This window comes from Cryobacterium sp. PH29-G1, from assembly GCF_030063365.1.
In the GTDB taxonomy this organism is placed as follows: domain Bacteria; phylum Actinomycetota; class Actinomycetes; order Actinomycetales; family Microbacteriaceae; genus Cryobacterium.
The window spans coordinates 1-230,686 of sequence record NZ_JASISY010000005.1; the positions used below are offsets into that span (position 1 = coordinate 1).

The 230,686-nt window shown below is 64.7% G+C and carries 206 protein-coding genes, 1 tRNA gene, 1 rRNA gene and 3 pseudogenes (1 of these 211 cut by a window edge); 58 read left to right on the plus strand and 153 right to left on the minus strand.

The window, feature by feature from the left end; genetic code table 11:
- The 3 genes from QMK22_RS08115 to tyrS all read right to left on the minus strand — a co-directional run.
- Positions 1-103: ribosomal RNA gene (locus QMK22_RS08115) — 16S ribosomal RNA — on the minus strand; the annotation flags it as partial.
- A gap of 1,302 nt (positions 104-1,405) precedes the next feature.
- Positions 1,406-1,945 carry a GNAT family N-acetyltransferase gene (locus tag QMK22_RS08120; RefSeq protein WP_502857317.1) on the minus strand — a complete coding sequence of 180 codons (540 nt, stop codon included), beginning with the start codon at positions 1,943-1,945 and terminating at the stop codon, positions 1,406-1,408.
- Positions 1,946-2,038: 93 nt separating this feature from the next.
- Entirely contained in the window at positions 2,039-3,340 is a 1,302-nt protein-coding gene (gene tyrS, locus QMK22_RS08125) for a tyrosine--tRNA ligase (RefSeq protein WP_283497127.1), read from the minus strand.
- A gap of 123 nt (positions 3,341-3,463) precedes the next feature.
- Here tyrS and QMK22_RS08130 point away from each other — a divergent pair, with 123 nt between their 5' ends.
- Both QMK22_RS08130 and QMK22_RS08135 read left to right on the plus strand, forming a co-directional pair.
- Positions 3,464-4,126 carry a DNA-binding protein gene (locus QMK22_RS08130; protein ID WP_283497128.1) on the plus strand — a complete coding sequence of 221 codons (663 nt, stop codon included), beginning with the start codon at positions 3,464-3,466 and terminating at the stop codon, positions 4,124-4,126.
- The gene (locus QMK22_RS08135) at positions 4,123-4,722 is read left to right on the plus strand and encodes a hypothetical protein (protein WP_283497129.1); all 600 of its coding nucleotides are present in this window, start codon (positions 4,123-4,125) and stop codon (positions 4,720-4,722) included. The genes QMK22_RS08130 and QMK22_RS08135 overlap by 4 nt, the downstream gene beginning before the upstream one ends.
- Positions 4,723-4,740: 18 nt before the next feature.
- Here the strand turns inward: QMK22_RS08135 and QMK22_RS08140 are convergent, their stop codons facing one another.
- From QMK22_RS08140 to argC, 8 genes are all read right to left on the minus strand, one after another.
- Positions 4,741-5,337 carry a DNA-3-methyladenine glycosylase gene (locus QMK22_RS08140; RefSeq protein WP_283497130.1) on the minus strand — a complete coding sequence of 199 codons (597 nt, stop codon included), beginning with the start codon at positions 5,335-5,337 and terminating at the stop codon, positions 4,741-4,743.
- Between the two features lie 3 nt (positions 5,338-5,340).
- Complete coding sequence (gene argH / locus QMK22_RS08145; protein WP_283497131.1) at positions 5,341-6,777, minus strand: argininosuccinate lyase; 1,437 nt, start codon at positions 6,775-6,777, stop codon at positions 5,341-5,343.
- A gap of 7 nt (positions 6,778-6,784) precedes the next feature.
- Positions 6,785-7,987, minus strand: a complete 1,203-nt coding sequence (locus QMK22_RS08150; RefSeq protein WP_283497133.1) for an argininosuccinate synthase — start codon at positions 7,985-7,987, stop codon at positions 6,785-6,787.
- A 162-nt stretch (positions 7,988-8,149) separates the two neighbouring features.
- The gene (argF, locus tag QMK22_RS08155) at positions 8,150-9,079 is read right to left on the minus strand and encodes an ornithine carbamoyltransferase (RefSeq protein WP_283497134.1); all 930 of its coding nucleotides are present in this window, start codon (positions 9,077-9,079) and stop codon (positions 8,150-8,152) included.
- A 105-nt stretch (positions 9,080-9,184) separates the two neighbouring features.
- A complete protein-coding gene (locus QMK22_RS08160) occupies positions 9,185-10,378 on the minus strand; it encodes an acetylornithine transaminase (RefSeq protein WP_283497135.1) in 1,194 nt (397 codons plus the stop codon).
- Positions 10,375-11,307, minus strand: a complete 933-nt coding sequence (gene argB / locus QMK22_RS08165; protein ID WP_283497136.1) for an acetylglutamate kinase — start codon at positions 11,305-11,307, stop codon at positions 10,375-10,377. The genes QMK22_RS08160 and argB overlap by 4 nt, the downstream gene beginning before the upstream one ends.
- A gap of 2 nt (positions 11,308-11,309) precedes the next feature.
- Positions 11,310-12,491, minus strand: coding sequence for a bifunctional glutamate N-acetyltransferase/amino-acid acetyltransferase ArgJ (gene argJ / locus QMK22_RS08170; RefSeq protein ID WP_283497137.1), 1,182 nt, complete (start codon positions 12,489-12,491; stop codon positions 11,310-11,312).
- The gene (gene argC / locus QMK22_RS08175; protein WP_283497138.1) at positions 12,488-13,534 is read right to left on the minus strand and encodes an N-acetyl-gamma-glutamyl-phosphate reductase; all 1,047 of its coding nucleotides are present in this window, start codon (positions 13,532-13,534) and stop codon (positions 12,488-12,490) included. Before argC ends, argJ begins: the two co-directional genes overlap by 4 nt.
- 159 nt (positions 13,535-13,693) lie before the next feature.
- Here argC and QMK22_RS17550 point away from each other — a divergent pair.
- Positions 13,694-13,789: pseudogene (locus QMK22_RS17550) on the plus strand (type IV toxin-antitoxin system AbiEi family antitoxin domain-containing protein); the annotation flags it as partial.
- Between the two features lie 356 nt (positions 13,790-14,145).
- Here the strand turns inward: QMK22_RS17550 and pheT are convergent.
- The 10 genes from pheT to infC form a co-directional block, all read right to left on the minus strand.
- A complete protein-coding gene (gene pheT, locus QMK22_RS08180) occupies positions 14,146-16,749 on the minus strand; it encodes a phenylalanine--tRNA ligase subunit beta (protein WP_283497139.1) in 2,604 nt (867 codons plus the stop codon).
- Positions 16,749-17,774, minus strand: coding sequence for a phenylalanine--tRNA ligase subunit alpha (pheS, locus tag QMK22_RS08185; RefSeq protein ID WP_283497382.1), 1,026 nt, complete (start codon positions 17,772-17,774; stop codon positions 16,749-16,751). The genes pheT and pheS overlap by 1 nt, the downstream gene beginning before the upstream one ends.
- A gap of 133 nt (positions 17,775-17,907) precedes the next feature.
- On the minus strand, positions 17,908-18,819 hold the full coding sequence (locus QMK22_RS08190) for an amino acid ABC transporter permease (RefSeq protein WP_283497140.1): 912 nt from the start codon (positions 18,817-18,819) through the stop codon (positions 17,908-17,910).
- The gene (locus QMK22_RS08195; RefSeq protein WP_283497141.1) at positions 18,816-19,463 is read right to left on the minus strand and encodes an amino acid ABC transporter permease; all 648 of its coding nucleotides are present in this window, start codon (positions 19,461-19,463) and stop codon (positions 18,816-18,818) included. The genes QMK22_RS08190 and QMK22_RS08195 overlap by 4 nt, the downstream gene beginning before the upstream one ends.
- A gap of 100 nt (positions 19,464-19,563) precedes the next feature.
- Positions 19,564-20,433, minus strand: a complete 870-nt coding sequence (locus tag QMK22_RS08200; protein ID WP_283497142.1) for a glutamate ABC transporter substrate-binding protein — start codon at positions 20,431-20,433, stop codon at positions 19,564-19,566.
- 39 nt (positions 20,434-20,472) lie between these two features.
- Positions 20,473-21,261: an amino acid ABC transporter ATP-binding protein gene (locus QMK22_RS08205; protein ID WP_283497143.1), complete on the minus strand. Its 789-nt coding sequence runs from the start codon at positions 21,259-21,261 to the stop codon at positions 20,473-20,475.
- A 102-nt stretch (positions 21,262-21,363) separates the two neighbouring features.
- Positions 21,364-22,164 (minus strand): TrmH family RNA methyltransferase, encoded by an 801-nt coding sequence (locus QMK22_RS08210; protein ID WP_283497144.1) that lies wholly within the window; start codon positions 22,162-22,164, stop codon positions 21,364-21,366.
- A 146-nt stretch (positions 22,165-22,310) separates the two neighbouring features.
- Complete coding sequence (gene rplT, locus QMK22_RS08215; RefSeq protein WP_104196972.1) at positions 22,311-22,703, minus strand: 50S ribosomal protein L20; 393 nt, start codon at positions 22,701-22,703, stop codon at positions 22,311-22,313.
- A 50-nt stretch (positions 22,704-22,753) separates the two neighbouring features.
- On the minus strand, positions 22,754-22,948 hold the full coding sequence (rpmI, locus tag QMK22_RS08220) for a 50S ribosomal protein L35 (RefSeq protein ID WP_092111710.1): 195 nt from the start codon (positions 22,946-22,948) through the stop codon (positions 22,754-22,756).
- Positions 22,941-23,669 carry a translation initiation factor IF-3 gene (gene infC, locus QMK22_RS08225; RefSeq protein WP_502857325.1) on the minus strand — a complete coding sequence of 243 codons (729 nt, stop codon included), beginning with the start codon at positions 23,667-23,669 and terminating at the stop codon, positions 22,941-22,943. The genes rpmI and infC overlap by 8 nt, the downstream gene beginning before the upstream one ends.
- A gap of 187 nt (positions 23,670-23,856) precedes the next feature.
- On the opposite strand from infC, the gene QMK22_RS08230 reads away from it, so the two are divergent.
- Positions 23,857-24,222 carry a DUF1844 domain-containing protein gene (locus QMK22_RS08230; protein WP_283497145.1) on the plus strand — a complete coding sequence of 122 codons (366 nt, stop codon included), beginning with the start codon at positions 23,857-23,859 and terminating at the stop codon, positions 24,220-24,222.
- 21 nt (positions 24,223-24,243) lie between these two features.
- Here the strand turns inward: QMK22_RS08230 and QMK22_RS08235 are convergent, their stop codons facing one another.
- The 8 genes from QMK22_RS08235 to QMK22_RS08270 form a co-directional block, all read right to left on the minus strand.
- Complete coding sequence (locus QMK22_RS08235) at positions 24,244-25,032, minus strand: DNA-formamidopyrimidine glycosylase family protein (RefSeq protein WP_283497146.1); 789 nt, start codon at positions 25,030-25,032, stop codon at positions 24,244-24,246.
- Positions 25,025-29,692, minus strand: coding sequence for an ATP-dependent helicase (locus tag QMK22_RS08240; RefSeq protein WP_283497147.1), 4,668 nt, complete (start codon positions 29,690-29,692; stop codon positions 25,025-25,027). The genes QMK22_RS08235 and QMK22_RS08240 overlap by 8 nt, the downstream gene beginning before the upstream one ends.
- A gap of 57 nt (positions 29,693-29,749) precedes the next feature.
- The gene (locus QMK22_RS08245) at positions 29,750-30,607 is read right to left on the minus strand and encodes an SseB family protein (RefSeq protein WP_283497148.1); all 858 of its coding nucleotides are present in this window, start codon (positions 30,605-30,607) and stop codon (positions 29,750-29,752) included.
- Complete coding sequence (gene priA / locus QMK22_RS08250; protein ID WP_283497149.1) at positions 30,608-31,354, minus strand: bifunctional 1-(5-phosphoribosyl)-5-((5-phosphoribosylamino)methylideneamino)imidazole-4-carboxamide isomerase/phosphoribosylanthranilate isomerase PriA; 747 nt, start codon at positions 31,352-31,354, stop codon at positions 30,608-30,610.
- A 78-nt stretch (positions 31,355-31,432) separates the two neighbouring features.
- Positions 31,433-32,065, minus strand: a complete 633-nt coding sequence (hisH, locus tag QMK22_RS08255; RefSeq protein ID WP_283497150.1) for an imidazole glycerol phosphate synthase subunit HisH — start codon at positions 32,063-32,065, stop codon at positions 31,433-31,435.
- The gene (hisB, locus tag QMK22_RS08260) at positions 32,062-32,685 is read right to left on the minus strand and encodes an imidazoleglycerol-phosphate dehydratase HisB (protein WP_283497151.1); all 624 of its coding nucleotides are present in this window, start codon (positions 32,683-32,685) and stop codon (positions 32,062-32,064) included. The genes hisH and hisB overlap by 4 nt, the downstream gene beginning before the upstream one ends.
- 9 nt (positions 32,686-32,694) lie before the next feature.
- Positions 32,695-33,819, minus strand: coding sequence for a histidinol-phosphate transaminase (locus tag QMK22_RS08265; RefSeq protein WP_502857329.1), 1,125 nt, complete (start codon positions 33,817-33,819; stop codon positions 32,695-32,697).
- 14 nt (positions 33,820-33,833) lie between these two features.
- Positions 33,834-34,229 carry a LysM peptidoglycan-binding domain-containing protein gene (locus QMK22_RS08270; protein WP_283497153.1) on the minus strand — a complete coding sequence of 132 codons (396 nt, stop codon included), beginning with the start codon at positions 34,227-34,229 and terminating at the stop codon, positions 33,834-33,836.
- A gap of 291 nt (positions 34,230-34,520) precedes the next feature.
- On the opposite strand from QMK22_RS08270, the gene lexA reads away from it, so the two are divergent.
- Positions 34,521-35,225 (plus strand): transcriptional repressor LexA, encoded by a 705-nt coding sequence (gene lexA, locus QMK22_RS08275; RefSeq protein ID WP_283497154.1) that lies wholly within the window; start codon positions 34,521-34,523, stop codon positions 35,223-35,225.
- Positions 35,226-35,312: 87 nt separating this feature from the next.
- On the opposite strand, the gene metE is transcribed toward lexA, so the two are convergent.
- From metE to hflX, 3 genes are all read right to left on the minus strand, one after another.
- Positions 35,313-37,655, minus strand: coding sequence for a 5-methyltetrahydropteroyltriglutamate--homocysteine S-methyltransferase (gene metE / locus QMK22_RS08280; RefSeq protein ID WP_283497155.1), 2,343 nt, complete (start codon positions 37,653-37,655; stop codon positions 35,313-35,315).
- A gap of 102 nt (positions 37,656-37,757) precedes the next feature.
- A complete protein-coding gene (locus tag QMK22_RS08285; RefSeq protein ID WP_283497156.1) occupies positions 37,758-38,747 on the minus strand; it encodes a methylenetetrahydrofolate reductase in 990 nt (329 codons plus the stop codon).
- Positions 38,748-39,024: 277 nt separating this feature from the next.
- A complete protein-coding gene (gene hflX, locus QMK22_RS08290; protein ID WP_283497157.1) occupies positions 39,025-40,605 on the minus strand; it encodes a GTPase HflX in 1,581 nt (526 codons plus the stop codon).
- Positions 40,606-40,646: 41 nt separating this feature from the next.
- Here hflX and QMK22_RS08295 point away from each other — a divergent pair, with 41 nt between their 5' ends.
- Positions 40,647-41,255 (plus strand): class I SAM-dependent methyltransferase, encoded by a 609-nt coding sequence (locus tag QMK22_RS08295; RefSeq protein ID WP_283497158.1) that lies wholly within the window; start codon positions 40,647-40,649, stop codon positions 41,253-41,255.
- Positions 41,256-41,311: 56 nt separating this feature from the next.
- Here the strand turns inward: QMK22_RS08295 and dapF are convergent, their stop codons facing one another.
- From dapF to thyX, 15 genes are all read right to left on the minus strand, one after another.
- On the minus strand, positions 41,312-42,193 hold the full coding sequence (gene dapF, locus QMK22_RS08300; RefSeq protein ID WP_283497159.1) for a diaminopimelate epimerase: 882 nt from the start codon (positions 42,191-42,193) through the stop codon (positions 41,312-41,314).
- Positions 42,194-42,238: 45 nt separating this feature from the next.
- Entirely contained in the window at positions 42,239-43,222 is a 984-nt protein-coding gene (gene miaA / locus QMK22_RS08305; protein WP_283497160.1) for a tRNA (adenosine(37)-N6)-dimethylallyltransferase MiaA, read from the minus strand.
- 5 nt (positions 43,223-43,227) lie between these two features.
- Positions 43,228-44,847 (minus strand): tRNA (N6-isopentenyl adenosine(37)-C2)-methylthiotransferase MiaB, encoded by a 1,620-nt coding sequence (miaB, locus tag QMK22_RS08310; RefSeq protein ID WP_283497161.1) that lies wholly within the window; start codon positions 44,845-44,847, stop codon positions 43,228-43,230.
- A gap of 61 nt (positions 44,848-44,908) precedes the next feature.
- A complete protein-coding gene (locus QMK22_RS08315) occupies positions 44,909-45,670 on the minus strand; it encodes a regulatory protein RecX (RefSeq protein WP_283497162.1) in 762 nt (253 codons plus the stop codon).
- A gap of 30 nt (positions 45,671-45,700) precedes the next feature.
- Positions 45,701-46,849: a recombinase RecA gene (gene recA / locus QMK22_RS08320; RefSeq protein WP_283497163.1), complete on the minus strand. Its 1,149-nt coding sequence runs from the start codon at positions 46,847-46,849 to the stop codon at positions 45,701-45,703.
- Between the two features lie 306 nt (positions 46,850-47,155).
- On the minus strand, positions 47,156-47,380 hold the full coding sequence (locus tag QMK22_RS08325) for a DUF3046 domain-containing protein (protein ID WP_283497164.1): 225 nt from the start codon (positions 47,378-47,380) through the stop codon (positions 47,156-47,158).
- Positions 47,381-47,470: 90 nt separating this feature from the next.
- On the minus strand, positions 47,471-47,779 hold the full coding sequence (locus QMK22_RS08330; protein ID WP_283497165.1) for a helix-turn-helix domain-containing protein: 309 nt from the start codon (positions 47,777-47,779) through the stop codon (positions 47,471-47,473).
- Positions 47,780-47,936: 157 nt separating this feature from the next.
- Positions 47,937-48,431 carry a CinA family protein gene (locus tag QMK22_RS08335; protein ID WP_283497166.1) on the minus strand — a complete coding sequence of 165 codons (495 nt, stop codon included), beginning with the start codon at positions 48,429-48,431 and terminating at the stop codon, positions 47,937-47,939.
- A 40-nt stretch (positions 48,432-48,471) separates the two neighbouring features.
- Positions 48,472-49,065, minus strand: a complete 594-nt coding sequence (gene pgsA, locus QMK22_RS08340; protein ID WP_283497167.1) for a CDP-diacylglycerol--glycerol-3-phosphate 3-phosphatidyltransferase — start codon at positions 49,063-49,065, stop codon at positions 48,472-48,474.
- Positions 49,066-49,068: 3 nt separating this feature from the next.
- Positions 49,069-51,996: an FtsK/SpoIIIE family DNA translocase gene (locus tag QMK22_RS08345; RefSeq protein ID WP_283497168.1), complete on the minus strand. Its 2,928-nt coding sequence runs from the start codon at positions 51,994-51,996 to the stop codon at positions 49,069-49,071.
- A gap of 108 nt (positions 51,997-52,104) precedes the next feature.
- Entirely contained in the window at positions 52,105-53,328 is a 1,224-nt protein-coding gene (locus QMK22_RS08350; RefSeq protein ID WP_283497170.1) for an ABC transporter permease, read from the minus strand.
- A complete protein-coding gene (locus QMK22_RS08355) occupies positions 53,325-54,020 on the minus strand; it encodes an ABC transporter ATP-binding protein (RefSeq protein WP_283497171.1) in 696 nt (231 codons plus the stop codon). Before QMK22_RS08355 ends, QMK22_RS08350 begins: the two co-directional genes overlap by 4 nt.
- Positions 54,017-55,078 (minus strand): efflux RND transporter periplasmic adaptor subunit, encoded by a 1,062-nt coding sequence (locus tag QMK22_RS08360; protein WP_283497172.1) that lies wholly within the window; start codon positions 55,076-55,078, stop codon positions 54,017-54,019. Before QMK22_RS08360 ends, QMK22_RS08355 begins: the two co-directional genes overlap by 4 nt.
- A gap of 638 nt (positions 55,079-55,716) precedes the next feature.
- Positions 55,717-56,694 carry a 4-hydroxy-tetrahydrodipicolinate synthase gene (gene dapA / locus QMK22_RS08365; RefSeq protein ID WP_283497173.1) on the minus strand — a complete coding sequence of 326 codons (978 nt, stop codon included), beginning with the start codon at positions 56,692-56,694 and terminating at the stop codon, positions 55,717-55,719.
- Between the two features lie 47 nt (positions 56,695-56,741).
- The gene (gene thyX / locus QMK22_RS08370) at positions 56,742-57,452 is read right to left on the minus strand and encodes an FAD-dependent thymidylate synthase (protein WP_283497384.1); all 711 of its coding nucleotides are present in this window, start codon (positions 57,450-57,452) and stop codon (positions 56,742-56,744) included.
- A gap of 149 nt (positions 57,453-57,601) precedes the next feature.
- Here thyX and QMK22_RS08375 point away from each other — a divergent pair, with 149 nt between their 5' ends.
- The 4 genes from QMK22_RS08375 (at position 57,602) to QMK22_RS08390 (ending at position 60,084) form a co-directional block, all read left to right on the plus strand.
- Positions 57,602-58,075, plus strand: a complete 474-nt coding sequence (locus QMK22_RS08375) for a TlpA family protein disulfide reductase (RefSeq protein WP_283497174.1) — start codon at positions 57,602-57,604, stop codon at positions 58,073-58,075.
- The gene (locus QMK22_RS08380) at positions 58,062-58,589 is read left to right on the plus strand and encodes a DUF4395 domain-containing protein (protein WP_502857338.1); all 528 of its coding nucleotides are present in this window, start codon (positions 58,062-58,064) and stop codon (positions 58,587-58,589) included. The genes QMK22_RS08375 and QMK22_RS08380 overlap by 14 nt, the downstream gene beginning before the upstream one ends.
- 163 nt (positions 58,590-58,752) lie before the next feature.
- On the plus strand, positions 58,753-59,184 hold the full coding sequence (locus QMK22_RS08385; RefSeq protein ID WP_283497175.1) for an OsmC family peroxiredoxin: 432 nt from the start codon (positions 58,753-58,755) through the stop codon (positions 59,182-59,184).
- 9 nt (positions 59,185-59,193) lie between these two features.
- Positions 59,194-60,084: a TIGR01777 family oxidoreductase gene (locus tag QMK22_RS08390; RefSeq protein ID WP_283497176.1), complete on the plus strand. Its 891-nt coding sequence runs from the start codon at positions 59,194-59,196 to the stop codon at positions 60,082-60,084.
- A 45-nt stretch (positions 60,085-60,129) separates the two neighbouring features.
- Here QMK22_RS08390 and QMK22_RS08395 read toward each other — a convergent pair whose 3' ends face one another.
- From QMK22_RS08395 to QMK22_RS08410, 4 genes are all read right to left on the minus strand, one after another.
- The gene (locus tag QMK22_RS08395; RefSeq protein WP_283497177.1) at positions 60,130-60,573 is read right to left on the minus strand and encodes a hypothetical protein; all 444 of its coding nucleotides are present in this window, start codon (positions 60,571-60,573) and stop codon (positions 60,130-60,132) included.
- Entirely contained in the window at positions 60,570-61,337 is a 768-nt protein-coding gene (locus QMK22_RS08400; protein WP_349360813.1) for a 4-hydroxy-tetrahydrodipicolinate reductase, read from the minus strand. The genes QMK22_RS08395 and QMK22_RS08400 overlap by 4 nt, the downstream gene beginning before the upstream one ends.
- A gap of 50 nt (positions 61,338-61,387) precedes the next feature.
- Positions 61,388-61,990 carry a histidine phosphatase family protein gene (locus QMK22_RS08405; protein ID WP_283497386.1) on the minus strand — a complete coding sequence of 201 codons (603 nt, stop codon included), beginning with the start codon at positions 61,988-61,990 and terminating at the stop codon, positions 61,388-61,390.
- A gap of 64 nt (positions 61,991-62,054) precedes the next feature.
- The gene (locus QMK22_RS08410) at positions 62,055-63,398 is read right to left on the minus strand and encodes a M16 family metallopeptidase (RefSeq protein WP_283497178.1); all 1,344 of its coding nucleotides are present in this window, start codon (positions 63,396-63,398) and stop codon (positions 62,055-62,057) included.
- Between the two features lie 210 nt (positions 63,399-63,608).
- Here QMK22_RS08410 and QMK22_RS08415 point away from each other — a divergent pair, with 210 nt between their 5' ends.
- Positions 63,609-64,199: a TetR/AcrR family transcriptional regulator gene (locus tag QMK22_RS08415; protein ID WP_283497179.1), complete on the plus strand. Its 591-nt coding sequence runs from the start codon at positions 63,609-63,611 to the stop codon at positions 64,197-64,199.
- Between the two features lie 3 nt (positions 64,200-64,202).
- Here QMK22_RS08415 and QMK22_RS08420 read toward each other — a convergent pair whose 3' ends face one another.
- A complete protein-coding gene (locus tag QMK22_RS08420; protein WP_283497180.1) occupies positions 64,203-65,198 on the minus strand; it encodes an aldo/keto reductase in 996 nt (331 codons plus the stop codon).
- A 370-nt stretch (positions 65,199-65,568) separates the two neighbouring features.
- On the opposite strand from QMK22_RS08420, the gene QMK22_RS08425 reads away from it, so the two are divergent.
- Together QMK22_RS08425 and QMK22_RS08430 are read left to right on the plus strand one after the other, a co-directional pair.
- Positions 65,569-67,182 carry a peptide chain release factor 3 gene (locus tag QMK22_RS08425; RefSeq protein WP_283497181.1) on the plus strand — a complete coding sequence of 538 codons (1,614 nt, stop codon included), beginning with the start codon at positions 65,569-65,571 and terminating at the stop codon, positions 67,180-67,182.
- A gap of 215 nt (positions 67,183-67,397) precedes the next feature.
- Positions 67,398-69,854: a PEP/pyruvate-binding domain-containing protein gene (locus QMK22_RS08430; protein WP_283497182.1), complete on the plus strand. Its 2,457-nt coding sequence runs from the start codon at positions 67,398-67,400 to the stop codon at positions 69,852-69,854.
- Positions 69,855-69,968: 114 nt separating this feature from the next.
- On the opposite strand, the gene QMK22_RS08435 is transcribed toward QMK22_RS08430, so the two are convergent.
- Positions 69,969-71,654, minus strand: coding sequence for a ribonuclease J (locus QMK22_RS08435; protein WP_283497183.1), 1,686 nt, complete (start codon positions 71,652-71,654; stop codon positions 69,969-69,971).
- A gap of 279 nt (positions 71,655-71,933) precedes the next feature.
- Between QMK22_RS08435 and QMK22_RS08440 the strand changes: the two genes are divergently transcribed.
- The gene (locus QMK22_RS08440; protein WP_283497184.1) at positions 71,934-72,437 is read left to right on the plus strand and encodes a glutathione peroxidase; all 504 of its coding nucleotides are present in this window, start codon (positions 71,934-71,936) and stop codon (positions 72,435-72,437) included.
- Positions 72,438-72,555: 118 nt separating this feature from the next.
- Here QMK22_RS08440 and QMK22_RS08445 read toward each other — a convergent pair whose 3' ends face one another.
- A complete protein-coding gene (locus QMK22_RS08445; RefSeq protein WP_283497387.1) occupies positions 72,556-73,338 on the minus strand; it encodes an HpcH/HpaI aldolase/citrate lyase family protein in 783 nt (260 codons plus the stop codon).
- Positions 73,339-73,520: 182 nt separating this feature from the next.
- Complete coding sequence (locus tag QMK22_RS08450; RefSeq protein WP_283497185.1) at positions 73,521-74,012, minus strand: MaoC family dehydratase; 492 nt, start codon at positions 74,010-74,012, stop codon at positions 73,521-73,523.
- Positions 74,013-74,129: 117 nt separating this feature from the next.
- On the opposite strand from QMK22_RS08450, the gene QMK22_RS08455 reads away from it, so the two are divergent.
- Positions 74,130-74,747 carry an SACE_7040 family transcriptional regulator gene (locus QMK22_RS08455; protein ID WP_283497186.1) on the plus strand — a complete coding sequence of 206 codons (618 nt, stop codon included), beginning with the start codon at positions 74,130-74,132 and terminating at the stop codon, positions 74,745-74,747.
- Positions 74,748-74,763: 16 nt separating this feature from the next.
- On the opposite strand, the gene QMK22_RS08460 is transcribed toward QMK22_RS08455, so the two are convergent.
- Genes QMK22_RS08460 through pdhA form a run of 4 tightly spaced genes read right to left on the minus strand, consistent with a single transcriptional unit; the run spans position 74,764 to position 79,041 of the window.
- Positions 74,764-75,426, minus strand: coding sequence for a 4a-hydroxytetrahydrobiopterin dehydratase (locus tag QMK22_RS08460; RefSeq protein ID WP_283497187.1), 663 nt, complete (start codon positions 75,424-75,426; stop codon positions 74,764-74,766).
- A 38-nt stretch (positions 75,427-75,464) separates the two neighbouring features.
- Positions 75,465-76,886, minus strand: a complete 1,422-nt coding sequence (locus tag QMK22_RS08465; protein ID WP_283497188.1) for a dihydrolipoamide acetyltransferase family protein — start codon at positions 76,884-76,886, stop codon at positions 75,465-75,467.
- Positions 76,883-77,941 (minus strand): alpha-ketoacid dehydrogenase subunit beta, encoded by a 1,059-nt coding sequence (locus QMK22_RS08470; RefSeq protein WP_502857343.1) that lies wholly within the window; start codon positions 77,939-77,941, stop codon positions 76,883-76,885. Before QMK22_RS08470 ends, QMK22_RS08465 begins: the two co-directional genes overlap by 4 nt.
- Positions 77,938-79,041, minus strand: coding sequence for a pyruvate dehydrogenase (acetyl-transferring) E1 component subunit alpha (gene pdhA / locus QMK22_RS08475; protein WP_283497190.1), 1,104 nt, complete (start codon positions 79,039-79,041; stop codon positions 77,938-77,940). The genes QMK22_RS08470 and pdhA overlap by 4 nt, the downstream gene beginning before the upstream one ends.
- A gap of 131 nt (positions 79,042-79,172) precedes the next feature.
- On the opposite strand from pdhA, the gene QMK22_RS08480 reads away from it, so the two are divergent.
- From QMK22_RS08480 to QMK22_RS08510, 7 genes are all read left to right on the plus strand, one after another.
- Entirely contained in the window at positions 79,173-79,637 is a 465-nt protein-coding gene (locus QMK22_RS08480) for an Lrp/AsnC family transcriptional regulator (protein WP_283497191.1), read from the plus strand.
- A 216-nt stretch (positions 79,638-79,853) separates the two neighbouring features.
- Positions 79,854-80,339, plus strand: a complete 486-nt coding sequence (locus tag QMK22_RS08485; RefSeq protein WP_283497192.1) for an NADH-quinone oxidoreductase subunit B family protein — start codon at positions 79,854-79,856, stop codon at positions 80,337-80,339.
- On the plus strand, positions 80,336-82,354 hold the full coding sequence (locus QMK22_RS08490; protein ID WP_283497193.1) for a proton-conducting transporter transmembrane domain-containing protein: 2,019 nt from the start codon (positions 80,336-80,338) through the stop codon (positions 82,352-82,354). Before QMK22_RS08485 ends, QMK22_RS08490 begins: the two co-directional genes overlap by 4 nt.
- Positions 82,351-83,304, plus strand: coding sequence for a respiratory chain complex I subunit 1 family protein (locus QMK22_RS08495; protein WP_283497194.1), 954 nt, complete (start codon positions 82,351-82,353; stop codon positions 83,302-83,304). Before QMK22_RS08490 ends, QMK22_RS08495 begins: the two co-directional genes overlap by 4 nt.
- A gap of 12 nt (positions 83,305-83,316) precedes the next feature.
- A complete protein-coding gene (locus QMK22_RS08500) occupies positions 83,317-83,976 on the plus strand; it encodes a hypothetical protein (protein WP_283497195.1) in 660 nt (219 codons plus the stop codon).
- Entirely contained in the window at positions 83,976-85,424 is a 1,449-nt protein-coding gene (locus QMK22_RS08505; protein ID WP_283497388.1) for a proton-conducting transporter transmembrane domain-containing protein, read from the plus strand. The genes QMK22_RS08500 and QMK22_RS08505 overlap by 1 nt, the downstream gene beginning before the upstream one ends.
- Positions 85,424-86,953, plus strand: coding sequence for a hydrogenase large subunit (locus QMK22_RS08510; protein ID WP_283497196.1), 1,530 nt, complete (start codon positions 85,424-85,426; stop codon positions 86,951-86,953). Before QMK22_RS08505 ends, QMK22_RS08510 begins: the two co-directional genes overlap by 1 nt.
- Positions 86,954-86,956: 3 nt before the next feature.
- On the opposite strand, the gene QMK22_RS08515 is transcribed toward QMK22_RS08510, so the two are convergent.
- The 3 genes from QMK22_RS08515 to QMK22_RS08525 form a co-directional block, all read right to left on the minus strand.
- Complete coding sequence (locus QMK22_RS08515) at positions 86,957-87,292, minus strand: ArsR/SmtB family transcription factor (RefSeq protein ID WP_283497197.1); 336 nt, start codon at positions 87,290-87,292, stop codon at positions 86,957-86,959.
- A gap of 69 nt (positions 87,293-87,361) precedes the next feature.
- Complete coding sequence (locus tag QMK22_RS08520) at positions 87,362-88,240, minus strand: SGNH/GDSL hydrolase family protein (protein WP_283497198.1); 879 nt, start codon at positions 88,238-88,240, stop codon at positions 87,362-87,364.
- Between the two features lie 170 nt (positions 88,241-88,410).
- Positions 88,411-90,699, minus strand: coding sequence for a polyribonucleotide nucleotidyltransferase (locus QMK22_RS08525; RefSeq protein WP_283497199.1), 2,289 nt, complete (start codon positions 90,697-90,699; stop codon positions 88,411-88,413).
- Positions 90,700-91,094: 395 nt separating this feature from the next.
- Between QMK22_RS08525 and QMK22_RS08530 the strand changes: the two genes are divergently transcribed.
- The gene (locus QMK22_RS08530; RefSeq protein WP_283497200.1) at positions 91,095-92,315 is read left to right on the plus strand and encodes a GAF domain-containing protein; all 1,221 of its coding nucleotides are present in this window, start codon (positions 91,095-91,097) and stop codon (positions 92,313-92,315) included.
- Here the strand turns inward: QMK22_RS08530 and QMK22_RS08535 are convergent.
- The 7 genes and pseudogenes from QMK22_RS08535 to rpsO all read right to left on the minus strand — a co-directional run bounded on the left by QMK22_RS08535 (position 92,312) and on the right by rpsO (position 97,330).
- A complete protein-coding gene (locus QMK22_RS08535; protein WP_283497201.1) occupies positions 92,312-93,877 on the minus strand; it encodes an amino acid permease in 1,566 nt (521 codons plus the stop codon). The genes QMK22_RS08530 and QMK22_RS08535 overlap by 4 nt on opposite strands.
- Positions 93,878-93,908: 31 nt before the next feature.
- Positions 93,909-94,265: a ferredoxin gene (locus tag QMK22_RS08540; RefSeq protein WP_283497202.1), complete on the minus strand. Its 357-nt coding sequence runs from the start codon at positions 94,263-94,265 to the stop codon at positions 93,909-93,911.
- A complete protein-coding gene (locus QMK22_RS08545) occupies positions 94,262-95,509 on the minus strand; it encodes an NADH-ubiquinone oxidoreductase-F iron-sulfur binding region domain-containing protein (protein ID WP_283497203.1) in 1,248 nt (415 codons plus the stop codon). Before QMK22_RS08545 ends, QMK22_RS08540 begins: the two co-directional genes overlap by 4 nt.
- On the minus strand, positions 95,506-96,060 hold the full coding sequence (locus QMK22_RS08550) for a ferric reductase-like transmembrane domain-containing protein (protein ID WP_283497204.1): 555 nt from the start codon (positions 96,058-96,060) through the stop codon (positions 95,506-95,508). The genes QMK22_RS08545 and QMK22_RS08550 overlap by 4 nt, the downstream gene beginning before the upstream one ends.
- A 16-nt stretch (positions 96,061-96,076) precedes the next feature.
- Positions 96,077-96,508, minus strand: a pseudogene (locus QMK22_RS17555) (FAD:protein FMN transferase); the annotation flags it as partial.
- Position 96,509: 1 nt separating this feature from the next.
- A complete protein-coding gene (locus QMK22_RS08560; protein ID WP_283497206.1) occupies positions 96,510-96,788 on the minus strand; it encodes a hypothetical protein in 279 nt (92 codons plus the stop codon).
- A 272-nt stretch (positions 96,789-97,060) separates the two neighbouring features.
- Positions 97,061-97,330, minus strand: a complete 270-nt coding sequence (gene rpsO / locus QMK22_RS08565) for a 30S ribosomal protein S15 (protein ID WP_092112143.1) — start codon at positions 97,328-97,330, stop codon at positions 97,061-97,063.
- A 206-nt stretch (positions 97,331-97,536) separates the two neighbouring features.
- On the opposite strand from rpsO, the gene QMK22_RS08570 reads away from it, so the two are divergent.
- Positions 97,537-97,869, plus strand: a complete 333-nt coding sequence (locus QMK22_RS08570; protein ID WP_283497207.1) for a DUF7882 family protein — start codon at positions 97,537-97,539, stop codon at positions 97,867-97,869.
- Positions 97,870-97,915: 46 nt separating this feature from the next.
- On the opposite strand, the gene QMK22_RS08575 is transcribed toward QMK22_RS08570, so the two are convergent.
- Positions 97,916-100,864: an aminotransferase gene (locus tag QMK22_RS08575; protein WP_283497208.1), complete on the minus strand. Its 2,949-nt coding sequence runs from the start codon at positions 100,862-100,864 to the stop codon at positions 97,916-97,918.
- Between the two features lie 57 nt (positions 100,865-100,921).
- Positions 100,922-102,037: an AI-2E family transporter gene (locus tag QMK22_RS08580; protein WP_283497209.1), complete on the minus strand. Its 1,116-nt coding sequence runs from the start codon at positions 102,035-102,037 to the stop codon at positions 100,922-100,924.
- 220 nt (positions 102,038-102,257) lie between these two features.
- Here QMK22_RS08580 and QMK22_RS08585 point away from each other — a divergent pair, with 220 nt between their 5' ends.
- Both QMK22_RS08585 and QMK22_RS08590 read left to right on the plus strand, forming a co-directional pair.
- A complete protein-coding gene (locus QMK22_RS08585; protein WP_283497210.1) occupies positions 102,258-103,448 on the plus strand; it encodes a M4 family metallopeptidase in 1,191 nt (396 codons plus the stop codon).
- Positions 103,449-103,457: 9 nt separating this feature from the next.
- Positions 103,458-103,724 carry a protealysin inhibitor emfourin gene (locus QMK22_RS08590; protein WP_283497211.1) on the plus strand — a complete coding sequence of 89 codons (267 nt, stop codon included), beginning with the start codon at positions 103,458-103,460 and terminating at the stop codon, positions 103,722-103,724.
- A gap of 25 nt (positions 103,725-103,749) precedes the next feature.
- Here the strand turns inward: QMK22_RS08590 and QMK22_RS08595 are convergent, their stop codons facing one another.
- Positions 103,750-105,444 carry a BCCT family transporter gene (locus QMK22_RS08595; protein WP_283497212.1) on the minus strand — a complete coding sequence of 565 codons (1,695 nt, stop codon included), beginning with the start codon at positions 105,442-105,444 and terminating at the stop codon, positions 103,750-103,752.
- A gap of 268 nt (positions 105,445-105,712) precedes the next feature.
- On the opposite strand from QMK22_RS08595, the gene QMK22_RS08600 reads away from it, so the two are divergent.
- Positions 105,713-106,156 (plus strand): pyridoxamine 5'-phosphate oxidase family protein, encoded by a 444-nt coding sequence (locus QMK22_RS08600; RefSeq protein ID WP_283497213.1) that lies wholly within the window; start codon positions 105,713-105,715, stop codon positions 106,154-106,156.
- Between the two features lie 147 nt (positions 106,157-106,303).
- Here the strand turns inward: QMK22_RS08600 and QMK22_RS08605 are convergent, their stop codons facing one another.
- Both QMK22_RS08605 and QMK22_RS08610 read right to left on the minus strand, forming a co-directional pair.
- A complete protein-coding gene (locus QMK22_RS08605) occupies positions 106,304-106,675 on the minus strand; it encodes an FKBP-type peptidyl-prolyl cis-trans isomerase (protein WP_283497214.1) in 372 nt (123 codons plus the stop codon).
- 208 nt (positions 106,676-106,883) lie between these two features.
- The gene (locus QMK22_RS08610; RefSeq protein ID WP_283497215.1) at positions 106,884-108,128 is read right to left on the minus strand and encodes a PrsW family intramembrane metalloprotease; all 1,245 of its coding nucleotides are present in this window, start codon (positions 108,126-108,128) and stop codon (positions 106,884-106,886) included.
- Positions 108,129-108,278: 150 nt separating this feature from the next.
- On the opposite strand from QMK22_RS08610, the gene QMK22_RS08615 reads away from it, so the two are divergent.
- Together QMK22_RS08615 and QMK22_RS08620 are read left to right on the plus strand one after the other, a co-directional pair.
- Positions 108,279-109,865 (plus strand): AlkA N-terminal domain-containing protein, encoded by a 1,587-nt coding sequence (locus tag QMK22_RS08615; RefSeq protein WP_283497216.1) that lies wholly within the window; start codon positions 108,279-108,281, stop codon positions 109,863-109,865.
- 4 nt (positions 109,866-109,869) lie between these two features.
- Positions 109,870-110,745 carry a fumarylacetoacetate hydrolase family protein gene (locus QMK22_RS08620; protein ID WP_283497217.1) on the plus strand — a complete coding sequence of 292 codons (876 nt, stop codon included), beginning with the start codon at positions 109,870-109,872 and terminating at the stop codon, positions 110,743-110,745.
- 148 nt (positions 110,746-110,893) lie between these two features.
- Here QMK22_RS08620 and QMK22_RS08625 read toward each other — a convergent pair whose 3' ends face one another.
- The 4 genes from QMK22_RS08625 to QMK22_RS08640 all read right to left on the minus strand — a co-directional run bounded on the left by QMK22_RS08625 (position 110,894) and on the right by QMK22_RS08640 (position 116,421).
- A complete protein-coding gene (locus tag QMK22_RS08625) occupies positions 110,894-112,264 on the minus strand; it encodes an MFS transporter (RefSeq protein WP_283497218.1) in 1,371 nt (456 codons plus the stop codon).
- Between the two features lie 99 nt (positions 112,265-112,363).
- Positions 112,364-113,221 (minus strand): helix-turn-helix transcriptional regulator, encoded by an 858-nt coding sequence (locus QMK22_RS08630; protein ID WP_283497219.1) that lies wholly within the window; start codon positions 113,219-113,221, stop codon positions 112,364-112,366.
- 77 nt (positions 113,222-113,298) lie between these two features.
- On the minus strand, positions 113,299-114,723 hold the full coding sequence (locus QMK22_RS08635; RefSeq protein ID WP_283497220.1) for an NCS2 family permease: 1,425 nt from the start codon (positions 114,721-114,723) through the stop codon (positions 113,299-113,301).
- Positions 114,724-114,849: 126 nt separating this feature from the next.
- Positions 114,850-116,421 carry a carboxylesterase/lipase family protein gene (locus QMK22_RS08640; RefSeq protein ID WP_283497221.1) on the minus strand — a complete coding sequence of 524 codons (1,572 nt, stop codon included), beginning with the start codon at positions 116,419-116,421 and terminating at the stop codon, positions 114,850-114,852.
- A gap of 121 nt (positions 116,422-116,542) precedes the next feature.
- Between QMK22_RS08640 and QMK22_RS08645 the strand changes: the two genes are divergently transcribed.
- Complete coding sequence (locus QMK22_RS08645) at positions 116,543-117,820, plus strand: uracil-xanthine permease family protein (RefSeq protein ID WP_283497222.1); 1,278 nt, start codon at positions 116,543-116,545, stop codon at positions 117,818-117,820.
- A gap of 74 nt (positions 117,821-117,894) precedes the next feature.
- On the opposite strand, the gene QMK22_RS08650 is transcribed toward QMK22_RS08645, so the two are convergent.
- Genes QMK22_RS08650 through QMK22_RS08660 form a run of 3 tightly spaced genes read right to left on the minus strand, consistent with a single transcriptional unit; the run spans position 117,895 to position 119,886 of the window.
- Positions 117,895-118,227, minus strand: coding sequence for a peptidase (locus QMK22_RS08650; protein ID WP_283497223.1), 333 nt, complete (start codon positions 118,225-118,227; stop codon positions 117,895-117,897).
- The gene (locus QMK22_RS08655) at positions 118,224-119,420 is read right to left on the minus strand and encodes an inorganic phosphate transporter (RefSeq protein WP_283497224.1); all 1,197 of its coding nucleotides are present in this window, start codon (positions 119,418-119,420) and stop codon (positions 118,224-118,226) included. Before QMK22_RS08655 ends, QMK22_RS08650 begins: the two co-directional genes overlap by 4 nt.
- The gene (locus QMK22_RS08660; RefSeq protein WP_283497225.1) at positions 119,413-119,886 is read right to left on the minus strand and encodes an 8-oxo-dGTP diphosphatase; all 474 of its coding nucleotides are present in this window, start codon (positions 119,884-119,886) and stop codon (positions 119,413-119,415) included. Before QMK22_RS08660 ends, QMK22_RS08655 begins: the two co-directional genes overlap by 8 nt.
- A gap of 58 nt (positions 119,887-119,944) precedes the next feature.
- Between QMK22_RS08660 and QMK22_RS08665 the strand changes: the two genes are divergently transcribed.
- Positions 119,945-120,199: a mycoredoxin gene (locus tag QMK22_RS08665; RefSeq protein ID WP_283497226.1), complete on the plus strand. Its 255-nt coding sequence runs from the start codon at positions 119,945-119,947 to the stop codon at positions 120,197-120,199.
- Here QMK22_RS08665 and QMK22_RS08670 read toward each other — a convergent pair.
- From QMK22_RS08670 to QMK22_RS08715, 10 genes are all read right to left on the minus strand, one after another.
- Positions 120,196-121,224: a 6-phosphofructokinase gene (locus QMK22_RS08670; RefSeq protein WP_283497227.1), complete on the minus strand. Its 1,029-nt coding sequence runs from the start codon at positions 121,222-121,224 to the stop codon at positions 120,196-120,198. The genes QMK22_RS08665 and QMK22_RS08670 overlap by 4 nt on opposite strands.
- A 159-nt stretch (positions 121,225-121,383) precedes the next feature.
- The gene (locus QMK22_RS08675) at positions 121,384-123,570 is read right to left on the minus strand and encodes a DEAD/DEAH box helicase (protein WP_283497228.1); all 2,187 of its coding nucleotides are present in this window, start codon (positions 123,568-123,570) and stop codon (positions 121,384-121,386) included.
- 278 nt (positions 123,571-123,848) lie between these two features.
- On the minus strand, positions 123,849-124,184 hold the full coding sequence (locus QMK22_RS08680; protein ID WP_283497229.1) for a DUF6804 family protein: 336 nt from the start codon (positions 124,182-124,184) through the stop codon (positions 123,849-123,851).
- Positions 124,184-126,094 carry a DUF2207 domain-containing protein gene (locus QMK22_RS08685; protein WP_283497230.1) on the minus strand — a complete coding sequence of 637 codons (1,911 nt, stop codon included), beginning with the start codon at positions 126,092-126,094 and terminating at the stop codon, positions 124,184-124,186. The genes QMK22_RS08680 and QMK22_RS08685 overlap by 1 nt, the downstream gene beginning before the upstream one ends.
- A 45-nt stretch (positions 126,095-126,139) precedes the next feature.
- The gene (locus QMK22_RS08690; protein WP_283497231.1) at positions 126,140-126,700 is read right to left on the minus strand and encodes a GDSL-type esterase/lipase family protein; all 561 of its coding nucleotides are present in this window, start codon (positions 126,698-126,700) and stop codon (positions 126,140-126,142) included.
- A gap of 87 nt (positions 126,701-126,787) precedes the next feature.
- Complete coding sequence (locus QMK22_RS08695) at positions 126,788-128,308, minus strand: SDR family oxidoreductase (RefSeq protein ID WP_283497232.1); 1,521 nt, start codon at positions 128,306-128,308, stop codon at positions 126,788-126,790.
- Between the two features lie 65 nt (positions 128,309-128,373).
- On the minus strand, positions 128,374-129,237 hold the full coding sequence (locus QMK22_RS08700; protein WP_283497233.1) for an aldehyde dehydrogenase family protein: 864 nt from the start codon (positions 129,235-129,237) through the stop codon (positions 128,374-128,376).
- Complete coding sequence (locus tag QMK22_RS08705) at positions 129,234-130,781, minus strand: aldehyde dehydrogenase family protein (protein ID WP_283497234.1); 1,548 nt, start codon at positions 130,779-130,781, stop codon at positions 129,234-129,236. Before QMK22_RS08705 ends, QMK22_RS08700 begins: the two co-directional genes overlap by 4 nt.
- Before the next feature lie 9 nt (positions 130,782-130,790).
- Positions 130,791-131,804, minus strand: a complete 1,014-nt coding sequence (gene deoC / locus QMK22_RS08710; protein WP_283497235.1) for a deoxyribose-phosphate aldolase — start codon at positions 131,802-131,804, stop codon at positions 130,791-130,793.
- 74 nt (positions 131,805-131,878) lie between these two features.
- Complete coding sequence (locus QMK22_RS08715) at positions 131,879-132,823, minus strand: sugar-binding transcriptional regulator (protein ID WP_283497236.1); 945 nt, start codon at positions 132,821-132,823, stop codon at positions 131,879-131,881.
- Between the two features lie 160 nt (positions 132,824-132,983).
- Here QMK22_RS08715 and QMK22_RS08720 point away from each other — a divergent pair, with 160 nt between their 5' ends.
- A complete protein-coding gene (locus QMK22_RS08720) occupies positions 132,984-133,928 on the plus strand; it encodes an ROK family protein (RefSeq protein ID WP_283497237.1) in 945 nt (314 codons plus the stop codon).
- Positions 133,929-133,967: 39 nt separating this feature from the next.
- Here QMK22_RS08720 and QMK22_RS08725 read toward each other — a convergent pair whose 3' ends face one another.
- The 6 genes from QMK22_RS08725 to truB all read right to left on the minus strand — a co-directional run bounded on the left by QMK22_RS08725 (position 133,968) and on the right by truB (position 138,783).
- Entirely contained in the window at positions 133,968-135,197 is a 1,230-nt protein-coding gene (locus tag QMK22_RS08725) for an MFS transporter (protein ID WP_283497238.1), read from the minus strand.
- Between the two features lie 9 nt (positions 135,198-135,206).
- The gene (locus QMK22_RS08730; protein ID WP_283497239.1) at positions 135,207-135,860 is read right to left on the minus strand and encodes a ScbR family autoregulator-binding transcription factor; all 654 of its coding nucleotides are present in this window, start codon (positions 135,858-135,860) and stop codon (positions 135,207-135,209) included.
- Positions 135,861-136,003: 143 nt separating this feature from the next.
- Positions 136,004-136,969: a bifunctional riboflavin kinase/FAD synthetase gene (locus tag QMK22_RS08735; RefSeq protein WP_283497240.1), complete on the minus strand. Its 966-nt coding sequence runs from the start codon at positions 136,967-136,969 to the stop codon at positions 136,004-136,006.
- On the minus strand, positions 136,966-137,403 hold the full coding sequence (locus tag QMK22_RS08740) for a hypothetical protein (RefSeq protein WP_283497241.1): 438 nt from the start codon (positions 137,401-137,403) through the stop codon (positions 136,966-136,968). Before QMK22_RS08740 ends, QMK22_RS08735 begins: the two co-directional genes overlap by 4 nt.
- A gap of 94 nt (positions 137,404-137,497) precedes the next feature.
- Positions 137,498-137,866, minus strand: coding sequence for a hypothetical protein (locus QMK22_RS08745; RefSeq protein WP_283497242.1), 369 nt, complete (start codon positions 137,864-137,866; stop codon positions 137,498-137,500).
- Positions 137,863-138,783 carry a tRNA pseudouridine(55) synthase TruB gene (gene truB / locus QMK22_RS08750; protein WP_283497243.1) on the minus strand — a complete coding sequence of 307 codons (921 nt, stop codon included), beginning with the start codon at positions 138,781-138,783 and terminating at the stop codon, positions 137,863-137,865. The genes QMK22_RS08745 and truB overlap by 4 nt, the downstream gene beginning before the upstream one ends.
- A 74-nt stretch (positions 138,784-138,857) precedes the next feature.
- On the opposite strand from truB, the gene QMK22_RS08755 reads away from it, so the two are divergent.
- Positions 138,858-139,868, plus strand: coding sequence for a ketopantoate reductase family protein (locus QMK22_RS08755; RefSeq protein ID WP_283497244.1), 1,011 nt, complete (start codon positions 138,858-138,860; stop codon positions 139,866-139,868).
- Positions 139,869-139,886: 18 nt separating this feature from the next.
- Here QMK22_RS08755 and QMK22_RS08760 read toward each other — a convergent pair whose 3' ends face one another.
- Complete coding sequence (locus tag QMK22_RS08760) at positions 139,887-140,522, minus strand: nucleoside/nucleotide kinase family protein (protein ID WP_283497245.1); 636 nt, start codon at positions 140,520-140,522, stop codon at positions 139,887-139,889.
- 23 nt (positions 140,523-140,545) lie between these two features.
- Here QMK22_RS08760 and QMK22_RS08765 point away from each other — a divergent pair, with 23 nt between their 5' ends.
- The 3 genes from QMK22_RS08765 to QMK22_RS08775 are packed head-to-tail and all read left to right on the plus strand — an operon-like array spanning position 140,546 to position 142,835.
- Complete coding sequence (locus tag QMK22_RS08765) at positions 140,546-141,499, plus strand: iron-sulfur binding domain-containing protein (protein WP_283497246.1); 954 nt, start codon at positions 140,546-140,548, stop codon at positions 141,497-141,499.
- Positions 141,496-142,338: a thymidylate synthase gene (locus QMK22_RS08770; protein WP_502857363.1), complete on the plus strand. Its 843-nt coding sequence runs from the start codon at positions 141,496-141,498 to the stop codon at positions 142,336-142,338. Before QMK22_RS08765 ends, QMK22_RS08770 begins: the two co-directional genes overlap by 4 nt.
- Positions 142,338-142,835 (plus strand): dihydrofolate reductase, encoded by a 498-nt coding sequence (locus tag QMK22_RS08775; RefSeq protein ID WP_283497247.1) that lies wholly within the window; start codon positions 142,338-142,340, stop codon positions 142,833-142,835. Before QMK22_RS08770 ends, QMK22_RS08775 begins: the two co-directional genes overlap by 1 nt.
- A gap of 120 nt (positions 142,836-142,955) precedes the next feature.
- Here the strand turns inward: QMK22_RS08775 and rbfA are convergent, their stop codons facing one another.
- The 6 genes from rbfA to QMK22_RS08805 form a co-directional block, all read right to left on the minus strand.
- Positions 142,956-143,441, minus strand: coding sequence for a 30S ribosome-binding factor RbfA (gene rbfA, locus QMK22_RS08780; protein WP_283497248.1), 486 nt, complete (start codon positions 143,439-143,441; stop codon positions 142,956-142,958).
- Positions 143,442-143,563: 122 nt separating this feature from the next.
- Complete coding sequence (infB, locus tag QMK22_RS08785; protein WP_283497249.1) at positions 143,564-146,422, minus strand: translation initiation factor IF-2; 2,859 nt, start codon at positions 146,420-146,422, stop codon at positions 143,564-143,566.
- Between the two features lie 76 nt (positions 146,423-146,498).
- A complete protein-coding gene (locus tag QMK22_RS08790) occupies positions 146,499-146,756 on the minus strand; it encodes a YlxR family protein (RefSeq protein WP_283497250.1) in 258 nt (85 codons plus the stop codon).
- Between the two features lie 8 nt (positions 146,757-146,764).
- Positions 146,765-147,802: a transcription termination factor NusA gene (gene nusA, locus QMK22_RS08795; RefSeq protein ID WP_283497251.1), complete on the minus strand. Its 1,038-nt coding sequence runs from the start codon at positions 147,800-147,802 to the stop codon at positions 146,765-146,767.
- Between the two features lie 194 nt (positions 147,803-147,996).
- Positions 147,997-149,760 carry a proline--tRNA ligase gene (locus QMK22_RS08800; protein WP_283497252.1) on the minus strand — a complete coding sequence of 588 codons (1,764 nt, stop codon included), beginning with the start codon at positions 149,758-149,760 and terminating at the stop codon, positions 147,997-147,999.
- Between the two features lie 45 nt (positions 149,761-149,805).
- A complete protein-coding gene (locus QMK22_RS08805; RefSeq protein ID WP_283497253.1) occupies positions 149,806-150,294 on the minus strand; it encodes a hypothetical protein in 489 nt (162 codons plus the stop codon).
- A gap of 385 nt (positions 150,295-150,679) precedes the next feature.
- On the opposite strand from QMK22_RS08805, the gene QMK22_RS08810 reads away from it, so the two are divergent.
- The 5 genes from QMK22_RS08810 to QMK22_RS08830 are packed head-to-tail and all read left to right on the plus strand — an operon-like array spanning position 150,680 to position 157,779.
- Positions 150,680-151,144 carry a hypothetical protein gene (locus QMK22_RS08810; protein ID WP_283497254.1) on the plus strand — a complete coding sequence of 155 codons (465 nt, stop codon included), beginning with the start codon at positions 150,680-150,682 and terminating at the stop codon, positions 151,142-151,144.
- 2 nt (positions 151,145-151,146) lie between these two features.
- Complete coding sequence (locus QMK22_RS08815) at positions 151,147-152,487, plus strand: glycosyltransferase family 2 protein (protein ID WP_283497255.1); 1,341 nt, start codon at positions 151,147-151,149, stop codon at positions 152,485-152,487.
- Positions 152,477-154,246 (plus strand): polysaccharide deacetylase family protein, encoded by a 1,770-nt coding sequence (locus tag QMK22_RS08820; protein WP_283497256.1) that lies wholly within the window; start codon positions 152,477-152,479, stop codon positions 154,244-154,246. Before QMK22_RS08815 ends, QMK22_RS08820 begins: the two co-directional genes overlap by 11 nt.
- A 57-nt stretch (positions 154,247-154,303) precedes the next feature.
- Positions 154,304-156,091 (plus strand): polysaccharide deacetylase family protein, encoded by a 1,788-nt coding sequence (locus QMK22_RS08825; protein WP_283497257.1) that lies wholly within the window; start codon positions 154,304-154,306, stop codon positions 156,089-156,091.
- The gene (locus QMK22_RS08830) at positions 156,088-157,779 is read left to right on the plus strand and encodes an endo-1,4-beta-xylanase (protein WP_283497258.1); all 1,692 of its coding nucleotides are present in this window, start codon (positions 156,088-156,090) and stop codon (positions 157,777-157,779) included. Before QMK22_RS08825 ends, QMK22_RS08830 begins: the two co-directional genes overlap by 4 nt.
- A gap of 47 nt (positions 157,780-157,826) precedes the next feature.
- On the opposite strand, the gene ispG is transcribed toward QMK22_RS08830, so the two are convergent.
- From ispG to QMK22_RS08880, 10 genes are read right to left on the minus strand one after another with little or no spacing between them, the layout of a single operon-like run.
- Positions 157,827-158,981, minus strand: coding sequence for a flavodoxin-dependent (E)-4-hydroxy-3-methylbut-2-enyl-diphosphate synthase (gene ispG / locus QMK22_RS08835; RefSeq protein WP_283497259.1), 1,155 nt, complete (start codon positions 158,979-158,981; stop codon positions 157,827-157,829).
- 48 nt (positions 158,982-159,029) lie between these two features.
- Positions 159,030-160,091, minus strand: a complete 1,062-nt coding sequence (locus QMK22_RS08840) for an alpha/beta fold hydrolase (RefSeq protein WP_283497260.1) — start codon at positions 160,089-160,091, stop codon at positions 159,030-159,032.
- Positions 160,088-160,978 (minus strand): alpha/beta fold hydrolase, encoded by an 891-nt coding sequence (locus QMK22_RS08845; RefSeq protein ID WP_283497261.1) that lies wholly within the window; start codon positions 160,976-160,978, stop codon positions 160,088-160,090. The genes QMK22_RS08840 and QMK22_RS08845 overlap by 4 nt, the downstream gene beginning before the upstream one ends.
- Positions 160,971-161,648, minus strand: a complete 678-nt coding sequence (locus QMK22_RS08850) for a TetR/AcrR family transcriptional regulator (protein WP_283497262.1) — start codon at positions 161,646-161,648, stop codon at positions 160,971-160,973. The genes QMK22_RS08845 and QMK22_RS08850 overlap by 8 nt, the downstream gene beginning before the upstream one ends.
- Positions 161,645-163,246 carry a class I adenylate-forming enzyme family protein gene (locus QMK22_RS08855; protein ID WP_283497263.1) on the minus strand — a complete coding sequence of 534 codons (1,602 nt, stop codon included), beginning with the start codon at positions 163,244-163,246 and terminating at the stop codon, positions 161,645-161,647. Before QMK22_RS08855 ends, QMK22_RS08850 begins: the two co-directional genes overlap by 4 nt.
- Positions 163,243-164,352, minus strand: coding sequence for a branched-chain amino acid ABC transporter permease (locus tag QMK22_RS08860; protein ID WP_283497264.1), 1,110 nt, complete (start codon positions 164,350-164,352; stop codon positions 163,243-163,245). The genes QMK22_RS08855 and QMK22_RS08860 overlap by 4 nt, the downstream gene beginning before the upstream one ends.
- Positions 164,349-165,224, minus strand: a complete 876-nt coding sequence (locus tag QMK22_RS08865) for a branched-chain amino acid ABC transporter permease (RefSeq protein WP_283497265.1) — start codon at positions 165,222-165,224, stop codon at positions 164,349-164,351. The genes QMK22_RS08860 and QMK22_RS08865 overlap by 4 nt, the downstream gene beginning before the upstream one ends.
- A complete protein-coding gene (locus tag QMK22_RS08870; RefSeq protein ID WP_283497266.1) occupies positions 165,221-165,976 on the minus strand; it encodes an ABC transporter ATP-binding protein in 756 nt (251 codons plus the stop codon). Before QMK22_RS08870 ends, QMK22_RS08865 begins: the two co-directional genes overlap by 4 nt.
- A complete protein-coding gene (locus QMK22_RS08875) occupies positions 165,973-166,728 on the minus strand; it encodes an ABC transporter ATP-binding protein (protein WP_283497267.1) in 756 nt (251 codons plus the stop codon). The genes QMK22_RS08870 and QMK22_RS08875 overlap by 4 nt, the downstream gene beginning before the upstream one ends.
- 14 nt (positions 166,729-166,742) lie before the next feature.
- The gene (locus QMK22_RS08880) at positions 166,743-167,960 is read right to left on the minus strand and encodes a substrate-binding domain-containing protein (protein ID WP_283497268.1); all 1,218 of its coding nucleotides are present in this window, start codon (positions 167,958-167,960) and stop codon (positions 166,743-166,745) included.
- A 253-nt stretch (positions 167,961-168,213) separates the two neighbouring features.
- Here QMK22_RS08880 and QMK22_RS08885 point away from each other — a divergent pair, with 253 nt between their 5' ends.
- Both QMK22_RS08885 and QMK22_RS08890 read left to right on the plus strand, forming a co-directional pair.
- Positions 168,214-169,398: an acetyl-CoA C-acetyltransferase gene (locus QMK22_RS08885; RefSeq protein WP_283497269.1), complete on the plus strand. Its 1,185-nt coding sequence runs from the start codon at positions 168,214-168,216 to the stop codon at positions 169,396-169,398.
- 716 nt (positions 169,399-170,114) lie between these two features.
- Positions 170,115-172,136 carry an HNH endonuclease signature motif containing protein gene (locus tag QMK22_RS08890; RefSeq protein ID WP_283497270.1) on the plus strand — a complete coding sequence of 674 codons (2,022 nt, stop codon included), beginning with the start codon at positions 170,115-170,117 and terminating at the stop codon, positions 172,134-172,136.
- 152 nt (positions 172,137-172,288) lie between these two features.
- On the opposite strand, the gene QMK22_RS08895 is transcribed toward QMK22_RS08890, so the two are convergent.
- Positions 172,289-172,552, minus strand: a complete 264-nt coding sequence (locus QMK22_RS08895) for an SHOCT domain-containing protein (protein WP_283497271.1) — start codon at positions 172,550-172,552, stop codon at positions 172,289-172,291.
- A 60-nt stretch (positions 172,553-172,612) separates the two neighbouring features.
- Positions 172,613-173,992: a M50 family metallopeptidase gene (locus QMK22_RS08900; RefSeq protein ID WP_283497272.1), complete on the minus strand. Its 1,380-nt coding sequence runs from the start codon at positions 173,990-173,992 to the stop codon at positions 172,613-172,615.
- A 166-nt stretch (positions 173,993-174,158) separates the two neighbouring features.
- Between QMK22_RS08900 and QMK22_RS08905 the strand changes: the two genes are divergently transcribed.
- Positions 174,159-175,433, plus strand: coding sequence for a serine/threonine-protein kinase (locus QMK22_RS08905; protein ID WP_283497273.1), 1,275 nt, complete (start codon positions 174,159-174,161; stop codon positions 175,431-175,433).
- Entirely contained in the window at positions 175,430-175,954 is a 525-nt protein-coding gene (locus tag QMK22_RS08910; RefSeq protein ID WP_283497274.1) for a hypothetical protein, read from the plus strand. The genes QMK22_RS08905 and QMK22_RS08910 overlap by 4 nt, the downstream gene beginning before the upstream one ends.
- A 20-nt stretch (positions 175,955-175,974) precedes the next feature.
- On the opposite strand, the gene dxr is transcribed toward QMK22_RS08910, so the two are convergent.
- On the minus strand, positions 175,975-177,057 hold the full coding sequence (dxr, locus tag QMK22_RS08915; protein ID WP_283497275.1) for a 1-deoxy-D-xylulose-5-phosphate reductoisomerase: 1,083 nt from the start codon (positions 177,055-177,057) through the stop codon (positions 175,975-175,977).
- A gap of 323 nt (positions 177,058-177,380) precedes the next feature.
- On the opposite strand from dxr, the gene QMK22_RS08920 reads away from it, so the two are divergent.
- Together QMK22_RS08920 and QMK22_RS08925 are read left to right on the plus strand one after the other, a co-directional pair.
- Positions 177,381-178,064, plus strand: coding sequence for a lysophospholipid acyltransferase family protein (locus QMK22_RS08920; RefSeq protein ID WP_283497390.1), 684 nt, complete (start codon positions 177,381-177,383; stop codon positions 178,062-178,064).
- A 74-nt stretch (positions 178,065-178,138) separates the two neighbouring features.
- Positions 178,139-179,485, plus strand: a complete 1,347-nt coding sequence (locus QMK22_RS08925; RefSeq protein WP_283497276.1) for an aminotransferase class III-fold pyridoxal phosphate-dependent enzyme — start codon at positions 178,139-178,141, stop codon at positions 179,483-179,485.
- A 133-nt stretch (positions 179,486-179,618) separates the two neighbouring features.
- On the opposite strand, the gene QMK22_RS08930 is transcribed toward QMK22_RS08925, so the two are convergent.
- Positions 179,619-180,101 (minus strand): OsmC family protein, encoded by a 483-nt coding sequence (locus tag QMK22_RS08930; protein WP_283497277.1) that lies wholly within the window; start codon positions 180,099-180,101, stop codon positions 179,619-179,621.
- A 109-nt stretch (positions 180,102-180,210) separates the two neighbouring features.
- Here QMK22_RS08930 and gabT point away from each other — a divergent pair, with 109 nt between their 5' ends.
- Together gabT and QMK22_RS08940 are read left to right on the plus strand one after the other, a co-directional pair.
- The gene (gabT, locus tag QMK22_RS08935; RefSeq protein WP_283497278.1) at positions 180,211-181,611 is read left to right on the plus strand and encodes a 4-aminobutyrate--2-oxoglutarate transaminase; all 1,401 of its coding nucleotides are present in this window, start codon (positions 180,211-180,213) and stop codon (positions 181,609-181,611) included.
- Between the two features lie 4 nt (positions 181,612-181,615).
- The gene (locus QMK22_RS08940) at positions 181,616-182,608 is read left to right on the plus strand and encodes an asparaginase (RefSeq protein WP_283497279.1); all 993 of its coding nucleotides are present in this window, start codon (positions 181,616-181,618) and stop codon (positions 182,606-182,608) included.
- Between the two features lie 74 nt (positions 182,609-182,682).
- Here the strand turns inward: QMK22_RS08940 and QMK22_RS08945 are convergent, their stop codons facing one another.
- From QMK22_RS08945 to QMK22_RS08960, 4 genes are read right to left on the minus strand one after another with little or no spacing between them, the layout of a single operon-like run.
- Positions 182,683-183,489, minus strand: a complete 807-nt coding sequence (locus QMK22_RS08945; RefSeq protein WP_283497280.1) for an ABC transporter permease — start codon at positions 183,487-183,489, stop codon at positions 182,683-182,685.
- Complete coding sequence (locus tag QMK22_RS08950) at positions 183,486-184,403, minus strand: ABC transporter permease (protein WP_283497281.1); 918 nt, start codon at positions 184,401-184,403, stop codon at positions 183,486-183,488. The genes QMK22_RS08945 and QMK22_RS08950 overlap by 4 nt, the downstream gene beginning before the upstream one ends.
- 2 nt (positions 184,404-184,405) lie before the next feature.
- Positions 184,406-185,605 (minus strand): ABC transporter ATP-binding protein, encoded by a 1,200-nt coding sequence (locus tag QMK22_RS08955; protein WP_283497282.1) that lies wholly within the window; start codon positions 185,603-185,605, stop codon positions 184,406-184,408.
- Positions 185,605-186,819, minus strand: coding sequence for an ABC transporter substrate-binding protein (locus tag QMK22_RS08960; protein WP_283497283.1), 1,215 nt, complete (start codon positions 186,817-186,819; stop codon positions 185,605-185,607). Before QMK22_RS08960 ends, QMK22_RS08955 begins: the two co-directional genes overlap by 1 nt.
- Before the next feature lie 233 nt (positions 186,820-187,052).
- Here QMK22_RS08960 and ald point away from each other — a divergent pair, with 233 nt between their 5' ends.
- A complete protein-coding gene (gene ald / locus QMK22_RS08965) occupies positions 187,053-188,168 on the plus strand; it encodes an alanine dehydrogenase (protein WP_283497284.1) in 1,116 nt (371 codons plus the stop codon).
- Here ald and QMK22_RS08970 read toward each other — a convergent pair.
- The 5 genes from QMK22_RS08970 to QMK22_RS08990 all read right to left on the minus strand — a co-directional run bounded on the left by QMK22_RS08970 (position 188,165) and on the right by QMK22_RS08990 (position 194,762).
- Positions 188,165-191,263, minus strand: coding sequence for an FtsK/SpoIIIE domain-containing protein (locus tag QMK22_RS08970; RefSeq protein WP_283497285.1), 3,099 nt, complete (start codon positions 191,261-191,263; stop codon positions 188,165-188,167). The two genes, ald and QMK22_RS08970, sit on opposite strands and share 4 nt — an antisense overlap.
- 110 nt (positions 191,264-191,373) lie before the next feature.
- Complete coding sequence (locus QMK22_RS08975) at positions 191,374-191,961, minus strand: FHA domain-containing protein (protein ID WP_283497286.1); 588 nt, start codon at positions 191,959-191,961, stop codon at positions 191,374-191,376.
- Between the two features lie 12 nt (positions 191,962-191,973).
- A complete protein-coding gene (locus QMK22_RS08980; RefSeq protein WP_283497287.1) occupies positions 191,974-192,318 on the minus strand; it encodes a zinc ribbon domain-containing protein YjdM in 345 nt (114 codons plus the stop codon).
- A 52-nt stretch (positions 192,319-192,370) separates the two neighbouring features.
- Positions 192,371-193,174 carry a PP2C family protein-serine/threonine phosphatase gene (locus tag QMK22_RS08985; RefSeq protein WP_502857380.1) on the minus strand — a complete coding sequence of 268 codons (804 nt, stop codon included), beginning with the start codon at positions 193,172-193,174 and terminating at the stop codon, positions 192,371-192,373.
- Positions 193,175-193,325: 151 nt separating this feature from the next.
- Positions 193,326-194,762, minus strand: coding sequence for a gamma-aminobutyraldehyde dehydrogenase (locus QMK22_RS08990; protein ID WP_283497288.1), 1,437 nt, complete (start codon positions 194,760-194,762; stop codon positions 193,326-193,328).
- Between the two features lie 123 nt (positions 194,763-194,885).
- On the opposite strand from QMK22_RS08990, the gene QMK22_RS08995 reads away from it, so the two are divergent.
- Together QMK22_RS08995 and QMK22_RS09000 are read left to right on the plus strand one after the other, a co-directional pair.
- Positions 194,886-195,368, plus strand: coding sequence for an Lrp/AsnC family transcriptional regulator (locus QMK22_RS08995; protein ID WP_283497289.1), 483 nt, complete (start codon positions 194,886-194,888; stop codon positions 195,366-195,368).
- Between the two features lie 3 nt (positions 195,369-195,371).
- Positions 195,372-196,802: an aspartate aminotransferase family protein gene (locus tag QMK22_RS09000; RefSeq protein WP_283497290.1), complete on the plus strand. Its 1,431-nt coding sequence runs from the start codon at positions 195,372-195,374 to the stop codon at positions 196,800-196,802.
- A gap of 2 nt (positions 196,803-196,804) precedes the next feature.
- On the opposite strand, the gene QMK22_RS09005 is transcribed toward QMK22_RS09000, so the two are convergent.
- From QMK22_RS09005 to QMK22_RS09020, 4 genes are all read right to left on the minus strand, one after another.
- Positions 196,805-198,163, minus strand: a complete 1,359-nt coding sequence (locus QMK22_RS09005) for a DUF4192 domain-containing protein (RefSeq protein WP_283497291.1) — start codon at positions 198,161-198,163, stop codon at positions 196,805-196,807.
- A 90-nt stretch (positions 198,164-198,253) separates the two neighbouring features.
- Positions 198,254-200,218 carry an ABC transporter ATP-binding protein gene (locus tag QMK22_RS09010; RefSeq protein WP_283497292.1) on the minus strand — a complete coding sequence of 655 codons (1,965 nt, stop codon included), beginning with the start codon at positions 200,216-200,218 and terminating at the stop codon, positions 198,254-198,256.
- Positions 200,215-201,948, minus strand: coding sequence for an ABC transporter ATP-binding protein (locus QMK22_RS09015; RefSeq protein WP_283497293.1), 1,734 nt, complete (start codon positions 201,946-201,948; stop codon positions 200,215-200,217). The genes QMK22_RS09010 and QMK22_RS09015 overlap by 4 nt, the downstream gene beginning before the upstream one ends.
- A gap of 155 nt (positions 201,949-202,103) precedes the next feature.
- Positions 202,104-203,066 carry an aldo/keto reductase gene (locus tag QMK22_RS09020; RefSeq protein ID WP_283497294.1) on the minus strand — a complete coding sequence of 321 codons (963 nt, stop codon included), beginning with the start codon at positions 203,064-203,066 and terminating at the stop codon, positions 202,104-202,106.
- A 137-nt stretch (positions 203,067-203,203) separates the two neighbouring features.
- Here QMK22_RS09020 and QMK22_RS09025 point away from each other — a divergent pair, with 137 nt between their 5' ends.
- Positions 203,204-203,716 carry a methylated-DNA--[protein]-cysteine S-methyltransferase gene (locus tag QMK22_RS09025; RefSeq protein WP_283497295.1) on the plus strand — a complete coding sequence of 171 codons (513 nt, stop codon included), beginning with the start codon at positions 203,204-203,206 and terminating at the stop codon, positions 203,714-203,716.
- Between the two features lie 27 nt (positions 203,717-203,743).
- On the opposite strand, the gene QMK22_RS09030 is transcribed toward QMK22_RS09025, so the two are convergent.
- The 14 genes from QMK22_RS09030 to prmC form a co-directional block, all read right to left on the minus strand.
- The gene (locus tag QMK22_RS09030; RefSeq protein WP_283497392.1) at positions 203,744-204,727 is read right to left on the minus strand and encodes a malate dehydrogenase; all 984 of its coding nucleotides are present in this window, start codon (positions 204,725-204,727) and stop codon (positions 203,744-203,746) included.
- A gap of 62 nt (positions 204,728-204,789) precedes the next feature.
- Entirely contained in the window at positions 204,790-205,617 is an 828-nt protein-coding gene (locus QMK22_RS09035) for a YaaA family protein (protein ID WP_283497296.1), read from the minus strand.
- Between the two features lie 12 nt (positions 205,618-205,629).
- Positions 205,630-205,899: a F0F1 ATP synthase subunit epsilon gene (locus tag QMK22_RS09040; RefSeq protein WP_283497297.1), complete on the minus strand. Its 270-nt coding sequence runs from the start codon at positions 205,897-205,899 to the stop codon at positions 205,630-205,632.
- A gap of 2 nt (positions 205,900-205,901) precedes the next feature.
- A complete protein-coding gene (gene atpD, locus QMK22_RS09045) occupies positions 205,902-207,365 on the minus strand; it encodes a F0F1 ATP synthase subunit beta (RefSeq protein ID WP_283497298.1) in 1,464 nt (487 codons plus the stop codon).
- Positions 207,366-207,384: 19 nt separating this feature from the next.
- On the minus strand, positions 207,385-208,287 hold the full coding sequence (locus tag QMK22_RS09050) for a F0F1 ATP synthase subunit gamma (RefSeq protein ID WP_283497299.1): 903 nt from the start codon (positions 208,285-208,287) through the stop codon (positions 207,385-207,387).
- Positions 208,288-208,353: 66 nt separating this feature from the next.
- Complete coding sequence (gene atpA / locus QMK22_RS09055) at positions 208,354-209,991, minus strand: F0F1 ATP synthase subunit alpha (RefSeq protein WP_283497393.1); 1,638 nt, start codon at positions 209,989-209,991, stop codon at positions 208,354-208,356.
- Between the two features lie 111 nt (positions 209,992-210,102).
- Positions 210,103-210,900 carry a F0F1 ATP synthase subunit delta gene (locus QMK22_RS09060; RefSeq protein WP_283497300.1) on the minus strand — a complete coding sequence of 266 codons (798 nt, stop codon included), beginning with the start codon at positions 210,898-210,900 and terminating at the stop codon, positions 210,103-210,105.
- Between the two features lie 3 nt (positions 210,901-210,903).
- On the minus strand, positions 210,904-211,482 hold the full coding sequence (locus tag QMK22_RS09065) for a F0F1 ATP synthase subunit B (RefSeq protein WP_283497394.1): 579 nt from the start codon (positions 211,480-211,482) through the stop codon (positions 210,904-210,906).
- 29 nt (positions 211,483-211,511) lie between these two features.
- Positions 211,512-211,748: an ATP synthase F0 subunit C gene (gene atpE, locus QMK22_RS09070; protein WP_079728361.1), complete on the minus strand. Its 237-nt coding sequence runs from the start codon at positions 211,746-211,748 to the stop codon at positions 211,512-211,514.
- Between the two features lie 53 nt (positions 211,749-211,801).
- On the minus strand, positions 211,802-212,590 hold the full coding sequence (atpB, locus tag QMK22_RS09075; RefSeq protein ID WP_283497395.1) for a F0F1 ATP synthase subunit A: 789 nt from the start codon (positions 212,588-212,590) through the stop codon (positions 211,802-211,804).
- A 195-nt stretch (positions 212,591-212,785) separates the two neighbouring features.
- On the minus strand, positions 212,786-213,262 hold the full coding sequence (locus QMK22_RS09080; protein ID WP_283497301.1) for a Cg1360 family ATP-synthase-associated protein: 477 nt from the start codon (positions 213,260-213,262) through the stop codon (positions 212,786-212,788).
- Entirely contained in the window at positions 213,259-214,497 is a 1,239-nt protein-coding gene (locus tag QMK22_RS09085; RefSeq protein WP_283497302.1) for an MraY family glycosyltransferase, read from the minus strand. Before QMK22_RS09085 ends, QMK22_RS09080 begins: the two co-directional genes overlap by 4 nt.
- A 3-nt stretch (positions 214,498-214,500) precedes the next feature.
- On the minus strand, positions 214,501-215,304 hold the full coding sequence (locus tag QMK22_RS09090) for an L-threonylcarbamoyladenylate synthase (protein WP_502857388.1): 804 nt from the start codon (positions 215,302-215,304) through the stop codon (positions 214,501-214,503).
- 49 nt (positions 215,305-215,353) lie between these two features.
- On the minus strand, positions 215,354-216,238 hold the full coding sequence (prmC, locus tag QMK22_RS09095) for a peptide chain release factor N(5)-glutamine methyltransferase (protein ID WP_502857390.1): 885 nt from the start codon (positions 216,236-216,238) through the stop codon (positions 215,354-215,356).
- Positions 216,239-216,323: 85 nt separating this feature from the next.
- On the opposite strand from prmC, the gene cysK reads away from it, so the two are divergent.
- A complete protein-coding gene (cysK, locus tag QMK22_RS09100) occupies positions 216,324-217,259 on the plus strand; it encodes a cysteine synthase A (protein WP_283497303.1) in 936 nt (311 codons plus the stop codon).
- 62 nt (positions 217,260-217,321) lie between these two features.
- The gene (gene epsC / locus QMK22_RS09105; RefSeq protein WP_283497398.1) at positions 217,322-217,909 is read left to right on the plus strand and encodes a serine O-acetyltransferase EpsC; all 588 of its coding nucleotides are present in this window, start codon (positions 217,322-217,324) and stop codon (positions 217,907-217,909) included.
- Positions 217,910-217,930: 21 nt separating this feature from the next.
- Here the strand turns inward: epsC and prfA are convergent.
- The 8 genes and pseudogenes from prfA to argS form a co-directional block, all read right to left on the minus strand.
- Positions 217,931-218,947, minus strand: a pseudogene (gene prfA, locus QMK22_RS09110) (peptide chain release factor 1); the annotation flags it as partial.
- Positions 218,947-221,556 carry a transcription termination factor Rho gene (gene rho, locus QMK22_RS09115; protein WP_283497304.1) on the minus strand — a complete coding sequence of 870 codons (2,610 nt, stop codon included), beginning with the start codon at positions 221,554-221,556 and terminating at the stop codon, positions 218,947-218,949. The gene rho and the pseudogene prfA, both read right to left, overlap by 1 nt.
- 273 nt (positions 221,557-221,829) lie before the next feature.
- A complete protein-coding gene (gene thrB, locus QMK22_RS09120) occupies positions 221,830-222,777 on the minus strand; it encodes a homoserine kinase (protein ID WP_283497305.1) in 948 nt (315 codons plus the stop codon).
- Entirely contained in the window at positions 222,774-223,901 is a 1,128-nt protein-coding gene (gene thrC, locus QMK22_RS09125; protein WP_283497306.1) for a threonine synthase, read from the minus strand. The genes thrB and thrC overlap by 4 nt, the downstream gene beginning before the upstream one ends.
- Entirely contained in the window at positions 223,901-225,238 is a 1,338-nt protein-coding gene (locus QMK22_RS09130; protein WP_283497307.1) for a homoserine dehydrogenase, read from the minus strand. The genes thrC and QMK22_RS09130 overlap by 1 nt, the downstream gene beginning before the upstream one ends.
- Positions 225,235-226,668, minus strand: a complete 1,434-nt coding sequence (gene lysA, locus QMK22_RS09135; protein ID WP_283497308.1) for a diaminopimelate decarboxylase — start codon at positions 226,666-226,668, stop codon at positions 225,235-225,237. Before lysA ends, QMK22_RS09130 begins: the two co-directional genes overlap by 4 nt.
- A gap of 136 nt (positions 226,669-226,804) precedes the next feature.
- Positions 226,805-227,566, minus strand: a complete 762-nt coding sequence (locus tag QMK22_RS09140; RefSeq protein WP_283497309.1) for an LmeA family phospholipid-binding protein — start codon at positions 227,564-227,566, stop codon at positions 226,805-226,807.
- A gap of 2 nt (positions 227,567-227,568) precedes the next feature.
- On the minus strand, positions 227,569-229,245 hold the full coding sequence (argS, locus tag QMK22_RS09145; RefSeq protein WP_283497310.1) for an arginine--tRNA ligase: 1,677 nt from the start codon (positions 229,243-229,245) through the stop codon (positions 227,569-227,571).
- 41 nt (positions 229,246-229,286) lie between these two features.
- Between argS and QMK22_RS09150 the strand changes: the two genes are divergently transcribed.
- The 3 genes from QMK22_RS09150 to QMK22_RS09160 form a co-directional block, all read left to right on the plus strand.
- Complete coding sequence (locus QMK22_RS09150) at positions 229,287-229,970, plus strand: iron ABC transporter ATP-binding protein (RefSeq protein WP_283497311.1); 684 nt, start codon at positions 229,287-229,289, stop codon at positions 229,968-229,970.
- A gap of 91 nt (positions 229,971-230,061) precedes the next feature.
- Positions 230,062-230,133: transfer RNA gene (locus QMK22_RS09155), tRNA-Arg, on the plus strand.
- Positions 230,134-230,444: 311 nt separating this feature from the next.
- Positions 230,445-230,686, plus strand: partial view of a hypothetical protein gene (locus QMK22_RS09160; protein WP_283497312.1) — the 5' portion only. Its footprint extends 223 nt past the window's final position; only the first 242 of its 465 coding nucleotides appear in the window; it begins with the start codon at positions 230,445-230,447; its stop codon lies beyond the right edge, outside the window.

Genomic DNA, 230,686 nt, shown 5'->3' on the forward strand with positions numbered 1-230,686 from the left:
TTCGCCACTGATCCAAGGAGCAAGCTCCTCTTCACCGTTCGACTTGCATGTGTTAAGCACGCCGCCAGCGTTCGTCCTGAGCCAGGATCAAACTCTCCGTAAATGTTTGAATAGCTCCCGAATAAATCCGGTGCCCATCTAGTGCACCCACAGACCGGAATAGGCCTAGAAGATGCAAGTTTGAAACTGACAAGAACAAATCATTACTGACTTGCTTTGTTTAGTTGCGCAGTCCAAAGACCACGACTTGTTCAATATTATTTCCAAAGGAATCTCTTGGCTGCGACCGGCTAGAAACCGACCAACAACCACGAGGTTTTTGGCATTTGACATTGTGCACGCTGTTGAGTTCTCAAGGATCGGACGCACCCGACTTCAGGCCCTACTGGGCTGTCGCTCCGGGGCAACTTGTCTAACTTACCCCTCCAAGCAGACCGTGTCAAATCGAGTCACACCCACAACAGGTGACCATTTTCGGCGCAAAAAAGCGAAAAAAACAACGACTCAACCAACCAGAAAAACAGGAGGGAGGCTTACTATCCTAGCCCAACAACCGAGAACGTGAAACACGAACCGAGAAGCCGATCTGACCAAGACTTGGTCCCACGTGAGGCCGGGAAGCTCTGCGGCTTTCCGCACCTTTGGGGTACGTATAGATACATTACGGCCACCCAGCCCACCCGTCAAAACGCACCCCACCCGGGCGTGTCGCACCCCGGCATCCACACAGGTCCGCGCCCCACCAACCGACAGCCACACCCCGCCGGCACCCGACTCCCGGGCCCCGGGCCCCGGGCCCCGGGCCCACCTTATGCAACCGGGCCCACGATAGAACATGGGCCCACTTTCCGGGCCCGGGCCCGGACACTAAAACCAGGGCACTCCGGGCGACCCAAGCACGGGCGGCCACCCCACGAGCCAACGGCTGCAGCATCCGCCCGCCTAACCATGCCCAACGCCCGCGGCCAGCCAGCTTTCGGACCGGCCAGACTTCGGACCGGCCAGACTTCGGACCGGCCAGACTTCGGGCCGGCCAGACTTCGGGCCCACCTTATGCAACCGGGCCCACGATAGAACATGGGCCCAGTCGCACACCCTGGGCCCCACCACCCCACACCCGCAAAACGGATGCCCGGGCCCGGACCCGGAAAGCGGGCCCACCTTACGAAAACAGCGCATCTCAGCCCAACGGGCAAACCGCAAGAAACCCGCGCCGCGCACCTTCGCGGAATTCCCCCGCCCAGAGCCCACCCCACCCAACCGGGCCCACCCTATGCAACCGGGCCCACGATAGAACATGGGCCCAGCTTCCGGGCCCGGGCCCGGACAGAAATGCGCCAGGCACAGTGCCACCGCGACGGGGCAGCCGGTGAACGCGAGCGGCACAGCATCCGCGTTCGCACGGTTACGCGGTGGGGGCCTCGGCGACGAAGAGTTCGCTCACGGAGTTGTAGTACGCATCGGTTCTACCCTTGTGGGTCATACCGATGCGCAGACAGACCCGCTGGGACGGCCGATTGCTCGGAGTCGTCACGGCCACGACCCGGTCGAGACCCGTCTTCCAACCGTGCGCCAATACAGCGAATGCCGCTTCGGTCGCGTAGCCGTGGTGCCACGCGTTCGGGTGGAAGTGCCAACCGATCTCGGTGTCCCCCGATGGTTCAAGCGGCCGGAGCGCGCTTGATGCCGGAATGGACTTGAGCAGCAGATTGCCGAAGACCTCTCCCGTGTCGGCATCGGTCACCGCCCGAATGGCATGAACTGGATGTTCCATGCCCTGCCAGCGCTTGATCACGGCGATCGCCTCGGCGCGGTCGGTCATCACGCGCGGGTGCAACCCGATGTGTTGTTGTACGGACCACAATGAGTACAGCCCGAAGACAAAATCGGTGTCATCGAGGGTCCAGGGGCGCAGCAGGAGGCGTTCGGTTCGAAGAGTTTCCACGATAATCATCTTGCCACCCGCACCTGCCGACCCCCTGTAACGGAGCCGCCACGCCGCGTCTGACTTGCAACTTGGCGCGGCGACTCGACGTGGCTACTCGACGAAAATACCCGCGAGCGTCTTCTTGCCTCGGCGCAGCACCGCTACTCCCCCGGGAAGTACGGCACCCTCGATTGTCGCATCGACGTTGTCTACCTTTTCGTTATTCAAGTAGACCCCGCCCTGTTGCACCGCACGACGAGCATCGCCCAGACTCTTCGACAATTCGGTGTCAACGAGCAACTGCAACACGGTCGCGTGCGGCGCCGTCGTTGTGTGCGGCAGTTCGCGCAGTGCCGCTTCAAGGGTGTCCGGGTCGAGTTCGGTGAGGTCACCCTGGCCGAAGAGCGCCTCGGCAGCGCGGATGGCAGCATCCGTTGCCGCTTGACCGTGCACCAGGCTCGTCACCTCGAGTGCCAGTCGGCGCTGCGCTTCGCGGCGGAACGGTTCGTTCTCGACGAGCTGGGCAAACCGCTCGATTTCATCACGAGAGAGAAAGGTGAACACCTTGAGTCGAAAGACCACGTCAGCATCGTCGGTGTTCAGCCAGAATTGATAAAAAGCGTATGGGCTCGTGAGGTTCGGGTCGAGCCACACGGCGTTGCCCTCGCTCTTGCCGAATTTGGTGCCGTCACTGTTGGTGATGAGTGGGGTGCCGATCGCGTGCACGGTGCCACTCTCGGCGCGACGAATCAGGTCGGTTCCGCTCGTGAGGTTGCCCCACTGGTCGCTGCCACCGGTTTGCAGCACACAGCCGTAGCTGCGGAACAGCTCGAGGTAGTCCAGTCCCTGCAGAATTTGGTAGCTGAACTCGGTGTAACTGATGCCGGCGTCGGAATTCAGGCGCGCGCTGACGGCATCTTTTTTGAGCATGGTGCCCACGCGGTAGTACTTGCCGATTTCCCGCAAGAAGTCGATGGCACTGAGCGGTGCGGTCCAGTCCAGGTTGTTCACTAGTGTGACGGCGTTGTCGCCTTCGGCGCTGAGGAACCGCGAAACCTGCGCCTGCAGGTAGCCAACCCACTCCGTCACGGTCTCGGTGGGGGTCAGCGTGCGCTCAGCGGTTGGTCGCGGGTCACCGATGAGGCCGGTAGAGCCGCCGACGAGGCCGAGCGGATGATGCCCGGCCAGTTGCAAGCGCCGCATCAGCAGTAGCTGCACTAGGTTGCCGAGGTGCAGGCTGGGCGCCGTCGGGTCGAAGCCGCAGTAATACGTGATCGGGTCACCGTCGAGCAGCGCCTTGAGTTCGGTCTCGTCGGTGGAAACGTGCACGAGGCCGCGCCAGTTGATCTCCTCCCAGACAGAATCGAAGGAGGGGTCGTTGGTCTGCTGGGCAAGGATGGTGGGGTCTGACACGGGTTCAGATTACCAGCCGTGGCTACCCCGACGGTTTACCGGTGGCATCCGTTATCAGCAATTCAGTCTATATCCTATATTTGGTTTAATTTAGCCTGAGGACTAAATTAGACTGAATTCAGGATGGAGCTTCAGATCATGTTTGTCATCACCGCTGACCAAATAGACAGCCGCAACGATCATGATCGTGCGCGCGCCATGATAGCCCGACTCGTGGACCAGAGCCCCACGGCATTCAGTCTGCCCCCCGATCAGACCGCGGGCGACGAGATTCAGCTCCTCATTTCGGCGGCACGGCCAACGCTCGACGCCATCCTCACTCTGCACCGTTCCGGCCATTGGAGCATCGGCCTCGGTGTGGGCACCGTGCGCACTCCCCTGCCCACGTCCACCCGACACGCCACCGGCGGGGCGTTCATCGCGGCCCGCGACGCCGTACTCCGGGCGAAACGAACCGAGGCACACTTTGCACTCGAGGTGGAACCGGAATCCGCTCACCGCGACGAAACCGCCTCCGGGATTGAGGCACTTCTGACCATGCTGCTCTTGCTGCGTCAGCGTCGTACCGTGCAGGGTTGGGAGGCCGGCGACCTCTTTGAAAGCGGACTGGCCCAGACCGATATCGCCGCATCGCTCGGCATCACCACCGGTGCCGTCAGCCAGCGGCTAAAGACGGCGCAGTACCGCGTCGAGCAGGCGGCGCGGCCGGCATTGGTTAGGCTGCTGAAACAGCTCGACTCCGGCCCACTCGATACGCCAACAACCGAAACGGACGCCACAGCATGACCCTCACCGTTCTCACGTTGCTCTACTGGGTCGCCCTGTTCCTGGTCACCCTGGCCTCGCTCACCTGCGCCGCCATCGCTTTCAAACTGCACCGGAAGTTTTACGCGGTGTCTGCCCTGGCCGGTCTGGCTGTCGCCCTCGTGCTCGCCGCGGTGCCGACAGTCCCGGCACCGAGCACTTTCGGCATTGTGCTCGGCATGCTCGCCCTCGCCCTCGCCGTGATCGGCGGCGGCCCCATCGCGGTACTCGCCCTCGATCTGGCCACCAAAAATTCGGTCCCGCCGGGCCAGCACGGCGGCATCATGGTGCTGAACGCCGGCAAACTCGCCCCCACCATGGCCGGGCTCAGCAGCTCCGACACGCATGAGGTCCTGCGCGGGGGGTTGACCATCGGCATCCTGGAACGTCTCGCCGTGGCCGGTGCGATCCTGGCCGGTTTTCCCGAAGCCATCGCCGTGGTCATCGCCATCAAGGGCGTCGGCCGCTTCACTGAGCTGGCCGCGGCCGAATCGCGCGAGCGCTTCATCATCGGCACCCTGTCCAGCCTCATCTGGGCCTGCGCCTGCGCGGCCCTCGTGCCGATGGCCCTGGTATAGCCGTACTGCTCTGCCCGGCTAGGACTGTCCTGCACGCGCATGCCGACGATACGGTGAAACGGACGCCTCGCCCGGCACCCAAAACCGCCACGGGTATTCGGCTCCCCCGCCCAGCCCGCTCACGCCCGTCCGTGGTCCGGTCGCGAATTCGGCCCGCCGCGCGGGTAGCTCCAGGTCAAACGGTGCGCGGTTCAGATCGGCTCCGTCATCGCCGAGCACGATGCCGAGGGCCTTGGTGAGCCGCGCCGGTCCGCGAGCAAGTTCGGAGTCGTGGTGCGATGTCGGGCGACGCCCGCGCGCCTCGTCGAGCCCGGCGATAATCTCCCCCGCCCGGAGCAGCACCCCCGAGGCCTCACCTTCCGGCGAGCAGACCACATTGGCGCAGACGTGCATCCCGTAGCTGAAATAGGCATAGACGTGCCCGGACGGTCCGAACATCGTTCTGGTACGAGGCGTGAGTCCGCGAAAAGCGTGTGAGCCCGGGTCGGTTTCGCCGAGGTAGGCCTCAACCTCGGTAATCCGCACTGAAACCCGCCCGCGGGTGAGAACCGCACCGAGCAGCAGCGGAGCTACCTCCAGTGCGGATCGATTCAGCAGCGCCGGCGCGAACGGCACGGGCTACCGGCTGAGCGCGGCCGTCAGGTCGCGCACGCGGTTCACGAGGTGTGCACGCTGCTCAGCGACTCGCACCGGCGCGGTTCCGCCGGCACCGTCGCGGCTCTCGACCGATCCGCGGATGGTGAGCACCTCACGCACTTCGGGAACGAGATGCGGCGAGATCGCGAGCAACGCCGCATCGTCGACCTCGTGCAGGTCGAAATGGTTGGTTTCGGCGAATTTCACGAGCGACCCGGTAATTTCGTGCGCATCGCGGAACGAAACGTGGCGCTTGACCAGCCACTCCGCGACATCCGTTGCCAGGGAGAAACCCTGCGGTGCCAACTCGGCCATGCGCTCCGTGTGAAAGGTGAGGGTGGCGATCATGCCGGTGAAGGCCGGGAGCAGCACTTCGAGCGTCATGATCGAGTCGAAGACCGGTTCTTTGTCTTCCTGCAGGTCACGGTTGTAGGCCAGCGGCAAACCCTTGAGCGTTGAGAGCAAACCGGTGAGGTTGCCGATCATGCGGCCAGACTTGCCGCGCGCGAGCTCGGCGATGTCAGGGTTCTTCTTCTGCGGCATGATCGACGAACCGGTGGAGTAGGCGTCGTCGAGGGTGACGAAATCGAATTCGCGGGTGTTCCAGAGAATGATCTCTTCGGCCAGCCGCGACATATCGATGCCGATTTGTGCGGTGATGTACGCGAACTCGGCGACCAGGTCGCGGCTTGCGGTACCGTCGATGGAGTTCTCGACCACGGCGGCGAATCCCAGGTCGGCGGCCACGAGGTGCGCGTCAAGACCGAGGGTGTTGCCGGCGAGGGCGCCGGATCCGTAGGGGGATGCATCCGCTCGCCGACCCCAGTCAGCGAACCGGTCGAGGTCGCGCACGAGCGGCCAGCAGTGTGCCAGCAGGTGGTGGGCGAGCAGCACCGGCTGAGCGTGCTGCAGGTGGGTACGGCCGGGCATGATGGCATCGGCGTGTGCTTCGGCCTGCGCAGCGAGAGCGTCGATCAGTTCGATGACGAGCGAGGCGAGAATGGCGGCGTGGTCTCGTAGCCACATGCGCACGAGCGTCGCGACCTGATCGTTGCGGCTGCGACCCGCACGAAGCTTGCCGCCTACCTCGACGCCGATGATGTCGATGAGACCCCGCTCAAGGGCGGAGTGCACGTCTTCGTCGGCTTCGGCCGGCAGAAATTCGCCGGCGACGACGGCGCGCTCGAGTTGTTCGAGCGCGCCGACCATCTGTGTCAATTCGGTGTCGGTGAGATACCCGGCCGCGGCAAGAGCACGCGCGTGTGCGCGGCTGCCCTGCAGGTCGTATTCGGCCAGCATCCAGTCGAACTGGGTCGACTTGCTCAGCCGTGCCAGCTCCGGCGACGGTCCCCCGGCAAAACGGCCACCCCAGAGGGCACCCGCCTTGCCGGCACGGTTCGCGTTCTTCTCACCCGACACGCTGGGCCTACTTAGAGGCGGCGGCGTCGCGTCGTGCGGCCACCTTGCTCGGCAGCGACCACAGTTCGATGAATCCCTTGGCCATGGTCTGGTCGAAGGAGTCTCCGGTGTCGTAGGTGGCGAGGTTGAAGTCGTACAGGCTCGTGGTGCTGGAGCGCCCGGTGACGACGGCGGTGCCGGCGTGCATCTTGAGACGGATGTCTCCGGTCACGTACTTCTGGGTGTCCTCAATGAACACGTCGAGGCTGCGCTTGAGTCCGGAGAACCAGAGGCCGTCGTAGACGAGCTCGGCCCACTTGCTCTCGACGCCGCGCTTGTAGCGGGCAACGTCGCGTTCCAGCGTCATGTTCTCGAGCTCTTCGTGAGCGGCGATGAGCGCCATACCGGCGGGTGCCTCATACACCTCACGGCTCTTGATGCCCACGAGGCGGTCTTCGACGATGTCGATACGGCCGACACCCTGATCGCCGGCGAGGCGGTTCATCAGCTGGATAACTTGCAGCGGGGTGACCTTCTTGCCGTCAATGGCGACGGGCACACCCTGCTCGAAGGAGATGACAACCTCGGTGGCGGCACGGGTGACCGAGGGGTCTTGCGTGTAGGTGTAGAGGTCTTCGATCGGCGCGTTCCACGGGTCTTCGAGGAATCCGGTTTCGACGGCGCGACCCCAGACGTTCTGGTCGATCGAGTACGGGCTCTTCTTGGACTGCACGATGGGCAGGTCGTGCGTTGCGGCGTATTCGATGGCCTTGTCGCGCGTCAGCGCGAAGTCGCGCACCGGAGCGAGCGAGGTCAGGTCGGGAGCCAGGGCCGCGACGGCTGCTTCGAACCGGACCTGGTCGTTGCCCTTGCCGGTGCAACCGTGGGCGACGCTGTCGGCACCCAGTTCCTTGGCGGTGGAGGCGAGGTATTTGGCGATCAGCGGACGGCTGATGGCCGAGACGAGCGGGTAGCGCTTCTGGTACAGGGCGTTCGCCTTGAGCGTCGGCACGATGTAGTCGTTGGCGAATTCGTCTTTGGCATCAATGACGATGGATTCGACGGCGCCGCAGTCGAGGGCGCGCTGACGGATCACATCCATGTCCTCACCCTCCTGTCCGACGTCGACGGCGAGGGCTACGACCTCTTTGCCGGTGGCATCCTTGAGCCAGCCGATACCGACCGAGGTGTCCAGTCCACCCGAGTATGCAAGTACAACGCGTTCCGCCATGGTTCTCCCTAAATCTTGATCTGTCTAAAGTTTACGTGTTGGGGCGATGGTCCCAGTCGCCGGGCCCAGCTTCATTGTCCGGGCCCGGGCCCGGGCCGTGGGCCCATGATCTATCCTGGGCCCGGTTTCCGGGCCCGGGCCCGGGCACATACGAACGCGAGGTCAGGACTTGTTCTGGGCGAGCAGCCAGACCAGCAGCGCCTTCTGGGCGTGCAGGCGGTTCTCCGCCTCGTCCCAAATGATGCTCTGCGGGCCGTCGATCACATCGGCCGTCACCTCGTAGCCACGGTCGGCCGGCAGGCAGTGCATAAAGTGTGCGCCCGGCTTGGCCAGGCTCATGAGTTCGGCATCGACACGGTACTGACCGAGGTCGCCGAGCCGCGCGGCCTTCTCTTCTTCCTTGCCCATCGATACCCACGTGTCGGTGATGACCACGTCGACGCCGGTGACGGCTTCGCGCGGGTCGGTGAACAGCGCGACGGAGCCGCCGGTGCGCTCGGCAATGGCCGTTGCATCCGCTATGACCTGGTCTGTCGGGGTGTAGCCGACCGGCGAAGCGATGCGCACGTGCATGCCTGCGGTTGCGCCGGCGAGCAGGTAGGACTGGCCCATGTTGCAGGCTCCGTCACCGAGGAAGGCCAGGGTCTGGCCGGCCAGGTCGCCGCGGTGTTCGCGGATGGTGAGCAGGTCCGCGAGCAGCTGGCAGGGATGAAAATCGTCGCTGAGCGCGTTGACGACGGGAACGGTGGTGCCAAGCGCCATTTCTTCGAGTCCGGCCTGGCCGTAGGTGCGCCAGACGATCGCGGCCACCTGGCGTTCGAGCACACGAGCCGTGTCGGACGCGGTTTCTTTGCCGCCGAGCTGGCTGTTCGCGGTGCTGATGATGAGCGGGCTGCCACCCAGATCGGCGATGCCGACCGCGAACGACACCCGGGTGCGCGTCGACGACTTATCAAAGATGACCGCGACAGTCTGGGGGCCGTTGAGCGGGCGCACCGCAAATCGGTCTCGCTTCAGCTCCAGGGCCAGATCGAGAATCTCGGCCTGTTCGGCCGGGGAGATATCGTCGTCGCGCAGGAAATGGCGGGTCACGGTGTCACTTTCGGTTGTCGTGTTATCAAGAGGCAAGCGGATGCCGCTCACCTTGTTCAACGCTTTCGCTTCGGCCGAAGCCAGCGCAAAGGGGATCCATCCAGCCTAAAGGCTGGCGAGGGCGCGCCCAAACCGCGCTTGGAAGTCGGCGAGTTCGGCGTCACCCACGATCAACGGCGGGGCGATACGAATACTCGTCTCGTTGGCGGCGTTCACGATGAGGCCTTGGGCGAGCGCGGCTGCGCCGAGTTTAAGCGCGACCGGTTCGGTCAGCCCGACACCGAGCAGCAGCCCGCGACCGCGAACCTCCTCGATCAGCGGCGAGTGGAAGCCCAGGATGATCTCACGCAACTGCTGGCCGCGGCGGGCGGCGTTGGCGGCCAGGTCGTCGCGTTCGATCACGCCGAGCACGGCGTTGGCCGTTGCGGTGACGAGCGGGTTGCCGGCGAAGGTCGAGCCGTGCTGGCCCCGCTGAAACAGCTCGGAGGCCCACCCGAAGGTGACGAGCGCACCGATGGGAACACCGCCGCCCATCCCCTTGGCGATCGTGACGGCATCCGGAAGAATGCCCGTGTGGTTGTAGGCGAACCAGGCGCCGGTGCGCGCAATACCGGTCTGAATCTCGTCGAGGATCAGTAGAACGCCGTGCTCGGTGCACAGCTCGCGAGCACGTTTCAAAAACCCCTCAGGCAAGTCGATGACGCCCGCCTCGCCCTTGACCGGTTCGATGAACAGCGCCGCGACGGTGTTGTCGATGCTCGCTTCGAGGGCCCGGATCGTCGTGTCGATATGTTCGACGCCGCCGGGCACCGGTTCGAAGGCCTCGCGCATGTGCGGCTTGCCGGAGAGGGCGAGCGCACCCATGGTGCGGCCGTGGAAGGAGTCGTGCAGCGACAGGATGCGGCTGCGGTGGCCGCCCTGCACGTTCAACCGAGCGAGTTTAAATGCCGCTTCGTTGGCCTCGGCACCCGAGTTGCAGAAGTAAACCCGGCCAGCGTCGCCGGCGCCGGTGATGCGCTTGAGACGTTCGGCCAGTTCAATTTGCGGCGGCGTGGCGAAATAGTTGGAGACGTGGCTGAGGGTGCTGATCTGTTTGGTCACGGCGGCGACGACCTCGGGGTGCGCGTGTCCGAGCGAATTCACCGCGATGCCGGCGAGAAAATCGAGGTATTTTGCACCCTTCTCATCCCAGACGTAGCAGCCCTCTCCGCGCACAAGCATCGCCAGCGGCGGGCTGAACGTGCGCATCATCGAATCGGCGAACCGGTTCTGCCAGGGTGTGTCTTCGGGCGTGCTCATTCTGGTACTACCTCCGTGCCGATGCCGCTTCCAGTGAAAATTTCGAGCAGGATCGAGTGCGGCACTCGTCCGTCGATGATTGCGGCCTTGGCGACGCCGCCGTCGACCGCGTCGAGGCATGCTGTCATTTTGGGAATCATGCCCGATTCCAGCTCGGGCAGCAGCGCCCGCAATGAGGCCACATCGATGATCGATACGAGCGAATCCCGGTTGGGCCAGTCGCGATAGAGCCCCGCGACATCGGTGAGAATCACGAGCTTGGCCGCACCGAGGGCGATGGCGAGGGCGGCCGCAGCGGCGTCGGCGTTGACGTTGAGGGACTGGCCTGGCACGTCCGTATCGGGTGCGATCGACGAGACCACCGGAATTCGACCGGCCGCAAGCTGCGCGAGCACGGCTTCCGGGTCTACTCCGACAACATCGCCGACCAGGCCGAGGTCTACCTCTTCGCCGTCGATCAGCACGCCGCGTCGCCGCCCGCGGAACAGGCCGGCGTCTTCACCCGACAATCCGGCGGCGAGAGGGCCGTGCTGGTTGATGTGGCTGACCAGGTCACGGTTAATCTGGCCGGTGAGCACCATGCGCACCACGTCCATCGCTTCGGGCGTGGTCACCCGGTAGCCGCCGCGAAACTCGCTCTCAATGCCGAGGCGTTTCAGCATCGCCGAGATCTGCGGGCCACCGCCGTGCACGACGACCGGACGGATGCCGGCATAGCGCAGGTAGACCATGTCCTCGGCGAACGCGTGCTGCAGTTCTTCGCTGACCATGGCGTTGCCGCCGAACTTCACGACGATGATCTGGTCGTGAAAGCGCTTGAGCCACGGCAAGGCTTCAATCAGCGTTGCCGCTTTCACGGATGCTTCGGCCGGGCTATTCTCGTCGGCCGCTGCGTGAGCGGCGGCGTCGGGTGTGTCGATGTCGGTCATGATCAGCTCGCGTACGCGCTGTTTTCTTCGACGTAGTCGTGGGTGAGGTCGTTGGTCCACAGCGTGGCCGTTTCGGTGCCAGCGTGCAGGTCAATCACGACGGTGACGGCACGTGTGGTGAGGTCGACGAGTTCGCGCGGCTGATCGGGCTCGCCCGCGGTGCAGACCTGCACGCCGTTGATGGCGACATCGATGCCATACGGGTCGAACGCCGCGTCCGCCACGGGCACTGTTCCGGCGGCGGCGAGCACGCGTCCCCAGTTCGGGTCGTTGCCGAAGACGGCCGATTTGAACAGGTTGCTCCGCGAGACGGCGCGGGCCACTGTGATGGCTTCGTCTTCGGAGACCGCGTTGGTAACCGTGATGGCCACGTCATGGGCGGCGCCCTCGGCGTCGCCCTGCAGCTGGAGGGTGAGGTCGCGGCAGATCTCGATGAGCGCGGCGGTAAATTCGGGCAGGTCGGCAGCGACACTGCTCGCGCCGGAGCAGAGCAAGCTCACGGTGTCGTTGGTCGACATGCAGCCGTCGGAATCGAGACGGTCGAAGGTCACTCGGGTTGCAGCGTGCAGCGCCGTGTCGAGTTCGGCCGAGTCGAGCACGGCGTCGGTCGTGATGACCACGAGCATTGTGGCCAGTCCCGGCGCGAGCATGCCGGCGCCCTTCGCCATCGCGCCGATGCTCCAGCCGGCAGCGGAAGTATGCGCGGCCTCCTTGGGGCGGGTATCGGTGGTCATGATGGCCTGCGCGGCGAGGAGCCCGGCGGCGGGCGTGGTGGCGGCATCCGTTTTAATGGCGACGGCGGCGTCCCACACGCCGGCGGTGACGAGGTCGAGGTTGAGCTGCTCCCCGATCAGGCCGGTGGAACAGACCAAAACGTCACCGGAGGAAATTTTGAGACGCTGCGCGACGGCTTCGGCGGTGGCGTGGGTGGTCTGAAAGCCGATGGAGCCGGTGTAGCAGTTGGCGCCGCCGGAGTTGAGCACGATCGCGCTAACGCGGCCGTCGCTCATCACCTGGGTGCTCCAAATAACGGGGTTGGCCTGGCACCGGTTGAGTGTGAACACGGTTGCGGCGTTCTGCAGCGGACCGAGGTTCTGCACGAGGGCCAGGTCGAGGCCGCCGGACTTTTTCAGGCCGGCGGTAACGCCAGCAGCGGCAAAACCAGCGGGAAGGGTGACACTCACGGAGCAACTCCATTCATGGTCAGACCGAGGGTTTCGGTCAGGCCGAGGGCGATATTGGCGGATTGGATGGCAGCGCCGGCGGTGCCTTTGACGAGATTGTCGATGGCCGTGATCGTGACGACCCGACCGGCCGCTTCGTCGACGGCCAGTCCGATCAGCGCGGTGTTGGCGCCGAGTACGTCGGCCGTGCGCGGATAATGTCCCGCGGGAAGCAGGTGCACGAAGGGTTCGTCGGCGTAGGCGCTTTCCCAGGCGGCGCGCACGGCGGCGGTGCTCGTGCCCGGTACGAGCCGGGCGGTCGCCGTCGAGAGGATGCCGCGCGACATCGGCACGATCACGGGCGTGAACGAGATGGTCGCGTCGGTGCTGCTCCCGGCCCAGCGCAGCGACTGCACGATCTCCGGAATATGCCGGTGCGTGCCACCGACCGCGTACGGGTTGGCGGAGCCAAGGATTTCGGCCGCGAGATTGGGCACTTTGAGGCTCTTACCCGCGCCGCTCGGCCCCACAGCGAGCACCGCGACGAGGTCCTGTGCTTCGATCACGCCGGCGTGAATACCCGGGGCCAGGCCGAGAGCGACCGTGCTGGCGTTGCAGCCGGGGGCCGCGATACGGCGAGCCCCGATCAGACGATCGCGCTGCTTGCCGTTTTGGATGGGAAGTTCGGGCACACCGTAGGTCCAGGCACCGAAATAGTCGCCGCCGTAGAAGGCCGCCCAGTCGTCGGAATTGTGCAGTCGGTGGTCGGCGCCGCAGTCCACTACGAGCGTGTCGGCCGGCAGGTGCGCGGTGAGCTCACCGGATTTTCCGTGCGGGAGAGCCACGAAGACGACATCGTGGCCGCTGAGATTCTCCGGCGTCGTGTCGACGAGGGTGAGGTGGGCGAGCGAGCGCAGCGAGGGTTGCACGTCGACCAGACGCTGCCCGGCGTTGCTGTGCGCGGTGACCGTGCGCACCTCGAATTCGGGGTGCCCGGCGAGCAGCCGCAGCAGTTCTCCGCCCGCATAACCGCTCGCGCCCGCCACTGCTACCGAAAAAGCCATGTGTTAAACCTAGCGCGGCCCCGGCCGCCTCATTTCCGCCCCCCGCGGCATCCGCGTACCCGTGGCGCTCTCGCATCGGCAGGCCCCGCGGACGGGTGACGCGGCACAGTAACCCCCCTGCGCGAGTTTTTCGAGACCTGTAACGCCCGCTATGACGGCCTGATTCCGGCAGAGGCCCTTCGAGCCGCGGGCATGAATTCCCACGCCATTGATTCGCTCCTGAAGCGCGGCGAGCTCGTGCGCGTGCGCCGCGGTTGGTATGCGGTTGACACCGAGTGGCAGAGGCTGGGTGCCGATGGGCACTACCGGCTCGTCGTGCGGGCGACCGCCGCCCGGGCAGAGCGGGACTGGACCTATTCGCACGAGTCAACTGCGTCCCCTGGTGAGCGGCTTCGACCGCTGGGGAGGGGCTCTCGCACTCTCACCGCGCGCGTTCCACCGATTCCTGCTCGATCACGGGGTACCTCGTGCCCCAACCGGGCAGCCCGTCTCCGGACTGCCTCGCGTCCGCAGGTGGCGGCACCGGTTTGGGAGGTTGGCACCCGTTCAAACCGGTGGCAACCTCTCAAACACGGGCCGCGAGACAGCGGATACCGCGGGCCGGGCCCCGACTACTCGCGCAGGGTGGCGCCGAAGCGTTGGGCAGCGAGGTCGACCCCGGCGAGGCGGGCAGCGCTCGCCTCCGCGGCGGTCAGCGTGCGCTCCTCACCGCGAAAACGCAGCGCAAAGGTGAGCGACTTCTGCCCCGACTCCATTCCGGCACCGCGGTAATCGTCGACCAGCTCGATGCTCTCGAGCAGGTCGCCGGCGCCCTCGGCGACGGCCGCGCGCAGGGCTGCGGCCGGCACGGCCGCAGCGACCACGAGCGAGAGGTCCTGCGTGGCGGCCGGCATCGTGCGAATCGGCGTGACCGTGAGTTCGCCTTCGGCCTGAACGAACAGGAGCGCGAGGTTGATTTCGGCCACGGCCACAACCGCGGGCAGGTCATAGTCGTCGGCGACTGCCGGGAGCAGCTCTCCGGCGAAACCGACCGAGACGGTACGTGCGGCGCTGGTGGCGGCGCCGGGAACGGTGACGAAGAGTTCAGCGGTGCGGCCCGGGTGCATCGCCGGGTGCAGGCCTTGGCGCACCGAGATGCGCACACCCGTGGCCAGCGCCACCTGCTGCACGGCAGAAAGCGCCGACTGCCAGCCGGTCGCAACGGCAGGCAGGCCCGGCTGATGACGCACGTCGTTTCCGACGAGCACAATTCCCACCAGAAGCGGTTGCGGCACGATTCCCGCGTTCAACGCTGCTTCGGCTTCGGCGCTCGGACGCGCCGCTCCGGCCGGAAGCACGGGCGTGCCGTAGGTCACCCCGGCTTCGGGACGAAAGACGAGTCCCTGCTCGTAAATAGCAACATCGACCAGGCCGCGAGAACGATTGCGGTGCGCGATCTGCAGCATGCCCGGCAGCATCGAGGTGCGCAGGAACGGCGACTCACCGTCAAGCGGGTTGGCGACCTTCACCTGCGCGACCGGCACAGCGGATGCCGCACCCACCGCAGCGACGCCGGCGCCGGCATCAGCAGCGGTCACGACGGCAGCGCCGAACACGTTATTGGCCTGCTCGGAGACGAAGGGGTAGGTGAGCACCTCGGTGTGTCCGGTCGCCGCGAGGGTCTGTGCCACCGTGCGGCGCAGCGTCTGCGTGCGCGTGAGGCCGCGGCCCGGAGGCGCAACGGGAAGCACGGACGGAATGCGGTCGTACCCGACGATGCGGGCGATTTCTTCGCCCAGGGTCCACTTGTCGGTGAGGTCGGGGCGCCAGGTGGGCGGCGTCACCTGCAGCACACCGCCGATGTCCTCGAGCGAGCACCCGATCTCCACGAGGGAATCGCGCACCTCATCGCCGGTGTAGTTCAAACCGATGAGCCCAGACACAAAACCGGTCGGCAAGACGATCGCTGCGGGAGCGGTCGTTTCGTCATAGTCCGATCCGAGGTCGTCCGCGACTCCCCCGGCAAGGTCGACCAGCAATTGCACCACTCGGGCGGCGGCAACCGCGGCCACCCGCGGGTCGACGCCGCGTTCGAAACGTTTGCTCGCCTCGCTCGGCAGCTTGTGTCGACGCGCCGAGCGTGCGATCGATACCGGGTCAAAGTTGGCGGCCTCGACGAGCACGTTGACCGTCGTTGAACTGATCTCGGTGTTCGCACCGCCCATCACTCCGGCCAGGCCAATCGGCCCGGATTCGTCGGTGATCAGCAGATCTTCGACGCTCAATGTGCGGCTGACAGCGTCGAGTGTGGTGAATTTCTCACCGGCGACCGCTCGGCGCACGACAATGCCGCCGGCCAGTTTGTCGAGGTCATAACCGTGCAAGGGCTGGCCGAGCTCAAACATCACATAGTTGGTCACGTCGACGATGAGCGAGATCGAACGGATGCCGACGAGCCCCAGTCGAGCAATCATCCAAGCCGGGGTCGGCCGGGTCGGATCGACACCGCGCACGACGCGGGTCACGAACACGGACGCACCGGTTCGGTCCCGAATCGGGGCCCGATCATCGATCGTGACCGGAAACCGGGTGACCGGAGTCACAACGGTGAGCGCCAGCGCGGGGTCACGAAACGGCACACCGGTTGCGTGCGAGTATTCGCGGGCGACGCCACGAATGGAGAAGGCGTAACCGCGGTCCGGGGTGACGTTGATCTCAACGGCGCTGTCATCCAGGCCGAGCAGAGCAATCGCATCCGTTCCCACCGGGGCGTCGATGCCGAGGTTTTTCAGCAGCAGAATACCGTCATGCTCGTCGCCGAGACCGAGCTCGCGGGCCGAGGCGATCATGCCGTCGGAGACGTGGCCGTAGGTTTTGCGGGCGGCGATGGGGAACGGGCCGGGCAGCGACGCGCCGGGCAGTGTCACGACCACCTTGTCCCCGACGGCGAAGTTGTGCGCGCCGCAGATGATGCCGTGCACGGCGGGGCCGCCGTCAGCGGCGAGTTCGTCACCCGGCGCAACCCGCACCTGGCACCAGTTGATGGTTTTGCCATTGGTCTGTTCTTCGCCGACGAATTCGAGTACCTCGCCGACCACGATCGGGCCGGAGACCTCGAAGCGGTGAATGTCTTCTTCTTCGAGGCCGACGCTGACGAGCGCGGCGTGGACGTCTTCCGGCGTGGTGCCGGGCTCGAGGTCGACGTATTCGCCAAGCCAGCTCAGTGGAACCCGCATCAGACCGTCATCCCATACTGCTGGCTGAACCGAATATCGCCCTCGACCATGTCGTGCATGTCCTTTACGTCATTTCTAAACATCACTGCTCGTTCAACGCCCACACCAAACGCGAACCCGGAATACACCTCGGGGTCGATCCCCGCGGAGCGCAGCACATTGGCGTGCACCATGCCGCAGCCGCCCCACTCGATCCAGCGTGCACCATCTTTGAAGGTGGGGTGCCACACGTCGAGCTCCGCGCTCGGCTCGGTGAACGGAAAATAGTTCGGGCGCAGGCGCACCTTGGCTTCGGGGCCGAACAGGGCCTGCACGAAGTGGTCGAGCGTGCCACGCAGGTGAGCCATGGTCAGGCCCTTGTCGATGGCGATGCCCTCGATCTGGTGGAACACCGGGGTGTGGGTCGCGTCGAGTTCGTCGGTGCGAAAAACTCGCCCGGGCGCGACGACGTACACCGGCAATTCCCGGGACAGCAACGCGCGCAGCTGCACGGGCGAGGTCTGGGTGCGCAACACGAGGTGGGCATCCGTGGGTTCTACGAAGAAGGTGTCCTGCATGGCGCGGGCGGGGTGGTCTTCGTCGAAGTTGAGCCCGTCGAAGTTGAACCATTCACTTTCGAGCTCTGGCCCTTCGGCGACTTCCCACCCCATGGCCACGAAGACGTCGGCGGCACGCTCACTCAGCAGTGAAATCGGATGGCGAGCCCCGGGCTTCCACGTTGACGCTGCGGCGGTCACATCCACCGTTTCGGCGAGCAGTCGGGCGGCTGCTTCTGCCGTGCCGATCTCATCTTCGCGAGCGGTCAGCGCCTTAGTGACAGCGCCGCGGGCCTGGCCGACGAGCTTGCCGGCGGCGGCCTTTTGGTTGCCGGGCACGTTGCGCATGAGCGCGTTCAGCTTCGACAGCGGCGACGACTCGCCGGCGTGCTCGCTGCGCACAACCTTCAGAGCGGCGGTCGTATCGGCGGCGGCGATGGCCGCCAGCGCGGCGTCAACCGCGGCACTGACGGCGGCTTCGCTGATCAACGGCTCGGCGGGAGCGGATACGTCGGCGGGAGTTGCCGCCGGATCGGATGCAGCCGGGTCGGGTGGTGTGGTGGGCTCTGGTGGAACACTGGGAACAGACACAAGGCCCAAGTTTAGTGCGTGCCTCGACCCATTATCTCCCTTGGCCTGGCGTCGGTCCCCCAGCGCCCACGAGGCCGGGCGCACCGTCCAGGTCAGAGTCCTCGTCGGGGGTGAGCGTGACACCGCCGGCTTTCGCCCCTGTTCGCCGCGCGATGATTCGAGCCGCCCACGAGAGCAGCAGGTTCATCGTGAGGTAAATCGCGAGCACGACGAAGAAAAACGAGAAAGCATACCTGCTGCCGAAGAAGTTCGTCAGGTTGGCACCGGTGCGCAGGAGCTCTCCGTAGCCGACCACGAACGCGAGCGACGTGTCCTTCAGGAGCACGACGAGCTGCGCGATGATGATCGGCAGCATCTGCCGGAAGGCCTGCGGGAATTCGATCCGAAAGCGGGTCGAAATTGGCGTCAGACCGATGGAGAGTCCCGCCTCGCGCTGCCCGCGGGGTAGCGATGCGATGCCCGCCCGGAGTGCCTCGCCGATGATGGCGCCGTTGTACACCGCGAGGGCTGCGACACCGGCCCAGAACGAACCGGTCGAGAAGACCAGCAGCATGAACAGCATCATCAGCAGGACAGGCATGCCGCGAACGAACTCGAGCACAATCGTCGCCGGAATCCGGACCCACTTCGTTTCGGATGACCGGGCGAAGGAAAAGACGATTCCGAGCACCAGCGCAAACGCGGCAGCGACGGCGGCCATGCGGAGGGTGTTCACGGCCCCCTGCCCGAGTGTGCGCCACACCTGGACGTCGGAGAAGACATCCCATCGGCTCGCATCCCACAAGCCGGGTTGGACGGCGCCGTTCGCGCTGACTTTGGGCGCTCCAAGGGCCAGGATCAGCCAGACCAGGCCGCCGATGATGACCACGGCGCCGATCACAGAGATGACCCTCGATCGGATGATGGCCTTCGGGCCGGGAGCGTCGTAGAGTACCGAGGTCATCGGAGTACCGCCACCTTCTTCTCGACCCTGGCGGCAATGACACCGAGGGAAACGGTAATAAGCAGGTAGAACGCGGCAACCGCGAGCAAAATCGCGAGTACTTCGTCACCGCGCACGTTGGTCACCTTGCGCGCGGCACCGAACAACTCGAAGACGAAGAAGGCGCCAGCGACGGAGGTGTTCTTGGTAAGGGCGATCAAGACGTTGATCAGCGGTGGGATCACCATGCGCACGGCCTGGGGCATGACGATGAAAGAGAGCGTCTGGCCGAATGTCAGGCCGATGCTGCGGGCCGCCTCCGCCTGTCCGACGTGCACACCGTTGACGCCGGAGCGCAAGGCCTCGGCGATGAACGGCGACGTATAGACGGTCAGCCCGATCGCGGCCAGCGTGAAGTAGCCGGGCTGGTAGTTCAGGTACGGCAGCAGGACGGCGCAGAAGAACAGGACTAGCGTCAGCGGGGTGTTACGGATGATCTCCGTATAGACGGTGGCGAATCCGCGGAACGATCCAACCGGCGAGATGCGCAGCCCGGCCACGATGAGGCCGAGCAGCAGCGCCCCGACGCCGGCGATGCCGAGCAGAGCCAGCGTGTTCCTGAATCCTTCAAGGAAGGTGGGCAGGTTTTCGATAACCGCGTCCACGGCTCACTTCCTTCTGTCTTCTGTACGTGCGTCGATCAAGCAAAACCAATTGGGGCGGTCCGGCCAGGTTGCAGCCGGCCCGCCCCAGTCAGCAGGACTGTTAGTAACGGTCGACGGCCGGCGGTGTCGGGGTCTTGAGCACCTTTCCGGCGGTCGCCTCCCACGCGGCTGCCCAGGAACCATCCGTGTAGGACTCCTCGAGCGTGTCGTTGATGAATGCGCGGAACGCGTCATCGCCCTTCTTCAGTCCGATTCCGTACGGTTCCTGAGTGAAGGGATTGCTGATGACCTCGAATTCGCCCGCGTTCTGGTCGGCAAGGCCGGCCAGAATGACGTTGTCGGTGGTCACAGCGACGACCTCGCCGCTGCGCAGCGGGGCGAGGCACTTGGAGTAGGCGTCGGTCGTGATCACGTTGTCGGTGTACTCGGCGATGTTCTTCTCCGAGGTGGAGCCGCTGACGGTGCACACGGGCTTTCCGGTCAAATCTTCCGGTCCAGTGATTTTGTCGGGGTTACCGGCCAGCACGAGCAGGTCCTGCCCCGCTTCGTAGTACGGCCCCGCGAAGTCGATCTTTTCCTTGCGCACGTCATTGATCGTGTACGTGGCAATGACGATGTCGACCTCGCCGTTCTCGATGAACAGCTCGCGGTTGGCCGAGACGGTCTCTTTCCACTTGATGTCGTCGGCTTTGATGCCGAGCTTCGCCGCGATCAGCTTGCCGATTTCGACGTCGAAGCCGACAGGTTTGTCGTCGGGGCCGAGCAGGCCGAACAGCGGCTGATCAAACTTGGTTCCGATGGTCATGGTGCCCGCCTCGCTCAGTGCGGCCATGGTTGTGCCGGCTTCAAAGGTGGGGGCCTCCGCGACTGGCGCGGCCGACGGCGAAGTGGCGGAGTCGGTGCAACCGCTCAGCGCGAGCGCGCCCACAAGGCCGATGGCCGAAATCAGTAGACCTTTTTTGAGTCTCATGGTTCTTCTCCTGCTTGCTGTGGTTTTCCTGCGCACCAGTTAGTGAGCAAGGATTTTCGAGAGGAATTCCTTCGCTCTCGCGCTCTGGGGGTTGGTAAAGAACTCCTCAGGAGTGGTCTCCTCGACGATTTCGCCCTCAGCCATAAAGATGACTCGGTCTGCGGCCTTGCGAGCGAAACCCATCTCGTGCGTGACAACGATCATGGTCATTCCATCGTTGGCGAGGTCGACCATGACCTCAAGAACCTCGTTAATCATCTCGGGGTCGAGTGCGCTGGTCGGTTCGTCGAGCAGAATGACCTTCGGGTCCATGGCCAGGGTCCTCGCTATGGCGACACGCTGCTGCTGACCGCCCGACAGCTGCGCCGGCATCTTCTTGGCCTGGTTGGCCACCCCGACGCGCTCGAGCAGTGCCATCGCCTTTTCTTCAGCGGCGGCCTTCGACATGCCGCGCACCTTAATCGGTCCGAGGGTCACGTTCTGGAGCACGGTCTTGTGCGCGAACAGGTTGAAAGCCTGAAAGACCATGCCCACGTCGGCGCGCAGGTGAGCGAGCGCCTTACCCTCGGCGGGCAGCTTCACACCGTCGATGGTGATCACGCCGTCATCGATGGTTTCGAGGCGGTTGATGGCCCGGCACAGAGTCGATTTTCCCGACCCGCTCGGTCCGATCACTACGACCACCTCGCCGCGGTTGACCACGGCGTTGATGTTCTTGAGAACGTGCAGTTCGCCATAGTGCTTATTGATGTTTTTGACTACTACTAGCGGCTCACCGCGGCGAACCGTGATGTTCGACGTTGCCGGGGGCGAATCTGTTGGCTCCATAGCCCCAACCTAGGGGAGAAACGCGCGCTAGGCACACTAAATGCCCGGACAGTAACGCAGTTGTAATAGTCCGGGCATTGCGTGATTGTGCTGTATTGCAGGTCAGGCGCGCTGAGCGAACGCACTTTCATACAGGCAGACGGATGCCGCGGTCGCCAAGTTCATCGACTCGGCTTCGCCGTAGATCGGCACACTGATGCTGCGGTCGACCCGGGCGAGGTCTTCGTCGGTCAGGCCGCGGGCTTCGTTGCCGAATAGCCACACCGTCGGAGCAGCGAGCAAGCCCTCGTTGCGGGCGCTGAGCAGGTCTGAGCCCTTGATGTCGGCCGCGAACAGTTGCAGGCCGGCGGAGCGAGCGCGGTCGAGCACGTCCGAGAGATCGGCCGCGATGGCGACGGGCAGGTGAAAGATGGAGCCGGTCGAAGAACGAATGACCTTGGGGTTGTACAGGTCAACGCTGCGCCCGGTGAGGATGACGGCATCCGCACCGGCTGCATCCGCTGCCCGAATGATCGTGCCGGCGTTGCCCGGGTCGCGCACCTCTTCGAGGATGGCTACGAGCTTGGGCTCGGCGTTGAAGATTTTCTTGACCGAAGTGGGGAATTGGTGGCAGACGGCCACGAAGCCTTGCGGGGTGACCGTGTCGGCCATCGCCTCGAGCACCTCTTCGGAGACGAATTCAACCTCGACCTGGGCCTCAATCGCCTTCTGGGCCAGATCGGTGTAGCGGTCCAGCGCGGTGGGAGTGGCAAACAGCTCCACGACCAGCTCGGGACGAAAGGTGAGGGCTTCGGCAACGGCCTGCGGGCCTTCGAGCAGAAACAGACCGGACTCGAGACGCGCGTCGCGCTTGGCAAGTTTGGCGACGGAACGGACGCGCGGTGAACGTGGATTATCAAGCATGTATCCAGTTTAGGCGAACGATGTCGGATGCAGAAAAGGAGCGGGTGACCAGGTCACCCGCTCCTTGCTGTCTAACGTGAAACTACCGAATGTTCGCCGCGTTCACGCCCAGGAGGCAGACGGCGGCGAAGATTCGGGATAGCGCATTACGCCGTGACGGCGACCTTCGGTGCCGAGGTGTCGGCGGGAAGGGCTGCCTTGGCGCTCTCGACGAGGGCAGCGAACGTTGCTGCCTCGTTGACCGCGAGGTCGGCGAGGATACGACGGTCAACCTCGATGCCGGCCAGGCCGAGGCCCTGGATCAGACGGTTGTACGTCAGGCCGTTGGCGCGCGACGCAGCGTTGATCCGCTGGATCCACAGGCGACGGAAGTCACCCTTGCGTGCACGACGGTCACGGTAGCTATAGGTGAAGGAGTGAGTGAGCTGCTCCTTGGCCTTGGTGACCAGGCGTGAACGCTGACCGCGGTAGCCCTTGGCGCGTTCGAGAATAACGCGGCGACTCTTGTGGGCGTTGACGGCCCTCTTTACTCTTGCCATTTTTTACAAATCCTTATTCGTTGACGAGGCCTGGAATACAGACCTAAAAGTTACAGACCGAGAAGCTTCTTGATGGTCTTCTGATCCGACTTAGCGAGCACCTGGTCCTGGTTCAAACGGGACTTGCGCTGCGTGCTCTTGACCTCGAGATTGTGACGAAGTCCGGCCTGCTGCTTCATGATCTTTCCGCTTCCGGTGACCTTGAAACGCTTCTTGGTTCCGGAGTGGGTCTTCATCTTAGGCATGTGGTTCCTCCTGTTTCGCTGCCTTGTCGGCAACCTTGTCTGCCTTATCGGCTACCTTGTCTGCCTTCTCGGCAGCCTTGTGGGCGTTGATCTCAGCCTTGGCTTCTGACTTGTTCTTCAACGGGCCAATCACCATGACCATGTTTCGACCGTCGATCATCGGAGTAGATTCCACGGAACCGTACTCGGCGACGTCCTCGGCAAATTTTTGGAGCAGACGTACGCCCTGATCGGGCCGTGACTGTTCACGGCCACGAAAAAGAATCATGGCCTTGACCTTGTCTCCGGCCTTCAGGAAGCCTTCGGCGCGTTTGCGCTTGGTCTCGTAGTCGTGCGTGTCAATCTTGAGACGGAAACGAACCTCTTTCAGGATCGTGTTCGCCTGGTTGCGCCTGGCCTCCTTGGCCTTCTGCGCAGCCTCGTACTTGAACTTGCCGTAGTCCATGATCTTGGCCACGGGCGGCTTGGCTTCGGGTGCAACTTCGACGAGGTCGAGGTCGGCATCTTGTGCCAGGCGCAGGGCAACATCAATCGCCACGACCCCGACCTGTTCGCCGTTGGGACCAACGAGACGAACTTCGGGGACGCGTATACGGTCATTTGTACGGGGATCGCTGATGCGTCTCTCCTCTTGGTTAACTTCGTGATCACAACCAGCCAGCGGATGCCGACCGGGGACGAAGAGAGGAAAATCACGCGTTTTCCACGCCAACTTGTTCATTGGCCTGTCTTACACGGCACCCTGTCTACCCTCACCCTGCCACCTTCCCGAAGGAGGTGAAAACGCGACGGCGGAGTGCAATCTACCCGGTAACCTTGATGAAGCGGTATGCGCGGGTGGGAGATTCTCCACTTTCGTACCGAGACTATTGTCCCGGAACCGATGATCAGCCTAGCAGAGGAATGCAGTGAGCCAAAGTTTTGAGAACGATACGAGTTTTGAGCAGGATGCGGCACAAGCTACACGCGATATCGCCGATGTAGCCGCCGTGGAGATTATCACCACAGCGGCGGTGCATCTGATGAGCGCGGCCGCGGTGAAGTGCGGACTCGCTGAAGACCCCGACGCCCAGATCGACCTCGACGAGGCTCGCAAGTTGATCAACGCCCTCGCCGGCCTGGTGGTTGCCGCCTCCCCCGACATCGCCGACATGCACGCCCGCAGCCTGCGCGACGGCCTGCGTTCCCTGCAGCTCGCCTTCCGCGAGGCGTCCTTCGTGCCGGACGCGATCGGCGAGGGCCCCGGCGAAAAGCTCACCGGCCCGGTCAACTGACTGGCGCTTGTCACACCGGGTTTAGATCTGGCAGCTGGGGCACCAGAAGGTGTTGCGCTGTTCGACATCACTGCGGCCCAGGGTGCCGCGCTGGATGCGGGCGCCGCAACGTCGGCACGCCTGACCGCCTCGCCCGTAAACCCACGTTTGGGCTCCGCGCCGCACGTTACCGGTGGTCGTGCGTTCGTCGCGGTCTCTGTTGGCCAGGATCAGGCGCCGGGCCAGGGCGACGAGCCCGGCAACATCGCTCACCTCGGCCATAGGCCGGGTCGGCAGCAGTCCGCGCAGAAAGCACAGTTCGTTCACGTAGACATTGCCGAGTCCGGCCAGGTTGCGCTGGTCGGCGAGGGCGAGAATAACCGGCTGATCGGGGCCGGCAGTGAGGTTCGCGGCGGCCTCGACGCTTACGGCCGCGGTCCAATCGGTGTCGAGCAAGTCGGGTCCGAGGTAGCCGACCACCTCGGCTTCTGCCCGGGTCGGCACGAGCTCGAGCACGCCGAGTTCAAACCCGACCGCGACCCACTCGGCCGTCTGCAGCACGATGCGCGCCTGAAAGGCGGGCCGCTGCCACCGCGTTCCCGGTCGATACAGGTGCCAGGCACCCTCCATTTTGAGATGCGAGTGGATGCTCGTACTTCCGACCCGATGCAGCAAGTGCTTGCCGCGACTCACGACCTCGTGCACGGTCTGCCCGGTCAGGTCAACGGTTGCGAAAGCGGGTACCCGAATGTCGCAGCCGGTGAGGATGCTGCCGCGCAGGGCCTGGTCGAGGCTGCGAGCCGTGCGGTAGACGGTATCTCCCTCAGGCACGCAGCCTCAGCCCCTTCGGTGTCTCGGTGAACCCGGCGGCGGCGAGGGCCCGGCCGAGCCCGGTGCCAATCACAAAGAGCCCGTTCGCCGTTTCGACCGCGATCTTCTGCACTCGGCCGGAGGTGACCAGGTCGGCCAGGCTCGCCGTGGCGGCCGCAAGAAGGGCGTCATCGGACTCGAAAGCCACGACGGTCTTACCACCACGCTCGACGTAGAGCACGAGGGCGCCGTCGACGAGTACGACGAGCGCGCCCGCCTTACGGCCGGGGCGATGGGTGGTCTTGCCGGGCAGCGCTGGCCACGGCAGAGCAGCGCCGTAGGCGTTGGCCGGGTCGGTTGCCGCGAGGGTGACCGCGGCGCTGGGTGCGGACCCGCGCTCAACGCCGGGCGTGGCAGATGCCCCGACCGCGAAGGTGCGCAGCCGGTCGATCGTTCCGCCCGTCGCAAACTGTGCCGCACCGAGGCCCTCGATGAAGTAGCCGCGTCGACAGCGTGCCATTTCTTCGAATCCGGTGAGGGTGCGGTAAACGAGGGAGAATCCGCCGAGCACACCCTCCGCCATCACAGCCCCGCGGGTCACCACACCGTAGCGTTCGAGCAGGGTCTCCCCCAGTGCGTGCGCGCGACGGGTCGGTGAGTCGTCGGCCACGGGCAGGATCGACCAGCGACCCGACACCGTGGGCGGACCGCTGCGACTGGGCAGGCTCGGCCGCGGCATAGATCGTCCGCGATGCACTCGGGCGCGCGGCACGGCCCGGTTCTGCCGGTGGGCGGTGTGTCCGCCGGACAACAGCGATCGCACCGGGGCGAAGGTGTCGTTATTGATCAGCCCGGCCCAGACCAGATCCCACAGCGCGTGCACGAGTTCGCGATCGTCCTGGCTGCCGACGGCATCGGCGAGCTGCCGGAAGAAGTAGGCACCGCCGCTGCCCAGGGTCGCCAGGATCTCCTGTTGGAGGGGCGTCGTTTCAACATCGATCGGCAGCGGCAGGGTGAGCTGGGCGGTTTCGGCGAGGTGCAGGCTGACCCAGCCGTCGTTGCCGGCGAGGGTTCCCGCACCCGCCCAGAGCACCTCCCCCGCATTGGTGAGCTCGTCGAGCATGCCCGGCCGGTAGTCGCTGATCCGGGCCGGCAGGATGAGCGTCTCCCAGGCGGAGGCCGGAATGCGCGCGCCCTCGAGCTGCTCCACAACGGATGCGACACCGTCGATTCCGCGCAGTTTGCCGCCCACGTGTTGCCACACCGGCAGAAACCGGCCAATGGCGCGCTGGTCGACCGGCTCGACCTCGTGTCGCAGTGCCGCGAGGGAACGACGCCGGAGGCGCCGCAGCACCTCGGCGTCGCACCATTCCAGGCCGGTGCCGTTCGGGCGGAATTCGCCGGCCACGATGCGTCGGGCGTCGGCGAGGCGGCCCAGGGCGATCTGCACGACGGCCGCACCGAGTCCGAACCGGTCGGCGACGGCCTGCGTGCTGAAGGGTCCGTGCGAGCGGGCATAACGACTCACCAGATCGCCGAGCGGGTCCGTCACGGATTCCGTGAACGCGGCGGACACGCCGAGCGGCAGGGGCACTCCCAGGGCATCGCGCAGCCGACTCGCGTCTTCAACCGCTGCCCATCGGTCCTCGCCTCCAATGTTGACGCGGATGGCGCGGCGGGCGGCGACAAGATCAAACAGGACGGGCTCGGCGTCGAGAACGGCTGCCGCTGCGGGCGGGGGCTGCGAGTCGGGTGCCGGAGCGAGCATCCGCTCGGCAACCTCGATGGTGCTGAGCGGGCCGAGGTTGCGCAGCAGGTCGGCCACCCCTTCCGTACCCTTGGCCAGGTAGTCGGGGGCGATCCGTTGCAACTCGTGGTCGGTCTGGTCGATGACCGTCGGGTCGAGCAGCTCCCGCAGTTCAACCCGACCGAGAAGTTCGGCGAGCAGGCTCGAGTCGATCGCGAGGGCGGTGGCACGGCGCTCGGCCAGCGGGGTGTCACCCTCGTACATGAACGCAGCCACGTAGCCGAACAGGAGCGTGCTCGCGAACGGGCTGGCGGTCTCGGTCGTGATCTCGACCAGGCGCACCTCACGGGAGGCGATCTGGCGAGAGAGCACCCCAAGAGCGGGCAGGTCATAGACGTCCTGCAGGCATTCCCGCAGTGTCTCGAGAATGATCGGAAAGGTAGGAAAGGTGCGGGCGACGTCGAGCAGCTGTGCGGCCTTTTGCCGTTGCTGCCAGAGCGGCGAACGGGCGCCGGGCTTATACCGCGGTAACAGCAGTGCCCGCGCGGCACACTCGCGAAAGCGGGAAGCGAACAGGGCCGAGCCGCCGACCTCATCGGTCACGAGCTGCTCGAGCTCATCGGGGTCGAACACGAACAATTCGCTGCCGGGCGGTTCGGTTTCGGTGTCGGGAATGCGCACGACGATGCCGTCATCACTAGCCACGCAGGAGCCGTCGATTCCGAATCGTTCCCGCACGCGGGCGCCGACCGCGAGCGCCCACGGTGCGTGTACCGGGGTGCCGAACGGGGAGTGCAACACGACCCGCCAGTCCCCCAGCTCATCGCGGAACCGTTCAACCATGAGGGTACGGTCGGATGGCAGCTGGCCAGTGGCGGCGCGCTGCTCGGCGAGGAATGCCAGCAGGTTGTTGACGGCCCGCTCGTCGAGTCCACCGACGCCGCAGCGCGTGCGGGCCTGGTCGGCCGGCAAGCTGCCGATCTCCCGCACGAAAGCACCGATGGCCTGCCCCAGTTCGGCCGGGCGGCCGAGGCCGTCACCCTTCCAAAAGGGGAGCCTCCCCGGCTGCCCGAAGGCGGGTGCGACCAGCACCCGGTCGTGGGTGATTTCCTGGATGCGCCAGCTCGTGGTGCCCAGTGCGAAGACGTCGCCCACGCGCGACTCGTAGACCATCTCTTCGTCGAGCTCACCGACCCGTTTACCGGTGACCTGTTCACCGCCGACCATAAAGACGCCGAACAATCCGCGGTCGGGAATGGTGCCGCCGCTGGTCACGGCCAGACGTTGCGCGCCGGGGCGACCGGTGAGGGTGCCGGCGTCGCGATCCCAGACGATACGCGGGCGCAACTCGGCGAACTGGTCGGACGGGTACCGCCCGGCAAGCAGGTCGAGCGTAGCCTCGTAGGCCGAGCGGGGCAGAGTGGCAAACGGGGCGCTGCGGCGCACGGTTTCAAACCAGGTTTCCACGTCAATGGGCTCGAGGGCACAGGCGGCGACGGTCTGTTGGGCCAAGATGTCGAGCGGGTTGGTGGGCACGCGCAACGACTCGATGGCACCGGCCACCATGCGCTCGGCGGCTACCGCGGCATGGATGAGATCGGCACGATGCTTGGGGTAGATGACTCCGCGGCTCACCTCACCCACCTGGTGCCCGGCCCGGCCGAGCCGCTGCAGCCCGCTCGAGACGGATGGCGGCGACTCCACCTGCACCACTAAATCGACGGCGCCCATATCGATGCCGAGTTCGAGGCTCGACGTGGCCACGACACAGCGCAGCCGCCCCGACTTCAGGTCATCTTCAATGAGCGCACGCTGCTCTTTGCTGACCGAACCGTGATGCGCCCGCGCGAGCAGGGGTTCGACGCCGTCGGTCTGCCCGCTGGCCCCGATGAGCTGCGCCGGCTGCGGCACCGTTGCGAGGGAACCGGGCCTGCCGAGCGCACCCGTACTCTCCGACACGCCTGGAGCGCCGGCTGAGTGGGTGTCCCACGCCATACGCTCGGCATAGATCTCGTTCAACCGGGCGGTGAGCCGTTCGGTGAGCCGCCGGGAATTGGCGAACACAATGCTCGAGGAGTGCGCGAGCACCTCGTCGACGATGGCCTCCTCAACGTGGGGCCAGATCGATCCGGTCTGCGGCGCCGCAGCGGACGTGGCGCCCTCGTGTGGCGGTACCGGCCCGAGATCGCTCATATCGTCGACCGGAACGACCACTCGCAGGTCGAATCGTTTCAGCGCCGGCGGCGCCACGATCTGCACGGGGGCTGCTCCGCCAAGGAACCGAGCCACCTCACCCTGCGGGCGCACGGTGGCGGAGAGCCCAATCCGCTGGGCGGGTCGACTGAGCAGGGCGTCGAGTCGTTCGAGGGACACGGCCAGATGCGCGCCGCGCTTGCTCGCCGCGACAGCGTGCACCTCATCGATGATGACCGTCTGCACGGTGCGCAACGATTCGCGCGCCGCCGAGGTCAGCATGAGGAACAGTGACTCCGGGGTGGTGATGAGAATGTCGGGGGGCGAGGTGACCAGCTTGCGCCGGTCGGCGGCCGGGGTATCGCCGGAACGCACCCCCACCGTGACCCGCGGCGCCTCAAGCCCGAGCCGCTCTGCGGCACGACCGATCCCCACGAGGGGAGCGGTGAGGTTGCGTTCTACGTCGACGCCGAGTGCTTTGAGCGGCGAGATATAGAGCACGCGCGTGGACGGACCTGCCGAGGCTGCCGTTCCGCTGGCGGACCCATCGGCAGCCAGCTGATCGATGGCCCACAGGAACGCCGCGAGGGTCTTGCCCGATCCGGTGGGAGCTACGACGAGGGCGTGCGAGCCCAGCGAGATGGCGTTCCAGGCGCCGAGCTGCGCTGCTGTGGGAGCGGCGAACGCCTCGGTGAACCAGGCGCGCGTGGCCGGGGAGAATCGATCGAGAACGTCGGTCATACCGACATTCTGGCCTGAACCCCCGACAACGGCCTTGATCAGCCGGAAAACCAGAGGCTAGGTCGAGGCGACGAGCTTGACCCGCAGCGAATCAACACCCGTCGTAATGGCCTCGTTCTCGGACCATCGGGTGCCGAGCCGGCTCAGAATAGCGTCGAGGTCGGGCTGGGTGAGGCCATCGACCAATTCCAGTTGAACGACCAGTTCGGGTCCGTCGAGTCGGGCTTGGGGGTCACCGGCCAAGAGCTGAACAGACAGCACCGAAAGTTCCGTCGCAATCGACGCGGTGAAGGCGTCGGCGACATGATGACTGGCATAGCTGGGCGTCCACGGCAACGATTGCGCAATCGCCCACAGTGCCGGCCTCCGAATAACGAATTCTCCGGCCGAGGTCGGATCAAGCACGACGAGGTCGGTGTTTTCCTGCGCGGCGGCCAGGGCGACGCGCACGGCATCCGCTGGAACGGGCCGCGCCAGCGGGTTCCACGCCGTCATCGCCGCGGTCGAGGAGAAGGCGGGCAGCACGGTTCGACCGTCGGGGCCGGCTACGGTGATGATCGACAGTTCCTGGGTTTTGTCAATCGTTTGGCCGCGCGCGTTCAGGGCGGCCTCACCGAGTTTGGTCACCAGGGGGATAAGCAGGCGGGAATCACGAATGGCGTCGATGACGCTCTCTTCGCCGGCCTCCCTGGCCTGAAAACGAGCGAGCGCCTCCGCGAGTGCGGGGGGAGCAGTTCCATCGTCGCCGGCCTCGAGATTGGCCTCAAATTCGCGTCCGGCCCACGGTTGCCCGGCCGAGTCGGCGGTATTGTCCAGAGCGCTGGCAGTCGGCTCGTGCGCGTTTCCGGGCTCAGCTGAGGCACCCGGCCGGCCAGTAGGATCGCCCGTGGAACCGAGGTTTCGCGCCTTCGCCATTTAGGCCCCCGAGATGTCCAGCGCCTCGGCCATGGTGAACGCGCCGGCATAGAGGGCCTTGCCCACGATGGCGCCTTCGAGACCGAGCGGTACCAGCTTTCGCAGCGCATCGATGTCATCGAGGCTGGAAATACCGCCAGAGGCGATGACCGGCTTGCGGGTACGGTCCAGCACCTGACGCAGCAGGTCGATGTTCGGGCCCTGCAGGGTACCGTCCTTGGTGACGTCGGTGACCACGTAGCGGGCGCATCCGGCGGCCTCGAGACGCTCGAGAACCTGCCAAAGGTCTCCGCCGTCCTTGGTCCAGCCACGCGCGGCCAGGGTCGTGCCCCGTACGTCCAGGCCCACGGCAACGGCGTCGCCGTATTGTGCGATCACGCTGGCCGCCCATTCCGGGTTTTCCAACGCCGCGGTGCCGAGATTGATGCGTTTAACCCCGGTGGTCAACGCTGCCTCCAGGGATTCGTCATCACGGATGCCGCCGGAGAGCTCGATGTTGACGCCCTTGACCTGGCGGATGACCTTCTTGATCACGCCGGTGTTGGTACCCCGGCCGAAGGCCGCGTCAAGGTCGACGAGGTGAATCCACTCCGCACCTTGCCGTGCCCAGTCGGCCGCGGCGTCGACGGGATCACCATAATTCGTTTCGGTGCCGGCCTCGCCCTGCGTCAGGCGAACGGCCTTGCCGCCGGCCACATCGACGGCGGGCAGGAGGACAAGCCTCGGTGTCTTGTTGAACTCGCTCATTGGTGTCCTCGATCGGGCGGTCGCGCGGTGCGACCAATTTCAGGGGTGGTGCAGGTTGTGAAGTCTAGGCGCGCAGGGCTAGTGGCGCAGCGTGCCGATCCAGTTTTTCAACAAGTGGATGCCCGCCGCACCCGATTTTTCCGGGTGGAACTGGGTGGCGCTGAGCGGACCGTTTTCTATCGCGGCCAGGAACGGCGCGCCGTGTTCCGCCCAAGTCAGCCGGGGTTCGGGAAACGGCGGCATGACCTCGAGGGTCCAGGACTGTGCGGCGTAGGAGTGCACGAAATAGAACCGTTCTTCTTCGATTCCTCGAAACAGTTCGGAGTCGGGCGCGCTCGTGACGGTGTTCCAGCCCATGTGCGGCAGGATCGCTGCAGGAAGTTCGGTGACGGTTCCCGGCCATTCACCGAGGCCTTCGGTGTCGATGCCGCGTTCGACGCCGTGCTCAAACAGAACCTGCATACCCACGCAGATCCCCAGCACGGGTCGTCCGCCGGCGAGGCGGCGATCGACGATCTCGTCGCCGCGAACGGCTTTGAGGGCCTCCATGACGGCGCTGAAGGCACCGACACCGGGTACGACGAGTCCGTCAGCCTCGAGGGCCACCTTACGGTCACTCGTGAGGGTGACGTCAGCTCCGGCCAATTCGAGTGCTTTGACGGCGGAATGAACGTTTCCGGTGCCGTAGTCGAAGACAACGACCTGGGTCATAGTGCTCCCTTGGTAGAGGGGATTCCCTGCACGAGCGGGTCGAGAGCTTTGGCGAGGCGGAATGCCCGCGCAAAAGCCTTAAATTCGGCTTCGGCAATGTGGTGGGGGTCGCGGCCACCCAGCAACGTCACGTGCACGGTCAACCCGGCGTGGAAGGTGATGGCTTCAAAGACGTGACGCACCATGGAACCGGTGAAGTGTCCGCCGATGAGGTGAAATTCGAAGCCGGCCGGTTCCCCGCTGTGCACGAGGTATGGGCGCCCGGAGATATCGACGACGGCCTGCGCGAGCGCTTCATCCAGCGGGACGAGGGCGTCACCGTAACGGGAAATTCCCGATTTGTCGCCGAGGGCTTGCCGTATGGCCTGGCCGAGCACGATGCCCACGTCTTCGACGGTGTGGTGAACGTCGATTTCAATGTCGCCGGAGGCTCGCACCGTGAGGTCGGTCAGGGAGTGTTTCGCGAATGCCGTCAGCAGGTGGTCGTAAAACGGTACCGAGGTATGAATGTCGCTCACGCCCGTACCATCAAGGTTCAGCGAGAGATCGATGCTGGATTCACTCGTCTCCCGTTGCAGGTGTGCGACGCGGGGCGCGGAAGTACCAACAGATGAGCTCATGAGGCTAGTTTATTCGGCTCGGACCGATTCGGTTTTACCGGCGACGTCCGTCCGTCCCACTCGAGCCAAAGCATCCAGAAATTGTGAGGTCTCCTGCTCGGTGCCGGCCGATACGCGCAAGTGACCGGGAATGCCGACATCGCGAATCAGGATTCCCTCGGCGAGCAACGCCTCGAAGGTTCTCTGCGGGTTGGCCACTCCCCCGAACAGTACGAAGTTGCTCCAGCTTCGGTGTGGGGCATAGCCCAGACGCGCCAGCTCCACCACGAGCCGATCCCGTTGCCCGCGAATGTCATCGACCATGGCGAGCATTTCGGTGCTGTGGGCCAGAGCGGCATTGGCCGCGGCCTGGGTGAGGGCGGAGAGGTGGTAGGGCAGGCGAACCAGGCGCAGGGCATCCGTGACGGCCGGATCGGCGGCCAGGTAGCCCACCCGCACACCGGCAAAGGCGAAGGCCTTACTCATCGTGCGCGAGACCAACAGGCGTTCCCGACCGGGGAGCAGAGTGAGCGCGCTCGGGGTACCGACCGGCGCAAACTCCGCGTAGGCCTCGTCGACCACGACAATGCCGTCGGTCGCGTCGTAGGCGGCAGCGATCGTCTCGAGCGAGAGGGGGGTGCCCGTGGGGTTGTTCGGCGAGCAAAGAAAAATCACGTCGGGGTTGGTGCGACTGATTTCACTGACCACGGTCGCCGGAGAGAGTTCATAGTCGGCATCACGCACGCCCGGAATCCACGTGGTATCGGTTCCCGACGCGAGAATCGAGTACATCGAATAGGTCGGGGCAAATCCCAGCAAGCTGCGTCCCGGTCCGCCGAAAGCCTGCAGCACCTGCTGGAGTACTTCATTGGAACCGTTGGCCGCCCAGATGTTCTCGGCGCTCAGCCCCGCGCCGAGGTACCCGGCAAGGGCCACGCGCAGGTCGGTGAATTCGCGGTCGGGATACCTGTTCACCGAACGGAGGGCCTCGGCCAGGCTGGCGAGGATGTCGCGAGCGACCGCCTCGGGAACGGGGTGCGTGTTCTCGTTGACGTTGAGTGCAACCGGAACATGTAATTGCGGAGCACCATACGGTGTCAAACCTTGCAGGTTGGTGCGGAGTGGAAGATCTTGAAGACTGGTCACACCCTCCATGCTACGACGCCGTGCTACGACCCGGGAATTTGCAGGCGCTGGCCGGGCTGCAGCGTTTCGACGGAGAGGGCGTTCAGTCGCTTAATGTCGAAGACCACGTCGCGCGGATCACTGGACGGCGAAATTTCTTCGGCGAGGTCCCACAGGGTCTGGCCGGGCTCAACCGTGATGAATCGGGCGGAACCAACGTCGGTCGGCGAGTAGGCCAGCGTGGTCACAACGCCGGATTCGGTCGTGTATCTCATGAGGTCAATGCCCGACGCGGAATCCGACGCACCGGCTGCTCCCCCGTTGACGCTCAGGGCGACGGCGCCGAGCACGAGGGGCACGGCAGCGAGGGCGGTGAAGACCACTCGACCGCGGCGGGTCAGGCGGAGACGAGAGGCGGGGGCGTGTGGTGCTGTGGTCATGTCAAACCTCCAAGGTAGGCGGGCTGCGAGTCTCGTATTCGGTCCTCGGCCGGGAGGACCGAATACGAAACTATGTTCCGAATATAACTTCGAACAATCGAACATGCAAGCATTTTCTCGCCTCGGCCCGAGTTTTAGGGCAACACACTCGAATAAGTGTTTGTTTCAGGGGCGAGAACTGGATAAACTTTCGATAGGTCAATTGCTTGATTTACACTCAACCAGACACCACCGACATTCCCGCGTAACGTCTCTTCAGACCGTGCGGGACCGACTCCAGGAGCGCTCATCGTGACACAAGACACCAGCGGTACCCGCGACAAGGGCGGCACTCGGCGCCGCAAGAGTCTGAGCCAACGCCAGCTCGCAATTCTGGACGTGATTCAGCGTTCAGTGAGTTCGCGCGGCTACCCGCCGAGCATGCGTGAAATCGGTGATGCGGTCGGTCTCGCCTCGCTGTCGAGCGTCACCCACCAGCTCAACCAACTGGAGCTCAGCGGCTATCTCCGACGCGACCCCAATCGCCCCCGCGCGCTCGAAGTGCTCATTGAGATTCAGCGTGCCCCCGAAGACGTCAGCACCGGCGACCAGGACAGCTTTCATCAGGGCGTGCAGGTCGGCGATGCCGCGATGGTTCCCCTCGTCGGTCGCATTGCTGCGGGCATCCCCATCACTGCAGACCAGCAGATAGACGAAATTTTTCCGCTGCCCCGCCAACTCGTGGGCCAGGGCGAGCTGTTCATGCTCAAGGTCGTCGGTGAATCCATGATCGACGCCGCGATCTGCGACGGCGACTGGGTGGTCGTTCGCCAGCAGAAGACCGCGGAGAACGGCGAGATCGTCGCGGCGATGCTCGACAATGAAGCCACGGTGAAGGTTCTGCGCAAGCGCGACGGCCACACCTGGCTCCTTCCCCGCAACAGCAATTTCGAACCGATTGTCGGCGACTATGCCGACATTCTCGGCAAGGTCGTCGCGGTTCTACGCTCGGTCTGATATCCCGAAACGGAGTGGCTGCAAACACCATCGGTCGGGCTTGTCGAAACCAGCACACGCTGTGATTTCGACGAGCCCGACCAGCAGCTAAACGCCGACGACTGCCCCGCGGCGTTCGCGCACCACTCGGGTCGCGGCCAGCATGTTGTGCAGCGAGTGCACCGTCTCGTCATAGCCGCGCGTCTTCAGCCCGCAGTCGGGGTTCACCCACACCTGGCGTTCTGGAATAGACTCCAGGGCGGTATCCAGCAGCGCGGTCAGCTCCTCAACGCTCGGCACCCGCGGCGAGTGGATGTCGTAGATGCCCGCACCGATGCCGTGGTCAAACCCGCCAGCCTCGATCTCCCGCACCACCTCCATACGCGATCGTGCAGCTTCAATGCTTGTGACATCGGCGTCAAGGTTGCGAATGGCCTCGATCACCACGCCGAACTCGGAGTAACAGAGGTGCGTGTGAATCTGCGTTTCATCCGCTACACCCGCCGTGGCGAGACGGAAGGACCCGACCGACCAGTCGAGATAGTCCGCGTGATTCTTCTTTTTCAGCGGCAGCAGCTCCCGTAGCGCGGGCTCATCGACCTGGACGATCTTGATTCCGGCCGCCTCAAGGTCGCCGATTTCATCGCGCAGCGCGAGGGAAACCTGGCGTGCCGTCTCGCCGAGCGGCTGGTCATCACGCACGAACGACCAGGCCAGAATTGTCACCGGCCCGGTCAGCATGCCCTTGACGGGCTTAGCGGTCAAACTCTGCGCGTACACCGACCAGTCCACCGTAATCGGCGTCGGGCGCGATACATCACCCCACAAAATGGACGGTCGCGTGCAGCGGCTGCCGTAGGACTGCACCCAACCGTTCTCGGTCACGGCAAACCCGTCCAGGTTCTCGGCGAAGTACTGCACCATGTCGTTGCGTTCGGGTTCACCGTGCACGATCACATCCAGTCCGATCTCTTCCTGTAGCGCCACGACGCGTCCGATCTCGGCGCGCATCAGATTGCGGTAGTCCTGCGCAGCCAGGGTTCCCTTGAGAAACCGGGCCCGGGCCCGGCGAATGTCCGCGGTCTGCGGGAATGATCCGATCGTGGTCGTCGGCAGCGCCGGCAGCTGCAGCGCGGCGTCTTGGGCACTCAGACGATCCGCGTAGTTTCCCCGCCTGAAGTCACTATCGGTCAGTGCTGCAGCCCGCGCCCGCACCGATCCGTCGTGTACCCCCGGAGCGGTGCTTCGCGCGGCCAGCGCCGCCGCGGCGTCGGCCAGAGGCCCCGCAATCGCCGCCCGTCCGGCGGTGAGACCGCGCGCCAGAGTCGCTACCTGGATGACCTTCTGGTCGGCGAAGGCCAGCCAGCTCACCAGCGCGGCCGGTAGCGACTTTTCATCCCGCACGTCGTGCGGCACATGCAGTAGGGACGTCGAGGTGCACACGGAGACGGAATCGGAGAGCGCTCGAACGCTCTGTACGATCTCAAAGGCACCGGCCAGGTCGCCGCGCCAAATATTGTGCCCGTCAATGACCCCGGCGACGAGGGTCTTCTCGGCCAGTCCGGGTACCGCCAGCGGCACGGAGCCCCTGACCAGATCCAGGCCAATCGCCTCAACGGCGGTAGCGGCAAGCACCGGCAGGGCATCGTCGAGGCTGCCGTACGGGGCCGCAACGAATAGTCCCGGGCGGATACGGTGTTGGCCGAGCACTCCGTAAGCGGATGCGACAGCCGCCAACGTGTCGGCCCGCGGCACGTCGATGGACTCGCTGACCAGGCCCGGCTCGTCGAGTTGCACCCACTCGGCGCCGGCATCCGCTAGCCGCGTCAGTAACGCCGCGTAGACGGGAAGGAGGTCGTTCAGCCGCGACAGCGGGGAGAACCCGGCGGGCGCCTCATCGCTGGCCTTGCTCAGCAGCAGAAAGGTGACCGGGCCCACGAGCTGCGGGCGAGTGAGGAACCCGGCCGCTTTGGCCTCGACAAATTCCCGCACGATGCGGTCGCTGGCCAGTGAGAACACTGTTTCCGGGCCGATTTCGGGCACGAGGTAGTGGTAGTTGGAATCGAACCATTTGGTCATTTCCAACGGCAGGTTCTCGCCCTCGCCGCGCGCCAGGGTGAAGTAGCCGGTCAGGTCGAGGGTTCCATCGGCGGCGACGAGCTCAGCAAACCGTGTGGGAATCGCGCCGACGGCGACGATGGTGTCAAGCACCTGGTCGTAGTACGAGAACGACTCGGGGATCGACGAGTCGGTGCGACCGAATCCAAGATCGACGAGCCGGTCGCGGGTGGCCTGGCGCAGCCCGGCGGCCACGGTCTCGAGCTCGCCGGCGCTCATCGCGCCCGACCAGAACGCTTCGACGGCTTTTTTCAGTTCACGCCGTCGCCCGATCCGTGGATAGCCGAGGATGGTGCCGGTGGGAAATGCGGATGATGCGGGCGAAATGGGCATGATGATTCCTTCACTGGAGCGATATGGCTGAACTGGTGGGAGAGTACGAATGGGTTGGGGATGGGCCTGACGCGGAGCCGCTGGGCGACGAGGGCGTGAGGCCTAGAGCATGGCGGCGGGCACTGCAGCGGAGCGGACCTTGGGCGCCGGTAGTGCGCCGCAACCCTCGAGCACCTGGAGTACGGTGTCGTGCTGGTTGAAGGCGTAGAGGTGGAGTCCGGGGGCGCCGCCCGCGAGCACGTCCTGGCCGAGGCGCACAGCGTGGTCGATGCCGATCTGACGCTGTCCTTCCGCGGTCGGTTCGACCTCAAGCTGGATGGACAGTTCGGCCGGAAGTTTCTCGCCGGAGAGCTGCAGGATGCGCCGGAGCCGGTTAGGACTGGTGACGGGCATAATGCCGGGAAGAATGGGGAAGAGTACCCCGGCGGAGCGCGCGCGCTGGATGAAACTCAGGTAGTCGTCGGCGTGAAAGAACAGCTGGGTGATCGCGAGGTTGGCCCCGGCTGCCTGCTTGGCCAGGAGGGTGTCGATGTCCTGGATGACGGATCGGGAACTGGGGTGTCCGTTCGGGAACGCCGCAACGCCGATGCGCACCCTATCGCGTTCGGTTTTCACGCCGCGGGCGCCCGGCAGGCCGGGAATCACCGTTTCGATGTACGGTACCCGTTCGGCCTGGACCCGGTGGATGAGCTGGACCAGCTCCCCCGCGCTGTGCAGATCGCCGAGAAAGGTCGGATCTCCTTCGAGGGCGCCCTGGGGTGCATCTCCACGCACGGCAAGAAAACTGCGAATACCGGCGTCAAGAAATTCCCGGATGAGTCGGCTGGCCTCGGCGTGCGAGGAGCCGACGCAGGTGAGATGGGCCATGGCATCCGCTGACGTGTGGTCCTTGATGTAACGCAGAACGTCAAGCGAGGAATTGCGCGACGAACCGTTGGCGCCGTAGGTGACCGAAATGAACTCGGGGCCGGCTGCGGCCAGCTGATCGATGGTGCGGGTCAGCGCGGATGCTGCGGCCGCCGATTTGGGCGGGTACACCTCGAACGAGAACGCCGGACGGGCGTTGCACGCGGAAATCCCAGTCGCGGTCATGGTTCCTCATTCGGCAGTTGCGGTACAGCGGGTGGTGGCCGGGCGGCCGCGGACGCGCCAGGAATGGCGTTTCTTCGCGGGCGGATGCCGGGCTCGGCTGTCGCTCCATGCCGGGGAACGAATTCCGTCGACAACGATTGATTAGACACTAACAACACCGACGCTAATGCGCACGAATGTGACAGTTCATGTCATCGATGCGGTCAGACGCGCGCGGGCGCCAGGGTCTGTCCGCTGAATCAGTGCTCGGCCGCCGGTGAACTCACCGGTGGCCCGGCTAGGACGACAGCGCGGGCTGGATAATGAACGGGGCGAACTGCGGCCGGATCTCGGGCGTGACGAAGGCCGTGACGTGGGTTCCGGTTTCGACGTACTCGGTCGTTTCGATGCGGCCCACGTCGTGCAGCACCGCGATCAGGTCACCGCGGTCGTAGGGAATGAGCAGGTCGAGCTCGATCTGCGGCGTCGGCAGGAGCAACGCCACCGCGGCCAGCACCGTGTCAATGCCCTCACCGGTGCGGGCTGACACGAAGGTTGCCTTCGGTTCCAGGCCGCGGAGCACCAGCCGGTCGTCCTCGCTGATCAGGTCGCTCTTGTTGAAGACGACCAGTTCGGGAATATCCCGGGCGCCGACTTCGGAGATGACGTCGCGCACGGTGGCGAGTTGGGCGACCGGATCGGGGTGCGAACCGTCGACGACGTGCACGATAACATCGGCGTCAGCGACTTCTTCCAGGGTCGAGCGAAAGGCTTCGACCAGTTGGTGCGGCAGGTTGCGTACAAACCCGACCGTGTCGGTGAGGGTGTACAGACGTCCGTCGTCGGTGGTGGACTTGCGTACGGTGGCATCGAGAGTCGCGAACAGGGAGTTCTCAACGAGCACCCCCGCCTTGGTGATGCGGTTGAGCAGGCTCGACTTGCCGGCGTTGGTGTATCCGACGATGGCGACCGACGGAACAGCGTTGCGTTTGCGGTTGGCGCGCTTCGCTTCCCGGGCCGGCTTCATCTCGACCATCTGCTTGCGCAGCTTGGACATTCGGGTGTGGATGCGTCGGCGGTCGAGTTCGATCTTGGTTTCACCGGGGCCACGGGAACCCATTCCAGCGCCCGTACCACCAACCTGGCCACCGGCCTGGCGGGACATCGAGTCACCCCAACCGCGCAGGCGCGGCAGCATGTAGGCCATTTGGGCCAGTTCAACCTGCGCCTTGCCCTCGCGGCTCTTGGCGTGCTGGCTGAAAATGTCGAGAATCACGGCGGTGCGGTCGATGACCTTGACCTTGACCACGTCTTCGAGGGCACGCCGCTGACTGGGCGCGAGTTCGGTATCAGCGATGACGGTGTCGGCGCCGAGCGCCTTGACGATGTCCGCGACTTCCTGCGCCTTTCCCTTTCCCAAGTAGGTGCTCGGGTCGGGAGTGGCGCGACGTTGCAGTAAACCATCGAGAACGGTCGCACCGGCAGTTTCGGCGAGGGCGGCCAGTTCGCGCATGGAGTTTTCGGCGTCATCAACGGTTCCGTGGGTGTAAACCCCTACCAGAACAACGTTCTCCAGACGCAGCTGGCGGTATTCCACCTCGGTGACGTCTTCAAGCTCGGTGGAGAGTCCGCCGACCCGGCGCAGGGCATTACGGTCGGCACGTTCGGACTGATCACCGTCGTGGTCGCTGCCGTCATACTCGCCGGAGGTCTGATTCTGCAAAGCCTGGGCGGACCCGCTGCGAAATAGGGAGTAGCCGGCGGCCTTGCTGTCGGCGCTTTTCAACACCCGCGCGACGACATCGTCGGCGTCAAGGGCCTGTTCGCCGGCCTCATTATCTACTGCGTCGTTTCCGCTGGGCGCCGTTGGTTCACTCATCCCGTTAACCTTAGTTCAACGAACTTGAAAGGTTCCCTCCTATGTCGTCCGACCATTATTTTTCTCCGGCGCCCGGCACCGTATTGAAAACCCGCCAGATCACGGTGCAGCTGCACGGCCAGGATCGGGTTTTGACGACCGCCAACTCGGTGTTCAGCCCTGCGCACATTGACACCGGTACCGAAGTTCTGCTCAAGTACGCACCCGAACCACCCCTTGACGGACATTTTCTCGACCTCGGCTGTGGTTGGGGCCCCATTGCCCTGCACCTGGCACTCGCCTCCCCCGACGCAACAATCTGGGCCGTTGACGTGAATGAGCGAGCCCTCGACTTGGTATGCACCAATGCGGCTGCCCTCGGCCTGACCAACATCCACGCCGTGCTCGCCGCTGATGTACCCGCCGACATCAGCTTTCGCACCATTTGGTCCAACCCGCCCATTCGCGTCGGCAAGGACGAGTTGCACGCGCTGATGCAGACCTGGCTGCCGCGCCTCGAGCCAGAAGCGGATGCCTGGCTCGTCGTGCAGCGCAACCTCGGCTCAGATTCGCTTCAGCGTTGGCTGGCCGAGGAACTTCCCGATACCTTCGAGACCACTCGTGAGGCAATCAGCAAGGGCTTTCGAGTGCTCCAGGTACACCGAAGCTAGGCGGATCGCAGCTCGGTGAAAGGCAGCTCGGTGAAAGGCAGCTCGGTGAAGCGAAGCTAACCGAGGTTCAAAACGCCGTCGAAGACCAGCTCCGCCGGGCCGGACAGCGACACGTGCTCGCCGTCCTCGGCCGGAAAGATGCGCACTCCGAGTACGCCGCCGGGGAGCTCGACCCGCCACTGGTGTGGAGCGGACTTACCGGCCCAGTGCCGGGTCGCCAGAGCGGCCGCGGCGGCGCCGGTGCCGCAGGACAGCGTCTCCCCGCTACCGCGTTCGTGCACACGCATGCGGAACCGTCCGACGCCGTTGACGACGAGCGGGTCGTTCGGCACGACGAATTCGATGTTCACGCCGTTTTCCGGTTCGGGGTCAAGTTGTGGAATGAACGTCAAGTCGGCAGCGTCGAGTTCGTCATCATCGGCGAGGGCGACGACGGTGTGCGGGTTGCCCACGTTAATACCCAGGCCCGGACGAGCGACGGGCAGATTCCTGGTGCGCACGAGTGTTTCCGTGCCGTCAAGCTTCCATCGACCAAGATCAACCTGAAACCCCGAGGCATTGCGCTGAACGTCGCGCACACCGCCGCGGGTGCCGATGGTGAGGGTGTCGCCGGGGAGCAGTTCGGCGAGGTCATTTTCGATCAAAAATTTGGCGTAGACGCGGATCCCGTTGCCGCACATCTCTGAGACGGTACCGTCGGCGTTCCAGTAATCCATGAACCACTCCGCCGCGTCGTCTTCGGCGAGGGCCGCCGCTCCGTCTGGCAGGTTCTTGCTGCGCACGGCGCGGATGATGCCGTCGGCGCCGACGCCGAACTTGCGGTCACACACGGCGCGAATTTGGGCGGGGGTGAGCACCGTCGTGCCGTCAGGATCAGCGAACAGCACGAAGTCGTTGCCCGTGCCGTGGCCCTTGGTGAAGTTCAGTGTGATGCCCATGCTGCCAGTTTACGGGGCCATCGCCGCACGGTTCCCCGGCCGCTCTCAGACCGTCGGTGCGGGTGGCGCTTGGGGTGCACTGCCCCGGTCCACGTGCGCGAGGGCGTCGTCGACCCGATCGGCCGAGTCGGAGTCGATCCAGTGGGTGTGCGCGTAGCGTTTAAACCAGCTGACCTGGCGACGCGCATAGCGGCGGGTGAGCTGTTGGGTGCCCTCGATGGCCTCGGCCCGGCTCAGGTTGCCATGCACCTGGCCGAGAGCCTGCGCGTATCCGATCGCGCGGCTGGCCGTCACACCGTTCTCGATACCGGCCGCGAGCAGGCCGCGGGCTTCATCGACAATCCCGGCCTCCCACATGCGTTCCACCCGGGCATCGAGCCGAGGGGTGAGTTCTTCCCGCGGGGTACGCAGCCCCAGCAACACGCTCGGGCGCCAGTACACCGGCTCGTCCGGCAGGGCGGCTACGTGCGGGGCGCCGGTCAGCTCAACGATCTCCAGCGCGCGCACCAGGCGCCGACCGTTGCTCGGTCCGATGCGCGCGGCGGCCTGCGGATCGACGAACTGCAGGCGGGCGTACATCAGCCCGGGGCCGCGCACGACCAGTTCGGCCTCCAGTCGGGCGCGCAACACCGGGTCCGTACCGGGAAATCGAAAATCGAACACGACCGAGGACACATAGAGGCCCGAACCACCCACCAGGATCGGTACGACACCGCGCGAGCTGATTTCGGTCACGGCCGCGCGGGCATCCGTCTGGTAATTACTGACGGTGGCCTCGTCGGTCACGTTCAGCACGTCCAGCAGGTGGTGGGGAATGCCGCGGCGTTCAGCGACGGAGAGCTTCGCCGTGCCGATATTCATGCCCCGGTAGAGCTGCATGGCATCGGCGTTGACGACTTCAGCTGGCTGCCCGCGCTCGATCAGCCGTTCGGCCAGATCGAGCGACAGTTCCGACTTGCCGGTACCGGTGGAACCGACAATCGCGATCAGCGCCGCACGGTTACCGGACACCACGGGTTCAGACGACACCGACCCTAGCGCTCGTCGTCGTTAACGTTGTAAATGGGGATGGTCGTCGAGCCGCTTTCCGTGGGCAGACCGATCGGGGGCAGGCCGATCGTGGGCAGGCCCAGAGAGACCGGACCGGCGCCGCCTGAGGCCCCCGCGTGGCTCGGAACCGCGCACGATTCGGCTTCCATGCGGTCCCAGGCATCGCCGGCGCGGGTCGAACGGATGCGCAGGGGCGCACCATCCGTGGAGTCGGCAATGAGGTGGAACGGTGCCGCCTGGGTTACGACGACCGTGACCATGTCACCGGGGCGCGGGCGCGGTGAACCGTCGGGCACGTCAAAGTGCACCAGTCGGCTATCGGGGGCGCGTCCGCTCAGGCGGTGGGTGTCACTGTCTTTACGGCCGCCGTTGGCGACGAGCAGTTCCACTTCACGCCCGATGACCGCTTGGTTCTCTTCCAGCGAGATCCGCTCCTGCAGCGCCGCGAGACGCTCGTAGCGCTCCTGCACGATCGCCTTGGGAATCTGATCGGGCATGGTCGCGGCCGGGGTACCAGGACGAATCGAGTATTGGAAGGTGAACGCGGTGGCGAATCGGGCCTGTTCAACCACTCGGAGCGTCTCCTGAAAGTCCTCTTCGGTTTCGCCGGGGAAGCCCACGATGATATCAGTGCTTATCGCCGCGTTCGGCATCTGGGCGCGTACCCGGTCGAGAATGCCGAGGAACTTCGCACCGCGGTAGGAGCGCCGCATCGACTTGAGGATACGGTCCGAACCGGACTGCAACGGCATGTGCAGCTGCGGCATAACGGCGGGTGTCTCAGCCATGGCATCGATGACGTCGTCGGTGAACGCGGCGGGGTGCGGGCTGGTGAAGCGGATGCGCTCCAGCCCCTCGATCTTGCCGGCCGCGCGCAGGAGCTTGCCGAAGGCGAGTTTGTCACCGAACTCCACCCCGTAGGAGTTCACGTTCTGCCCGAGGAGGGTGACCTCGATGGCACCGTCGTCGACGAGCGCCTGAATCTCGGCCAGGATCTCCCCCGGGCGGCGGTCTTTCTCCTTGCCGCGCAGGGCCGGCACGATGCAGAAGGTGCAGGTGTTGTTGCAGCCGACCGAGATCGATACCCAGCCGCTGTAGCTGGAGTCGCGCTTGGTGGGCAGGGTGGACGGGAAGGTCTCGAGAGATTCGAGAATCTCCAGTTGCGCCTCGCCGTTGTGCCGTGCCCGTTCCAGCAGACTCGGCAGGGATCCCATGTTGTGGGTGCCGAAGACGACATCCACCCACGGCGCCTTCTCCAGGATGGTGTTTTTGTCTTTCTGGGCGAGGCAACCGCCGACCGCAATCTGCATGCCGGCGTGCTTACGCTTGACCGACGCCAGGTAGCCGAGGTTGCCATAGAGCTTGTTGTCGGCGTTCTCGCGCACCGCACAGGTATTGATCACGACGATGTCGGCCTCACCGCCGTTGGCCGAGACGTAGCCGGCGGCTTCCAGCGACCCGCTGAGTCGTTCCGAGTCGTGCACGTTCATCTGGCAACCGAAGGTGCGCACCTCGTAGGTGCGCGCGCGCCCCGAGTCGTCGATCGCGGCTGCCGAGGGAGTAATCACGGTTCGGCGGGCAAGGTCGGGGGCGGCAATACTCATAGTGGGTATAGTTTACGCGAGCATTTCAGTGAACGGGCCGTGTGCGCCACACTGCCGATCATTAACGGAATCGCACGCGGGATGCTCCCCCGCCGCCCCTGCTGTCCATTGCGGCCTTGACGGCAAGTCGCACGGACGCCGAACTGTAGCCCTTGCGCATCAGAAAACCGGTGAGACGGCGGTCAATCGTTTGGTCGTCAAAGCGTTCCAGCTGTGTCATTCGCTTGGTGGCCAGATCGATGGCCCGCTCGGCTTCGTCGTCGGGGAGTTCTTCGAGCTTGTCCAGCATCACGCTTGGGTCGAGCTTGCGCCGCCGCATTTCAGCTTCGACACCGGTGCGGCCCAGCCCCTTGCGCACGTTATGGCTGTGGATGATCTGGTCGGCGAGCTTGGCCTCGTCGAGGTAGTTCAACTCACTGAACTTCTCGATAATTTCACTCGCATCACCCGAGTCGACACCGGTGGCATTCAGCACCAGCAGGGCCTCGACCGTGGAGAGGGATCGTGCGCGCAAGCGGTGGAGCAGCACCTTCTCGGCGCGCTCGCGCTGGTCGAGCGCGTCGGCGGCGGCGATCGCCGCGTCATCGGCTCGATCGTCGAGTTGCATCTCGATATCCGCCTCGTTCGCCGCGGCGGCCGCCAGCGCCTCCGCTTCGGCTTCTGCAGCAGCAGCAGCAGCAGCGAAGCTGTTGACCAGCGGCGACTGAACCTCGAGCGGCGAGCGACGGGGCATCCCCGGCCCCGCGCCGGGCAAATAGGTCACGGAAGCCATACCGGCATCTTCGCGTTCTGCTGCGTCGTCCTTGGGTTCAAAGTGAACCATTTCCGTGACCTGCCTCTCTGTTCTGCCTGGTTAGGCGCTCTTACGGGCCGGCGCGGCCGACTTCGGCGCGATCGGGCCGTCGCTCTGCAGCGCTTCAGCGTCCGCTTCGGCCTTGGCCTTGGTTTCGGCTTCCAACGCGATGGCAGCAGCGGCTTTCTCGGCTGCCTTTGCCGCGATGCCCTCGGGACCAATACCGAGCTTGATCAGGATTTTGCGTTCAATTTCGTTCGCCATCTCGGGGTTCCTGAGCAGAAAATTGCGCGAATTTTCTTTACCCTGACCCAGCTGGTCACCGTCGTAGGTGTACCAGGCACCAGACTTCTTGACGATTCCCTTGTCGACGCCGAAGTCGATCAGGCTGCCTTCACGAGAGATGCCGATGCCGTAGATGATGTCGAACTCGGCCTGCTTAAAGGGCGGCGCCATCTTGTTCTTGACCACCTTGACCCTGGTGCGGTTGCCAATGGCATCGGTGCCGTCTTTGAGGGTTTCAATGCGACGAATATCGAGGCGCACCGAGGCGTAAAACTTGAGTGCCTTTCCGCCGGAGGTGGTCTCGGGGCTTCCGAAGAACACGCCGATCTTCTCGCGCAACTGGTTGATGAAGATCATGGTGGTATTGGTTTGGCTGAGACCACCGGTGAGCTTACGAAGGGCCTGCGACATGAGACGCGCCTGAAGGCCGACGTGGGAGTCACCCATCTCACCCTCAATTTCAGCGCGCGGCACGAGAGCCGCAACGGAGTCGACCACGATGAGATCGATTGACCCGCTCCGCACGAGCATGTCGGCGATTTCGAGGGCCTGCTCACCGGTGTCGGGCTGCGAGACGAGGAGGGCATCGATGTCGACGCCGAGCTTCTTGGCGTATTCCGGGTCAAGCGCATGCTCAGCGTCGATGAAGGCGGCGATGCCGCCGTTCTTCTGTGCGTTGGCGATGGCGTGCAGGGTGAGGGTGGTCTTTCCCGAGGATTCCGGACCGTAGATCTCTACGATGCGTCCGCGGGGCAGCCCGCCAACGCCGAGCGCGACGTCCAGGGCGATCGACCCGGTCGAAATGGTTTCGACGGGAGCGCGTTCGTCACTGCCGAGGCGCATGACCGATCCCTTGCCGAACTGACGGTCGATTTGCGCGAGGGCGGTTTCGAGGGCTTTTTCGCGGTTCGCTTGTGATGCCATGGTCGTGATCTCCTAGGTACTGCACGGTCGCCGTGACGCTGTGCATGGTGGCGCCTATAGGCTGTCGGCCCGCGCGTCGGGGAGAACCCGACGCCCGTTTCGACAAGGCAAATGCTGACTTTCTCTGACAAATTCGACTGTACGCCGCACCTCCGACATTGGCCGGGAGCACGATCGGACGGTGTGTAATCGGTCAGATTGTCTGCTGTGGAGGAGCCTATCAATGCCGAACAGATATTCGAGCATTATCATGAAAGTTTTTTGGCGTGTCGAATTGTCGGCCGAACGAAGACAGGCCCGACCGAGCTATTGGCGGGGAGCTGGGATGCCAGCGCCGTGCCAGCGGCTACGGGGCACGTCAACCTCAGCGCAGAGCGCCAGCCAGACGTCACGGGCGGGAACTCCGGCGGCGAGGGCCTGGTCGGCGGTTCTCCCGTCGAGCGGTGTGAGCACGAGGTCGCGGGTGAGGACGCGCCCGTACGCGTCGCCGAATTCTTCTTTCATCGCGGTGCGAAATTCGCTCAGTCGCACGGCACTCCTTCAAGGTGGTTCCTGCAATGAGAACCACCGCCGACACTCAGTGTCGGCGGTGGTGTCGTGGGATGAATCGGGGGATGGCGGCTAGCGCATCATGAGATCGGCATCGAACGTTTTGACCAACTCGTCCGGTACCGTGTCGGGGAATTGATCGATGCCTTCGATGACAGCGAGACGGTCGCCCACCTCGCGCATGATGACCGAGATCGGGGTTTCCAATGCATCGGCGACAGAGGCGAGAATCTCCGAAGAGGCCTCTTTCTGTCCTCGTTCTACCTCGCTGAGGTAGCCGAGTGCGACGCTGGCTTTACTTGCGACCTGACGCAGGGTACGCCCCTTTTGCAGGCGGAAGTCCCTGAGCACATCGCCGATTTCCTGCCGAACAAGAATCATCGGAACCTCCTTCTTATGCCTTGTATCCCAAGTTTATGATTACCGGGGTGCGGTGCTGGATGCTTACGTTACTGCATTCATCCGACACTCTGACACTACCGAGAATCCTTGGGGTTTTCTTGTGAATGTCTTCGTTGTAACCGGCCTGTAACAGGAACTATTCCGCGTCACCCCGCGCTATCAGCGCACGCACAGCATCGATGGACTGACGCACAGTTTCGGCGCGAATTTCGTCTCGGTCGCCGGTGAGCTGCAAGGGCACCGCCCAGGACCCGGTGCCTTTGGACAGGCCGATGAACACCGTTCCGGCCGGGTGCCCTTCAGCCGGCCCCGGGCCGGCAACGCCCGTCGTCGATACCCCGATGTCGGCGCGCACATCGTTCACCGCCAGCAGGGTGCGCACGCCACTCGCCATCTGCTTGGCGACATCGGCGTGCACGGGCCCGTGCACGTTGAGTACACTGCTGTCGACTCGAAGCAGGCTGCGCTTCAAGGCGGTGTCGTAGGCAACCACTCCCCCACGCACGACGGCTGACGCGCCGGGAATGCGCACGAGTTCGGCCACGAGCAGCCCGCCGGTGAGGGACTCGGCAACGGCAATGTTGAAGTGGTGGGCGGAGAGCTCCGCGATCAGCTCGGCCGTGGCATCCACTGGCGCAGCCGAATCGGGCGCGTCAGTATCCGGTGCCGGGTCAGGCAACGTCGTGCTTCCGCGTACGCCAGGCCGAAACCAGATAGTCGAGGCCGGAGACCACGGTGAGCACGAGCATGATAGACATGGTCGCCGTGTTGAGCCAGTGTACCCAGTCGCCAAAGACCAGCCAGAACGGCAGGAGAGCCAGCGAGATCGACACGGACTGGGCGATGGTTTTGAGCTTGCCACCGCGGCTGGCCGGAATGACCCGGTCGCGCAGCATGACGAATCGGAACACGGTGATGCCTATTTCACGCACCAGGATAACGATGGTTACCCACCAGGGCAGTTCACCGAGAATCGACAGGCAGACTAGGGCGCCGCTGGTGAGGATTTTGTCGGCGATCGGATCGAGAATCTTGCCCAGATCGGTGACGAGATTGTGCCGGCGAGCGATCATGCCGTCGATACCGTCGGTGGCGATGGCGATGATGAACAGCACGGCGGCGGCCCAGCGCAGGGCGTTGTCGGCACCGTTATCGGCCAGCAGCATCCAGATGAACACCGGGGCGAGCAGGATTCGCACGACCGTGATCAGGTTGGGCACGTTCCAGTTGCTGGGCCGGGTGACGGATTGGTGCGGTGATGCCATTGTTCAGTCCCTGCCGGTTAGTTTCCAGGCATCCTCGTCGTCCTCGGTGCCGTCCACCTCAGGATACCCCTGTGACATTTTCTCGACCGGGTCATCGGCGTAACGCGGGTCGGGTGCCGACCCGGTGCGAGCGTCGTCAGTCTGAGCTTTCAGGGCATGCTGTTCGTCATCGGAGCCGCGCAGGCGGGCGAGCACGCTGGGCAGCTGCTCCGCCGTCACGAGCACATCGCGCGCTTTGGAGCCCTCGGACGGGCCGACGATCTCCCGGGATTCGAGCAGGTCCATCAGGCGACCGGCCTTGGCGAAGCCGACGCGCAGTTTGCGCTGCAGCATCGAGGTCGACCCGAACTGGGTCGAGACGACGAGTTCCGCAGCGGCAAGCAGCACCTCGAGGTCGTCTCCGATATCAGAGTCGATCTCCTTGCGCGGGGCCACCATGGAGACGTCGGGCCGGTAGTCCGGCCGGGCCTGCATGGTGACGTGCTTGACGACCTTCTCGATTTCTTCCTCGGTGACCCAGGCACCCTGCACGCGCACAGCTTTGGAGGCGCCCATGGGCAGGAACAAGGCGTCGCCCTGGCCGATGAGCTTGTCGGCGCCGGGCTGGTCGAGGATGACTCGGGAGTCTGTGACGCTCGTCACTGCGAAGGCGAGTCTGGAGGGCACGTTGGCCTTGATCAGCCCGGTGACGACGTCGACGCTGGGTCGCTGGGTGGCCAATACGAGGTGGATGCCGGAGGCGCGCGCCAGCTGGGTGATACGCACGATCGAGTCTTCGACGTCGCGCGGAGCGACCATCATGAGGTCGGCGAGCTCATCGACGACGACCAGCAGGTACGGGTAGGCCTTGAGCTTGCGTTCGCTGCCGGCCGGAAGCACGATCTCCCCGTTGTTGACGGCCTTGTTGAAGTCGTCGATGTGTCGAAAACCGAAGCTCGCCAGGTCGTCGTAACGCATGTCCATCTCTTTCACGACCCACTGCAGCGCTTCGGCTGCCTTCTTCGCGTTCGTGATGATGGGGGTGATGAGGTGCGGTACGCCGGCATAGGCGGCAAGTTCGACCCGCTTCGGGTCGATGAGCACCATGCGCACGTCGCTCGGTTTGGCACGCATCAGCAGGCTCGTGATCATGGAGTTGACGAAGCTCGACTTGCCGGAGCCGGTGGAACCGGCCACGAGCAAGTGGGGCATTTTCGCGAGGTTGGCCATCACGAAGCCACCGCCGACGTCTTTGCCCACGCCGATGGTCATCGGGTGGGTGGCTTTGGTGGCGGTGCTTGACCGCAACACGTCGCCGAGGGTCACGATTTCGCGATCAACGTTGGGAATTTCAATGCCGATCGCGCTTTTGCCCGGAATCGGCGAAAGAATGCGCACCTCGTTCGAGGCGACAGCGTAGGAGAGGTTCTTGCTCAAGGCGGTGACCCGCTCGACCTTGACTCCCGGGCCGAGTTCGATCTCATATTGGGTGACCGTGGGGCCGCGAGAGAACCCGGTGACCTTCGCATCGACCTGAAACTGACGCAATACCTCGGTGATCGATTTGACGACGACATCGTTGGCGGCGGAACGCGCCTTGGCCGGCGGGCCGGCCGTGAGAGTGGATGCGGCGGGAACGAGATAGGGAATGGCCGGGTGCGGATCGGTGGAGGCGAGCGGCGGCAGGGCTGCGCCGGAGGCATCCACTGCCTGGCTCAATTCGGGGAAGACATCGTCGAAGCCGGGAAGAACCTCGGTGGGTGCTGCCGGGTCATCTGAATGGAGGCCGGTGGACGGTGCCCCGCCCAGGTCGACCTCACCGGTGAACTGTTTGACGGCGAGCTCGGCCTTGCGCAGGTCCTCGAGCACCTCGGTGCCGTAGTGGTCCCGCTCGGGTGGTGCGGTGTGATCGGTGACGTCGGATTCGATGGCGCTGTCGAAACCGCCCTGCGACTGGCCGCCGCCCAGCAGAACGCTGAGCGGGTCGGCGGAGTCGGCGGTCGCTGCTCGGGTCTTGGCCGCGGCCTCCGCCTCCGCCTCGGTCGACAGCGCACTACCGAAGTCGGGATCTTCTTCCCGCTTGCTGTTATTTCGGCGCCACCACGGCAGAGCGCCTTCGGCTTCATCGCCACTGCCGTCGACACCGTCAAGCTCCACCTGTGCAGTCTTGCCCGGCTTGGCAGCCTTGGCTTCTTTGGCAGCTGCTCGTTCTTCGTCATCGGTCAATTGGGCGCCGAACAGCCAGTCATACAGTTCGCGGGAACGCTGACCGATCCGGTTCGGCGGAGTCTTGGTAATGATGAACAGGCTCAGGACCAGCAACAGGATGACGACGATCGTGGCACCGATGGACGTGGTCAGCATGATCAGGGGGGCGGCGATCATCCACCCGATGACGCCGCCGGCCAGTGCGAGGGCCGGCATGCCGTCTTGCGGTTGCGGCTGCACGCCGAAAATGTGGCAGAGCCCGGAGATGGTCACCAGCAGCAGGCTGAGGCCGATGCCGATGCGACCGTTGTCGTGCACGGAACTGGGTTTGCGAAACAACCAGACGGAGAACACCAACAGGATGACCGGCAGGGCGAAAGCGACTCGGCCGAATAACCCCCCGAAGGTATACGCGTCAAGTTGCTGGGCGACGACGTTGTTGATCAGGAACCATTCCACGATGGCGCCGGAGACAGCCAGCAGCACGAGAAAGAACGGCAAACCGTCTCGGCGTTCGTCTTTGGAGAGTTTTTCGGGGCCGAGCGCACGGGCGGCACCACCGGTGAGGTGGGCCAGGCCGGTCCAGATGCGGGCGCCGAGGCTCGGTTTCACTTCGACGGCGGTGAACTTGACGGTCTTCTGCGCGGCGGTTGCGCCGGCTCCGCGCGTGGTGGGTTTGCGCGCCGGAGCGCCCTTCGCTGCCGGGGTGCGGGCACGCCCGTTCGACTTAGTGCTCGTAGCCATGAAATAACGCTACCAAGCACCGGCGACATTCCCCCGACCCCACGCCCACGGCCTGCGCGACGGGCCGGTCCGACCTGCCCCTGACTGCCGCACGGTACATCCGCTGATTCAATAGCGGATGGCGTCGATCACCTTCACCCGTACCGCGACCAACGCCGGGATGAGACCGGCCAGAGCACCGACGGCGCTCGCGCAGACCAGGCCGAGCACGGCCGCTTCGACCGGGAACGGGGGGAAGTCGGTGACCTGGCCCTGGCTGATGAAATTTTCGACGAACGGGCTTTTCACGATCAGAACGGCGGCGATCACGCCCACGATACCGGCGACGACGGTGGCCACGACGCTTTCCATCATGACGGCGAAGAAGACCCGGCCGGCCGTCGCGCCGAAGCTACGACGAATGCCAATTTCCCGGATGCGCTGTTTAAGCGTGACCAGGGCAATATTGACCAGACCGAGCGCACCGAGCAGCAGAACCAGTCCGGCGATGGCACCGACCGTGAGCTTGAGCGACAGGTAGGGGTCGCCGTCTTGATAGGCCGCATAATCCTGGCGGTTCACCTGAACGAATGCCGCACTGCCGAGCGCACCCTGCACGTCACGTTGCAGAGCCGTCACGAGCGCTCCAGAGACATCAACGGGCACCCACAGTTCGTACGATGGCGGTCCGAATTGAAAGTTTGAGTCGGCGACGGGAGTCAGAGCGGTGAGCGCGTCGGCGAGCATGTACATGGCCGGTTCGGTCTCCCACGACAGCGCAGGGTAGACGCCGGTCACGACCGCCGTCGTGGTGCCGGTACCGAGGAGACTGATCGTCGGGTGGGTTCGGAGGTCCGGTCGGCCCAGTCGGTCCCAGAAGACGGTGTTAACGAGCACGGCCGGCGCGAGTCGGTTCTGATCATCGTCGGTGAACCAGTCGCCCTCGTCGAGGGTGACTCGGTGCATGGTGCCGTAGGGCGGGTCGACACCGATGGTCTGCACCGGCACGGCCCCATCGGTGAACTGCACCGTCTGGCTGATGTTGACGACACGGCTGGCATAGTCGATCTGGTACCGTTCGAGCGCGGTGCGCCAGATTTCGGGCATTTCGATCGGGGTGGAGCCATCGTTCATCGAGGCCGACAGGTAGAGACTCGCGGCTCGTCCGCCCGCGCGTTCACTCTGTTCCACGGTCGCCTGCTGGGCGACCGCGCCGAGCCCGACCACGGTGGTGATGGCGCAGACGGCGACCGCCACACCGATCAGTGACAGCATGACGCGGGTCTTGTGGATACGCACCTCCTGCCAGGCCTCGACGACCGAGCCCACCAGATTGCTCGCAAGGCGCTTCACGCCGGCACCGCGCTGGCGACCCGCAACACGCCGTGGTCCAGCCGAAAGTGCTGGGCGGCCCGAGCAGCGATGGCCGGATCGTGCGTGATGGTGACGAGGGCAGCTCCGGACTCGGTGGCGACCTCGTCGATGAGGTCCATCACCGTCTCACCGGTTTCAAGGTCAAGCGCGCCGGTGGGTTCGTCGGCGAGAATCAGCCGCGGGCCACGCACCAAGGATCGGGCGATTGCCACTCGCTGCTGTTCGCCGCCGCTCAGACGGTCGGGCAGAGAGGCGAGCCGGTCGCCGAGGTCGACCCGTTCGAGCATCGCCGTGGCGATGCGGGCGCGCTGCCAAAACTGGCGGCCCTCGGCGTAGAGCAGCGGGGTCATCACGTTTTCGAGGGCGGTGCGCCCCGGCAACAGGTTGAACTGTTGAAAGATGAAACCGACCTCGCGGCCACGCAACCGATCGCGCGCGCCGGAGGACAGCGACTGCACTGCGCGGTCCTCGAACAGCATCGTGCCGCTCGTCGGGCTGTCGAGCAGCCCGAGTAGGTTCAGCAGCGTGGTCTTGCCCGACCCTGAACGGCCAACGATCGACACACGGTCCCCGACGTTCACCACCAGGTCGACGCCGGAGAGGATGGTGAGCGGTGGCGCATCGATGAGCTGCACCGTGCGAGTGACTCCCTCGAGGTGTAGCAGGGTCATTGCGAAATCCCGCTGCTGGAAACGCTGGGCCCGAAGCACACTTCGCTGCCGTCGGGCTGCAGATCGCAACCGCCGGAGCCCGGCGGAACGGCGCTGGCCCCCGGCACGAACTGGTTGATCAGGTCGCCTTCGACGAGTCCGTCGATGACCTGCACGTTGATTCCGTCGGTCATACCGAGCGTCACCGGCCGTTCCTCGGTGCCGCCGCCGGGCAATACGAACCAGACGACGCCGGTTTCGGCCGAACCTTTGACGGCCGTCGTCGGTACGACCAGTACGTTCTCGGCCAGGCCGGCGGCGATCGTGATTTGAGCGGCCAACCCGGAGAAGACGGTCACCTCGGCCGGAATGGCACAGGTGACCGTGGTGCCACTCGTGCCGGGATCGGCGGAGCCGCCGTCACCGACGGTTCCAGCGCCGGCCAGCGGCGAGGTAATGGTCAAACTGGTGCAGGTAAACGGCGCCGGCCCGTTTGTGATGGTGACGGTCGCCTCGGTCGGCTTTGTCAGCAGGCGATACTGCTGCTCGGGGCTCAGAGCGCCGCTCACCGAGAAGCTCGGCGGGGCGACCTGGCCGGTGGAATCCCCCACGGCCACGCTCTGACCATGGATCACACCGAGCGCGCTGAGAACGCCGCTGATCGGCGCGAGCACCTTGGCAAAGGTGACCACGGGCTTCGGCTGGGTGATGGTGATGTTGCCGTCGGCATCCGTTGATTCGACGGGGTCTTTGATCGTCTCGACTCGGATGTCATAAATCTTGTCGCCCGAGTTCACGGCCTGACCGGCCGTCACGAAGATCTCGTCGACCGTGCCGACGGCGGTTGATTTCACGGCGACCGCCGGGTCGGCGCTCACGGTGCCGGGCAGGGTCACGTCGTTTTTGACGGTTCCGATGGCCACCGGAATCTCTGGTTCGACGACGACGCCGGTTGGTTCGGCCGGGTTGCGTTCTGGCGCGCTGTCGGGGTAGAAAGCGACCTTGACGAGGGCAACGGCGATGGCCGCAACGAAGATGAGCCGAAGGATGGGAAACACCCATTTGCGTGCAACGTTCACGTCACTCCCCACGCGGCTGACCCGACGTGGATCATGCTCGATGGGGCGATCCTAGCGTTTTGCGAGCGGATGCGCCTCAACCGGCGCTCGGGAGGTGGCCCGGGCACAGTCGCGGACGGGCACGGCAGTGGACGGGCACGGCAGTGGATGCAGGTTGGTGGCGGTGGTGGGGCCGCCGAATTGTTTGTCGCGGGTGTGGTCGAGATCGAAATGTCGGGCGGAGCGATTGCAGCCGTGAAACCGGCAGGCGCACGGCGCACGGTGATGCTGTCGGGGTGGAAGCGTTCGCGGAGTTTGCGGGCTTTGCCGTCAAACTGGGTCGGGGTGAGACGTTTCGCGTGGGGCAGCAGCACCTGCCCGATCTTCAACAGAGAAGCATCAGTCCGCGAATTGCTCGTCGTGGAGGCCATCGAAGAACGAATCGGCGGAGAACGAATCGGCGGAGAAGGAATCGGCGGAGCCCGGCTGGGAGAATTCGCCGCTTTGACTCATGCTCTCATTGTACCAAAACCATGCGCCGGAGTCGAGGGATTCTCAGATAAATTGCGACGTCTGTGCGAAGGTGCATTCGGGCGCGATGATCACCTTCAAGCGACAGCCTCGAGTTGTGCGATGGCGAGTTCGGCGAGCGGGTTGCTTTAGCGGGTGGTACCGGCGACCTTCGGCAGCGATCCGCCGGCGGCCGCGTTGCGGTCGGGACGGAAATTGGAGAAGTCCACGCCGGGGATGTTTTTGACCAGCGACAGTTCGTCTTCGATCTGGGCCGCCTCTGAGTCTTCCGGTCCGACCAGGGGCAGACGCACGCGCGGGCTGCCGATGCGGCCGAGGCCGTGCAGGATGTACTTCACGGCGACGGTACCGGGAACGTGGGTGCTGACGGCGCGCACAAGCGGTTCGAGCATCTGGTGCGCGGCGGTCGCAACCTTGAGGTCGCCACGATTGACCGCGTCGACCATGTGCCGGTACGGGGTCGCCGTGATGTTGCCGGTGACGCCGATGAGGCCGGTCGCACCGATGGCCAGATGGCCGAGAACGTTGGGGTCATCGCCCGAGAAGTACATAAGGTCGGTTTGGTTGAGCACCCGGCTGGCCTGGGCAAAGTCCCCCTTGGCGTCTTTGATCGCCAAAATATTGGGGTGCTTCGCCGCACGCAGGATGGTCTCGTAGGCGATGGCCACACCGGTGCGGCCGGGGATGTCGTAGAGAATGACAGGCAGATCCGTGGCATCCGCGATCATGCGGAAGTGCGTGAGGATACCAGCCTGAGTGGGCTTGTTGTAGTACGGGGTGACGATCATATTGCCGTCGGCACCGGCCTTTTCGCTTTGGCGGGCAAGCTGCATGGCGTGCGCGGTCTCGTTGGAACCACCACCGGTGATGATCTTGGCCCGGCCGTTCGCGACCGACTTGCCGACCTCGACCAGACGGATTTTCTCCGGGTCGGTCAGTGTGCTCGTCTCACCGGTCGTGCCCGTGACCACGATGCCGTCGGCGCCGGCGTTGATGACGTCGTCGATGTGTTTCTCCACCCCGGCCCAGTCCACTTCGCCATCAAAAGTAAACGGGGTGACCAGCGCAACCAGCACCTGGCCAAAGGGATTCGTAGAGGTAGACACGAAGTACAGGCTATCGTCTCCGTGCCCCTTGCCGGAATTAGGGGTTCTTAGGGGGAAACTCGACCGTTTTTGTTGAAGGCGGCGTAGGTGAGGGGCATCAGGGTTTCGAAGTGGGTTTCCATCTGCTCGGCACACATTTCGATCTCACGCTGCGGAAACGATGGGAACGACGAGCCCTCGCGCTTGGTGCGCAGGCTGAGAAAGTTCATGAGCGAACGCGCGTTGAGTGTGACGTACATCGACGAGTAGATGTTCAACGGCAGCACGATGCGGGCGACCTCGCGGGCGACGCCGGCTTCGAGCATCCGCTGATAGGCCTCGTAGGAGTGAATCGCGGCGGCGCGGGTCTGCTGTTGCACGAGCGCAGTCTGCTCGGCCGAACCGGGCAGAAAGTCGTAAGCGCCTGGCTTGCCAACCTGGATGAGGTTGCGCTGCTCGGAGGGAACGTAGAACACCGGGGCAAGCTCCCGATAGCGGCCCGATTCCTCGTTGTAGGAGGCGATCCGGTGCCGCATGAACTCGCGGAACACAAAAATGGGGGCGCGCACGTAGAACGTCATGGAGTTGTGTTCGAACGGCGAGCCGTGCCGATCGCGCATGAGGTAGTTGATCAACCCGCGATCACGCTTCTCATCGACCTCACTCTCGGCACCGCTCAGCTGGCTCTGCTCCAGGGTCTGCTCGCCCAGGGTCGATACCCGGGCAGCGAACAGCACGTCGGAGTCGTGGGCGCTCGCGCGCACCAACTCCACGGTCATTTCAGATCGAAACTCAATTTCAGACACCGCTTCAGGCTAGCCGGTCTGCCAGCCAGTCTGCTGGCCGGTCTGCTGACCAAAACTCCCCGCGCGCGTAATCTCTCGTCACAGTCCGCCGAACCAGTCCGACCCCGCGTAGCGTCGAGATCATGAACCCCCTCGAAGCGATCGGCCTGCTGTTCGCCCTGTTGGCCGTCACGACAATTCTGGGTTTGGTCTGGCGTGCACACCAGGGTCGAGTGGCCCGGGGAACCGGCGACGTCATCACCCCAGCGGATGTTTCCAGCACGATCGCTTTCGGCCGCGAAGCCACCCTCCTGCAGTTTTCGACCGAGCTGTGCGCCCGATGCCCGGGCACCCGTCGCCTGCTTGGCACCGTGGCCGAGGCCAACCCGGGCGTGGTGCACGTGGACGTGGATCTCACTCACCGGGCCGATCTGGCAAACCGATATGCCATCTTGCAAACACCGACCACGCTGATTTTGGATGGCGCTGGGCGGGTGCGAGCCCGCGTGGGAGGAGCGCCGAACCGTGCCGATATCCAGGCGACGCTGACCACAATCGCGCCGGGCGCCAGCGCCGGCACCCTCAGCACGGCGGGGAGTTCGCGTGTCGGCCTCTGAGACCCCACCGGGGACACCCGCGACGACCGAAACGCCCATCAGCACCGGGCGCCCTCGACTCGACCCACGCGGGCCGCGTTTTGGAGCAGCCATTACGGCCGTGTTGTTGTTGGCCGTGATTTTTCTGTCGCTCGTGGAAGCTTCCACCGCCGCGCTGACCCTGTTGGCAGCACTCACCGCCCTGTTCGCCTGGGGCGCATTCGCCGGAGCGGGCCGACACCCCTACGGCGTGTTGTTCAAAACTTTTGTGCGCCCGCGCCTCGCTCCCCCGACCGAGCTCGAAGACGCCGCGCCGCCGACCTTCGCGCAGGCTGTCGGCCTGGCCGTCACCCTGGTCGGCCTCGCGCTGGGCCTGGCCGGACTGCCCGCCGCCGTCAGCATCGCGGCGGCCGCAGCATTTGTCGCTGCCTTTCTGAACGCGGTCTTTGACTACTGCCTGGGCTGCCAGATCTACCTGCTGCTCGTGCGCTCCGGCGTGCTGAATCGAGCCAGTGGAGCCGTCGACGACGCCTGAACGTCGGTTCTCGCTCAGCTGGCCGCGGCCCGGACACGCCCGACCCGCATATATTCACGCCGCCCGGGCGTGTCGGTTGTCTCTCAGCCGTTTCCCAGACGGGACTCGTTCGCGGGGCAGGTCCGACGGATAGGGTGGGATTCAAACACCTGGAGGTAACACCATGCCCACGACGCTCACCAGTGAAGCAACCACCGTATGGACCGGCGACCTGACGACCGGTGCCGGCACCGTCACCCTCGATTCCTCGCACGCCGCCGAATTCGCGGTGAATTGGAAGGCCCGCGCTGAAGGTGTTTCGAATACGACCAACCCCGAGGAACTGCTCGGCGCCGCCCACGCGGCCTGCTTTTCAATGGCTTTGGCCAATGCGCTTGGCTCTGCCGGGCATGTCCCCGAGAACATCCAGACCACCGCGGCCGTAACGTTCGCTGCCGGTACCGGGGTCGTTGGCAGCCACCTGCTGGTGAGCGCGAAGATCCCCGGCCTGACCGAGGCCGAGTTCGAGGTTTTCGCTCAGGATGCCAAAGAGAACTGCCCGATCTCGAAGGCGCTCGCGGGCATTCCCATCACCATCGAAGCCGAGCTGGCCTAAGCCACACCGATGCGCGTTCTGATCGCGGGGGCATCCGGCCTCATCGGCACCGAGTTGTGCCGCCAGCTTGCCGCTGGCGGCCACACGCCGGTGCGGCTGGTGCGGCGGGAAGCCCTCGGTAAAAACGAGATTCGGTGGGACCCCGCGGGGTCGATTCTGGACGCGCAGGTGCTCGATACCATCGACGCGGTGGTCAATCTCTCGGGAGCGTCGCTGGCCCGATTGCCCTGGACGGCGAATTATCGCGAAGAGATTCTGCAGTCCCGGCTCTCGGCCACCCGTACACTCACCACGGCGTTGGGGCAGGCAACCACGCCCCCGACGGTGCTTCTGAACGGCTCAGCGGTCGGGATCTACGGCGACCGGCCCGGGGAAGTTCTGACCGAGACATCCGCTGTCGGATCGGATTTTCTGGCCGATGTGGTCACCCAATGGGAGGCTTCGGCCCACCACGCACCCGAAGCGACCCGGGTGGTCACGCTGCGCACGGGCCTCGTGATCGCCAAGGGTGGCGCCCTCAAACCGCTACTGCCGCTCGCAAAACTCGGTCTGGCCGGGCCGCTCGGCGGCGGCAACCAACATTGGCCCTGGGTGAGCCTGCACGATGAGGCCTCCGCCATTGTGCACCTGCTGACCTCGACGTTGACCGGCCCGGTGAACTTGGTCGGACCGAGCCCGGCGACGTCCAACGACATCATCAGCGCGCTGGCCGTTGCCCTGCACCGCCCGTTTCTGCTGCCGGTGCCGCAGAAGATCCTAACCCTGGTGTTGCGGGATGCTGCCCGCCCGCTGCTGCTCGCCGACCAGCAGGTCAGCTCGCAAAAGCTCCAAAGCGACGGCTTCGAGTTCGCCCATCGCATTCCGGCCACCGCGATCGCCTGGATGCTGCGCCACTCCTAGTCAGCAGCTCATGGTTATAGTCCGATGACGAGTCTGCCGCCAGCGCTACCGCGGGTGGTGTTCGAGGGCGATGGCCGTGCGGATTGCACCGCGCGCACGCTTGCGGTCACCAGAGGCGTCGTAGGCCAGTCCGAGTCGGAGCCAGGCGTGCCAGTTCTCCGGTTCGGCTTCGACCTCGGCTTGCGCGGCCGGAAACTGCTCGTCGGCGGCGTCCCGGTAGGGGCGACCGCTCGGGCGCGTCGGCAGGTTGTCGGCGGGAAGCTCGCCGAGTTCGTCAAGCTGACGCACGAGACGCTCCGAGCGGATGCCGAACGCGACCTCGCGCGCGAGCGCCCAGAAACCGATCAGCGGCAAGATGAGCAAGGCGAGCCCGATGGCGATACCGAGCGGCTCGCCGCTTTGAATGAAGAGCACCGCGCGCACTCCGACCAACACAAGATAGAAGACGAGCAGCACCGCCATGACGACTACGGCGATCTTGCCCTTCATTTGACGGCTCCTGACTCGGTGGCAGCGGTACCAAATCCCAGGTCGACGATCTGGTCAAGGCCCACCGAAACGCCGCGCGCGGTGCGCACCGCGTTCAAGGCCAACAGGATGCCGCTCTCATAGGCGCTCGGTGAGAGCGTGTTGTGACTAATGGTGAGGGTCTCTCCGGTGCCGCCGAGAAACACGTCCTGGCGGGCCAGCAGACCGGACAGGCGCAGGCTGTGCACGGGCACGCTCGACACCTGCTGGCCCCGGGCACGCTGATCGGTGTGCGGTGCCGATACCGGGCCGAGTTCGGCGCGAGCCCGGCCGATCAATTCGGCGGTGCGCACGGCGGTGCCGGACGGTGAGTCCACTTTGCCCGGCTGATGGCCTTCGACGATCTCGATCGAGTCATAAAACCGGGCAGCGAGAGCCGCGAAGGCCGTGGCGAGTACCGATCCGATCGAAAAATTGGGAATGATGATGACGCCGGTGTCGTCGCGGCCGTCAAGTCGGCGCGCGAGGACATCGATACCATCCTGGCTCCAGCCGGAGGTACCTACGAGTACCTGCAAACCGTGCTCGGTCGCAAAGTTGACGACGTCCCGGCTCACGTCGGGGCGGGTCAGGTCAACGGCGATCTGCGCCCCCAGCATCTCGCTCAGGTCGCTGCGCGAGTCGAGCCGAGCGACGACCTGATACCCCTCGGTTCGATCGATCAGGTCCGAAACCAGGCGGCCCATTTTGCCCGTTGCGCCAATGATGGCCACCGTCGTTGTCATGAACCCAATCTATCAATTGATCGGGACGTCGCTTGCGCACGAGTCTGGACTTAGAACAGCAGCGGCTCGGGCATCCCGGTGCGGAGCTCGACCGGGAGATGACCCAGGTCGTTGTGGGTGACCAGCGTCCACGGTCGACCGGGTTTTTGCTGCAGCACGGTCAGCCCGCAATGGGCCTGGTTTATGCCGACCCAGCGCCAATCGGGAGCCCCCAGAACCTCACGCACAAACCAGGCGATCACGAAATTGTGGGTGATCAGCAAGTCATGGCGGTCGCTGCGGCGCGGCTGCAGAAACTCGGCGACGGCGTCTTCCATCTGAGCGCGTCCGGCCGCGATCTCGTCGTCGGTGACCGAGCCGAAGAACGGGTCGTAGGCCGTCGGTGTTTCGGCGGCCCGACCCGACGGGATGCAGTCAAACAGCAGCGCCGACGGTTCACTGTGCAGGTCCGGCAGCCGTTCAGCCATTAGGTCGGCCGTTTCGGAAGCGCGCTGCAACGGCGAGTGCCAGGCTCCGGTGAACGGCACGCCGCTCAGGCGGTCAGCAATCAGCAGTGCCTGACGTTTGCCGCGCGGCGACAGCGGTCCGTCATGCAGACCGTGTTCGGCGTCCTGCTGCTCGCCGTGGCGTACCAGGTAGATGTACTGGGGCATCATTGTCCAATTCAAAGTTTCGGTGTCCGGCCGGGCCGGAAAGTGCGGGCGCTCGCGGGCCGGGTCAGCCCGGGAGAATTCCCGAAAATGCATCATCGTCGAGGGCGCCAACGGCGGAGATTGACACCGGGCCGCTGGCGAGCTCGGCAGCCAGCTCCTGCACGTCGGCCGCGGTGACACGCGCGAGGCGGCGCAGGGCCTCATCCAGGTCGGCGAATTCGCCCAGGGTGATTTCCGAGCGACCCAACCGCGACATACGGGTATCCGAGTCCTCCAAAGCCAGGGCCGATGCTCCGCTCAGCTGGCCGGACGCCCGCTTCATCTCGTCGGCGGTCACGCCACCGTCGGCGAGGCGATGCAGCTCGCTGAGCATAAGCTCCGCGACCTGGCCGGCCTTAGCCGGCGTGCATCCGGCATACATGCCGAACAGGCCGGCGTCGGAATAGCCGGGCGCGAACGAATACACCGAATAGGCCAGACCGCGCTTCTCCCGCACTTCTTGAAACAGGCGGCTCGACATTCCGCCGCCGAAGATCGAGGTGAGCACACTCATGGTGATGCGACGGTCGTCGGCTGCCAGCAAGCCGGGCATGCCGAGCAGCAGGTTGGCCTGCTCCAGCGGCCGTTTGACGATGGTCAGCGCCTGACCCTGGTGAATGTCGGCCGGCGCGCCGATCCGGCGACCAACCGGGGTCTGCGCGCTGCTGAGGTCCCAGCCGGCTTGTTCCAGGGCACGGGTGACGGCGGCGACCAGAACGTCGTGGTCAACGGCGCCGGCGACCGTGACGACAAGGTCTTGCGGCCGATAGTTGGCCTGATAGTGCTCCCACACGGCTGAGCGGGTCGCGCCACGAATATCGTCCGCGCTCCCGCCGATGGGTCGCCCGAGCGGATGCGATCCGAGCACCGCTTCAAAGAATCTCTCGTTGGCGACGTCGGCGGGGTCGTCGTCGGCCATGGCGAGTTCCTCAAGGATGACCCCGCGTTCGGTTTCGAATTCGCCCTCGTCCAGTTTCGACGAGGTCAGCATGTCGGTGAGTACGTCGATGGCCATGCCGAGATCACGGTCTTGCACCTTGGCGTAGTAGCAGGTGTATTCCTTGGCGGTCATGGCGTTGTGTTCGCCGCCGACCGCGTCGAAGGCGATGGCAATGTCGAGGGCAGACCGCGTGGGGGTGCCTTTGAACAGCAGGTGTTCCAGAAAGTGCGTGGAGCCGAAGTGGCCCGGTTGCTCGTCGCGGGACCCAACGGCGACCCAGTAGCCGATGGTGAGGCTGCGGGCACCCGGCACCTGTTCGCTGAGGATGCGCACCCCACTCGGCAGAACGGTTCGGCGCACGAGGGCATCGCCGGCGGCCCGAAACGAGAGTTCGGCCTGGTCTAGGGGAAAGTCGACTGCACCGTTCATATCATCCACCACCTTACAAGACCAGATTGGGGGCCCCGTTCGGTGCAGCGGACCCGGCGCTCCACCCCCAATTCGGCCGGAATGGTCGCTACGACCTCCAGCGACAGACTGGTCTGTCTATGGTGTGTTACAGTCTGGGAAACGACCGGGATTCCCCCCGGATTTGCGCCCCTGGGGGCCGGCCCGCGCCCCTCGACCAAGGAGTTCCGAATGACCACGCTGACAGATGAGGCCGTTCGGCCGGCGACCCACGCCAAGGTGCGTATTCTCGCCACCGCCGACCGCCTGTTCTATACCGAGGGTGTACACACCGTGGGTGTGGACCGCATCATCAGCGAATCCAAGGTCACCAAGGCGACTTTTTACAAGTACTACCGCTCCAAGGACGCCCTGATCGTCGTCTATCTGCAAGGCCGGGACCGTCTCGCCCGCGATTTTCTGGCCAGCCTCGACCGGCGCTTCGATACCCCGGAGCAGCGCTTGCGCGGCGTCGTCAGCGAGATCTCAGCCCAGGTCATTCGCGAAGGCTTTCACGGCTGCCCGTTCATCAACGCGGCCGCGCAGTTCACCGACCCCGCCCACCCGGTGCGTCAGGCTGTTTCCGCGCACCGTGACTGGTACGGCCGCTCGATCGAGGACATGTTCCGCGGCATGGGCCACGCCCGGCCCGGCGACGCGGCCGATGATTTCTTTCTCGCCAGGGACGGCGCCTTCGCCGGAGCCAACCTCGGCGACCCGATCGGGGCGCACACCGCTCTACTCCGTGCTATCCAGCGTGTTCTCGACGAGTCGGGCGACTAACGGTCAGTAGGTCGACACCCGGTCCAGGTCGCGCTGATCGTCGAAGCTGAGACGAATGTCGGCCGCGGCGACCAGGGACCGCACCTGGTCGGCGCGACCGGCACCGGCCACCGGCGCAACCACGTTGGGACGTGCGAGCAGCCAGGCCAGGGCAATCGACGCCGGCTCGGCTGCGTGTGCGGCGGCAATGCGGTCGATGACGGCGAGCACGCGCAGCGAGCGACGGCGCAGGTATACCGCGGCCAGTTGACCACGCGCGGTGCCGGCGGCCGCCGCTTTGGTGCGAAAGGCACCGGCCAGAAATCCGTGGGCGAGCGCGAAACCGGGCATCACGGCAAGGTTCTGGGCGCGAGCCACGACGGCGATCTCTTTCTCGAGCTCGGCTCGATGCACCAGATTGTAGGGCGTTTCGGCGGCGACGACCTTGGGCAGACCGACGGCGGAGAGTACCCGAGCCTCCATCAGGCGTTCCGCCGAGAAGTTTGATGCCCCGAGGTAGCGCACTTTGCCGGCCCGCACCAGGGCGTCAACGGCAACCAGGCTCTCTTCCAGGGCGATGGTGGTGTCGTCGAAGTGAAAGTAGAGCAGGTCGAGATAGTCGGTGCCCAGCCGCACGAGGCTGGCTTCGACGGCCGCGACGATGCTGCGCTGGCTCAGCCCGGGATTGTCGAGATTGCGACCGATTTTGGTGGCCACAACCGTCTCGGCCCGCGCGCCGCGGGACCGCAACCAGGATCCGATAATCACTTCGCTGCGGCCGGCGGCGAAGCTGTCCGCGGTGTCCAGAAAATTGCCGCCGAGCTCACGGTGCGCGTCGAGAATATCGATGGAGTCTTCACCGGTCGCCGTCCAACCGAAGGCATTGCAGCCCAGCGCCAGTGGATGCACTCGCAATTCTGTTCCCGGGATTTGGCGGCGAACGGGACCAGCATCGGTGCTCGTCTCGGAACGGTCGATCGACATCGCATCCAGAGCGGATGAGACAGTCTGTCGGGTCATTGTGATCTCCTCCCGGAGTTTGCCCGGTGAGTCGATCGTGCGATTGTGCCGGGTTTTTCTTCGCAATTGCTCTTGGCCCGACCTTAGGCGAGGCCACCGACATTTTCCGGAGGCACGCGAAACCGTTATCAAATTGATCGTCGGCGGCGGGTAAATAAGAGTGTAGGCCGACGTTTAGCCCGGAGGTGCCGCGCCCACGTGGTGGGATGCCGGGTTGCGAGAGGGTAGGCGCACTGTTTGTTAGACTCGTAGTTGCGCGAAATTGGGCCGCGTGTGCAGGTGCACATCCGCCCTGGGCCGCCGGTTATCGAATCGACTGATCGATCGACTGGCCAGGTAATCTGCCCGAATCAGCCGCAGGAAAGCAGCCATGACCACCGACGCCTCCGTGCCCAACCCCCAGGTTTCCCGTGAGGCTCACAGGCGCCGCACCTTTGCCGTGATCAGTCACCCTGACGCTGGCAAGTCCACCCTGACCGAAGCCCTGCTTCTGCACGCGCGCGCGATCACCTCCGCCGGTGCTACGCACGGTAAGGCCGGTCGCAGCGGCACCGTCTCGGACTGGATGGAAATGGAAAAGGCTCGAGGAATTTCGGTGACGAGCGCCGCGATTCAGTTCGAGTATCACGACGCCGTGATCAACCTCGTCGATACCCCCGGCCACGCCGACTTCTCCGAAGACACCTTTCGAGTGCTCTCCGCAGTGGATGCCGCGGTGATGCTCGTCGACGCGGCCAAGGGTCTCGAGCCGCAGACCATGAAACTGTTCGCCGTGTGCAAACAGCGCGGACTCCCGGTCATCACCGTCATCAACAAGTGGGACCGCCCGGGCGACGCGCCCCTGGCCCTGATGGATGAGATTCAAACGCGCACCGGCCTGCTGCCGACCCCGCTGAACTGGCCGGTCGGCGAGGCCGGCGATCTGCGCGGCGTGCTCGATCGCCGTACCGGCGACTTTCTGCGGTACACCCGCACCGCCGGCGGTGCGACCGTGGCCGAATCGGTGCGGTTGGACGCCGCTCACGCGGCCATCGAGGAAGGCCCGGCCTGGGCATCCGCTGTTGAAGAATCGGAGCTCCTCGACGCTGAGGCCCAAAATCACGACTCCGAGCTGTTTCTCGACGGTCAGACCACCCCGGTGCTGTTCTGCGCGGCCGTGGCCAACTTCGGGGTGCAGCAGCTGCTCGACACCCTGGTGGAGTTTGCTCCATCGGCCGAAGCTCGCATCGATATCGATGGCAATCCGCGCAAGGTCACCTCGCCGTTCTCCGGCTTCGTCTTCAAGGTGCAGTCCGGCATGAACTCGGCGCACCGTGACCACGTGGCCTTCGTGCGCGTATGCTCGGGCGAGTTTCGTCGCGGCATGATCGTCACCCACGCGGCAACCGGCCGCCCCTTCGCCACCAAGTACGCCCAGCAGCTGTTCGGCAAGGAACGCACCGTGACCGACCAAGCATGGCCGGGCGACATCGTGGGTCTGGTCAACGCTTCGGCGCTGCGCGTGGGCGATTCGATCTTCGAGGATGAGCGAGTCGAATTTCCACCACTGCCGCTGTTCTCCCCCGAACACTTTCGGGCCATCCGACCGGTGGACAGCAGCAAGCACAAGCAGTTTCGTCGCGGCATCGACCAGCTCGATCATGAGGGCATCATCCAGGTGATGCGTTCCGAGGTGCGCGGCGAGCAGGCTCCAGTGCTCGGCGCGGTCGGGCCGATGCAGTTCGAGGTCGTGGAAGACCGCATGGTGCACGATTTTCACGCTGACATTCGCATGGAAGCACTTCCCTACCAGGTGGCCCGCAAAACCGACAAGGAGAGCGCGCTTGTGCTCGCCGGAACGCGCCAGGTGGAAGTCTTCACCCGCTCGGACGGCACGCTGCTCGCCCTGTTCAGCACGCCGTGGCGGTTGCAGGCGATCGCCAAGGAAAACCCGAAGCTTGTGCTGATCGACATTGCCAACGCGACGGCCGAAGACTTCATGTAGCCTGCGGGCCCGTCGGCGAACACCTCCCGCGCTCTATCGCACGCATCCCATCGTGGTTCTACGATGGGGTGCGAATCGACGCAAAACTCTGGTGCCTACCTGAGGCACTCGTTAATGTTGTCAACGCGGGAGGCGGAATGCCCAGGATCAGCCCAGCCCGGCGCGCCGAGCGGCGTATGGAGAGCATCGACACGGCCCCGCGGTGGTGCCCTTCATTGGGTGAACTTCGATCCACCGACCTCGCCCGCGCCGGCGGCAAGGGAGCGAACCTCGGCGAACTTGTCGCCGCGGGGTTCGCTGTGCCGCCAGGTTTCGTGATCACGACGGCGGCGTACCGAGAGGTCGTAGCGGGACTGACCATACCCACACACGATACGGTGGCAGCTCTCGAGGTTCCGGAAGCCGTGCGCAACAGCATCCTGGAGGCGTATGACGAGCTGGGCGCCGGGCGGGTCGCCGTTCGCTCCAGTGCGACCGCGGAAGACCTTCCCGGTGCGGCTTTCGCCGGGCAGCAGGATACCTTTCTCGGCATCGAGGGTGGGCCTGCGCTTCTTGACGCTGTGCGCCGCTGCTGGGGATCCTTGTGGACGGACCGTGCGATCTCGTACCGCGCACGACTCGGTATCGACGACACGTCGGTGGCGATCGCCGTTGTCGTACAGCGAATGGTGCCGGCCGACATCGCGGGCGTGATGTTCACGGCGAACCCGGTCACCGGCGTGCGCGGCCAGGTCGTAATCGACTCCAGCCCAGGTCTGGGCGAAGCCGTCGTGTCCGGCCTGGTGACTCCCGACCTCGCCGTGCTCGACGCGCGTGGACAGGTCGTCGAGCGGAGCGCGGGCACCCGTGAAGTCGTGATCCGCGAAGCCGCGGAGGGCGGCACCGAGACTGTGAGAGCTTCAGCGGCACGGGCGGTTGCTGCCGGTCGCCATACCGGCGACGTCGACGATCCCGCCCTGTCCCTCAGCGAAGCCGACCTCACGCGGCTCGCCGAGATCGGCCATCGGATCGCGACGCAGTTCGGCCGGCCGCAGGACATCGAGTGGGCGTTGGCAGCCGGCGAGTTCCGGATCCTGCAGGCACGGCCGATGACCGCTCTTCCGCCCGCGCCGATCCGGCTGAACCGGTTTCAGCGTCTCATCGGTCCGGTCATCCTCGAGCTGCTGCCACGCCGCCCTTACCCGATGGAGGTCAGCGCCTGGATCGCTGTGAACCTCGGACCCAACCTCGAGGAGATGGTCAAGCGGCTCATCGGTGCCCGTTTCACCCTGCAGGACTCTATGCCAGACATCGACCACGTCGTACAGTCGTACGTGCCGCCGAACCCCGTACTGAGCTGGCGCACGCCGTTGCGGCTGCTGCGCACCCTCGGGCGAACCGGCCGCGACCCACGCGCCTGGACCGACGATCCGGATCACCGATCGTACCTTGCTGAAACCACGCAGCTGGATGCCATGGATGTCTCCACGCTCTCTTGGGCCGAGCTGCTCGGTATCCCCGCGCGGGCCGGCGACGCCGGCGCACCCATCACCAACCTCCGCGTCGGATACCTCCCGGCGGCTGCCGCCGCGATGGTGCGGCTGCGTATCCTGCTGTCGCTGCTGCGGCGCAAGGAATGGTTCGGCTCGCTCGTGCTCGAGCCGCACACGATGACTCAGGAAGCCAACGCCGAGCTCGGCGAGATCGCCCGGCAACTGCGCGACGATCCCGGGCTGAGAGAAAAGTGCCGCGGGCTGGACGGTGCGCAGCTTATGGACCTGGTCGAAACCGACCCCGCCGCCCGCACTGTGCGGGCGGCGCTGGAGGCCTTCCTCGCCAGGTTCGGTCACCGTGAGACCGTCAGCATCCTGCTTCCGCGCGATCCGACGTGGTCGCAGTCGCCGAAGACCGTGCTGGCGCTGGTGGCAGTGCTGCTGGACAGCGACTCTGAGCGCGCACCGGATTCGACAGCATCGGATAATGCTCTGGCACGGTTACTGGGGCATCCGCTGATTCGTGCCACGCGTTCTGCGCACGGTGTACGCAGCCTCGTGCGCAAGGCATCCGCGGCGGCGGCCCTGCGCGAAGACACTCACTTTGAGCTGTCTCGCACCATGTCGATCGTACGTCGTACGGTGCACGAGCTGGGGCGGCGTCTGGCCGACAGCGGGGTGCTCGATGCTGCCGACGACATCTGGATGCTCACTCTCGACGAGCTGAGCAGGACGGGGCCGGATGCCGCCGACCTGGGTCTGCGCGGCATCGTTGAGCGTCGCCGCAACGCCTTCGCGGAACTGGCTGGTTCCCCGCTGATCGCCCCGACGACGCTCTACCCGCGCCTATCCTCCTCTGGCATCGAGGGTGTTTTGGTGAGCGGCACCGGTGGCGGTGGAGGGCGCGTCACCGGCTCTGTGCGCATCGTCAGTGGCCCTGACGAGTTCGCGACGCTGCGCGCGGGCGAAGTACTCGTCTGCTCCGCGACGAACCCGTCGTGGACACCGCTGTTCGCCCGGGCTGCTGCGGTGGTCGTCGACAACGGCGGACTCGCCTCGCATGCCGCAATTGTCGCGCGGGAATACGGCATTCCGGCGGTGATGGGCACCGGAAACGGCACCGTAGTGCTGACCACCGGCACTCGGGTGCAGGTCGACGGTGCGCTCGGGGTCGTGTTACCGGGCGATCAGGGCCGGTGACTACCTCTGACCTCGGAAGGCGTCGAACCAGACCAGCTCCGCCGTGCTGAGACCAAACCAGAAGGCCGCATCCTCGTGGAGGATGCGGCCTTCTGGTTTGGATCTTGGTGTTGCTTACGCGTCAACCACCACGGAGGTGATGACCGGGCTGCGACGGTACTTGCGGTTCATCCAACGGCTCACTGACTGCGTGAAGAGGTCTTCGAGCTCGGCGCCGTCGACGATCTTGATGCGGTTCGCGGCCTTCATGGCCTCATCGATGACCTTGGTCGCTCCCTTGACCCACTCGTCGTCGTGCACGAATCCGCGGGCTAGGAACTCGACGGGCTCGGAGAGCGTGCCGGTCTTGGCGTTGAGAATTCCGAGGATGGTGATGGTGCCATCTTCAGCGAGCTTGCGACGGTCTTCCATCGCAGCAGTGGATGCCCCGCCCACGGTCATACCGTCGACGAAGATGTAGTCAGCGACAACACGGCCGGTGGCCTTGGCGTGGCCGTCAATCAGGTCGACGACAACACCATCCTCGACGACGATGACGTTCTCTGCGGGAACGCCGGTCGCGATGGCAAGGTCGGCGTTGGCCGTGAGGTGACGCCATTCACCGTGGATCGGCATGACGTTGACCGGCTTGACGATGTTGTAGCAGTAGACGAGCTCGCCGGCACTCGCGTGGCCGGAGACGTGCACCTTGGCATTGCCCTTGTGCACAACGTTGGCACCCCAACGGATCAGGCCGTTGATGACGCGGTAGATGGAGTTCTCGTTGCCGGGGATCAGCGAACTCGCGAGCAGCACGGTGTCGCCTTCGCCGATCTTGATGACGTGCTCACGGTTGGCCATCCGGGAGAGGGCAGCCATCGGCTCGCCCTGCGAACCGGTGCAGATGAGAACGACCTTGTCGTCCTTCATGCGCTCGAGCGCCTTCATATCAACGAGCAGGCCCTTGGGAATGTTGAGGTAGCCGAGCTCACTCGCGATTCCCATGTTGCGCACCATGGAACGGCCGACGAAGGCTACCTTGCGGTTGTGCTTGACAGCAGCATCGATGACCTGCTGGATGCGGTGCACGTGGCTCGCGAAGCTCGACACGATGATCCGGCGTGGAGAGGTGCGGAACACGGTGTCGATCGCCGGTCCGATGTCCTTCTCGGCGGTGGTGAAACCGGGCACCTCGGCGTTGGTCGAGTCCGTCATAAACAGGTCGACGCCCTCTTCGGCCAGGCGAGCGAAAGCACCGAGGTCGGTGAGGCGCTTATCGAGCGGGAACTGGTCCATCTTGAAGTCACCGGTGGCGAGCACGAGGCCGGCTTCGGTGCGGATGGCGATGGCGAGGCCGTCGGGGATGGAGTGGTTGACGGCGATGAACTCGAGGTCGAACTGCCCGATCGTGCGGCGCTCGCCTTCTTTCACCTCGATGAAGTTCTGGCTGAGGCGGTGCTCCTGCAGCTTGGCCGCGAGGAAGGCGAGGGTGAGCTTGGAGCCGACGACGGGGATGTCACCGCGTTCCTTGAGCAGGTATGGGACAGCACCGATGTGGTCTTCGTGACCGTGGGTGAGCACGATGGCCTCGATATCCTGCAGGCGGTCGCGAATGGCCGTGAAGTCGGGCAGGATCACGTTGATTCCGGGCTGGTTGTCTTCGGGGAAGAGAACGCCGCAGTCGATGATGAGCAGCTTTCCCTTGTGCTCGAAGACGGTCATGTTACGGCCGATCTCGCCGAGGCCTCCGAGTGGGATGATGCGCATGCCGCGAGACGGCAGTGCCGGCGGAGTGCTCAGGTCGAGGTAGTGGTTATTCATGAATCTCATTTCGTTGTCTGCGGTACTGCATGTCCAGGTGTGTGGGGACCGAGCTCGGGCATGCGAAGCCGGCGAGGAATACTCAGGGGCCTCAGTGCGCATGCGCGTACTTCGTGTCGTGTCTGGCGGGCAAGCAAAATACCGGCCAGATACCTCACTAGTCTACCGATGCATCAACAACGGCTTTTTCAGGTTCGAAAAGTGAGGCCGGACTCGGGCTGAACGATCTACACAGGGGCCGTGCAGCCGGCACGAAGACGACATCGATAAAGTTTCTGAATGACTTCTTCTGCGTTGTACGAGATTCCCCTCACCCTCATTGACGGAACCAAAACCACCTTCGGCGCTTTTCGCGGTAAAACGGTTCTCATCGTCAACGTCGCGTCCAAGTGCGGTTTCACCCCGCAGTATGCCGGATTGGAAGCGCTGTACCAGCGCTACGCCGACGAGGGACTGGTCGTGCTGGGCCTGCCGAGCAACCAGTTCATGGGTCAGGAGCCCGGCACCGACGACGACATCGCCCAATTCTGCGGCATGACCTACGGGGTGACTTTTCCGATGACAACGAAGGTGGACGTGCGCGGAAAGCACCAGCATCCGCTCTATGCGGAGCTGACCAAGTTCAAGCACGGTCTGCTTCCGGGTCTGATCAAGTGGAACTTCGAGAAGTTTCTGGTGACTCCCACCGGTGAGGTCGTGGATCGCTTTGCTTCGACCGTGGAGCCGGAATCAACCGAGATTCTCGACGCGATCGATAAGGTACTGGCCACTAAAGCCGCCTGATCCCCGCGCTCCCCCGTCTTTCACCCGGGCCCGGGCCCGGAAACTGGGCCCGGGATAGATCATGGGCCCAGTCGCATAAGGTGGGCCTGCGCGCACTCACCGCGTGGCTGGCGCGCGCTCAGCGGGCCGCGCGGCGCAGCACGGCTTCGGCGTGGCGCAGCACTGGGCCGTCGATCATGCGCCCCTCATGCTGGAAGACACCGCGCGCACTCGCGGCGGCCTCGAGCAGGCCGAGGGCGTAATCCACTTCGGCGGCAGTCGGCTGGTAGGCCGCCCGAATGACGGCGACCTGGCTGGGGTGGATGCAGGCGGTGGCGGTAAATCCGCTCGCGACGGCATCCGCTGCCTCAAGAGCGAGCCCGGCCGTATCGGTGATGTCGAGGTGCACGGTGTCAATGGCGGCCTTGTCGTGCGCTCCAGCCGCCAGCAGTACCATCGACCGGGCCTGGCGTGCGACGTCTCGATAGCGTCCATCCGGAAACCGACTCGAGGTGCCGCCCAGTGCCGCCACCAGGTCTTCGGCACCCCACATGAGTGCGACAACGTTGCGGGCGGCCGCGATTTCGGTTGCCGAGATAACGCCCGCGGCGGTTTCGCACAGGGCAATCACCCGAAACGCGGCGAGCAACTCCACCTGGCCGGCGTTGAGTGTTTTGGCGAGCATGACGTCGCGGTAGTCCGTGCGCTCGAGCGCGGCCAGATCGAGGGCGAAATCGATGCTGTCGGCCGGGTTGATACGCACGATTGTGCGGGCCGGGTCAAGCGGATGCTCGATCAGTGCGCGCCGTGCGTCGGCCCGGTCGGCGGGTGCGACGGCATCTTCCAGATCGAGAATGACCGCGTCGGCGCGCTCGGCCGCCTTGGCGTAGCGTTCGGGCCGGTCGGCCGGGCAGAACAGCAGGGATGGGCCGAGGGTGAACGGTGCCGGAGTGAACGGGCTAAGCCCAGCGGGGCTGTCATCGAAGGGGTCGGGAACGGCCGGGTCAAAGTCCGGATCGAACGCGCCGGAATCGAACGGACCGGAATCGTCCGGGCCGCCGTCATTCGGGCCGCCGTCATTCGGGCCGCCGTCGTTGGGCCAGCTCAATGTGCGCCCTCGCGGCACCAGACCAGCACGGTGCGCACCGCATTGCCGACGATCACGCCGTCCTGGTTGCGTCCGGTGTGTTCGAGCGTGATGATGCCCTGCCCCGGGCGGCTTGCGGAGAGCCGTTTGTCGGTGACGATGGTCTCCGAATACAGGGTGTCGCCGTGGTGCAGCGGATGCGGGAAGGTCACGGCCGAGAATCCCAGATTCGCCACGATCGTGCCCTGGGTCAATTGCGCTACCGAACTGCCGACCATGGTCGAGAGGGTGAACATGGAATTCACCAGGCGTTCGCCGAAGGGTTGTGTGGCCGACCATGCCGCATCGAGGTGCAGGGACTGCGTGTTCATGGTCATCGTCGTGAACAGTACGTTGTCCGCCTCGGTCACGGTGCGGCCGGGACGGTGCTGGTAGAGCGCGGCAAGGTCGAACTCTTCAAAGTAGAGGCCGCGCTGCTCAATCGGTGTGCGGCTGTTCGTACCTGTCATGAGAACCTCTCGGTGGGCGTCGTTCGCACTCTAGGCCGAAACCCCGTGAGTCGACTACGGGGCACCATCACAGTTAATGATTGGTAACTCAAATTAGGTTAGCTAGAGTTAACTCAAATGTCCAGCATGCAAAAATCCATCCCACTCCCGTCGCCGACGCCGCGCAGCCAGGCCAAGGCCGACCGGCGCAACGCCCTGCTCAGCGCGGCGGCCACCCTGTTTGCCCGCTCGGGCTTCAACGGCGTCTCGATTGAGGATCTCGGTGCCGCTGTCGGGGTGAGCGGCCCGGCCGTGTACCGGCACTTTGCCGGCAAGCAGGCCGTGCTCGCCGCCCTGCTCGTCGACGTGAGCGAGGAGCTCGTCGCCGGAGGCGGCGCCGTCGTCTCGGCGACGACGGAACCCGCAGCCGCGCTGCGCGACCTCGTGCGTTTTCACGTGAGCTTCGCCCTGACCAACCCCGACGTGATTCGGGTGCAGGATCGTGATCTCGACAGCCTGGCGGAGGCCGACCGACACCGGGTGCGAGCGTTGCAGCGGGAGTACGTGGAACTCTGGGTGCAGGTACTGCACCGGGTACACCCATCGGTTGACGAATCCCAGCTGCGCATTCGCGCGCACGCGACTTTTGGCCTGCTCAATTCCACACCGCACAGTGCACGAACCCCGAGCCAACCCGCCGTGCGTGCCCTACTGGAGGAAATGGCGCTCGCTGCCCTCGGCCTGCCGCCGGCTTGACCGGTGCGTGAGATTTTCAGAATGCGGCCGTGCAGACGCACAGTTCGTTTCCCTCAACGTCGGCCAGCACCCACCAGTCGGGCGCGTGCTCAGCGGTGAGCAATACGCCCCCGGCTTCGAGCACGGCCGTGACCCGGTCTTCGGCGTCATCGCTGGGCACATAGACGTCGAGGTGAATGCGATTGCGGTCGGAGCGGGCGATCTGCATGTGCTGAAACCAAACTTTGGGGGCGAGCCCGCGCGGATCGACCAGCTCCACGCCGTCATCCCCGACGACCTCGATGTAGCCGAGGCCGACCCGCCAGAATGGGCGCACGGCATCCGCGTCGGTGCAGTCAATCGCGATGTCGTACCGGGCGGGCTGCACGGGCTGGGCCGTGCACCCGAGGGTGTCGGCGATCTGCTGCACGCGTTGGGCGAGCTCAAGGTCGCGCGTGGTGACTCCCCCGGCGTCGTGCGAGGTCAGCGTGAGCGACACCGTGCCGTAGCCGAGGCGCAGATCGGGATGGTGATTCAGCGACTCGGCCACCGCCCCGATGTGGTTGACCAGCTCGAGAGCTGACGCGAAGTCCGTCGTGGCAAAGGTGGCGTGCAAGCATCCGTCGAGGTGTACGAACCCCGTGCCCGCCAAGTGGTTCTTCGTCGCGAAAGGGGCCAGGAGTACGCCGTGGGCATTCATGCCTCCACTGTGCTCCGCCGACGCACCCCGGTCAACCGTCAAATCATGGTGAGCACCCGCGCGGGGTTGGCGAGGATGGTTCCGATGTCGGCGAGAAAGCGCGAACCCTGTTCGCCGTCAACCAGCCGGTGATCAAACGACAGGCTGAGCGTGAGAACCTTGCGCAACGCGACCTGCCCGCGATATTCCCACGGCTGTGAGCGGATGGCGCCCATCGCGAGAATCGCCGCCTCCCCCGGGTTGATGATGGGGGTGCCGGCGTCGATACCGAACACTCCGATATTGGTGATGGTGATCGTTCCCCCGGACAGCGCCGCCGGGGTGGTCGTACCGGCCCGGGCCGCGGTGGTGAGTTCGGCGAGTGCGTCGGCGAGGCCGCGCAGGTCGAGCCGCTCGGCATCGACGATGTTGGGAACGAGCAGCCCGCGCGGAGTTGCCGCGGCGATGCCGAGGTTCACGTAGTTGAACTGCACGATTTCACCGGCCGGTTCATCCCACCGGGTGTTCACCGACGGCGTGCGGCCGACGGCGAGGCAGAGCGCCTTGGCCACCACGGCGAGAATGCCGATGCCGGCGTCGGTAAAGTTCCGGTCGGCGCGCAGAGAATCCAGCAGTTCCACGGTCGGGGTCACGTCAATGGTAAGAAATTCGGTCACGTGCGGTGCCGTGAAGGCGCTCTGCACCATGGCGGCTGCGGTGAGCTTGCGCAGGCTCTTGATCGGCGAGCGGGTCTCCCGCGCGGCGGCGTCAAGGCCGGCCACTGCCGCCGCCGGACCAATCGACGTGGACGCAGGGGTCGCCGATGCAGTGGGTGGCACGCCGGATGGTTCCGCTGCCCCGTGCGGGGCCGTCGCCGGCACCGACTGCGTACTGTGGGCCCGCACGTCGTCCCGGGTGATCAGGCCATCGCGCCCGGTTCCGGTGACCGTAGCCAGGTCAATCCCGAGGTCACGGGCCAGGGCACGCACCGGCGGCGTCGAGCGCGGTCGTTCCCCCGCGGATACCGCGGCGACGGGATCCGTCGGGCGAGTTTCTGCGGCGAGCGCAGCACCACCCGACCGGGCACGGCGCTGGGGATGGCCACTGCGCTCGACGGCCGGGCCGTAGCCGACCAGATTGGCTTCTCGCTGCTCGGCCGGAGCCGGAGCATCCGCTTGCACGTCGGCATCAGCATCGGCGGGCAGAGCAGACCCGGGCTCAGCAGACCCGGGCTCAGCAGACCCGCCGATATCGAACGAGACGATCGGCTCACCGACGTGCACGACCACGCCCGCCGGTTGATGCAGCACGCGCACGACGCCGGCGAACGGGCTGGGCAGCTCGACCACGGCCTTGGCCGTCTCCACGTCGGCGATGTGCTGGTTGAGCGTCACCTCGTCGCCCGGTGCGACGAGCCAGGCCACAATCTCGGACTCGGTGAGCCCCTCACCGAGGTCGGGCAGCGCGAATACCTTGATCATCGTCTGCCCATGACCCGGTCGACGCCGTCGAGAATGCGGTCCAGGTCGGGCAGGTGGTGGCTTTCGAGCTTGGCCGGTGGGTAGGGCACGTCGAAGCCGGTCACCCGCACTGGGGCGGATTCCAAGTAGCTGAAACAACGTTCCGTGATGGTGGCGATAATCTCGCCGCCGAGTCCACCCGACGCGGCCGCCTCATGCGTCACGACGAGTCGTCCGGTTTTACGAACGGATGCCTCCACCGCCGCGTAGTCCACCGGAGACAGAGACCGCAGGTCGATGACCTCGATCGAGATGCCCTCATCGGCCGCGGCGAGCGCCGCATCCCGAGCTGTGGACACGAGCGCGCCATAGCTGAGGAGAGTGACATCGGTACCCGGACTCACGATGACGGCCCGCTCCATCGACGCTCCCAACTCCGGCGCGACCTCGCCCTTCACGTGGTACCGGCGCTTGGGCTCGAAGTAGAGCACCGGATCATCGCTGGCGATGGCCTGCCGAATCAGGCTGTAGGCATCCTGTGCATTGGAGACAGCGATCACGCGCAGGCCTGAGGTGTGGGTGAAATAGGCCTCGGGCGATTCGGAGTGATGTTCGGCCGCTCCGATTCCACCGCCGAACGGCACGCGGATGGTGATCGGCATGCGCACGGCACCCTGCGTGCGGTAGTGAAACTTGGCGACCTGGCTGACGATCTGGTCGAAACCGGGAAAGATGAAACCGTCGAATTGGATCTCACAGACCGGGCGGTAGCCGCGATAGGCCAGGCCGACGGCGGTACCGATAATGGCCGATTCGGCCAGCGGCGTGTCGATAACCCGGCGCGCGCCGAACTGGGCGAGCAGGTCGGTCGTGACACGAAAGACACCGCCGAGGGCACCGATGTCTTCGCCGAGCAGCACCACCTTGGGGTCATCGAGCATGGCCTGGCGCAGCCCCTCGTTGATGGCCTTGGCCACGGTGAGTGTCTTGGTCTCGCTCAGCGGCGTGGGCGGCGGTGCGGTGAGACCGGGAACCGTCGACACTGTTGCGGGAGTCATCAGGGTTGTCATGGTCATCGTCCTTCTCCGGGCTGGTCTGAACTGCCAAAGCTCGTGAGGTAGCCGGCGTAGTCGGTGCGCTGGCGCTCAAGGGTGGCGTTGGGGGTGGCATAGACATGATCGAAGACGCTCAGCGGCTCGGGATCTGGCATGCCGATGCAGCCCGCGCGCAGCTCGGCGGCCGCGGCATCGGCCTGGGCCTGGGTGGCCGCCTCGACCTCGGGCGTGATTTCACCGAGCCTCGTGAGCAGCCGGTGCAGACGCAGCAGAGGATCGCGCGTTTTCCACTCGGCGAGCTCGGCCGGGTCCCGGTAGCGGGTGGGGTCATCCGCTGTGGTGTGCGGTCCCATCCGGTACGTGACGGCTTCAATGAAGGTGGGGCCGCCGCCGGTACGCGCCCGGTCGAGGGCGATGCGGGTCGCCGCCATCACGGCGAGCACATCGTTGCCGTCGATGCGCAGACTCGGGATGCCGAAGCCGGGCGCGCGATCGGCGATATTGCGGTGCGCCTGCACCCCGACCGGCTCCGAAATGGCCCAGTGATTGTTCTGGCAGAAGAACACCACGGGGGCCTGAAAGCTCGCGGCGAACACCATGGCCTCGTGAACGTCGCCCTGGCTCGTGGCCCCGTCACCGAAATAGGTGATGGCAACGGAATCGACCTCATCCCGCACGGCGCCGAGCGCCCAGCCGGTGGCGTGCAGCGTCTGGGCACCGATGATAATCGCCGGGGTGGCCACATTCACCGTGTACGGGTCCCAGCCGGACTGGGCGTTGCCGCGCCAGACCTTGACGATGTCCGTCACCTCCACCCCACGACAATAGGCGACCGCGTTCTCCCGGTAACTCGGAAAGACGAAGTCATCGTCGCGCAAGGCCCGAGCCGAGCCGACCTGGGCGGCTTCCTGGCCGAGCAACGGCGGCCACAGGCCCAGTTCACCCTGCCGTTGCAGGGCCGTCGCCTCGGTATCGATGCGACGCACCACGACCATGTCGCGGTACAGGGCCAGTAGCGCCGGTCCATCGAGATCGGCGACCCAGGGGTCAAAGTCGGGTCGGGGCATCCGCTCGCCGTCAAGCGAGAGAAGCTGCACCGGCTGGGGAGAGGAATCGATCATGGTTGGCTCCGAGCGTCATTGCTAAAGTTGACGTGAGCCTATGACGAGGTGACAGGGAGCACAACCACTGGGAAAAATAGTGAGCAGAGTGCCCTATTCACGCTCGCCGGAGCGTGTTAAAGTTTTGCACTATGTACAGCCTTGACAAGACCGACACGAAGCTCCTTCAAGCGCTCTCGGCCGATCCCCGCAGCACCTTCGTCGCGCTCGCCGACACCCTGGGCCTCTCCCGCAATACCGTGCAGGCACGCATGAAGCGATTGGAAGATTCCGGGGTCTTTCTCGGCTTCGATCGCCGCATCAATCCGGCTGCCCTCGGCTACCCGCTGACAGCGTTCATTGAGGTGCACGTGCAGCAGAAACGGCTCTCCCAGATCGTGATCGATCTGGCGCTGATTCCCGAAATCGTGCAGGCACACGGCATGAGCGGGCAGGCCGACCTGCTCGTGCGTGTGGTCTGCACGGATGCCGCCGACCTGTTTCGCATCGACGGCACGATCCTCGCGTGCGAGGGTGTCGAGCGCACCGAGACCTCGCTCGCGATGGGCGAGGTCATCCCCTACCGGCTCACCCCACTGCTCGACCGACGCGGTTAGCCCGCAGTTCGCGCCGGTCTCGACCTCGGCCCGTAGTGATCTATTTGCTAAAGTCTTCATATAGATATATAAAGAAGTAATGAAGTTATCTGCGCTGGTAGTCTTGCCCGCAACCAGACGCACCGCAGAATCCGTCGCCTGCTCTTCCCCCTTCGACTCAGCGCTCCCCACAGAAGGCAGCAGTTTTGTGAACACGCATGCATACCGGGAGCTCGTATGAGTTTCGTGCGATTAGCCACCCTCATCCGCAGCAGGTCACGCATCGCTGAGCCAGCACCGGCCGCGCCGCCCCTGTTTGCCGGCGCGGAGGTGTTCGGCGGCAGCGTGCAGGTGCGTTTCATCAATGCCGGCGGCTGTAATGACTGCGCGCTCGAGGTCTCTGCCGCATTCGGCTCGGTCTACGACGTGGAACGCTACGGCGTGCGTCTGGTGCCGTCGCCGCGGCACGCCGACGTGCTGCTGATCGTCGGCAGCGTGACCCGTAACATGGCTGAGCCGCTGCGCCGTACCATCGAGGCGACCCCAACGCCCCGGTTTGTGATCGCGGTCGGTGACTGCGCTTTGCACGGCGGCGCCTTCGAGAGCGGCTACGGCATCATCGGACCCGTATCCGACTTCGTGCACGTCGACATCGAAGTGCCCGGCAGCCCGCCGGAACCGGCCGACATTGTGCGGGCACTACGCCGGATGACCGGCCGATGACCGGCATCGCGGCTGGTCTCCTCCTGCAACTCGGCCTTGGCGCCCTGGCCGTACTCAGCGCCCTGGCACTGGCCCCGGCCCTGCGGTCACTGGTCGGCGGAATCTTCGGCACGCTGATCGCGGTGACCGGCTTCCTGACCGGTCTGGCCGCTCTGCTCGGCGCCACCGGCGGGTTGGTCATTCCGATCGCCCTGCCGATGGACCCGCTCCTGCTGGCGCCCGATCGCCTCGGCGGCCTGTTCATGCTCATCGTCTCGGGCGTCGGCATTCTCGTGTCGCTCTATTCCATGAGTTCCACGCGTGGCCCCGACGCGAGCCGCACCGCCTGGGTAGCCATGCCGGTCTTCCTCGTGGGGATGCAGCTCGTGCCCGCCGCGACGGACTCCGTCTCGTTTTTGCTCGCCTGGGAGATCATGACCCTCGGCTCGACCGTGCTTTTGTTCGCCGACCATGCCAGGCGCTCCACGGTCGCCTCAGCCGGTATCTGGTATTCGGCGATGTCGCAGCTGAGCTTCTTCTTCATCCTGGCCGGATTCGCCGTGCTCGCCACAGCGTCGGGCGGCACGAGCTTCACCGACCTGCAGGCAATTGAGCCCGGTTCGGGTGCCGCCAACGTGGCCTTCGTACTGTTTGTGCTCGGCTTCGGCGGCAAAGCCGAACTCGTGCCGCTGCATGTCTGGGTGCCCCGCGTTCTGCCCGAAGCGCCCAGTCACGTCTCGGCCGCTATGAGTGGCGCCATGGTCAAGATCGGTGTCTATGGCGCTCTGCTGGTCTGCGTGCGCTTAATGCCCGACGGTCCAGCGTGGTGGGGCATCGCGATCATGCTGGTCGGTGGCGCATCCGCTCTCTACGGCATTCTGCAGGCGTCCGTGTCGAGCGACCTCAAGGTTTTGCTCGCCTACTCCACAACCGAGAACATGGGCCTGGTCTTTCTCGGACTCGGCGCGAGCATGCTGCTGCGCGGCTATGACGCCACAGCGGCAGCCGATGCCGCTCTCGTGGCCGCCCTGCTCCTCGCCATCAGCCACGCCGCGTTCAAATCCACCCTGTTTCTCGGTGCCGGCGCGATCATCCACGCCACCGGGGAACGCAACCTCGACCGTCTGGGCGGGCTCGGTGCCCGCATGCCCGTCACCGCCGCCGCGTTCGGAATCGCGAGCCTCGGCGCCGCAGCCATCCCGATTACGAGCGGTTTCGTCGCCGAGTGGATGCTGCTGCAGTCGCTCATTCACGGCGGTCGTCTGGACGGGGCCGTCGTTTCCATCTCGGCTTCCGTTGCCATGCCGCTCGCCGTCGCCGTGATCGCACTCACCGCTGGTCTGGCCTTGCTCACCTTCGTCAAGGCCTACGGCATCGCCTTTCTCGCGCGCCCGCGCAGCGCCCCCGCAGCGGATGCCCGCGAGGTGCCGCCGCTGATGCAACTCGCCCTCGTGCTCGGCGCCCTCTCCATTCTTGCCCTCGGGCTACTTCCCGGGCCGATCGCCGCCGTCGTGGCGACCACGTTCAGCACCGACCCCACCGGGGCGGTGCAGGCGGTCGGCCTCGGTGGCGTATCGTTGCCGGGCATCGGGGCCACGCTCGACCCGGTCATGCTTGTCATACTCTCGGCCCTCGTGGCCATCCCGGTGTTCGTGTCGATCATCGTGTCGGCACACCGGCATCCCGCTCGCACCATCGACCTGCCCTGGGGCGGCGGCGGCTCCCGGGCCCGCCCGCGCATGCAGTACACCGCAACCTCCTACGCCGAACCCCTCGTGCGGGTCTTTGACGACGTGCTCAAGCCCACGCGCGACGTTCAGGTCACTCACGTGGCCGAGTCTCGCTATCTGGTGGAACGGGTCAGGGTGGAACAACGCGTCTCCGACGTCATTGAAACCCGGCTGTATCGGCCGGTACTGAACCTGTTCCAGCGCTATGGGATCGTCGTGCGCCACATCGCCAACGGCAGCATCCACCGTTACCTGTCGTATTCCTTCGTCGCTCTTCTGATCGTGCTGATTGTGGTGTCCCTATGAATGCCACGCTCAGCGCCATCATCATCGCCCTGGTGCAGGTTGTTTTGTTCGTCTTCCTCGCCCCGCTGCTCATGGGGGTGATCCGCCAAGTGCGGGCCAGGATCGAAGGACGCGTCGGCGTCGGTATCTGGCAGCCCTGGCGTGACGTGCGCAAGCTGCTCGCGAAGAACCCGGTACGCGCCGAAGACAGCAGCTGGATGCTGCGGGCCGGCCCCGTCGCGCTGATGGTTTCGAGCCTGCTGCTGTGTGTGCTGCTTCCGCTGGTGGGCACCATTCCCTTCCCGCACATTCCGAGCGACCTGTTCGTCATCGTCTCGGTCATGCTCATCGGCGTGGTCGCGCTGGCGCTCGTCGGTCTGGACGGCGGCACCGCATTCGGTGGCATGGGTTCGAGCCGGCACATGACCGTCGCCGCCCTGGTCGAACCGACCCTGCTGCTGGCGGTGTATGCCCTGTCGATCCCGGCCGGAACCAGTGCCATCTCGGTCATCGTCGAGACCCGCCTGTTCTCTCCCGAGGTGATCATCTCCCCGGTCAGCGTGCTCGCCCTCGTGGCGCTGTCGATTGCCATCATGGCCGAAACCGGCCGCCTGCCGGTCGATAATCCGGGTACCCACCTGGAATTGACCATGCTGCACGAAGCCATGACCCTCGAAGCGAGCGGACGCGATCTGGCCTGGCTCGAAGTGGGCTCGTGGCTCAAGCTCGCCGCTCTGCTCGGACTGGTCAGTAACCTGGTCGCGCCGTGGGGTGTCGTGACCGATTTCACCCTGCTCGGCTTGGCGATCGGCGTCGTCGCCATCGCCGTGAAGGTACTCGTGCTCGGCGTGCTGCTCAGTGCCGGTGAGATCTTCCTGGCCAAGGTGCGCCTGTTCCAGGTACCCGAGCTGCTCGCGGGTTCCTTTGCCCTGGCCTTCCTCGCCGTCACCGCCTCCTACCTGGTCGCCTGAGGAGCATCCGTCGTGTTTGAAACCTTCTACCCCCAGCTGATCGGACTGTGCACCGGAGCCCTGCTGCTCACGAGCGCGCTCATGGTCTGGCGGCATTCCCTGCTCGCATCGATCCGGCTACTCGGACTGCAGGGCATTGCCCTCGCCGCGCTCGTGGCGGTGATCGGCATCGCGGAGGACGAATCCGAACTCGTGTTCGTCTCGCTGCTGATCCTCACGGTCAAGGGCCTTGGCCTGCCCTGGGTGCTCGCACACCAGTCCAAGGCGTCGATCAAGCAGATTCAGGAATCCCCCCGGCTCAACCCGACCGCCGCGCTGCTCGCCGTCACCCTGCTGACCATCCTCAGCTACGTGGTCGTCAGCCGCGTCTTCGGCCTCGGTGACACGACCACCGGCCATGCCGCACCGATCGGCCTGGCCATGGTGCTCATTGGATTCTTGCTGCTGATCAGTCGTCGCCGCGCCCGCTCGCAGCTCATCGGTTTTCTTCTGCTCGACAACGGCATCGCCACCATCGCCTTTCTCACCAGCGGCGGCGTTCCGATTCTGCTTGAGTTCGCGATCTCCCTCGACGTGCTGCTGGTCGTGCTTATTTTGCACGTGTTCGCCGGCCGCATGCGCACCAAGTTCGGCGGTACCGCCGTCGATCAGCTCAGAGAGTTGCACGATTGATGTCTGTTGTTCTGTGGATTCCCCTGGTCGGCCCGCTCGCCTTCGCGGGTCTCAGCCTGCTGCTGCGCGGGTCGGCGCTGCGCCGTTTCGTCGGTGTTGCCGCCTCTGGCGCGGTGCTCGTCTCCGGGCTGCTCCTGATCAGCACGGTACTCAACGGCGCCGTGCCCACCAGCGGCGGCGGCATGCTGCGCGCTGATGCCCTGTCCGCCTACATGCTCAGCGTCGTCGGAGCCGTCGGGCTCATCTCGACCTGGGGCGGCCTGAGCAGCGCCGCCTCGAGCCGCACCAGAACTGCCGCCGGCTACGAGGCGCTCATCGCCCTGTTCCTCGCCGCCATGTCGCTCGCGGTGCTCGCTGACAGCATTGGCCTGATGTGGGCGGCGGTCGAAGCCACGACCATCGCCACGGCGTTTCTGGTCGGCCATCACCGTACCCGCCACTCCCTCGAAGCCGCCTGGAAATATGTCATCCTCGGCTCGGTCGGTGTAGCCATCGCCCTGCTGGGCATCGTGCTGATCTACGCCGCCTCGGTCGGCACCGACACGCCCACGCTGTCCTGGTTGCTGCTCAGCCAGTCCGGTCTCGGCCTCGACCCGGCACTCATCACGGCCGGCGGAGCCCTCGCCGTGCTCGGTTTCGCCACCAAATCCGGCCTCGCCCCGATGCACAGCTGGTTACCGGATGCCCACAGCCAGGCCCCAGCGCCGGTCTCCGGGCTGATGTCCGGTGTGCTGCTCTCGGTGGCGCTGTACGCCATCCTGCGCATCCAATCGATCACCAACCTCGTGATCGGACCGGAGTTTCTGCGCACCATGCTCAGCGTTGGCGGTCTGCTGTCGCTGTTCGTGGCCGCCTCCCTACTCATCCGCCAACGCGACTACAAGCGGATGCTCGCCTATTCCAGCATCGAGCACATGGGTCTGATGGCGATCGGTGTCGCCATCGGTCCGGCAGCCCTCCCCTCCGTGCTGCTGTACATACTCGGCCACGGTCTGATCAAAGCGACCCTGTTCGTAATCTCCGGTCGTATCCTCAAAGTCGAGGGCACCCCGATGATCTCCGACGTGCGTGCACTGCTGGCGCGACGCCCCGGCCTCGCCGTGCCCTGGCTCATCGCAATGGCTGCCATCGTCGGCTTTCCCCCGTTCAGCATCTTCTTCTCCGAGGTGGGCATCATCATGGCCGGCTGGGCGGCCGGCCTGGGCGGCGTCGTCGGAGCGGCCCTCGTGCTGCTACTCGTGATCTTTGCCGCGTTCACCCGCCTGACCGTGCAGATGACCATCGGCGCTCCCCCGGATGGCGTGGCGTTCACCCCCGATTATTCGGCCCACGGTCCGCGTCTGCCGATCATCCTGGCCTTGGCGACGACGGCAACGGTGGCGTTCGTCGCCGAACCGGTCGGCACTCTTCTACTGCAGGCCACAGCCGTTCTCGGAGGTTCCAACTGATGCGTGACGAACAGATTCCCGACGATCTGGGCCCTGACGGCCAGACTGCCAGCCGAGCACGGCCGCGCTACCTCGACCGAGCGCAGCTGCCCGCGGCCGCCGCTGCGTTGCTCGACGCCGGCAGCCGCCTGGCCCTGGTCGCCTGTCACGAAGACGACGACGATTTTCGGATCGTGTATTCCTTCGTGGGAGCGGCCCCCGCGCTCCGCGCCGACCTGTCGGTCAGCGTTCCGCGGGGCGACGCCTGGATTCCCAGCCTCGCCGAAATATCCCTCCCGGCCGGTAACTTCGAGCGCGGGATACGCGATCTGTACGGTGTCGTTCCACGCAACCATCCGCAGCCACACCGACTGGTACGGCACGGTCACTGGCCACGCGGCTGGTACCCGATGCTGCGCGCCAACACCGTCGTACCCGAATTTGAGCCCGACGTTGAATCATTTCCGTTCGTGCCGGTGGAAGGCCCCGGCGTCTACGAAATCGCCGTCGGCCCCATTCACGCCGGCATCATCGAACCCGGACACTTTCGGTTCTCCGTCGTGGGTGAAACCATCGTGCGCATGGAGGCACGCCAGTGGTACCTGCATCGCGGTGTCGAGAAGGTCTTCGAAGGCAAGACCGCAGCTCAGGGCGTCGCCTTAGCCGAGCAGATCAGCGGCGACACCGCCGTTGGCCACTCCCTCGCCTTCGTCATGGCCGTCGAACAGGCAGCCGGCATCGAGGTATCCGAACCCGACCGGCTGCTGCGTGCCCTGCTGCTGGAGCTGGAACGCCTCTACAACCACGTGACCGACCTCGGCTCCCTCGCCAACGACGTGGGGTTCGGCATCATCGACGCCCACGCCCAGGGGTTGCGCGAGCAGCTCCTGCGCATCAACAAGACGGTCACCGGGCACCGTCTGCTCCGCGGCGCCCTCAGCGTCGGCGGCACCAGGGTCAACGCACTGCCGGAGGCGGCTGATCTGGCCCGCATCGCCGCGGTCATGGCCGAACTGGCCGGGATTACGCTGGGTCATGCGATCGTTCGCGGGCGCTTCACCGGCACGGCACGCCTGTCCACTGCGCGCGCGAGCACTATCGGAACGCTCGGCTACGTGGCCCGCGCCTCGGGAATCCACACGGATGCCCGCAGCGAGCATCCGTTTGTCAACCTCGGTGAGGCTTTCCACATCGTGACCGAAGACGGCGGGGATGTGCTGGCACGCTACACCGTTCGTGCCCGCGAGGTGGAGGTATCAACGGCCCTGGCCCTCGACCTGTTGCGCCGGCTGCACGGTCACACCGGAAGCGCCTTCACGGTGAACCCGATCACCGGCGGCGCCGGGCTGGCCCTGGTCGAAGCCTGGCGGGGAACAGCGGCCCACCGGGTCGAACTCGCCGCTGACGGTACGCTCGCCCGGGTGAAGGTCGTCGACCCGTCCTTTTTGAACTGGCCCGCCGTTCCGGACGCCCTCTCGGAAACAATCGTTCCGGACTTTCCGCTCGCCAATAAGAGCTTCAACCTGTCTTACGCCGGCAACGACCTGTAGTCGCTATTCCTGTTCGAGGTGGCGCAGCAGAGCGTGCGAATCCGAGAGGTTCGCGAGAACCATGCGCTTGGCAGCAGCCAACAGCTCGACCGCGCTCGGGTCGCGCAGCGTATAGAAAATGGAGTTGCCCTCGCGGCGAGTGACGACCACGCCCGCGCGGCGCAAAACGCCGAGCTGCTGCGAAAGATTCGACAGCTCACAGCCGAGTGCCTCAGCCAGCGAACCCACCGATCTTTCACCAGCGCTAAGCTGCTCCAAAACCTGCACGCGCAGCGGATGCCCGAGCGACTTGAACAAGTCAGACTTCAATTGGGCAGCGGGCAAACCGGAGGACAGCACGGGTTTAGTATATCGCTACTTTATAAATCTTTCATTTAGTCAATTTCTTCAAATAGATTGCCTCACAGGTCACCGACGAAGCAGGAGCCCCTCGTTGATGAGAGCGCGCGTATACCCGAGAGCGTTTCCCAGGGCGTTGGGGTGAAAGTTAGCCGGCGCGAGCGGGTTCAACGGGTCAAACGCAAAGAATGGCACCCGGGCTCCGATCCCGTGACCGGCAAATTCCTGCGTCGCATCGACAAAGCGCACGTGTGTATTCGCCACCGCCGCAACGGACCCGGCGATGACGGCGTTCAAGGCATCCGTTGCCCCGTTCAGCACGTCACCGAGCGGGGAAAGCCCGGGTTGGAACTGCCGCGGGTAGCTCAACACCGCCACCGTCGCGTTCGGCAGTGTTGCCGCTACGAGACCGTAGGTGGCCACGAGCTGGGGAGCGAGAACGCCCAGCTGGGCCACGCTGTTCGCGATGGCGCCGCTGCAGACCGGGCTGGCCGGGTCGGGAGCGCACGCCGCCAAAACGAGGTTGGAGCCGGCGTCGATGCCGCCCACGGTGAGGGTGACCAGCGTGGTGCCGGGATCAACCCCGAGAAGCTGCGCCGGGACATCGGCGGTGCCGGCTCCCGAGCAGGCGTTGTTGGCAACGAGCCGATATCGGCCGACCACGGCTGCCATCGCCGGGTAGCCGAGCCGCTGGCTCCGCAGGCATGCGGTACCGTCGTTGGCGTAGGGCGGCGCGCCCTGACCGGCAGTGAAGGAGTCGCCGAGGGCGACATATCCGTGAGCGGATGCCGCGTACTTCGTCAGGGCGGCACCGGACGCGATGGTGGACGCAGTACTGGACTGCGCGAGCGCTGGGGCCGTTGCGCCGCCGACGATGAGGCCGGCAGCGAGCAGGGAAATGGCGCCGAGGCGCGACAGTGAGCGCAAGACTTTCCGTTGATTTCTCATGCGATGAACGGTAGACCCGGCCAGCGCACGCGACAAGGTCCGGCATGGCCTGTCCGGGCCCTTGCGGTAGACGCGAAAAGGCCCGCACTGCAAGCAGTACGGGCCTTCCGTCTACCCGATGCGACCTGGCGAGAGGTGATCGGGAGATCTGTGGGGCAGGTGGCCGGGTGTTACGCCTCGACCGACGCGTCTGCGCTGTCGGAGGCCGCGGCGCGACCTTCGGTGTCAGCAGCTTCTTCGAGCACCGGGGCCAGCGAGAGCTTGCCACGGTCATCGATCTTCGTGATTTCCACGAGAACCTTCTGTCCAACGCCGAGCACGTCTTCAACATTCTCAACGCGCTTGCCACCAGCAAGCTTACGCACCTCGGAGATGTGCAGCAGACCATCCTTGCCGGGAAGCAGCGAGACAAAGGCTCCGAACGCGGCGATCTTGACGACGGTTCCGAGGAACTGTTCGCCAACCTCGGGGTTGGTCGGGTTCGCGATGGCGTTGACCTGGGCGCGAGCGGCCTCGGCCGACGGCCCATCGACGGCACCGATGTATACGGTTCCGTCTTCCTCGATCGAGATGTCGGCACCGGTGGTGTCCTGGATCGAGTTGATCGTCTTGCCCTTCGGGCCGATCAGCTCGCCGATCTTGTCAACGGGAATCTGCACGCTGATGACGCGAGGCGCGGTGGGCGCCATCTCGTCGGGAGCGTCGATTGCAGCGTTGAGTACGGAGAGGATCGTGGTGCGGGCATCCTTCGCCTGAGTCAGCGCGCCGGCCAGGACCGAGGCGGGGATGCCGTCGAGCTTGGTGTCGAGCTGGATCGCGGTGATGAATTCGCTCGTACCGGCAACCTTGAAGTCCATGTCGCCGAGGGCGTCTTCGGCACCGAGGATGTCGGTCAGTGCCGCATAGCGGGTCTGACCGTCAACGGTGTCGCTGATCAGGCCCATGGCGATACCGGCGACCGGCGCGCGCAGCGGCACTCCGGCGTTCAGCAGCGACAGGGTGGAAGCGCAGACGGAACCCATCGAGGTGGATCCGTTGGAACTGAGCGCCTCGGATACCTGACGAATGGCGTAGGGGAACTCCTCACGCGTCGGCAGCACGGGAACCAGGGCACGCTCAGCGAGCGCTCCGTGGCCGATCTCGCGGCGCTTCGGCGTTCCAACCCGACCGGTTTCACCGGTCGAGTAGGGCGGGAAGTTGTAGTTGTGCATGTAGCGCTTCTTGGTGACCGGGCTCAGGGAGTCGATCGACTGCTCAAGCTTGAGCATGTTCAGGGTGGTGACGCCCAGGATCTGGGTTTCGCCGCGCTGGAAGATGGCCGAGCCGTGCACGCGCGGGATGACCGCAACCTCGGCGTCGAGCGGACGAATGTCTGCCAGCCCACGACCATCGATGCGGATGCCCTCGTCGAGCACGCGTGAGCGAACAACGAGCTTGGTGACCGACTTGTAGGCCGCACTGACCTGGTTGTTGGCGCTGGCCTCGAGCTCGCCCGCGTCGACCTTGGCGGCGATGGCGGTCTTGACGGATGCCTTGAGTGCGTCGTCAGCGTTCTGACGTTCGACCTTGTCGGCGATCGTGTAGACCGTCTTCAGCTGGTCGTAGGCCAACGCTGCAACGGCGTCGTAGGTCGCGCTCTGGTACGGCGGGAACAGGGCGAAGTCGGCGGTCGGCTTGGCGGCCGCATCGGCCACCTGCTGCTGCGCGAAGACGAGCTGCTTGATGAAGGGCTTGGAAGCTTCGATGCCCTGGGCAACGACGGCTTCGTTCGGCGCGATGGCGCCACCCTTGATCAGGTTCCAGGCGGCGTCGGTGGCTTCGGCCTCGATCATCATGATCGCGACGTCCTGCGTACCGGCGGCGTCGGTGACAACGCGGCCGGCGACGACCATGCTGAAGACGGCGTCATCGAGCTGCGAGTGCTTCGGGAAGGCAACCCACTGGCCGCCACCGTTCTCGTCGGGGATGAGGGCGACGCGAACGCCACCGATCGGTCCGGAGAAGGGCAGGCCGGCGAGCTGGGTCGACATGGATGCCGCGTTGATCGCGAGCACGTCGTACAGTTCGTCGGGCTCGATCGCCAGTACTGTGATGACAACCTGGATCTCATTGCGGAGACCGTCGACGAACGACGGGCGCAGCGGCCGGTCGATCAGACGGCAGGTGAGGATGGCGTCGGTCGAGGGACGACCTTCGCGACGGAAGAAGCTGCCCGGGATGCGGCCGGCAGCGTACATCCGCTCTTCAACGTCGATGGTGAGCGGAAAGAAGTCGAAGTTGTCCTTCGGCTGCTTACTGACGCTCGTGGCGGAGAGCAGCATCGTCTCTTCGTCAATGTATGCGGCAGCAGAACCCTGCGCCTGCTGGGCGAGACGCCCGGTTTCAAAACGGATGGTGCGCTTGCCGTACTTGCCGTTATCGATAACGGTTTCGGCGAACGTGATTTCTGGACCCTCCATGTGGGGGTTTTCTCCTTTAAGTTTGCTTCTCACCATGCTGGCGATGAAGGCTCGCGTGCCCATATGGCGCACGAGTGGGACGAGGAGCTGCGAACAGGCAGGACTAAGCCGCGTATCAGCGCGAGTCTTTGCTGGCCACCAGTAGAAATTCACCAGATGCTGCGCTTCTGGGAAACCACCACCGAGGACCAGCTTCCTGCCAGCTGTGCTCCGGTTGCTCGGCCACTTCCGAAGAAGCGGTCGTGTTCAGCTTATCAGACCCATGATTTTGTGCCGGTAGGGGGCCACCGCTGGTCACGGCAGCGTGGTGCATTCCCCCGAAGTGGTGCCAAAAAGATGGTCGGTCAGGCCCAACCCTCGGGCAGAGTGATAGGTGAGTGAAATGGGGAGCGACGATGCGGGGACTCAGCTGGCTCATGAGCGTCGGGATAATGCGCACGTGGATCAGTCTTATCCTGCAGGGCAGCGCGAGTATTCCGCGTCCGTCCGGTCCCCCGCAGGCCCATGCGCCGGGGGTCAACAGCGACCGGATACTCATCCTCGGCGGTGGCCCCGCTTCCGGCTGGGGCGTCAGCAGCCACGATCTCGCTCTGCCCGGTTCGTTGGCGAGGGCACTGTCGGCTCGAACGGGTCGTGGCGCCGATGTCACGCTAAGTGCCGACCCCTACGGGTATCTGGTGGACATCCCGAACCTTCTTATTGGCCAGGACCTGAGCCGGATCGATGCGATTGTGGTGTTTGCCGGCGTGAACGACGCCGTGAACCTCACCTCCGAAAGGAACTGGGAACGCAGTATGGGCCGCCTGCTGCGTGCACTCGAGCGTGAAACCCTCGACACGACCTACGTCTATGTGATGGACATTCAGCCGATCCGCACGATTCCCACGTTTGACAGCGTGCTGGGTTCTATCGCCAACCGGCACGCACGCCACCTGACCAGGCGCACGGAACGCCTGTGCCGGGCCGTGCCACAGACGGTTTTTCTGCCGTTGGTCGACACCGCTTTCCTCGTCTCCGGCCGCTATCGCAATTCGACCGACTACCGATTGTGGGGAGAATTTCTGGCCGGGGAAATGGCCGAGCGTCTGCATCAGGCCCAGACCCGGCTCGATCGGGCCGGAATCAGGCCCGCGGCCATCGATGCGCCTGGCGTCGAGACCGACGACACAAACGAACCGCAAATACGAGACACACGCTTCGATCGTGTTGTGGCGTTGGCGCAGCAATCCTTCGGCACCGAATCTGCCGTGTTTGTGCTGCACGACCACGCACGGTTGCGGGTGGCAGCCAGTGCCGGGCCGACAGCGGGCAACCTGGCCTGGGCCGATTCGATGTCGGCCACGGTGGTGCTGCAACCGGGAGCGCTTATCGTTGGCGACACCCAGCAGGACGAACGGTTCCAGGACAAGTCGTCGGTCGTGGGGGCGCCGTTCATGCGCTTCTACGCGGCGTTTCCGATCGAATCGCCCTCGGGCGAGCGGATCGGTGCACTGAGTGTGTTCGACCCGAAACCGCGCTGTATCGCCGACATCAATTCCGTGCTCCTCCGGGAGCTGGCCCTCATGATTCAGGACGAACTGCATGCCAGCGCCGGAGTCTTCACCGACACGACCTAGTCGACGGGTGCCTCGGCAGTAGCAGCCTGCACCCGCACCCGCGCTTCCGCCTGAGCCTCCGCATCCGCCTCCGCCTCCGCATCCGCGGCCGCACGCTGCTTGATGCCGAGCACAGAATGGCGGCGACCGTACGCGAAGTAGACGATGAATCCCACCAGCAGCCAGACTGCGAAGCGCACCCAGGTGAGGGTCGTGAGGTTCAGCATCAGCCAGACGCACAGCGCGGCCGAGAGCAGTGGCAGCACCGGGGAGAACGGCACCTTGAAGGCGCGCGGCAGATCGGGCCGCTTCTTGCGCAGCACGACGACGGCGATACTCACGAGCACGAAGGCCGACAACGTGCCGATGTTGATCATTTCCTCGAGCACGCCCACGTCGGTCAGTCCAGCAATCAGGGCCACCGCGGTGCCCGAAAGGATCTGGATCCGAGCCGGCGTCCGCCGCTTCTCACTCGTGACGCTCAGCCCGCGGGGCAGCAGCCCGTCCCGGCTCATCGCGAACAGCACCCGGGAGAGCCCCAGCAGCAACACCATGATCACGGTCGTGAGGCCGACCAGAATTCCGACGGAAATGATCTGTGCGGCCCAACCGGCTCCGACGGCGACGAAGGCGGTGGCGAGAGAGGCATCCGGGTCGTCAGCCAACACCGTGTACGGCACCATGCCGGTCAACACGAGGCTCACACCGAGGTAAAGCACGGTGACGATCGCCAGACCGGCAAAGATACCGCGCGGGAGGGTCTTCTGCGGATTCTTGACTTCTTCGGCGCTCGTGGCGACGACATCGAAGCCGATGAACGCGAAAAACACGAGGGACGCGCCGGCGAGCAGTCCGAACAGTCCGTACTGCGCGGGGGCGGCACCGGTCATGAACGAAAACAGGGACTGCATCCAGACATCGCCGTCACCGCCCGTTGTCGGTACCGCATCGGGGATGAACGGCGTGTAGTTCTTCGGGTTGATGAAGAAGGCACCGACGATGATCACGAAGACGACGATGGCGACCTTGATGATGGTGAAGACACTCGCGACCCGGGCCGAAAGTTGGGTGCCGAGCACGAGCAGCGCGGTGAAGATGGCGACGATAACGAAGGCGCCCCAGCTCACGTCGAGGCCGAGTACCTGAATGGTGGAGGGTACATTCCAGCCGGCCAGGTCGAACACCGTGCTCAGGTAGATCCCCCAGTATTTGGCGATCACGGCGGCGGCGGTGAGCATTTCGAGGATCAGATCCCAGCCGATGATCCACGCGAGCAGTTCACCGAGCGTGGCATATGTGAAGGTGTAGGCCGAGCCGGCGACGGGGACGGCCGACGCGAACTCCGCGTAACACATGATCGCGAGGGCGCAGGTGAACGCCGCCAACAGGAATGCGAGGGTGACCGATGGCCCGGCATAGCTGCCGGCTGCCTTGGCACCGACCGAGAAGATTCCCGCGCCGACGGCCACGGCGACGCCCATGATCATGAGATCCCACGTGCCCAGGGTGCGTTTGAGGCTGTGTCCCTTTTCCAGCGAGTCTGCGATTGAATCTTCAATGCTCTTGGTACGCCAGAGACTCATATGGTGGTGTCCGTTCTTTATTGCCAACCCCCTACCCTAACAACCTCGTCTCCCCCCGTTCCGGTGCCCACGCCGCTGCCCGTGGGGTGGCGGGCGCCGTCGCCGGGTGGGTGGCCACGTGGAGGGACAGGGCCAGCCGCGGGCAGAGTGCTACGGCCTCGCCGGCCGCGGCCAGCAGGTGGTTCGGCACAGCAATGTTTGAGCCGCGGTCCGATTGACTGGAGTAGCCGAGCGCGATCGGGTAGCCCCATTCGTCGCGCTCGAGCAGCGCGGAGAGAATTTCGACGCACAGGCCACGCCCATCGCACGCCGTCCAATCGATGTGCAGCCTGATCGGTGTCGCCGGGACGGTGGGTGTCGTCGTCGCGGGTCTGGAACGGATGCTCATGCGTGGCTCCGGGCACAGCGACCCTCGAGGTGCGCCGCGACATCCGCCTGAAAGACACTGAGACTGCTGAGCACGAACCGTACCGTGCCGTCCGGGTGGTGGCAGGAGCCGCGCCCGGCCACCAGGCCGGCGAGCCGGGCGACTTCCAGCGGCAGCGCCGGGCTACGTTCTCCGGCGGCCAAACGGCCCAGCACACGTGCCATAGCGGGCAGGCCGTTGACACAGGGGCCGCACTGGCCGGCTGTTTTGTGGGCCAGGAAGGCGGCAATGGAACTGGCAGTCTGCAGTGGACAGCGCCCGGACTCGAGCGCCAGAAGAATCCCGGCTCCCGGCGTGGCACCGAACCGGGCCAGGTCGTCTCGGTCGAGTCCGGTGTTGAAGGCGTTCGCCGGTAACCAGGTGCCGTGGAACCCGCCCACGAGAACCGCCGACAGGGTCGCCGGGTTGATGCCCGCGAAGCGGAGCACCTCGTCGATGCGAGTTCCGCCGGCAATTTCGAGTACTCGCCCCGAGGGTGCCGGCCCGACGAAGGACAACGCGTCGCTGACCGTGACGAGCCGCGTTCCCGCGTCGCTCGCTGAGCCGCGGGAACGAAACCAGACCGCGCCGAATCGCGCGATCAGGGCGATGTGGGCGAGTGTTTCGACGTTGTGCACGAGCGTCGGCGCGCCGCCCAAACCCACCGTGGTCAGGCGCAGGGTACGATCCTGCGGCACCGCTGGTCCGTCCGCCAGGGCGTTCACGACGGCGGAAGCCTCCCCCGAGATGAACCGGTCGCTGGCTTCGCGCAGGTCGATGCCGGAAGCATCCGATCGCTCGGAAATGGCCCGACTCGCCGAGGCCAGCACGGCGGCCGGGGCATAGAGCACCACCCGAGCGGCGCTCATCTGGGCGGCCACCAGGAGCAAGCCGTCGAGGACGAGGTGCGGGGCGATGCGCAGCAGTGTGGCATCTTTGGAGCTCAACGGCTCCCCCTCGGCGGCATTACCCACGACCGAGACCCGGCGGTTACGAGCCCGTTCCGGAGCGGGAAGGGCAATGATTTTGCGCCAGACCGGAAACGCTGCACCGCCTCGACCCGTCAGGCCGTAGGCGGTGAGTTCGCCCAGGAGATCATTCACTCGGGTCGGGTACGGGCCGAAGGTTGCCAGGTGGCTCGCATAACGCGGTGACGGCGCCAGGGTGAGACGTGAGATTCCGACCGGAGCAAGCATGGCCTGGGGTCGATCACTGACAACGGTCACGAGATTCTCCCGATTCGTTGCGCCGGGGCGGGACGATGCTGCGGCGTGCGGCTGGCGCTGTTTTCGACAAACCCGGCCGTCACCCGCCACGCCACAGCGGCGAAGACAATGATGGTGCTCAGCACGGCGAAGGCGATGAACCACGGCGTGGTGGCGTCGGTGCCATTGCCGATGGCGTGCGCGAGGGCGATCGGCCACAGGAGATAGGTGAGCCAATGCACAACGCGAAAGACCCGGAGGCCGACGAAACGGCGCAGCAGGCTCGTGGCGATGATGGCAATGAGCAGGTCGACCGCCACGGTTCCCAGCCCCAACCAGAGCGGCTTGTAGGCGCCCAGGAAGGGAACGAAGAATTCGACCACGGTGAGTTGAGCGTGGGAACCACCCAGGAGCGACACCATATGAACGAGAATAAAGGCGGTCGCGAGCAGGGCCACGTTGCGGTGCACGAGGGCGACAGCGAATCGGGGCAGCGTGAGCAGCGGGCGACCCCAGCTCGGTTGCCACCCGCGTCGTGGCCCAGTCGGCGGCCACGGCCTTTGCCGTGGCACCGAGGTCAAAGGCGAGGTGTGCCGGCAGGGAGAGTTGGTTGCCGGTCAGCCCGACACTCTTCCAGCCGGGAACCGATGAGTGAACGGCGAGTACCGGCCTCGGATCGTCGGTGACCAGGGCGATATCGCGGTCGTAGCCGAGCAGGCGGAGGGCGTTGCCGAGTGTCGGATCCACGTCGCCGTCGGTGAGTGCGGCCGCATCGAGTGCTGCGCGCACGAGCGCGGCCAGGGTCTCGGTGACGTGCGCACCGCCGCTGAAATCGGAAGCCAGCCGGTTGGGCTCAGAGTCGGCCCGAAACCGACTGGCGGCACGGTCAACCTCGGCCAGGACGGCATCCGTTACAGTGCGCGCCGCAGCGAGTGGAAGCGGTTGATTCTCGAATTGATTGCTGACCACGAGCGTGGCCGTAGTGCTCCAGATCGGCCACTCGCACGCGGCGGTCGGCATGTCACGAGCCGTTCGATCTGGCGTGACTGAACCCACCGGTTGCGGGGAGTACCGGCGAGGTGACCGCGCTGTCGTAGCCGCTGGAATCGGTTGCGTCTGACGACGAGCTCACGCTGGAGCCGGTGCTGCTGCTCGCGCCTGTTCCGGTGCTCGCACTGGCGGTGGTGGCGGAATCGGCCCAGGAATGCAGACCGAGAGCGGAGGCCACGATAACGGCCAGGACGCCGATCGTAGCTGTGACCACCCGGCTGAGCTGCTTGCCGCGATCGTAGAGGTTCATGTCGGTGCGCCTTCCTTGCTTGATAGGAAAACAATCGCAGCGCTCGCTATGCGGCTGCTATGAAAGAACCCACAGCACACCGCGTGTCTGCATCGTGCTCACGATGCTAGCGGCGGCCACCGACAGTCCCGACTGTCCGGCTTCACTTTTGCCCGGGGTACGCAAAACGGGCCGCCACCTTGATGGTGACGGCCCGTTTTGAAGAAGTTCGCGTTGTCAACGCTGCGCTGTACTGATAAAAGTACTGGCTAAAAGTACTGGCTAAAAGAAAATTAGCGACGCAGGCCGAGGCTGCCGATCAGTGTGCGGTACCGAGTGATGTCGATGTCCGACAGGTAACCGAGCAGACGGCGACGCTGACCAACCATAAGAAGCAGGCCACGACGTGAGTGGTGGTCGTGCTTGTGCTCTTTCAGGTGCTCCGTGAGGTCAAGAATGCGCTGCGTGAGCATTGCAATCTGAACTTCCGGGGACCCCGTGTCGCCTGGGTGGGTAGCGTACTTTTCGATGATCGCCTTCTTAGCATCTGGTTCGAGTGCCATAAAGTGGATCCCCTTTCTCTCACTGCGCGGTGCCCTTGGCCAAATGCCTGAGCTCTCTTTATCCGCGGCCGTTGAACGGCAACCTACCCACTTTAGCAGAGCGAATGACCGCCGCGGTCACCGCCACTTATTTGACGGCAAGGCCCCCGGCGTGCCCCCTCCCTCCTGTACCGCTACAGTTAGGGGACACACGAGGGGGTGAACGCATGGGCACGTTGCTGTACGGCAATCCGGGCATCGTGATCACCTTCGATGATCGTGCCCTCATGCACCTGCAAATAGTGATCAGCACCAAATTGCGAAGGCGCGAAAGCTTCATCTTCACCTGGACCGATTCGGCCGATAATGGAAGCGGTCGTAGTGCCATCTGGCTCGACCCCACCAGCACGCTGTATTTTCGATATTTCGGCAGTCAGGCCCCGTCGATCAATCGAGAATGGATTGAAGCGCTGATGCTCTCGGCCAACAGCGCCGGCGGTCTGGTCTTCGTCACCGAGCCCGAGCCCTCGAGCCCTGTCGCGGTGAAATTCCGCCGATAGACCGTGCAGGCATAGCCCCTGCAGTCGCGCTGGATCGCGCTGGAATCTACACCGACACATCATCGAGAGCGTCGGCGAGTGCGTGCAGAAAATGGTCGGCGCTGGCGATGCTGAGGCAGAGCGGTGGCTTGATCTTGAGCACGTTCTTGAAATCACCGGTGGGCTGCACGATGCAACCGCGCAGCAACAGCTCGTCACAGAGCAGGGCGGCCACACCGGTCGCCGGCGTGAAGGCCAGCCGATCGCTGACTAATTCGACGCCGAGATAGAGCCCCATACCGTAGACGGCGCCGATCAGGTCGAAACGTTCGCCGAGCTGCTCGAGCCCCTGCTTGAGGTGCCGCCCCACAACGTCGGCGTTGCCCTGCAGGTCTTCGTCACGCATGATGTCGAGCACGGTGAGCCCGATCCGGCAGCTGAGCGGGCTACCGCCGGCCGAGGAGAAGAACGGTCCATCGTCGGCGAAGCGCTCGGCCACGTCGCGGCGCGTGATCACCGCTCCGAGCGGATGCCCGTTGCCCATCGCTTTGGCGATGGTGATGATGTCGGGAACCACGCTCTGCTGTTCGGTACCCCAGAAATACCGGCCGAGACGGGCATAGCTCACCTGCACCTCGTCGGCGATGCAGAGCCCACCGCGCTCACGCACCCGGTCGTAGACTCCGGCCAGGTAGCCGTCGGGCAGCAGCACACCGCCGGCATTGCCGAACACCGGCTCGGCGATGAAAGCGGCGACCGTGCGACCGTCCTCAGCGATTTTCTGGAGGTCTTCGTCGAGGTCCGCCAGGTATTGCGGTGCCGATTGCAGGCCCCGGTACTTGCCGCGCACAGCATTCGGCGCCTCGACCAGATGCACCCAGTCCGGTCTGGTGTCGAGAGCACCGGGGTTGTCGGCGACCGAGGAGGAGACGGCATCCGCTGCCATCGACCAGCCGTGATAAGCCTCTCGCACCGACAAAACGGTGTCGTTGCCGGTGTAGCACAGGGCCAGCCGCAGGGCGAGGTCGACGGCTTCGGTGCCGCTGTTGACCAGAAAGACGGTGTCGAGCGGGTCTGGAGCGAGGGCCGCGAGGCGCTCGGTGAACCGCACGAGCTCTTCATAGTGAAAGCGGGAGTTGGTGTTGAGGAGCGACCACTGGCTGCGTGCGGCCTCGGCGATGCGGGGATGACCGTGGCCGACGGTCGTGACGTTGTTGACCATGTCAACGTAGCTCTGCCCGTAGGTGTCGATGAGGTGGTGTTTCCAGCCACGTTCAATTTGTGGTGGGTCCGCGTAATAGTGCTCCTGCACGCGAGCGAACGACGTGTCCCGGCGCTGCAGCAGGGCGACGGGGTCGGTGAACGGGCGGGCGGTCGTGAGCCCGAGCAGCCCGGATGGGTCCGGGCAGGCTCCCCGCCACCGTTCGGCTTGTGCGGGGGCGGCGAAAAACGGCGGGCGGATGCCGCGGAGCCGGCTGAGCTGCACGGCCACGCCGGCACTGCCGGTGCCGTGTCGGGAATCACCGGCAGCGGCGTCGGCACCGCGGATGCTTTCGCGAACGCGTCCGAGCGGGGTCCCGGCTCGAGCCTGCGCTCCATCGCGGACGGCAGAGTCCACACCGGTCAGCCACAGGTCGAAGCCGGCTCCCTCGAGCCGCATCGTTCCGGTACTGGCGTCCACGACGATGACGGTCGCGTCGATCGGGGCCGTGACCGGGCTGCCTGCGGGCAGATACACCTCAACGCCGAGGGCCAGGGTGCTGGACGGCTCGGCCGTATCGATGCGCGTCTGCGACAGGCGGTACTCACCGTATCGGGTGACGGCGTGGCCGAGACGGGCTGCGGCCTCGCCGGCGATCCGCGCGTCGATGCCCGGTTCGAGCCAGCTTCCGGCATCGAAGACGGCACTAGTGACCGACAGGTCGATGATGGCGGCCGGGTCGAGGCGACCCAGCAGCAAGTCAGGGCCGGTCACGATCGGTGCGACCTCAGCGGTCAGTGCCAGGCGGATGAGAGCTTCGAGCTGCACAGCGTCGAGGTCGGCTGCCACTTCAAAGGCGAGCCACTCGCGGGCACGGTTCGCGTCGGCATAGTCGTTGTCCCCGTCGAGGTGCACTTGCTGTTCGCCGCTCACCACGAGTACCGCCGTGCGCAGCACGATCAGCGGCCAGAGGGCGCTCAGTTCGGCGTCGGTGAGGGGCATCCACGCGGTAAAAGCCTCGATCGTGTCGAGGATTGCCAGCGGATTTTTTGGGCTTCGATAGAGCACGCAGGCACAGGTCGCGGCAAGTTCGGCCACGAGCCAGCCCGCAGCCACATCGCCGAAGTCGATGACTCCGGTGATCGTGTCGACCGGTGCCGTGGCGGCGCTGACGACGTTGTCATCGGTGAGGTCGCCGTGAATGGTCTGCACTCGCAGGTGAGCGATGAGCCGGGTAACCCGCTGGCGGGCCATATCGGTCACCGTTTTCAGGCGCTCCCGGTGGGAGACGTCGTTGACGTAGGGCAGGAGCGCGTCGATGACGTCGCCGCCGCGCCGTAGGTCCCACTGCAGAAACCGATCGGTTCCGGGGTGCTCAAAATCGGCCAGGGCCCGCGCAATGCGGCCGGCCACATCGCCCAGAGACCGAATCTGCACGGCCGAGAGTCGCCGCGCGTCGGTCAGCGGTGCGCCCTCGACGTAGCTGAGCAGCCGCAGGTCCAGAGTTTGCCCGTCGAGCTCAACCCGAGCGATCTCCCGGCCATCGCGGCCGGCGACGGCAGTTGGCAAATCCAGTCCCACGCCGCGAAGGTGCGCCAGGGCCGCGTTCTGCGCTTCGAGTTCAACGGTGGCGATTGCCGGGTTGGAGACCTTCAGAACGAACGTGGCGGCATCCGATTCGATCCGAAAGTTGCGGTCCTGATGGCTGCCCAGCTCGGTGATGGTGCCCGTGACGCCGAACCGCTCGCGTGCAAGTTCCCGCGCCTGCCCGAGAGTCACTCGCGGGCGGGGCAGGTGAAACGGGCTCGACGTCACGGTGTTCTCCAGTCAGGCGGGTGGCAGCGCTAGTACGGGCAGTACGGATGCGCCGGGTTAGCGCTGGCGCTTGCGCTGCTTGGGCGGGATCGCCCGCGGCCGCGGTGTATCCGGGGTGTTCCACGCCTTGGCGATCGCCCACGCAACGGCCGCGATCGGCACCGACAGCACGGCACCGACGATGCCGCCGAGGATGGTGCCGGCCGTCAACCCCACCAAAATGACGAGCGGGTGCAGTTTGAGCGACTGCGCCATGACGACCGGCTGGAGAAAGTTGCCCTCGAGCTGGTTGACAGCGATCACGATGATGATGACGATCAGGGCGACGCCCGGTCCGCTCGCGACCAGGGCCACCAGGGCGGCCAGCACACCGGCCGCAGTGGCGCCGATCAGGGGGATAAATGCGCCAAGAAAGACGATGACAGCCAGCGGCAGTGCAAGTGGTACCTGCAGAATGGCCAGGCCGATGCCGATCGCGGTGGCATCGACGGCGGCCACGATCGCGGTGCCGCGCACATAGCCGCCGAGAACCCGCAACGAAGTGTGACCGATTCGGCGTCCGCGGGCGAGGCGTTCCCCCTTGAACGGCGATAGGAAGAAGTTCCAGATCTGGCCGCCGTCTTTGAGAAAGAAGAACAGAATGACCATGAGAAGCACGGCGCCGGTGATCAGTTCGAAAACAGCGGATGCTCCGGCGAGCGCCCCGGTACCGAACTGGCTGCTGGTGAGAAAGTCGACCACCGCGGTGCGTGCGTCGTCGATCTGCTGCTCGTCGATCTGAATCGGTCCATCGATCAGATACTCCTGCAGGTGGTCGATGCCCTCAGAGGCCGAGGAGAACAGTTCATTCCACTGGTCGCGAACCGCGAAAACAATGAGCGTGATGATGCCACCGAAAACGGCAATGCCACCGAGCAGGGTGATCCAGGTGGCCAGGATGGCAGCGACGCCGCGTTTGCGCAGACCGTTGATGACCGGGCTCAACGCCGCGGCGAGAATAATGGCGATCAACACCGGGATAACGACAAGCTTGAGTTGCACGAGGCCGTAGATGACCGCCGATGCGAGAATAATCACGAGCAGAATCTGTCCGCTGCGTAAGCCGAGCCAGCCGAGCCGATCGGTCAGCGGGGTGCGAGGTACCGGGGGCGTGGGGACGTCTTGTGCGCGCATGAACCCAGCCTAGACATCAGCTGGCCGGAAACCGTGAACAACCGGTCCCTTTAGCGGATTCGGCCGAGCGCATCCTCGAAAGCATTCATGCTGTGCAGGGAATATGTTCCGCCGCTGTCGAGGGAGAGGTAGCGATGGATCGTGGCGGGGTCGCGACGGGTGACCGAAGCCGCACACACCGTACGGTTGCAATGTCGGCGCCCGGTGCCAGACTCTGCTCATGGATACTCCACAGAACACGGCGCCGCAGAACAGGGTGCCGCAAACGGGCCAGGTGCTTCACCGGCACTGCTCAATCGTTCCGCCGTACCTGTTGGTGCGACTGGCGAAACTTGACGATCCGCGCTTCGCTCAGGCCGCGGCGGCCGCACGGCACTCGCTGCTGCGCGACTCACACATTCGGGAGCTGCGTGGTGGGGCCCATCCGTTGCCCCAGGAGCGCATCCAGCCGGCGCGCACCCCGGGAGAATCCGACCGAACCATTTCGGATGCCGGCGGTCAGGAACGCCTGCCCGGTCGCCAGGTACGAACCGAGCGGCAACCGGCTGGCCCCGATCCCGCAGCTAATGAGGCCTTCGACAGTCTGGGCGCTACGCAATCCCTGTTCTGGACAGAGTTCGGTCGTGACAGCATCGACGGTTTGGGGCTTCCGATGAACGCCACGGTGCACTACGGCCAGAACTACGACAATGCCTTCTGGGACGGCGAGCGCATGGTCTTCGGTGATGGCGACGGCGAGGTCTTCAACCGGTTCACGATCTCGCCCAGCGTGATCGGGCATGAGCTCACCCACGGCGTCACCCAATTCACCGCCAACCTCGAATATCGGGACCAGTCGGGGGCACTGAACGAGTCCATTTCCGACGTTTTTGGGGCTCTGGTGGAGCAGTACGCCGCCGACCAGTCAACGAGCGAGGCCAGCTGGCTGATCGGCGAAGGCCTGTTCACCGACCAAGTTGAGGGTGTCGCGCTGCGGTCCATGAAAGCGCCCGGCACGGCCTACAACGACGACGTTCTCGGCAAGGATCCACAGCCGGACACCATGGCCGGGTACATCGAAACCGAAGACGACAACGGCGGAGTGCATCTCAATTCGGGTATCCCCAACCGCGCGTTCTACCTCGTCGCCGAAGCTCTCGGCGGCAATGCCTGGGAGACGCCGGGTCAAATCTGGTACGACACCCTGACCGGCACGGGTCTCACCCGGCGAAGCGACTTCGCCGCGTTCGCTGCCGCCACCGCCGAGACCGCAGCTCGTCTCTATGGCACCGGCGGCGCCGCTCACGACGCGGTCGTGACGGCCTGGGCAACGGTGGGGGTGGTGGTCGGGGTTCGTTCGGAGCTGCCAGCCACGGAATTTGCATCACCGACCGCGTCGGGAGGGTCTGCCGCACCGCTGCCACCGGAGTAACATCGCGGTATGAAAGTCATCGTCTCGCGCAGCGGCGGGATGGCGGGAATCCGCCTCACCTGGGAAGTCCGAGTCGAAGAACAACCCGACCCGAACACCTGGGCCACATTCTTGAACTCACTGCCCTGGGATGACGTCACCGACAGTGAGGCCGGCCCTGACCGATTCGCCTACCGCATTCGGTGTGCCCCGCACGAAGTGGTGCTCGCCGAACCCCAGGTGAACGGACCGTGGCGCGATCTGGTCAACCGGGTCAAGGCCGCCAACGGAATGTAGCGGCCCTGACCGGGTCTAATCGGTGCTAGGCCTTCGGGCGACGGCCCCAGCGCGGTCGCCGAGCCGGGTCGTCGGTCAAGGCCGCCTCGATGTGCCCATCGATCTGATCGCCGATCTGATCGCCGAAGTGGTCGTGGAAGTTCTCCTCGAGGTCCGCGGTGACGGTCTTGCCAATGCGGCGTGCCATCTCCTCCCTGCGCTGACGGCGTTCCGCGCTAACCAGCACGTCGTGTTCCAGGCGGAAAGCCCGGTAGGTGGCGATGCACATACCGATCATGACGATGCTCACGGGAATCGCCGTCAGGATTGCGCCGGTCTGCAACGCGGCGAGACCGCCGGCCAGGAGCAGAGCGATCGCCACCAGCCCGCCCAGGCTTGCCCACATGATGCGACTCCACTTGGGCGGGTTGGTGTCACCACCCGAGGCGAGCATGTCGATCACGAGCGAACCGGAATCGGCCGAGGTGATGAAGAAAATCGCCACGACGATAACGGCCATGACCGAGAGCACACCGCCGAACGGAAGCTGGCCCAGAAAGTTGAAGAGCACGTTTTCGGAGATGATGCCCACGGTGGGGTCAAAGAGCCCGCCGCCGTCGCCCTCCCACGCCAAACGAATGGCGCTGCCGCCCATGACCGTGAACCAGACGAAGGTGACCAGGGTGGGAACGAGCAGGACGCCAGCGATGAACTCGCGCACGGTGCGACCGCGCGAGATGCGGGCGATGAACACCCCTACGAACGGCGCCCAGGAGATCCACCAGCCCCAGTAAAACACCGTCCAGGCGCCTTGCCAGTCGATGCCGGCCTGGCCGGTGAAGGAGCCGGCGTCAAAGGTGAGTCCGACGACGTTCTGAAAATACCCACCGATGGATTCGACGAGCACGCGCAGCAGGTACAGCGTGGGTCCAAGCAGCAACACGGCCACCAGCAGCAGGCCGGCCACGCCGAGGTTGATGTTGGAGAGCCACTTGATGCCCTTACCCACGCCACTGACCACGGATACGGTGGCGACGATTGTGATCGCCGTGATCAACACGATGAGGAGAACGTCGTTGACCCCGCCGACCACACCGAGGTGGTTGAGACCGGCCGCTATCTGCTTGACGCCGAGTCCGAGTGAGGTCGCCACACCGAACAGCGTTCCGACGATCGCGATGACGTCGATGGCGTCGCCGAGGCGGCCCTTGACCCGGTCACCGAGAAGAGGCTCGAGCGCCCAGCGAATGGATACCGGACGGCCCTTGCGGTGTATGGAATAGGCCAGCGCAAGCCCGACCACCGCGTAAATGGCCCAAGCGTGGAAGCCCCAGTGCAAAAAGGTCTGCGACATGGCGGCCGCGGCGAGTTGCTGCGAATCTCCGGTTACGCCGGGTTTCGGGTTGGTGAAGAAGGTGAGTGGCTCGGCCGCCCCCCAGAAGACGAGGCCGATGCCCATCCCCGCGGCGAACAACATGGAGAACCAGCTCATAATGCCGAATTCGGGTTTGTCGTCGTCCTGGCCGAGCTTGATATCACCGAATCGACTCGCGCCCATCCACACCGCGAACACCACGAATGCAGCCACGATGACCATGTAGTACGGGCCGAGCCCGGCTACCACCCAGCCTTGCAGCAGGGCGAGGACGCTGCCCGTGCGCACCGGAAAGGCGATGGCGATGACAACGACGGCCAGAATGATCCCCAGGGCCGGATAAAACACCCGGGGTGCCGGGATCACACGGCGGGTTTTAGGCGGGCGGGTGTTGGGCTTGTTAGTCGGTACTTTGGGTAGTGCAGTCACGGTGGAACTTTCTCGAAGAATAGATTGCGGCGCGCAGTGGAAAACCGTTCCGATGTTGCCGAGGGCACTCCCGTCCGGGCAAATTTCCAGCTTACAGGCACGCTGCACCATATTGCGGGGTATTTTCTTCGTACCTGGTGGTGGCGGAGGCCGAAAAACCAGCCGCCCCGCTGGCCCTGAAGCTCCGAGCGTGTGACGATGGACCATGACTTTCGACGATGCGAACGCCCCCGCAGCCCCCGTTCAGATTCTCAGCGAAGAAGAATGCTGGAACGTCTTGCTCTCGGCCAGTTTGGGCCGTCTCGCCGTGGCAGTCGGCGGCATCCCGGATATTTTTCCGGTCAACTTCGTGACCGCCGATCGGCACCTGCTGTTTCGTACCGCATCGGGAACCAAACTGATCGAGCTTACGATCAACAACCGGGTCGCTTTTGAAACGGATGGTGTGGGCCGCGACGATGCGTGGAGTGTCATCGTGCATGGAACGGCGCGGGCGCTGGACACCCAGCTGGAAATCGATGACGCCGCCGCGCTGCCATTACGGCCGCTCATCCCCACGGTGAAGCCCGTCTTCGTCGAGATAGTACCCACCTCGATCACCGGTCGACGGTTCCCGCTCGGCCCGGAGCCAGCCTCGACCCTGCTGTAGCATCCGCCGCTGCCGCCCCAGCCGCGCTCCGCCCGGCAGCCGTACCACCCGGCGGCGCCCGGCCGATCATTAGGCGTTGCCAGCAAAATCCGGGGTGCGGCCTGATCAGCCGCACCCCGGACGGTGTTAACGTTCGTGCCCGACCGCTTAGCTCACGCCGAGCAGGTCGATGATGAAGATCAGGGTCTGACCGGAGAGACGGTGGCCGGAACCGGCCGGTCCGTAGGCCAGGTGCGGGGGCACAACCAGCTTGCGACGTCCGCCGACCTTCATGCCGGGGATCCCTTCCTGCCAACCGGCAACGAGCGAGCGCAACGGAAAGTTGATCGACTGGCCTCGGTTCCAGGACGAGTCGAACTCGGCTCCGGACTCAAACTCAACGCCGACATAGTGCACGTCGACGGTGGCGCCGGCGGTAGCCTCAGCACCGTCGCCAACGACGATATCGGTGATCTCGAGTTGTTCGGGCGCAGCGCCCTCGGGGAAATCAATTTCGGGCTTGGAATTCAAATCAGTCATGCTCCCATCCAACCGGATTCGGCGCCGGATTGCACACCGACCAGGCCCAAGAAAATAATGCTTGCGCCCAGCCCCCGACGGGTGCAGTCTTGTCCTACACCAACTCGTCGCATCGGGAGAGTCGTCGGCACTGCCACACCACCGAAGCGGCGAGTTTCTGTTGTTACCACCGAATCCGTGCAGTGGTGAAGCAGGTCCCGAGCAGCAGCTACCGTGTCGCCGGCATCGCACCGGGACGTGTCTGCCGGAGCACATCGGCCCGATGAATCATGAGTTGCCTGAGCAGTCGCTCCTCGTGGTCGTGCAGCGCCGGAGTGCCGTGGCCGCGAACGAGGCGGTCGCGCACAAAAGCGAGGCGGGTGGCATCCGCTATGAACCGACGCATGGCGATTTTCTTCGGTCGTTCCTGGCGTGCCCCCCAGGCCAGCGCCTGGCGTCGTCCGGCACCGGTGCCGAGCATCGACACCTCGGCCGGGGTGAACCATCCGGCCTGGGCGTATTCGTGCAGGCGGCGCAGGGTGACGCGGGCCTCCTGCCGGCGCAGAAATACCACGACGAGAATGGCCGCGATGAACAACGGCACCTGCACGACCAGATAGTAGACGAGCAGGGAGCTGTCGCCGGCGAGCACAAACGTCGCGCCGTTCCACAGGGCGTGCAGGGCGATGGCCGGTACGAGGCCGAACAGAAAATAGCTGAACGCACCACCCTTGGAGGTTCCGCGCCGAGCGGCCAGGCCCAGGGCAAGCCCGGTGCAGATGGTGAACGTGACATGCGCAAACGGTGAGAACACCCCGCGCAACAAAAAGGTGATGCCGAGGCTCTGCGCGCTGCCCTCCGTCATGGCGAGTCCGAAATACTGAATATTTTCGGAGAAGGCAAAGCCGGCGGCAATCGTCGCGGCGTAGACAACGCCGTCGAGTGGGCCGTCGAAGTGGCGGCGCACCGCCCAGAACAGCACGAGCACGCCGAAGCCTTTGGCGACTTCTTCCACAATTGGGGCTTGAACGACAGCGGATGTGAAATCACTCCCGGTGAGCGCGCCAGCACTGGCTGCAATGGTGATCTGCACGCCGAGATCAAAGACCAAAGCGGTGACGATGGAGATGCCGGCGCCCCAGAGCAAGGCGAAGATCAGGGCCGGCCGCGGCTCCGGATCCCAGCGGTCGATCCAGCGCACCGCGAACAGCACGACGGCCAGTGGCAGTAGCGCCAGAATCAGTCCGAACAGCAACGCTCCGGTACCCAGAAATGTGGTCAGGTAGATGAACACCGCGAGCAGGGCCAGACCGGCGAGCACGATCCCCAGAGCAGCCAAAACAATCGCGCCGGTGCGAGACGGCGTCGTCGGCCGGCTCCAGACCGCTGGAACCGGGCTCGGACTCTCCTGCACGGGCGGGTGTCGGACAGGCTGGCGTGGCGCGGGCGGGCCTGGCGGCTGGTCGAGGCTCATTCCTCGAGAATACCGGCAGGGCCCGCGGTATCCGGCGCGGGCTCTGCGTCGACAGACGCGAAGCATCAGACGTTCATCACTCCCCCGGTCGAGGCCGTCCACGTCTGATTTCCGCTACCGCATCGCCGCCCGAAGTGGCAGGCTCAAGTGGTGATCACCTCTCGCGCTGCCGTCTCATCGGCTCTGGCCGACCCCATCTTCGCGGAACGCTACCGGATCATGTGTTCACGCGACACCCGGTTCGACGGCCAGTTCATCACCGGTGTGCACACAACCGGCATCTACTGCCGACCGAGTTGCCCGGCAACAACCCCCAAACCCGGTAACGTTTCGTTCTACCTCACCGCGGCGGCCGCCCACGATGCCGGGCTGCGGGCGTGCAAACGCTGTCTGCCCGACGCTGTGCCCGGCTCGCCGGCCTGGAATATACGCGATGATCTCGCCGCCCGAGCGATGCGCCTCATTTCTGATGGCGTCGTGGAACGTGAGGGGGTGCCGGGACTCGCCACCCGCCTGGGCTACACGCCCCGACATCTGACCCGGGTGCTCGTCGCCGAACTCGGCGCCGGCCCGCTGGCTCTGGCCCGGGCGCATCGCGCACAGACCGCACGCCTGTTATTGCTCAGTTCCGACCTGCCGATCACCGATGTGGCTTTTGCCGCGGGCTTTGGCAGTGTGCGCCAGTTCAACGACACCGTCGCTGCCGTGTATGAGCGCACGCCGTCCGAGGTGCGGGCGGCCCGTCGTTCAACGCCCGAACGCTCGGTTCCCGGTGTCGATCGCGCCGAGACAAAAGTTACACTGCAACTGCCGGCGCGCGCTCCGTTCGACGGTGCCGGCCTGCTGCGTTTTCTCGGTGCGCGCGCGCTGCCCGGCATCGAAACGGCCACCGACAGGAGCTATGCCCGCACCGTTCGACTACCGCACGGTACGGCCACTATTGAGGTGACCCTATCGGGAACGGATGCCGCCCCCGCACTGACCTGCAGCATCCGGCTGGCGCAGTTGACCGACCTGGCACCGCTGGTCAGCCGGGTGCGCCGATTGTTCGATCTTGACGCCGACGCGTCGGCGATCGACCACCATCTCGGCACGGACCCGGCACTGGCCGCCTCGGTCGCGCTCACCCCCGGCATCCGAGTACCGGGCAGCATGGACGCCGAAGAAACCCTGTTTCGGGCGCTGATCGGGCAGCAGATCTCGGTCGCTGCCGCCCGCACCGCCCTGACCCGGCTGGCCGATGCCCTCGGCGACGAGCTGCCCGGCCCCGACCGGCGCCTCCTCTTTCCCACTTCAGCGCAAATCGCGGCCGGTGGTCGTGCGATCCTGCGGGGGCCGGCAGCGCGCATCGACACGATCGTGCGGGTCGCGGAGGCTCTGGCTTCGGGAGAGCTGGCCCTGTCGTTCGGCCAGACCCGAGCCGAGCTGGAAACCAGTCTGGTCGCCCTGCGCGGAATCGGACCGTGGACGGCCGGGTACGTTGCGATACGAGTACTCGGCAGTCCCGATATCCTTCTCACCAGCGATCTGGCGCTAAGGCAGGGTGCCGAGCGACTCGGTCTGGCCGGTGCGCCCCGTGCGCTGGCGGCGCGCGGGGCGCAGTGGGCCCCGTGGCGCAGTTACGCCGGCATGCATTTGTGGCGTGCGGCAGCGGATTCTTCGCTCTACTCTCCAAGCAGACCGGCCGAGGGTTGGAGCACCTCACAGGGCAACCCGGGGCAGGGCCGGTTAGCCTAGAAGAGTGAAATTTGCGCATTTGAGAGTTGACGGCTCCTCCGTTCCCCGATTGGCCGTGATTTTCGACGATGCGGCATTGTTTCTCGACGACATCATTACTGACGCCCCCCGCGATCTGCAAGACCTGCTCGAACAGGGCGACGCGGGGTACGAACGTATCCGCGCCGTCGCGCTTGACGCCGTCTCCAACGGGGCTATTCTCACCCCGGTCGACGAACTGCGGCATTCCTCCGCGGTGCTGCGCCCGCCGCAGATCATCGCGATCGGCGCCAACTACGCCGCGCACTCCTCGGAGCTGAGCCTGCGCCTGGAGACCTCAGCGACGATATTTTCCCTCTGGCCGAACTCGCTCACGGGGCACGGCTCGACCATTACCTGGCCTCGCGACCTCACCACGCAGGTGGACTACGAGGCCGAACTCGGCGTCATCATTGGCCGTCCAGCCCGCAATGTGTCCGTGGCCAACGCACTGGACTACGTCTTTGGATACACCGTCGTGAATGACATCACCGCGCGAGACCTGCAATTCTCCGAGGCACAGTGGTCCAGGTGCAAGTCTTTCGACGGCTTTACTCCGACTGGTCCGCTCGTGGTCACGGCCGATGAGATCGGCGACCCGCAGAATCTTTGGCTGACCACGCACGTCGACGGTCGCATTCTGCAGGATGCCTCCAGCGGCGACATGGTGCGCACCGTAGCTGAGATCATCTCGTACCTCTCGAAAACCTCCACGCTGATGCCCGGTACCCTGATCTCCACCGGCAGCCCTGGTGGTGCCGGCTACAGCCGCAAGCCCCCGATCTTCCTGGGTGAGGGGTCGACCGTGACCATCTCCATCGACAAGATCGGCATGCTCACGACGCACTGCCGCGAGATCTGAACACCGAGGCACAGACACCGGCGGTATGGTGAGGCCGATCGTCATCCGCTGGCCCGATTCTAAAACAGCACGACAGGCACCGACGTGACCCACGACGGTGCCTGCCTGCGTTGGAACGTGACGCCTTAGCGCCGACTCACTCGCTGACTCACTTGCTGACGGACTCGCGCCGGTCTGGCGTAGCGACGGTGTCCAGGTTGACCCCACGGGTCTCGGGCAGGCCGAAGGTTGCCAGCAGGCTCACCACGCTCACGCCGGCCAACAGCCAGCCGATCGATGCGCTGCCCGCCGTAGCGATGATCGACGCCGCGACCAACGGCGTGATGCCGCCGCCGACCAAAGCTCCGAGGTTGTAGGCCATGCCGGCACCGGTGTACCGGTAGCGGGTCGCGAACAGTTCGGGCAGGAATGCTCCGACCGGACCGTAGATTCCCGCCACGATGAGCAGCGTGCCCGAGAGGCCGAGACCAAATGACCAGGCCGTGCCGATGTCGAGAATCGGAAACAGCACGAGAGACCACGGCACCGCCACGATGCACGAGGTGACGATGACCGCCCGGCGACCGACGCGATCGGAAAGAATGGCGCTCGCGATGGTACCGACGGCGAAAACGAGGGCGCCGATGATGCCGAGGGTCAGGATGGTCGGTCGGCTGTGAGCCAGACCGTCAGGGTTAGTGCCGTAGCTGGAGAGAAATGCGGTGCCGGTGTAGAAGAAGGCGAAGAGCATCATGGTCGACGCTCCCCCGAGCAGAATCTGCTTGGGCTGTTTGCGCACGACTTCCCAGACCGGTAGTTTACGGGCCACCGGTGCGGTGCGAACAGCGTCGGTCGCGGCTTTGAACACGGGCGTTTCTTCGATCTTCAGCCGGATGTAGAGGCCGATGATCACCAGCACCGCGCTCAGAATAAACGGGATGCGCCAGCCGTAGGTGAGAAACGCGTCGGAGGCATCGCCGAGGGTGAGGTTGATGATCAGGAAGGTCATGCTGGCCAGGGCGAAGCCGATGGACGGGCCAAGCTGCGGGAACGCGGCGTACAGGCCGCGGCGCTTCGGCGGCGCGTACTCGGCCGCGAGCAGGGCTGCTCCGGCCCACTCGCCACCAACGGCGAAGCCTTGCAGAAAGCGCAGCAGCACGAGAATGATCGGCGCGGCGAGGCCGATAGTGCTGGCGCTGGGCAGCAAGCCGATCGCGACGGTCGCGATGCCCATGATGAGGAGGGTGCTGACGAGCGTCTTCTTGCGGCCGAGCCGGTCACCGAAGTGACCGAACAGAATGGCGCCGAGCGGGCGAGACACGAACGCGACGGCGAACGTGCCGAACGAGGCGAGAGTGCCGGCTCCCGTCCCCAGCTGCGGAAAGAACACCTGCGGAAACACCAGTGCGGCAGCGGTACCGTAGATCAGAAAATCATAGAACTCGATGATGCTGCCCATGGAGCTGGCGACGGCGACCCGGGCCATCGAGGTGCGGCGCGGCGTCGGCCGGATCTGCCGGATTGCGGTGCTTTCGAGCATGCGATATCTCCCTTGACATCGTGAGTGACGACGCTGTTGTCGTCGCAGATGCCAGCGTGGCAGCGGTCGTCTGGCACCACTACCTCCCGAGGGAGGTGGTCAGGGAAGAAGCCGAAAGCCGCGGGCGATCCGCACTGCCTCGGTTCGGCCGTGCACGTTGAGCTTGGCCATGATCGTCTGCATATAGCCCTTCACCGTCACCGCCTGCAGGGCGAGTCGGTTACCGACCTCCGCGTAGGAACACCCCAGGGCCACCTGCGCGAGCACGTCAGTTTCCCGAGGCGTGAGGTAGGGAACATCCGTTGGAGCGGCTGCCGAGCCGACCAAGCGGGCGGTGACCGCGAGGATGCGCTGGGCGAGGTCGGGGTCGTGCGTGACGCTCGCGACCGAAAGCAGTTCGGCGTGGGCGAGACGCACGACCTCGATCAGGTCGCGGTCGAGGGGTTCGGCGGCGAGACTGCCGACAACCTTGAGAATGGCCACCCGGTGATCGACCTCATCGCGAATTTGCAGTTCACGGGCGATACGCGCGCCGCCGGCATTGAGCTCGTTGACGGTGCGTTCACCGAATGAGGTGCGGTCGCGTGTTGCCGCGTAGAGGATGCTGCGACCGTGGCCCTCGACGAGAACCGGCAGCGCCACCATGGTGCGCAGACCCTCAATCCGCACGGCCTGGTCATGCTGGTGCGTGATGTGATGCGAGTCGAAGTAGTCGGCAACACCGACGGGCCGTGATTGGTGGAGCGCCCGTCCCCCCACGCCCTCGCCGGGCTGAACGTTGAGGTTTTTCAGACCCTGGGTTGTGGTGCCCACAAATTCGGTGATGACCAGTTCGCCATGATTCACCAGGCCGGCGAAGATCACTTCGATGCCCGTCTGGGCACCAAGCTGCCGGATCGCGCCCTTCAGGAGGGCCCGATCGCTGGGGCGGTAAACATCGTCGTTTGCTGCGTTCATGGTTCCCGGTCTGGTCGAATCGGCTGGGTTACCGGATGCTAGCAGGTGCCCGTCCGTCAGCGCCGCTGAGAACCGGCTCAGCCGATTAGGGCCTCGACCGGGCCACGCACGAAGTAGAGCACAAAACCGACCGCGACCACCCAGAGCAGCGGGCTGATTTCCCGGGCCTTGCCCGACAGGCTGCGCACGAGCACCCAGCTGATGAACCCGGCGCCGATTCCATTGGCGATCGAGTAGGTCAGCGGCATCACGATGATCGTCAAAAAGATCGGCAGCGTGCTTGAAAATTCGGTGAAGTCGAGGTGGCGGATCTGCGACACCATGAGCGCACCAACGATAACGAGTGCGGCGGCGGCTACTTCGAGCGGTACAATCTGGGTCAGCGGGGTGAAGAACATGGCGGCCAGAAAGAGGATGCCGGTGACCACGTTGGCCATGCCGGTGCGTGCGCCCTCCCCGATGCCGGCCCCCGATTCGATGAACACCGTGTTTGAGGACGCGCTCGTTGCACCGCCGGCGACAGCGCCGATGCCCTCCACGATCAGGGCGGATTTGAGCCGCGGAAATTTGCCGTCCGCGTCGGCGAGTCCAGCTTCGCTGGCCAGGCCGGTCATCGTGCCCATGGCGTCGAAGAAGTTCGTGAAGACTAGCGTGAAGACGAGCATGACGGCGGCGAGCATACCGATGCGCTCGAAGGCACCGAAGGAAACCTGGCCGATCAGACCGAGGTCGGGCAGGGCGACGACGCTCGTCGGCAGCACGGGTGCGTTCAGATTCCAGCCGGCTGGGTTGGTGCCCAGCGAGGGGCCGACCTTAAAAATGGCCTCCAGAATCACGGCGATGACGGTGGTCGCAACGATACCGATCAACAGCGCGGCTTTCACCTTGCGGGCCAGCAGTACACCGATGATGATGAGCCCGATGACGAAGACCGCGGTCGGCAACGTGGCAATCGATCCGCCGTCGCCGAGCTGCACCGGCGGCGAATTGGCGCCGCTGGCCCGCACGAAGCCCGAGTCGACCAGGCCGATGAACGCGATGAACAGGCCGATGCCGACGGTGATGGCAATTTTCAGCGGACGCGGAATGGCGTTGAAGATGAGTTCGCGCAGCCCGGTCGAGGCCAGAAGCACGATGATGAGCCCGTTGATGACGACCAGGCCCATTGCCTCGGCCCAGGTGACCTGGCCGACAACACTCACCGCGAGGAACGAGTTGATGCCCAGCCCGGCAGCAAATCCGTAAGGCAGGCGGGCAATGACGCCGAACAGAATCGTCATAACACCGGCGGTCAGTGCGGTGACGGCCGCGACCTGCTCATTGGGCAGCCAGCCTCCCGCCACGTCCACCGCGGCCTGGTCAGCGCTGAACCCGCCGAGGATCAGCGGGTTCAGAATGACGATGTAGGCCATGGTGACGAAGGTGACCAGTCCGCCGCGAAATTCTCGGGACCAGGTCGAGCCGCGGCTGGTGATCTCAAAGTAGGAGTCGACGCGGGCCATGAGCCCCCGTGCGGCCGGCTGCGGCGAGGCCGCGGTGGTGGGTGTTTCAGTGCTGCTAATGGTGTGCTCCCGGTGCCGTGGCGTTTAACGCAAGGTTCCAGTGTACGACTGGGTGGGGGTGCCCATTCAAACGTGCGGCACGAATCGTCCCCAGGCCAGCCGTCGTTCACGGTGCGGGTCGGATTCGACGTGGTCGTTCTGGTTGATGATGAGCGTCTCCCGGGTGGTTTCGTCGTAACGCGGCCACGCATCCGATGGCACCCCAGCGTGCACAAACCCCAGCCACCACCCTTGCATTCGGGTGCCAATGGCCTGAAAAGCGCCACGCCCACCCAACGCGGTCATGCCACGGCCGAACCAGCCGTCGAGCCGGTCGAACAACGGAAACAGTTCGAGACCGTGCGTGGCATCCAGGCCCATCAGCCGCAGTAGCCGCGGCGCTGCGTCGAACCGGTAAAAGTACACCGGCGCGTAGCGCGAATGTCGTTCGCCAACCTTGACGCTCGGATACCAGAACGAATAGTCGCCGCCGAAATCGAGCGCGGCTCGCAGCGCCGGAATGCCCGGATACTGCGCGGTGAGGGCCCGTCTGGCCTTCTTCGTGGTTTTTTTGAAAATCGCCCGGATGCGGGCCGGTGTGGTGGCAAGAATATCGATGCGACCGCTGAACAGCGACCCCTCCCGCGCATTGGTGCCGATGATGAGCGGGATGCGCGCCGCCCGGCCGTCACGAAAGGCGTCGAGTGGCCGTTCCGGCAGAAAATCGCCGTCAATGACCGGACACAGCGGAATCGTGCCCGGATCGTGGTCGGGGGTGCGCATCGTCAGCGCCGTCGTCGCCGCCGCCAGCTGCGCCGGGTCGGCGGCCAGGAGCAGTCGGACAGCGTCGGCGCGACTGTACTGGCCGGGCGCACCGTCGTCGATCAGGGTGTCCACGAACTCGCCGGCCCAGCGCGCCGTGAGGTCGCTCGGATAGACCGCGTTCGGCGGCGCACTCTGTGCGATGGCCCGGTGGAACAGACCGGCCGCACTCGGAACGGTCATCAACGTGGTGACCGCGTTGCCGCCGGCCGATTCACCAAACAGGGTGACGGCATCCGGATCGCCACCGAAAGCGTGGATGTTATCGCGCACCCACTGCAGCGCGGTGACCTGGTCGCGCAATCCCAAGTTGCTCTCAAACGGATGCTCCGGCGTGGCAAATCGAGAAAAATCGAGGTAGCCGAGGGCTCCCAGCCGGTAGTTGAGGCTGACGTAGACGATGCCGCCCCGCCGCACCAGCCCCTCCCCCTGGCGCGGAACCTCCCGGCTGGAGCCGACGCTGTAGGCGCCGCCGTGAATGAAGACCATCACCGGACGCAGGGCGTCCTGCAGTTGCTCGCCGGGGCGCATCCGCTCGTCGGGCGCCAACACGTTGAGGTTGAGACAGTCTTCGCCCTGCGGAATGCGCGGATGAGCGCCGCGAAATTGCCCCTTGTGACTTTGCGTGGCGATCGGGCCCCACTGGCTCGCGTCGCGCACGCCGTGCCACACCGGGGCCGCCTGCGGCGCTCGAAAACGGCGATCACCGACGGGGGCTGCCGCGTAAGGAATACCCCGCCAAGCCAGCACACCGCGCTCCCGCACTCCGCGGAGCAAGCCGGTAGCCACTCGCACCTCAAGACCCGCTTCGGTTCTCGGTTTTGCGAGCTCGCTCATGCGCTCGAGTCTATTAGGCGCTCCTGCAAGCCCGATGCCTGCCGCCAGCGGTATCGGCTGCGACTACGCTCGACAAGGTCACGCCACGACCTGATCTGGCAACAAACGAAACGAGAACCACATGGCACTACCCTGGACCCTGCACGGCGACGGAAAAACAGTCGGGGCGCAGGAGGTCGTCGGCCCGGGCGAACGACTGAGCTGGCCGCTGACCATTGGTATCGGCTCACAGCACGTTGTTGCCATGTTCGGTGCCACCTTTTTGGTGCCATTGCTCACCGATTTTCCGCCGAGCACGACGCTGCTGTTCTCCGGTATCGGGACCCTGCTTTTTCTGCTGATCACCGGAAATAAACTGCCCAGCTATCTTGGCTCGTCTTTCGCCTTCATCGCTCCGATCACCGCGGCGACGGCATCGGCGGGAATGGGTAGCGCCCTATTCGGCATCATGACGGTCGGCGTGCTGCTCGCGCTCGTCGGCGTCACGGTGCAGCTCACCGGCACCGGTTGGATCGACCGACTCATGCCGCCGATCGTGTCGGGCGCCATCGTCGCGCTGATCGGTTTCAACCTCGCACCGGTCGCTAAAGCAAACTTCGATCAGGCGCCCCTGACCGCGCTCATCACGCTCGTCGCCGTTATTTTGTGCACGGTGCTCTTTCGCGGCATCCTGGGTCGGCTGTCGATTTTTCTCGGTGTGCTCGTCGGTTACCTCGCCGCATTCTCTTTCGGCGAGGTCGATTTCACTCCGGTTGCCGACGCTGCCTGGATTGGGCTGCCACCGTTCACCGCGCCGGCCAACCCGTTTGAGAACCCGGCCGCCGTGTTCGGTGTACTGCCGGCGTTCCTCCCCGTCGTACTGGTACTCATCGCCGAGAACGTTGGCCATATCAAGGGGGTGGCCCAGATGACGGATGCGAAGGTGAACCGACTCACCGGGCGGGCGCTGTTCGCCGACGGGCTGGCCACCATGCTGGCCGGCTTCGGCGGCGGCAGCGGAACCACAACCTACGGCGAGAATATCGGCGTCATGGCCGCGACCCGCATCTACTCGACGGCTGCCTACTGGGTGGCTGGTATCGTCGCGATTCTGCTCGGTCTCTCCCCCAAGGTCGGTGCCGTCATCTTCACGATTCCCGCCGGTGTACTCGGCGGGGTCACCACGGCGCTGTACGGGCTGATCGGCGTGATCGGCGTCAAGATCTGGCTCGACAACAAGGTCGACTTCTCCAAGCCGGTCAACCAGTTCACGGCCGCGACCGCGCTCATCATCGGCATCGCCGACTTCACGCTCAATGCCGGCACGCTGAGCTTCAACGGCATCGCACTCGGCACAATCGCGGCCATCGTGATCTACCACCTGATGACCTGGCTGGGTCGGGTGCGCAACACCGCCTAGCCGCAGCACTCGCACTATTCGCAGCACCCGCAGCATCCCACAACCACCCGGGCCCGGTCAGTATTCTGTGGGGGCTAGCCGTGCAGGGCGGGCACGATCAGGTAGACCCCGTAGAGCACGGCAATTCCGCAGAGCACGAAGCAGGCGTAGCCGCCGTACAGCGCCAGGCGCTTCAGCCCGGGCGTCAGCGGATTCGCCGCAGCGGCCTTACGAGCGCGTTTGAGCTGCTTTGCGGCCTTCTTCGGGGTGAGCACGGTGATCGCGCCGGTGAACTCGTGAGGATCCACCAGAGGAATACGGCCGGCCGTGGTGAGCAGGCGCAGGCCGAGCGAGTACAGACTCACGAGCAGAGCCGCCGAGACCAGTGAAGCGGCCGAAACGATGAGAAAAGCGGTCCAGTCGATCACAGCGACACCTTCTTGCGGTCGCGCCGGTTGGGCCGGCGAGGCGTCTTTTTGATGCTGACGACCCGACCGGCGTCATCGATGTCGTTCAGCAGAGTGTTGTGCGTGACGCGGTTACGCCGGGACCAGCGGAACAGGGCCATGATCACGATCGTTCCGATCACCATATCCAGCACGATGCCGATCGGGCCGAGCAGAGCGAGGCCGGCCGCGAACGCGCCCATAATGGCCGAGGCCGGCAGCGTCATGACCCAGCCGAGCGCAATTCGTCCGGCCATCCCCCAACGGATGGTCGAACCACGCCGTCCGAGACCGGAACCGATCACCGAACCGGACGCGACCTGGGTGGTGGAGAGCGCGAATCCGAGGTGGCTGGAAGCGAGGATCGTCGCCGCCGTACTGGTTTCGGCGGCGAACCCCTGCGCCGGCTTGATCTCGGTCAGACCGGACCCCATGGTGCGAATGATGCGCCAACCGCCGGTGTAGGTGCCGATCGCAATCGCGAGCGCGCACGAGGCGATGACCCAGAAGGCGGGTCCGCTGCCAACAGCCTGAAACCCCCCAGCGATGAGCGTGAGCGTGATCACTCCCATGGTCTTCTGGGCGTCATTGGTGCCGTGCGCCAGCGCGACGAGCGACGAGGAAAAGATCTGCGCATACCGAAACCCGCCGCGGCCGTCGGGCTTGCCCAGATCACGCCGGGTGATGACATAGGCCAGGCGGGTCGCGACCAGGGCCACTCCGCCGGCAATCAGCGGTGCGATCAGCGCCGGCAGGATCACCTTCGCGGCGACGACGTTGTAGTCCACCGCCTGGGCACCGACTCCGATGACGGTCGCGCCGATCAGCCCGCCGAACAATGCGTGACTTGAGCTTGAGGGCAGTCCCATCAGCCAGGTGACGAGGTTCCAGACGATGGCGCCGATCAAGCCGGCGAAGATGAGGTCGGGGGTGATCAGCACACCGCCGTCACCCTCCTTGATGATGCCGCCCGACACGGTTCGGGCCACCTCGGTGGAGAGGAATGCTCCGACCAGGTTGAGGATCGCGGCGACACCGACGGCGACCTTGGGCTTCATGGCCCCCGTCGCGATCGGGGTGGCCATGGCGTTCGCCGTGTCGTGAAAACCGTTCGTGAAGTCAAAAATGAGCGCGAGGGCGATGACCAGAACAATGATGAGGCTGAATTCAGGCACGAGACACTACGCTTTCCAGATCGGCGCCGAAGGTGAAGGTGGCGCGCACCGGATCCCCGGCAAGCACACCGGGCAGCCAGTGCCGGGCATCGTCCCACATCTCATCGACCGGCAGGCTCGCGACGTCGAACCAGACCGGGTTCAGCTCGTTCGATTCCCGCGGCGTTCCCGACCACTCGTCGCACACGAACACGGTCGACTCCTGACTCCACTCCTCCCGATGCGGAAAGAGATAGGTGAGTAGCCCGCGTTCACTCAGAGCGGATGCCGCCACCACGAGACCAGACTCTTCCTCGATTTCGCGCACCGCAGCATCCACCGCGCTTTCGCCGACCTCGAGCTTGCCGCCCAAGCCCACGATGTTACCCACGCCGAGGCCTTTCTTTTTGCGCCCCATCAGTACTTGCCGGTTGCCTTCGGGAGATAGTCGAGTGAGGTAGCACACGCATACCTGGGGCAAAGTCATTGCTTCATCTTAACCCGTACGGAGTTGCTTCGTCAGGCAGCTCAGATAAGCTCCGGTCATGGACTTTGTACCCGCAACCGGAACCATCACCATGTTTACGACCGATTGGTGCGGCTACTGCAAGCGCCTGAAGAAGCAGCTCGACATCGCCGGCATCGGCTACACCGAGGTCAACATCGAGCATGTTGACGGCACTCCGGAGCTGGTGATGAGCCTCAACAACGGTAACCAGACCGTGCCCACTATCCTGTATCCCGACGGTTCGGCCGCGACCAACCCCTCGCTGGCCCAGGTCCAGGCCAAACTGGCCTAGCCGAACAGTACAGCGGCCTCGTCATACCGGGCGGGAGACACCCGCTTGAGGCCGATGGTAGCCGAGGCGATGCTCACCACATCGATCTCGGTGCCGCGTAGCGACACCATCGAACCCCACTGTGCGTTGTCGATGGCGTCGACGGCGGCCATGCCGAGGCGTGTGGCGAGCACCCGGTCGTAGGCCGAAGGTGCACCACCGCGCTGGGTATGGCCGAGAACTGTGGCCCGGCTTTCCACGCCGGTGCGTTCCTCGATCAGCGGCGCGATGACCTCGCTGATTCCGCCGAGGCGGGGGCGATGAAAAGCATCCAGGCCCTTGGTCGAGTGCGCTTCTTCCATGCCGGAGAGCAGAAAACCCTCGGAGACGACGATGACCGGGGCCCGGCCACGATCGCGCACATGTTCCACCCAGTTGCAGATCTGCTCAATCGATTTGGGCTGCTCGGGAATGAGAATGGCATGGGCGCCGCCGGCCATGCCGGAGTGCAGCGCGATCCAGCCGACATGGCGCCCCATGACCTCGACGACCATGCAGCGGCCGTGGGATTCGGCGGTGGTGCGCAGACGATCAATCGCCTCGGTGGCGATTTCGACGGCCGTATTGAACCCGAAGGAGTAGTCGGTGGCTTCCAGGTCGTTGTCGATGGTTTTGGGCACCCCGACAATGTTCAGACCGGCTTCGGTGAGGCGGTGGGCGGCCGTCAGCGTGCCCTCGCCGCCGATCGCGATCACGGCATCGATGCCGTTGGCGTCGAGGGTGCGCTGGATGTTCTCTGGGCCGCCGTTCTCACCCTCGAACGGATTGGTGCGTGAGCTGCCGAGAATGGTGCCACCTTGGCGGGACAGGCCGCGCACGCTGTGGCGATCCAGCGGCATGAACTCGTTCTGCACGAGTCCGCGCCAGCCATTGCGGACTCCGACGAACTCGAAATCGTGGGTGCGCACGCCCTTGAGCACAGCGCCGCGAATCACCGCGTTCAGTCCGGGGCAGTCGCCGCCGCTGGTGAGAATACCGATCTTCATGAGTGGCCGATCTGGGTAGCGGGGCGAGTCTTGTCGTGATGATCATGTCGTAACAGGAACTCACTGACAATCATGTTCTTACAAGGACATTGCCACAATCATGGTGCCTCAAGTGGGGTCGACTCAAATCGACCCCACCCGGAGAGGGATCTTGAGGCCTTATAGTTTTCCGTCCAGCGCTTGGGTGAGCACGTAGATGAGGGCGCTGGCCTGCACCGAATCGGCGGCCGAGTAGTCTTCCTGGGAACCGTCTAGGGCGCGCGCCGCGAGGCCCTGCTTGCTACCGATCAGGTCGGCGATGCGCGCGTCAATGGTGTGCGCGGCGATGATGCGCCAGGCGGTGACCGGCTCGTCCTGGCCGATGCGGTGCACCCGGTCAATGGCCTGCGTTTGCTCGGCCGCGGTCCAGCTGAGTTCAGCGAGCACAACGTTCGAGGCAGCCTGCAGGTTGACGCCGACGCCGGCCGCGGTGAGCGAACATACCGCAATGGCCACGTCGGGATCATTATTAAAGGAGTCGATCGCGGCCTGGCGGGCCAGCGCGCTTTGGTCGCCGCGCAACGAGACCGTGCGCAGGTCGCGTTTGGCGAAGATTTCCTCTGCGGTGTCCATAACGTCGATGTGTTTCGCGAAGAAAACGACCTTGCCCACCGATCGGGCCAGCTGCGCCGCGTAGTCCGCCGCGAGCCCGGCCTTGGCCTGACCGATTTTGCGCACCATCGTGAACACATTTTCGCCGGTGGTCTGGCCTTTGGAATCCTCCAACTCAGCGTGCGCGACGGCGCGAATGTAGGCATCCCGTTGGTCTTCGTCCGGCATCGCCGGACCGCCGGAACCAGCATGCCGGGCCGCGACGAGCGCGTGGTACCGGGTGACCAGGCGGGCACCGAGCTCACGCTCGGCCTGGCGGATCGACCGGCCGAGGTCATCGTCGAGTTCGACCGGCAGGTCAGCGATGCGCTTGGACGGCAGATCGGCGGCGACGTCAACCTTGCGGCGACGCACGATACCCATGTCAATGACGGCGGCCCTGGCCTCCTTGTAGAAGCCCATGTCGGCCGGGGTCAGGCCGGTCTCTTCCAGGCGTTTCAACAGTGTGGGGGCCGGCTTGTCACCGTCGATCCAGCCGAGGAACTGCCAGATGGCTCGAAAATCGTCGACATCGTTGATGAGCGGGGTTCCGGTGAGGGCCATCAACAGCGGGTTGCCGCCCGGGGTTCGGCGGCGAATCTGCTCGGCCAGGGAGAGCACGTGCTTCGACCGCTGCGACGAGAGGTTCTTGATGAAGTGTGCTTCGTCAACGACCATGCCTTTGAACCCGAGCGTGCCGAGCCAGGCCAGGTGCCGATCGAGTACGTCGTAATTCACCACGACAACGTCGGCAAAGGCGTCGAGAGTGTTGCCGTCACCGTGAATGACGGTGGCACGCCGATGCGGCGTCCACAGTTCCACTTCGCGGGCCCAGTTCATCTTGACGACGTTGGGCACGATCGCCAGCAGGGGGTAGGCGTTGGCAACGGATGCCGCGAGCAGGCTCTGTGCGGTCTTGCCGAGGCCTGGCTCGTCGGCGAGCAGGTAGCTGCGGTGTCCCAGACGAGCGCTCTCAATGAAGCGGGCCTGATGCCGCATGAGCTCCATACCCTTGGGCGAGAGCCGGTCGAGACTGGGAGCTTCCGGCATGTCCATGCTGGCAGCCTGACCGCCGGAGCCGTATTCGAACGATTTGAGGAGGGGGCCGAGCAGGTCCCAGTTGGCGAGTCGGCGTGGGTGCACGACCGGCTGGGCTGCGGCGCTGAAGTCGGGGGCGAGAAACGGGTTGGCCAGCTGCCGCGCCTTGACCGACTGCGGCACAACCTGGTTCTGCAGTATGACCGGTGCTGCCTCGGGTTCGCGGGTGATGATGAGCTCGTCGGGGCTGAGCTCGGCGCCGGATTCAAGCAGCCAATCCCGGCGAAACCGCTGGGCGACGGTGGAGACGCCGGCGTCGGGCTCGAGCAGGGTGATCAGGCTCGTGTCACGGGCGGCGGTCTTGGCCAGAATCTGGGCGATGCCGTCGAGGCGTTTGAGCAGCTCTGCCCGGTTCGCGTCGGAAAGTTCTTTGTCGCCCTTGACCCGGGCGCGTTCTTCACGCATCAGCAGCGCGATGACCTGGTACTTCGTACGGTTGGTGGGCCCAAGCTTGGTACCGGACTGCGCCTTCGCCTCGACCTCGCGCACCTTGCGGGCGAGGATCGGGATGATGGGCGCGTCGTCGTCCCGAGAACGCGGGTGGGCCCGGTTGCGGGATACTCCACTACGACCGAGGTTGTTCCGGCTGCCCGAGGCATCGGTACGGGTATAAGCCATTGTTCTCCACTTCGAAGCGGCACGGTACGGGTACCGCGCCTCGCCGGTCAGGGCATTCTGGTGTTACCGGAACGCTGCATTCCACAAAACAGCACGGATCGCGATCATCACGCTGAACGAAGCCAGACTGATGCTGTCGTAGCGGTGGTTCCGTTCACCCACATGAGTCAACCGCACAGGTTGATTGCACGTGTTTCAACGGAGTCTGCCACCGGATGCGAGCGCACAGTAGAGACCCGGCCCGTTCTCTCAACGCGATAGTAGTCTACGCCCGAGGTTCAATGCTCGCGAACCGGCACCTTCGTGCGAAAACCGACGACGATGAAAATAATCGCCGCAATGAACTGTGCCGAGACCCACCCTTGACCGTGCAGGTCAAGAATCACCACGGGGTTCCACAGAATGGCCATCGGCACGAGCCCGAGCAGCCAGAACCAGGACCGTGCCTGAATCACGAAGACACAGATGATGAGTGCCAAGATGCTCACGGCGTAGCGAATGATGATGAAACTGTCGCTGTCTAGCAGCGCAAGCCCAGCGAGGAGCACGATCGCGCCGAGCAGCCCCGGCGCGAGTGCCGAGCGGGTAAAGGTCGGTGCGGCCGGAGTGCCCATCAGACGCCCCCTCCGCCGCCGCCGCCGCCGCCGCCCGAGAACCCTCCGCCGCCCGTACCGGAACTGGCGGAGCTGGTGGCGCTGCCGGACCACGATGCGGTGGTCGCCGTCGAGAAGGAACTGATCGCACCGACGAAGTAGGCCGCCTGAAACATTCCGGCTCCGACATACCAGTCGGGCTGGGAGCCACTCTCCGCGTAATACTGGCTGAGTACACCGGACCAGTCCTTTTCCTGACCGAACAAGACGGCCAGCGGCAGAACGCGCTCGTACAGTTTCACCAACTGCACGGACGGTGCCTGCGCTGCTGACGCGCCTACGGCGAGGTCGGGACGATCCGAGTCCGGTCGATACACGGAACGTTCGGCTCCCGCCGGACTCTGCAAGACCCGAAGCCGATCGGCTTCGGCGAGACCAATATACAACTTGACGCCCTTCAGATAATCGCGCAGTTCGGCGCCGCTCTCGGTCAGTGGTCGCAAATTTCCGGCAAAGATGAACGTGCCCACCGCGGAGATGACCGCCACCACGATGAACAAGAGAGGCCAGGCTCCGCCCACCACGGTGACCAGGGCGCCCAGGCTCCCCACGAATGCAAGACCAACGCTCACCACTGCCAGTACGAACAGCCCAACGCGCAGTCCATCGTTTTTCTTTTCCCGCAGCCCCAGCCGCAGCGATTCGGCCCTGGCCGCGACGCGTTCCTTCTGCAGCGCCTTGCTCAGGGTGACGCTCTTCTTCTTCAGATCCCGCCGATCGCCCGGTTGCAGGCCGGGAAACAGCTTGCCCAGAATGCGGCTCTCGGCCTCATCCACACCGTTGGCGTGCACAAATTCGAGGAGAAAGTGGTTCTTCTGGCCGCTCGAATCGAGAATGCGCACGTTACCCCGCACCGCGAAGCTGATGAACTGCGCCGCGATTGCCTTGCCGGAAGCACCAACGACATCGCCCGACGTCAGCAGGTTGATTCCCCTGGGCGGCAGATACTCGGCAATGATCGTGAAGCGGCCGGCCGCGCCACGCCACCGGGTGGCCCGCAGGAAGCCAGCGGCAAGCGCCGTCATCAGGGCCAGGATGGCGCCCAGCAGCCCGATGCTCGGCAGGGCATTGGCGGTGAAAGAATCATCGCGCGGCACGAAAGTGCCCGGCTCGAAGGCGACGACGACCGACAAATTCTCCCGCGCGCCCAGATCGGCGGCCTGCGCCGACACGGTCGGCTCGGTCGATGAACCGCTCATCCGGATGCTCTCGCAGGGTGTCGTGGAACGCTCCGCACCCCGATAGCACGAGATTTGCCCGTTCAGCCGGTCGACCAGCGCCGGATCGAATTGGACGGTCGCGGTGACCAGGCCGAACGTCTGGTCCCAGCCGGTTCCGTTCACGTCCCAATAGAACTGTTCGGTGTCCGCGTCGGACGGGTACAGGGTCACGTTGGCCTGAGAATAGGTAATTACGTAGGTTTGCGCGCCATGTACAAAATTGTCGGCGGCAATCGTGACGTCGAGAAATTCCTGGTCCCGGTTCTCGCTCCCGCTCTCGGTGTCGAACGAGCGCGGTGTGCCGTTTTCGTCGGTGACGCTGTCGATCACGAGGCCGGTGGGGTGGCCGTCATATCCGGTGGGAATCGCGCGACGGATCCCGTGGTTCTGATCGCTTTCGGGAAAGCGAGCCACAATCGTCTCCACGGTGGTCAGCGTCGACCGGCCGTCAGCGTCGAGCCCGAGCTGGTACCGGGCGTCGAAGGATTCGAAGCTGAAGTCGCTGACGTCCTGGGCAACGGGCCCGCTGCTGCTGATACTGGCCGGCTGCAGAACCGCCGCCTGCGTGGGCACAGCCAGCGCAAGCACCGCTCCTCCTGCGATCAGCGCACCGAGCGTGAGGACAAGTGCGGGGCGAAGCGATCGGAGCATGAGTCCACTCTACCGAGCGCGGCCCGCCGCCGAATGCCAGCCCGATCAGGCGTGCTGGATGGGAATCGTGGTCGTCGACGGCGGCCGCTCGAACAGCATCTCGAGGCCGGATTTCAGTTCCGCCAGCCAGGCCGCGTACCCGGCCGGGTTCAGGTGCAGCCGGTCGATACCGAGAGCCGGATCCAGTTCACCGTCGGGTAGGGCCAGGGCCGGCCAGAGGTCAAGGTATTGAACGTGCTGGGTGGGGGCGTATTGCCAAACATGCCGATTAATCGAGCGAATGGTCTCGGCAAAGTCCCGGTCCCGAGGCAATACCGACTGCACCATGATTCGGGTCTCCGGCAGTGCGCGGCGCAACGTGTGCATGATCGTTTCCAGGTTTCGCACAACGTATTCGTCGGACTTGCGCCAACCCAGATCGTTGGTTCCAACCCCGATCACGATGGCGTCCGGCCGCAACTCGATCACCCGATCGAGCGCGGAAATCACCTCGTCGGTAGTGCTGCCACTGGCCGCGAGGTTGTGCACATCGTGCTCGGGGAACCATTCATCCCACTGGCCACCCGCAACGAGGCCGTCACCCAGAAAGGCGAGAGAAACTGTCATGGTGGCCTCCTATTCGTAACCCATCATGCCCCGAACCGGGCCGAGTAGCCAGAATTCCCAGACGATACGGACGTTCTACCCTGGGCCTCAGTGCTCGTCCGAGCGAGATTTCGACGCGAGCGGATGCCCGGCCCGGCCCGTCCCCTCGGCGGCGGCGGTCGCCGTGATGCGGGTGGCCATTCCCTCGAAGATGATCCCGTGGAACGGCAAAATGGCAGCCCAGTACAACCGTCCGCCCAGGCCGCGAGGGAAGAACACCGCGCGCTGCCGGTAGGTCGAACCACCGGACTCCGTGGGCGTCACGCTCATTTCGAGCCAGGCTCGACCGGGAACGCGCATCTCGGCGCGCAGCCGCAGAAAGCTGCCATGATCGATCTGCTCGACCCGCCAGAAGTCGAGTACCTCCCCGTGGTGCAGGTGGTCGGGATTTCGGCGGCCGCGGCGCAGTCCGACGCCCCCGACGGCCTTGTCCATCAGACCGCGAATGGCCCAGGCCAACGGGAAGGAGTACCACCCGTTTTCGCCGCCGATACTCTCGATGACCCGCCACAGTGCGGCGGGCTCTGCCGCGGTGGTCTTCTCGCGCAGGTCGGTGTACACGGCGTGGCCGGCCCAGTCCGGGTCGCTCGGCAACGGGTTGCTCGACGCGCCCTCGATCGAGGAGTTGCGCCAGCTGGTCTCCACGTCGCCGTCGCGCATGCGCCCGAGCGCCAGTCGCACCGCACGTCGATAGCCGGTCAGGCCGCCCTCCGGACGCGGAATGAACTCGTCGATGTCGTTCTCGTGCACGATACAGTCGTATTGCAGCGAGGCGATAATGGGAATGGCGAGGTTGCGCGGAATCGGCGTGACCAAGTTCACCCACTGCGAGGCAAGCCATGGAGTGAGCACCGGCAGTGCCGCGATAGCCCGCTGTTTCAGGCCGGCTTCGAGGGCGTACCCGTTCATCATTTGGCCGTAGCGCAAGACGTCGGGACCGCCGATGTCAAAGGTGCGGTTCACCGCCGGCGGCAAGTCAGCCGCGGCCTGCAGATAGTAAAGCACGTCGCGCACGGCGATCGGCTGAATGCGATTGCGCACCCATCTGGGTGCGGGCATGTAGGGCAAGACATCGGTGAGATGGCGGATCATCTCGAACGAGGTCGAACCGGAACCGATCACCACGCCGGCCTGGAACGCGATCGTCGGCACACCGCTGTCGAGGAGAATACGCCCGACCTCCATGCGGGAGCGCAGGTGGGCCGAGAGCGTCTTCGTGTCCGGATGCAGACCGCCCAGATAGACGATGCGCGACACGTGCGCTTCGGCTGCCGCCCGCGCAACATTCTCGGCGGCCGTGTGCTCGGTTTTCTCGAAATCGCCGGCCGCGCCCATCGAGTGCACGAGGTAGTACAGCACCTCGATATTGGCGCAGGCGCGCTGCACGGAGGCCAGATCTCCCAGGTCTCCCTGCACGATCTCAACCTGGTCCGCCCAGGGCACATCGCGCAATTTCGATGGGGTACGCACCAGCACCCGCACCTCGAAGCCGGCCTCCAGAAGCTTGGGAACGAGGCGTCCGCCGATGTAGCCGGTAGCGCCGGTAACCAGTACACGTCGAGATATCATGCCGGGCAGCCTAGCGGCTGTTCCTGACAGTGTGAACGGAGCGTCGTGGGTTGCGGTGGCGGGAGTTAGAGCAGCGCCTTCGTGTGCCAGACCGTTTTCAGTTCGGTGAAGGCCAGGATGCGGGAAAGCGCCGGGGCAGCGGCATCTTCTCCCGACTCGGGCGGGAGTACCCGCTTGAGTGTGTCGGCGGCGCTGATCTGCAGCTCGACCCAGTCAAGCTCGCCCGCACCGACCAGGTCGAGAGCATTGACGTCGGCGTGGCTGGCCAGCCACGGGGCGATCTCGGCGGGGGAACCGGTCACGATGTTCACGACGCCGCCTGGCACGTCACTCGTGGCCAGTACCTCGCCGAGACTGATCGCCGACAACGGGGCGTTCTCGTTGGCGACGACGACGACCGTGTTGCCGGCAACGAGGGCCGGCGCGATTGCGCTGACCAGGCCGAGCAACGATTCGTTGCCCTGCGGCGCGATGATCGCCACCACGCCGGTCGGTTCGGGCACCGATAGGTTGAAAAACGGGCCGGACACGGGGTTGGCGTTGCCGGCGACCTGCACGTATTTGTCGGCCCAGCCGGCGTACCAGACCCAGCGGTCGATGGCTTCGTCGACCTGGGCGTTGGCGACGGCAGCGTTCACGCCCTCACAGCCCATGATTTCGTCGACGAACTGCACCCGGCGACCCTCGAGCAGTTCGGCGATGCGGTACAGCACCTGTCCACGGTTGTACGCCGTTGCACCAGCCCAGCCGCCGAGGGCGCCGCGCGCGGCGACGACCGCATCGCGGGCGTCTTTGCGGCTGCCCTTCGCCGCGTTGGCCAGAAAGTCGCCCTGGTGCGAGCGCACCTCGTAGACGCGGCCGGATTCGCTGCGCGGAAATTTGCCGCCGATGTAGAGCTTGTAGGTCTTGGGAATGGCTAGGCGGTTCACTTGGCTGCCTTCTCTGCGGATGCGGACTTCTTGGAGGCGGATGCGGACTTCTTGGTAACAGGTGTCGCCTGCTGATCGGCGGCGTTGATTGACCGTGAGCCGCTGCGCACGGCGGGCTTCAAATACGCGGCGAGACCGTGACGGCCACCCTCGCGCCCGTATCCGCTCTCCTTGTAACCGCCGAACGGACTCGACGGATCGAACTGGTTGAAGGTGTTGGCCCAGATCACACCGGCGCGCAATTTATCGGCGACGGCGAGGATACGGCTGCCCTTGTCGCTCCAGATTCCCGCGGACAGGCCGTATGGCGTGTTGTTTGCCTTGGCAATGGCCTCGGCCGGGGTGCGGAAGGTGAGCACCGAGAGAACGGGACCGAAGATCTCGTCGCGGGCGATGCGGTGGCTCGTCGACACGTTCGTGAAGATGGTCGGTGCGAACCAGAACCCCTCCTGCGGGATGACGCAGTCCGAGCTCCAGCGTTGCGCCCCCTCCTGCTCACCGAGGTCGGACAGCTCACGAATACGAGCCAACTGCTCAGCGCTGTTAATGGCACCGATATCGGTGTTCTTGTCGAGCGGGTCACCCAGACGCAGCGTCTGCATCCGGCGTTTGAGTCGGTCGATGACCTCGTCGTGAATGCTCTCCTGCACGAGCAGACGACTGCCGGCGCAGCAGACGTGGCCCTGGTTGAAGAAGATGCCGCGTACGATGCCTTCCACAGCCTGGTCGATCGGCGCGTCGTCGAAGACGATGTTGGCACCCTTGCCGCCGAGTTCGAGGCTGAGCTTCTTGTCGGTTCCGGCGACCGAGCGGGCGATGGCCCGACCGACCGAGGTTGAGCCGGTGAAGGCAACCTTGTTGATGCCGGGATGGTTGACCAGGGCCGCTCCGGTGCCGCCGTCACCCGTGATGATGTTGACGACGCCGTCGGGCAGGTCGGCCTGCTGCAAAATTTCGGCGAACAGCAGTGCAGTGAGGGAGGTCGTTTCGGCGGGCTTGAGCACGACGGTGTTGCCGGCGGCGAGCGCCGGGGCGATCTTCCAGGCCAGCATCATGAGCGGGAAGTTCCAGGGAATCACCTGGGCCGCAACGCCGAGTGCGGCGGGGTTCGGTCCCACTCCGGCATGGTCGAGTTTGTCGGCCCAGCCGGCGTAGTAGAAGAACCAGGCGGCCACGAGGGGAATGTCAACGTCGCGGGTTTCTTTGATCGGTTTGCCGTTGTCGAGGGTTTCGGCGACGGCGAGTTCACGGGCGCGTTCCTGCACCAGACGGGCAATGCGAAAGAGGTACTTTCCCCGGTCGCTGCCGGTAAGGCGTGACCAGACTCCGTCGTAGGCAAGACGAGCGGCCGAAACGGCGTCGTCAACATCCGCTTCGTTGGCCGTGGCTATCATGGCAATCTGCTGTTCGGTGGCCGGGTTGATTGTCTGGAACGGCGTGCCGCGGCCGGCGGTGAACTCACCATTGATGAACAGGCCATAATCACTCTTGAGGCTCAGCAGGGCTTTCGACTCGGGGGCCGGGGCGTAGTCGAGAAATTTCATGGTCATTCCCTAGTCAATCGTCACGTAGTCGGGGCCGGAGTAGTGCCCGGTGGTCATCTTTTGGCGTTGCAACAGCACATCGTTCAGCAGGCTGGAGGCGCCGAAGCGGAACAGGTGCGGCGTGAGCCATTCCTCCCCCACCGTTTCGCCGACCGTGACGAGATACTTGATCGCGTCCTTCGAAGTGCGGATGCCGCCGGCCGGCTTCACGCCGATTCGCACCCCGGTGAGGCGGTGCCAGTCACGTACGACTTCCAGCATCGACAATGTCACCGGAAGGGTCGCCGCCGGGGCGACCTTGCCGGTGGAGGTCTTGATGAAATCGCCGCCGGCCAGAATCGCCAGCCAGGAAGCACGACGCACGTTGTCGTAGGTGTTGAGTTCGCCGGTCTCAAGAATGACCTTGAGATGGGCGAGCGAACCGTCTACGCGGCGGCAGGCGTCTTTCACTGCAACGATTTCGTCATAGACCTGCCCGAACCGGCCGGCCAGGAACGCACCACGGTCGATGACCATGTCAATCTCGTCGGCGCCGGCCGCGACGGCGTCGCGTACGTCAGCGAGCTTGATCGCGAGTGCGGCGCGGCCACTCGGAAAGGCGGTGGCGACGGCGGCAACGTTGACCCCCTCGGTTCCGCCGGCGGCGTGGGCGGAGCCGAGTGCAGCAACAGCGTCGCCGACCATATCGCCATAAACGCAGACCGCGGCGACGCGAGGGCAGCCGGGGTCGTTCGGGTCGGGCACGAGGGCCTTGGCCACAAGAGAGCGCACCTTGCCCGGCGTATCGGAGCCCTCGAGGGTGGTGAGATCGATCAGGCCGATGATGGTGTCGATCGCCCAGCGCTTGGAGCTGGTCTTGATCGACCGGGTGCCGAGGTCGGCGGCGCGGGCTTCGAGGCCGACGGCGTCGATTCCGGGGATACCGTGCAGGTACCGACGCAGGTTCGCGTCGGTGGCTTCCCCACCGATCAGCGCGAGGGCGCGCTGATCGGGCTGGTAGGTGGCCAAGGGGCTACTGGTCATGAGGTGTCCTTTTGTGCGTGGGAGCTGTCAGCAACAGGGAATAGTGAGCGCTGGGTGGATTGATCTACACTCGGTCAATCCTCGAGCAGGGCGTTTGCGGTGTCTTCATCGGTCACCAGTACGGTGCACAGACCATTGCGCACGACGGCGCGGGCAATGGCATGCTTGGAGTTTCCGGCGATGACCGCGATGGTGAGCGGAGCACGACGCAACTGGTCGATTTGGATGCCGACCGTGCGCTCATTGAGTTCCGGGTCGACGATGCGGCCGTTTCGGTCGATGTAGCGGCCGACGACGTCGCCGACGGCGCCTCGCGCTACGAGGTCGTTGATCTGGTCGACGGTGAGGTAGCCGCTGTCGACCAGCGCGGAATCCGCATCCGCTTGGCCGGCGCTGAACAGGTAAGCCTGGGCGTTGCGGGCCAGGGCGAGCACCCCGGCGACGCTGCGATCGGCTTCCATCGCCTGCTTGGTTTCGAGGCGTTCGAAGATGGCCGGGCAGGGCAGCAGGGTGGCCGAACCGTCGGCTTTGTGGGCGATGGTCACGGCGGTGGATGCCGCGGTACCGGGACGCTGGTTCAGGCTGACGCCGCCGTTGATCTGCACCACGTTCACCCCGGGCGCCCAGCCCTGTTTGAGATGCAGGGAAACGTCGTGCAGGGTGCGACCCCAGCTGATGCCCAGAGTTCGCGGAATCGGACGGAGGCTCGTGAGGTAGTCGGCAGCGGCCTGCGCGGTGCGCGACTGCAGCTCGGCGTCGCTCGACACACCCGCGGAGGAAACCACGATAGCGTCGGTCAGACCCGTCGATTCGCGCAGTCGGCGTTCGATCGGCAGGCGCCGCGCCCGCGGATGCACGATCTCAATGCGAATAAAGCCGTTGGCCTTGGCGCTCGCCAGCAACCGTCCGACTTTCCAGCGAGTGAGACGCAGAATTACGCCGATCTCGTCCTGGGTCTGGTTTTCTTCGTAGTAGAGCTCGGCGGCCCGGATGGACAGGAGTTCGTCGGTATCGCTCATGAAGGTCGCGGTCCTATCGTTTGAGCCCAGCCTACGACGACCCGGCCTGCGATTCAACAGCTGTAGCGATCATTGCTCATCTGAGCAGATGGCTCGCGTTACGGCGGGCGGGCACGTGCGATCCGGAATTTGCACTCACGGGCGCCGGTACGATCGTTTCATGAGCAGCACTGGCGCGCCCCGTTTCGTTCTCGCCGTTGATGTCGGAGGCACCAAGGTTGAGAGCGCCCTCGTCGATGAGCACGGCGACGTGCTCGCCGCCAGCCGACACCGGGCGGCGACCGGGGCGGACGCTTCGAGTGAGCAACTGGCATCCGCTGTCAGCACCGTGGTCGGTGCAACGGGCGCGAGCCTACCCGCCGGCGCAACCCTGATCGGGGTCGGGATCGGCTGTGCCGGTCCGATTCACCTCCCGGAGGGGGCGGTGTCTCCGCTCAACCTGCCGGTCTGGCGCGAGTACCCCCTCAAAGACCTGGTTGCCACGCTCGTGCCCGGCGTGCCGGTGCGCCTCCGCATGGACGGATTGTGCATCACGCTCGCGGAGCACTGGGTGGGAGCGGGGCGGGGCTTCGACAATCTCATGGGCATGATCGTGTCGACCGGCATCGGTGGCGGGCTCATTCTCGGCGGCGTGACCGCTTCGGGTCCGACCGGCAATGCCGGCCACATCGGCCACATCGAGGTCGGCGGTTTCAGTGACCCGTGCGCCTGTGGCGGGGTGGGCTGCATTGAGGCGATCGCTTCTGGTCCCAAGACGGTCACCTGGGCGCGCACGCAGGGCTTCACCGGCGCGTCGGGTGAAGACCTGGCGGCCGCCTACCGGGCTGCGGATCCAATCGCGGTGGCTGCTGTTCAGCGCAGCGGCCGGGCGATCGGCCAAGCGATCGTTTCAGCTGCGACGCTGCTCGACTTGGAGCTGGTCGCCATTGGCGGTGGTTTCTCCAATGTCACCCCCGACCTGCTGGATTTTGCCCGCGCCAGCATCGCCCAACGCGTGCAATTCGCCTACGCCACACGGGTCCGCCTGGTGCCATCGGCGCTTTCGGGCGATGGCCCGCTGATCGGTGCGGCCGCACTGATTCACCGGGCCGAGCTCGTGCCCTGAGCCATCAGCGGTCAGCGGTCAGCGGTCAGCGGTCAGCGGTCAGCGGGAGCGGGAGCGCGCCAGATCGTCCTCCAGCATATGCGGGCGCCCGATCACGGCGCCGGCGAAGAGGATAGGCAGCGCCGTGGCCAGCAGAAAGAGCAGCGGCCAGGTCCATCCACCGCTGAGTTCGTGCGCCAGCCCGAAGAGCAGCGGTCCGAGCGCTCCGACGATGTAGCCGATGCTCTGCACGAAGCTGCTGAGCGCGACCGCGCCGGCATGGGTGCGGCTGCGCAGGTTGATGAGCACGAGTGCGAGCGGAAAGAACAGTGGTCCGAGCCCGGCGAGGCCAACCCACAACCAGGTCAGGGTCTCCGGCGCGAACAACAGCCCGAGGTCGCCGGCCACGAAAGCGAATACGCCGACATAGACCAGGGGCCCGACATTGGCTATGCGGGCGGCCAGCACCGGGATAATGAGCGCACCAGGAATACCCATGCCGGCATAAACGGCCAGTAGAGTTCCCGCTTGCGCGGGGGAAACCCCGGCGGTATCAACGAGCAGCCGGGGCAACCACGCGAACATGGCATAGGCGTTGAGCGCCGAAGCAGCGAAAATTCCGGTGATCGCCCAGGCGATCGACGATTTCCACAGCCGCCCCAGAATCGTGGCGTCGGCCTCCTCAACAATCGGGGTCGGCGTTCGCACGGCACGGTTTCCGAGGAGCATGGTGATCCACGGCACGAGAGCGAGCAGGGCGAGCACCATCCACATGCCGAGCGAAACCCGCCAGCCGGCGGCATCCGCTACGGGAACGGCAATTAGTGGTGGAATCAGTGTGCTCAGCGCCACGACGGTGACGTAGAGGCTCGTCATCAGCCCCACGCGGTCGGGGAAGTATTTCTTGACCAGCGGCGGCAGCAGGACGTTGCCGACGCCGAGCCCGGCAAAGGCAACGACACTGCCGATGATGAGCATGGTGACCGACCCCGACAGGCCGCGGATGACGTGACCGACCGCGATCAGGGCGAGGGCAAGAACCAACGGCAGTTCCAGACCGTGGCGGCGAGTGACCATGGGGGTGAAGATGCCGAACACGGAGAAGCACACCGGCGGGAGCATGCCGAGCACCCCGAGGGACACGGCGCCCAGCGCAACGTCAACGTTGATCTCGGCGACGATCGGCGACAGGGCAGCCACGGCGTTGCGCAGGTTGGCGGCGACGAGAACGATGCCCAGCAGGGCGAGGCCGCGGCCCGACCAGAGGCGGCGGGCAGCGATGGGGTTCACTCGGTCAGTCTAGGGCCGGGCCGCGGCGCGTTCGCGCTGCACATCGGCGGCCAGATCCTTGAGGGCGGGCCAACGCTCGGGCGCGACGAGCCCGGGCAGAAGCAACGCCCACATTTCGGTCAGCCGCTGATCGATATCGTCGCGCCGAGTCAGCACGTCGGAGACCACCTGCACTCCCGTGAAGCCGGCCGTGAAAAAGCGGGCCGCTGCGGCCACGTCGACCGCCGGATTCACATCACCCTCGGCGATCCCCCGGCGCAAGAATTCTTCGCAGGCGATAATCCAGTCCAGATAGGGCGCGGACACCGGCGTCCGAAAGTTCACCGCCTCGATTGTGAGCCGCACCCCGGCGCTCACGATGAGCTCATCGCGCAATTGCCGAGCCAGTTCGTAGGACATTGAAACGAGGGCACGTAGGCCGGGCACGTGGTCGTCGAGCAGCTGACGTCCGGCACTGGCCGATTGCTCGTGCTGGGCATCGATGATGGCAACCGCGAGGGCTTCCTTGGAATCGAAGTGAAAATACAACGCACCCTTGGTGACACCGGCTGCGGCGCTCACCTGGGCCAGCGACGTGCTGCCGTAACCGCGTTGTTCAAAGGCCGCCGCAGCGCCGCGAATTATCGCCGCGCGCGTTTCAACGGCTCGTGCTTGTTGTGGCATGGTTCCCCCCGAAAATGCTCTTGAATCAAGAGTACCGGGCGCTGGCTGTATGAAATATGAATCGAAGCCAGGACCGGCGCCCATTGTGGCTATACAACGAACATACTCTTCGGTATGGTTTGGCGTGTGGGCCGGCCGCAGCCCTAGACACTCAAAATCGAGCGAACCTGAACGACGTCATCGCGTATTTGCTCGATCAGCGGGTCGATGCCCGAATAGGCGACCATTCCGCGGATGCGTTTCACAAACGAAACGTCGACCACATGGTCGTAGAGATCCAAATCAACCTCGTCAAGCACATAAGCCTCCACCTGCTTCTGGGCCACGCCGTCGAAAGTGGGGTTGTTGCCCACCGAAATGGCCGCCGGGTAGCGGCGGCCGGCATCCGTCAGCCAACCGGCGTACACCCCATCGGCGGGAATCAGGCCTTCAGAATCGGCCGACAGGTTGGCGGTGGGAAACCCCAACTCGCGGCCGCGAGCCGCCCCGTGTACGACCAGCCCGCGTACCGTGGGCAAATGCACCAGTAACTCTCCCGCCGTGGTCACTTCGCCGGCACCGAGCAACTCCCGAATCCACGTTGACGACACCCTGCGTTCGCCGTCGGGCTTGACGTCGTCGGGCTTGACGTCGTCGGGCTTGACGTCGTCGATTATGCGCACCTCATAGCCGAATTCGGTGCCGAGGACACGGAGCAGAGCAACATCACCCGCGCCCCCGGCCCCAAACCGAAAATCGTGGCCGACCAGCACGAAGCGGGCATGCAGGGCGCTGACGAGGATGCGCTGGATGAATTCGCGCGGGGGCAGATTCGACAGGGCGTGGTTGAATTCGAGCAGCAGCGTTGCATCGACACCGGTCTCGGCGATCAGCCGGAGCTTCTGCTCCGCGCTGACCAGCGTGCTCGGACAGTGTGCCGGAGAGAGCAGGGCCAGCGGATGCCGATCAAAGGTAACGACGACGGCCGCCAGCGCTTCCCGGGCGGCAATGGCCTTCAGCTCGGCGATGACCGCGCGGTGTCCGGCGTGCACGCCATCGAATTTACCGATGCTCACGACTGACGGGGGCCAGTTGGTCGGTACCGCGTCGACACCGTACAGGGTCTTCATGCGCGGCTCTGGGCCGGTGCCACCGGGTGACGTAGGAGCCACCACATGCCCAGCAGCGGGAGCACGAGTGGTATGAAGACGTATCCACTGCCATATATCGACCACACCGTGGCGTGCTGAAACAGAGCAGGGTCGACCAAGCTCAGCGTTCCGACCACGAGCACACCGGCAAGTTCGAAACTGATCGTGATCCAGGCGATGCGATACCAGAGGGCGCTGCGTTGGATGAGGGCGACCGTGGCGACGATATAGACCACGGCGGCCAGGGCCGACAGCGCGTAGGCGAGCGGGGCGTCATCGAAGGCCCGCACGATCTGAACGAACGAGCGCCCGGTGGCCGCGAGAGCCAACACACCATAAATCGCAATGAGGAGTCGGCCGATGCCGCTCACCCTGCTGGAGGGGACAGGCACGTCGGTCTGGGATTTTATCATCGCTCGGCATTCATCATTGCTCGGCATTCATTATTGCTGGTAGATATTGCTCGGTAATTATTGCAGCATCCGCAGCGGATGCCGTAAACGACCCTCAGCTGCCCTGTACGTTCCAGATCTGGCTCATGCGGTAGAGCATGACCGCCACCGACAGGCAGGTCACGCCCAGAATCACCGTGCTCCAGCGGCTGCGTTCGACGAGGGCCCAGAATCCGGCCGCGACCGGCAGCAGAATCGCACTGATCAGGTAGGTGTAGAACTCGAGCAGGCTGCCGGTAGCGTCATTGCCCGCCAGTGGGGCCGCGATCGCGGCCGCGAGCTGCACGATCAGCATCAGTTCAACGAGCGCGGTCGCGCCCATCGTGAGGTCGGTGGGTTTGCGCCCGACCAGACCAAGAATGACGCAGAGCAGGCCGCCGGGCACAGCGATAGCCAGTTGCAGCCAGGTGAACCATTCGATCATGAGGGGGGTGTCGATTCGTTCGGTTCGGCTTCATCTGGCGGAAAGTTCAGCAGCGACTTGGCCTGGTCACCGCGGTACTCGACCAGCCCGACCAAGCGGCCGTCGGGGGCGAGCGCCGCGACCGGGCCGGCGTGGGTGGTGTCGCCGGCAATGGTGATGCGTTTGCCATGACCGAGGTCGATGGCCTGCTCGGCGGACAGGTCGAGGCGTGGGAGCAGCAAAATGGCGGCATCCGCTGGTGAAATGAGCTGGGCGGCAACGTCGACTCGTTCGAGGGTGGCGGCATTTTCGATGCGGAACGGGCCGATGCGAGTGCGGCGCAGCTCGGTGAGGTGGCCGCCGACTCCCAGTGCGATACCGAGGTCGCGGGCAAGTGCTCGAATGTAGGTGCCGGAGGCGCACTCGACGCGCACTTCGAGATCGAGACAACCATCACGGTGGGTGCTGGAGAGCAGTTCGAACTCGCTCACGGTCACTGGGCGGGACGGCAACTGCACGTCTTCGCCGGCGCGAACGCGAGCGTACGCCCTCTTGCCGTCGACCTTGATGGCGCTGACCGCGCTCGGCTGCTGGCTGATGTCACCGGTCAGGTCGGCGATCCCGGCGGTCACGGCTGCTGGGGTGATGGCATTGACCTGATCGGGGGTGGCACGGGTGAGTTCGTCGCCCTCGGCATCATCCGTCGTGGTGGATCGGCCGAGGCGGATCGTAGCGAGGTACTCCTTGTCGAGGCCGACGACGTAGGTGAGCAGCCGGGTCGAGCTGTTGATGCCGAGCACGAGCAGCCCGGTCGCCATGGGATCCAGGGTGCCGGCGTGGCCCACTTTGCGGGTTCCGGCCAGGCGCCGGGTTCGGGCGACGGCGTCATGGCTGGTCCAGCCCTGCGCCTTGTCAATGAGTAGAAGGCCACTGGTCACTTCCTGAGGGTATCAGCGTGCAGCTGGGGCAAACGCGCAGATCCGTTCCCGACACGCGCCGTAGGATGTGACCCGTGAGAATCGCGGTGATCGGGGCGGGTGCCCTGGGCAGTACTTTCGCCTGCCTCCTCGCAGCGCAGGGGCACGATCTGGTCGTGACGATGCGCGCGGCCGCTCTGCCAGCGGTGCTGGCCGGCGGCATCCATTTGACCGGTGCCTATGGTGCTGTGCTCGCTCGGCCATTGGCCGTCGAACGGCTGGTCGAACCGTGCGACCTGGCACTGATCTGTACCAAGGCGCAGGATGCCGAGGCCGCGATAGCCGAGAATGCCGCCGTGCTCGGCGATACGCCGGTGATCGTGGTGCAAAACGGACTCGACGGGGTGACAACCGCGCAGCGACTACTGCCCGGATCCGAATGTTTTGGGCTGATCACAATCATTGCGGCCCACTATGAGGGTCCCGGTCGAGTGCGAGTGACCACGGCAGCTCCCAGCTACCTCGGGCGCGGCAACGGCCCGGTCGATGCGGCCACGTTAGGCTGGCAGACGGTGTTGGGCGCCGCTTTCCCCACTCTGACCCTCGACAACTTTGTCGGTGCCCAATGGACCAAACTCGTCGTCAACATGCTCAACGCTCTGCCCGCCATCACCGGGCACAGCGTGCAGGACGTGATCGGGCAGGCGGGCCTGCGCCGATTGATAACCGCGAGCATGCGCGAAACAGTGCGGGTGGGGCTTGCAAACGGGGTGCGGTTTGGCACGTTACAGGGCCTCTCGCACCGACGACTGCGAGTGTTTGCGCTGGCACCGATCTGGGCCGGCCAGCTGCTGCCGCTGTCCATGCGCTCCCGCATGGGCACGGTGCCGAACCAGGGTTCAACCCTGCAGAGCCTGCAGCGCGGCCAGCGCACGGAGATCGATTTTCTGAATGGAGCTGTGGTGCGTGCGGGAGCTGTGGTGCGTGCCGGAGCGATGGTCGGTCGGGGCGCGCCAGTCAACGCCCGGCTGACCGAGCTGGTGCACGAGGTCGAACACAGCGGCCGTTTTCTACCGCCGGCCGAGGTGCTCGCCCGGTTTCGGTAGCCGACGGACAGCCGGCGCTCAGCAGCGGTCGGTCAGTACCCGGCGCGGCAGTTGTTGGTCTGCCACGTCGACCACGGCCGAAACGATGTCGCGCGGGCGCACCTGAGCGCGGTAGCGATCGTGCAATTCGCTGCCGGGATCACTGGCAGGATCACTGCCGGGTTCCCCCTCCAGCAACACGCTGTACAGCCACAGTCCGTGCAATTCCGGCCGGTTGATGTAGTCGCCGTCGACAATGAGAATGGCGTCGGCCGGGGCCGACTGCCAGGTCGGTTGAATCCAGGCATCTCGATCTGGATCGAATTCCTCCGTGACAAATCCGGTGCTGCCGCCCAGGCGAAAGGGTTCAACGAGCACCCGGCGCAGGGCGGAGTAGTCATAGCCGACCCGGTATCGACGTTCGGCCGAATCCGGCAGATCCGGTGCGAGCCGGTCTTGTTCGGCTCGGGAATGCTGAAAATAGCGCAGACTCGCCCGAAACACGTGCCGTTCGTCTTCCCGAAATACCGCGGCCAGGTCGTCGGCGAAGGCGGCGCGACCGGCGGCATCCGCACCGTCGATGGCAATGATCGTGCGGCCCAGACCGTAATTGTGTACAACCTCAGCGGCGAGGGTGCGCAGAAAATCGATGCGAGGGGTGGAGACCAGCTTCATGAATCGAGCCTAGGTTAGAACGGATGAACGTCACACCCTCCGATCACACCGACCCCGAACAATCCGTCGCCGAGCAATCCGTCAGCGTCAGCTCCACGCTCAACGCGTGGTTCGTGGCCAACGCGCGCGATCTGCCGTGGCGCCGCGACGGGTTCGGGGCCTGGGGCATTCTGGTGAGCGAATTCATGCTGCAGCAGACTCCGGTGAACCGGGTCATCCCCCGGCTCGAGGAATGGCTCGCCCGCTGGCCCACACCCGCCGACCTCGCCGCGGTGCCGGCCAGCGAAGCGGTGCGGGCGTGGTCCAGTCTCGGGTACCCGCGACGCGCGCTGTGGTTGCACGCCGCCGCGGTGCAGATCACCGATCTTCATGGTGGCGTCGTGCCCTCCGACATTGACGATCTGCTGGCCTTGACCGGGATCGGGGATTACACCGCGCGTGCGGTGGCCGCCTTCGCGTACGGCCATCGGCATCCGGTCGTCGATACGAACACACGCCGAGTGATCGCCCGCGCTATCGCGGGAGCCGGCGAACCGTCTCCGCCCAGTCGTGGCCGGGACCTCGACGCCATGGGCCGCCTGCTGCCGGAGAGCGCCCACGAGGCTGCCCTGTTCAACGCGGCCATCATGGAACTCGGTGCGGTCGTGTGCACCAGCCGCAGCCCGCACTGCGGCGTATGCCCGATTCGGAATGCCTGTGCCTGGCGGGCCGCCGACTACCCCGAATTCACCGGAAAACGAAAAACGGTGCAGAAAAAATTCGCCGGCAGCGACCGGCAGGTGCGGGGGCTGATCATGGCCGAGCTCCGCTCGACGCACCGCTCCGTGACGGCTGCCGAGATCGGCACGCTCTGGCCGGATCCGGCTCAGCTGCACCGCGCGCTGGCCAGCCTCGTGGCCGACGGCCTGGCGGTTGCCGGGGCGCACGGATACAACTTGCCCGACGAGGCGATATCGCCGCGTACGATTGAGCGGTGACACCAACTATTTCAAGCCCCGCCGTGCCCGCTTTTCCCGACGCCGATGCCCAGTACGCGGCTCTGCTGCGCGACACCCTGGCGAGCGGCGCCACGAAGGCCGACCGCACGGGAACGGGCACCCGAAGTGTGTTCGGCCGTCAACTGCGTTTCGATCTGGCCACCGGTTTTCCGCTGCTGACCACTAAACGCGTGCACTTTGCCTCCATCGCCTACGAACTGCTTTGGTTTCTGCGGGGCGAGTCCAACGTGACCTGGCTGCAGGATAAGGGCGTGCGAATCTGGAATGAGTGGGCCGATGAGAACGGCGACCTCGGCCCGGTCTACGGGGTGCAGTGGCGATCCTGGCCCACCCCCGGCGGCGACACCGTTGACCAGATCAGTCAGGTGCTCGATACGCTGCGCACCGATCCGGACTCCCGTCGCATGATCGTCTCGGCCTGGAACGTGGCCGATCTGCCCAACATGGCGTTGGCACCGTGCCATGCTCTGTTTCAGTTCTACGTGGCCGACGGCAAGCTCTCCTGCCAGTTGTATCAGCGCAGCGCCGATCTCTTTCTCGGCGTACCGTTCAATATCGCCAGTTACGCCCTGCTCACCCAGTTGGTCGCCGAGCAGGCCGGTCTCGAGTTGGGTGAGTTCGTCTGGACGGGTGGCGACTGCCATATCTATGACAACCACGTCGAGCAGGTCACCGAGCAGCTCTCACGCACCTCGTTTCCCTCCCCCACCCTGCGCATCAAGCCGGGACGCACCAGCCTGTTCGACTACGAGTATGACGATCTCGTGCTGGAAAACTACCAGCACCATCCCGCCATCCGCGCACGGGTTGCGGTCTGATGCTCGGCTTGATCTGGGCGCAGACCCTCGATGGCGTTATCGGTGCCGATGGGGTCATGCCGTGGCATCTGCCGGAGGATCTCGCCCATTTTCGTGCGGTCACCCGCGGCAAGACGGTCATCATGGGGCGCCGCACCTGGGATTCGCTCCCGGAGCGTTTTCGTCCGCTGCCGGATCGCCAGAACATTGTGATCACCCGGCAGCTGGACTGGGCTGGGGAGGGGGCATCCGTTGCCCACGGTGTCGACGACGCGCTCGCGTTGGCCGATGGACCGGTCTGGGTGATCGGTGGTGCCGAAATCTATCGATTGGCGCTGCCCTACGCCGACGCGCTGGAGGTGACCGAGATTGACGCCGATATTGCCGGTGACACCTTAGCTCCCGCAATCACCGCCGAGTGGACCGTGAATGAAACCGGTTCGACCGCCGACTGGCTGCGCTCCAGCACCGGGCTCCCCTACCGTTTCGTGCGCTACCAGCCGTCCCGTACCCCCTAGCCCGCTCCACACAGCGACCGGGCCCGGGCCCGGAAACCAGGCCCAGGCTATATCATGGGCCCACTTTCCGGGCCCGGGCCCGGGTAGTACTGCTGCGTGGTACTGCTGCGTGGTGCTGGTTTAGTGTTTGGGGGTGCTGGCCTCGTCGGAGTCATCAGCGTCAGCTGAATCGTCGTCGAGGTCGTAGTCGCGCGGCTTCTTGTAGGGGTCGGCGTCGCCGGCGTAGGTGGCTGTGCCCTTGCCGTCTTCGGTCGCACTGTCGCGATCGTGCGCCTCGCGCAGCAGATCGTCAATGAGCGCGGCGTTCTCGGGAATTCCGTCGGCGATGAACTCGATCGACGGGGTGAGCCGTGCCGTGATGTTCTTACCGACCTCGCTGCGCATCAAACCGGTTGCGGCCTTGAGCGCGGCGGCGCTGTCGGTGCGTTCCTCGATCGAGCCGTACACCGTGTAAAAAACGGATGCGTGCTGCAGATCGCCCGTAACCTTCACATCCGTGATGGTGACGAACCCGAGCCGCGGGTCACGCAGACCGCGTTCCAGCCGTTTGGCGATGATGACCTTAATGCGGTCCGCCATCTTTCTGGCGCGTTCCGGATCTGCCATGACTTACTCCCTTTTCGAGAACGCTCTCGCGTTCGAGTTTCTCCTACCCGCCGATGCGGCGGGGCAATCAGGTAGTGGGCCCTCGCTTCGCGAAGACCCACTACCTCACAACCAACGAGTCGTTAGACGCGCGGCTTTTCCTTCATTTCGATGGTCTCGATCTCATCGCCAATTCGGATGTCGTTGAACTTGCCCAGTCCGATACCACACTCGAAGTCCGTACGGACCTCGGTGACGTCGTCCTTGAAGCGGCGCAGCGATTCGATGCCCAGGTTGTCCCCCACCACGATGCCCTCGCGAATGACGCGAGCCTTGGCGTTTCGGGTGATGGTACCGCTGCGCACGATGACACCGGCGACGTTTCCGAACTTCGACGAGCTGAAGACCTCGCGAATTTCGGCGACACCACTCTGGATCTCTTCGTACTCGGGCTTGAGCATTCCGGTGAGGGAATTCTCGATGTCTTCGAGGGCGGAGTAGATGACGGAGTAGAACCGCACGTCGACGCCTTCGCGGGCAGCACGCTCGCGGGCCTTCGTGTCGGGGCGAACGTTGAACCCGATGATGATGGCGTTGTCGACAGTGGCGAGGTTGACGTCGCTCTCCGTGACCGCACCGACACCACGGTGGATGATGCGCAGCTGAACCGAATCGTCGACCTCGATCTTGAGCAACGACTCCTCCAGGGCCTCCACGGCACCGGAAACGTCACCCTTGATGATGAGGTTGAGCGACTCGACCTTGCCCTCTTCGAGGGCACGGGTGAAGTCTTCGAGGCTGATGCGCTTGCGGGCCTTAGCCAGCAGTGCGTTGCGCTCAGCGGCTTCACGCTTCTCAGCGATCTGACGGGCGGTGCGGTCTTCCTGAATAACGAGGAAGGTGTCGCCGGCGCGGGGAACGCTCGACAGACCCTGCACCTGAACCGCGCGGGACGGCGTTGCGGCGAGAACGGCGACACCGTTTTCGTCGGCCATCGCACGAACACGGCCGTAGGCCGTTCCGGCGACGATCGAGTCTCCGACGTGCAGCGTTCCAGACTGGATGAGCACGGTCGCCACCGCGCCGCGGCCCTTGTCGAGGCGAGCCTCAATGGCAACACCACGGGCGTCCTTGTTCGGGTTGGCACGCATGTCCAGCCCAGCGTCAGCGACCAGCAGCACGGCGTCAAGGATTTCCTTGATACCGGTCTTGTTCTTGGCCGATACGTCGACGAACATGACGTCTCCGCCGTACTCTTCGGCGACGAGGCCGAATTCGGTCAGCTGCTGACGCACCTTCTGCGGGTTGGCACCGGGCTTATCGATCTTGTTCACCGCGACCACGATCGGCACATTGGCGGCCTGGGCGTGGTTGAGCGCCTCAATCGTCTGCGGCATGATGCCGTCATCGGCAGCGACCACGAGGATGGCGATGTCGGTGACCTGCGCACCACGAGCACGCATGGCGGTGAACGCCTCGTGACCCGGGGTGTCAATGAAGGTCACCGCGCGGTCGATACCTTCGTGCTCGGTGATGATCTGGTACGCACCAATGTGCTGCGTGATTCCACCGGCTTCGCCCTCGGCGACCTTGGCGTTACGGATCGCGTCAAGAAGCGCGGTCTTACCGTGGTCAACGTGACCCATGACGGTGACGACGGGAGGACGAATCTCCAGGACGTCATCGGTTTCTTCTTCGAGTTCCTGATCGATGTCGATGTCGAACGCGAGCAGTAGCTCACGGTCTTCGTCATCGGGCGACACCATCTGAATCTTGTAGCCGAGCTCGCTGCCGAGTACGTCGAACGTGGCCTCGTCGAGCGACTCCGTTGCCGTGGCCATTTCACCGAGGTGGAACAACACGGTAACGAGGTTTCCGGGGCTCGCGTCAATCTTGTCGGCGAAGTCGGTAATGGATGCTCCACGGCGGAGACGAACAACGGTTCCACCGTCGCCGCGGGGTACGGATACTCCACCCAGCGACGGGGCCTCGCGCAGCTCGAACTCTGCTCTTTTCGTACGCTTCGACTTGCGCGCCTTGTTCTTGCCGCCACCGCGACCGAAGGCACCGGCGGTGCCACCGCCCGGGCCGCGACCGCGACCGGCTCCACCGCCACCACCGGCAGGGCGGGGCGGGCCAAAGCCGGGGGCTCCGGCAGGAGCTCCTGGACGAGAAAATCCGGGGCGTGCGCCACCGGCTCCGCCCGGGGCGCCGCCGGGACGCTGGAAAGCGCCGGGACGCTGACCGAATCCGGTCGGACGTGCTGCCTGGCCGGGTCCGCCGGGGCGAGGCGCGCCGGGACGAGGTGCTGCGGGCCGAGGAATGTTGCTCGGGGTGGGTGTGGCGGGGCGCTGCCCCATGCCCTGCGCGCTCGCGAACGGGTTGTTACCCGGACGCGGCGGCTGGGTGGGACGTTGTCCCATGCCCTGGTTGCTCGCGAACGGGTTGTTACCCGGTCGGGCTGCTCCGGGGCGAGGCATGCCCGGCTTGACCGGCGTAGCCGATCCTTCCGTTGGCTTCGCTTCGGGAGCGTCGGTGCTGGGCTTGTCGGCCGACTGCGCTACGGCAGCCTGGTCGGCAGCAGCAGCCTTCTGTGCGGCGGCAGCCTTCTCGGTCGCCTGAGCCTGGCGCTCAGCAACGGTGAGCGGCGCAGCCGGCAGCGGCGCAGCATCCACTGCGGGAGTCGGTGCAGCTTCGGCTACCACGGGGGTGACCGGTTCGGCCGACGGCTTCGGGCCCGGACGAGCACCCGGCTTGGCGCCGTGGCTCGGGCGGGCGGGCGTTGCCTTGACGGCAGCACCAGCGGCGGGCGCGGGCGTTGCGGCCTTGGCTGCCGCGCTTTCCGCTTCAAGCGCGGCGCGAAGGCGACGGGCTACGGGCGGTTCAACGCTACTGGACGGTCCCTTTACGAACTCGCCCATTTCTTTCAATTTAGCAAGGGCTACCTTGCTGTCTACTCCGAGCTCGGTAGCGATCTCGTGTACGCGTGGTTTCGCAGCCACAATTCTCCTGTTCCGGGTCTGCACCCGGAAAGGGGCAGACCGTTAGTAACGGACGGGTCTCATTTCGAGCCGCTCATTAGTTATCCATAAGCCAGTTCAGCCTGTTCTCTAGTTGTTTCGCGTCCAGTGACCTGGTCACACGAAAGGCACGCCCAAAAGCGTGTCGCCTTACGGCATCCTGAAAGCACGAGTCGCGGGCGTGCAGCCACGCACCTCTGCCGGGGATTGTGGCGGTTTCATCCACCACAATTTCTGATTTCCCGGCAACGATCCGCAAAAGTGAGGATCGAGGGGCGCGCGAACGGCAGCCAATACACGTTCTTACGGATTCCATCGTACCCCCTATTCGGCATCCTCCAGAATGCTGTCGGGCTGAATGTCAATTTTCGCACCGGTCAGCTTGGCCGCGAGGCGGGCATTCTGGCCCTCTTTGCCGATCGCGAGCGAGAGCTGATAGTCCGGAACGAGGGCACGCACAGCCTTGATCGACTCGTCGATCACGTAGGCACTGGTCACCTTGGCCGGCGACAGTGCGCTGGCCACGAAGGTCGCCAGGTCGGGAGAGAAATCGACGATGTCGATCTTCTCGTTGTTGAGCTCGACAGTCACCGCGCGCACGCGCTGACCGAGCTCCCCGATGCAGGCACCCTTGGCGTTCACGCCGGGCTCGGTTGCGCGCACGGCGATCTTGGTGCGATGGCCCGCTTCGCGGGCGAGCGACACGATCTCGACGACTCCGCTGGCGATCTCGGGCACCTCAAGGGCGAACAGTTTGCGCACGAGCGACGGGTGCGTGCGCGACACGGTGATCTGCGGACCCTTGAGCCCGCGCCCGACGGCCGTGACAAACACGCGAATACGCGCGCCGTGCACGTAGTTTTCGGTGGGAACCTGCTCCTCGGGCGGCATGATCGCTTCGATCGTGCCGAGGTCAACGTGAATCATGCGGGGGTTCGGACCCTGCTGGATGATTCCGGCGACGATGTCACCCTCACGGCCCTTGAATTCGCCGAGCACCGCGTCGTCGGCCAGGTCGCGCAGACGCTGGTTGATGACCTGCTTGGCAGCAAAGGCGGCGATCCGGCCGAAGTCGGAAGGGTTGTCGACGGCTTCGCCAATGACGTTGCCCTCGTCGTCATGCTCGGGAATGTAAATGTCGACGTGCCCGGACTTGCGGTCGAGAACGACGCGCGCTTCGGGCACTTCCTGGATGTCATGCTTGGCTTCAGCAATCTTCGAAGCTTCAAGCTTCGTGACGTCCTGCTGGATGTGCTTGACATAGGCGGTCAGAATCGCCTGTTCGATGATTTCCACGAGTTCCTCGAAGGGAATCTCTTTTTCGCGCTCCAGTAGCCGCAAAACACTGAGGTCGATGTCCATGGCCGGCCTCCTCTATTCAGATCTTGCCGCCGCGAAACCGCGCAGCGGGCTGGGTACTACGGTACCCGAATCTGCGGCGCCCCGTCACCCACTCCCCCTCGCTGGCCGGGTCTCGCGGCAGACCTGAAGGGTTCGCCACAGAACGGATGCTGCCGGCTCAGCCAGCCGGCAGCATCCGTTCTCAACATGTCGGCTTAGACGAAGTGCTTAGCGACGTCGGCGACTTCAACCTGTTCGCGGTCGCCGGTGCGACGGTTCCAGAGTTCGACGATACCGTCGGCGGCGCCGCGACCCACGATGACAATCCACGGCACGCCGATCAGTTCGGCGTCGCCGAACTTCACGCCGGGCGAGACCTTGCGACGGTCGTCGTAAAGCACGTCGCGGCCGGTGGCCTCCAGTGCGGCAACAACGGCTTCTGAGGTATCGAAGACGATCTCATCCCGGCCGGTGGCGATCACGTGCACGTCAAACGGAGTGACCGATTCGGGCCAGATTAGGCCCTTTGCATCGTTGTTAAGTTCGGCGATAACCGCAAGAATGCGGGTAACACCGATACCGTATGAGCCCATCGTGACGGTGACCAGTTTGCCGTTCTCGTCGAGAACCTTGAGGCCGAGCACCTCGGCGTACTTGCGGCCAAGCTGAAAAACGTGCCCGATTTCCATGCCACGAATAAGCTCGACCGGGCCAGAGCCATCGGGGGCCGGGTCGCCGGCGCGCACGTCGGAAGCCTCGACCACGTCGTCAATGGAAAAGTCGCGGCCGGCGACGAGGCCGAACACGTGGCGGCCCGCTTCGTTGGCGCCGGTGATCCACTCGGTGCCGGCGACCACGCGCGGGTCGACCAGAAAGCGGATGCCGGTGGTCGATTTCTCGCCGAGAACCGCGCCGTCGGCGCCCCACGGACCGATATATCCCTTAACCAGGCCGGGGTACCTGGCGAAATCGGCTTCGTTGGCCGCTTCAACCTCGGCCGGACCGAACGCCACTTCGACGCGCTTGAGATCAACGTCGCGGTCGCCGGGAACACCGATCGCGATCAGTTCACGCGTGCCGTCAAGGCTCGTGAGCGCGAGTACGACGTTCTTAAGTGTGTCGGCGGCCGTCCACTCGCGGCCATCGGGCCGGGGGTGTTCGGAGTTCGCTTTGTCGACCAGAGTCTGAATGGTCGGGGTGTCGGGAGTGTCGAAGACCTGCGCGGCCGGCAGCGCACTGAAGTCATGGTCGGCCGGAACGAGGGTGCGGAACGCCTCGATGTTGGCCGCATAGCCACCGGCGCTGCGCACGAAGGTGTCTTCACCGACGGGGGTCGGGTGCAAGAATTCTTCGCTCTTGGAGCCACCCATCGCGCCGGCATCCGCTTGCACGATCTCGTACTCGAGGCCGAAGCGGGTGAAGATGCGCTCGTAGGCGTCGCGCTGCAGCTGGTAGCTCACGTCGAGGCCCGCGTCGGTGTAGTCGAAGGAGTAGGCATCCTTCATGGTGAACTCGCGGCCGCGCAGCAATCCGCCACGCGAGCGGGCTTCATCGCGGTACTTGTCCTGAATCTGATAGATCGACAGCGGCAGGTCTTTGTAGCTGCTGTAGAGATCCTTCACGAGCAGCGCGAAGACCTCTTCGTGCGTGGGCGCGAGCAACATGTCGGAGCCCTTGCGGTCTTTCAGGCGAAACAATCCCTCGCCGTACTCGTCCCAGCGCCCGGTCACCTCGTAGGGTTCGCGCGGCAGGAGCGCCGGGAAATGCACCTCAAACGCACCCGCAGCGTGCATTTCTTCACGGATGATCCGCTCCACTTTGGCCTTCACCCGCAGGCCGAGCGGCAGCCAGGCGAAGATACCCGGGGCCTGACGACGGATGTAGCCGGCCCGCACGAGCAGGCGGTGGCTGGTCACCTCGGCATCGGAGGGGTCTTCGCGGAGTGTACGGAGGAAGTAGTTGGAGAGACGTGTAGGCACTCGTCTACCTTACGCGCGCGCCGCCGAACGCTCCCCCACGGCCGTTTACGGCGTCGGGCGAGTGAATATCGGGCGGCAGGTGGTGCAGACTTCGCCGTCGGCGGTGCCGCTCGCGGCCTCGCGCATGGCCTTGTTTTCGCTGCCCAGTCGTTCGTGCAGGGCCCAGACGAGCAGGGCAACGGCGGCGGCGGCCAGGGCGGGACGTGCCAGTCCGCTGAAGACCGGCTCCAGCGAGTGAGCTTCAGTGGTCAGATACAGTGCGATCAGACCCAGAATAGGCCAGCGAGTGTCGCACATGGTGGCGTCGGCGCCGATGGGGGTGCCCAGGTAGCTCGACACGATGAGACCGATGAGGCCGGAGCCCACCGCCGTGACCGGAACGGTCCACCACACGGCGGGGCCAGCCACCGACACCAGGCCGGCGGTCAGCACGAGGCCCACGAACACCGCGACGGCGACTCCGAGCGCGATCAGCCAGCGTCGAACGGGCCAGGTGAGCAGGTCAGCGAACACGGCGGGCTCGTGCTGGGGCACCAAGAATGGCGATCGTCGGTGGCATGCAACCTCTATTTCGTCTGGATGCTGTCGGCACGGAATCCACTATACCCGATGGGGTATTCAGTACCGAACTCACGATCCCTGACGGCGGAGCGGAGACGCGAATAATACCACCCAAATTGGGGGGTCCGCCAGCCTCGAGGTCCACATGGACGCGACAGGGAAAACACCACTATGGTCGCAATGTCGAAGCTGAGTCTTATTCAGTAATCAGCAGCGTGCGACCCGCGCAACGAACCCGACAGTCAAGCCGTTCGCGTGCCGCACTACCCGAGGAGAGCACACCGATGCATAATTTTTCACGCGTTCAGCGTGGCCGCGCCGCCCCGGCCCGCCCGTCTGCAGCAGCCGGGAAAGTCCATTGACGTTCGTCGACGAAAGCGTCGCCTTGGCTGCACAAGCGACCTTCGGCCGAGACGGTGCGATGTTCGAGAGCCTGCTCGGCTTCGTGGCCCAGCTGAGCCTGGTGCTGTGGAGCTTGGTGATCGTGACGGCGGTCTTCCGTTTCGTCGGCATGCGGATCTATCGAAAGGGAGCCAACCAAGCGGCCACCGTCGAAACAGCGGTCTCGCCGGCCACGGTCCCGGCCCTGGTGGTCACGGTCCCGCTTACCTCGTCCGCAGTCCCGTCGGCTCCGGTCCCGTCGGCTGTGGTTCCTTCGACTGTGGTTGCTTCGACTGTGGTTCCTTCGACTGTGGTTCCGATTAGTGTCGCTACATCCGTGGTGGTGGTGCCCAGAACGCCGCGAAATCCGCGCAGCCCACGCGCCCAACCCCGATCCAGCGCGCAGGTGCCCGCCCACGCCGCCAACTCTATGGAGTTGTGAGCGTGGACATTGCGATACTGATCTTCTGGCTGTTCGCCGGCGTGAGCATCCTTTACGTCGTGCATTTTGGCGTCTACCTGGTGGGCGCCAACTTCTACGACGTCTGGCAGCAGCGCCGGAAGGGGATGCGGGGCGAGCGGCGTTCCGGCGAATTTGAAGAGGAATGCGCGGCAACGGCGACTTGGAACCGCCGAGCCAGAGCCGAGGTGCCGGGGCTGGTCTCCGTGGTCATCGCGGCCCACAACGAGGAAGCGGCAATCGTTCGCACGCTCGATTCCGTGCGGCGCAGCACCTACCGATCCTTCGAGGTAATCGTCGCGGACGACGCGTCCACCGACCTCACCGGTCGGTTGGTGCGCGACTACCAGGTGCGTCACCCCGAGATGCCCCTGCGAATCGTGCGGATGCACGAGAACGTCGGCAAGGGCGTGGCCCTCAACTCGGCTCTGCGCCGGCACTGCCACGGTCAGTTCGTTATGACGCTCGACGCAGACTCGATCCTTGAGGCCAACTCCATCAGAAACGCGCTGTCCTACTTCGACGACCCCAATGTTGCCGGTGTCGCCGCTAACGTGCAGATCATGGAGGAGACGACCGTACTCGGCCTTCTCCAGCGGTTCGAGCATATGATCGGCTATCGCTCAAAGAAGCTCTACTCGATATTGAACTGTGAATTCGTGGTGGGTGGGGTGGCCTCCACTTATCGGATGCGCGTGCTCCGCAAAGTCGGCTTCTATGACACCGACACCCTGACCGAAGACATCGGCCTGAGCATGAAGATCACCAGGCTGGGCAACCGGCGCTTTCGCATGGTCTACGGCGCTGACGTTGTGGCGAAGACCGAGGGCGTGCTCACCCTGCCCGCATTGGCGAAGCAGCGTTTGCGTTGGAAATATGGAAGCATCCAGAATCTCATCAAGTACCGCGCGTTGCTGTTCAACCCCAGCCGCCGGTACGCCCGCACGTTGACGTATTACCGGATGCCGATGGCGGTGCTCAGCGAGTTCACGCTGCTGCTGTCACCCCTCGCTTGGACGTACGCGGTGTACTGGTCGCTGGTCACTCAGACGCCCGCCCTGATTCTCGGCGCCTACGCCACCATTACTGCGTACACGCTCCTGACGATCTGGATGGACGAGAACCTGACTACACGCGAGCGCGCTCGACTGTCCGTCTACGCCCCGACGGCGTACCTCCTGTTCTACATCATGGACCTGGTGCAACTGACAGCGGCGCTTCGCTGCATCGCACGCTCACGCGGCCTGGTCCGCCGCTCTGAGATCAACGTCTGGACGTCACCACAGCGGGCCGGCACCGTGCTGGAGGTCGCTCATGCCGCGTAAGCGCCGGCGGATCGTCCGGGTGTTGTTGAATCCGCTCGTCGTCTCCTTGGTTGTGGTCGTCGTGTTCACCACCGGATGGTTGCTATACACCGGCGGGAGCACGAGCATCGCTGCGGCGCGGCCCGGCGCCAACCTGCTCCCCTCGCTCGATTCGAGCGCGTCGACCGAACCTGCCGGCGGTTGGACCGTCGGCCACAGCGGGGATGCCCAAGCCGCACTGTCGCTGGTCGACGGGCGGCTGAACGACCAGGCACTGAAGCTCGACATCACCCGGTACGTTTCGGGTGATGTCACGCTGACGAGCCCACGCGTGGACGTCGAGCCGGGTGCGACTTATCTGTTCAAGGCGTTCACCACCACCGACGCAGATTTCACTCTGCTGGCCCGTAAACATCATGCCGACGGCAGCACGACCCTGGATCAGCTGCCGAACCAGCTTGAGCGGCCGGGCAATGCCCCGTTCACCGTGAGCGATGCCTTCGACAGCGTAGAAACGACGACCGCAGTGGAGTACGTCTTCCGGTTCGCATCGGAGGGTACCGTGCGGATCGAGGGCGCGTACCTCGAGGCGGCAGACGACGTCCAGCCGCCACCCACAGTGGCGACAGCCCCCAACCTTGTCCCCAACCCCGGCCTCGCCGCACCCGAATCGGGCATTCCCGACTCATGGTCTCCGTACACCGCCGGGGTGTCGACCGTGGAGTCCGGACGCACCGAGGACGAGCGCGGCGGTTATCTCTGGACCCGCATCGCGAATTACCAGAGCGGTGAGGCGAAGTGGCAATATCGGCCGGTGCCGGTGACCGCCGACGGATACTTCGCGTTCGACGCGACATATCAGTCGGAGCGCGAGGTGGACGTGGTGGCGGAGTTTGAGCTCGCGAACGGCGAGCGCGCGTTCAACAACCTGGCGACGGTTCCCCCGGCGGGAGAATGGACAACCATTCATTCCGCCTTCCAAGTCCCCGACGGTGCGAAAACGGCGATGGTCACCCTGGTGTCACACGGGGACGGTACCACCGGCATCCGCGACTTGTCGGTTACCGACGTCACCAAGCCGGGACCCCTCCGCTGGGACCAGCCGATGGTCTCGATCACCTTCGATGACGGCTGGCAGTCGGTGTACGACCACGCTCTGCCTCTGCTGGCACAGCACGGATTCCTCTCCACCCAGTACGTCAATGCCAGCTCCATCGAAACGCCGAACTTCATGAATGCTGCCGAGGTGCAGCAACTACACGAGGCCGGACATGAGATCGCGTCACACAGCTACGACCACGTTGATCTCACGTCGATCGGCACCGACCGGCTGGACGATGAGATGCGCAAGGGTGAGGCGGCGCTGGCGGCTGCCGACCTCGGCACCGACAGCTTCGCCCCGCCGTTCGGACGATCTGACCCTCAGGTCGACTGGTACGCGCGCAAGTACTTCGACACGGTGCGTGGAACACGCGGCGGCATCAACACCCGGCAGAGCCTCGACCCCGGTGACCTGTTGGTCTTCTACGTGACCGACGAGACCACGCCGGACAGCCTGGCCGCAGCGCTGGCCGAAACGTCCCGGATGCATGGCTGGCTCATCCTCGTGTACCACCAGATTGCGACCGCCCCGGCGACCGGCACCCAAGAGGACACCATCGCGGGCGACCGGAGCACGATCACCGAGGATGCCCTCGCCGCCCAGTTGCAGCTGATCGAGGACAGCGGCATCGAAGTCCAGCCGGTCACGCAGGCGTTCGCGCGGCTGCGACTCCCTTAGGCGCCCTTCGGCGGTGCAGCTCGTGCCGTCGGCCACCCGAAGCGAATGGAAGAACTGATGATCAGAAGCAGAACCGGTGTACGGGGAGCACGTGTCAGGCTCGCCTCCGTCGTCGTGGCGGGGACGGCCATGGCGACCGCGCTGCTGGCGCCCGGGTTGGCGAACGCCGCCGTGAACAACCCCGCGCCCGCGGCGCTGGTGTCGTTCACCTTCGACGACGGCCTGGCCAGTTCCATCACGCAGGCCGCACCGACACTGCAGAAGTACGGACTCACCGGTACCGACTATGTCCCGACCAACTGCATCGGCATGACCACCGTGCCCAACACCTGCCGCGCCAATACCGACAGGCCATACATGTCGTGGGATCAGGTCGTACAGCTGCGGGACACCTACGGGTGGGAGATCGGGGCGCACACTCTCGACCATGTTTGCCTGGTCAGCGCGGGCGGTGACTGCCAGACGAAGAAGTTGACGGCGGCTCAGCTCGATGCCCAGCTTTCCGACAGTAAGTCGGCCCTCGCCGCGCACGGTATCGACGCGACCGCGTTCGCTCCGCCGTACGGCGATTACGATATGACTGCTGTCGCCCAGGTGGCCAAGTACTACACGTCGATGCGCGGATTCGCTGAGCTCGGCAATAACATTTGGCCGCTCGGCGACTACTTGCTGCGCAATGTCCCCGTTCAGGAGGTGACCACGCCGGTGGCCAACCTGAAGGCGCAGGTTGACGCGGCGATCGCCAGCCAGACATGGCTGGTATTCAGCTTCCACGACATCGTGCCGAGCCCCAGCCAGAACCCGGACGACTACCAATACGGCACGGCCGAGCTCGATCAGCTGGCCGCGTACGTGAAGACCAAGGTGGCGGCGGGCCAAATCACGAACGTCAACGTCAGTCAGGGCCTGGTCAACGGCACCCCGAACAAGATGCCGAACCCCACGTTCAACAACGGACTCGGTGACGGCTGGCGCACCGACGCCCCGACGACGATCACGGCGGACGCCGCGAACAACGGAAGCTACCCCGACTTCGCCAAGTCGGTGAAGCTGGTCTCTGGCGCATCGACCGGCCACCTCTTCTCGCCGCAGGTCGCCGTAACCCCCGGGACTAACTATCTGTACAAGACCTACCTCAACGTCGCAGCGATCAAGAGCGGCGAGGTGGCGTTCTACGTCGACGAGTACAACGCGGCCGGCAACTGGGTCTCCGGGCAGTATCGAAAGCGGGAGAACTCCCACTGGGTGGAAAAGCTGAATTTCACCTACATGCCGAGCTCAACGAACGTTGCCAAGGCCAGCCTGCAGGTCATCGTCGCGGGGACCGGCATTACGGCCTACCTGGACAATGTGGAGCTGCTGGCGCTCGGCGCGGAGATTCCGCCGACGCCGGCCACCAACCTGGTCGCCAACGGCACCTTCGACGCCGGTATCAGTAGCGGCTGGCGAACCGACGCGCCGGCCGTCATCCTCGCCGACACCGCCAACAACGGCGCCCCGGACAATCCGGCGAACTCGGTGAAAATGCAGGGTCAAACGGCCAATGCCCACTTGTTCTCGCCGCAGGTCGCCGTGACGCCGGGCAACTACAGCATCTCGGCCTACCTCAACATCAAGAACCGTACGGCCGGTGAGGTCGGCTGGTACATCGACGAGTACGACGCCAACGGCAATTGGATCTCCGGCCAGTGGAAGCTCGCCAGCACGACGCTCGGCGTCACCAACGTCGACCTGAGCTACTCGCCCAGCACGACCAACGTGGCCAAGGCCAGCTTGCAGGTGTATGTCACCGGTAACTCCGGAGTGCTGGCTTACCTGGACGATGTCCGGTGGTGGCGCCTGTGACGGTCGGTCGCCACGTGTTGAGATTTCTCACGTCGGGCATTCTGGTCGCCCTCGCTGGCTGCTCCGCGATCGCCCCGGGACAGGCACCCGGCGTGGTCATCGATCTGCTCCAGGAGGACTGGCGGTATATGCCGGGGGTGACGACCGACCCGGGCGGGTTGCAGGTCGCGGCCACCGCACGGAGCATCGTCGCGCAGGACGGCGCGGGCGGCCAGTCGAACCCGCCGCTCAACCTAGCCGGCATGCACCTCGTGGCCGCGGGGGATTTCGAGCTGAGCGCCTCGTTCACCGACGTGACCGCCGACGCGTCCTTGGCCCTGTACTACACCCCTCCGGTGATCGCCGACGAGTTCCGGATCGAGCCGGCCAGCCTGCGACTCACCCTCCGCGGTGCCGACCTCGAAATCGCGGTCTTCGACGGTTCACCCCAGCAGGATGTGACCGACCCCCGACCAGCCCGCGACGAACACGTGACGGTTGCGGATCCGAAGGCCGCGCTTTCCGTTCGTCGAACCGGGAATACGCTCGCGGTCGCCAGCGGCGATGACACCGTGTCGTCATTGCCCCTGGGCGGTGTGTTCGGATCGGGGGAAATCTGGCTGGGGCTGTCGAGCAGCGCCGGCTCCTTCCGGGTCAGCTCCTTCACCGCCACCGCGCCGCCGGGTGCCACCCTGAACACCGCGGGTCCCCAGGTCGCCCCGGCCGAACCGTCGGTGGGCGGGCTGCAGGCTCTCGCCTCCAGCACCCGCCCGGGCTTCACGATCGGTGCGGCTGTAGCATTGGGGCCGCTGGCCTCCGACGCGGACTACGCGCGGAACCTCGTCGGCAATTTCGGTGCCGTCACGCCGGAGAACGCGATGAAACCGCAGTCGCTCTCCCCCAGGCAGTCCGTGTACACCTTCGAGGAGGCGGACGCCATCATCGCGATCGCCGAGAGCAAGGGTCTGGCCGTGCACGGCCACACCATTGCGTTCACCGAGTCGATGCCCCTCTGGATGCAGGAACTGTCCACCGGCAACGAGCTGGAACGCCGTGCCAGCGCCGAAGCGCTCCTGGACTACGTCACCGCCGTGGTGACGCACTTCAAGGGACGGCTCAAGTCGCTCGACGTCGTCAATGAGCCATTCGACGCCGCCCAGGGGACCAGCATGCAGCAGAATATCTGGTACCGCGTTTTCGGGCCAGGGTATCCTGCCGTCGTTTCTCAGGCAGTCTACGACGCCGATCCGACGGTTCTGCAGTTCATCAACGAGAACGGGGCCGACGTACCAGGTCCCCGCCAGGATGCCGTGCTCAAGCTCGCGCTCGACACCAACTCACGGGGCGGGCACATCTATGGTGTCGGGCTCCAGGCCCACGTCTATGACCTTGAGACCGACGCCATCTCCGCCGCCGACCTCGCCGATACGTTCACAATCTTCGAGGACGCCGGACTGTTCGTACGGATCTCAGAGAACGACGTCACGGACGACCTCGGCACTGACGCCCAGGCGAAGCAGTACACCACGGTATTGGCCGCCTGTCTACGCTCCCCGGCCTGCGTCTCCTACACGACGTGGGGTGTCGACGACCGCTACGACTGGTGGATCGACGACGACGACAATCTGCAGCAGGGCCACGATTTTCTGTTCAATGACGGGCAGCCGACGCCCGCCTACGACGCGATGAGGCAAGCTCTGGGCGGCTGACGGTTCCTTACCTCGAGGGCCTCGAGGCCCTCGAGACCGGCCGGTCCCTACTTCGTTCCGACAGACACCGTGGGGCTACCCAGCTCAGCGGCCGGCATCTCGGCGGCGAGGCGGTTGGCCTCTTCGATCAGGGTCGCCACGATTTCGGACTCGGGAACGGTCTTAATGACCTCCCCACGCACGAAAATCTGGCCCTTGCCGTTGCCGCTGGCGACACCGAGGTCGGCATCGCGAGCCTCGCCTGGGCCGTTGACGACGCAACCCATAACGGCCACGCGCAACGGCACGGTCATACCCTCGAGCCCGTCGGTGACATCGTTGGCGAGCTTGTAGACATCAACCTGGGCCCGGCCACAGCTGGGGCAGGAGACGATCTCAAGCTTGCGCTCGCGCAGGTTGAGCGACTGCAGAATCTGCAGGCCCACCTTGATCTCCTCGGCCGGCGGGGCGCTGAGCGAGACACGGATGGTATCGCCGATGCCCTCACCGAGCAGAATACCGAACGCCGTGGCGCTCTTGATAGTGCCCTGAAAGCTCGGTCCGGCTTCGGTGACGCCGAGGTGCAGTGGCCAGTCGCCGCGCTCGGCGAGCAGGCGGTAGGCCTTGACCATGACGACCGGGTCGTTGTGCTTGACCGAGATCTTGAAGTCGTGAAAGTCGTGTTCCTCGAACAGGCTGGCTTCCCAAACAGCGCTCTCGACGAGCGCCTCAGCGGTGGCCTTGCCGTACTTTTGCATGAGGCTGGGTTCGAGGGAGCCCGCGTTCACGCCGATGCGCAGACTCACGCCCGCTGCCTTGGCGGCGGCGGCGATTTTGCCCACCTGATCGTCGAACTTGCGAATGTTGCCTGGGTTGACGCGCACGGCAGCGCAGCCGGCGTCGATGGCGGCGTAGACGTAGTTCGGCTGAAAGTGGATGTCGGCGATAACCGGAATTTGGCTCTTCTTCGCAATGATCGACAGCACCTCGGCGTCATCGCGGGTGGGCACAGCCACGCGTACGATGTCGCAGCCGCTCGCCGTGAGCTCGGCGATCTGCTGCAGGGTGCCGTTGATGTTGGTCGTCTGCGTCGTCGTCATCGATTGAACGCTCACGCGAGCGTCACCACCAACGAGCACCTTGCCCACCTTGATCTGGCGGGACTTGCGTCTCGGAGCGAGTACCTCGGGTATTTTGGGCATTCCCAAATTGATTGCAGCCACGTGCCTAGCTTAGTTGTCGGTGCCGTCGGCAAGCTGAATGCGCTTTATTCAGGCATCCACTCGCTCGAGTTGAGCCAGCAGCGCCTCCAGGAACGCGGCCGGGTGTTCGAGGTGCGGCGAGTGCCCGCAGTCGGCCAGTTCCAGCTCGGTCAGCGCGCCGCCGGCAGCCTGATAGGCACCGAGCACCGTGCGGGTCTGCTGGATCATCGGCTGCGGCGGGGCCACATCGACGCCTGGCCAGCCGGGAATCACGCCGAGTTGCCCGAGATAGTTGAGGTCGAAAAACGACGTGTCGGACACGATGACGTCGTCGCTGCCGTGGATCCAGAGGATGGCCGGTTTCACTGCCAGGTCGACGATGCCGCTCGTGTTGAAGTGACCGGGCGACATAGTGTTGAGCACACCGCTGCCGCCGGGCGCGAAACCCGGCCAGTTCTCCGACGGTGTCGAGTCGCCGGGATAGTTGCCGACACCGGTAGCGGTGGTGAGCATCGATTCAATCCACACGTCATCGTGCTCCGAGCTGAACGGCGGCTTCACGTAGGTGGTCTGGTACACGGTGCGCGGGCTGGCCTGTTCGTCGGCACTACGGTCGCCGCCCTGCAGCCGGGAAACGAAGTCCGCATTGGCCCCGCCGGCCCCCGTGCCGGCATCGTCGTTGCTGAGCCGATGGCCATCCGCTCCCCCGGTGCCGCCGAAGCCGTATGGGGACACCGGGGCCACCAGGGTCAGGGTCTGCACGAGATCGGGGTGGTCGAGCAACAATTGCATGGTCACGCCACCGCCCATGCTCCAGCCCACCAGGTGTGCCCGATCGACGCCGAGCTCGGACAACACCGCAGCGACATCGTCCGAGTAGTCGGACAAGCCCCTGGTCGCATCGACCGGCAACGTGGCGCTGCTGCCGAAACCGCGAAGGTCAATGGCCAGCGCCCGCACCGAGGCGGGCAGGGCCAGCATGAGCGGCTGCCAGAACAACGAGGACGACACGTTTCCGTGCACAAAAACGACGGTCGCTGCCGTCGACTCTGTGGCCGGCCGTTCGAGTACACCGGCGCGCAAGCGCGGGGTGAGCACGCTCAGTTCGGTAATTCCGTCAAAAATATTCATGTCGGGGTCCTCTCTGATTTCTGGATTTGCACGTGCACGGATTGGGCCACCCGATCGGCGCCACTCTCACTCATCACGATCGTGTAGTGGTTGACGTCGTCGACTCCCTGCACCGTCATCGGCAGCGCGGCCGCCCAGGCGGCGACAGCCGCGTCATCATAGAGCGCGGCGGGTTCGTTGAGCAGCCCCCGGGGGGCGCGCAAGAAATTGATCGGCACCGCCAGAGCGGCCAAAGCCTCGGTATAGCCATCGGATCCGTCGAGTTCCATCACATTCTCGGCGACGGCCGCCAGCAGCGCCGAGGGGTGCAGGCTCGGCGCAACACCGTCGAGGTCGTAGCGGGCGAAGTCGGCCACCCGGGAAGACCAGTCCGCCTGAAATGCGGGGTGCCCGCGCCAAAAATCGAGGTAGGCCCCCTCCGACTCGAAGGTCTGGGACAGGCGTTCGGCGGCCGGGCCGAGGATAAGGAGCGGATCGATACCGGCGTCACGGGGAATCGGCAGGCCTCCGTCGACGAGAACCAGTGAGTCGACCCGGTCGGGGTAGAGATGGGCAAGCCAGACGGCGACGAATGCCCCCATCGAGTGTCCGACCACGACAGCGCGCTCGACGTTCAAAAAATCCAGCACGGCCACCAGGTCCGCGGCGTGCTGGCGCAACCCGAACGGTGCGGGCAGCGCGTTGCTGCGAGCGCGGCCGCGCAGGTCGGGCGCGATCACCCGAACATGGGGAAGGCGATCGGCCAGCCACGACCAGGTGAGGTGCGACGCGGTAATGCCGTGGATGGCGAGGACCGGCGCACCCCCCTGCTGCCCGGCGCGCCACTGCCCGCCAAACAGGCCTCCCCCCGCCACCGGCGCCCGGAACGGTTGGTAATCCTCACTCATGAGTTCCCATTTCAACCGGACTCACGACGGTTCTCTTCGCGCCCAGCGCACCCTCGATGAAGCGCATCATCTGCTCGAAGACATACTCGGGCACAGCACGGGTTCCGCTCGCGAACGGGTCCGCTTCCGCCCCCGGCGCCTCATCGACCTCGCCCCACAACACCCAGCGCATGCCGATCATCTCGCCGATCCCCATCAACGCCCACGCAGCGACGGTCGGATCGATGTCGCTGATCTCCCCCGCCGCGCCGGCCGCGCGCAGCCCGGCGATATAGCCCTCGACAATGCGGGTGTAGTGCAGGCGCAGGGCTCCGGGCGAGACGAACTCCGCTTCGCGAATCACCCGATACAAGGCGGGATGATCGGCGGTGAATTGAAAAAACGCCCGAAATCCGGCGCGCTCCGAATCGATGCGATTTTCCGTAGCAGCGGATGCCGCGCTCATCGCCAATCGCACCCGATGGTTCAGGTCCTCGACCAGTTCGTTGAAAATCTGCAGTTTCGAGTCGAAGTACAGGTAGAAGGTGCCCTGGCCAATGCCGGCAGCATCCGTTATGCGCGCGATCGACGCGTCGGCGTAACCGACCCGGGAGAACACCTGTTCGGCGGCCTCGATGAGTTTGCGCTTGGTCTCTTCGCCTCGGGCGGTGCGCGGCATTCCAGCGCTCATTGTTCGCTCCCTTTCTGCTGACGGCTGTGTTCAGGATCGTGCTGCAGGCCGTGTTGCCAGCGCTCGAGCAGCTGGCGCCGCAGTACCTTGTTGCCCATCGATCGGGGAATGTCGCTGACAAAACGCACGAAGGCCGGCAGCTTGAATGCGGCCAGCTGTGTGCGGGCATAAGCCAGAATTCCGGCCTCCTCCGCCGAGAAACCCGGTGCCAACACGATGAACGCAACGCCGACCTCTCCCCACCGTTCGTGCGGAACCCCGATAACGGCCACCTCGGCCACTGCGGGGTGCTCGACCAACACGGTTTCAACCTCGGCCGGCGCAACACTCTCACCGCCGGAGATGAAAATGTCGCTGAGCCGATCGATCACGGCGAAGTAGCCGTGCTCATCGCGGCGCACGAGGTCGCCGGTGTGCAGCCAGCCACCCCGCAGGGTGCGAGCGGTCTCCTCCGTGGCCCGAAAGTATCCCGAGAACACACCGGGCCCACGCACGAGCAGTTCGCCCGTCGCTGCTCCCTCGAGCAGCTCTTCCGTGACCGGATCGGCCACGGCCACCTCCACGTGCGGATACGGTTTACCGGCGTAGCCGACCATGCTGCGTGCCTCGTCGTCGGGCAGGCAGAGCACGTTCGGCGAGGCCTCGGTGAGGCCGTATCCCTGCGTGAGTGCTACACCGCGGGCATGCCAGGTGCGCAGCAGTGGCGCTGGCATCGGCGCTCCGCCGACCACGGCGTGCTTCAGGCTCGACAGGTCGGTTGCGGCAAAGTCGGGGTGCTGGGCGAGGAAGAGATAGTTCGCGGGCACACCCATCATGGTCGTGATGCGGCGGTCGGCGATCAAATGCAGCACCCGTCCCGGATCGAAGGTGCGCTCCAATACGACGGTCGCCCCCATCCACCAGGCCAGCAGTGGCTGGATGTTCCAGCCACCCACGTGATATTGCGGCATGACCGAGAGCACGACGTCTCTGCTGGTGATCTCCGTGATTCGGGACAGCGACAGATTGGTCCAGAAGCAGTTCGCGTGGGTCAATACGACGCCCTTCGCCGGACCGAGCGTGCCCGAGGTGAACACGATCAAAAGTGCGTCGTCATCGCGAACGGCCCGGTGCACCCGTTCCATCGAGCTGGGCTCGTCCCGCCCACGCCGGGGTGCCGGCACGACCAGCTCGACTCCGCGCATTCCCAGCAGTGTCGACGGGAGAGGCTCGGTCAGGCGACTCTGGGCATCCGTTGCCAGAGTCTGAAACTCGTCTTCGACCAGCAGCAGCGCCGGATCGGCCAGTTGCAGCTGCGCGGCGAGTTCCCGAGGTGCCAGCCGCCAGGACAGCGGTACGAGAACAAGGCCGGCCTGCGCGCAGGCGAAGAACAGCACGACCTGGTCTGAGCTGTTGCCGGTGATGGTCGCGATCCGATCGCCGACGCCGTAGCCTGCGGCTCGAAACGCGCTCGCGAGGTCGCCGGCCCGGTCGTCGAGGTCGCGGTAGCGCAGCGTGACGCCGCGGTCATCGACCGCAACCCGCTCCGGTGTGGTGCGCGCGCGATCCCTGGTCCATCGGCCCAGTGTGTGCAGGCCGTCGGCCGGCAGATCGCTCATATCGTTTCCTCCGTTTCCAGCATGCGCTCCCCGGAGCCACGTTTCGGCCGATGCGGCCACGCGCTGCGCCGGGTCAGTCCGGCGAGACCGCCCGGAAGGAACAACACCACGAGAATAAACAGGGTGCCCAAAATGAACAACGGTTGGGACAGGGGAATCCGCAGCACGTCGGGCAGGCCCGCAATGAACTCAGACCCGGCCAGGGCGGTCAGCCGCTGGTCGAGCAGCGTGTAAACGATCGCTCCGAGCACCGCGCCCCAGCGCAATCCGACACCGCCGAGCACAACAATCACCAGCAGGGTCAGCGTGAAGTCGGGCGTGGCAACCCGCGGCGACACCCCGCTTTGCAGCAGCAAAAAGGCGGCACCGGCCAGGGCGGCGAGCGCACCGGCGATGCTGAAGATGAGCAGCCGCACAAAGTAAGGGCGGATGCCGATGACCCGAACCCGAAGTTCGTTCTCCCGCGTAGCGGCCACCACGTGCCCGGCCCGGCTCTTTTCCACCCAGAGCACCACGAGGTAGACCGTCACGAGCACGGCGAGCGCCAGCCAGTACAGATTGCGAGTGTTGAGCACCCCGACCAGCGAGTCGGGCACCTGCGAGACGTCGAGGGTGAGTCCCTCCTCGCCACCGGTCTGCCCACCGGGGTTGCGCCGCACTACGACCGAGCCCGCCTGGGCGAAGGCGAGTGTCACCATGGCGAAGGAGATGCCGGTGACCCTCAGGCTGACCGAGCCGACCAGTGCCGCGAGCACGAAGCCGATCAGCACGGTGATCAGAATCGCCACGATAAAGGTGACGTCGGCCGGCATCCAAGTCGGCGAGAAGTTGCGCAGCACAATGCCGAGGCCATACGCACCGGCGGCAAAGAACAGCGCATGTCCAAAGGAAAGCATTCCGGCCAGGCCGAACAGGAGGTGGTAGCTGAGCGCGAGCGCCGCTATGAGCATGGCGTAGGCGAGCAGCTGCAGGGTGCCCGGCGTGTAGGTGGCGCCCGGAAAAATACCGGGAATCGTAATGTTCAGCAGCGGCAGCAGCGCCATGAACAGCACCAGTGCGGCGCCGGCCGTGATTTTGGCAACCGGGCGGCTCCAGAGTGATCTCATGCTTTGGCTCCCAACAATCCGCGCGGGCGCAGCAGCAGCACCGCTGCGAGGGCGAGCACGACGGCGAGGTCGCCGGTTCCACCGAGGTAGAAATTGGCGAACTGTTGCAGCACCGCCACCAGAACGGATGCGATGGCCGCCCCGGCGAGAGATCCCAGGCCTCCGATGACGGTCACGATAAAGGCGAAGATCAGCAACGAGCCACCGATATGCGCCGAGACGTAGCCGTAGTAGATCGAGGCCAGCACCCCGCCGAGTCCGGCGGCGGCGCCGCCGATCGCGAAGACCAGGGTGAAGGCGCGGCGCACATCGATTCCCAGCGCGGTGACCATGAGCCGGTTCTCAACGCCGGCTCGAATGATCAGGCCGTATCGGGTGAACTTGAGGAACAGCACGATGGCCACGAGCACGAGAACCGCCACCACAATGAGCATAAAGCGGTTGTTGGGAATGCGAGCGCCGAGAATCTCGGTGGTCTGCCCGAGCCAGGACGGGCTCGTCACATAGGTGGGGTCGGTACCCCAGATCCCTTCAAACAGGGCAACGGAGGCCAGCGCGAGACCGACCGTCACGAGCACCTGTTCGATGTGGCGGTTGTACAGCCGCCTGATCAGAAAGAATTCGGTCGCGGCTGCCACGAGCGCACCGACCAGGGCTCCGGTGATCATCGCGGCGGCGAGGGCCCACCAGGATCCGTCACTGAGCCTTCGGGCGACCTCCCAGCCGATGAAGGCGCCGATGGTGAGAAAGGATCCGTGGGCGAAGTTGAGCACGCCCATCAGACCGTAGATAAGGGAGAGTCCGGATGCGACGAGAAAGTACAGGGCACCGAGGCCAAGACCGGTGATCAGCAGCAGTACGACGGTGCTCATGCCGGCACCGCCGCATCCGCTTGGCCACTACCGCTGTGTACGCCGAGGAAGCGTTGGATACGTTCTGGGTGATCGAGCAGTTCGCTGGCCTCACCGGTGAAGACGACGCGTCCGCCGGAGAGCACGACCACACGGTCCGCAAGCTGCCGGATCACTTGCAGGTTCTGTTCCACCAGCAGAATCGGCACGGTCCTGGCGGCGATGAGCAGCGCCTGAGCGACCTCGCCGACGATTTTCGGCGAGAGGCCTTTAGTGGGTTCATCGACCAAAAGCAGGCGGTTCTGGTTGAGCAGGGCCCGAGCCAGCGACACCATCTGCTGCTGGCCCCCGGAGAGTGTGCCGGCCAGTTGTGCCTGGCGCTGCACGAGGTCGGGAAAAAGTTTCTCGACCAGAGCACGGTTGGGCTTGGCCGAACGTTCGGCCAGTTTCAGGTTTTCGGCAACGGTGAGTTTGCCGAAAACCTCGCGGTCTTCCGGCACGTAGCCAACGCCGAGCTGCACGACCTTGTGGGTCGGCAGCCGGTCGACGCGGCGTCCGCCGAGAGTGACTTCGCCGGTGCGGTCGATCAGGCCCAGGATGGATTTGATCGTGCTGGTCTTGCCGACACCGTTGCGACCGAGCAGCGCGGTGACGCCGGTATCCGGCACGTCGAACGAGACGTCTTCGACGACCTGTTGCCCCTCGATGCGTCCGTACAGGTTACGCACGGTGAGGATATTGCTGCTCAGGTTGGTGCTCGAGTTGGTACTCATACCGGGTCTCCGAGGTAGGCGGATTGCACCGTGGGATTGTTCATCACGGCGGCGGGAGTGTCGCAGGCGAGCAGCTCGCCGTGGTGCATGACCGCGACGCGGTCGACGAGGCCGAGAACAACCTCCATATGGTGTTCGACCATGAGCACGGTGCGGCCACCGTGGTGCAGGGTGCGAATGACTTCCATCAGGCCGGGCACATCGCCCGAGCCCACTCCGGCCATCGGTTCATCGAGCAGGATGACGCTCGGATCCATGGCCAGGAGCATCGCGATCTCCAACTTGCGTTTGTCACCGTGGGAGAGGCCGCCGGCCAGGCTCTGGGCATGATCGGCGAGGCCGACCTCGTCGAGACGGTCGGCGGCCAGCCGGGTGGCGGCATCCGTTGCCCGAGGAAATCGGGTGACGAGGCTGCCGCCCCCGGCCGCGGCCTGCGCGGCCAGGCGCACGTTCTCGATCGCGCTGAGCCCGTTGAACAGACTGGAGGTTTGAAACGTGCGGCCGAGGCCGGCCCGTGCCCTGACATGGATCGGTTCCCGGGTCATCGTGCGACCGTTCAGCCGCACCACGCCTTCCGTGGCGAACAACACACCGGAAATGAGGTTGAACAGGGTTGTCTTGCCGGCCCCGTTGGGGCCGATCACACCGAGCATCTCACCCCGCGGGATCGACAGCGTCACGTCCTGAAGGATGCGTGCGCCGCCGATCTGCAGGCCGACATGTTCGATGCTGAGCACGGGTGCCGCTGGCATCTGCTTACCCTGCGCTACTGTGCAGCAACGGCGACCGGCGGGGCGACGGTCTCGGCATCGACGGTCTCGATCAGTTCCGGTGCCCAGGTGCCATCGGCATCTTCCTGAAGCGAGGCTTGGAACATCGGCTGCAGCACGGCGTGGTCCTCGGCACGAATGGTGATCGAACCCTTGACCGAGTCGAAGGTGTAGCCCTCGAGCGCGGCGATCATGTCGTCGACGTTGTCGCCGCCACCCTCGCGCACGGCCTGCACGAGCATCTGTGCTGCCACAAAGCCGTCGGGCGAGAACAGGTCGGCCTGCGCGTCGTGGGCTTCAAGGTAGCTAATCATGGCCTTGCTCTGTTCGTTGTCGGTGGCCGACTCGAAGTAGTGCGAGAGAAAGCTGATTTTGTCGCTCGCGGCACCGTAGGCGCCGTAGGTCGAGACATCACCGAGGCCGGTGACGACGGGAACGGCGTCGAAGACACCCTGCTGCTGAAGCGCCGTCCACATGGCACCGGTACTGGCTCCGGCCCAGGCGACGAAGATCAGGTCGGGCGACGCATCGAGCAGTTGCTGGGCGAACGGGGTGAACTCGGTCGCATCTTCGGCAACGAGCACACCATCAACGGTCGCACCCTTGCCGCCAAGTACGGCGGTGACGCCGGCCAGATTGCCCTGGCCGAAGGCATTGTCCTGAGCGAAGACGACGATCTTCTTGCCGCTCGGATCGCCGATGAAAGTTCCGGCGGTCGCAACGTCTTCGTAGGTCTGGCGGCCGGAACGGAAGGTGTAGGCGTTGATACCGGTGATGGCATCGGCCGCAGCCGGACCGGAGATGTAGAGGACCTTGTTCTGGTCGGCCTGCTCAGCCAAGCTGACAGCGATACCCGAGGAAACGGTGCCGGCCAGAATCTGGTACCCCTGACCGATCAAGTCTTTGGCGACCGAGACTGCGGTGTCGGGGTTGCCCTGGTCGTCTTTCCAAGTGATGTCGAGCTCCCGGCCGTCAACGGTGCCGGTGCCGTCGGTGGCGTAGTCGAGACCGGCTTCGAACCCAGACGTGTACGCGGCGCCGTAGGCGGCGAGTGGACCGGTTGTTGACGTGATCATGCCCACCTGCACGGCGGGCTTCGAGGTTGAGTCATCGGTGGCTGCGCCTCCGGTGGTGGCCGTGGGTGCGCATCCAACCAGGGTCAGGGCGGCGACGGCGAGGAATGCCGGGGCCAGGAACATCTTTGTTACCCGCATGAAATTTGCCTTTCGTGCTGTTGAAGTGGGTTGCTGACAGGAGGTGCTGTGCGAGGGACCGTCGATCATGGCAGTGATAAACCCGAACATGACGGGTGGTTCAGGTATCAGGAATCTAGGGGGGATCGGCGCTACTGTCAAGAGGACGGCGTGAAACGATACCCAGAAGTGGCCAATATGCTGGGGTAGGCGGCAGAGCCGCACCATTCATCAATTCGTAGACAAACCAGCATTCATTGACAAAGGAGTCCCGATGACAGAAAACGACGTTGTAATTTTGGCCGGCTCACGCACCCCGCAGGGTCGCGTGAACGGACAGCTCTCGTCCCTCACCGCTGTTGACCTTGGTGCCGCCGCCATCACCGGCGCCCTCGCCCGCGCCAAGGTGGCACCGGACCAGGTCGACTTCGTGCTCATGGGGCAGGTATTGCAGGCCGGCTGCGGACAGAATCCGGCCCGGCAGTCCAGCGTGGCGGCGGGCATCCCATGGAACGTGCCGGCGATGACACTCAACAAGGTGTGCCTCTCCGGCCTCGCCGCGGTCATCGATGCCGCCCGCCTGGTACGGCTCGGTGAAGCGGATGTCGTCGTTGCCGGTGGTCAGGAATCCATGTCGCGCGCTCCCCACCTGCTGCAGGGCTCCCGCCAGGGCTGGGCCTACGGAACCGTCTCGGCCCTCGACCACGCTGCCCACGACGGGCTCACCGACGCGTTCGATGGCCTCTCGATGGGACTCTCCACCGAGCGCGCCAATGTGCAGCTCGGCCAGACCCGACTTGAGCAGGATGAAATCGCCGCCGCATCGCACCAGCGCGCCGCCGCTGCCGCCGCGGATGACGTGTTCAGCGACGAGATCACCCCGATCAGCGTGCCGCAACGCAAGGGCGAACCGCTGATCATCAGCACCGACGAAGGCGTGCGTGCCGAGAGCACCACCGAAACGCTCGGCCGGTTGCGCCCCGCGTTCGACCCCGAGGGAAGCATCACCGCCGGCAACGCCGCCCCACTCAGCGACGGTGCCAGCGCGGTCGTCGTGACCAGCCGCGCCTGGGCCGAAAAGCACGGCCTGCCCTGGCTCGCCGTGATCGAAGCAAGCGGCCAGGTCGCCGGCCCCGACAACTCCCTGCACTCCCAGCCGGCCAACGCCATCGCCCACGCTCTAACCCGCCAGGGGTGGACCGCGGCAGACCTCGACCTGATCGAGATCAACGAGGCGTTCGCCTCGGTCGTCGCCCAGTCGTCGAAGGTGCTCGGAGTGGGCCCCGATGTGGTGAACATCCACGGTGGTGGCATCGCGATCGGTCACCCGATCGGTTCGAGCGGCGGGCGCATCGCGCTGCACGCCGCGCTCGAGCTCGCACGGCGCGGCAGCGGCAAGGCAGCTGTCGCTCTGTGCGGCGGCGGCGGCCAGGGTGAGGCGCTGCTGCTCTCGCGCTAGCTACTGCCAGTTGTTGAGCTTCGGTGTTCGGCGGGGATTGCGTCAGGGGCTCCGTCGAGGGCTGCGTCGAGGGCTGGCGAGGCAGCGATGGCCGGCCGTGTCGAGTGGGCGGTGGGCCAGTTGTTGGCTGCGAGCCTACTCGGCGCGGTCGGGCATCACACGGTCGAGCGACGCAGTCGGGCATCACACGGTCGAGCGACGCAGTCGAGCGACGCAGCGCCGTAGCGTCGCGCCATGAAGTCAGGTCGCAGGGTCAGGTCGCAGGGTCAGGTCGCAGGGTCAGGTCGTAGGGTCAGGTCGTAGGGTCAGGTCGTAGCGGCGGGTCGTAGCGGCGGGTCGTGACGCCGGTTCATAGCGTCGGTTCATAGCGTCGTAGCGTCGTGTCCAGACGTCGGGTCATAGCGTCGCACCCAGACGTCGGGTCGTGGGGTCGGGTTGTGAAGTCGTGTCAGAGCGTCGGTCGTCGCTCCGGTCATGGCTCCGGTCATGGCTCCGGTCGTGGGCAAGCGTGAAAAATAGGCACATTTGTGACGAATAATCGCACACCGCTTCGATATTCCGCGGCTGGCGCCAAGACGCGATATGAGTGATGATCCGTGCAGAACCTGATGGCAATGACAGGATTCATTACGAAAGTGGACCAGCCCGCCAAATTCCCCGTCAAGAATACTCTTGAGCTTCTCTCGCTTTTATGTTCGATTTGCGGTAGAATTGGGGTGAAGGAGGCACTGACGCCCATGTTCATGGAAAGCCCCGGCGAGACCAGCGTGAACCCCGTTATTGTGGCGGTGGAGCAGGCGCGGGGAATTCTCCTTGAAGCGTTGGGTGGGGTGTCGTTTGGGTTGCTCGGCGACGACGAGTCGCTGAGTGTGCTCCTCGCACTGGAGAGCGTGGGTCGGGTCATCGATGGAGCACGGGTGCTCTCCACGACGGATGTGTTGCGTCGGTCCGAATATTTCGATGCTGCTGCTGCCCAGGTTGGCGCTTCTACCGCTGTTTCTGCCGCTGCTGCGGGCAGTGCTGGTGCGGGCAGTACTGGTGCGGGCAGTACTGGTGCGGCGTCCGTGACGCCGGACAGCGCGCCGGCGGCCACGGGCACGGCGATCGCGTCGGGGCTGAGCGCGGCGGGGCTGGGGGCACCGACGCTGGGGGCGCCGACGCTGGCTCGTCGGCTGGGCTGTCGCAGCGGGGTCGATTTGGTCTGCACCCTCGCCCGGCTGTCCCGCAGCGAGGTGCGCCAGCGCGCCGCGCTCGGCCAGAAAGCGGGCCAGCGGATGCTCCTCGGCCGTCCCCTCACACCCACCTACCCCGTCCTCAGCGAAGCACTCCAGAGCGGAACGCTCGGCGTAGAGCAGGCCCGAGTGATCGTGCAGGTGCTCGACGGCCTCCGCTCTGAAGTCGTGGTCGAGGACCTCGACCGGGTCGAACGCTCCCTCGTCGCAAGCGGTTCCGGCGCGATCACGCCCGAAACCGAGGGCCTCCCCGGCGCCGGCATCGCCTTCGCCCCCGAGTTGCTGCGGCAGCAGGGCATCCAGTGGAAGGCACGACTCGCGCCCGACGGCACCGCGCCCGGTGACACCCCGCCGGAACGGCGCAGCTGGCTCACCTTCGGCGCCCTGAGCAACGGCGGCTACAGCCTCAACGGCTGGTTCACCACCCTGGACCGCGCCATCATCGGCAACGTCTTCGACGCGTACCTCTCCGCCGCCGCAGCCCACCCCGTCCCCGGCACCACCCCTCGCGCCACCCCACGCGCCACCCCAGGCGCCACCCCCCGCGCCACGGTCGCATTCCGTGAAACGGAACCCACCGACAACGAGCGGGTCGAGCCGATCGAGCGGGTCGAGCCGATCGAGCAAGGCGAGCAGGGCGAACAGGGCGAACGGGCCGAGCAGGCCGAACAAGCCGAACAGGGCGAACCGACCGAGCAGGACCAAAGCGAACAGGCCGAGGAGAGCAGGCAGGCCGAGCAGGGCGAGCAGGGCGAGCAGGGCGAGCAGGGCGAGCAGGGCGAGCAGGGCGAGCAGGGCGAGCAGGGCAAACAGAGCGAGCAGGGCGAACAGGGCGAACCCACCGAGCAAGCCGAACCGGGCGGGCAGTCCGGGCGGGCCGGGCCATGCCCGCAGGAACCGGGCGATTCCCGCTCGATCAGCGAGAAACGAGCCGGCATCCTCTGCGCGGTGTTCGAAGCCGCAGCCCGACAACCCGACACCCCCACCATGGGCGGCGCCGCCCCGACCGTGCTCGTGCACATCAACATCAACGACCTCCTCACCGGCCGCGGCGCCGGCTGGATCGACGGTATCGACGGCCCCCTCACCACCACACAAGTCGACGAACTCCTCTGCGCCGGCGGCTACCAACCCGTCCTCTTCGGCCAGCAGGGTCAGATCCTCCACCTCGGCACCACCAACCGGTTCTTCACCGCCCAACAACGCCGAGCCCTCGCCGCCCGCGACGGCGGCTGCATCATCCCCGGCTGCACCGTGCCACCCCACCAAACCCAGGCCCACCACGTCATCCCGTGGCGCGACGGCGGCCCGACCAACATCGACAACGCAGTCCTTTTGTGCAACGCCGCCCACAGCAGCATCGACACCTCCGGCTGGGACATCGACATGCGAGACGGCCGTCCCTGGATCCGCGGCCCGCTCCTGTTCGACCCCACCCAAACCTGGCGCCCCGCCGGCCAAAACCGCGCCGCCACCCCCACCGAAAAACCCCCCTGGAACAAATAGCACCCACGTCGCAGTGCGCCCACATCGCAACGCACCAGGCCAACGCACCTAGGTCAACGCAGGCAGGTCAACGCAGGCAGGTCAACGCAGGCAGGTCAACGCAGGCAGGTCAACGCAGGCAGGTCAACGCAGGCACATTCGAAACTCACCCACTAGGCGGGCGGGGTCTGACCGTCTGCCCGGTTGGCGCGCAGCACTTCGAGGCGTGCGCGATACTCGACCTCGTCAAGGTCGCCCTGGGCGAAGCGCTCAGCGAGGGTCTTCTCGGCGCTGCGGGCATCCGCTTGGCCGGCCCGGTCCCCTTCGCGCATGCCTCGACGCCAGCGGAGACCGAAGATGGTGAACAGCACGGCAAAGACGATGATCCCGAACAGGGGAATCAGCAGCAGGAACCACCAGCCAAAACCACCGCCCATCATTCCGCCATAGCCATAGCCGTCGGGACCCGGGCGCCCGAGGGAGTAATGCCGCCGGAATTACCCGAAGAAATTGACCGGTTTGACGATGTCGGCGTAGATGAGCAGCAGGCTCATTCCGCCCAGTAGCACCACGACCGCCAGGGTGAGCGGCATGAGCTTGGCCATGTCGACCGGCCCCGGGTCGGGCCGCTTGAACAGCTTCGCGAAGAATCGACGGATGCCTTCCCAGAGCGCTCCGGCGACGTGGCCGCCGTCGAGCGGCAGTAACGGCACCAGGTTGAACACGAACAGGGCGATATTGAGCGATCCAAGCAGGCCGAGCATGCTCGCCACCTTGGAGGCCACTGGAATCGTATCTATGCTGGCCAGCTCGCCAGCGACCCGGCCGACCCCGACCACGCTGATTGGACCGTTCAGGTCACGCTCCCCCGGCCCGAAGGCGGCGTTGGCCACGGCCACCAGCCGGTCCGGCAGGTTGAGAATCATGTGCGCGACATTGGCGATATTGTCGCCGACCATCGGTAACACGGCGGTTGCGGGCTGCGGCACGAGTTCGCTCGCCGCACCGATACCGACGAAGCCGACCTCCTCGGTGACCGCAGCCCCGGAAGCATCCGTTTTGATCTTGTTGTCGGCGGTATACACGTAGCGTTCGGTGAGTTTGGGGGTGAGCGAGAGATCCACGTCGGCGCCGTCACGCTCGACCACTACGGCCAGGGTGCGCCCGGGCGCCGAACGGATGATGTCGGTGGACTGCGCCCAGCTCGAAATGGCTGTTCCGCCGATACTGACCAGGCGGTCACCGGGCTGCAGACCCGCCGCGGCACCGGGCGAAGCCTCATCGGTGGCGGCGCAGGTCTGCCGTTCACTCGAAGCGGGCAGCACACACTCGTTCACGCTGCCGATCGTGGTGCTGATTTGCGCGTTGCCGAAACCCATGAGCAAAATGGCGAACATCACGATCGCGATGAGCAGGTTCATGGTCGGACCGCCGAGCATGATGATCACGCGCTTCAAAACCGGAAGTTGGTAAAACGCGCGGTGGTTTTCGCCCTCGCCGATGGTCTCCGCGCTGGCCTGGCGGGCGTCGTCGACCATGGTCGACAGGGCGCTCGTTTTCTTCTCCGGTGCGCCCTCCTGCACCATCTGATCGAAGAATCCGGTGGTGGTACTGCGGGCAGCGCCACCCTTCTTGGAGGGAGGAAACATGCCGATCATGGCGATATACCCACCCATGGGGATGGCCTTGACGCCGTATTCGGTCTCGCCTTTCGTGCGGGACCAGAGGGTCGGGCCGAAGCCGATCATGTACTGGGTGACCTTGACGCCGAAAAGCTTCGCCGGCACCAGGTGGCCGATTTCGTGCAGGCCGATGGACACGGCAAGACCCACGACGACAATCGCGACGCCCAGTATGAACAGCAGTACGTTTTCCACTGTCGTAGAGTAACCGCATCAAGCTGCAAAGCGGCTGGTCGTGCGGCTAGAACTCCCGATAAGGGGGTGCGTGTGCTTTGCTAGAGGGCTGATGCACCTGGAGGTCCCCCTGTCTCACGAACCTGTTCCGACGCAGCAACTGCCCGCGACGCCACCACCTGGCCCTGTGGGCAGCCTGTTGGCCGACCGTTTCTTGATTGTGAGCTTGATCGGAACCGGGGGAATGGCATCCGTTTACTCGGCAACGGATACCGTGCTCGGTCGTCCCGTGGCGGTCAAACTGTTTCGCGCCGCTGAGGGCGCATCCGACCCCGCGCGGCAAAGCGGCGAAATCGCCCTGCTCGCGAGCCTGAATCATTTCGCCCTGGTCACCCTGTTCGACGCCGGCACCACCGACGTCGCCGGCGCCCCGCGCACCTTCATCGTGATGGAACTCGTGGACGGTCCCGACCTGCGCACCCGCATCACCGACGGACCGCTGCCGAGCCTCGACGTGGCAACGATGGGCGCCGATCTGGCCGAAGCGCTGCATTACGTGCACGAGCAGGGCATCATTCACCGTGACGTCAAACCAGCCAACGTTTTACTGGCGCCCTCCGGCTTTCCCGGCCGCGGCATGCACGCCAAACTCGCCGATTTCGGCATTGCACGGTTGCTCGATGAAACCCGGCTCACCGCGACCGGCTCCCTGCTCGGCACGGCGAGCTATCTCAGCCCGGAACAGGCGCTCGGTGGCGTGATTGGCGCGCCTACGGATGTCTATTCGCTCGGCCTGGTTCTGCTCGAGTGCCTGACCGGTGTGCGCGCCTACCCCGGAACGGCGGTGGAATCGGCCATGGCCCGATTGCAACGCCAGCCCGAGATTCCGAGCGAAGTCAATCAGGAGTGGACGGAAGTTCTTACGGCAATGACCGCTCGCGACGGTGCCAAACGGCCGACCGCGTTCGAGGCCGCTGTTTTGCTGCGTGCGCTCAGCGTTAGTACCGAAAGCACCGCAACCACCGCAACCACCGCAACCACCGAGGATCAGGCCGTGGCGACGCTGGTATTGCCGGCCGCGAGTCTGGCTGATGCTGCACCGGCCGACGCTACACAGGCCGGCTCAGCACCGGCCGACTCAGCACGGGCCGACTCAGCAGCGACCGAGGTGATGGCGGCGGACCCGGTACCGCGCCCCAAACCCGCAACCGCGGCCATCTCGTGGAAGCAGACCGGAACCACCCCGCTACCGGCCGAACGCGCCCGCCCCTCCCGCACCACAGCGCTCTGGATCGTCGCGGCAGCAGTCGTCGCAATAACACTCGTCGTAGCAGCGATCATCGTCGGTTCGTTATTTCTGCGCGGGGCCGATGAATCAGCAGCAGTGCCGCCGAGCTATCCGGCAGTGGACGGCACCCTCGGCAGCCACCTCGAACAGCTACAGAAAAGCGTGAACCCGTGAATCGACGTTTCCGAAATCGTCTGACTGTTGCCGCCGTCGCCGGCCTCCTGGTGCTACTGCCGCTGTCCGGTTGCGCGTCCGCGCCGGTGCCGTTGCAGGCGGCAACGGCCGAGAGCCTGCAGACCGCGATGCTGGATATCACCGAAGCCGCAGCGGCCGGCGACTTCGTCGAGGCCCAGTCGCTCCTCACCACGATGCAGGACGATCTGCGCACCGCGGCCGCCGCGGGCCAAGTGAGCGCCGAACGTTCGGCATCCATTCAAAACGCGATCAACCTGGTCAGTGCCGATCTGACGGTGGAGATCGAGTCCGCCGCGGCCGCCGCCGCCGCCGCGCAGGAGGCAGCGCAGGAGGCCGCCGATGCGGCAGACCTCGCCGACGAGAACGCCCAAGACGACACCGCCAAGGAAGACGCTAAAGACGCGGCCAAGAAGGCGGCCGAGGAAGCGGCCGATGCGCGCGACGCGCAAAAGGAATGTCGCAAGGATAAGGAGAGGGACAAAGCCGGCGAGTGCGACTAGCGCGTTTGCGACTTTGCGCGCTAGTGTGCGCCGATCAACTGATCCGCGGCGGTGCGTGCCCAACGCTCGGCATCGGCGAGCGACTCCCGCGTCAGCTCACCGTCCTGCTCGTGTGATTCAACCACGCGCAGCACCGTGTCAACGATGTCGAGAAAACCGATGCGCCCGGCGTGAAAAGCCGTCACAGCCTGCTCGTTCGCCGCGTTGAACACCGCCGGATAGGTGCCACCCTTACGGCCCACTTTCTTCGCCAACTCGACCGCCGGAAACGCCACGTCATCGAGCGGTTCAAAGGTCCAGCTGTGCGGCACGGTCCAGTCGATCGGGGTGCCAACTGCCGCTACCCGGTGCGGCCAGTCCAGCCCGAGCGAAATCGGCAGTCGCATATCGGGCGGACTTGCCTGCGCGATGGTCGACCCGTCCACGAATTCCACCATCGAGTGCACCACCGACTGCGGGTGCACCACGGCATCGATGCGGTCGTATTCCACGTCAAACAAGAGATGCGCCTCGATAATTTCGAGCCCCTTGTTCACGAGCGTCGCCGAGTTGGTGGTCACAACCAACCCCATATTCCAGGTCGGGTGAGCCAGTGCCTGCGCCGGAGTGACCGCCGCGAGTTGTTCGCGGGAATAGCCGCGAAACGGCCCACCGGATGCCGTCAGCACGAGTCGACGCACCTCGTGCGAGGTTCCCGCCAGCAACGCCTGCGCGATAGCGGAGTGTTCGGAATCGACGGGCACGATCTGCCCGGGCGCCGCGAGGGATTTCACGAGATCACCACCGACGATGAGCGACTCCTTATTCGCGAGGGCGAGGGTCCGGCCGGCCTTCAGCGCCGCGAGTGTCGGCCCGAGCCCCACCGACCCGGTGATGCCGTTGAGCACGACATCGGCGTCGACGTCCCGCACGAGCTGCTCGGCAGCATCCGCTCCCAGCGCGGTATCGTCAACCTGAAAATTGCGCGCCTGCTCATCGAGCAGTTCGCGGTTACTGCCGGCCGCGAGACCGACCACCTCGAACCGCTCGGGGTTGGCACGAATAACGTCGAGGGCCTGGGTACCGATCGAGCCCGTAGACCCGAGGATGATTACTCTCTGCACCCCTCCATGCTAGGTGCACGCCGCGAGTGGCGTAGTGTCAACGGGTGACTGGTGCCAGAGCAGAACCCGACGACAAAGACGCGAACGTTACCAGCGATCGCGGTTCCGTAGCCGCCGCCTCCCCCAAAGCATCCGCAGCCGGCGCCGCCAAAGCGGCCACATCAGCCGCCGCAAAGTCCGCCGCCGCTTCCATTGCCCCCGCCGGCGATGGCACCGCCGACGCCTCCCCCGATTCCGTAGATTCTGACGATACTGTCGATTCGGCCGACGGACCGGATCGGGTGAAGCGTCCGGGCTTCGTCTACTTTCTCGGTTACGGCATCATGGCGCCCGTCGCCCGAATCGTGTTTCGTCCACGCATCCTCGGCCGCGAGAATATCCCGGCCACCGGCCGTGTCATCCTGGCGAGCAATCACCTGTCTTTCATCGACAGCATCGTCATTCCGCTCGTCGCCACCCGGCGGGTGCAGTTTCTGGCCAAGTCGACCTACTTCACCGGAACCGGCGTCAAGGGCTGGGTGTCGCGTACCTTTTTTACCGCGATCGGCGCGATCGGCGTGGAACGAGGCGCCGGTCAGGCCGCGCAAGCCGCCCTCGACGAGGGTCGTGCGGTGCTCGATGCCGAGGGCGCGTTCGCCATCTATCCGGAGGGCACCCGTTCCTTGGACGGCCGCCTCTACAAGGGCCGAACCGGCGTCGCCTGGCTCGCGCTCACCACGGGCGCTGTCGTCGTTCCGGTTGGACTCATCGGCACGCAGGAAATTCAGCCGGTGGGCACCAAGGTGCCGCGCATTCGCAAGGTCACCGTGAGTTTTGGCGAACCCCTCGACCTCAGTCACCACGGCCACGCCACATCGGGCAAGGCCCGCCGACAGGCAACGGATGAGATCATGGCGGCCATTCACGCGCTGTCCGGCCAGGAATTGGCCAATGCCTACAACGAGTCGCCGCCGGTGGGCACGCTGAATCGCCTCGCCCACCGGGTCTTTCCGCGCGAACGCCTGTAGCCGGCTCGACCGGCACTCCACAGTGCGGTCGGCCCGCGTTCTACGTTCCCAGCGGACAGTCATAGGCTGGAACAATGACTGCAACCTATTCCGTGCCCCAAGAACGCAAGCTCGTGACAGCCCTTCCCGGCCCCAAGTCGGTTGAACTGCAGGCCCGGCGTGAGAAGACGGTTGCCCGTGGCGCCGGAACTCTCGCCAACATTTACATGGACCACGCCGCGGGAGCGATCCTGGTCGACGTCGACGGCAACCAGATCATCGACCTCGGTTGCGGCATCGGGGTGACCACGATCGGTCACGCTCACCCGGATGTCGCTGCGGCAGCATCCGCTCAGGCCGCGAAGCTGACCCACACCCTGTTCACCGTCACTCCCTACGAGAACTACGTGGCGGTCGCCGAGAAACTCGCCGAGATCACTCCCGGTGATTTTGAGAAACGTTCGGTACTGGTCAATACCGGCGCGGAGGCCGTGGAGAACGCGGTGAAGATCGCCCGCAAGTTCACCGGTCGCCGGGCGATCGTGGCCCTCGACCACGCTTTTCACGGCCGCACCAACCTGACCATGACCATGACGTACCGCCCCTGGCCCGAACGCGCCGGAATGGGCCCGTTCCCGGGCGAGATTTACAGCGTGCCCACCAGCTACCCGTTCCGCGATGGCTTGAGCGGTCTCGAAGCGGCCGAAAAGACCATCGACTACATCACGACCCACATCGGAGCGACCGAGATCGCGGCGTTCTTCGTGGAGCCGATTCAGGGCGACGGCGGCATCGTCATTCCCGCGCCCGGCTACTTCAAGCGCATTCGCGAATTCTGCACCGAGAACGGCATCGTTCTGGTCGCCGATGAGATCCAGGCCGGAATTGCCCGCACCGGCGTCTGGTATTCGATCGAGCACCACGACGTTGTTCCCGACCTGGTGACCACGGCCAAGGGCATCGCCGGCGGCTTTCCACTGGCCGCCGTCACCGGCCGCGCCGACATCATGGATTCGGTGCAGCCCGGCGGCATCGGTGGAACCTTCGGTGGCAACCCGGTGTCAACCGCCGCAGCCCTCGCGGTGTTCAATCTGATCGAGCGCGATGATCTGTTGGGAGAAGCGAAACGCGTCGAAGCTGCACTCTGGGCACGCATCGGCGACTGGGCCGAGAAGTTCTCCATCGTCGGCGATGTGCGCGGCAAGGGCGCCATGTTCGGCGTCGAGCTGGTGCACCCCGGCACCAAGAAGCCCTACCCAGAGGCACTCACCGCGCTGATCAAGCACGCGACGACCAATGGCGTCATCGCACTCGATGCCGGCAGCTGGGATTCGGTCCTGCGCATCATGCCGTCCGTCGTGATCTCCAACGAGCTCATCGACGATGCGGCGACCGTGCTCGAAGAGGCCCTCACCGCACTGGTAGCCGCCTACCCCGCGTAGGTGTCCTGTCCGAGCCGTGAGTTTGAGTCGCCGAGCCGTGAATTTGAGCCCGTTTCAGCCCCGAAATCGCCGCAGACTCACGGCTCGGCGGCACGACATGGCTTAAACTCACGGCTCGGCGGGGCTTTATGTCTTAGGCGACGGTGAGCGGCTCGTGCTCGACCGGAAAGTTCATCGAGGCTCCGATGAAGCACTCTCGGGCCGCTTCAGCGTGCAGCGACTGCGCAAACTCAACCTGGGCCGGGTCGGTGATCGTCACCCGCGGGCGCAGGGTAGCTAAGACGAAGCTGCCGCCGCCGGCCGGCCGCTGCCGCATCATTCCGACCGCCGAATCGGTGTACGCGACGACCGTGACTCCGTGGCGCACGGCCACGTGCAGGTACGACAGCATGTGGCACTGGCTGAGCGCCGCCAGCAGCAGCTCCTCCGGGTTCCAGCGTTCGGCATTGCCGTGAAAGGTCGGATCGCTCGACCCCTTAATGATGGCTTTTTCCTCGGCGCCCTTGCCGAGCGGTGTGATCGTGTGCTGCCGGCCGTAAGCCCGATAGTTACTCGTGCCGGTGCCCTCATTTCCGGTCCAGTCGACCCGTACCGCGTAATTGTGCTCGCCGATCATGTTTTCCCCTCAAAGAATGCTGTGTTTGCCGAAACCGACCACCGTCCTAGGGCAATTCTGACAGCACAGCCAGCGTCGCGGGGAAGTAGATCGGTAAAGTGGATGCATCATGACTGACACCCTCACAAACTCTGCCACCGTCGCCGCCACTCACTACTCAGTGGCACAAGAACGAAAGATCGTCACCGCGATCCCCGGTCCGATCTCCGCCGCGTTGCAGGAGCGACGCCGCGCCGTCGTCTCCGACGGCGTCAGTTCGATGCTCCCCGTCTACATTGCCAAGGCCAACGGCGCAATCCTCGTCGACGTTGACGGCAACCAGTTCATCGACCTCGGTGCCGGAATCGGCGTGACCACCATCGGTCACACCGAAACCAGCGTCGTCGCCGCCGCTGTCGAACAGTCCCAGGACTTCGTCCACACGCTGTTCACCGTTACCCCGTACGAGGAATACGTGCGCGTTGCCGAATTGCTCGCCGAGCACACCCCGGGCGATTTCCCGAAAAAGAGCGTACTGATCAACTCCGGTGCCGAAGCCGTCGAGAATGGCGTGAAGATCGCCCGCAAGTACACCGGCCGTCGCGCCGTCGCCGTGCTCGACCACGCCTACCACGGTCGCACCGTGCTCACCATGGCCATGAACTACAAGGCCATGCCGTATGCCACCGGCTACGGCCCCCTCGCCAGTGACGTGTACCACGCACCGAGCTCCTACCCGTATCACGACGGCCTGACCGGTGCCGCGGCAGCCGCCCGCACCATCTCCTACCTCGACAAGGTTGTCGGCGCGAGCGACTTGGCCTGCCTGGTCGTCGAACCCATCCAGGGCGAGGGCGGTTTCATGGTGCCAGCGGATGGCTACCTGCCGGCCCTGCAGGAATGGTGCACCGCGAACGGTGTGGTCATGATCGCTGATGAGATCCAGAGCGGCATGGCGCGTTCGGGCAAGTACTACGCGAGCGAGCATTTTGGTTGGATCCCCGACCTCGTGCTCACCGCCAAGGGCATCGCCGGCGGATTCCCCCTCGCCGCGGTGACCGGCCGCGCCGAAATTATGGATGCATCCCAGCCCGGCGGGCTCGGCGGTACCTTCGGCGGCAACCCCGTCTCCTGCGCGGCAGCGATCGCCGTGTTCGACGCGATTGAAGCCAACAACCTGCTCGGCGAGGCGGTCCGCATCGAGAAGACCCTCACCGCAGGCCTGACGGTGCTGAAGAACAAGTACGACATCATCGGTGAGATTCGCGGCCACGGTGCCATGATCGCCATCGAACTCGTGCAGCCGGGCACCGGCGACACCACCAAGGCGCCCAACGCCGCCGCGGTGAGCGCCATCTCCACCTACGCCGGCCAGCACGGCGTTCTTCTGCTGACCGCCGGCACCTACGGCAACGTGCTGCGCTTCCTGCCGAGTCTCGCGCTGTCCGATGCTCTCATCGCCGACGCCCTCTCGGTGATCGACGAGGCCATCGCCGCGCACGCTGCCGCGCTCACTGCGCCGTCACACTGACGCCGTGACTGAAACTTTCACGGTCGAGGACTCGGTAGAACTCGCGGTCGTCGAACGCAGCGGCTTCGTCGAGTCCCGGCACGCCGGTTCGGCGATTGTGCTCGGCACCAGCGGCGAGGTGTTGCGCACTCTGGGCGACGTGACCAGCCCGATCTTTCCGCGTTCGGCCATGAAACCGTTTCAGGCCGTCGCGGTTATGGCGAGCGGTGTCGCTCTGCGGGGAGCGGATGCTGCCATCGCCACCGCGAGTCACACTGCAACACCCGCCCATATCAACCTGGTGCGCGGACTCCTCACTCGTGCCGGAATACCCGAATCGGCACTCGCCTGCCCGGCGGCCTGGCCGATCGATTCCGCCGCCCGGGATACCCTCGTGCGCCTCGGTTCCGGCAAGGCCCCCGTGTACATGGAATGCTCCGGAAAGCATGCGGCGATGCTCGTGGCCTGCCAGCAGAACGGCTGGGCCCTGGAAGGCTATTTGGAGCCGGCGCATCCGTTACAGAAACGCGTTCTCGACGTGCTCGAACGCTTCACCGGTGAACGTCCACTGGCTTCGGGCGTCGACGGCTGTGGCGCACCGGTGCACGCGATCTCACTCACCGGGCTGGCACGCGGCATCGCGCGCATCGCCACGAGTAAGTCGAACTCACCGTTTGCGATTTACCGCGAGGCCGGATTCCTGGCCGAAGCAGTACGCGCCAACGGCTGGGTCGTCGCCGGTCCCGGCCACTCCGACAGCATCGTGATCGACCGGCTCGGCCTGTTCATGAAGGGCGGCGCCGAGGGCATCATGGTCGCCGCCGCCGAAAACGGTACAACGGTAGCGCTGAAGATTCTCGACGGAAACCTGCGCGCCGCCGCGGCCGTCGCGCTGAGCCTGCTGGCCGACGCGGAAGCAATTCAGCGAACGGATGTCGCTGAGGTGCTTCCCGAACTCGGCCTCACCATAACCGGTGGCGGCCTCCCCGTTGGGGAGATCCGCGCCAGCTACGTCTAGATCATCGGGCCTGAATCAGCGGGTTCGGATCAGCTTGTCCTTACCGGCTGATCCGAACCCGTCTCGACTGGCTGTCAGCTCACCTTGGCCTGCCGCCGAGCCTTGGCAGCCCCCGATACCTGGACCGTCACGACCACGACCAGCGCGAGAATGAACACTGCAGAGGCGAGTACGTTGGCCTCGGCGGGGATACCGCGAGCCGCCGAGATGTAGATGTACTTCGGAAAGGTCGTGACCGGACCGGAGTTGAAGTTCGTGATGATGAAGTCGTCAAACGACAGCGCGAACGACAAGAGCGCGGCCGCCAGAATGCCCGGTAGCAGCAGCGGAAAAGTGATGCGCGCGAATACCTGCCAGGCGGAGCCGTACAGGTCCCGACCGGCCTCTTCCAGGGCCGGGTCGAGGCTCGCGACGCGCGCCTTGACCGTCACCACGACAAAGCTGATGCAGAACATGGTGTGCGCGAGAATGATCGTCAGCATGTCCTTCGGCACACCGAGCGACAAGAACTGTGCTGCCAGGCCGGCACCGAGTACGACCTCGGGCGTGGCCATCGGAAGGAACAGGAGCAGGCTGGTCTGCGACCGAAACTTGAACCGATAGCGCACGATGGCGATCGCGATCATGGTGCCCAGGGTCGTCGCCGCGACGGTAGCGATCGCCCCGATGATCAGGCTGTTGCCGAAGGCCTGACAGACGGCGCCGTTTTGCACGTTGCACACGTTGAGCCATTTGTCGAAGGTGAACCCGCGCCAGAGGATATTCGATTTGAGAGAGTCGTTGAAGGAGTAGACGAAGGTGTAACCGATGGGAATCATCAGAAACAGCAGTGCGAGAGCGCTGTACACGGGCAGCAGCCACTTGCCGAGGGAAAGTTTCACAGCAGTTCCTCCGTTCCGGATCGTTTGACGTAGACGCTGACGATCACGAGGATGACCGTCATCAGAATGATGGAGAGGGCAGCGGCCGAGGGGTAGTTCTGCAGCACGAGAAAGTTCGCCTCGATCACGTTACCCATCATTTGCGTACCGGTACCGCCGAGAAAGTCCCGGCTGGCGTTGATATAGTCACCGGCCGCTGGAATAAAGGTGAGCAGCGTTCCCGCCACGATGCCGGGCATCGAGAGGGGAATCGTCACCTTGCGAAACACCTGGAACGGGCTCGCGTAGAGGTCGTTGCCGGCTTCGAGGTAACGCACGTCGAGCCGTTCGAGGGTCGTGTACAGCGGCAGGGTCATGAACGGAATGAAGTTGTAGGTCAGGCCGAAGATCACTGAGAATGCGGTGCCGGTCACATGGGCTTCCGGTCCGAGCAGCGACAGGGCCTTCAGCGATTGCACGACGAAGGACTCGTCGGAGAACAGCTGCTTCCAGGCGAGGGTGCGCAGCAGAAAGCTGATGAAGAACGGCGCGATCACGGACACGAGCATGAGACTCTGCAACAGCGGCCATTTGCGGGCCTTCACGCCGATGAAATACGCCAGCGGATAGCTGATCAGCAACGCGAAAAACGTCGCGGCCAGAGCATAGCTGAACGAACGCACAATGTGCGGCCAATAGGTCGTGACCACCTCAACGTAGTTCTGCCAGCGAAAGGCGTAGTCGTACTGCCCGATATCGCCGAACTCCCGCGGCGCCTGAAACGACGTCAGCAGCAGCGATACCAATGGGGTCAGAAAGAACAGCACCAGATACAGGATGCCCGGCAACAGCAGAAACAGCGCGACCGGGCTGCGCCGCCGAGCGACCGGATCGGTCGACGGGGCCGCCGTCGATGAAAATGCGGCAAAGGCCATCGCTACGCCTCCTTCAGCTCCGCGCGCAGCGACGAGCGTCGCTGCTGGGCGATGGTCTTGGTATCGAGGTCGGCCTCGAACCGCGGCGCATCGGCCGGATCGTCATCGAGGCCGAAGCCGTGGTCGATATTCCAGCTGAGCCAGACCTCGGCGCCGACGTGCGCGGCCGGGCCGAAAGCCGTGTTCTGGGCGAACACAACCAGAGTGTCGACGCCGGGCACCGACACGAGGTACTGCGTGCTGACCCCACTGAACGAGACGTCGATGACCTTGCCGGGGCCCATGACGTTGCGGTCGGCGTCGTGACTGGGTGATTCCGCGTGCAGGGTGAGCTTCTCGGGGCGGACGCCGATGGTGACCTCACCGCTGGTGCGATGCGCCCGCGAGACGGGTACAACAATCTTCTGCCCGGAAACATCCACCGCGATGGCGGTACTGGTGGTGGAGACGACCGGGCCGGTGAACAGGTTGGACTGGCCAAGAAAGTTCGCGACGAAGGCGGTCTTGGGCAGTTCGTAGAGCTGCTGCGGTTCGCCCATTTGTTCGATGCGGCCCTTGTTCATAACCGCGATGGTGTCGGCCATGGTCATGGCCTCTTCCTGGTCGTGGGTCACGTGCAAAAAGGTGAGTCCGACCTCTTCCTGGATGGTTTTCAACTCCAGCTGCATCTGACGTCGCAGCTTGAGGTCGAGGGCACCGAGCGGCTCATCCAACAGCAGCAGCGCGGGCCGGTTGACGATGGCGCGGGCCAGAGCCACCCGCTGCTGCTGTCCGCCGGAGAGTTGCTGCGGCTTGCGGTGCGCGAGGTGATCCAGCTCGACCAGGAGCAAAGCCTCGTGCGCTTTGGCCACGGGATCGCCGATCTTGCGACGGCGCAGACCGAAGGCAACGTTCTCCAGCACGGTCATGTGCGGAAAGAGCGCGTAGCTCTGGAATACGGTGTTGACCGGGCGCTGGAAGGACTTCTGATTGGTCACATCCTCTCCCCCAATGAGAATGCGGCCGTTGGTGGGGTCTTCCAAGCCGGCGACGAGCCGGAGCGTTGTTGTTTTACCGCAGCCCGAGGGGCCGAGCAGCGCGAAAAATGATCCGGCCGGAATGGTGAGATTGAGATTTTCAATCGCGGTGAAACCGGGAAACCGTTTCTCGATGCCGACGAGCTCGAGGTCGGCGCCACGATCGGCGAACGCGCCAACAGCCATCAGGCTGCACCCAGCAGAATCGCCTGGAACTGGGCGTTGAAGGTCTGTTCCTCGGTACCGTCGAGACCGCGGAAGACGTAGGCGTTGGCCAGGGTCGCGTCGTCGGGAAAAATCAGCGGATCCGCAGCCAGGGCCGGGTCGATGGCCATCATGGCTTCCTTGGCGCCGACGACCGGGGTGATGTAGTTGACGTACGCGGCGACCTCGGCGGCGACGGCCGGTTCGTAATAGTAGTTGATGAGCGTTTCGACGTTCGTCTTGCCGGGCGAGCCGATTGGTACCACAAAGTTGTCATTCCAGAGCGTGCCGCCCTTCTCGGGAACGACGAACGCCCACTTGTCGCCACTTTCGGCGTTGAGCTGCACGATGTCACCGGACCAGACGATTGCCGCCAAGGTGTCTTCATTGGCCAAGTCCTCCTTGTAGGAGTTGCCCTTGATGTTGCGGATCTGGCCGTCGGAGACCTGTTTTTTGAACTCGTCGATGGCGGCGGTGAATTCTTCCTCGCCCCACTTGCCGGAAATATCGACGCCCTGATCGAGCATGATGAGCCCCATGGTGTCGCGCATTTCGGAGAGCACCCCGACGCGCCCCTTCAGCTCCGGCGCCCAGAGGTCCTGAACCGAGGTGAGTCCCTGCGGATACTTCTCCTTGTTCCACGCCAGACCAGCGAAACCGCCCTGCCATGGCACGCTCATGGCGCGCCCCGGGTCAAAATCGACGTCTTGCAGCGACGGGATCAAATTGGAGAGGTTGGGGATGTTGTCGTGGTTGAGTTCTTGGGTGTAGCCGAACCGGATCATACGACTGACCATCCAGTCGGTCAGGCAGGCCACATCAGCTCCGATGTCCTGGCCGAGGGCAAGTTGGTCTTTCACCTTGCCGTAGTAAGAATTGTTGTCGTCCACGGCCTCCCGGTATTTGACCGACAGGCCGGTCTGGGCTTTGAAAGCGTCGAGGGTCGGATAGTTGCCGGCGTCATCGACGTCGATGTACAGCGCCCAGTTATCCCAGCGAATGGTTTTGTCGGTAGCCGAGGTATCGGCCGCTGCGGTGGGCTTGGGGGCCGGTCCGCTGGAACAGGCGGCGAGCGCCAGCGCGGTAGCACCGGCTCCAGCGCCGGCCAGCAGAGTGCGGCGTCCCATCTGCGCGTTCTGGGCCTGGCGAATGAGCTGGCGGATCATGGGGTCGGCGGGCAGCGGCTTGGACTTCATTATGGTTCTCCTAGCATTCGGGGCACACACACGGTCAGAACTCGCTGCGTTGCGAGTTGGTCGATAATTGCACATATCCCCGGTAGAAACACCTAAAAGAGACCAAAACATTGATCTTGCAACCGATTTGTCACGAAATCAGCACAAGCTGGCAACATTGACCCTCGAATTCGTCGGTTCACCTCGACTAGGGTAAGCGCACAAGCGGCACCGAATTTCAACAGAGGAGCGAAATGAGAATCGCTATTCCCACCGAGATCAAGAACAACGAATTTCGGGTCGCGATCACTCCGGCGGGGGTGCACGACCTCGTGCTGAACGGACACGAGGTCGTGGTTCAGACCGGTGCCGGCATTGGTTCCTCGATCAGTGATGAACAGTATGTCGCCGCCGGTGCGACGATCCTGCCGGACGCCGCAAGTGTCTGGGCGAGCGCCGAGCTGCTGCTGAAGGTCAAGGAACCCGTAGCCAGCGAGTATGACTATTTTCGCGCCGACCTCGTGCTGTTCACCTATCTGCATCTCGCTGCCGAACCCGAGCTGACCCGAGCCCTGCTCGCGAGCCGGGTCACGGCGATCGCCTACGAAACCGTTCAGTTGCCCTCGCGGGCCCTGCCGCTGTTGGCGCCAATGAGTGAGGTCGCTGGCCGCCTGGCCCCGATTGTCGGGGCCAACGCCATGCTCAAGCCGAACGGCGGTCCCGGCCTGTTGGTGCCCGGGGTTCCCGGCACCCATCCAGCCAAAATCGTCGTGCTCGGCGGTGGCGTTGCCGGAACTGCCGCGATGCAGGTGTCGCTCGGTCTCGGTGCCGAGGTGACAGTGCTCGACACCAACCTGTTTCGACTGCGAGAGATTGATGCCTTGCACTTCGGACGAGTCAAAACCATCGCTTCCAACAGCTTCGAGATCGATAAAGCGGTGATGGAGGCCGACATGGTTATCGGCTCGGTGCTTATTCCGGGTGCCAAGGCGCCCAAGCTGGTCAGCAACGGCCTCGTGGCGCGCATGAAATCTGGCAGCGTACTCGTGGATATCGCCGTCGACCAGGGGGGTTGTTTTGCCGATAGCCACCCGACCACGCACGCCGACCCCACGTTCACCGTGCACCGGTCATTGTTCTATTGCGTGGCCAACATGCCCGGTGCCGTACCGCACACGTCGACCTATGCGCTGACGAATGCCACCCTGCCCTATGTGCGGGCCCTTGCAACTCTCGGTTGGGCCGACGCGCTGCGCGCGGACGCCGCACTGGCGCTGGGGCTCAATACCTTCGACGGGCGGCTGACCAGCCTTCCGGTGGCCCTGGCCCACGGCCTGAGTCACCGGCCTGTGGCCGAGGTTCTGCTCTAACGACCCCGGCCCGAGTCAGGTTGCGTGGCCGGTTGCGGTGCCGGTTGCGGTACCGTGGCCGGGGCAGGGAAGGGGAGCGAGGACGGTTCTGGCAATACCGCGCGGGTGACCTCACCGTCGGGGTGCAACACCCAGACCCGTCCCCCCGAGGGAGCCAGTGGCGGCGGCAGCTCCCGGCGGTGGCTGAGCAGCCGAAAGTCCGACAGGCTGCACCGGTCAAAGACCAGGGTGGCAGGCTGGCCGTTCGCACCGGGGCCGCGCAACCGGGCCAGCAACGACCAGTGCGACTGCCAGGTTTCGGAATCACCGACGACCAGAAGCCGAGCGGCCGGATCCAGCGCGTTCTCCTCATCGGTGACCACCAGGTTCGCGGTCGATGCCGCCGGCGTTCCCGCCAGCTCAATCACCGTGTTGGGCGGTCCACCAGGTAGAACACCGCGCAGTCGTTGCGCGGTGCGCGCCGGAGACGACGACACGATCAGGAGATGGCCGCGGGCGGGCAGATACGGGACCGGCGGAGCTGCTGCCCGCGGCAGCGCAGCCGCGGGCGCCAGCAGCTGCACGCGCAGGGCATGCCAGACTCCCCCGCCCGGCGGCAACGCCGGGTAGTAGCTGGCCGATTGGCCGCCCGCCGCGAGGTGGTCCTGCACATTCGGCAATTTCAGCAGCAGGGTGCTCTGACATAGGGCTGCCAGCCCTGGCACCATACTGGTGTGACGTTGCACGGCGACGACGACGTGCACACCGGCCGCCGGTCCGTCTCGGAGCAGCCCCGTGAGCAGATCGACTGCGGCCAGCCGATGGTCCGGCTGCCAGCGGGCGCATAGGGAGTCAAAGTCGTCGAACAGCAGCACGCGGGGTGCTGCCGACGTCTGCTGTCCGGTATCGATCCGCTCGGTGATGCTCGCGAGGGCGTCCCAGGCCACTTCGACGTCGGCCGTAACCAATTCGGCAGCCAGGTGATCTGCGCTCATCCCGGCGAGCGTGTGCAGCAGCGTGGTTTTTCCGGAACCGGCTCCGCCGATGACGAGGAGATGCCCGTCCGTTTCGGGCGCGTAGGTGAACACGCGATACCGCTGGTGTTCGGGTTCATCAAGCAGCCCAAGGGCAAAACCGGGCACCGGGGCTTCTCCCCACTCGGACTCTTGCGGGTGCGCCTCTTGCAGGTGCGCCTCTTGCAGATTCACCCTCTGCAGGTCGACTGCGGTGACCCGAGCCGGGAGCACGTCCAACCACGGGCGTCGCACACCCTCGAGGACGGCGCACCCCTCCGGCATCGCAGCAGCAGCCGCAGCCGCAGCGATGGTCGCAATATCATGGTCCCCGGTCGTCGCAACCTGGCACAGCACCGGTTCACCCGTTTCAATGGCGACCACACACCGACCGGGCAGGTTCGGTGCCAACGCGGCCGCAGCATCCGTACCGATCACCGCTTGGCTGTCGGCGCGGTTGTTCACCCGCAGCGACAGGCGCAGGCTGCAGTTCGCCAACAGCGCGTCACGCACGATCCCGGCCGGCCGTTGCGTGCACAGGACCAGGTGCACGCCGAGGGAGCGGCCGCGGGCGGCGATGTCCACAAACAAAGCGTGCAACTCGGGGAACACGCCGAGCATGGTCGCGAACTCATCGACGACGATGACCAGCCGGGGCAGCGGATGCTCCAGTCTCTCGTCGGTCACGTCCCGCGCGCCGACCGCGCTCAGCATCCGCTCGCGATAGCGAAGCTCGGCTCCCAAACTGGCCAAAGCACGCGTGGCGGTGTGTGCGTCGAGGTCGGTGATGAGGCCAACGCAGTGCGGCAGCACACCGAGCGGGTGAAAGGCGGCTCCGCCTTTGAAATCGACGAGCAGAAAATTCACCTGGCGGGGCGAGTAGGCGGCGGCCAGCGCGGCGACCCAAGTGGTGAGGAGCTCGCTCTTGCCGCTGCCGGTCGTTCCGCCCACCACGGCGTGCGGTCCGGACCTGACCAGATCGATGTGCATCGGGCCGTTTCGACCAACGCCGATCAGGCAGTCGAGGCTCGGCGGGGCGGCATCCCGTCTGCCGGCCGCGCTGCCCGGAGCCAGTCCCGCTGGGTGTTCGAGCAGGTCTGTCATGGCGACCGTGGCGGGGAGTACCCCGCCCGTTGCCACGAGACCGGCGGCTCGCGCTTGCTCGGCGAGCGTCACCGCGAAGGCAGCAGCCTCGGCTCGGGCGAGCAATTCCGGGCAAAAGTCCAGTGGCGGCACACGATTCGGCGAACGGATCACCTGCGCCCGTGCCGGCCCACCCACGCGCACGACCGTTCCACACCCGGGCGGTAAATCGTCCAGCCTCGTCGCCAACACCACCAGCAGCCGTCCCCGAGCCGGTTCGACACTCCCTGGTTGCCAGGCCGCCGATTGACAAAGCACGAGGGTGAGCGGGCGCGGTGTGGCAGCCGCGTGTGGGAGCTGAGCCACCCACGCCCAGTCGGTCGAACTGGCGTCGATTTCAGTGGACACGCCCAGCTCGGCCGGGGGCAGGGCAAAGCAGAGTTGCACGAGCACGGCGCGGGCGAGGCCGGCCGTCAGTGGCCCTGGTCCGACGATGCCCAGCCCGTGCGTCAAGTCGACGACGATCGGGGCTTCGGTCACGGTCGCCGCCCAATCACGAAGTTCCCGGTGCTCGTTCGGGGCGTTCGCGCCGCCGAGTCGGATGCCGCTCGGAGCCGGACCCGAACCCAATGCGATGAGGGTGGCGTCCGTTTGCCGCCAGCGCGCGGCCGCCGCTTCGCCGTGCACAATATTACGAGCCGATGGCGTGTGCTGCCACGCCTGGTCGCGCCACCGGGCCTGACGTTCGGCGATCAATGTCCGGAGCAGGGCTACGGCCTCGGTCTGCGATGCCGCTTCCGTGCGGCGGCGCTTGCGGCCCGAGCGTTTCGAATCGAACATGCTCGCGAGCGCGATGATGGGGCTCAGAACGGCGAAGATCACGGCGAAGGCGGAGCCGGTGATCATCCAGATGATTCCCGCAGCGACCAGGGGTGCCACCGTGGCGAGCAGGGGAAAGCCAGTGGGCGGTATCGCAGCCGGTGCTGGCGGCAGGGAGAGGCTTTCATCAACGGTGGACACCCGTCCAGCAGACCAGACTGTCAATCGGGACCGGGCCTCGAACGGTCTATCCGTGCACAATTGGCATCGGGGTTGCCGGTGGAGGAGGAACCCCGACTCGAGCGACTACCTCAGTCGATACTGAAGGAGTGGTCGGCGATTTCGACCCGCGTGCCTCGTGGCAGAACGTACCGTCGCCCGGGTTCGAGCGATTCCGCTGTTTCTCCGGGGCGGCGAATGACGGTGCCGTTGCCCGAGACCCGATCGCTGACCCAGAACTCGCCGTCGTGCTGGCCGAACTCCAGGTGAGTTTTCGAGACGGATCGGTCGGCGTCGGTAACCCGGATCAGGTCGTCGAAGATCTCGTCTGGTTGGGGCAGGGGTTTGCGGCCGATCAGGCCGGACCCGTCGACGGATACGCGTTGGCCCGTGCTGAAACGCAGGACGAAAGTTGAACAGCTGGGGAGCGCCGGCGCAGCAACGGGCGTGGGCGCAGGCGGAGCAGCGGGGGTCGGCACAGCGGCGGGGCTCGGCCCAGAAGTGGGAACCGGTACGGAAACGACCGCGTTCGAGCGCGGAAGGCGCGCAATGATCGTCGTGTCGTTCGGGCGCCGGTCTGGACGTTTGCGCGACTCCACGGTGGCGGTGCGGGAACTTCCGCATTCGCCGCAGAACATAGCCCCGACCGGCAGCCAGGCGCCGCAAATCTGACAGGTCACAATGAACTCAACCTAGACCTTCTTGACCACGCTGGATTTGAGCTGCATGAACCCGAAACCATCCACCTTGCAGTCGATGTCGTGGCCGTCAACGGGATCGACGACGCGGATGTTGCGCACCTTGGTCCCCACCTTGATGGACAACGACTGGCCCTTGACCTTGAGGTCCTTGATGATCGACACGGTGTCTCCGTCGGCCAAAACGGTGCCAAAGGCGTCTGTGACAACGACTTCCTGTTCCTCTTCAACGGGTTCGTCCGACCACTCGTGAGCACACAGCGGGCAGACCAACAGCGCGCCCATCTCGTACGTCAGGTCGCTGGAGCATTCAGGGCACGGGGGCAGGGTGTCATTCACTCGGTCCATATTACGCGACCGCTCGGTGCCGCCGACCGAGACGAGTGGATGATCAGGCTTCGGGCACCTCGTAGGGTTCGACCGCGAGCACGTCGACCACGATCGCGGTGACGTTGTCGCGGCCACCGTTTTCCAGGGCCGCCTCGACCATCGCCGTAACGGCATCCGCTGCGAGCTTCTGCTCGAGGAGAAAATGACGGATTCCGTAGGAGGTGAGCTCCTTGGTCAGACCATCCGAACAGACCAGAATGCGCATGCCGGATTGAATGGGCAGAATGCGGTAGTCGGGGATCGGTGGCTCGTGAAAGCCGACGGCGCGAGTGATGATGTTGCCGTGCGGGTGTACGTCGGCCTCTTCGCGGGTGATCCGCCCGGCGTCGACCAGCTCCTGCACGACCGAGTGATCGTTGGTGACCTGCTCGAGAACACCGCCGGTGAGTTGGTACACCCGCGAGTCGCCAATGTTGTACACAATCCAGCTGACAGCGTCCGAGACCAGGGCCAGCGCGACCCCGGTCACCGTGGTGCCGGTGCCTTGGTCGGTTACTCCCACACCCCGCTTCATGTCTTCAACGGCCAGGGCGAGTGCACGGTCGATCGCCCCGGCCTCGGCCACGAGCGTTCCAGAGAGCTCAGCGAGCCGGGTCACGACGGCAGCACTGGCCACATCGCCCGCCGAATGCCCGCCCATGCCGTCGGCCACGGCGAACAGGGGCGGGGCGGCAAGCAGGCTGTCTTCGTTGACCTCGCGACGATGACCCACATCGGTCATGGCTGCCCAGGCCAGCGTAAGCGTCGTTGAAACGCTGGGTAGTTCGACACGGAATTCGGTCGAACCTTGACCAATCTGGGTCACGGGTGGTGCCTTCCGAGTGTGGGGCACAAAATCGTCCCCGCCGGTCCAACGTTCGCCGAAGGACTTGCACCATAATAACGTCACCGCTCGTGGCCACCGTACCGGCCCGGTCAATCGACCGCCCATGCTCGGGCCGGCGCTGCCTGTTTACCTACCTACCGATGTACGACATTACGTGCTTCATCCGGGTGTAGTCCTCAAATCCATACATCGACAGATCTTTGCCGTAGCCGGAGTGCTTGAACCCACCGTGCGGCATCTCCGCCACGATCGGGATGTGCGTGTTGATCCAGACGCAACCGAAGTCCAGATGCTTGGCGAAGCGCATCGCGCGACCGTGGTCGCGGGTCCAGACCGACGACGCCAGACCGTACTGCACGTCGTTGGCGAAGCGGAGCGCCTCGGCCTCGTCAGTGAAGCGTTGCACCGTCATCATCGGGCCGAAGATCTCCTGCTGCACGGCCTCGTCGGTCTGCATCAACCCGCTGACAATGGTCGCTTCGTGAAAATAACCGGTCGTGCCCACGCGATGTCCGCCCAGTTCGAGAACGGCATGGTCGGGCAGTCGATCCACAAAACCCGACACCTGCGCGAGCTGGTTGACGTTGTTGACCGGACCGAACAGGATCCCTTCCGCGCTGGGCGCTCCGGTGCGGGCGTTATTCCGGGCATAGTCGGCGAGTGCGGCGACGAATTCGTCGTGAATTCCCGACTGCACGAGCAGTCGGGTAGCGGCCGTGCAGTCCTGACCGGCGTTGAAGAAGCCAGCGGCTACGATCCCGGCCACGGCGAGCTCGATGTCGGCATCGTCGAACACGATCACCGGAGCCTTGCCCCCGAGTTCGAGGTGCACGCGCTTGAGGTCGTGGGAGGCAGCCTCAGCAACGGCCATTCCAGCCCGCACCGAACCGGTGATCGACACGAGCTGCGGCGTCTTGTGATCAATCATGGCGGCACCGGTCGTGCGGTCACCGGTGATCACGTTGAGCACGCCGTCCGGCAGAAACTCAGCGGCGATTTCGGCGAGCAGCAGGGTGGCGGTCGGAGTGGTGTCCGAGGGCTTCAGCACCGTGGTGTTACCGGCAGCGAGAGCGGGCGCAAATTTCCAGACCGCCATGTTCAACGGGTAATTCCACGGTGTGACCTGGCCGACCACTCCGATCGGCTCGCGGCGAACGAACGAGGTGTGGTCAGTCATATATTCGCCGGCCGCGCGGCCTTCCAGGTTGCGTGCGGCGCCGGCAAAGAAACGGATCTGATCGACTGAGAGCAGAATCTCATCATCGACGAGAGTGGAGCGGGGCTTTCCGGTATCGAGGGACTCGGCATCCGCGAATTCCTCGGCACGCGCTTCCATCGCATCCGCGATGCGAAAGAGCGCGAGCTGCCGTACGGCTGGCGTCGTTTCACCCCAGATTTCAAAAGCGGATGCCGCTGCCCGATAGGCAACGTCCACATCGTTCGCGTTTGAGATGGGACTGCTGCCATAGACCGTTTCGGTCGCCGGATCGATGAGATCGAATCGATCCTCCGAGGTCGACGGGGTGTAGCGGCCATTGATGAAGTTGCGAAGTTCGGGTGCGCTCATGCGGCCCAGTGTACCTAAATCGGTTTCAGATGCACCCAGATTCACGAATGAAATGCTCAGTGATTTGCATAAATCGCGACGGATTCGCTTGCCGAAGCGCATTTGGACTGACAGAATCGATGCATGAATGGACAAAGGCGCAGTCACCCCGCCAAGCCAGCCCAGCTCGATGATGTCTCGAAAAAAATCATCGAGCAGCTTCAGGCCGACGGACGTCGCTCCTACGCGGAGATCGGCAAAGCCGTCGGTCTCAGCGAGGCGGCTGTGCGCCAACGCGTGCAGAAACTCACCGAGTCCGGCGTCATGCAGGTCGTTGCCGTCACCGACCCGATGCAGCTGGGCTTCTTTCGCCAGGCGATGATCGGCATTCGAGCTTCGTCTGACACCCGCGTGTTGGCCGAGCAACTGGCGGCTATCGATGCCGTCGACTATTTGGTGCTCACGGCCGGCTCCTTTGACATTCTCGCCGAGGTCGTCTGCGAAGACGACGACGAACTACTCGAATTGCTCAACGCTAAGATCCGCAATCTCGATGGAGTCCTCTCCACCGAGACGTTCGTTTATCTCAAACTCCACAAACAGTTCTATAACTGGGGAACACGGTAAAAAATGACACTCACCACACCCACCGATTCACCGACTGCCTTCAGCGACGCGCACAATGCCGAGCTCCAGCAGAAGGCCAAGGATCATCTCTGGATGCATTTCTCCCGTCAGTCGGTGATGGAATCCGGCGCCGGAGTACCCATCATCGTCAAGGGCCAGGGACACCACATCTGGGATTCCCAGGGTAAGAAGTACATCGACGGCCTGAGCGGGCTGTTCACGGTCAACGCCGGTCACGGCCGCAAGCGCCTCGCCGAGGTCGCCGCGAAGCAGGCTGAGGAACTGGCTTTCTTCCCGATCTGGTCGTACGCCCACCCGAACGCGATCGAACTCGCCGACCGTCTGGCTTCGTACGCTCCCGGCGATCTGAACCGGGTGTTCTATTCCACCGGCGGCGGCGAAGCTGTCGAAACCGCCTTCAAGCTCGCCAAGTATTACTGGAAGCTGATGGGGCGTCCGACCAAGCACAAGGTCATCTCGCGCAACGTCGCGTACCACGGCACCCCGCAGGGCGCGCTGGCCATCACCGGTATCCCGGCGATGAAAGAAATGTTCGAGCCGGTCACCCCCGGTGGTTTTCGCGTTCCCAACACGAACTTCTACCGGGCCGACGAGATGAGCCCGGGCATGGGGCTCGGCGACAACCTCGAGGTGTTCGGCCAGTGGGCCGCCAACCGCATCGAAGAGATGATCCAGTTTGAGGGGCCGGAGACCGTCGCTGCTGTGTTCCTGGAGCCGGTGCAGAACTCCGGCGGCTGCTTCCCGCCGCCCCCCGGATACTTCAAGCGCGTCCGCGAAATCTGCGACAAGTACGACGTGCTCCTGGTCGCGGACGAGGTCATCACGGCCTTCGGTCGCATCGGCAACATGTTCGCGTCGACGACGTACGACATCCAGCCCGACATGATCACCTGTGCCAAGGGCATGACGAGCGGATACTCACCGATCGGTGCGACCATCGTGAGCGACCGCATCTACGAGCCGTTCAAGCACGGCGACACGACCTTCTACCACGGTTACACCTTCGGCGGCCACCCGGTCTCCTCCGCCGTGGCACTGGCCAACCTCGACATCTTCGAGGAGGAAAAGCTCAACGAGAACGTGCGCGAGAATTCGCCGCTGTTCCGCAAGGAGCTGGAGAAACTGCTCGACCTGCCGATCGTCGGTGACGTGCGCGGTGCCGGGTACTTCTTCGGCATCGAGCTGGTCAAGGACAAGGGCACCAAGGAGACGTTCAACGACGAGGAGTCGGAGCGTCTGCTGCGCGGTTACCTGTCAAAGGCTCTCTATGAGGCCGGACTGTACTGCCGCGCCGATGACCGTGGCGACCCGGTCATCCAGCTCGCTCCCCCGCTGACCGTCGGCCCGAAGGAATTCGCCGAGATTGGCGAGATTCTGCACGGCGTGCTGTCGGAAGCACCGAAGTACCTGTAGGTTCACCGGTCGGCTGCGCGCTCGTCGAAGTCCTGATCCAAGTCTTGATCTAAGTCTTGATCAGCCTCATCCTCGAGTGCGTAGCCGACGCTCTGGTAGTAGTCCTCGTCATCATCGCCGTCGTCATCATCGCCGTCGTCATCATCGCCGTCGTCATCATCGCCGTGGCGATCACCAACGTAACGATCGTCGTCCCGCGGTACCGCGAAGGCCCACTCGGGTAAGTGCCCCGACTTGAGCAACAGATCCAACAGCGCAGCCATGCTGTACCGCGAGTCGATGGCCAGCGCCTGGTCCACGAAGAAACCGGCCACCGAGCCGCTGCCGAGCGCCCAGGACAACCACGCCAGCATGCAGAGCGGCGCAGGGCGAGCCGAACGCGGCGCCAGAGCTACGACGGTGCGCAGCAGGGTGATCGCAATGCGGATCCGGTCGACGTCGGGTCTCTCGCTCTGGAGACCGAGCATAATATCGCCGGTGTGCTGCGCGGTGGGGTCACCACTGTTGATTTCTTCGGTCACCAGATCATCGAGACTCCGACCGGTTGCGTTCTGCAGCCGAGCGTAGCGCCGGTTGAGTTCGTGGGCGCGCACGCCCTCTTCGCGCCCGAAGGCGAACTGCACCATAATCTGGTCACGGTTCGGCGGCGACTGCACGAGCACGAGAAGGGCCGCGGCGTCTTCCTCGGTGGGTGGATTCGACCAGGTCAGCGCCGCTTCGGCGATCGCCACCGGATCGAGTGCAAATTCGAGGTTGGAAAACAACACCGGAGCGTTCTCGGCCCGCACCGTCAGGCGGTGATATCGACGGTAGACCCGGGCCAGGCGTTCCTTGCTCGCCAGGTCAACGCCGATGGGCTCCGCTCCGTTCTGCAGCGTGCCGAGGGGGTGCCGCGCACCGGTCGGTACCGCCTCGTTCACCGGAGAGGCCGCAATGTCGCTGAGCGAACGGCCGCCGGCCGGGCACTGCGGGTCGAGATAGCTGCCCCAGGCATCCGCTGACACGCAGAGCGAATCACGCAGCAGAAAGCCGCTCAGTTCGAGTCGCCGATTAAGGATGTCCGCGAATTGTGCACACGGCATCCCGCGAGCTTGGCCGAAAGTATCGTCGGTGTAGATGACGGGAACGACGGCGTCCACGCCGGGAATCTTGCACAGCATTCCGGTGAGCGTGGTCGCAATGCGCTTATAGGTTTTGGACGGTGCGCCCTGCTCCGGCAGATTGAACCGCAGCGCACCACAGGTGCGGTTGCCGCGAAAGGCGACGAGAACGGCGCTGGTCTCGGGAATAAAACCGAGCAGTTGGGGAACGAGTGCCAGAAAGTCCTGTGCCTTCTGGGCTTTGACAATGGTGGGATGCATGCCGCCACTGTGCCCGTGGCGCCGACGGCCCACGCTGCCCGGCGTGAATCTGGGGACGATTGGGGCTGGCGAACGCCTGTGGAGGTGCCGCTATACCTCGTCGGCGACCGGCGCCGCGAACTGCGCCGCGTACAACGCCTGGTACGCACCGTTTGCAGCCAGCAGCTGCACGTGGTTGCCCTGCTCCACGATACGACCCGACTCCATCACGAGAATCAGGTCGGCATCCCGAATCGTCGACAGCCGGTGAGCGATGACAAAGCTCGTGCGTTCGGCGCGTAAGGCGCTCATCGCCTTCTGCACGAGCACCTCCGTGCGGGTGTCGACCGAGCTGGTCGCCTCGTCGAGGATGAGTACGCTCGGCTTCGCCAGGAACGCCCGGGCAATCGTGAGCAACTGCATCTCACCGGCGCTCACGTTGCTGCCCTGGTCGTCGAGCACGGTGTCGTAGCCCTCGGGCAGGGAATGCACGAAACGGTCGACATAGGTGGCCTTGGCAGCAGCGAGGATCTCCGCCTCCGTCGCATCCGGTCGCCCGTACGCGATGTTGTCGCGGATCGTGCCGCCGAACAGCCAGGTGTCCTGCAACACCATACCCATGCGGCGGCGCAGGTCGTGCCGGGTCATGGCCGCCACGTCGACGCCGTCGAGCAGGATACGCCCGGAGTCTATGTCGTAGAACCGCATCATGAGGTTGACCAGGGTCGTCTTGCCTGCCCCGGTCGGCCCGACAATGGCGATGGTCTGCCCCGGCTCGGCGACGAGACTCAGATCCTCGATCAGTGGCTTGTCTTCGCTGTAGCGGAACGACACGTTTTCGAAGACCAGGCGGCCGTGCACCTCGGTCGGTGTCTCGGCCGGCTGGGGGTCTTCGCTTTGTTCATCGGCATCGAGCAGGTCAAACACGCGTTCAGCGGATGCGACACCGGACTGCAGCAGGTTAGCCATCGACCCGAGCTGCGCGAGCGGCTGGGTGAATTGACGGGAGTATTGGATGAACGCCTGCACGTCACCGAGTTGCATGGCGCCGGAGGCTACTTGCAAACCACCGACCACCGCGATGGCGACGTAGACGAGGTTGCCGATGAACGTCATCGCGGGCATGATCATGCCGCTGACGAACTGCGCGCCGAAACTGGCTTCGTACAATTCGTCGTTCTTGAGCTTGAACCGGGCATCGACCTCCTTCTGTCGGCCGAATACCTTGACCAGAGCGTGACCGGTGAAGGTCTCCTCGATCTGCCCGTTCAAATCGCCGGTGTTCGCCCACTGAGCCACGAACAGCTTCTGGGAACGTTTGGCGATCACCGCGGTGATCACCAGGGTGAGCGGCACCGTGACCAGCGCGATCAGGGCCAGCAGCGGCGAGAGGATGAGCATCATCACGATCACCCCGATAACCGTGAGCAGGCTGGTCACCACCTGACTCAGCGATTGCTGCAGGCTTTGCGAGATGTTATCGACATCGTTGGTCACGCGGCTGAGCAGCTCACCACGCGGTTTCTTGTCGAAGTAGCTCAACGGGAGACGATTGATTTTCGCCTCGATCTCCTCACGCAGCCGGTAGATCGTGCGCTGCACGACGCCGTTGAGCACGTACGCCTGCATCCAGCTGAACACGCTGGAGAGTACGTAGAGTGCGAGCGCCCAAAACAGCACGGTGGAGAGCATGGCAAAGTCAATGCCGAGGCCCGGCGTGAGCGTCATTCCGCTGAGCATGTCGGCCTGGGTGGTTTCGCCCGCCGCTCGCAGCCCGGCAATAACTTCTTCCTGGCTGCTGCCATTCGGCAGCGATTTGGACACGATACCGGAGAAGATGAGGTTGGTGCCCTCACCGAGCAGGCGCGGGCCGAGCACGGAAAACGTCACGCTGATCACGGCAAGGGCGAACACCAGCACCAGCCAGAGTCGTTCCGGGCGCAGTTTACCGAGCAGTCGTTTACCCGAGGCGGAGAAGTTGAGGGATTTCTCGGCCGGCAGGCTCATCCCGCCGAAGGGACCTCCGCCACGCTGTGGCCGGGGCGCCGGCTTGTCGTCGGCGTGGGTCTCGCTCATGCTGCTTCCTCCGCGGTGAGCTGGGACGACACGATCTCCTGGTAAGTGGTGTTGGACTCGAGCAGGTGACTGTGGGTTCCCCGACCGACGATGCGGCCGTCTTCGATGACCAGAATCTGGTCGGCGTCGATGATGCTCGACACTCGCTGGGCAACGATCACCAGGGTGGCGCCGTCGGTGCTCTGTTTGAGGGCGAGGCGCAGCCGGGCATCCGTGGCGAGGTCAAGCGCCGAGAACGAGTCGTCGAAAATGTACAGTTCGGGCCGTTTCACGAGGGCACGGGCGATCGCGAGACGTTGACGCTGACCGCCCGACACGTTGGTGCCGCCCTGAGAGATCGGTGCGTCAAGGCCGCCGTCCATTTCCGTGACGAACTCTCGAGCCTGGGCAATGGTGAGTGCCCGCCAGAGTTCATCATCCGTCGCATCCGGTTTGCCGTAGAGCAGGTTGCTACGCACGGTTCCGGAGAACAGGTACGGTTTTTGCGGAATGAGACCGATCCGGCCCCACAGCAGGTCAGGGTTGAGGTCGCGCACGTTGACGCCGTCCACGAGCACGGAACCGCTCGTGGCATCGAACAGACGCGGCAGCAGATTCACCAGGGTGCTTTTGCCACTGCCGGTGCTGCCGATGATCGCCGTTGTTTCACCGTGACGGGCGATGAAACTCACGTTCCGCAGCACCGGCTGCTCGGCGCCGGGGTAGGCAAAGCCCACATCGAGCAGTTCGAGTTCGCCGTGACCGATCGTGTCATTCACCGGGTTCTTCGGCAGCACAACGCTCGACTCGGTGGCGAGTACCTCGCCGATGCGATCGGCCGAGACGGCGGCGCGCGGAATCATGACGGCCATGAACGTGGCCATCATCACGGCCATCAGAATCTGCATGAGATAGCTCAGAAAGGCGATGAGGGTACCAACCTGCATTGAGCCGTCTTCGATGCGGAACGCGCCGAACCAGATCACGGCGACGCTGGACACGTTGAGCACGAGCATGACGATGGGGAACATCAGCGCCATCAGACGGCCGGAGCCGAGAGCAACGTCGGTTACGTCCTGGTTGGCCTTGGCGAACCGCGCGATCTCCACGTCTTCGCGTACGAATGCCCGCACGACACGGATGCCGGTGAGTTGTTCCCGCAGCACCCGGTTGACCGTGTCGATGCGCGTCTGCATCTTGCGAAAGAGTGGCACCATCTTCACCACGATAAAACCGACCGCGATCAGCAGAATCGGCACGCTCACCGCGATCAGCCAAGACAGCTGCACATCCTGTCGGATTGCCATGATCACTCCGCCGATGCTGAGGATCGGCGCTGACACCAACAGAGTGCAGGTGGTCAGCACCAGCATCTGTACCTGCTGCACGTCATTGGTGGATCGAGTGATGAGGGACGGCGCCCCGAAGCGGGTGACCTCTTGTTCGGAGAATTCGCCGACCCGGCTGAAGACGGCACCGCGCAGGTCGCGACCGACCTTCATCGCGACTTTGGCGCCGAAGTACACGGCCACAATCGCGCAAATGATCTGGGCGAGGGTGATCAGCAACATGATGCCACCGACTCGCAGAATGTAGCCCGTATCGCCCGTGGCCACTCCCTTATCGATGATGTCGGCGTTGAGGGTGGGCAGAAAAAGCGAGGCGATCGATTGGGCCAGCTGAAAGACAACCACTCCCAGGAGTAACGGCCAGTAGGGACGAAGGTAACGCACGAGCAAGGACCACAGCACGAAGATCTCCTAGTAGCAGTGGATGTCCTGCCCGGCCGGATGGGTCAGCACAGTTACCACTGATGCAATAGTGCACTCTTTCCGGGGCCTCGTCGACCGAAAGGTCAGGTCTGTGCCCGTTGCGCCCCTGCAGGCGTGAACTTCACATCGAGTTCTCAGGCGAAGAGGTTCGATATGTAGTCGACGTCTTCCGTGGTCGGCTGCCAGGACGAAGCCGCCGTCGCGTTCTGACTGATCTGTTCCGGTTTGGTGGCACCGGCGATGACGCTGGTCAGGCCCGGCTGAGCCAGGAGCCAGGCGAAAGTCGCCGCGAGCATTGTCACGTCGCGCTCATCACACCAGGCCTGGTACTGCTCGATCACGTCCCACGGAGCATCGTCGACGAGGTGTCGCCGAATCATCATGATCCGACTGTCGGCCGGGCCCCCCGCGCGGGAGAACTTTCCGGTGAACAAACCGTTGTAGAGCGGGAAGAACGGTAGAAAGCCCAGGCCGAAGGCGTTCACGGCCGGCAGCACCTCGTCTTCGACGTCGCGCACCAGCAGGCTGTATTCGTTCTGACTGGAGATAAACCGGGGATGTCCGTTCATTCGGGCGGTGAAATCGGCTTCGGCGATCTGCCACCCGGCCAGGTTGGAGTGACCGATGTAGCGAATTTTTCCCTCGGTGATGAGGTCATCAAGCGTCGCGAGGGTCTCCTCGATCGGTGTCGCCGGGTCGGGAACGTGCAGCTGATACAGGTCAATCCAATCGGTTTGCAGCCGTCTGAGCGAAGCTTCGACAGCCAGACGGATGTACCGGCGCGAGCCGCGTGCGTTCCAATCCGGCCCGTTCAACCCGCCCATGTCCATCCCAAACTTGGTGGCGAGCACGATCTGATCGCGTTTGCCGCGCAGGGAGTGCCCCATCAGCGTTTCGCTGAGTCCGCGCTCCGCGCCGTAAATATCGGCGGTGTCGAACAGTGTCACGCCCGCGTCGATGGCCGCGTCGATAACGGCCGTCGTGCCATCCTGACTTTCCGTCACGGTTCCGGTCCGGCCGAAATTATTGCACCCGAGTCCGATCGTTGAGACGGTCAGTCCAGAGGAGCCAAGTCTGCGATATTCGATCTGAGCCATGCTTACACAATAGAGGGACGGCATCCTTTTCGGTTGCGCCGAACACCATCTCCTGCACAGATTCGGGTGTACCCGTGCTACCCACCGATGTCCGAAACCCGCGAGGTCGAACCGGAGCCGGCGGCTACAGTCGAATCATGGACAGCATCCCGTCACCACAACAGAACTACGCGCTTCTTCGCCTGGCCAGTCCCATTGGGCGCCTTGAGCTTACGGCCGATGATCAGGGCATTGTTTCGCTCGCCATTGAAACTGGCGGGCATCTTCCGTTGGAGACCACCCCGGAGTCTCCCTCCCCCGTGCTGCTGCGGGCAGCAGAACAGCTCGATGAATATTTCGCCGGAACCCGACATTTCTTCGATCTGCCCGTGCATCTGATTCGCGGCACCGAATTTCAACGCAGCGTCTGGGCACGACTGGCGACCATCCACTACGGTGACGTTATTTCCTATGGAGCCCTCGGCAACGACATCGGCCGCGCCGGTTCCGGCCGCGCCATCGGCGGGGCGGTCGGCGCCAACCCGATACCGATCATCATCGGGTGTCACCGGGTCCTAGCGACGAGCGGTCAGATCACCGGCTACAGCGCCGGACAAGGAATCCCGACCAAGGCGTGGCTGCTCGATCATGAAGGCATCGTCCACCGCTAGTTTCGTGGATAGCCGCACCCAGCCGCGTCAGCGTCGACCGAGCGGCAGCAGGCCAAGCGCACGCACGGCGTCACGTTCCTCCACCAGCTCGGCAACGGAGGCCCGGATTCGGTCGCGTGAGAAGTCATTGATTTGCAGCCCGCTCACGATGCGCCACTGCCCGTCAACGGAGCGCACCGGGAACGAACACACCAATCCCGGCGGAACGTCGTACGAACCATCGGAGACCACCCCGGCGCTCGTCCAGTCAACACCGCGCCCGGTCACCCAGTCGGCCACGTGGTCGATGGCCGCGTTGGCTGCCGACGCGACCGAGGAGCCACCGCGCACCGCAATGATCTCCGCGCCGCGCTTGGCCACGCGCGGAATAAAAGTCTCTGCCAGCCAGCGCTCATCGACGAGGTCGCGAACCGCGCGTCCGCCCGCCGTGGCCTGAAAGATGTCCGGATATTGACTGGCCGAATGGTTTCCCCAAATGGTCAGCCCGTGAATGGCGTCAACGGCCACCTGAAGGTGGTTGGCCAGCTGTCCGATGGCCCGGTTGTGGTCGAGTCGAGTCATGGCGGTGAAGCGGTCCTGGGGCACGTCGGGAGCGTGCGCTGAGGCAATAAGGGCGTTCGTGTTGGCCGGGTTGCCCACGACGAGCACACGTACATCATCGGCGGCGCCGGCATTGATGGCTGCACCCTGCGGTCCGAAGATGCGGCCATTGGCTTCGAGCAGGTCGGCTCGTTCCATTCCCGGCCCGCGCGGGCGAGAACCCACCAGGAGAGCAATGTTGACGCCGTCGAATGCGACACTGGGATCGTCAGTGACGCTTACCCCGCGCAGCAGCGGAAAAGCACAGTCTTCAAGTTCGAGCGCGGTTCCCTCGGCGGCTTTCAGCCCCTGCGGTATTTCCAGCAGGGTGAGGTGAATGGGCGTCGTCGGTCCCAGCAGCCCACCGGCAGCAATACGAAACAGGAGTGCGTACCCGATCTGCCCGCCCGCCCCGGTGACGGTCACCCGCACCGGTTGCCGGTGGACGGGAACGTTGATGGGTTCCGCTGAGGCCAGGGCGCTGGCGAATGTATTCACGCGATTAGCTTAACCCCGGAATAGATCGACGACGATGCTGCCTGGCCCGACGAGGCAAGGTGTTGTTCGACGACGAGCTGAAGTTCACCGGCCGCGCCATGCTCCAGGCGGATTCCGGCCGACCGGGCCCACTCGATCAACTCTGCCGAGGTCGTGAAATCATGCGCGACCTCCAGCAATGCGCGCGTGAATTCACCCTTGGACTTCTTGTTGAAGTGATTCAGGGCACGCTTCTGAGATTCCCCGGCGTCGGCGACCACCCGCAGGTACAGCGAATCTGTTCGCACCGGTCGGGGGCCAAGAGCCACATAACTCTCAGACCGCAAATCGAGCAGCAGCCCGTCGGTCTGACCGAGAACCCGCTGAACGTCGGTGCTCCAGTGTTTCTTAAGAGAGTGCTCGGCCGTGGTCAGTTTCGGCAGTCGGGAATCGGACGAGAGTCGGTACGCCGGAATCGGGTCGAGTGCCGCGATCGGGCCGAACAGTGCGGAGTGCACGGCGAGGTGCGCGTGTGCGAACTCACGCTGGGCTGCCGACAGGGTGGCAGCATCCAAACCGTCGAAGAGTACCCCGGTATACCGGTCGATGACCGGGAGCGTCGGGGACGAGAGCAATTCATGGTTACGGTCGATCTCGAACAACTGCGTGCGACCCAATTTGAGGGCGACCCGCGCGGCATCCGGATGACGTGCCAGCGCGATCAGTGAGCGCGCGACGACGCGACGCTTCACGTCCAGCTCGGGGAAGGCCAACCGATCCCAGTCCAGGGGTACAGCTTCGCCGCCGGAGCGTTTCGTCTCCGACGGCGGAAGCAGTATCAGCATGGGTGCTGCGGGCTAGGAATTGACGAGTTCAGCCTTGCGTGCAACAACGGTGACCATGTCGTTGTCGACCGACAGAAAACCATCTTCCGCGCGTGCGATAATCTTCGATCCGTCAGCCAGGGTGAGACGAACGTCGCCCACGGCGAGGATCGCCAACATCGGCTCGTGACCGGCAAGAATACCGATCTCGCCCTCGACGGTTTTGGCTACAACCATCGTCGCCTCGCCGGTCCAGACCTGGTGGTCGGCCGACACAACGCTGACAGACAGCGACTTTGCCATGCTTAGCCGTTCTCCTTTTGAATCTGAGCCCACTTCTCTTCGACGTCGTTGATGCCACCGACGTTGAAGAAGGCCTGCTCGGCCACGTGGTCGAACTCTCCGTTGGAGATGGCGGTGAACGCCTCGATGGTGTCCTTCAGCGGAACGGTGGAACCTTCGACACCGGTGAACTTCTTCGCCATGTAGGTGTTCTGGCTGAGGAACTGCTGGATCCGACGGGCACGGGAAACCGTGACCTTGTCTTCCTCAGACAGCTCATCAACACCGAGGATCGCAATGATCTCCTGGAGTTCCTTGTTCTTCTGCAGGATCGCCTTGACGCGAACGGCCGTGTTGTAGTGATCGGCACCCAGGTAGCGGGGGTCGAGGATACGGCTGGTCGAAGTGAGCGGGTCAACGGCCGGGTACAGGCCCTTGGACGCGATTTCACGCGACAGCTCGGTCGTGGCGTCCAGGTGGGCGAAGGTTGTCGCCGGTGCCGGGTCGGTGTAGTCGTCGGCGGGAACGTAGATCGCCTGAAGAGAGGTGATCGAGTGTCCACGGGTCGAGGTGATGCGCTCCTGCAGGATGCCCATCTCGTCGGCCAGGTTGGGCTGGTAGCCCACGGCAGAAGGCATACGGCCCAGCAGGGTCGACACCTCGGAACCGGCCTGAGTGAAGCGGAAGATGTTGTCGATGAAGAGCAAGACGTCTTGCTTCTCCACGTCGCGGAAGTACTCAGCCATGGTGAGGGCGGAGAGAGCGACGCGCAGACGCGTTCCCGGCGGCTCATCCATCTGGCCGAACACTAGCGCGGTCTTGTCGAAGACGCCCGCTTCTTCCATCTCGGCGATGAGGTCGTTGCCCTCACGGGTGCGCTCGCCAACACCGGCGAACACGGACACTCCACCGTGGTCCTGCGCGACGCGCTGGATCATTTCCTGGATGAGAACGGTCTTGCCGACACCGGCACCACCGAACAGACCGATCTTTCCACCGAGAACATACGGTGTCAGAAGGTCGATGACCTTGATTCCGGTTTCGAAGAGCTGAGTCTTGGACTCGAGCTGGTCGAACGCCGGCGGCTTGCGGTGGATGGGCCAGCGCTCGGTGATCTCGATCTTTTCGCCGGGCTCGGCGTTGAGAACATCGCCGATGACGTTGAAGACCTTGCCCTTGGTGACGTTTCCGACCGGAACCGTAATGGGGCTGCCGGTGTCGCGCACTTCCTGGCCGCGGACGAGTCCGTCGGTCGGGTTCAGCGCGATGGCGCGAACGAGGTCGTCGCCGAGGTGCAGTGCAACCTCAAGCGTGATCTCGTTCGACATGTCACCGATGGTGATTGTGGTCTTCAGGGCGTTGTAGATGCCGGGGATCGAGTCATGCGGAAACTCGATGTCGACAACGGGGCCCGTGACGCGCGCGATGCGGCCAACAGAGCCGGCCGTGTCCTCCGCCCGGACTGGCGCGGTTGCGGTGTCAGTCATAGCTCTCTCTTCTCTGGTCTTACTTCTTAGCGGATGAGAGCGCGTCGGCTCCACCCACGATCTCGGAAATCTGCTGGGTGATCTCAGACTGACGCGCGTTATTCGACAGGCGTGTGTAGTCCGTGATCAGCTTGTCGGCGTTGTCGCTCGCCGACTTCATTGCCTTTTGACGGCTCGCGTGCTCGGACGCCGCCGACTGCAGCATCGCGTTGAACAGACGGCTCTCGATGTACACCGGGAGAAGACTGTCCAGAACTGTTTCGACGTCGGGTTCGAACTCGTAGAGCGGCAGGACCGTATTGTCACCGGGTTCTTCAACACCCTCAACGACCTCCAGCGGCAGCAAGCGAACGACCTCGGGCACCTGCGTGACCATGCTGACGAAGCGGTTGTACACGATGTGAATCTCATCGACGCCGCCATCGGAATAGTCCGTGAGGAACGATTCCAGCAGGGCCTCGCCAATTTCCTTAGCCGTTTCGAACTGGGGCTGATCGGTTCCGCCGGTCCAGACTCGCTCCGACGCGCGGTTGCGAAAGCTGAAATAGGCGATGGCCTTGCGACCAACCAGGAAGTAGACAATGTCCTTGCCCTGGCCACGCAGCAGCTCGCTGAGCGACTCAGCTTCGCGCAAAACCTGCGAGCTGAACGCGCCAGCCAGGCCGCGGTCTGAGGCGAAGATGACGACCGCTGCGCGCTCGATCTTCTCCGGCTCAGTGGTGAGCACGTGCTCAACGTTCGAGTACGTGGCCACCGCTGAAACGGCGCGGGTTACCGCGCGAGAATACGGGGTTGACGCAGCGACTCGCGCCTGCGCTTTCTGGATGCGCGAGGCGGAGATCAGCTCCATGGCCCGAGTGATCTTCTTGGTCGTCTGGGCAGACTTGATCTTCTGCCGGTAGACCCGAAGTTGCGCTCCCATGTGTCTGCTTCCTTGTCTTTCAGTTTGGTGTCGTCGGTCTTACTGCGTCGTCAGAATCGGCGAGGACTAGCGGCGGTGCTTGACGATCTTTTCCTGGTTGACGTCTTCGACGGCAATTGCCTCAAACTTTTCCTTGCCAACCGAAGCGAGGGGCTTACCCTCACCGGTCTGGAATTCAAGTTTGAACTTGTCCACGCCCGCAGTGAGCGCGGCGACGGTGTCGTCGGTGAGCAGGTTCGTCTCGCGCAGGTTCTTGAGAACCTCGGTGTTGCGGCCGAGGAAATCGAGCAGTTCGCGTTCGAACCGCAGCACGTCGGGAACCGGAACCTCGTCGAGCTTGCCGTTGATACCGGCCCAGATCGAGACGACCTGGTCTTCAACGGGGTACGGCGAGTACTGCGGCTGACGCAGCAGTTCAGTTAGGCGTGCGCCACGGGCCAGCTGACGGCGGCTCGCCGCGTCAAGGTCGGAGGCGAACATCGCGAAGGCTTCAAGCGATCGGTACTGCGCCAGCTCAAGCTTGAGCGTGCCGGAGACCTTCTTGATCGACTTGACCTGCGCGTCGCCACCGACACGCGAGACCGAGATACCCACGTCAACAGCGGGACGCTGGTTGGCGTTGAACAGGTCGGACTGCAGAAAGATCTGGCCGTCGGTGATCGAGATCACGTTGGTCGGAATGTAAGCGGCAACGTCGTTGGCCTTGGTTTCGATGATCGGGAGACCGGTCATCGATCCGGCGCCGAGCGCGTCGGACAGCTTGGCACAACGCTCGAGCAGACGGGAGTGCAGGTAGAACACGTCTCCGGGGTATGCTTCGCGCCCCGGCGGGCGACGCAGCAGCAGCGATACCGCACGATAGGCCTCGGCCTGCTTGGAGAGGTCATCGAAGATGATGAGAACGTGCTTGCCGGCGTACATCCAGTGCTGGCCGATGGCCGAACCGGTGTACGGAGCGAGGTACTTGAAACCGGCCGGGTCAGAGGCGGGGGCAGCAACGATGGTGGTATATTCCATCGCTCCGGCGTCCTCGAGCGCACCCTTCACCGAAGCGATGGTGGAGCCCTTCTGGCCGATGGCAACGTAAATGCAGCGAACCTGCTTGTTGCTGTCGCCCGACTCCCAGTTGGCCTTCTGGTTGATGATGGTGTCAATCGCGATCGCGGTCTTGCCGGTCTGGCGGTCACCGATGATCAGCTGACGCTGGCCGCGGCCGATCGGGATCATGGCGTCAATCGCCTTGATTCCGGTCTGCATCGGCTCGTGCACGCTCTTGCGATCCATAACGCCGGGAGCCTGCAGTTCGAGGGCGCGACGGCCTTCGGTTGCAATCTCGCCGAGACCGTCAATGGGGGCGCCGAGGGGGTCGACAACGCGGCCGAGGTAGCCGTCACCGACGGGTACGGAGAGAACCTCGCCAGTGCGGTGCACCTCCATGCCCTCAACGATGCCGCCGAATTCGCCGAGTACGACGACGCCGATCTCGTCTTCGTCGAGGTTCTGGGCCAGACCCAGAGTTCCATCGGCGAATTTGATGAGCTCGTTCGCCATGACGCCGGGCAAGCCCTCAACGTGGGCGATACCGTCGCCGGCCGTGGTGACGTAGCCGACCTCGGTCGTCGACGTCTTGTTCGGCTCGTAGGACTTCACGAAGTCCTGGAGAGCGCCACGGATCTCATCGGGGCTGATCGTTAGTTCTGCCATCATCTTCCCTTTTCTGTACGGCTGTACAGGTTCTGTCTGTTCGAGGACGCTGCCGCCCTGAGTCATCTGGTGCTGCTGGGTTTATGGTGCTGGTACCGGTGAGGCTGGTAATCAGCGAGCGAGCTGGAGTCTCAAATCTGCAAGACGGGTTGCGATGCTGCCGTCAATGACCAGATCGCCAATTTGTACGCGCACTCCCCCGACCAGTGCCGGGTCAACGACCTGGTTGATGGTGAGTGCACGTCCGTGGCGTTCCTGCAGATTCTTCTGCAGCCGGGAGAGCTGGGCGGGCGTGAGAACGCTCGCCGAGGTGATGGTGGCAATCGACGTACCGGCCTGGTCGGCGACGACGGCGGCTGCGTGTCGCAGCAGCTCACCGATGCGGCGGCCGCGAGGCTGCTGTACCAGCTGCCGAACAATGGCGAGCGTCTGACCGGATACCTTACCGGCCAGGAGCTTTTCCACGAGGGCTGCCTTGGCTTCGATCTTGCCGAGCTTGCTGGCCAGAGCCAGCTCCAACTCAGCGTCCGAGGAAACCGTCGTACCGAAGGCGAAAAGTTCTCCCTCGATCGAGGTACCGGCCGGAGCCGACAGAGCGCATGCCCGCAGGCCCAGTTCTTCGATCCCGGCAAGCAGGTCGTCGTGGCTGGACCAACGTTCGGACACGGCGGCTGCGAGCAGATCCAGCGCCCGAGGTGTCACGTTCGCACCGAAAACGGCGCGTACGAGGGTGACCTTGGCTTCCGGCTCCGCTGCTGCATCGCCGAGTGCCGACAAGAGCTGAGAGGACGACCCGATCACTCGACCGGCGCCGAACAGGCTTTCGCCCGTCGCCAGATCAGTCGTGCCTCCGGGGACAGACATTGCCGCCCTCGATGTGGCGAGTGCTTCTCTGGTGGCGCTTCCCATTTGCTAGATCTTTCCTGCTGCTGGAGCTGCTGCGTGAGACGGTGCTTCGCTGGCTTCGAGTTCGGCCAGGAAACGATCGACAATGGCGCTGGCCTTGGCGTCGTCGGACAGGCTTTCACCAATGACACCCGAGGCGAGGTCAATGGCAAGGGTGCCTACCTCGCTGCGGAGCGACACGACGGCTGCCTGACGTTCAGCTTCGATCTGCGACTTGGCACTGGCCGCGATGCGACCGGCTTCGGCCGTGGCCTGCTCCTTGTGCTCAGCGACGATGCGCTGGCCGTCGGTGCGGGCCTGGTCACGGATCTGACCGGCTTCGGTGCGGGCCTCAGCGAGCTGAGCCGTGTACTGCACGAGTGCAGCTTCGGCCTTGCGCTGGGCGTCGTCGGCCTTCGCGATGTTTCCCTCGATGGCTTCTGCACGGTCGTCAAGGAGTTTCTGCATTCTGGGAAGCACAAGCTTCCAGAAGAAGAACAAAATCACGACAAAGCAGACCAACGACCAGATAATGTCGTAAACCTCTGGGATGAGCGGGTTTCGCGCCGCTTCTTCCGTTGCGGCTGCAATTACTGCGTGAAGCATCATGCCTCCTAACTAAGTAGTGAAGAGGACTAGTTCGTGAAGATGAAGTAGGTGGCGATGCCGATGAAGGCGAGCGCCTCGGTGAAGGCGATACCGATGTACATCAGCACCTGAAGACGACCGGCCAATTCAGGCTGACGAGCGACACCTTCGATGGTCTTGCCAACGACGATACCTACACCGATTGCAGGGCCGATGGCTGCGAGGCCATAACCGACGGTCGCGATGTTTCCGTTGATTTCCGCGAGAACGGTTGTTGCGTCCACGTATATTTCCTTCCGTGATGGTGAATTCGGCGAGTGCCGGATTCCTAAAGTGTCTAGTGTTCCTCAGCCAGCGCGAGCTGGATGTAGACGGCGGTGAGTAGGGCAAAAATGTAAGCCTGGAGGACGGCAATCAGCACTTCGAAGAGCGTGAAGGCGAAGCCGAAGACGAGGGTGCCAGCGCCGAAGAGCTTGAACCCGCCATCCGCAGTGAAGAAGAAGAACTGAGTAGCGCTGAAAAACAGCACGAGCAGAAGGTGCCCGACGACCATGTTCATCATCAGTCGGAGCGTCAGGGTGACCGGTCGCACCAGGAACGTCGAAATGAATTCGATCGGCGTCACGATGATATAGAGACCCTTGGGCACCCCGGGCGGGAAGAGCGAGTTGCGGAAGAAATTTCCCGGGCTCTTTCTCACTCCGGCGTAGATGAAGGTGCCGTAGGAAATTACACCAAGCAGCAGCGGAACCCCGATCACCGAGGTTCCGGCGATATTGAGGAACGGAATAATTCCCGTGATGTTCATGAACAACACCATGAAGAAGATGGTCGTCAGAAGCGGCAGAAAACGCTTGCCGTCTTTCTTTCCGAGCAGGTCTTCGGCGATGTTGACGCGAACGAAGTCGAGTCCCATTTCAGCCAGGCTCTGGCCACGGGTCGGGATGATCTTCATGCGACGTGTGCCGAGCCAGAAGAGCAGCATCAGAGCAGCGACCGCTAAGAAGCGAATCAGAATGATGCGGTTGATTTCGAAGTTCGTGCCGGCGAAAAAAATGACGTCGGGGAAGAACTCATTGATGGAGGGACCGTGGAATTCACCGTCGCCGGTGGCAGACGGGACCATCAGGTTTACGGCGATTTCTAGCAGCGCTTTCTCCTGTTTCGGGGCGGTGAGCTCTGCTCGCGCAACGACGATTATGGGCTGGTTTACGACGCTGTAAAGCATGTGCAAACCGGGGTGGGATCGGTGTTTACTCTAGCTTAGATCAGGCGCTGAGCCGAATCGAGAGCAGGATCCGTGGGTTGTTAGGTCGGGTTATTACTCGTCTACCGGAGCCGGGGGCAGCGTGACATCGCTGGCGTAGGGCATCCGGCTGGTGAGAACGACTACCGCGTCAACGACCAGGGATCCCACGACGCCCGCAATGATGGATAGAAACAACACCATGGGCGCAATCCACTCGCGATCTTGCAAAACCACGAGCAATACCAGGAACACCACAAATTTGAGCAGCCAGCCGCCCATGATGATCCCGAAGAACCCACCGATGGCGGATTCGCTTCCGGCGACGCGATTGGCGAGCAGAATGCTCCCGGCGGTGATTCCCATGAAGGCGACCGACATGGCCGTTCCGACCAGGGCGCTGAGCACCCCCGTTCCGCCGGCGACGACGTAGCCGACGACTGACCCGACCACCGCGATGGCGACGGCGAGGTAGCCGCCGTACACGAGGATGCGACGCAGGACGGGGACCGAGGTGGGTTGGGTGGAAGCTTGTGGGCTGTTGCTGGTCATGCGTTCTCCTCGGCAGGTGCAGGGGCTGATGGTTCGGGCGCGGCGGCCTGGTCGAGTGGGTCGTACCGGTCCAGAACCGCGATTTTCGCGGGCGCTGACTGGCTGACCCATTCACCGGTCTTGCGACGGCCGAGCGGGGCGAGCGTGACGATGGTGCAGATCAGCAACGACGCCACCAGAAAAATGGTCGCGTACCAGGTCGGCAGTGCGAAGTAGACCGGCAAAATGTAGTAGAGCAGACAGCCGATGGATGCCGCGGCTGTCCACCCGTAGAAAATCAGTACGGCATGCAGGTGGGAGTGGCCCATATCCAACAGCCGATGGTGCAGGTGCTTTCGGTCGGCGCTGAACGGTGATTTACCGGCGCGCACCCGTCGGAACACAGCAAGTCCGAAGTCGAGCAACGGAATGATCATGATCGCCACCGGAAGCAGGATGGGGATGAAGGCCGGAAAGAGCTGCGAGCGATTGATGGCGGTCGGGTCGATCTGCCCGGTGATGGCGATGGCGCTCGTGGCCATGAGCAGGCCAACGAGAAGGGCGCCGGCATCACCCATGAACATCTTGGCCGGGTGCCAGTTCAGCGGCAGGAACCCGACACAGGCGCCAACCAGAATGGCGGCGATCAACGAGGCCAGATTGAAGTAGTTGGTCGGCGAGGTGTCACGCACGAGCAGATAGCTGTAGAGAAAAAAGACGCCGTTGGCGATGAGCGCCACGCCGGTGACAAGACCGTCCAGGCCGTCAATGAAGTTGATCATATTCATGACCACCACGATGGCGACGACCGTGAAGACGATCGACATCCAGCCGCTCCCGACCGTGAGCCCACCGATCGGCAGCGAATATATCTGCACTCCGTGCCAGGCGACGAGGCCGGCAGCGATGAACTGACCGGCGAGCTTGGTCATCCAGTCGAGGTCCCAGATGTCGTCGGCGACTCCGACGAGCACGATGAGCAGGGCGGCGCCGAGAATGGCGAGGATTTGTTGCGGATCGGCGAAGACCAGCCGCAGCGGTGCAAAGGACCCCGAGATAAGATATGCGATGCCGAATGCGGCCAGAATACCCAGGAACATGGCGATACCGCCGAGGCGTGGTGTCGGCCGGGTATGCACGTCGCGTTCACGAATTTTGGGATACAGGCGGTACTTGTGACTGAGCTTGTACACCACGATCGAGAGCAGAAATGTGACCATCGCCGAAACGAGGGCGAGCAGTATAAATAGGGTCATGGGCTACCGGCTGGCATCCGTTTCGTCCTGGGAGGGCGCGGCGAGCGTGGGGGTCGCCTCTTCACCGGTCGATTCTGTGGCGAGTTCCGCAATTCCGGGAACTGCCGGCTCGGCCGCGAGCAGGTCGCCGACGACAGCCGCAATGGCGTCTCGGGAGAGGACACCACTGCGCACAATGTGAAGAAAACCGCCGTTGGTCGCGAAGCCGCTGGCATCAACGATGGTCGACGAGCCATCGCCGGACTCAGCACTCTCATAGGCGCTGCCGGAGGGACCACCGTCGAGGTACACGTCGATGCTGTCGCCGAGTGCCGCTTCGGCCGACTGGGCGTCCCGTGTGGCGGGCATTCCACTCAGGTTGGCGCTGGATACGGCGAGCGGTCCGGTTTCGGCGAGCAGATCGAGCGCGATCTGATTGCTCGGCATGCGCAAGGCGACCGTGCCGCGGGTCTCGCCGAGATCCCAAACCAGCGAGGGCTGGGCATTGACGATAACCGTCAGCCCGCCGGGCCAGAACGCCGCGACCAGGTCGCGTATCGGCTGGGGCACATCGACGGCGAGGGCGTCGAGCGTGGTAATGGCGGGGATGAGCACGGGCGGCGGCGACGTGCGCCCGCGGCCTTTCGCGTCGAGGAGCAACTGCACCGCCTCAGCGCTGAAGGCGTCGGCGGCCACGCCGTACACCGTGTCGGTGGGGATGACGACGAGCGCCCCCCGGCCGATAGCCGTGCTGGCCAGTGCGATATGTGCAGCGTAGTCAGACTCGCTCGTGGCCGAGTCGCTCATGCAGTCGTAGATACGTGTCATTTCCGGCAATTCTAACCCAGCGCGGTTGTGAAGAGCCGATGAGCGCGGTTTAGGGGCGCAGCGCGGTCGTGGCCCGGTCCCGGCTGGTGTAATCGCGGTGCGTTGCCGCCGCGCGCCAGCCGTCCGCAGTCAGCAGCGCACGGATTATTGCCCCCTGCAATTCGCCGTGCTCGATCACGAGAACGCCGCCGGGGCGCAGCAGGCGCAGCGCGGTCGTGGACACGCTGCGCACCACGTCGAGGCCGTCGATACCGCCGAACAGCGCGTGGGCCGGATCGAACAGGCGCACTTCGGGATCGCGCGGGATGGCATCCGCCGGTATGTACGGAGGATTCGAGATGACGACGGCGACCGAACCGTCGAGTTCGACGAACGCGTGGGCCAGATCGCCGAACACGAGGGTACTGTTTTCGGCGGCGACCTCCGCAAAGTTTCGGGTGGTCCAGGGGAAGGCTTCGGGCGAATTCTCGATCGCGTAGATGCGCGCGTGCGGCACCTCGGTGGCCAGAGACAGGGCGATTGCGCCGCTGCCGGTGCCGAGGTCAACGCCGATCGGGTCAGGATCGGGCATGGAACGCAGGGCGTCTATGGCGAACTGGGCCACCTGCTCGGTTTCGGGGCGCGGAACGAACACGCCGGTTCCCACGTGCAGCGACAGCGCCCGGAACGGTGCCCGCCCGGTGATGTGCTGAAGCGGTTCGCGAGTGCTGCGGCGAGCCAGCAGGGTGTCGATGGTGGCGGCATCCGCTGCGCTGATGGGTCGATTCAGGATGCTGCCCGCCTGCACTTCACCGCGGCTTTGGCCGAGCACATGGCCGATCAGGAGGTCGGAGTCAACTTCGGGGTCGGTGACGCCGGCAGCGCGCAGGAGGCTGATCGCCCGGTTTCGAAGTTCGAGGAGGGGCACGGGCAGGGCAGAATCTGAAGAAGGCACGTAGTGAAATGTAACGCACCAACCGGTACACAGCCGGGGGACATAGGCTGGAGGAGGCCTTTTCCACCGAACGAAAGTTGCCCTCGTGCCTCAGATCTATTCCGACATCACCGAAGCCGTCGGTGGGACCCCACTCGTTAAACTGAACCGCCTGACGGCCGGCCTGGGCGCGACTGTGCTCGCGAAGCTGGAGTTCTACAACCCCTCCAGCAGCGTGAAGGACCGCATCGGCGTTGCCATCATCAACGCGGCAGAGCAGGACGGTTCGCTCAAGCCCGGCGGGACCATCGTCGAAGCCACCAGCGGCAACACGGGCATTGCCCTGGCCATGGTCGGTGCGGCCCGCGGCTACACGGTCATTCTGGCCATGCCGGAAACCATGAGTAAGGAACGCCGCGTCATGATGCGCGCTTATGGCGCCGAAATCGTGCTGACGGCGGGTGCCGATGGCATGCGTGGCGCCGTTGAGAAGGCGGCGGAGATCGTCGCGAACACGCCGGGTGCCGTGCTGGCCAGCCAGTTCACGAACCCGGCCAACCCGGCTATCCACCGCGCGACTACCGGCGTGGAGATCTGGAACGACACCGCGGGCACCGTTGATATTCTCGTCGCGGGAATCGGCACCGGCGGCACCATCTCCGGCGCCGGCGGCTACCTCAAGGACCAGAAACCGGGCGTCAAGGTTGTCGGCGTTGAGCCGATCGACTCCCCCATTCTCACCGGCGGCAAGCCGGGACCGCACAAGATTCAGGGTCTGGGCGCGAACTTCGTGCCGGAAACCCTGAACCGCGAGGTCTACGACTCGATCACCGATGTGACCCTGGCCGATTCACTCGCCACGGCCCGCGCACTCGGCACCGACGAGGGCATCCTCGGCGGCATCTCCGGCGGTGCAGCCGTCTGGGCTGCCCTCGAGCAGGCCAAGCTCCCCGAGAACGCCGGCAAGACCATTGTCGTCATCGTTCCCGGCTTCGGCGAGCGTTATATCTCGACCGTGCTCTACGAAGACCTTCTGGACTAAGAGAACGACGCCTGATCGTCCATGAAACCACACCGTGAATCCACTGCCTTGAATCCGCTCTCTTGAATCCGCTCTCGCGTATCCGTGAAGATATGGCCGCGGCGCGCACCCACGATCCGGCCGCGCGCAGCAACATTGAGGTCTTTTTGGCCTACAGCGGGCTGCACGCGGTCTGGTCATATCGAGTCGCGCATCGCCTCTGGAATGCGGGGCTGCGCCTTCCCGCCCGCGTTCTGTCTCAGCTGACCCGTTTTCTGACCGGGATTGAGATTCATCCGGGCGCAACGATCGGGCGCCGGCTGTTCATCGACCACGGCATGGGTGTCGTAATCGGTGAGACGGCGGTACTCGGCGACGATGTGATGCTGTACCACGCGGTAACGCTGGGTGGCAAGAGCCGTCACGGGCACGCGCGGGGGGTGCGCCGGCATCCGTTTCTCGGCGACGGCGTCACTGTGGGGGCTGGTGCCAAGGTGCTCGGCCCAATCACGATCGGGGCCTGGAGCACGATCGGCTCGAACGCCGTCGTGACCAAGGATGCCCCGCCCCGGTCGCTGCTGGTCGGTGTTCCGGCTACGATCCGCCCGCAGACTCCCGCAGCCGCCGAGTCCGCCCGCGGGGGCGCGCTGGAGCCCGAGTACTACCTCTGACCCACTGCCTGCAACGCATTGCACCGGGCCGAGAGCGCCGTTCATGACCGCGTCCAGGTTGTAGGCCTTGTAGCCGGTGCGGTGATCGGCAATCCGGTTCTCCGGAAAGTTGTACGTGCGGATACGCTCGGAACGGTCCATCGTGCGAATCTGCCCCTTGCGCACCAGGCTCGCCGCCGCGTCGATCTCTTCCTGCTGGCGAGCCAGTACCCGAGCCCGCAGCACGCGCATGCCGGCTTCCTTGTTCTGCAGCTGCGACTTCTCGTTCTGCATCGCCACCACGATTCCGGTCGGAAGGTGGGTGATGCGCACGGCGGAGTCGGTCGTGTTGACCGACTGGCCGCCCGGACCGCTCGACCGGTACACGTCGATCTTGAGGTCGTTCGGGTGAAGCTCGACTTCCTCGGGTTCGTCGACCTCGGGAAAGACGAGCACGCCCGCCGCTGAGGTGTGAATGCGTCCCTGCGACTCGGTGGCCGGCACACGCTGGACGCGGTGCACGCCGCCCTCGTATTTCAGGTGCGCCCACACGCCCTCGGCCGGGTCGCTCGAGTTGCCCTTGATCGCGAGCTGAATGTCTTTGATTCCGCCCAGGTCGCTCGAGGTCTGCTCGATGATCTCCGTTTTCCAGCGCTTCGACTCGGCGTAGTGCAGGTACATGCGCAGAAGATCGGCGGCGAACAGTGCCGATTCGGCACCGCCCTCCCCCATCTTGATCTCCATGATCACGTCGCGGGCGTCGAGTTCGTCGCGCGGAATCAGCAGGCGGCGCAGCTTCTCGGCCGTGACCTCGAGCTGCTCCACCAGATCAGGAATTTCTTCCGCGAAGGCAGCGTCTTCGTCGGCGAGTTCGCGAGCGGCCTCGAGGTTGTCGTCAACCTCTTTCCACTCGTGATACGCGGCGATGATGCGGCTCAACTCGGCATAACGCCGGTTGACCTTTTTCGAACGGGCCGGATTAGCGTGCAGCTCCGGATCCGCCAACTGCGACTGCAGGTCGTCGTGCTCGGCCAGCAGCGTGAGGACGGATTCGAACATTACTTATCCTTGTCTGACCCGTTCAGGGTCGGCATCGACTTCTGAACCTGCATGAGGAATTCCACGTTCGATGTCGTCTCCTTGAGACGGCCGAGGATGAGTTCAAGTGCCTGCTGCTGTTCGAGCCCGGCGAGGGCGCGACGCAACTTCCAGGTCACCTTGACTTCATCCGGGCTCATCAGCATTTCTTCGCGGCGGGTGCCCGACGCGTTCACGTCAACCGCCGGGAAGATGCGCTTGTCGGCCAGTTGGCGAGACAGTCGCAGTTCCATATTGCCGGTGCCCTTGAACTCCTCGAAGATAACCTCGTCCATTTTGGAGCCGGTTTCCACGAGTGCGGAGGCGAGAATGGTGAGCGAACCACCGTTTTCGATGTTGCGTGCAGCACCGAAGAAGCGCTTCGGCGGATACAAAGCGGATGCGTCGACGCCGCCGGAGAGGATACGACCGGAGGCCGGGGCCACCAGGTTGTAGGCGCGGCCCAGGCGGGTGATCGAGTCGAGCAGCACGACGACGTCGTGTCCCAGCTCAACCAGGCGCTTGGCGCGCTCAATAGCGAGCTCCGCGACCGTGGTGTGGTCCTCGGCGGGACGGTCGAAGGTGGAGGCGATAACCTCACCCTTCACCGTGCGCTGCATGTCGGTGACCTCTTCGGGACGCTCGTCGACCAGAACGACCATGAGGTGAACCTCGGGGTTGTTGGTGGCGATGGCGTTGGCGATCTGCTGCATGACGATGGTCTTGCCGGCCTTGGGCGGTGCCACGATCAGACCGCGCTGACCCTTGCCGATCGGCGCGACCAGGTCGATGATGCGCTGCGTGAGCTTGCCCGGCTCGGTTTCGAGGCGCAGGCGTTCGGTCGGGTACAGCGGGGTGAGCTTGTGGAAGTCGACGCGGGTCGCGGCCTCTTCAACGGTCTGTCCGTTGATCGAGTCGACCTTGACGATGGCGTTGTACTTCTGGCGCCCGGACTGGTCACCCTCGTGCGGTTGACGAATGGAGCCGACGACGGCGTCACCCTTACGCAGGTTGTACTTCTTAACCTGACCGAGTGAGACGTAAACGTCGCTCGCACCGGGCAGGTAGCCGGACGTGCGTACGAACGCGTAATTGTCGAGCACGTCGAGGATACCGGCGACGGGAATGAGAACGTCGTCGTCGTTAACCTCGGGTTCGAAGTCATCGCCCTGGTTCGGGCCGCGACGCTTGCGGTCGCGGTAACGGTTGCGGTTGCCGCGACCGTTCAAGTCATCGTCGAGCTGGTTGCGATCGGGACCCTGGTTGCGGTCCTGGCCCTGATTGCGATCCTGATTACGATCCTGATTGCGGTCCTGGCCCTGGCCCTGGTTACGGTCCTGGCCGCGCTCGTTCTGGCCGCGCTCGTTTTGGCCCTGGTTGTTCTGGCCCTGGTTGCGGTCGGCCTGAGCCTGAGCGCGTTCCTGGTTGCGCTCGTTGCGAGCCTGACGCTGGCTCTGCGCCCGCGTCATGCCCTCGTCGTTGCTGCCGTTCTGGTTGCGGTCGTTCTGATTGCGGTCATTCTGGCCGCGGTCGTTCTGGTTGTTCTGGTTGTTCTGTCGGTCGCTCGCTGGGGCATTCTCGCCCTGGTTGCGGTCAGCGCCCTGTGCACGATCACTCTGTGCACGATCACCCTGTGCACGATCACCGCGGCTACGGCTGCGGCTACGGCCCTGACGGGGTGCGCCGGAGTCGTTCGAATCGTCCGTTGATTCGGCCGGTGCGTCGGTGGCGGTCTCACGAGCATGGGCGACAGCAAGCTCAGCGGCGGCACCGTCAGATCCAGCGGATGAATCGGCAGACGTGTCTGCAGACGCTTCGGCGGGCGCCTCAGGAGGCGTTGCAGCGGCCGTGCGCTGCGATGAAGCGCGGCGCGACGGGCGACGGGCGGGGGGTGCATCCGCCGTGGGCGTGTCAGCGAGAGCATCGGCGGAGTCGACGACTACCGCGGCGGCGTCATCGAGATTCACCGGCGCTACTTGCACGCCGCGCTTGCGTGTTTGACGCACAGGCTTGTCGGCGTCGGGCGCAGCATCAGGCGCGACATCGGCAGCGGTGCTGGGAGCGCCGTTGCCACGGGCATTGCGAGCGATGCGGGAGCCTGCGGCCGGCGCGTCGGGAAGAATGATGCCGAATCCGGTGCTGGCGTCGGCATTGACGTGGGATTTGGCGGGAGCGGCTGTGCTCGTGCTGGCACGACGCGGTGCACGCTTGCGCGGCGCCGTCGCGATGGATTCGGCGAGGCTCTCCGCCGGGGCGTTCTCGGCCGGGGCCCTATCGGCCGCGGCACTCTCAGCCGGGGCGCTCTCGGCCGGGGCGCTCTGAATCGGCGCCTCGACGGGCGCGGCCTCGGGTGTAGCCACAGCGGGTGCAGCCGCAGCCTCAGCGGGTGCGGCTTCGACTACGGGTGCGGCCTCGGCGGGAGCAGCGGTGCTGGCCTGAGCCGCGGTGATTGCGTCCACGAGTTCTCCTTTTCGAAGTTTGGAAGCGCCAGAAATTTTCAGTTCAAGGGCCAGAGCCTGAAGCTCAGACACGCGAAGAGAACTCAGGCGGGGAAGATCCGAGCCAGTGGCGCGGAGGTTGACATCAGTCACGAAGGGGGGTCCTTTCCCCTGCCGAACGAAAATTCAGGTCAGGAGAGATGTATGCAGCGAAGAATGCGCTGCGGGTGATCCAATCCGACAAATGGAGGGGATTGGTGTAAACACACACAGCTACGCACAAAATCGCAATAGCAGTGAGGTACAGGAAATGCACCGGAGAAGATGTCGCCATCGGCGGTTTCTATCGGGTGCACAACTACCATAGCACCCCCGCGATGGCCGAGCCGACGCGCAGGCGGCGCGTCGGCTCAATCGGAACACTGGCTACGCGGCGTTCTCCTGAGTGAGTGGTTGCACAGTGGCGCCCTGCACGTCAACGGCGAGCATGAGAGCGCGCCAGGGGGTATCTGATTCGCGGGCCACGAGTTCGGCAGCGAGCAAACGCTGGCCCGGGTCGCTCGCCAGCACCAGAATGGATGGTCCGGCACCGGACACGACGGCGGCGAAACCGGCGGCGCGCAGCAGGGTGATGAGCTTGTTCGTCTCCGGCATAGCGGCGGCGCGGTAGCTCTGGTGCAGCTTGTCCTCGGTCGCGGCCAGAAGCAGCTCCGGGCTCTGGATGAGTGCGGCGATCAGCAGTGCGGAACGCGACAGGTTGAAGACGGCGTCCGCGTGCGGCACTGACTCGGGCTGTAAACTGCGCGCGAGCGCGGTGGACATTTCCTGCTCGGGCACGAAGACAAGCGGCTTCACGCCGCGGTGCACCATGAGCTTCTTGTGGCGCGGTCCCTCGGGTGTGGTCCAGGCGATGGTCAGACCGCCAAACAGGGCGGGGGCCACGTTGTCGGGATGGCCTTCCATCTCGGTGGCCAGCACGAGCAGCATGTCGGCGTCGATGTCAACGACGCCTTCCAGCAGCCCCTTGGCCGCCATAATGCCCGATACGATGGCCGCGCCCGACGAGCCGAGGCCGCGGCCGTGCGGAATGACGTTGTGCGCGACGATGTTGAGCCCGGGCATCGGCTGACCGACGGCTGCGAAGGTGTGGCTGATAGCCCGCACGACCAGATTGCTCTCGTCGGTGGGTACCACTCCGGCTCCGACGCCGTGCACCTCGACGAAGACGCCGGGCTCGCTGCGCACAGCGACCTCGAGCTTGTCGTACTTGGCCAGGGCCAGACCGAGGGTGTCAAAGCCGGGGCCGAGGTTGGCCGTCGTGGCCGGCACCTGCACCGACACAGCACGGCCGATCAGTGAAACGGGGCTGGTCATGCCTTGGCCAGGCCGAGCACGCTCGCGATTTCAGCGGTGTCGATCGGAACAATGGTGGGCGCAACATCGGAACCGTCCGCGGTGCGCAGCGCCCACTGCGGGTCTTTCAAACCGTGGCCGGTAACGGTGATGACCACGGTGGAGCCCTTCGGAATGAACCCGGCTTCGGCACGCTCCAGCAGGCCTGCCACGCCGATAGCGGATGCCGGCTCCACGAAGATTCCGACCTCGGCCGAAAGAATGCGGTGCGCTTCAAGAATCTTCGCGTCGGTGATGGCGCCGAAGTATCCGTCGCTCTGTTCCCGCGCGTTCAACGCGAGGTCCCACGATGCCGGGTTGCCGATGCGGATGGCACTGGCGATGGTGTCGGGCTGATCGACGCGGTGACCGAGCACGATCGGGGCGCTGCCGGCGGCTTGGAAACCGAACATACGCGGAAGCTTCGTGGTGGCGCCGCGGGCTACCTCTTCGCTGTAGCCGCGAAAGTAGGCGGTGTAGTTGCCGGCATTGCCGACCGGAACGAACTGGAAGTCGGGCGCGTCGCCGAGCACCTCGACGACCTCGAACGCGGCGGTCTTCTGGCCCTCGATGCGGTCGGGGTTGACCGAGTTGACCAGGTGCACCGGGTAGTTGGTGGCGAGGTCACGAGCAATGTCGAGGCAGTCGTCGAAGTTGCCCTGCACCTGCAGCAGCTGCGCATTGTGTGCAACAGCTTGGCTGAGCTTGCCCATGGCAATTTTGCCTTCGGGTACCAGCACGGCGGCGGTGATGCCGGCGTGCGCGGCATACGCGGCAGCGGAAGCGCTGGTGTTTCCGGTGGATGCACAGATGACGGCTTTCGCTCCGTCTTCCATGGCCTTGGACATGGCCATGGTCATGCCGCGGTCCTTGAACGAACCGGTCGGGTTCATGCCCTCGAACTTGATCCACACCTTTGCGCCGGTGCGCGCCGACAGTGCGGAGGCCGGAATGAGCGGTGTTCCGCCCTCGCCCAGAGTGATGATCGGGGTCGCGGCTGAGATATTCAACCGGTCAGAGTATTCATTCAGCACGCCGCGCCACTGTCGGCTGACAATCGCGCCGGGCTTGGTCAGGTTGGCACTGGTCTCACTTGGGCTAAACATCAGACTCCTTCAACTCTCAAAACGGATGCGACTTCGCTGACGACACTGTTGGTGGCCAGGTCCTGCACGGTGGCGGCGAGGGCGGCCTCCGTTGCGTCATGGGTCCCGATTACTAGGGTAGCCGTGGCCGAGCGAGCTGCACGACTCTTCGTTGCCGTCACGGCCGGGGTCATGGACTGTTCGACGAGGGCCAGCGACACCTTGCGCTTACTGAAAACGCTCGCGATCGTGGCGAGTACACCGGGTTCATCGGTGACCTCAAGGGTTACGGCATAGCGGGTGGTGACCCGTCCGATATCGAAAACCGGAAGTTCGGCGTAGCTCGAGGCTGCCACTCCCGGTCCGCCGGCGACGTGCCGCCTGGCGATTGAGACGACATCGCCGAGTACGGCTGAGGCGGTCTCCACTCCCCCGGCCCCGGCGCCGTAGAACATGAGGCTGCCCGCAGACTCAGCTTCAACGAAAACGGCATTGTTGGCGCCGTGCACGGCGGCAAGCGGATGACTGCGCGGCACCATGGCCGGATAGACCCGCGCCGAGACGCCTTCGATGCCGTTCTCGTCGGTCACCCGCTCACAAATAGCGAGCAGCTTGACGACGTATCCGGCTTTGCGGGCCGATTCAATCTGGGCCGGCGTCACCGAGGTGATGCCCTCGCGATACACGGATTCAAGCGGCACCGAGGTGTGGAACGCCAGGCTCGCCAGAATGGCGGCCTTCTGCGCGGCGTCATACCCGCCGATGTCGGCGGTCGGGTCAGCCTCGGCGTAGCCGAGCGCTGTGGCCTCGGCCAGTGCATCCGCCAGGCTGGAGCCCTCGGTGTCCATGCGGTCAAGAATGTAGTTCGTGGTGCCGTTGACGATGCCGAGAATGCGCTTGACTCGGTCACCGGCCAGGCTCTCGCGCAACGGGCGCACGATGGGAATGGCACCGGCGACGGCGGCCTCATAGTTAATCTGGGCGCCGACCTGGTTGGCGGCCGCGAACAGCTCTGTGCCGTGCAGTGCCAGCAGCGCCTTATTGGCGGTGACAACATCCGCTCCGGAACTGATCGCCAGCAGAATGTGGCTGCGAGCCGGTTCGATACCGCCCATGAGTTCGATGACGATGTCGGCACCAAGGATGAGTTCTTCGGCATTGGTCGTGAACAGCGCGCGCGGCAGGTCGACGGTGCGCTCTGCGTTCACATCGCGAACCGCGATTCCGACCAATTCGAGCGTCGCGCCGACTCGGTTCGCGAGCTCGGGACCCTGTTCGAGCAGCAGGCGGGCCACCTGGGCGCCGACGGATCCACCGCCGAGGAGAGCGACGCGCAGATTGCGGTATTCGGTCTTCAAGATATTCCTCCGTTGGTGGGGGCAGATAACGCCGCCCCGGTATCCCGCGCAAGCAGGTCGGCAATCGTTTCGCCGCGCACGAGCACGCGCGCGGCACCGTTCAGTACAGCGACGACGGGCGCTCGGCCCTGATAGTTGTAGTTGTTGGACAGTGCCCAGCAGTAGGCGCCGGTGGCCGGCACGGCGAGCAGATCGCCGGGAGTCACATCGCCGGGCAGATAGTCGGCGTCGACGACAATATCGCCGCTCTCACAGTGTTTGCCGGCGATGCGCACCAGCTCCGGGGCGATGTCCGACGTGCGATCGGCCAGGCGCACCGCATAGTCGGCGCCGTACAGGGCCGGACGAACGTTGTCGCTCATACCGCCGTCGACACTGACATAGAGCCGAGTGGTGCCCGACACGTCGACGGCCTTGGTGGTGCCGACGCGGTACAGGCTCACGCCCGCTGGGCCGATTATGACGCGGCCGGGTTCGAAGGCCAGCACCGGCACCGGAATGTTCAGTCGCGTGCACTCGGTGGCGACGATGTCGGCCAAAGCCACGGCGAGTTCACGAATCGGGGTGGGCTCGTCGGCGCTCGTGTAGGCGATACCGAATCCGCCGCCGAGGTTCAGCTCGGGCACCGGGCCATCGGCGAGCAGGGCGGCATGCACGTCCAGCAGTCGGGCGGCGGACTCGGCAAACCCGTCGGCCCCGAAAATTTGCGAGCCGATGTGGCAGTGCAGGCCGACGAAGTTGAGCGCGGCCTGCGCCCGAATCAGACCGACCAACCGTGGGGCGTCGGTGAGCACAATGCCGAATTTTTGATCTTCGTGCGAGGTGGCCAGAAATTCGTGGGTGTGGGCGTGCACGCCGCTATTCACGCGCAGCCGTACGTTTTGCACCCGGCCGTTGCGGGCAGCGGCTTCGGCGACGCGGCCGATCTCAATTTCGCTGTCGATGACGATCGTGCCGATCCCGACCCTGGTGGCCTGGTCGAGTTCGGCCAGCGACTTGTTGTTGCCGTGAAATCCCAGGCGGGACGGCTCGGCGCCACCCGCCAGCGCCACCGCCAGTTCCCCGCCGCTGCAGACATCGATATTGAGGCCGGCGGCGATCATCCAACGCACGACCTCGGTCGAGAGAAAAGCCTTGCCGGCGTAGTAGACCTTGGCGTTGGTGCCAATGCGGGCAAACTCGGCCTGGAACACGGCGAGCAGCTCGGCCGCGCGAGCGCGGGCATCCGCTTCGTCGATGATGTAGAGGGGGGTGCCGAATTCGGCAGCGAGGTCGCTGGCTCTGACCCCGCCCAGCACGAGCTCGCCGGCGCTGGTGCGGCTCGCCGAGGAGGGCCACAGCCCGGCAGCGAGCTCGTTGGCGTCGGCGGGCGGGCGCAACCAATCGGGCGCCAGCGGGTTAGGCGTTTGTGCATGGGAATCAAATGTCACGGAAGTACCTCACGAGAGTCGAAGGGGAATCTCAGCGAGCGAACCCGGATTGGTCCCTGAAGCCGGAAAATGGGCAAACCCGGGTGCGCGGGCGTGCCTGACCGTATTCTACCCGCCGCAGATAGTGACGTTCGAATTAGCCGGCGCAGCTGCCGAGGGTGGTGAGCGACTGCGCGGTGAGCCGAAGACTGCTCGACTCCAGCTTAACGCGTGCCCGCTCGGGCGAAATGTCAACGCCGTTCAGCTCGACACCCTCGGGCAAGTAGCTCGCAACGCAGACGCCGATCGGCGCCTTCTGCAGAATCAGGTTGACCAACGGGGTGGCGTCGATATCTCCGACGCCGCTCGTGACGGTGACTTCGGTGGGCGCGAAACTCAGGGTGTCGCCGGCGGCGCTTGCCGTGGCCGTGGCGCTATAGCCAACGGTGAATTCGAACAACTTCACCGAAGCGGTGTACGCCACGTCACCGTCGCCGAGGGTCAGCACGGCGTCTGCCGGGGCCGTACCAGAGGCCTGCACCAGCTGGTTGAGGGCGTCCTGGTCGAAGTCGACCGTGGCGCTGAGCGATCCGATGGCCTTGGCGGTATTCGTCGACACATCGTGGGCCACCACGTGAACGGATGCCGGGACGCCGTCGACCGTCAGGTTCGGCGCGCTCAGTTCAATCTCGTCGAAGCTGCCGACAATGAACTGTGCGATCACCGAGGTGCCGCCGATCGCGACGGTAATGTCACCGGTCACGGATGCGGGCATCCGGTCGCTGATTTCGGTTTCGGCTCGATCCTCTGCAATGGCACGCACCGCGCTGTCGATGAGAAAGTAGGCGACGACGAGCAGCACGGCAAGCGAGCCGACGATGATCAGCGGAACAAGACCGCGGCGTTTCGTTTTGGCCATGACTACATGCGCTCCGGGGCGGTGACGCCGAGCAGGCCCAGGCCGTTGCGGATCACCTGGCCGGTGGCATCGTTCAGCCACAAACGCGTGCGATGCAGGTCGGTGACGGGCTCCTCACCAAGCGGAATGACCCGGCAGTTGTCGTACCAGCGGTGGTAGTAGCCGGCGACCTCTTCGATGTAGCGCGCGACCCGGTGCGGCTCGCGCAGTTCGGCAGCCTGAGCGACGACGCGCGGAAATTCCTGCAGCACGCCGAGCAAAGCGGATTCGCTGTCGTGGGTCAGCAGTTCCGGGGCGAAGGCGCTGCGTTCGATACCGCTCGCGGCGGCATTGCGGGCGACCGAGCAGGTGCGGGCGTGGGCGTACTGCACGTAGAACACCGGGTTGTCGTTGGTGCGCTTGCCGAGCAGATCCAGGTCGATGTCGAGCTGGGAGTCACTGTTGGAGCGCACCAGCGCGTAGCGGCCGGCGTCGACACCGACCGCGTCGACGAGGTCGTCCAGGGTGACGATGGTGCCGGCACGCTTGGACATGCGCACCGGTTCGCCGTCTTTGAGCAGATTGACCATCTGGCCGATCAGAATCTGTAGGTTCACTCCGGGCTCATCGCCGAAGGCTGAGACCATGGCCATCATGCGGCCGACATAGCCGTGGTGGTCGGCGCCGAGCATGATCAGGCACTGGTCAAAACCGCGCTCGCGCTTGTCGAGGTAATAGCCCAGGTCACCGGAGATATAAGCCGGTTCACCATTTGAACGGATGATCACCCGGTCACGGTCATCACCGAAAGTGGTGGTGCGCAGCCAGATGGCGCCATCCGCTTCGAAGATGTGGCCCTGTTGGCGCAAGCGCTCGATGGCGCGGTCGACGGCGCCAGATTCGTGCAGCGAATCTTCGTGAAAATACACGTCGAAGTCAACGCCGAAGCCGTGTAGCTTTTCTTTGATCTCGGTGAACATGAGGTCGACGCCGATCGAGCGGAACACCTCTTGCTGTTCGTCGCGGGGCAAGGCGGCGACGTCGCCGTCATACTTCGCGAGTACGTTCGCGGCGATGTCGCCGATGTACGCTCCGCCGTAGCCGTCTTCGGGCGTGGGTTCGCCGAGGTAGCTCGCGAGCACGCTGCGGGCAAAGCGGTCGATCTGCGAACCGTGGTCGTTGAAATAGTATTCGCGGGTCACGTCGGCGCCCTCGGCCTGCAGCACCCGGGCGAGGCTGTCGCCGACCGCGGCCCAGCGCACGCCGCCCATGTGGATCGGGCCGGTGGGGTTGGCCGAAACGAATTCGAGGTTGATTTTGAGGCCGTCGTAGAGGTGCCCGGTGCCGTAGTCCCCGCCCTGATCGACGATGGTCTTGGCGAGTGCACCCGCCGCCGCCGCCTCCAGCCGAATGTTGATGAAGCCGGGACCGGCGATTTCAACGGATGCGACATCCGCTAGCTGTTCGAGACCCGCAGCCAATTCGGCCGCTATTTCACGCGGGTTGGCACCGAGGGGTTTGGCAATTTTCAGTGCGATGCTCGAGGCCCAGTCGCCGTGGTCGCGGTTGCGCGGGCGCTCGACGGCAACGTCAGCGAGGGTGAGTCCGAGGTCTACCCCTGCCGTGTCAGACTCGCGTCGGCGTTCGCTGACGTCAACGATGAGATCAAAGAGGGACTGGGAGAGTTCGGCAGGAGTCACTGCATAATCGTACCGGCCCCTCCTGTTGGTAAGGTCAACGCGTGACTGATACACGCGTCTACCCCACTTTTGCTCGTAACGCTGCTCCTTCGGCTGCGCGGAGCACGCGCCGACGCACCAGCTTGGTGCTCGCCGGTGGCGCGATTTTCGCCCTCGCGCTCACCGGGTGCAGTGCTGGCGACGCCCCGGAATCGTCGAGTTCCGCGACGGCCACCAGCGGAGCATCCGCTGAGCCGACGGACGACGCCGCAGCGACGTCTTCACCCACGCCCACGCCCACGCCGGAAGCGACCGGCGCACCCATTGCGCAGACCTGTGATGATCTGCTCACGCTGCAGAATGTTTACGATTTCAACCCGAACTACGGCACCGCGCCCAAGTACTCGCCGACCGCGGGAAGCTTGGCCGAAACTGCCGAAACTTACAACGGATTGACCTGCGGCTGGTCGAACCAGACCAGCGGTGAGCTCATCGAGGTCTCCGTCGTGGCACCGAACGACGTGCTGATGACTCGGCTTGAGCAGAAAGCCGACGTTGACAGCCAAGCCGTTCCCACCTACGGCACACCGCCGGCCGTGGACGGATTCTTCACTTACGCCGGTGGCAGCGGCCAGGCCCAGGTGTTCACCGGAACCTACTGGATCACCATGAGCTCTCCGGCCTTTTACAACGAGCCCGGCGCTGCTGAGGGCCTCATGTCGGCGGTACTCTCACACCTCGGGTAGCTTTCCGGGGTCCAGCCCGTCGAGACCAGTTCGGTATCGACAGCCACGGTCTCGACCCCTCGTTCCATGATGCTAACCTTGAACCACCCTGGCCCCCATAGCTCAGGGGATAGAGCACTGCCCTCCGGAGGCAGGGGCGGCAGTTCGAATCTGCCTGGGGGCACATTTGCAAGTTCCGCGTAATTACGCGGAACTAAGCATCTTCCGAAGCTTCGTCTGACGTTGTTGAATTGTGGTTTGCCCACATTTTGCCCACATTGTTGGAATTCGCAGTTACCTTTGCTCAAATTGAAATGCGCAGGAAAGTCGCTCCGCTAGACATGGCCGCATGCGGCCTCATATGCTGAACCTACCGCTCGGACGAGTTGCGGCAATTCCATAGTTCTCAACAGTCTCTCGCGGCTCTCAGCAAAGACGACTAAACTCTAGCTCGCGGGTTCTTCGAAAGGCATTTCCATCAAGCGACTATATGCAGTGACGGTTACCTTAGCAATGCAAATTGGATTTTTATTCTCGCGCGCTGCTATTGGGTATAGCCAATCCGACGGCGACCTGACCTTCGGACAATCTCTCTGGAACAATGCTCTCGCTTCCGTCTTGTGGTCGGCACCCATCGTTCTATTGATCGCGCTCGTGAATTACCTATTCTTTTACTATTTATTTCGCGCTCTCACCCGGTCCGGCAAACGGCAACATTGGCAGAACGGCTTAATCGC

Coding starts and splice junctions, on each gene's coding strand:
- QMK22_RS08130 (WP_283497128.1), top strand. CDS start 3,464: ATGGAGCTTCAGATCATGTTTGTCATCACCGCTGACCAAATAGACAGC.
- QMK22_RS08135 (WP_283497129.1), top strand. CDS start 4,123: ATGACCCTCACCGTTCTCACGTTGCTCTACTGGGTCGCCCTGTTCCTG.
- QMK22_RS08150 (WP_283497133.1), bottom strand. CDS start 7,987: ATGGCGGAACGCGTTGTACTTGCATACTCGGGTGGACTGGACACCTCG.
- QMK22_RS08160 (WP_283497135.1), bottom strand. CDS start 10,378: ATGAGCACGCCCGAAGACACACCCTGGCAGAACCGGTTCGCCGATTCG.
- argB (WP_283497136.1), bottom strand. CDS start 11,307: ATGACCGACATCGACACACCCGACGCCGCCGCTCACGCAGCGGCCGAC.
- argC (WP_283497138.1), bottom strand. CDS start 13,534: ATGGCTTTTTCGGTAGCAGTGGCGGGCGCGAGCGGTTATGCGGGCGGA.
- pheT (WP_283497139.1), bottom strand. CDS start 16,749: ATGCGGGTTCCACTGAGCTGGCTTGGCGAATACGTCGACCTCGAGCCC.
- QMK22_RS08190 (WP_283497140.1), bottom strand. CDS start 18,819: ATGACCTCGGTACTCTACGACGCTCCCGGCCCGAAGGCCATCATCCGA.
- QMK22_RS08200 (WP_283497142.1), bottom strand. CDS start 20,433: ATGAGACTCAAAAAAGGTCTACTGATTTCGGCCATCGGCCTTGTGGGC.
- QMK22_RS08205 (WP_283497143.1), bottom strand. CDS start 21,261: ATGGAGCCAACAGATTCGCCCCCGGCAACGTCGAACATCACGGTTCGC.
- QMK22_RS08210 (WP_283497144.1), bottom strand. CDS start 22,164: ATGCTTGATAATCCACGTTCACCGCGCGTCCGTTCCGTCGCCAAACTT.
- rplT (WP_104196972.1), bottom strand. CDS start 22,703: ATGGCAAGAGTAAAGAGGGCCGTCAACGCCCACAAGAGTCGCCGCGTT.
- rpmI (WP_092111710.1), bottom strand. CDS start 22,948: ATGCCTAAGATGAAGACCCACTCCGGAACCAAGAAGCGTTTCAAGGTC.
- infC (WP_502857325.1), bottom strand. CDS start 23,669: ATGAACAAGTTGGCGTGGAAAACGCGTGATTTTCCTCTCTTCGTCCCC.
- QMK22_RS08240 (WP_283497147.1), bottom strand. CDS start 29,692: ATGACCGACGTTCTCGATCGATTCTCCCCGGCCACGCGCGCCTGGTTC.
- QMK22_RS08245 (WP_283497148.1), bottom strand. CDS start 30,607: ATGGCGAAGGCGCGAAACCTCGGTTCCACGGGCGATCCTACTGGCCGG.
- priA (WP_283497149.1), bottom strand. CDS start 31,354: ATGAGCGAGTTCAACAAGACACCGAGGCTTGTCCTCCTGCCCGCCGTC.
- hisH (WP_283497150.1), bottom strand. CDS start 32,065: ATGACCCAGGTCGTTGTCTTCGACTACGGCACCGGAAACGTTCATTCC.
- hisB (WP_283497151.1), bottom strand. CDS start 32,685: ATGAGCTCATCTGTTGGTACTTCCGCGCCCCGCGTCGCACACCTGCAA.
- QMK22_RS08265 (WP_502857329.1), bottom strand. CDS start 33,819: ATGGAGGGTGTGACCAGTCTTCAAGATCTTCCACTCCGCACCAACCTG.
- QMK22_RS08270 (WP_283497153.1), bottom strand. CDS start 34,229: ATGACCACAGCACCACACGCCCCCGCCTCTCGTCTCCGCCTGACCCGC.
- metE (WP_283497155.1), bottom strand. CDS start 37,655: ATGCCCATTTCGCCCGCATCATCCGCATTTCCCACCGGCACCATCCTC.
- QMK22_RS08285 (WP_283497156.1), bottom strand. CDS start 38,747: ATGACCGCGACTGGGATTTCCGCGTGCAACGCCCGTCCGGCGTTCTCG.
- hflX (WP_283497157.1), bottom strand. CDS start 40,605: ATGAGTGAACCAACGGCGCCCAGCGGAAACGACGCAGTAGATAATGAG.
- QMK22_RS08295 (WP_283497158.1), top strand. CDS start 40,647: ATGTCGTCCGACCATTATTTTTCTCCGGCGCCCGGCACCGTATTGAAA.
- dapF (WP_283497159.1), bottom strand. CDS start 42,193: ATGGGCATCACACTGAACTTCACCAAGGGCCACGGCACGGGCAACGAC.
- miaB (WP_283497161.1), bottom strand. CDS start 44,847: ATGAGTATTGCCGCCCCCGACCTTGCCCGCCGAACCGTGATTACTCCC.
- QMK22_RS08315 (WP_283497162.1), bottom strand. CDS start 45,670: ATGGTTCACTTTGAACCCAAGGACGACGCAGCAGAACGCGAAGATGCC.
- recA (WP_283497163.1), bottom strand. CDS start 46,849: ATGGCATCACAAGCGAACCGCGAAAAAGCCCTCGAAACCGCCCTCGCG.
- QMK22_RS08330 (WP_283497165.1), bottom strand. CDS start 47,779: ATGATTCTTGTTCGGCAGGAAATCGGCGATGTGCTCAGGGACTTCCGC.
- pgsA (WP_283497167.1), bottom strand. CDS start 49,065: ATGGCATCACCGCACCAATCCGTCACCCGGCCCAGCAACTGGAACGTG.
- QMK22_RS08345 (WP_283497168.1), bottom strand. CDS start 51,996: ATGGCTACGAGCACTAAGTCGAACGGGCGTGCCCGCACCCCGGCAGCG.
- QMK22_RS08355 (WP_283497171.1), bottom strand. CDS start 54,020: ATGACCCTGCTACACCTCGAGGGAGTCACTCGCACGGTGCAGCTCATC.
- thyX (WP_283497384.1), bottom strand. CDS start 57,452: ATGACCGTGGAGTTGGTGCGCGCGAGCGCCCACGACTCCGACGTGCTG.
- QMK22_RS08375 (WP_283497174.1), top strand. CDS start 57,602: ATGAACCCCCTCGAAGCGATCGGCCTGCTGTTCGCCCTGTTGGCCGTC.
- QMK22_RS08385 (WP_283497175.1), top strand. CDS start 58,753: ATGCCCACGACGCTCACCAGTGAAGCAACCACCGTATGGACCGGCGAC.
- QMK22_RS08390 (WP_283497176.1), top strand. CDS start 59,194: ATGCGCGTTCTGATCGCGGGGGCATCCGGCCTCATCGGCACCGAGTTG.
- QMK22_RS08395 (WP_283497177.1), bottom strand. CDS start 60,573: ATGAAGGGCAAGATCGCCGTAGTCGTCATGGCGGTGCTGCTCGTCTTC.
- QMK22_RS08400 (WP_349360813.1), bottom strand. CDS start 61,337: ATGACAACGACGGTGGCCATCATTGGCGCAACGGGCAAAATGGGCCGC.
- QMK22_RS08405 (WP_283497386.1), bottom strand. CDS start 61,990: ATGCCCCAGTACATCTACCTGGTACGCCACGGCGAGCAGCAGGACGCC.
- QMK22_RS08410 (WP_283497178.1), bottom strand. CDS start 63,398: ATGAACGGTGCAGTCGACTTTCCCCTAGACCAGGCCGAACTCTCGTTT.
- QMK22_RS08415 (WP_283497179.1), top strand. CDS start 63,609: ATGACCACGCTGACAGATGAGGCCGTTCGGCCGGCGACCCACGCCAAG.
- QMK22_RS08420 (WP_283497180.1), bottom strand. CDS start 65,198: ATGACCCGACAGACTGTCTCATCCGCTCTGGATGCGATGTCGATCGAC.
- QMK22_RS08425 (WP_283497181.1), top strand. CDS start 65,569: ATGACCACCGACGCCTCCGTGCCCAACCCCCAGGTTTCCCGTGAGGCT.
- QMK22_RS08435 (WP_283497183.1), bottom strand. CDS start 71,654: ATGAATAACCACTACCTCGACCTGAGCACTCCGCCGGCACTGCCGTCT.
- QMK22_RS08440 (WP_283497184.1), top strand. CDS start 71,934: ATGACTTCTTCTGCGTTGTACGAGATTCCCCTCACCCTCATTGACGGA.
- QMK22_RS08450 (WP_283497185.1), bottom strand. CDS start 74,012: ATGACAGGTACGAACAGCCGCACACCGATTGAGCAGCGCGGCCTCTAC.
- QMK22_RS08455 (WP_283497186.1), top strand. CDS start 74,130: ATGTCCAGCATGCAAAAATCCATCCCACTCCCGTCGCCGACGCCGCGC.
- QMK22_RS08460 (WP_283497187.1), bottom strand. CDS start 75,426: ATGAATGCCCACGGCGTACTCCTGGCCCCTTTCGCGACGAAGAACCAC.
- QMK22_RS08465 (WP_283497188.1), bottom strand. CDS start 76,886: ATGATCAAGGTATTCGCGCTGCCCGACCTCGGTGAGGGGCTCACCGAG.
- QMK22_RS08470 (WP_502857343.1), bottom strand. CDS start 77,941: ATGACCATGACAACCCTGATGACTCCCGCAACAGTGTCGACGGTTCCC.
- pdhA (WP_283497190.1), bottom strand. CDS start 79,041: ATGATCGATTCCTCTCCCCAGCCGGTGCAGCTTCTCTCGCTTGACGGC.
- QMK22_RS08480 (WP_283497191.1), top strand. CDS start 79,173: ATGTACAGCCTTGACAAGACCGACACGAAGCTCCTTCAAGCGCTCTCG.
- QMK22_RS08485 (WP_283497192.1), top strand. CDS start 79,854: ATGAGTTTCGTGCGATTAGCCACCCTCATCCGCAGCAGGTCACGCATC.
- QMK22_RS08490 (WP_283497193.1), top strand. CDS start 80,336: ATGACCGGCATCGCGGCTGGTCTCCTCCTGCAACTCGGCCTTGGCGCC.
- QMK22_RS08495 (WP_283497194.1), top strand. CDS start 82,351: ATGAATGCCACGCTCAGCGCCATCATCATCGCCCTGGTGCAGGTTGTT.
- QMK22_RS08505 (WP_283497388.1), top strand. CDS start 83,976: ATGTCTGTTGTTCTGTGGATTCCCCTGGTCGGCCCGCTCGCCTTCGCG.
- QMK22_RS08510 (WP_283497196.1), top strand. CDS start 85,424: ATGCGTGACGAACAGATTCCCGACGATCTGGGCCCTGACGGCCAGACT.
- QMK22_RS08520 (WP_283497198.1), bottom strand. CDS start 88,240: ATGAGAAATCAACGGAAAGTCTTGCGCTCACTGTCGCGCCTCGGCGCC.
- QMK22_RS08525 (WP_283497199.1), bottom strand. CDS start 90,699: ATGGAGGGTCCAGAAATCACGTTCGCCGAAACCGTTATCGATAACGGC.
- QMK22_RS08530 (WP_283497200.1), top strand. CDS start 91,095: ATGCGGGGACTCAGCTGGCTCATGAGCGTCGGGATAATGCGCACGTGG.
- QMK22_RS08535 (WP_283497201.1), bottom strand. CDS start 93,877: ATGAGTCTCTGGCGTACCAAGAGCATTGAAGATTCAATCGCAGACTCG.
- QMK22_RS08540 (WP_283497202.1), bottom strand. CDS start 94,265: ATGAGCATCCGTTCCAGACCCGCGACGACGACACCCACCGTCCCGGCG.
- QMK22_RS08560 (WP_283497206.1), bottom strand. CDS start 96,788: ATGAACCTCTACGATCGCGGCAAGCAGCTCAGCCGGGTGGTCACAGCT.
- rpsO (WP_092112143.1), bottom strand. CDS start 97,330: ATGGCACTCGAACCAGATGCTAAGAAGGCGATCATCGAAAAGTACGCT.
- QMK22_RS08570 (WP_283497207.1), top strand. CDS start 97,537: ATGGGCACGTTGCTGTACGGCAATCCGGGCATCGTGATCACCTTCGAT.
- QMK22_RS08580 (WP_283497209.1), bottom strand. CDS start 102,037: ATGCGCGCACAAGACGTCCCCACGCCCCCGGTACCTCGCACCCCGCTG.
- QMK22_RS08585 (WP_283497210.1), top strand. CDS start 102,258: ATGGATACTCCACAGAACACGGCGCCGCAGAACAGGGTGCCGCAAACG.
- QMK22_RS08590 (WP_283497211.1), top strand. CDS start 103,458: ATGAAAGTCATCGTCTCGCGCAGCGGCGGGATGGCGGGAATCCGCCTC.
- QMK22_RS08600 (WP_283497213.1), top strand. CDS start 105,713: ATGACTTTCGACGATGCGAACGCCCCCGCAGCCCCCGTTCAGATTCTC.
- QMK22_RS08605 (WP_283497214.1), bottom strand. CDS start 106,675: ATGACTGATTTGAATTCCAAGCCCGAAATTGATTTCCCCGAGGGCGCT.
- QMK22_RS08610 (WP_283497215.1), bottom strand. CDS start 108,128: ATGAGCCTCGACCAGCCGCCAGGCCCGCCCGCGCCACGCCAGCCTGTC.
- QMK22_RS08625 (WP_283497218.1), bottom strand. CDS start 112,264: ATGCTCGAAAGCACCGCAATCCGGCAGATCCGGCCGACGCCGCGCCGC.
- QMK22_RS08630 (WP_283497219.1), bottom strand. CDS start 113,221: ATGAACGCAGCAAACGACGATGTTTACCGCCCCAGCGATCGGGCCCTC.
- QMK22_RS08635 (WP_283497220.1), bottom strand. CDS start 114,723: ATGGCCCGCGTCGACTCCTACTTTGAGATCACCAGCCGCGGCTCGACC.
- QMK22_RS08640 (WP_283497221.1), bottom strand. CDS start 116,421: ATGAGCGAGCTCGCAAAACCGAGAACCGAAGCGGGTCTTGAGGTGCGA.
- QMK22_RS08645 (WP_283497222.1), top strand. CDS start 116,543: ATGGCACTACCCTGGACCCTGCACGGCGACGGAAAAACAGTCGGGGCG.
- QMK22_RS08660 (WP_283497225.1), bottom strand. CDS start 119,886: ATGACTTTGCCCCAGGTATGCGTGTGCTACCTCACTCGACTATCTCCC.
- QMK22_RS08665 (WP_283497226.1), top strand. CDS start 119,945: ATGGACTTTGTACCCGCAACCGGAACCATCACCATGTTTACGACCGAT.
- QMK22_RS08670 (WP_283497227.1), bottom strand. CDS start 121,224: ATGAAGATCGGTATTCTCACCAGCGGCGGCGACTGCCCCGGACTGAAC.
- QMK22_RS08675 (WP_283497228.1), bottom strand. CDS start 123,570: ATGGCTTATACCCGTACCGATGCCTCGGGCAGCCGGAACAACCTCGGT.
- QMK22_RS08680 (WP_283497229.1), bottom strand. CDS start 124,184: ATGGGCACTCCGGCCGCACCGACCTTTACCCGCTCGGCACTCGCGCCG.
- QMK22_RS08685 (WP_283497230.1), bottom strand. CDS start 126,094: ATGCTCCGATCGCTTCGCCCCGCACTTGTCCTCACGCTCGGTGCGCTG.
- QMK22_RS08690 (WP_283497231.1), bottom strand. CDS start 126,700: ATGACAGTTTCTCTCGCCTTTCTGGGTGACGGCCTCGTTGCGGGTGGC.
- QMK22_RS08695 (WP_283497232.1), bottom strand. CDS start 128,308: ATGATATCTCGACGTGTACTGGTTACCGGCGCTACCGGCTACATCGGC.
- QMK22_RS08705 (WP_283497234.1), bottom strand. CDS start 130,781: ATGAAATTTCTCGACTACGCCCCGGCCCCCGAGTCGAAAGCCCTGCTG.
- deoC (WP_283497235.1), bottom strand. CDS start 131,804: ATGACCAGTAGCCCCTTGGCCACCTACCAGCCCGATCAGCGCGCCCTC.
- QMK22_RS08715 (WP_283497236.1), bottom strand. CDS start 132,823: ATGAGCGATACCGACGAACTCCTGTCCATCCGGGCCGCCGAGCTCTAC.
- QMK22_RS08720 (WP_283497237.1), top strand. CDS start 132,984: ATGAGCAGCACTGGCGCGCCCCGTTTCGTTCTCGCCGTTGATGTCGGA.
- QMK22_RS08730 (WP_283497239.1), bottom strand. CDS start 135,860: ATGCCACAACAAGCACGAGCCGTTGAAACGCGCGCGGCGATAATTCGC.
- QMK22_RS08735 (WP_283497240.1), bottom strand. CDS start 136,969: ATGAAGACCCTGTACGGTGTCGACGCGGTACCGACCAACTGGCCCCCG.
- QMK22_RS08740 (WP_283497241.1), bottom strand. CDS start 137,403: ATGATAAAATCCCAGACCGACGTGCCTGTCCCCTCCAGCAGGGTGAGC.
- QMK22_RS08745 (WP_283497242.1), bottom strand. CDS start 137,866: ATGATCGAATGGTTCACCTGGCTGCAACTGGCTATCGCTGTGCCCGGC.
- QMK22_RS08760 (WP_283497245.1), bottom strand. CDS start 140,522: ATGAAGCTGGTCTCCACCCCTCGCATCGATTTTCTGCGCACCCTCGCC.
- QMK22_RS08765 (WP_283497246.1), top strand. CDS start 140,546: ATGAACGTCACACCCTCCGATCACACCGACCCCGAACAATCCGTCGCC.
- QMK22_RS08775 (WP_283497247.1), top strand. CDS start 142,338: ATGCTCGGCTTGATCTGGGCGCAGACCCTCGATGGCGTTATCGGTGCC.
- rbfA (WP_283497248.1), bottom strand. CDS start 143,441: ATGGCAGATCCGGAACGCGCCAGAAAGATGGCGGACCGCATTAAGGTC.
- QMK22_RS08790 (WP_283497250.1), bottom strand. CDS start 146,756: ATGGAATCCGTAAGAACGTGTATTGGCTGCCGTTCGCGCGCCCCTCGA.
- nusA (WP_283497251.1), bottom strand. CDS start 147,802: ATGGACATCGACCTCAGTGTTTTGCGGCTACTGGAGCGCGAAAAAGAG.
- QMK22_RS08820 (WP_283497256.1), top strand. CDS start 152,477: ATGCCGCGTAAGCGCCGGCGGATCGTCCGGGTGTTGTTGAATCCGCTC.
- QMK22_RS08825 (WP_283497257.1), top strand. CDS start 154,304: ATGATCAGAAGCAGAACCGGTGTACGGGGAGCACGTGTCAGGCTCGCC.
- QMK22_RS08840 (WP_283497260.1), bottom strand. CDS start 160,091: ATGAATATTTTTGACGGAATTACCGAACTGAGCGTGCTCACCCCGCGC.
- QMK22_RS08845 (WP_283497261.1), bottom strand. CDS start 160,978: ATGAGTGAGGATTACCAACCGTTCCGGGCGCCGGTGGCGGGGGGAGGC.
- QMK22_RS08850 (WP_283497262.1), bottom strand. CDS start 161,648: ATGAGCGCTGGAATGCCGCGCACCGCCCGAGGCGAAGAGACCAAGCGC.
- QMK22_RS08855 (WP_283497263.1), bottom strand. CDS start 163,246: ATGAGCGATCTGCCGGCCGACGGCCTGCACACACTGGGCCGATGGACC.
- QMK22_RS08860 (WP_283497264.1), bottom strand. CDS start 164,352: ATGAGATCACTCTGGAGCCGCCCGGTTGCCAAAATCACGGCCGGCGCC.
- QMK22_RS08865 (WP_283497265.1), bottom strand. CDS start 165,224: ATGAGCACCGTCGTACTGCTGCTGATCACCGGTCTTGGCCTCGGTGCC.
- QMK22_RS08870 (WP_283497266.1), bottom strand. CDS start 165,976: ATGAGTACCAACTCGAGCACCAACCTGAGCAGCAATATCCTCACCGTG.
- QMK22_RS08875 (WP_283497267.1), bottom strand. CDS start 166,728: ATGCCAGCGGCACCCGTGCTCAGCATCGAACATGTCGGCCTGCAGATC.
- QMK22_RS08880 (WP_283497268.1), bottom strand. CDS start 167,960: ATGCGGGTAACAAAGATGTTCCTGGCCCCGGCATTCCTCGCCGTCGCC.
- QMK22_RS08885 (WP_283497269.1), top strand. CDS start 168,214: ATGACAGAAAACGACGTTGTAATTTTGGCCGGCTCACGCACCCCGCAG.
- QMK22_RS08895 (WP_283497271.1), bottom strand. CDS start 172,552: ATGGGCGGTGGTTTTGGCTGGTGGTTCCTGCTGCTGATTCCCCTGTTC.
- QMK22_RS08920 (WP_283497390.1), top strand. CDS start 177,381: ATGGCGCCCGTCGCCCGAATCGTGTTTCGTCCACGCATCCTCGGCCGC.
- QMK22_RS08925 (WP_283497276.1), top strand. CDS start 178,139: ATGACTGCAACCTATTCCGTGCCCCAAGAACGCAAGCTCGTGACAGCC.
- QMK22_RS08930 (WP_283497277.1), bottom strand. CDS start 180,101: ATGATCGGCGAGCACAATTACGCGGTACGGGTCGACTGGACCGGAAAT.
- gabT (WP_283497278.1), top strand. CDS start 180,211: ATGACTGACACCCTCACAAACTCTGCCACCGTCGCCGCCACTCACTAC.
- QMK22_RS08950 (WP_283497281.1), bottom strand. CDS start 184,403: ATGGCCTTTGCCGCATTTTCATCGACGGCGGCCCCGTCGACCGATCCG.
- QMK22_RS08955 (WP_283497282.1), bottom strand. CDS start 185,605: ATGGCTGTTGGCGCGTTCGCCGATCGTGGCGCCGACCTCGAGCTCGTC.
- QMK22_RS08960 (WP_283497283.1), bottom strand. CDS start 186,819: ATGAAGTCCAAGCCGCTGCCCGCCGACCCCATGATCCGCCAGCTCATT.
- ald (WP_283497284.1), top strand. CDS start 187,053: ATGAGAATCGCTATTCCCACCGAGATCAAGAACAACGAATTTCGGGTC.
- QMK22_RS08990 (WP_283497288.1), bottom strand. CDS start 194,762: ATGAGCGCACCCGAACTTCGCAACTTCATCAATGGCCGCTACACCCCG.
- QMK22_RS08995 (WP_283497289.1), top strand. CDS start 194,886: ATGAATGGACAAAGGCGCAGTCACCCCGCCAAGCCAGCCCAGCTCGAT.
- QMK22_RS09000 (WP_283497290.1), top strand. CDS start 195,372: ATGACACTCACCACACCCACCGATTCACCGACTGCCTTCAGCGACGCG.
- QMK22_RS09005 (WP_283497291.1), bottom strand. CDS start 198,163: ATGCATCCCACCATTGTCAAAGCCCAGAAGGCACAGGACTTTCTGGCA.
- QMK22_RS09010 (WP_283497292.1), bottom strand. CDS start 200,218: ATGAGCGAGACCCACGCCGACGACAAGCCGGCGCCCCGGCCACAGCGT.
- QMK22_RS09020 (WP_283497294.1), bottom strand. CDS start 203,066: ATGGCTCAGATCGAATATCGCAGACTTGGCTCCTCTGGACTGACCGTC.
- QMK22_RS09025 (WP_283497295.1), top strand. CDS start 203,204: ATGGACAGCATCCCGTCACCACAACAGAACTACGCGCTTCTTCGCCTG.
- QMK22_RS09035 (WP_283497296.1), bottom strand. CDS start 205,617: ATGCTGATACTGCTTCCGCCGTCGGAGACGAAACGCTCCGGCGGCGAA.
- QMK22_RS09040 (WP_283497297.1), bottom strand. CDS start 205,899: ATGGCAAAGTCGCTGTCTGTCAGCGTTGTGTCGGCCGACCACCAGGTC.
- atpD (WP_283497298.1), bottom strand. CDS start 207,365: ATGACTGACACCGCAACCGCGCCAGTCCGGGCGGAGGACACGGCCGGC.
- QMK22_RS09050 (WP_283497299.1), bottom strand. CDS start 208,287: ATGGGAGCGCAACTTCGGGTCTACCGGCAGAAGATCAAGTCTGCCCAG.
- atpA (WP_283497393.1), bottom strand. CDS start 209,991: ATGGCAGAACTAACGATCAGCCCCGATGAGATCCGTGGCGCTCTCCAG.
- QMK22_RS09060 (WP_283497300.1), bottom strand. CDS start 210,900: ATGGGAAGCGCCACCAGAGAAGCACTCGCCACATCGAGGGCGGCAATG.
- QMK22_RS09065 (WP_283497394.1), bottom strand. CDS start 211,482: ATGCTTCACGCAGTAATTGCAGCCGCAACGGAAGAAGCGGCGCGAAAC.
- atpB (WP_283497395.1), bottom strand. CDS start 212,590: ATGGTCCCGTCTGCCACCGGCGACGGTGAATTCCACGGTCCCTCCATC.
- QMK22_RS09080 (WP_283497301.1), bottom strand. CDS start 213,262: ATGACCAGCAACAGCCCACAAGCTTCCACCCAACCCACCTCGGTCCCC.
- QMK22_RS09085 (WP_283497302.1), bottom strand. CDS start 214,497: ATGACCCTATTTATACTGCTCGCCCTCGTTTCGGCGATGGTCACATTT.
- QMK22_RS09090 (WP_502857388.1), bottom strand. CDS start 215,304: ATGACACGTATCTACGACTGCATGAGCGACTCGGCCACGAGCGAGTCT.
- thrB (WP_283497305.1), bottom strand. CDS start 222,777: ATGACCAGCCCCGTTTCACTGATCGGCCGTGCTGTGTCGGTGCAGGTG.
- thrC (WP_283497306.1), bottom strand. CDS start 223,901: ATGTTTAGCCCAAGTGAGACCAGTGCCAACCTGACCAAGCCCGGCGCG.
- QMK22_RS09140 (WP_283497309.1), bottom strand. CDS start 227,566: ATGGCCAAAACGAAACGCCGCGGTCTTGTTCCGCTGATCATCGTCGGC.